Annotated in this window: 203 protein-coding genes, 1 tRNA gene, 1 other RNA gene, 6 pseudogenes and 2 riboswitches (2 of these 213 running past the window's edge); of the genes and pseudogenes, 105 read left to right on the forward strand and 106 right to left on the reverse strand. The window is 70.1% G+C overall.

Going from position 1 to position 226,165, the window contains the following annotated elements; all coding sequences use genetic code 11:
• Positions 1-924, reverse strand: the beginning of a protein-coding gene (locus AB5J53_RS15340) for a S8 family serine peptidase (RefSeq protein WP_369246206.1). The gene continues 2,811 nt to the left of window position 1, outside the view; the window shows 924 of its 3,735 coding nt (coding positions 1-924); it begins with the start codon at positions 922-924; the stop codon falls past the left edge of the window.
• Positions 925-1,520: 596 nt separating this feature from the next.
• Here AB5J53_RS15340 and AB5J53_RS15345 point away from each other — a divergent pair.
• The 3 genes and pseudogenes from AB5J53_RS15345 to AB5J53_RS15355 form a co-directional block, all read left to right on the forward strand.
• Positions 1,521-1,819 (forward strand): annotated as a pseudogene (locus AB5J53_RS15345) (transposase family protein); the annotation flags it as partial.
• Positions 1,820-2,270: 451 nt separating this feature from the next.
• Positions 2,271-2,963 (forward strand): hypothetical protein, encoded by a 693-nt coding sequence (locus AB5J53_RS15350; RefSeq protein ID WP_369246207.1) that lies wholly within the window; start codon positions 2,271-2,273, stop codon positions 2,961-2,963.
• A 137-nt stretch (positions 2,964-3,100) separates the two neighbouring features.
• Complete coding sequence (locus AB5J53_RS15355) at positions 3,101-5,371, forward strand: hypothetical protein (protein WP_369246208.1); 2,271 nt, start codon at positions 3,101-3,103, stop codon at positions 5,369-5,371.
• A 273-nt stretch (positions 5,372-5,644) separates the two neighbouring features.
• Here the strand turns inward: AB5J53_RS15355 and AB5J53_RS15360 are convergent, their stop codons facing one another.
• From AB5J53_RS15360 to AB5J53_RS15390, 7 genes are all read right to left on the reverse strand, one after another.
• A complete protein-coding gene (locus AB5J53_RS15360) occupies positions 5,645-6,886 on the reverse strand; it encodes a Shedu anti-phage system protein SduA domain-containing protein (protein ID WP_369246209.1) in 1,242 nt (413 codons plus the stop codon).
• Positions 6,887-7,321: 435 nt separating this feature from the next.
• On the reverse strand, positions 7,322-8,392 hold the full coding sequence (locus AB5J53_RS15365; RefSeq protein WP_369246210.1) for a ComEC/Rec2 family competence protein: 1,071 nt from the start codon (positions 8,390-8,392) through the stop codon (positions 7,322-7,324).
• On the reverse strand, positions 8,389-9,138 hold the full coding sequence (locus AB5J53_RS15370; RefSeq protein ID WP_369246211.1) for a hypothetical protein: 750 nt from the start codon (positions 9,136-9,138) through the stop codon (positions 8,389-8,391). The genes AB5J53_RS15365 and AB5J53_RS15370 overlap by 4 nt, the downstream gene beginning before the upstream one ends.
• A complete protein-coding gene (locus AB5J53_RS15375; protein WP_369246212.1) occupies positions 9,135-11,213 on the reverse strand; it encodes an ATP-binding protein in 2,079 nt (692 codons plus the stop codon). Before AB5J53_RS15375 ends, AB5J53_RS15370 begins: the two co-directional genes overlap by 4 nt.
• A 153-nt stretch (positions 11,214-11,366) precedes the next feature.
• Positions 11,367-12,188: a hypothetical protein gene (locus AB5J53_RS15380; protein ID WP_369246213.1), complete on the reverse strand. Its 822-nt coding sequence runs from the start codon at positions 12,186-12,188 to the stop codon at positions 11,367-11,369.
• 926 nt (positions 12,189-13,114) lie between these two features.
• Positions 13,115-13,309, reverse strand: a complete 195-nt coding sequence (locus tag AB5J53_RS15385) for a DUF397 domain-containing protein (RefSeq protein WP_369246214.1) — start codon at positions 13,307-13,309, stop codon at positions 13,115-13,117.
• Entirely contained in the window at positions 13,306-14,163 is an 858-nt protein-coding gene (locus tag AB5J53_RS15390) for a Scr1 family TA system antitoxin-like transcriptional regulator (protein WP_369246215.1), read from the reverse strand. The genes AB5J53_RS15385 and AB5J53_RS15390 overlap by 4 nt, the downstream gene beginning before the upstream one ends.
• A 141-nt stretch (positions 14,164-14,304) precedes the next feature.
• Here AB5J53_RS15390 and AB5J53_RS15395 point away from each other — a divergent pair, with 141 nt between their 5' ends.
• A complete protein-coding gene (locus AB5J53_RS15395) occupies positions 14,305-14,772 on the forward strand; it encodes an ATP-binding protein (protein WP_369246216.1) in 468 nt (155 codons plus the stop codon).
• Positions 14,773-14,794: 22 nt separating this feature from the next.
• Here the strand turns inward: AB5J53_RS15395 and rnpB are convergent.
• The 5 genes and pseudogenes from rnpB to AB5J53_RS15420 form a co-directional block, all read right to left on the reverse strand.
• Positions 14,795-15,196, reverse strand: an RNA gene (gene rnpB, locus AB5J53_RS15400) — RNase P RNA component class A.
• 112 nt (positions 15,197-15,308) lie between these two features.
• Positions 15,309-16,088, reverse strand: a pseudogene (locus AB5J53_RS15405) (DMT family transporter); the annotation flags it as partial.
• A 49-nt stretch (positions 16,089-16,137) separates the two neighbouring features.
• Positions 16,138-16,962, reverse strand: coding sequence for an AraC family transcriptional regulator (locus tag AB5J53_RS15410; RefSeq protein WP_369246217.1), 825 nt, complete (start codon positions 16,960-16,962; stop codon positions 16,138-16,140).
• Between the two features lie 29 nt (positions 16,963-16,991).
• Positions 16,992-17,189: pseudogene (locus tag AB5J53_RS15415) on the reverse strand (TetR-like C-terminal domain-containing protein); the annotation flags it as partial.
• Between the two features lie 91 nt (positions 17,190-17,280).
• Positions 17,281-18,714 carry an RNB domain-containing ribonuclease gene (locus AB5J53_RS15420; protein WP_369246218.1) on the reverse strand — a complete coding sequence of 478 codons (1,434 nt, stop codon included), beginning with the start codon at positions 18,712-18,714 and terminating at the stop codon, positions 17,281-17,283.
• Positions 18,715-18,890: 176 nt separating this feature from the next.
• Between AB5J53_RS15420 and yaaA the strand changes: the two genes are divergently transcribed.
• Together yaaA and eda are read left to right on the forward strand one after the other, a co-directional pair.
• Positions 18,891-19,691, forward strand: a complete 801-nt coding sequence (yaaA, locus tag AB5J53_RS15425; protein WP_369246219.1) for a peroxide stress protein YaaA — start codon at positions 18,891-18,893, stop codon at positions 19,689-19,691.
• 233 nt (positions 19,692-19,924) lie between these two features.
• Positions 19,925-20,578, forward strand: a complete 654-nt coding sequence (gene eda / locus AB5J53_RS15430; RefSeq protein WP_369246220.1) for a bifunctional 4-hydroxy-2-oxoglutarate aldolase/2-dehydro-3-deoxy-phosphogluconate aldolase — start codon at positions 19,925-19,927, stop codon at positions 20,576-20,578.
• 61 nt (positions 20,579-20,639) lie between these two features.
• Here the strand turns inward: eda and AB5J53_RS15435 are convergent, their stop codons facing one another.
• A complete protein-coding gene (locus AB5J53_RS15435; protein ID WP_369246221.1) occupies positions 20,640-21,659 on the reverse strand; it encodes an NAD(P)-dependent alcohol dehydrogenase in 1,020 nt (339 codons plus the stop codon).
• A 229-nt stretch (positions 21,660-21,888) separates the two neighbouring features.
• On the opposite strand from AB5J53_RS15435, the gene AB5J53_RS15440 reads away from it, so the two are divergent.
• Complete coding sequence (locus AB5J53_RS15440) at positions 21,889-22,689, forward strand: helix-turn-helix domain-containing protein (protein WP_369246222.1); 801 nt, start codon at positions 21,889-21,891, stop codon at positions 22,687-22,689.
• Here AB5J53_RS15440 and AB5J53_RS15445 read toward each other — a convergent pair whose 3' ends face one another.
• The 3 genes from AB5J53_RS15445 to AB5J53_RS15455 form a co-directional block, all read right to left on the reverse strand.
• Entirely contained in the window at positions 22,690-24,078 is a 1,389-nt protein-coding gene (locus tag AB5J53_RS15445; protein WP_369246223.1) for a bifunctional RNase H/acid phosphatase, read from the reverse strand. It abuts the gene before it with no gap.
• Between the two features lie 71 nt (positions 24,079-24,149).
• On the reverse strand, positions 24,150-24,893 hold the full coding sequence (locus tag AB5J53_RS15450; protein WP_369252245.1) for a zinc ribbon domain-containing protein: 744 nt from the start codon (positions 24,891-24,893) through the stop codon (positions 24,150-24,152).
• Positions 24,890-25,741, reverse strand: coding sequence for a Nif3-like dinuclear metal center hexameric protein (locus AB5J53_RS15455; protein WP_369246224.1), 852 nt, complete (start codon positions 25,739-25,741; stop codon positions 24,890-24,892). Before AB5J53_RS15455 ends, AB5J53_RS15450 begins: the two co-directional genes overlap by 4 nt.
• 243 nt (positions 25,742-25,984) lie before the next feature.
• Between AB5J53_RS15455 and AB5J53_RS15460 the strand changes: the two are divergent.
• The 3 genes and pseudogenes from AB5J53_RS15460 to AB5J53_RS15470 all read left to right on the forward strand — a co-directional run.
• Positions 25,985-27,022: pseudogene (locus AB5J53_RS15460) on the forward strand (hypothetical protein); the annotation flags it as partial.
• Positions 27,023-27,599: 577 nt separating this feature from the next.
• On the forward strand, positions 27,600-27,764 hold the full coding sequence (locus tag AB5J53_RS15465) for a hypothetical protein (protein ID WP_369246225.1): 165 nt from the start codon (positions 27,600-27,602) through the stop codon (positions 27,762-27,764).
• Positions 27,765-27,972: 208 nt separating this feature from the next.
• A complete protein-coding gene (locus tag AB5J53_RS15470) occupies positions 27,973-29,118 on the forward strand; it encodes a LuxR C-terminal-related transcriptional regulator (RefSeq protein ID WP_369246226.1) in 1,146 nt (381 codons plus the stop codon).
• Between the two features lie 77 nt (positions 29,119-29,195).
• Here the strand turns inward: AB5J53_RS15470 and AB5J53_RS15475 are convergent, their stop codons facing one another.
• Genes AB5J53_RS15475 through AB5J53_RS15485 form a run of 3 tightly spaced genes read right to left on the reverse strand, consistent with a single transcriptional unit; the run spans position 29,196 to position 32,131 of the window.
• Positions 29,196-30,134: a 3-oxoacyl-ACP reductase gene (locus AB5J53_RS15475; protein WP_369246227.1), complete on the reverse strand. Its 939-nt coding sequence runs from the start codon at positions 30,132-30,134 to the stop codon at positions 29,196-29,198.
• A 32-nt stretch (positions 30,135-30,166) separates the two neighbouring features.
• Positions 30,167-31,243: a Zn-dependent alcohol dehydrogenase gene (locus tag AB5J53_RS15480; protein WP_369246228.1), complete on the reverse strand. Its 1,077-nt coding sequence runs from the start codon at positions 31,241-31,243 to the stop codon at positions 30,167-30,169.
• Between the two features lie 30 nt (positions 31,244-31,273).
• On the reverse strand, positions 31,274-32,131 hold the full coding sequence (locus tag AB5J53_RS15485) for a MaoC/PaaZ C-terminal domain-containing protein (protein ID WP_369246229.1): 858 nt from the start codon (positions 32,129-32,131) through the stop codon (positions 31,274-31,276).
• 256 nt (positions 32,132-32,387) lie between these two features.
• On the opposite strand from AB5J53_RS15485, the gene AB5J53_RS15490 reads away from it, so the two are divergent.
• From AB5J53_RS15490 to AB5J53_RS15500, 3 genes are read left to right on the forward strand one after another with little or no spacing between them, the layout of a single operon-like run.
• Positions 32,388-33,359 (forward strand): ATP-binding cassette domain-containing protein, encoded by a 972-nt coding sequence (locus tag AB5J53_RS15490; protein ID WP_369246230.1) that lies wholly within the window; start codon positions 32,388-32,390, stop codon positions 33,357-33,359.
• Positions 33,359-34,078, forward strand: coding sequence for an ABC transporter permease (locus tag AB5J53_RS15495; protein ID WP_369246231.1), 720 nt, complete (start codon positions 33,359-33,361; stop codon positions 34,076-34,078). The genes AB5J53_RS15490 and AB5J53_RS15495 overlap by 1 nt, the downstream gene beginning before the upstream one ends.
• An 18-nt stretch (positions 34,079-34,096) precedes the next feature.
• Entirely contained in the window at positions 34,097-35,356 is a 1,260-nt protein-coding gene (locus AB5J53_RS15500) for a sensor histidine kinase (RefSeq protein ID WP_369246232.1), read from the forward strand.
• 120 nt (positions 35,357-35,476) lie between these two features.
• Here AB5J53_RS15500 and AB5J53_RS15505 read toward each other — a convergent pair whose 3' ends face one another.
• Positions 35,477-35,677: a hypothetical protein gene (locus AB5J53_RS15505; RefSeq protein ID WP_369246233.1), complete on the reverse strand. Its 201-nt coding sequence runs from the start codon at positions 35,675-35,677 to the stop codon at positions 35,477-35,479.
• A gap of 35 nt (positions 35,678-35,712) precedes the next feature.
• On the opposite strand from AB5J53_RS15505, the gene AB5J53_RS15510 reads away from it, so the two are divergent.
• Positions 35,713-36,345, forward strand: coding sequence for a response regulator (locus AB5J53_RS15510; RefSeq protein ID WP_369252247.1), 633 nt, complete (start codon positions 35,713-35,715; stop codon positions 36,343-36,345).
• Positions 36,346-36,395: 50 nt separating this feature from the next.
• On the opposite strand, the gene AB5J53_RS15515 is transcribed toward AB5J53_RS15510, so the two are convergent.
• The 5 genes from AB5J53_RS15515 to AB5J53_RS15535 all read right to left on the reverse strand — a co-directional run bounded on the left by AB5J53_RS15515 (position 36,396) and on the right by AB5J53_RS15535 (position 43,008).
• A complete protein-coding gene (locus AB5J53_RS15515; protein ID WP_369246234.1) occupies positions 36,396-37,241 on the reverse strand; it encodes a hypothetical protein in 846 nt (281 codons plus the stop codon).
• Positions 37,241-37,780: a SigE family RNA polymerase sigma factor gene (locus AB5J53_RS15520; protein WP_369246235.1), complete on the reverse strand. Its 540-nt coding sequence runs from the start codon at positions 37,778-37,780 to the stop codon at positions 37,241-37,243. The genes AB5J53_RS15515 and AB5J53_RS15520 overlap by 1 nt, the downstream gene beginning before the upstream one ends.
• Before the next feature lie 124 nt (positions 37,781-37,904).
• The gene (locus AB5J53_RS15525) at positions 37,905-39,344 is read right to left on the reverse strand and encodes an MFS transporter (RefSeq protein ID WP_369246236.1); all 1,440 of its coding nucleotides are present in this window, start codon (positions 39,342-39,344) and stop codon (positions 37,905-37,907) included.
• A gap of 196 nt (positions 39,345-39,540) precedes the next feature.
• Entirely contained in the window at positions 39,541-40,737 is a 1,197-nt protein-coding gene (locus AB5J53_RS15530; RefSeq protein WP_369246237.1) for a lipid-transfer protein, read from the reverse strand.
• A gap of 9 nt (positions 40,738-40,746) precedes the next feature.
• Positions 40,747-43,008, reverse strand: a complete 2,262-nt coding sequence (locus tag AB5J53_RS15535; protein ID WP_369246238.1) for an acyl-CoA dehydrogenase — start codon at positions 43,006-43,008, stop codon at positions 40,747-40,749.
• Positions 43,009-43,237: 229 nt separating this feature from the next.
• On the opposite strand from AB5J53_RS15535, the gene AB5J53_RS15540 reads away from it, so the two are divergent.
• The 5 genes from AB5J53_RS15540 to AB5J53_RS15560 all read left to right on the forward strand — a co-directional run bounded on the left by AB5J53_RS15540 (position 43,238) and on the right by AB5J53_RS15560 (position 48,812).
• On the forward strand, positions 43,238-44,977 hold the full coding sequence (locus AB5J53_RS15540) for an MFS transporter (protein WP_369246239.1): 1,740 nt from the start codon (positions 43,238-43,240) through the stop codon (positions 44,975-44,977).
• Positions 44,978-45,071: 94 nt separating this feature from the next.
• Positions 45,072-45,722, forward strand: a complete 651-nt coding sequence (locus tag AB5J53_RS15545) for a class I SAM-dependent methyltransferase (RefSeq protein ID WP_369246240.1) — start codon at positions 45,072-45,074, stop codon at positions 45,720-45,722.
• A gap of 22 nt (positions 45,723-45,744) precedes the next feature.
• Positions 45,745-46,704, forward strand: a complete 960-nt coding sequence (locus AB5J53_RS15550; RefSeq protein ID WP_369246241.1) for an N-acetylmuramoyl-L-alanine amidase — start codon at positions 45,745-45,747, stop codon at positions 46,702-46,704.
• A 158-nt stretch (positions 46,705-46,862) separates the two neighbouring features.
• Positions 46,863-47,687 (forward strand): hypothetical protein, encoded by an 825-nt coding sequence (locus AB5J53_RS15555; protein WP_369246242.1) that lies wholly within the window; start codon positions 46,863-46,865, stop codon positions 47,685-47,687.
• A 114-nt stretch (positions 47,688-47,801) separates the two neighbouring features.
• A complete protein-coding gene (locus AB5J53_RS15560; RefSeq protein WP_369246243.1) occupies positions 47,802-48,812 on the forward strand; it encodes an LLM class F420-dependent oxidoreductase in 1,011 nt (336 codons plus the stop codon).
• A gap of 4 nt (positions 48,813-48,816) precedes the next feature.
• On the opposite strand, the gene AB5J53_RS15565 is transcribed toward AB5J53_RS15560, so the two are convergent.
• Positions 48,817-49,377 carry a hypothetical protein gene (locus tag AB5J53_RS15565; RefSeq protein WP_369246244.1) on the reverse strand — a complete coding sequence of 187 codons (561 nt, stop codon included), beginning with the start codon at positions 49,375-49,377 and terminating at the stop codon, positions 48,817-48,819.
• Positions 49,378-49,562: 185 nt separating this feature from the next.
• Between AB5J53_RS15565 and AB5J53_RS15570 the strand changes: the two genes are divergently transcribed.
• The gene (locus tag AB5J53_RS15570; RefSeq protein ID WP_369246245.1) at positions 49,563-49,856 is read left to right on the forward strand and encodes a hypothetical protein; all 294 of its coding nucleotides are present in this window, start codon (positions 49,563-49,565) and stop codon (positions 49,854-49,856) included.
• A gap of 25 nt (positions 49,857-49,881) precedes the next feature.
• On the opposite strand, the gene AB5J53_RS15575 is transcribed toward AB5J53_RS15570, so the two are convergent.
• Genes AB5J53_RS15575 through AB5J53_RS15585 form a run of 3 tightly spaced genes read right to left on the reverse strand, consistent with a single transcriptional unit; the run spans position 49,882 to position 53,152 of the window.
• Positions 49,882-50,952: a prenyltransferase/squalene oxidase repeat-containing protein gene (locus tag AB5J53_RS15575; RefSeq protein ID WP_369246246.1), complete on the reverse strand. Its 1,071-nt coding sequence runs from the start codon at positions 50,950-50,952 to the stop codon at positions 49,882-49,884.
• Positions 50,949-51,683: a class I SAM-dependent methyltransferase gene (locus tag AB5J53_RS15580; protein WP_369246247.1), complete on the reverse strand. Its 735-nt coding sequence runs from the start codon at positions 51,681-51,683 to the stop codon at positions 50,949-50,951. The genes AB5J53_RS15575 and AB5J53_RS15580 overlap by 4 nt, the downstream gene beginning before the upstream one ends.
• Positions 51,677-53,152 (reverse strand): glycosyltransferase family 4 protein, encoded by a 1,476-nt coding sequence (locus AB5J53_RS15585; protein ID WP_369246248.1) that lies wholly within the window; start codon positions 53,150-53,152, stop codon positions 51,677-51,679. Before AB5J53_RS15585 ends, AB5J53_RS15580 begins: the two co-directional genes overlap by 7 nt.
• A 275-nt stretch (positions 53,153-53,427) precedes the next feature.
• On the opposite strand from AB5J53_RS15585, the gene AB5J53_RS15590 reads away from it, so the two are divergent.
• On the forward strand, positions 53,428-54,111 hold the full coding sequence (locus AB5J53_RS15590; RefSeq protein ID WP_369246249.1) for a TetR family transcriptional regulator: 684 nt from the start codon (positions 53,428-53,430) through the stop codon (positions 54,109-54,111).
• A 97-nt stretch (positions 54,112-54,208) separates the two neighbouring features.
• Here the strand turns inward: AB5J53_RS15590 and AB5J53_RS15595 are convergent, their stop codons facing one another.
• Positions 54,209-54,784, reverse strand: coding sequence for a TetR/AcrR family transcriptional regulator (locus AB5J53_RS15595; RefSeq protein ID WP_369246250.1), 576 nt, complete (start codon positions 54,782-54,784; stop codon positions 54,209-54,211).
• A 93-nt stretch (positions 54,785-54,877) separates the two neighbouring features.
• Here AB5J53_RS15595 and AB5J53_RS15600 point away from each other — a divergent pair, with 93 nt between their 5' ends.
• The gene (locus AB5J53_RS15600; RefSeq protein WP_369246251.1) at positions 54,878-55,324 is read left to right on the forward strand and encodes an anthrone oxygenase family protein; all 447 of its coding nucleotides are present in this window, start codon (positions 54,878-54,880) and stop codon (positions 55,322-55,324) included.
• An 84-nt stretch (positions 55,325-55,408) separates the two neighbouring features.
• Positions 55,409-55,584: riboswitch (TPP riboswitch) on the reverse strand.
• 64 nt (positions 55,585-55,648) lie between these two features.
• On the opposite strand, the gene AB5J53_RS15605 is transcribed toward AB5J53_RS15600, so the two are convergent.
• Both AB5J53_RS15605 and AB5J53_RS15610 read right to left on the reverse strand, forming a co-directional pair.
• Positions 55,649-55,882, reverse strand: a complete 234-nt coding sequence (locus AB5J53_RS15605; protein ID WP_369246252.1) for a ferredoxin — start codon at positions 55,880-55,882, stop codon at positions 55,649-55,651.
• Positions 55,883-55,884: 2 nt separating this feature from the next.
• Positions 55,885-57,342, reverse strand: a complete 1,458-nt coding sequence (locus AB5J53_RS15610; protein WP_369246253.1) for an aldehyde dehydrogenase — start codon at positions 57,340-57,342, stop codon at positions 55,885-55,887.
• Between the two features lie 213 nt (positions 57,343-57,555).
• Here AB5J53_RS15610 and AB5J53_RS15615 point away from each other — a divergent pair, with 213 nt between their 5' ends.
• Positions 57,556-58,614, forward strand: a complete 1,059-nt coding sequence (locus AB5J53_RS15615; protein ID WP_369246254.1) for an MBL fold metallo-hydrolase — start codon at positions 57,556-57,558, stop codon at positions 58,612-58,614.
• A 283-nt stretch (positions 58,615-58,897) separates the two neighbouring features.
• Here AB5J53_RS15615 and AB5J53_RS15620 read toward each other — a convergent pair whose 3' ends face one another.
• On the reverse strand, positions 58,898-60,970 hold the full coding sequence (locus AB5J53_RS15620) for an NB-ARC domain-containing protein (protein WP_369246255.1): 2,073 nt from the start codon (positions 60,968-60,970) through the stop codon (positions 58,898-58,900).
• Between the two features lie 186 nt (positions 60,971-61,156).
• On the opposite strand from AB5J53_RS15620, the gene AB5J53_RS15625 reads away from it, so the two are divergent.
• Both AB5J53_RS15625 and AB5J53_RS15630 read left to right on the forward strand, forming a co-directional pair.
• The gene (locus AB5J53_RS15625; RefSeq protein WP_369246256.1) at positions 61,157-63,262 is read left to right on the forward strand and encodes a SpoIIE family protein phosphatase; all 2,106 of its coding nucleotides are present in this window, start codon (positions 61,157-61,159) and stop codon (positions 63,260-63,262) included.
• A gap of 228 nt (positions 63,263-63,490) precedes the next feature.
• The gene (locus AB5J53_RS15630) at positions 63,491-64,642 is read left to right on the forward strand and encodes a serine hydrolase domain-containing protein (protein WP_369246257.1); all 1,152 of its coding nucleotides are present in this window, start codon (positions 63,491-63,493) and stop codon (positions 64,640-64,642) included.
• On the opposite strand, the gene AB5J53_RS15635 is transcribed toward AB5J53_RS15630, so the two are convergent.
• On the reverse strand, positions 64,636-65,298 hold the full coding sequence (locus AB5J53_RS15635; protein ID WP_369246258.1) for a phosphotransferase: 663 nt from the start codon (positions 65,296-65,298) through the stop codon (positions 64,636-64,638). The two genes, AB5J53_RS15630 and AB5J53_RS15635, sit on opposite strands and share 7 nt — an antisense overlap.
• Before the next feature lie 121 nt (positions 65,299-65,419).
• Positions 65,420-65,489: riboswitch (cobalamin riboswitch) on the forward strand.
• 127 nt (positions 65,490-65,616) lie between these two features.
• On the opposite strand from AB5J53_RS15635, the gene AB5J53_RS15640 reads away from it, so the two are divergent.
• The 6 genes from AB5J53_RS15640 (at position 65,617) to AB5J53_RS15665 (ending at position 72,409) form a co-directional block, all read left to right on the forward strand.
• A complete protein-coding gene (locus tag AB5J53_RS15640) occupies positions 65,617-66,843 on the forward strand; it encodes a prenyltransferase/squalene oxidase repeat-containing protein (protein WP_369246259.1) in 1,227 nt (408 codons plus the stop codon).
• A complete protein-coding gene (locus AB5J53_RS15645) occupies positions 66,840-67,499 on the forward strand; it encodes an SCO2322 family protein (protein ID WP_369246260.1) in 660 nt (219 codons plus the stop codon). The genes AB5J53_RS15640 and AB5J53_RS15645 overlap by 4 nt, the downstream gene beginning before the upstream one ends.
• 16 nt (positions 67,500-67,515) lie before the next feature.
• Positions 67,516-68,868, forward strand: a complete 1,353-nt coding sequence (locus AB5J53_RS15650) for an energy-coupling factor transporter transmembrane component T (RefSeq protein ID WP_369246261.1) — start codon at positions 67,516-67,518, stop codon at positions 68,866-68,868.
• Positions 68,865-70,733 (forward strand): ABC transporter ATP-binding protein, encoded by a 1,869-nt coding sequence (locus AB5J53_RS15655; RefSeq protein ID WP_369246262.1) that lies wholly within the window; start codon positions 68,865-68,867, stop codon positions 70,731-70,733. The genes AB5J53_RS15650 and AB5J53_RS15655 overlap by 4 nt, the downstream gene beginning before the upstream one ends.
• On the forward strand, positions 70,730-71,647 hold the full coding sequence (locus AB5J53_RS15660) for an ECF transporter S component (protein WP_369246263.1): 918 nt from the start codon (positions 70,730-70,732) through the stop codon (positions 71,645-71,647). The genes AB5J53_RS15655 and AB5J53_RS15660 overlap by 4 nt, the downstream gene beginning before the upstream one ends.
• A 336-nt stretch (positions 71,648-71,983) precedes the next feature.
• Positions 71,984-72,409 (forward strand): transglycosylase SLT domain-containing protein, encoded by a 426-nt coding sequence (locus AB5J53_RS15665; RefSeq protein WP_369246264.1) that lies wholly within the window; start codon positions 71,984-71,986, stop codon positions 72,407-72,409.
• A gap of 202 nt (positions 72,410-72,611) precedes the next feature.
• Here AB5J53_RS15665 and AB5J53_RS15670 read toward each other — a convergent pair whose 3' ends face one another.
• Complete coding sequence (locus tag AB5J53_RS15670; protein ID WP_369246265.1) at positions 72,612-73,052, reverse strand: ATP-binding protein; 441 nt, start codon at positions 73,050-73,052, stop codon at positions 72,612-72,614.
• 92 nt (positions 73,053-73,144) lie between these two features.
• Between AB5J53_RS15670 and AB5J53_RS15675 the strand changes: the two genes are divergently transcribed.
• From AB5J53_RS15675 to AB5J53_RS15685, 3 genes are all read left to right on the forward strand, one after another.
• Positions 73,145-73,993, forward strand: coding sequence for a helix-turn-helix domain-containing protein (locus tag AB5J53_RS15675; protein WP_369246266.1), 849 nt, complete (start codon positions 73,145-73,147; stop codon positions 73,991-73,993).
• Positions 73,953-74,231 (forward strand): DUF397 domain-containing protein, encoded by a 279-nt coding sequence (locus AB5J53_RS15680; RefSeq protein WP_369246267.1) that lies wholly within the window; start codon positions 73,953-73,955, stop codon positions 74,229-74,231. The genes AB5J53_RS15675 and AB5J53_RS15680 overlap by 41 nt, the downstream gene beginning before the upstream one ends.
• Positions 74,232-74,637: 406 nt before the next feature.
• Entirely contained in the window at positions 74,638-75,063 is a 426-nt protein-coding gene (locus tag AB5J53_RS15685; protein ID WP_369246264.1) for a transglycosylase SLT domain-containing protein, read from the forward strand.
• A 93-nt stretch (positions 75,064-75,156) separates the two neighbouring features.
• Here AB5J53_RS15685 and AB5J53_RS15690 read toward each other — a convergent pair whose 3' ends face one another.
• Positions 75,157-76,431, reverse strand: a complete 1,275-nt coding sequence (locus AB5J53_RS15690) for an alpha/beta hydrolase (RefSeq protein ID WP_369246268.1) — start codon at positions 76,429-76,431, stop codon at positions 75,157-75,159.
• A gap of 103 nt (positions 76,432-76,534) precedes the next feature.
• Between AB5J53_RS15690 and AB5J53_RS15695 the strand changes: the two genes are divergently transcribed.
• Both AB5J53_RS15695 and AB5J53_RS15700 read left to right on the forward strand, forming a co-directional pair.
• The gene (locus AB5J53_RS15695) at positions 76,535-77,221 is read left to right on the forward strand and encodes a YoaK family protein (RefSeq protein ID WP_369246269.1); all 687 of its coding nucleotides are present in this window, start codon (positions 76,535-76,537) and stop codon (positions 77,219-77,221) included.
• Between the two features lie 188 nt (positions 77,222-77,409).
• The gene (locus AB5J53_RS15700; RefSeq protein WP_369246270.1) at positions 77,410-77,994 is read left to right on the forward strand and encodes a TerD family protein; all 585 of its coding nucleotides are present in this window, start codon (positions 77,410-77,412) and stop codon (positions 77,992-77,994) included.
• Positions 77,995-78,088: 94 nt separating this feature from the next.
• On the opposite strand, the gene AB5J53_RS15705 is transcribed toward AB5J53_RS15700, so the two are convergent.
• A complete protein-coding gene (locus tag AB5J53_RS15705) occupies positions 78,089-79,258 on the reverse strand; it encodes a steroid 3-ketoacyl-CoA thiolase (RefSeq protein WP_369246271.1) in 1,170 nt (389 codons plus the stop codon).
• Positions 79,259-79,520: 262 nt separating this feature from the next.
• On the opposite strand from AB5J53_RS15705, the gene AB5J53_RS15710 reads away from it, so the two are divergent.
• Together AB5J53_RS15710 and AB5J53_RS15715 are read left to right on the forward strand one after the other, a co-directional pair.
• The gene (locus AB5J53_RS15710) at positions 79,521-80,765 is read left to right on the forward strand and encodes a cytochrome P450 (RefSeq protein WP_369246272.1); all 1,245 of its coding nucleotides are present in this window, start codon (positions 79,521-79,523) and stop codon (positions 80,763-80,765) included.
• A 221-nt stretch (positions 80,766-80,986) separates the two neighbouring features.
• Positions 80,987-82,597 carry a hypothetical protein gene (locus AB5J53_RS15715; protein WP_369252249.1) on the forward strand — a complete coding sequence of 537 codons (1,611 nt, stop codon included), beginning with the start codon at positions 80,987-80,989 and terminating at the stop codon, positions 82,595-82,597.
• Here AB5J53_RS15715 and AB5J53_RS15720 read toward each other — a convergent pair.
• Positions 82,551-84,611 carry a bifunctional glycosyltransferase 87/phosphatase PAP2 family protein gene (locus AB5J53_RS15720; RefSeq protein WP_369246273.1) on the reverse strand — a complete coding sequence of 687 codons (2,061 nt, stop codon included), beginning with the start codon at positions 84,609-84,611 and terminating at the stop codon, positions 82,551-82,553. The genes AB5J53_RS15715 and AB5J53_RS15720 overlap by 47 nt on opposite strands.
• 395 nt (positions 84,612-85,006) lie before the next feature.
• Between AB5J53_RS15720 and proP the strand changes: the two genes are divergently transcribed.
• The 3 genes from proP to AB5J53_RS15735 all read left to right on the forward strand — a co-directional run bounded on the left by proP (position 85,007) and on the right by AB5J53_RS15735 (position 88,425).
• Positions 85,007-86,416: a glycine betaine/L-proline transporter ProP gene (gene proP, locus AB5J53_RS15725; RefSeq protein ID WP_369246274.1), complete on the forward strand. Its 1,410-nt coding sequence runs from the start codon at positions 85,007-85,009 to the stop codon at positions 86,414-86,416.
• 82 nt (positions 86,417-86,498) lie between these two features.
• Entirely contained in the window at positions 86,499-87,644 is a 1,146-nt protein-coding gene (locus AB5J53_RS15730) for a DUF2330 domain-containing protein (RefSeq protein WP_369246275.1), read from the forward strand.
• 109 nt (positions 87,645-87,753) lie between these two features.
• Positions 87,754-88,425 carry an O-methyltransferase gene (locus AB5J53_RS15735; protein ID WP_369246276.1) on the forward strand — a complete coding sequence of 224 codons (672 nt, stop codon included), beginning with the start codon at positions 87,754-87,756 and terminating at the stop codon, positions 88,423-88,425.
• A gap of 13 nt (positions 88,426-88,438) precedes the next feature.
• Here the strand turns inward: AB5J53_RS15735 and AB5J53_RS15740 are convergent, their stop codons facing one another.
• Positions 88,439-88,834, reverse strand: a complete 396-nt coding sequence (locus tag AB5J53_RS15740; RefSeq protein WP_369246277.1) for a hypothetical protein — start codon at positions 88,832-88,834, stop codon at positions 88,439-88,441.
• Between the two features lie 119 nt (positions 88,835-88,953).
• Here AB5J53_RS15740 and AB5J53_RS15745 point away from each other — a divergent pair, with 119 nt between their 5' ends.
• Positions 88,954-89,358, forward strand: a complete 405-nt coding sequence (locus tag AB5J53_RS15745) for a DUF1992 domain-containing protein (RefSeq protein ID WP_369246278.1) — start codon at positions 88,954-88,956, stop codon at positions 89,356-89,358.
• 83 nt (positions 89,359-89,441) lie between these two features.
• Here AB5J53_RS15745 and AB5J53_RS15750 read toward each other — a convergent pair whose 3' ends face one another.
• From AB5J53_RS15750 to AB5J53_RS15765, 4 genes are all read right to left on the reverse strand, one after another.
• A complete protein-coding gene (locus AB5J53_RS15750) occupies positions 89,442-90,167 on the reverse strand; it encodes a hypothetical protein (protein ID WP_369246279.1) in 726 nt (241 codons plus the stop codon).
• An 86-nt stretch (positions 90,168-90,253) separates the two neighbouring features.
• Positions 90,254-90,943 carry a hypothetical protein gene (locus tag AB5J53_RS15755; RefSeq protein WP_369246280.1) on the reverse strand — a complete coding sequence of 230 codons (690 nt, stop codon included), beginning with the start codon at positions 90,941-90,943 and terminating at the stop codon, positions 90,254-90,256.
• A 79-nt stretch (positions 90,944-91,022) separates the two neighbouring features.
• Complete coding sequence (locus tag AB5J53_RS15760) at positions 91,023-91,505, reverse strand: nuclear transport factor 2 family protein (protein WP_369246281.1); 483 nt, start codon at positions 91,503-91,505, stop codon at positions 91,023-91,025.
• A gap of 86 nt (positions 91,506-91,591) precedes the next feature.
• Positions 91,592-92,311, reverse strand: a complete 720-nt coding sequence (locus AB5J53_RS15765; protein ID WP_369246282.1) for a helix-turn-helix transcriptional regulator — start codon at positions 92,309-92,311, stop codon at positions 91,592-91,594.
• A 132-nt stretch (positions 92,312-92,443) separates the two neighbouring features.
• Between AB5J53_RS15765 and AB5J53_RS15770 the strand changes: the two genes are divergently transcribed.
• A complete protein-coding gene (locus AB5J53_RS15770; protein ID WP_369246283.1) occupies positions 92,444-92,986 on the forward strand; it encodes a GNAT family N-acetyltransferase in 543 nt (180 codons plus the stop codon).
• Between the two features lie 18 nt (positions 92,987-93,004).
• Here the strand turns inward: AB5J53_RS15770 and AB5J53_RS15775 are convergent, their stop codons facing one another.
• Complete coding sequence (locus tag AB5J53_RS15775) at positions 93,005-94,966, reverse strand: DHA2 family efflux MFS transporter permease subunit (protein ID WP_369252252.1); 1,962 nt, start codon at positions 94,964-94,966, stop codon at positions 93,005-93,007.
• A gap of 327 nt (positions 94,967-95,293) precedes the next feature.
• Between AB5J53_RS15775 and AB5J53_RS15780 the strand changes: the two genes are divergently transcribed.
• A complete protein-coding gene (locus AB5J53_RS15780) occupies positions 95,294-96,391 on the forward strand; it encodes a peptidoglycan-binding protein (protein ID WP_369246284.1) in 1,098 nt (365 codons plus the stop codon).
• A 586-nt stretch (positions 96,392-96,977) separates the two neighbouring features.
• Here AB5J53_RS15780 and AB5J53_RS15785 read toward each other — a convergent pair.
• Both AB5J53_RS15785 and AB5J53_RS15790 read right to left on the reverse strand, forming a co-directional pair.
• Positions 96,978-97,646, reverse strand: coding sequence for an HAD-IA family hydrolase (locus tag AB5J53_RS15785; RefSeq protein ID WP_369246285.1), 669 nt, complete (start codon positions 97,644-97,646; stop codon positions 96,978-96,980).
• A 615-nt stretch (positions 97,647-98,261) separates the two neighbouring features.
• A complete protein-coding gene (locus AB5J53_RS15790; RefSeq protein ID WP_369246286.1) occupies positions 98,262-98,843 on the reverse strand; it encodes a TMEM165/GDT1 family protein in 582 nt (193 codons plus the stop codon).
• A 500-nt stretch (positions 98,844-99,343) separates the two neighbouring features.
• On the opposite strand from AB5J53_RS15790, the gene AB5J53_RS15795 reads away from it, so the two are divergent.
• The 5 genes from AB5J53_RS15795 to AB5J53_RS15815 all read left to right on the forward strand — a co-directional run bounded on the left by AB5J53_RS15795 (position 99,344) and on the right by AB5J53_RS15815 (position 105,246).
• Entirely contained in the window at positions 99,344-99,988 is a 645-nt protein-coding gene (locus AB5J53_RS15795; RefSeq protein ID WP_369246287.1) for an HNH endonuclease family protein, read from the forward strand.
• A 106-nt stretch (positions 99,989-100,094) separates the two neighbouring features.
• Positions 100,095-101,732 (forward strand): alkaline phosphatase D family protein, encoded by a 1,638-nt coding sequence (locus AB5J53_RS15800; RefSeq protein WP_369246288.1) that lies wholly within the window; start codon positions 100,095-100,097, stop codon positions 101,730-101,732.
• A gap of 189 nt (positions 101,733-101,921) precedes the next feature.
• Positions 101,922-103,859: an FAD/NAD(P)-binding protein gene (locus AB5J53_RS15805; RefSeq protein WP_369246289.1), complete on the forward strand. Its 1,938-nt coding sequence runs from the start codon at positions 101,922-101,924 to the stop codon at positions 103,857-103,859.
• A gap of 86 nt (positions 103,860-103,945) precedes the next feature.
• Positions 103,946-104,401 (forward strand): DoxX family protein, encoded by a 456-nt coding sequence (locus tag AB5J53_RS15810; RefSeq protein WP_369246290.1) that lies wholly within the window; start codon positions 103,946-103,948, stop codon positions 104,399-104,401.
• A gap of 221 nt (positions 104,402-104,622) precedes the next feature.
• Positions 104,623-105,246, forward strand: coding sequence for a DedA family protein (locus AB5J53_RS15815; protein WP_369246291.1), 624 nt, complete (start codon positions 104,623-104,625; stop codon positions 105,244-105,246).
• Between the two features lies 1 nt (position 105,247).
• Here the strand turns inward: AB5J53_RS15815 and AB5J53_RS15820 are convergent, their stop codons facing one another.
• A complete protein-coding gene (locus tag AB5J53_RS15820) occupies positions 105,248-105,475 on the reverse strand; it encodes a DUF2277 domain-containing protein (RefSeq protein ID WP_369246292.1) in 228 nt (75 codons plus the stop codon).
• A 60-nt stretch (positions 105,476-105,535) separates the two neighbouring features.
• On the opposite strand from AB5J53_RS15820, the gene AB5J53_RS15825 reads away from it, so the two are divergent.
• Entirely contained in the window at positions 105,536-106,309 is a 774-nt protein-coding gene (locus tag AB5J53_RS15825; protein WP_369246293.1) for an MBL fold metallo-hydrolase, read from the forward strand.
• Between the two features lie 122 nt (positions 106,310-106,431).
• On the forward strand, positions 106,432-107,346 hold the full coding sequence (locus tag AB5J53_RS15830) for a ketopantoate reductase family protein (protein ID WP_369246294.1): 915 nt from the start codon (positions 106,432-106,434) through the stop codon (positions 107,344-107,346).
• Between the two features lie 227 nt (positions 107,347-107,573).
• Here AB5J53_RS15830 and AB5J53_RS15835 read toward each other — a convergent pair whose 3' ends face one another.
• From AB5J53_RS15835 to AB5J53_RS15850, 4 genes are read right to left on the reverse strand one after another with little or no spacing between them, the layout of a single operon-like run.
• A complete protein-coding gene (locus tag AB5J53_RS15835) occupies positions 107,574-108,503 on the reverse strand; it encodes a LysR family transcriptional regulator (protein WP_369246295.1) in 930 nt (309 codons plus the stop codon).
• A gap of 39 nt (positions 108,504-108,542) precedes the next feature.
• The gene (locus AB5J53_RS15840) at positions 108,543-109,130 is read right to left on the reverse strand and encodes a hydrolase (protein ID WP_369246296.1); all 588 of its coding nucleotides are present in this window, start codon (positions 109,128-109,130) and stop codon (positions 108,543-108,545) included.
• 2 nt (positions 109,131-109,132) lie between these two features.
• Positions 109,133-109,669 (reverse strand): hypothetical protein, encoded by a 537-nt coding sequence (locus tag AB5J53_RS15845; protein WP_369246297.1) that lies wholly within the window; start codon positions 109,667-109,669, stop codon positions 109,133-109,135.
• Positions 109,666-110,193: a MarR family winged helix-turn-helix transcriptional regulator gene (locus AB5J53_RS15850; RefSeq protein WP_369246298.1), complete on the reverse strand. Its 528-nt coding sequence runs from the start codon at positions 110,191-110,193 to the stop codon at positions 109,666-109,668. The genes AB5J53_RS15845 and AB5J53_RS15850 overlap by 4 nt, the downstream gene beginning before the upstream one ends.
• Before the next feature lie 162 nt (positions 110,194-110,355).
• On the opposite strand from AB5J53_RS15850, the gene AB5J53_RS15855 reads away from it, so the two are divergent.
• The 3 genes from AB5J53_RS15855 to AB5J53_RS15865 all read left to right on the forward strand — a co-directional run bounded on the left by AB5J53_RS15855 (position 110,356) and on the right by AB5J53_RS15865 (position 112,151).
• A complete protein-coding gene (locus tag AB5J53_RS15855; RefSeq protein WP_369246299.1) occupies positions 110,356-110,688 on the forward strand; it encodes a hypothetical protein in 333 nt (110 codons plus the stop codon).
• 341 nt (positions 110,689-111,029) lie between these two features.
• Positions 111,030-111,425 carry a nuclear transport factor 2 family protein gene (locus tag AB5J53_RS15860; protein WP_369246300.1) on the forward strand — a complete coding sequence of 132 codons (396 nt, stop codon included), beginning with the start codon at positions 111,030-111,032 and terminating at the stop codon, positions 111,423-111,425.
• Positions 111,426-111,698: 273 nt separating this feature from the next.
• Positions 111,699-112,151: a hypothetical protein gene (locus tag AB5J53_RS15865; protein ID WP_369246301.1), complete on the forward strand. Its 453-nt coding sequence runs from the start codon at positions 111,699-111,701 to the stop codon at positions 112,149-112,151.
• Between the two features lie 169 nt (positions 112,152-112,320).
• Here the strand turns inward: AB5J53_RS15865 and AB5J53_RS15870 are convergent, their stop codons facing one another.
• Positions 112,321-113,379, reverse strand: coding sequence for a zinc-dependent alcohol dehydrogenase family protein (locus AB5J53_RS15870; RefSeq protein WP_369246302.1), 1,059 nt, complete (start codon positions 113,377-113,379; stop codon positions 112,321-112,323).
• Between the two features lie 628 nt (positions 113,380-114,007).
• On the opposite strand from AB5J53_RS15870, the pseudogene AB5J53_RS15875 reads away from it, so the two are divergent.
• Positions 114,008-114,681 (forward strand): annotated as a pseudogene (locus AB5J53_RS15875) (tyrosine-type recombinase/integrase); the annotation flags it as partial.
• A 657-nt stretch (positions 114,682-115,338) separates the two neighbouring features.
• Here AB5J53_RS15875 and AB5J53_RS15880 read toward each other — a convergent pair.
• Together AB5J53_RS15880 and AB5J53_RS15885 are read right to left on the reverse strand one after the other, a co-directional pair.
• Positions 115,339-115,731 carry a hypothetical protein gene (locus AB5J53_RS15880; protein WP_369246303.1) on the reverse strand — a complete coding sequence of 131 codons (393 nt, stop codon included), beginning with the start codon at positions 115,729-115,731 and terminating at the stop codon, positions 115,339-115,341.
• Positions 115,732-115,878: 147 nt separating this feature from the next.
• Positions 115,879-117,105: a PP2C family protein-serine/threonine phosphatase gene (locus tag AB5J53_RS15885; RefSeq protein WP_369246304.1), complete on the reverse strand. Its 1,227-nt coding sequence runs from the start codon at positions 117,103-117,105 to the stop codon at positions 115,879-115,881.
• Between the two features lie 548 nt (positions 117,106-117,653).
• Between AB5J53_RS15885 and AB5J53_RS15890 the strand changes: the two genes are divergently transcribed.
• Positions 117,654-118,343 (forward strand): tyrosine-type recombinase/integrase, encoded by a 690-nt coding sequence (locus tag AB5J53_RS15890; protein ID WP_369246305.1) that lies wholly within the window; start codon positions 117,654-117,656, stop codon positions 118,341-118,343.
• A 381-nt stretch (positions 118,344-118,724) separates the two neighbouring features.
• On the opposite strand, the gene AB5J53_RS15895 is transcribed toward AB5J53_RS15890, so the two are convergent.
• Together AB5J53_RS15895 and AB5J53_RS15900 are read right to left on the reverse strand one after the other, a co-directional pair.
• Entirely contained in the window at positions 118,725-119,498 is a 774-nt protein-coding gene (locus AB5J53_RS15895; protein ID WP_369246306.1) for a calcium-binding protein, read from the reverse strand.
• 702 nt (positions 119,499-120,200) lie between these two features.
• Positions 120,201-121,541 (reverse strand): flavin monoamine oxidase family protein, encoded by a 1,341-nt coding sequence (locus AB5J53_RS15900; RefSeq protein WP_369246307.1) that lies wholly within the window; start codon positions 121,539-121,541, stop codon positions 120,201-120,203.
• A 483-nt stretch (positions 121,542-122,024) separates the two neighbouring features.
• Between AB5J53_RS15900 and AB5J53_RS15905 the strand changes: the two genes are divergently transcribed.
• Positions 122,025-122,492, forward strand: a complete 468-nt coding sequence (locus AB5J53_RS15905; RefSeq protein ID WP_369246308.1) for a tyrosine-type recombinase/integrase — start codon at positions 122,025-122,027, stop codon at positions 122,490-122,492.
• A gap of 361 nt (positions 122,493-122,853) precedes the next feature.
• Here the strand turns inward: AB5J53_RS15905 and AB5J53_RS15910 are convergent, their stop codons facing one another.
• Both AB5J53_RS15910 and AB5J53_RS15915 read right to left on the reverse strand, forming a co-directional pair.
• A complete protein-coding gene (locus AB5J53_RS15910; RefSeq protein ID WP_369246309.1) occupies positions 122,854-123,495 on the reverse strand; it encodes a tetratricopeptide repeat protein in 642 nt (213 codons plus the stop codon).
• A 282-nt stretch (positions 123,496-123,777) separates the two neighbouring features.
• Positions 123,778-124,116, reverse strand: coding sequence for a hypothetical protein (locus AB5J53_RS15915; RefSeq protein ID WP_369246310.1), 339 nt, complete (start codon positions 124,114-124,116; stop codon positions 123,778-123,780).
• A gap of 394 nt (positions 124,117-124,510) precedes the next feature.
• On the opposite strand from AB5J53_RS15915, the gene AB5J53_RS15920 reads away from it, so the two are divergent.
• The gene (locus AB5J53_RS15920) at positions 124,511-125,314 is read left to right on the forward strand and encodes a hypothetical protein (protein WP_369246311.1); all 804 of its coding nucleotides are present in this window, start codon (positions 124,511-124,513) and stop codon (positions 125,312-125,314) included.
• A 252-nt stretch (positions 125,315-125,566) separates the two neighbouring features.
• Here AB5J53_RS15920 and AB5J53_RS15925 read toward each other — a convergent pair whose 3' ends face one another.
• From AB5J53_RS15925 to AB5J53_RS15940, 4 genes and pseudogenes are all read right to left on the reverse strand, one after another.
• Positions 125,567-125,968 (reverse strand): Imm10 family immunity protein, encoded by a 402-nt coding sequence (locus AB5J53_RS15925; protein ID WP_369246312.1) that lies wholly within the window; start codon positions 125,966-125,968, stop codon positions 125,567-125,569.
• Positions 125,969-126,363: 395 nt separating this feature from the next.
• Positions 126,364-127,113: a hypothetical protein gene (locus AB5J53_RS15930; RefSeq protein ID WP_369246313.1), complete on the reverse strand. Its 750-nt coding sequence runs from the start codon at positions 127,111-127,113 to the stop codon at positions 126,364-126,366.
• A 529-nt stretch (positions 127,114-127,642) separates the two neighbouring features.
• Positions 127,643-127,840: pseudogene (locus AB5J53_RS15935) on the reverse strand (NUDIX hydrolase); the annotation flags it as partial.
• Positions 127,841-127,989: 149 nt separating this feature from the next.
• A tRNA-Val gene (locus AB5J53_RS15940) sits at positions 127,990-128,064 on the reverse strand.
• Between the two features lie 206 nt (positions 128,065-128,270).
• Between AB5J53_RS15940 and AB5J53_RS15945 the strand changes: the two genes are divergently transcribed.
• The 4 genes from AB5J53_RS15945 to AB5J53_RS15960 all read left to right on the forward strand — a co-directional run bounded on the left by AB5J53_RS15945 (position 128,271) and on the right by AB5J53_RS15960 (position 131,616).
• Positions 128,271-129,047 carry a DUF4097 family beta strand repeat-containing protein gene (locus AB5J53_RS15945; protein ID WP_369246314.1) on the forward strand — a complete coding sequence of 259 codons (777 nt, stop codon included), beginning with the start codon at positions 128,271-128,273 and terminating at the stop codon, positions 129,045-129,047.
• A 75-nt stretch (positions 129,048-129,122) separates the two neighbouring features.
• Entirely contained in the window at positions 129,123-130,529 is a 1,407-nt protein-coding gene (locus tag AB5J53_RS15950) for a hypothetical protein (RefSeq protein ID WP_369246315.1), read from the forward strand.
• A gap of 232 nt (positions 130,530-130,761) precedes the next feature.
• A complete protein-coding gene (locus tag AB5J53_RS15955; protein ID WP_369246316.1) occupies positions 130,762-131,385 on the forward strand; it encodes a DUF4383 domain-containing protein in 624 nt (207 codons plus the stop codon).
• Positions 131,386-131,394: 9 nt separating this feature from the next.
• Complete coding sequence (locus tag AB5J53_RS15960) at positions 131,395-131,616, forward strand: zinc ribbon domain-containing protein (protein WP_189185339.1); 222 nt, start codon at positions 131,395-131,397, stop codon at positions 131,614-131,616.
• Between the two features lie 299 nt (positions 131,617-131,915).
• Here the strand turns inward: AB5J53_RS15960 and AB5J53_RS15965 are convergent, their stop codons facing one another.
• From AB5J53_RS15965 to AB5J53_RS15980, 4 genes are read right to left on the reverse strand one after another with little or no spacing between them, the layout of a single operon-like run.
• Entirely contained in the window at positions 131,916-132,575 is a 660-nt protein-coding gene (locus tag AB5J53_RS15965; protein WP_369246317.1) for an O-methyltransferase, read from the reverse strand.
• 46 nt (positions 132,576-132,621) lie between these two features.
• Positions 132,622-133,449, reverse strand: a complete 828-nt coding sequence (locus AB5J53_RS15970) for an HAD family hydrolase (protein WP_369246318.1) — start codon at positions 133,447-133,449, stop codon at positions 132,622-132,624.
• On the reverse strand, positions 133,449-135,935 hold the full coding sequence (locus AB5J53_RS15975) for a phosphoribosyltransferase (RefSeq protein WP_369246319.1): 2,487 nt from the start codon (positions 135,933-135,935) through the stop codon (positions 133,449-133,451). Before AB5J53_RS15975 ends, AB5J53_RS15970 begins: the two co-directional genes overlap by 1 nt.
• Positions 135,936-135,979: 44 nt before the next feature.
• A complete protein-coding gene (locus AB5J53_RS15980) occupies positions 135,980-137,149 on the reverse strand; it encodes an HpcH/HpaI aldolase/citrate lyase family protein (RefSeq protein WP_369246320.1) in 1,170 nt (389 codons plus the stop codon).
• Positions 137,150-137,329: 180 nt separating this feature from the next.
• Here AB5J53_RS15980 and AB5J53_RS15985 point away from each other — a divergent pair, with 180 nt between their 5' ends.
• Positions 137,330-138,217 (forward strand): TerD family protein, encoded by an 888-nt coding sequence (locus AB5J53_RS15985; RefSeq protein WP_369246321.1) that lies wholly within the window; start codon positions 137,330-137,332, stop codon positions 138,215-138,217.
• A 92-nt stretch (positions 138,218-138,309) separates the two neighbouring features.
• On the opposite strand, the gene AB5J53_RS15990 is transcribed toward AB5J53_RS15985, so the two are convergent.
• The 6 genes from AB5J53_RS15990 to AB5J53_RS16015 form a co-directional block, all read right to left on the reverse strand.
• A complete protein-coding gene (locus AB5J53_RS15990) occupies positions 138,310-139,047 on the reverse strand; it encodes a Tellurium resistance (protein ID WP_369246322.1) in 738 nt (245 codons plus the stop codon).
• 135 nt (positions 139,048-139,182) lie between these two features.
• Positions 139,183-140,331 carry a DUF475 domain-containing protein gene (locus AB5J53_RS15995; protein ID WP_369246323.1) on the reverse strand — a complete coding sequence of 383 codons (1,149 nt, stop codon included), beginning with the start codon at positions 140,329-140,331 and terminating at the stop codon, positions 139,183-139,185.
• 111 nt (positions 140,332-140,442) lie between these two features.
• On the reverse strand, positions 140,443-141,018 hold the full coding sequence (locus tag AB5J53_RS16000; protein ID WP_327428387.1) for a TerD family protein: 576 nt from the start codon (positions 141,016-141,018) through the stop codon (positions 140,443-140,445).
• A 101-nt stretch (positions 141,019-141,119) separates the two neighbouring features.
• Entirely contained in the window at positions 141,120-141,695 is a 576-nt protein-coding gene (locus tag AB5J53_RS16005) for a TerD family protein (RefSeq protein ID WP_369246324.1), read from the reverse strand.
• A 113-nt stretch (positions 141,696-141,808) separates the two neighbouring features.
• A complete protein-coding gene (locus AB5J53_RS16010) occupies positions 141,809-142,267 on the reverse strand; it encodes a peroxiredoxin (RefSeq protein WP_369252254.1) in 459 nt (152 codons plus the stop codon).
• Between the two features lie 208 nt (positions 142,268-142,475).
• The gene (locus tag AB5J53_RS16015; RefSeq protein WP_369246325.1) at positions 142,476-142,904 is read right to left on the reverse strand and encodes a DUF3052 domain-containing protein; all 429 of its coding nucleotides are present in this window, start codon (positions 142,902-142,904) and stop codon (positions 142,476-142,478) included.
• A 423-nt stretch (positions 142,905-143,327) separates the two neighbouring features.
• Here AB5J53_RS16015 and aceE point away from each other — a divergent pair, with 423 nt between their 5' ends.
• Positions 143,328-146,060 (forward strand): pyruvate dehydrogenase (acetyl-transferring), homodimeric type, encoded by a 2,733-nt coding sequence (aceE, locus tag AB5J53_RS16020; protein ID WP_369246326.1) that lies wholly within the window; start codon positions 143,328-143,330, stop codon positions 146,058-146,060.
• A gap of 99 nt (positions 146,061-146,159) precedes the next feature.
• Positions 146,160-146,939, forward strand: a complete 780-nt coding sequence (locus AB5J53_RS16025) for a potassium channel family protein (RefSeq protein ID WP_369246327.1) — start codon at positions 146,160-146,162, stop codon at positions 146,937-146,939.
• A gap of 293 nt (positions 146,940-147,232) precedes the next feature.
• Here the strand turns inward: AB5J53_RS16025 and AB5J53_RS16030 are convergent, their stop codons facing one another.
• Both AB5J53_RS16030 and AB5J53_RS16035 read right to left on the reverse strand, forming a co-directional pair.
• The gene (locus AB5J53_RS16030) at positions 147,233-147,541 is read right to left on the reverse strand and encodes a small hydrophobic protein (RefSeq protein WP_369246328.1); all 309 of its coding nucleotides are present in this window, start codon (positions 147,539-147,541) and stop codon (positions 147,233-147,235) included.
• A 251-nt stretch (positions 147,542-147,792) separates the two neighbouring features.
• Positions 147,793-149,415, reverse strand: a complete 1,623-nt coding sequence (locus tag AB5J53_RS16035; RefSeq protein WP_369246329.1) for an MFS transporter — start codon at positions 149,413-149,415, stop codon at positions 147,793-147,795.
• Between the two features lie 113 nt (positions 149,416-149,528).
• Between AB5J53_RS16035 and AB5J53_RS16040 the strand changes: the two genes are divergently transcribed.
• The 3 genes from AB5J53_RS16040 to AB5J53_RS16050 all read left to right on the forward strand — a co-directional run bounded on the left by AB5J53_RS16040 (position 149,529) and on the right by AB5J53_RS16050 (position 152,516).
• Positions 149,529-150,188 carry a TetR family transcriptional regulator gene (locus AB5J53_RS16040; protein WP_369246330.1) on the forward strand — a complete coding sequence of 220 codons (660 nt, stop codon included), beginning with the start codon at positions 149,529-149,531 and terminating at the stop codon, positions 150,186-150,188.
• A 189-nt stretch (positions 150,189-150,377) separates the two neighbouring features.
• Positions 150,378-151,586, forward strand: a complete 1,209-nt coding sequence (locus tag AB5J53_RS16045) for an alpha/beta hydrolase (protein ID WP_369246331.1) — start codon at positions 150,378-150,380, stop codon at positions 151,584-151,586.
• A gap of 66 nt (positions 151,587-151,652) precedes the next feature.
• On the forward strand, positions 151,653-152,516 hold the full coding sequence (locus tag AB5J53_RS16050) for a DUF4429 domain-containing protein (protein WP_369252256.1): 864 nt from the start codon (positions 151,653-151,655) through the stop codon (positions 152,514-152,516).
• Positions 152,517-152,767: 251 nt separating this feature from the next.
• On the opposite strand, the gene AB5J53_RS16055 is transcribed toward AB5J53_RS16050, so the two are convergent.
• Together AB5J53_RS16055 and AB5J53_RS16060 are read right to left on the reverse strand one after the other, a co-directional pair.
• Entirely contained in the window at positions 152,768-153,784 is a 1,017-nt protein-coding gene (locus AB5J53_RS16055; protein WP_369246332.1) for an aldo/keto reductase, read from the reverse strand.
• Positions 153,784-154,269, reverse strand: a complete 486-nt coding sequence (locus AB5J53_RS16060) for a MerR family transcriptional regulator (RefSeq protein WP_369246333.1) — start codon at positions 154,267-154,269, stop codon at positions 153,784-153,786. Before AB5J53_RS16060 ends, AB5J53_RS16055 begins: the two co-directional genes overlap by 1 nt.
• Before the next feature lie 96 nt (positions 154,270-154,365).
• On the opposite strand from AB5J53_RS16060, the gene AB5J53_RS16065 reads away from it, so the two are divergent.
• Together AB5J53_RS16065 and AB5J53_RS16070 are read left to right on the forward strand one after the other, a co-directional pair.
• Positions 154,366-154,836, forward strand: a complete 471-nt coding sequence (locus tag AB5J53_RS16065) for a GNAT family N-acetyltransferase (RefSeq protein ID WP_369246334.1) — start codon at positions 154,366-154,368, stop codon at positions 154,834-154,836.
• Positions 154,837-154,855: 19 nt separating this feature from the next.
• Complete coding sequence (locus AB5J53_RS16070) at positions 154,856-155,677, forward strand: serine hydrolase domain-containing protein (protein ID WP_369246335.1); 822 nt, start codon at positions 154,856-154,858, stop codon at positions 155,675-155,677.
• A gap of 142 nt (positions 155,678-155,819) precedes the next feature.
• On the opposite strand, the gene AB5J53_RS16075 is transcribed toward AB5J53_RS16070, so the two are convergent.
• The gene (locus AB5J53_RS16075) at positions 155,820-156,641 is read right to left on the reverse strand and encodes an NAD(P)H-binding protein (RefSeq protein WP_369246336.1); all 822 of its coding nucleotides are present in this window, start codon (positions 156,639-156,641) and stop codon (positions 155,820-155,822) included.
• Between the two features lie 97 nt (positions 156,642-156,738).
• On the opposite strand from AB5J53_RS16075, the gene AB5J53_RS16080 reads away from it, so the two are divergent.
• Entirely contained in the window at positions 156,739-157,332 is a 594-nt protein-coding gene (locus tag AB5J53_RS16080; protein ID WP_369246337.1) for a TetR/AcrR family transcriptional regulator, read from the forward strand.
• A gap of 24 nt (positions 157,333-157,356) precedes the next feature.
• On the opposite strand, the gene AB5J53_RS16085 is transcribed toward AB5J53_RS16080, so the two are convergent.
• Positions 157,357-158,016 (reverse strand): pirin family protein, encoded by a 660-nt coding sequence (locus tag AB5J53_RS16085; protein WP_369246338.1) that lies wholly within the window; start codon positions 158,014-158,016, stop codon positions 157,357-157,359.
• Between the two features lie 91 nt (positions 158,017-158,107).
• Between AB5J53_RS16085 and fasR the strand changes: the two genes are divergently transcribed.
• The 5 genes from fasR (at position 158,108) to AB5J53_RS16110 (ending at position 163,111) form a co-directional block, all read left to right on the forward strand.
• Positions 158,108-159,313 carry a fatty acid biosynthesis transcriptional regulator FasR gene (fasR, locus tag AB5J53_RS16090; RefSeq protein ID WP_369246339.1) on the forward strand — a complete coding sequence of 402 codons (1,206 nt, stop codon included), beginning with the start codon at positions 158,108-158,110 and terminating at the stop codon, positions 159,311-159,313.
• A gap of 89 nt (positions 159,314-159,402) precedes the next feature.
• Entirely contained in the window at positions 159,403-160,317 is a 915-nt protein-coding gene (locus AB5J53_RS16095; protein WP_369246340.1) for an ACP S-malonyltransferase, read from the forward strand.
• A 16-nt stretch (positions 160,318-160,333) separates the two neighbouring features.
• Positions 160,334-161,365 carry a ketoacyl-ACP synthase III gene (locus AB5J53_RS16100; RefSeq protein ID WP_369246341.1) on the forward strand — a complete coding sequence of 344 codons (1,032 nt, stop codon included), beginning with the start codon at positions 160,334-160,336 and terminating at the stop codon, positions 161,363-161,365.
• Positions 161,366-161,437: 72 nt separating this feature from the next.
• Positions 161,438-161,686 (forward strand): acyl carrier protein, encoded by a 249-nt coding sequence (locus AB5J53_RS16105; RefSeq protein ID WP_189185313.1) that lies wholly within the window; start codon positions 161,438-161,440, stop codon positions 161,684-161,686.
• A 129-nt stretch (positions 161,687-161,815) separates the two neighbouring features.
• Positions 161,816-163,111 carry a beta-ketoacyl synthase gene (locus AB5J53_RS16110; RefSeq protein ID WP_369246342.1) on the forward strand — a complete coding sequence of 432 codons (1,296 nt, stop codon included), beginning with the start codon at positions 161,816-161,818 and terminating at the stop codon, positions 163,109-163,111.
• A 72-nt stretch (positions 163,112-163,183) separates the two neighbouring features.
• On the opposite strand, the gene AB5J53_RS16115 is transcribed toward AB5J53_RS16110, so the two are convergent.
• On the reverse strand, positions 163,184-163,678 hold the full coding sequence (locus tag AB5J53_RS16115) for a DUF3145 domain-containing protein (protein ID WP_369246343.1): 495 nt from the start codon (positions 163,676-163,678) through the stop codon (positions 163,184-163,186).
• 220 nt (positions 163,679-163,898) lie between these two features.
• On the opposite strand from AB5J53_RS16115, the gene AB5J53_RS16120 reads away from it, so the two are divergent.
• Both AB5J53_RS16120 and AB5J53_RS16125 read left to right on the forward strand, forming a co-directional pair.
• Positions 163,899-164,801: an SGNH/GDSL hydrolase family protein gene (locus AB5J53_RS16120; RefSeq protein WP_369246344.1), complete on the forward strand. Its 903-nt coding sequence runs from the start codon at positions 163,899-163,901 to the stop codon at positions 164,799-164,801.
• A 37-nt stretch (positions 164,802-164,838) separates the two neighbouring features.
• Positions 164,839-165,816: an aldose epimerase family protein gene (locus AB5J53_RS16125; protein WP_369246345.1), complete on the forward strand. Its 978-nt coding sequence runs from the start codon at positions 164,839-164,841 to the stop codon at positions 165,814-165,816.
• A gap of 34 nt (positions 165,817-165,850) precedes the next feature.
• Here AB5J53_RS16125 and AB5J53_RS16130 read toward each other — a convergent pair whose 3' ends face one another.
• Together AB5J53_RS16130 and AB5J53_RS16135 are read right to left on the reverse strand one after the other, a co-directional pair.
• Positions 165,851-166,849 carry a hypothetical protein gene (locus AB5J53_RS16130; protein WP_369246346.1) on the reverse strand — a complete coding sequence of 333 codons (999 nt, stop codon included), beginning with the start codon at positions 166,847-166,849 and terminating at the stop codon, positions 165,851-165,853.
• 125 nt (positions 166,850-166,974) lie between these two features.
• Entirely contained in the window at positions 166,975-169,407 is a 2,433-nt protein-coding gene (locus tag AB5J53_RS16135) for a beta-glucosidase (RefSeq protein WP_369252258.1), read from the reverse strand.
• Between the two features lie 161 nt (positions 169,408-169,568).
• Between AB5J53_RS16135 and AB5J53_RS16140 the strand changes: the two genes are divergently transcribed.
• On the forward strand, positions 169,569-170,144 hold the full coding sequence (locus AB5J53_RS16140; protein WP_369246347.1) for a TetR/AcrR family transcriptional regulator: 576 nt from the start codon (positions 169,569-169,571) through the stop codon (positions 170,142-170,144).
• Between the two features lie 16 nt (positions 170,145-170,160).
• Here AB5J53_RS16140 and AB5J53_RS16145 read toward each other — a convergent pair whose 3' ends face one another.
• The 3 genes from AB5J53_RS16145 to AB5J53_RS16155 are packed head-to-tail and all read right to left on the reverse strand — an operon-like array spanning position 170,161 to position 171,727.
• Positions 170,161-170,490, reverse strand: a complete 330-nt coding sequence (locus AB5J53_RS16145) for a YrdB family protein (protein ID WP_369246348.1) — start codon at positions 170,488-170,490, stop codon at positions 170,161-170,163.
• 25 nt (positions 170,491-170,515) lie between these two features.
• On the reverse strand, positions 170,516-170,905 hold the full coding sequence (locus AB5J53_RS16150) for a RidA family protein (RefSeq protein WP_369246349.1): 390 nt from the start codon (positions 170,903-170,905) through the stop codon (positions 170,516-170,518).
• A 9-nt stretch (positions 170,906-170,914) separates the two neighbouring features.
• Positions 170,915-171,727, reverse strand: coding sequence for an NAD(P)-dependent oxidoreductase (locus tag AB5J53_RS16155; protein WP_369246350.1), 813 nt, complete (start codon positions 171,725-171,727; stop codon positions 170,915-170,917).
• Between the two features lie 82 nt (positions 171,728-171,809).
• Here AB5J53_RS16155 and AB5J53_RS16160 point away from each other — a divergent pair, with 82 nt between their 5' ends.
• Both AB5J53_RS16160 and AB5J53_RS16165 read left to right on the forward strand, forming a co-directional pair.
• Positions 171,810-172,766 carry a LysR family transcriptional regulator gene (locus tag AB5J53_RS16160; RefSeq protein WP_369252260.1) on the forward strand — a complete coding sequence of 319 codons (957 nt, stop codon included), beginning with the start codon at positions 171,810-171,812 and terminating at the stop codon, positions 172,764-172,766.
• A gap of 148 nt (positions 172,767-172,914) precedes the next feature.
• Complete coding sequence (locus AB5J53_RS16165; protein WP_369246351.1) at positions 172,915-174,225, forward strand: pyroglutamyl peptidase; 1,311 nt, start codon at positions 172,915-172,917, stop codon at positions 174,223-174,225.
• Here AB5J53_RS16165 and AB5J53_RS16170 read toward each other — a convergent pair.
• The 3 genes from AB5J53_RS16170 to AB5J53_RS16180 all read right to left on the reverse strand — a co-directional run bounded on the left by AB5J53_RS16170 (position 174,197) and on the right by AB5J53_RS16180 (position 176,667).
• Complete coding sequence (locus AB5J53_RS16170) at positions 174,197-174,811, reverse strand: LysE family translocator (RefSeq protein WP_369246352.1); 615 nt, start codon at positions 174,809-174,811, stop codon at positions 174,197-174,199. The two genes, AB5J53_RS16165 and AB5J53_RS16170, sit on opposite strands and share 29 nt — an antisense overlap.
• Positions 174,808-175,614 carry an EI24 domain-containing protein gene (locus tag AB5J53_RS16175; RefSeq protein ID WP_369246353.1) on the reverse strand — a complete coding sequence of 269 codons (807 nt, stop codon included), beginning with the start codon at positions 175,612-175,614 and terminating at the stop codon, positions 174,808-174,810. The genes AB5J53_RS16170 and AB5J53_RS16175 overlap by 4 nt, the downstream gene beginning before the upstream one ends.
• 180 nt (positions 175,615-175,794) lie before the next feature.
• Positions 175,795-176,667: a hypothetical protein gene (locus tag AB5J53_RS16180; protein ID WP_369246354.1), complete on the reverse strand. Its 873-nt coding sequence runs from the start codon at positions 176,665-176,667 to the stop codon at positions 175,795-175,797.
• Positions 176,668-176,893: 226 nt separating this feature from the next.
• Here AB5J53_RS16180 and AB5J53_RS16185 point away from each other — a divergent pair, with 226 nt between their 5' ends.
• Complete coding sequence (locus AB5J53_RS16185) at positions 176,894-179,455, forward strand: M14 family zinc carboxypeptidase (protein WP_369246355.1); 2,562 nt, start codon at positions 176,894-176,896, stop codon at positions 179,453-179,455.
• Positions 179,456-179,519: 64 nt separating this feature from the next.
• Here the strand turns inward: AB5J53_RS16185 and AB5J53_RS16190 are convergent, their stop codons facing one another.
• Positions 179,520-179,939, reverse strand: a complete 420-nt coding sequence (locus AB5J53_RS16190) for an organic hydroperoxide resistance protein (RefSeq protein WP_369246356.1) — start codon at positions 179,937-179,939, stop codon at positions 179,520-179,522.
• A 115-nt stretch (positions 179,940-180,054) separates the two neighbouring features.
• Complete coding sequence (locus tag AB5J53_RS16195) at positions 180,055-181,077, reverse strand: NADP-dependent oxidoreductase (RefSeq protein WP_369246357.1); 1,023 nt, start codon at positions 181,075-181,077, stop codon at positions 180,055-180,057.
• Positions 181,078-181,226: 149 nt separating this feature from the next.
• On the opposite strand from AB5J53_RS16195, the gene AB5J53_RS16200 reads away from it, so the two are divergent.
• Positions 181,227-181,676: a MarR family winged helix-turn-helix transcriptional regulator gene (locus AB5J53_RS16200; protein ID WP_369246358.1), complete on the forward strand. Its 450-nt coding sequence runs from the start codon at positions 181,227-181,229 to the stop codon at positions 181,674-181,676.
• A gap of 7 nt (positions 181,677-181,683) precedes the next feature.
• Here the strand turns inward: AB5J53_RS16200 and AB5J53_RS16205 are convergent, their stop codons facing one another.
• Complete coding sequence (locus tag AB5J53_RS16205) at positions 181,684-181,809, reverse strand: hypothetical protein (protein WP_369246359.1); 126 nt, start codon at positions 181,807-181,809, stop codon at positions 181,684-181,686.
• Positions 181,810-181,992: 183 nt separating this feature from the next.
• Positions 181,993-182,778 carry a hypothetical protein gene (locus tag AB5J53_RS16210; RefSeq protein ID WP_369246360.1) on the reverse strand — a complete coding sequence of 262 codons (786 nt, stop codon included), beginning with the start codon at positions 182,776-182,778 and terminating at the stop codon, positions 181,993-181,995.
• Between the two features lie 254 nt (positions 182,779-183,032).
• Here AB5J53_RS16210 and AB5J53_RS16215 point away from each other — a divergent pair, with 254 nt between their 5' ends.
• The 8 genes from AB5J53_RS16215 to AB5J53_RS16250 all read left to right on the forward strand — a co-directional run bounded on the left by AB5J53_RS16215 (position 183,033) and on the right by AB5J53_RS16250 (position 193,368).
• A complete protein-coding gene (locus tag AB5J53_RS16215) occupies positions 183,033-184,190 on the forward strand; it encodes a mandelate racemase/muconate lactonizing enzyme family protein (RefSeq protein WP_369246361.1) in 1,158 nt (385 codons plus the stop codon).
• On the forward strand, positions 184,187-185,191 hold the full coding sequence (locus AB5J53_RS16220) for a zinc-binding dehydrogenase (RefSeq protein ID WP_369246362.1): 1,005 nt from the start codon (positions 184,187-184,189) through the stop codon (positions 185,189-185,191). The genes AB5J53_RS16215 and AB5J53_RS16220 overlap by 4 nt, the downstream gene beginning before the upstream one ends.
• A 128-nt stretch (positions 185,192-185,319) precedes the next feature.
• Complete coding sequence (locus AB5J53_RS16225) at positions 185,320-186,288, forward strand: hypothetical protein (RefSeq protein ID WP_369246363.1); 969 nt, start codon at positions 185,320-185,322, stop codon at positions 186,286-186,288.
• Positions 186,289-186,327: 39 nt separating this feature from the next.
• Positions 186,328-187,434 carry a multiple monosaccharide ABC transporter substrate-binding protein gene (chvE, locus tag AB5J53_RS16230; protein WP_369246364.1) on the forward strand — a complete coding sequence of 369 codons (1,107 nt, stop codon included), beginning with the start codon at positions 186,328-186,330 and terminating at the stop codon, positions 187,432-187,434.
• A 45-nt stretch (positions 187,435-187,479) separates the two neighbouring features.
• On the forward strand, positions 187,480-189,030 hold the full coding sequence (gene mmsA, locus AB5J53_RS16235) for a multiple monosaccharide ABC transporter ATP-binding protein (protein WP_369246365.1): 1,551 nt from the start codon (positions 187,480-187,482) through the stop codon (positions 189,028-189,030).
• The gene (mmsB, locus tag AB5J53_RS16240) at positions 189,027-190,271 is read left to right on the forward strand and encodes a multiple monosaccharide ABC transporter permease (protein ID WP_369246366.1); all 1,245 of its coding nucleotides are present in this window, start codon (positions 189,027-189,029) and stop codon (positions 190,269-190,271) included. Before mmsA ends, mmsB begins: the two co-directional genes overlap by 4 nt.
• A 53-nt stretch (positions 190,272-190,324) precedes the next feature.
• Positions 190,325-191,473: an aldose epimerase family protein gene (locus AB5J53_RS16245; protein WP_369246367.1), complete on the forward strand. Its 1,149-nt coding sequence runs from the start codon at positions 190,325-190,327 to the stop codon at positions 191,471-191,473.
• 182 nt (positions 191,474-191,655) lie between these two features.
• Entirely contained in the window at positions 191,656-193,368 is a 1,713-nt protein-coding gene (locus tag AB5J53_RS16250; RefSeq protein ID WP_369246368.1) for a histidinol-phosphate transaminase, read from the forward strand.
• A gap of 193 nt (positions 193,369-193,561) precedes the next feature.
• Here AB5J53_RS16250 and AB5J53_RS16255 read toward each other — a convergent pair whose 3' ends face one another.
• The gene (locus AB5J53_RS16255) at positions 193,562-194,530 is read right to left on the reverse strand and encodes an arabinan endo-1,5-alpha-L-arabinosidase (RefSeq protein ID WP_369246369.1); all 969 of its coding nucleotides are present in this window, start codon (positions 194,528-194,530) and stop codon (positions 193,562-193,564) included.
• 227 nt (positions 194,531-194,757) lie between these two features.
• Here AB5J53_RS16255 and AB5J53_RS16260 point away from each other — a divergent pair, with 227 nt between their 5' ends.
• Complete coding sequence (locus AB5J53_RS16260) at positions 194,758-195,519, forward strand: intradiol ring-cleavage dioxygenase (RefSeq protein WP_369246370.1); 762 nt, start codon at positions 194,758-194,760, stop codon at positions 195,517-195,519.
• Positions 195,520-195,691: 172 nt separating this feature from the next.
• Positions 195,692-196,249: a BLIP family protein gene (locus AB5J53_RS16265; RefSeq protein WP_369246371.1), complete on the forward strand. Its 558-nt coding sequence runs from the start codon at positions 195,692-195,694 to the stop codon at positions 196,247-196,249.
• Positions 196,250-196,261: 12 nt separating this feature from the next.
• On the opposite strand, the gene AB5J53_RS16270 is transcribed toward AB5J53_RS16265, so the two are convergent.
• Together AB5J53_RS16270 and AB5J53_RS16275 are read right to left on the reverse strand one after the other, a co-directional pair.
• Entirely contained in the window at positions 196,262-197,170 is a 909-nt protein-coding gene (locus AB5J53_RS16270) for a sulfite exporter TauE/SafE family protein (protein WP_369246372.1), read from the reverse strand.
• A 133-nt stretch (positions 197,171-197,303) separates the two neighbouring features.
• Positions 197,304-197,735, reverse strand: a complete 432-nt coding sequence (locus AB5J53_RS16275; protein ID WP_369246373.1) for an Rrf2 family transcriptional regulator — start codon at positions 197,733-197,735, stop codon at positions 197,304-197,306.
• Positions 197,736-197,844: 109 nt separating this feature from the next.
• Here AB5J53_RS16275 and AB5J53_RS16280 point away from each other — a divergent pair, with 109 nt between their 5' ends.
• The gene (locus AB5J53_RS16280; protein WP_369246374.1) at positions 197,845-200,814 is read left to right on the forward strand and encodes a beta-galactosidase; all 2,970 of its coding nucleotides are present in this window, start codon (positions 197,845-197,847) and stop codon (positions 200,812-200,814) included.
• Here AB5J53_RS16280 and AB5J53_RS16285 read toward each other — a convergent pair.
• The 9 genes from AB5J53_RS16285 to AB5J53_RS16325 all read right to left on the reverse strand — a co-directional run bounded on the left by AB5J53_RS16285 (position 200,811) and on the right by AB5J53_RS16325 (position 210,017).
• Complete coding sequence (locus AB5J53_RS16285) at positions 200,811-202,313, reverse strand: alpha-N-arabinofuranosidase (RefSeq protein ID WP_369246375.1); 1,503 nt, start codon at positions 202,311-202,313, stop codon at positions 200,811-200,813. The genes AB5J53_RS16280 and AB5J53_RS16285 overlap by 4 nt on opposite strands.
• Before the next feature lie 117 nt (positions 202,314-202,430).
• A complete protein-coding gene (locus AB5J53_RS16290) occupies positions 202,431-203,396 on the reverse strand; it encodes an arabinan endo-1,5-alpha-L-arabinosidase (RefSeq protein ID WP_369246376.1) in 966 nt (321 codons plus the stop codon).
• A gap of 21 nt (positions 203,397-203,417) precedes the next feature.
• Entirely contained in the window at positions 203,418-204,293 is an 876-nt protein-coding gene (locus AB5J53_RS16295; protein WP_369246377.1) for a carbohydrate ABC transporter permease, read from the reverse strand.
• Positions 204,290-205,249: a carbohydrate ABC transporter permease gene (locus tag AB5J53_RS16300; RefSeq protein ID WP_369246378.1), complete on the reverse strand. Its 960-nt coding sequence runs from the start codon at positions 205,247-205,249 to the stop codon at positions 204,290-204,292. The genes AB5J53_RS16295 and AB5J53_RS16300 overlap by 4 nt, the downstream gene beginning before the upstream one ends.
• On the reverse strand, positions 205,246-206,592 hold the full coding sequence (locus AB5J53_RS16305) for an extracellular solute-binding protein (RefSeq protein ID WP_369246379.1): 1,347 nt from the start codon (positions 206,590-206,592) through the stop codon (positions 205,246-205,248). Before AB5J53_RS16305 ends, AB5J53_RS16300 begins: the two co-directional genes overlap by 4 nt.
• A gap of 182 nt (positions 206,593-206,774) precedes the next feature.
• Positions 206,775-207,626, reverse strand: coding sequence for an SMP-30/gluconolactonase/LRE family protein (locus AB5J53_RS16310; RefSeq protein WP_369246380.1), 852 nt, complete (start codon positions 207,624-207,626; stop codon positions 206,775-206,777).
• Positions 207,623-208,396 carry an IclR family transcriptional regulator gene (locus AB5J53_RS16315; RefSeq protein WP_369246381.1) on the reverse strand — a complete coding sequence of 258 codons (774 nt, stop codon included), beginning with the start codon at positions 208,394-208,396 and terminating at the stop codon, positions 207,623-207,625. Before AB5J53_RS16315 ends, AB5J53_RS16310 begins: the two co-directional genes overlap by 4 nt.
• A gap of 221 nt (positions 208,397-208,617) precedes the next feature.
• Entirely contained in the window at positions 208,618-209,862 is a 1,245-nt protein-coding gene (locus AB5J53_RS16320) for a helix-turn-helix domain-containing protein (protein ID WP_369246382.1), read from the reverse strand.
• 2 nt (positions 209,863-209,864) lie between these two features.
• Positions 209,865-210,017: a hypothetical protein gene (locus tag AB5J53_RS16325; RefSeq protein ID WP_369246383.1), complete on the reverse strand. Its 153-nt coding sequence runs from the start codon at positions 210,015-210,017 to the stop codon at positions 209,865-209,867.
• A gap of 302 nt (positions 210,018-210,319) precedes the next feature.
• Between AB5J53_RS16325 and AB5J53_RS16330 the strand changes: the two genes are divergently transcribed.
• The 10 genes from AB5J53_RS16330 (at position 210,320) to AB5J53_RS16375 (ending at position 223,005) form a co-directional block, all read left to right on the forward strand.
• Positions 210,320-211,297 carry a DUF3068 domain-containing protein gene (locus tag AB5J53_RS16330; RefSeq protein WP_369246384.1) on the forward strand — a complete coding sequence of 326 codons (978 nt, stop codon included), beginning with the start codon at positions 210,320-210,322 and terminating at the stop codon, positions 211,295-211,297.
• A 436-nt stretch (positions 211,298-211,733) separates the two neighbouring features.
• Complete coding sequence (locus tag AB5J53_RS16335; protein WP_369246385.1) at positions 211,734-212,885, forward strand: glycosyltransferase family 4 protein; 1,152 nt, start codon at positions 211,734-211,736, stop codon at positions 212,883-212,885.
• The gene (locus tag AB5J53_RS16340; protein WP_369246386.1) at positions 212,882-213,640 is read left to right on the forward strand and encodes a class I SAM-dependent methyltransferase; all 759 of its coding nucleotides are present in this window, start codon (positions 212,882-212,884) and stop codon (positions 213,638-213,640) included. The genes AB5J53_RS16335 and AB5J53_RS16340 overlap by 4 nt, the downstream gene beginning before the upstream one ends.
• Positions 213,637-218,145, forward strand: a complete 4,509-nt coding sequence (locus tag AB5J53_RS16345; protein WP_369252262.1) for an alpha-(1->3)-arabinofuranosyltransferase family protein — start codon at positions 213,637-213,639, stop codon at positions 218,143-218,145. The genes AB5J53_RS16340 and AB5J53_RS16345 overlap by 4 nt, the downstream gene beginning before the upstream one ends.
• A complete protein-coding gene (locus AB5J53_RS16350; protein ID WP_369246387.1) occupies positions 218,142-219,716 on the forward strand; it encodes a condensation protein in 1,575 nt (524 codons plus the stop codon). The genes AB5J53_RS16345 and AB5J53_RS16350 overlap by 4 nt, the downstream gene beginning before the upstream one ends.
• Positions 219,713-220,447 carry a class I SAM-dependent methyltransferase gene (locus AB5J53_RS16355; protein ID WP_369246388.1) on the forward strand — a complete coding sequence of 245 codons (735 nt, stop codon included), beginning with the start codon at positions 219,713-219,715 and terminating at the stop codon, positions 220,445-220,447. The genes AB5J53_RS16350 and AB5J53_RS16355 overlap by 4 nt, the downstream gene beginning before the upstream one ends.
• Before the next feature lie 15 nt (positions 220,448-220,462).
• The gene (locus tag AB5J53_RS16360; protein ID WP_369252264.1) at positions 220,463-221,368 is read left to right on the forward strand and encodes a hypothetical protein; all 906 of its coding nucleotides are present in this window, start codon (positions 220,463-220,465) and stop codon (positions 221,366-221,368) included.
• Positions 221,365-221,592 carry a Trm112 family protein gene (locus AB5J53_RS16365; RefSeq protein ID WP_369246389.1) on the forward strand — a complete coding sequence of 76 codons (228 nt, stop codon included), beginning with the start codon at positions 221,365-221,367 and terminating at the stop codon, positions 221,590-221,592. The genes AB5J53_RS16360 and AB5J53_RS16365 overlap by 4 nt, the downstream gene beginning before the upstream one ends.
• Complete coding sequence (locus AB5J53_RS16370; protein WP_369246390.1) at positions 221,589-222,494, forward strand: FkbM family methyltransferase; 906 nt, start codon at positions 221,589-221,591, stop codon at positions 222,492-222,494. The genes AB5J53_RS16365 and AB5J53_RS16370 overlap by 4 nt, the downstream gene beginning before the upstream one ends.
• Positions 222,400-223,005 carry a hypothetical protein gene (locus tag AB5J53_RS16375; RefSeq protein ID WP_369246391.1) on the forward strand — a complete coding sequence of 202 codons (606 nt, stop codon included), beginning with the start codon at positions 222,400-222,402 and terminating at the stop codon, positions 223,003-223,005. Before AB5J53_RS16370 ends, AB5J53_RS16375 begins: the two co-directional genes overlap by 95 nt.
• Here AB5J53_RS16375 and AB5J53_RS16380 read toward each other — a convergent pair.
• A complete protein-coding gene (locus tag AB5J53_RS16380) occupies positions 222,986-223,861 on the reverse strand; it encodes a RimK family alpha-L-glutamate ligase (protein WP_369252266.1) in 876 nt (291 codons plus the stop codon). The two genes, AB5J53_RS16375 and AB5J53_RS16380, sit on opposite strands and share 20 nt — an antisense overlap.
• 152 nt (positions 223,862-224,013) lie before the next feature.
• Here AB5J53_RS16380 and AB5J53_RS16385 point away from each other — a divergent pair, with 152 nt between their 5' ends.
• Positions 224,014-225,099 carry a MerR family transcriptional regulator gene (locus AB5J53_RS16385; protein ID WP_369246392.1) on the forward strand — a complete coding sequence of 362 codons (1,086 nt, stop codon included), beginning with the start codon at positions 224,014-224,016 and terminating at the stop codon, positions 225,097-225,099.
• Here the strand turns inward: AB5J53_RS16385 and AB5J53_RS16390 are convergent.
• A protein-coding gene (locus AB5J53_RS16390) for an NAD(P)/FAD-dependent oxidoreductase (protein WP_369246393.1) crosses the window boundary here: on the reverse strand, positions 225,092-226,165 show its 3' portion. It continues 360 nt past the right edge of the window; the window shows 1,074 of its 1,434 coding nt (coding positions 361-1,434); the start codon falls outside the window, past its right edge — the gene reads right to left on this strand; the stop codon is at positions 225,092-225,094. The genes AB5J53_RS16385 and AB5J53_RS16390 overlap by 8 nt on opposite strands.

Consider the following 226,165-nt stretch of genomic DNA (forward strand, 5'->3'; position numbering starts at 1 on the left):
ACCGAGCACCTTGCCGACGATCAGATCGGCGCCGGGGGCGACGCCCTTGTAGTCACCGCCGGAGGCGGCGCCCGAACCGACGATCGTGCTGGCCACGTGCGTACCGTGCCCGTTGAGGTCGGAGAAGGCCTCACCCGGCACGAAGCTGACCGTGTCGTCGATCCGGCCGGCGAAGTCGGGGTGGTTGACGTCGACGCCGGTGTCGAGCAGCGCCACCTTGACACCCTTGCCGGTGTAGCCGGCCGCCCAGGCCTCGGGCGCACCGATCAGCGGCACGCTCTCCTTCAGGTTGGCCTTCACGCGACCGTCGAGCCACAGCTTGGCCACACCCGCGCCCAACGTCTTGCTGTCCTGCGGCGCGACGGCCTTCCAGAAGGTGCGGGCCTGCCGCTTCTCGGCCTTGAGCACGGCACCGCGGATGCCCTTGAGCTTGCGCGTCAGCTTGCTGCCCCGGGGGGCCGTCGGCTCGACGGCCGCGCGAGACTTCGGCTTGGCATACGTCGCGATCAGCGGCACCGCGGCCGACTTCGCGTCGTCGTAGCCCATCTCGATCAGATCGGTGACGTTGAACAGCCGCCGGTCCAGCTTGTCCGTGCCCAGCAGCGGCGCCGCCTCGTCCGGGACGACGAACAGGTCACCCTTGATCTCCTGGATCTTTACGCCGCCGACGGCGCTGTCCGGCCGGTCGACCTCGGCGGTCTGCTTGCCGTCGGCCATCGTGGTGACCGTGACGACGTCGCCGGTGACCAGGGTGACCTTGTGGGTCGCCGAGGGCTTGGCGGGAACGGTGGGCTTGCTCGGAGCGGCTTGTGCGGGCGCTTGCAGAACTGCGAGCCCCGACGCCAGCAGCGGCACCGCGGTGGCGGCCGATATCAGCTGCCAGCGTCTGCGCCGGAAGGCGGAAGCCTGAAAGGGGGAGGACATGCCCTGGGTCTATCGGCCAGTTCACGCCGACGTGAAGACCAGACGACGGCAAGTCTTCGCCATGGCAAGGACTTGCCAGCCGCAAATCGCGTACAGCCGGGCAGGGTTGCACTTTTCGGACCAGCGCCGGCTTGAAGTCGGACCAGCACCCCTTTGAAGTGGGTACGGTCCGCCCGCTGCCCCGGCGTGCCAACGAGGGGCATCATGGCCGGCGTTGAGACGAGGCGCGGTGGCGCCAGTGGCGCGAGGCGCCGAGGCGGTGCCGTGCGCAGGAACTCCCAAGCCGTGGCGGGAAATACGCCCGCATGACAAGAGGGCCCCGCCCAGGCCATACGCCCGGGTCGGAGCCCGGATAGCAGACGAGTTGGGCTATACGTCGGTGATAGTTGCGGGATCGGCGGCGGGGCCTTTTGACACCCTCTTAGAGATGCCTCCGGCAGGATTCGAGCCTACGCATACGGCTCCGGAGGGGGCTTCCTTCTGCACAGAACATGCTGGTGAGAGGCTTTGTTACGTCGAATCGACCGGGCCTTGTCCACGTATCGTCCACGGGCTAAGGCGCGTCCCTTAGCTGATTTGGCCATGGACGAGATGGTCTGGTCTGGGCTGGTGTGACCACAGCGTCCGAGCTGCCCTGGATGCCGGTTCACTAGGATGAGCCCGCGTCAGTTCAGCAAGCCGATCAATGCAGGAAGGCGCCGACCCAGTGAGCAAGGGCCGGTCGTGGAGCCCGCCGCTTGAGGACCGGATCCTGCTGGTTGCCGCGTACTGGCGGACGAACCTGACGCAGCGGCGGCTCGCACTGCCCTTCAGCAACTCAAAGTCCGCGGCCGACAGCATCATCAACCATTTTGGGCCTTCACTGGCGCTGCAGCCGCGCAAGTGGTTCCTAAGGACGCCGTGCTAAGCGTGATCACTTCCGACGCCCGCAGATCATTTAGGGGACAGCATTTGGCGAGCTTGTCGTCCGAATCGTCGAGGCTGATCAACTTGCCCTTGGGGCACGGGATTTGACCGATGCGCATCTCGTCGGACCGCTATAGTTGCGCTGAGCGTGGTGCAAGGCAGCATCGTGACGTATGGGACCAGGAACAGTCCTGGAGGCCCTTGATTCCTCGTGGTTGATGGATCGGGGCTGTCGCTGGCGCGGATGGTACCTCCCCATGAGGGTTTGATTCCGGGTCGACGCGGCAACCGCTTCCGGAGCCGTTGATGTATGACGTGGCGCGTGGCAATGGAGCACCCCGCGCCCGCTTCTCCTAAAAGCGAACTTCGCGAGGAGTGCGGAAGGGCCCCCAGCAACGGTGCTGGGGAAAGCCTGTGTGTGCTCGCGGAGTTGATAGCGCATGGCCACCGAGTCCAGTGCTGCCCCCCTGCGCCTCTATTTCGTCGACGATGGAGGCAACGCCCGCACGACAGCCTGCTTCGCATCCTTAGGGATTGATCTCGCGCACGTGGACGTCGCGAACCAAAGATGGCGGGCCTTTCGCGCCGAGCTGGATGCTGACGCACGATTGGAGATTCCGGTCGACTCCTCTCTGCACTCGGTGAAGCTCGTGGGCGCTCGCGGCCGACATGTCCACCGCTCGCGCAGCACCGACCGCGTTACGCACCGACAGCACTGCCAGGAAGTCGTCTTGCGCGGGCTGCGGACGATCGCCGCGATACCCGGCGCGCGGGTGCGCGCTGTCTACCGAGAGACCGATGACTACGGGCGCGACCGGCCTGCCCTCTACGCTGCCCTGCTGCGCCAACTCAATGCCGAGCTCGCCAAATCTGGAATCCACGGGGTGGTCATCGTCGACGGCGATGGCACTGAAGGCGCCCTGCGACGGGCCCATCGGGCCCTCCCGGACGAGGGGCGCCACATCGTCGGCGACCCGGTGTTCCGGCCTGCCCGCGCCCTGGACCTGCTCCAGGGAGCAGACATGTTGGCGTACTCGGCCTACCAGGCGATCGCCAAGCACCCGTCTCGCGCGTTCATGTGGCACTGGTTTGGTTCCACGTTCCCAGGTGCCCACGGGCCCAGTTCCCTGTGAGTTGAGTGGCGCAGAGGCGGGGGACTGGGCCCCGAACGAAGCCGGGGCCCAGCCGGGCCGGACCTGGAACCCCGAGCGAAGCGGGCCAGGACCGCTAATCCAGTCTTCCACACCAACCACCTATGAGGAGGGGTTCAATGCCTGCACACGAGACCGGCGCTCCCATCACTGTCGAATGGGGCAACCAGCAGGTCGAGGTGTCCACCGTCGACCGTGAACTGCCTGACGCGTCCGTTGTGGACGACCGTAATAAGCTGGTCAAAGCGGGCATGAATGCCCCATTGGCGTCGCTCCCGGAGGACGCTTGGCATGCGGTGGCCCGGGCCGCCGTGACGCCTGAGACCGTCGCCCTCCAACTGCGCGAGGCACAGGATGCCCACGCGAGCCTGCTCCTGGAGGAGCACGTGGATGGCGCAACCCTGCGGTCGGTTCACACCAGGGTGTGGCTGTCCGAACTGTTCCCAGCCATTCAGCCGCGCACGGGACAGGAACTTCTGGCTGTCGATGACCCGCAGGTACAGGGCATGGCTGACAACGGAATTCCGCAGGCGATCCTCCGCTACCGCTACGAGAGCTTTAACCATCTGAAGCGCCACGTTCGGCAGACCCTGTCTGCCACGCTGTACCGGAACTCCTACGCGGAATCGATCCTCTCCAGGCGGGTAACACGCGCTCTGATCGTGCATCCGATCATCTATGACTTCGATGACGGTACGGAGTCAGTCTGCGGGCTCGTCGCACGCGATGGCATTACTCGCCTGGCCAGCGCGTGGAAGGTCTTGGCCGGGCCTGATAGCGGTCCGGAGGAGGCCGCCGACCTGGCCGTGGACACCCTCTTCGCTCAGTATCAGATTTCCGCTAGCGAGCCGGCCAAGCCGCTCACGCAGCGGATGGCACTGGGCCGGCAGAATAGGCGCAAGCAGCTTCGTGAAGAGTTCACCAAGGAGATTGCCAAGGCAGGGGCGGACAAGCCACCGGCCCTGCGGGCCATCCAAATTGCCCAGTCTTACCTGGTGCCGACGCACGTCACGGTCGGCGCCAAGGCGCACGATCGCGCCTCCCTGGCCGCGGAGGATGTGTTCGACGACGCGCTGCGGTCGATCCTCGCGTCCGTTCATGTCGAGTTCAAGCCGTGGGACACTGCCGCCCAGAACGTCGAGATTGCTGGCCGCGCACTCAAGCGCGTTCTCCACGGTAGTTCGGGAAACACCACGGTCGAGGATGGGCTGCATGCGGTGTACGAGCTGGCCATCGGCCTCCGACGAGCGTCGGATACCCCCGACGTATATGGGAACCAGAGTATCCCCGGTAACGGATTGTGGCGTGCTGTCCAGTTGCTGCACACTCTGACCCGGCCAGCCATCTTCGAGGAGTTGAGGAGCAGGGCCAAGGAGATCAAGGGCGACCGGCGGATGACTGACAAGGGCTACGCCGGATTGCTCGGCCCTATCGTTGATTACCCCTGGCGATCCAGCAAAAAGTCGGCCGCCCAGCAGGCGCGCAACGCCTGGAGCAATGGAGGTGTCCTCTTCAAGGAAGTGCTGGAGGACGGTTGGGCTCCGATGGTGACTAACGACTTCACTACTCTGATCAAGCCGGCGCTCGAGGGTAGTCGCGAGGCCCGTCTGACACTTGCGTTGGCGGGCGGTACGGCATTGATTGCGGACAAGCTGCTGACCAGGAATGTGGGTTCGTCCGTCAGTCGGACCCGGGCACCCGGCAAAGTCCCGTTCCGTGGAGATGTGCACAAGATCATCGAAGGGTTGGCCCGGAAGGGCAATGAGCTCGGTTTCTGGACGCTGGCTCTGGCAGCGCAGCGCTTTGAGGACGGCAGACTCCCCCGAAACTCGGGTACCAGACAGCAGCTTGGCTTGCCCAACGATCAGGACATCGAAGGGGACGACGAGTACCAGCACCTCGTGGTTGGCCTAGAGGCACCCGACCACATCCTTCGGGAGGATGGCGAGCCGGTCCTGTTGCTGGAGTGGGACGTCGTCGTCGCTTCGGACCCGCAGCGCGCTCGCCAGATGCTCGGATCGTCAGATGCTGACGGTGAGGACGGAGGGGGTGAAGAGGACACGAACGTCAACGACGGGACTGGCGCCTCCATGCCATCGACGACCGGGAACGAGGCGGGGGAGACCGATGACCTGTCGGACGCAGCTGCGGACTCGGAAATGCCAGTCGAGCAGCGGATCCAGGAGGGCCGCAGGGTGCTAACCAACTGTCTGACAGACGCCAAGACGTGCGTCGACGAGCTGGAGAAGCTCGGTCAAGCCGTGACTTATCCTCCTCTGCTTGGCCCGGCCGAAGACTGGAATGGTCTCCGGGACACCGCCCTCCATGTCCTCAACACAATTCAGAATCATGAAGGCGACTACGCCGGCGAACGGGCCGAGGACGACTGAAGGGCGCGTCTTGGCCGTCGAGGGCTTTGCTGCGACCCGGGACATACCCGGGTCGCTTGACGCCCATGGGGCGACCTTCCGGGCCAGTGCCGAACAGCTCATCCGTGCTCGGCATAGCCAACTCGGATCCCCTCCGGAGGCCGCTTGGGCTCCAATCAACAGTGCTAGCCAAGGCAGTGCGAGGCAGTACCGGCTGTCACCTCGTCCACGGATAGTCCACTGGCTCAGACCTAAATCTGGGGAGCGACCTTGGCCTCCCGGCGCCAGCTCTCATCAGAACGGAAGGTCCGGTCGGCCATATCCCCAGTCCTCCTCCAACTCCATGTCAAGGGCCCCCAGACGCATGGGAAAGTGCGTCTGGGCTGCTCTGACCAGCCAGTCGTAGGTGCGGATCTGAATGTCCTCCGTCTCCGCGTACTGGCTGCGCATGACACCGGTTCCCCCTGCCGTGGCTTCCCGTCCGATAATGATCAATCCCGGAGGCCGGGTGCGGATGCCGGGCAACCCGAGTCCCCCCTGGCCGACGCTCTTCTGCGCGTTATCGAGGTTGTTGGCAAGCCACTCGCGCCAATCCCTGATCTGCTGGACGGCCTTGCGTAGGGTCTCCGATGCCTGGCGACCATCCTTGAGGGTCAACTCTGCAGTAGGGCGCTCAAGCTCTACCAACAACCAGCGCATGCCCAAAGAAGTCTGACTGCCGATAAAGAAGTCGGCTACGTACGGCGTGCCGACCTGAGTCTGAGGCCGCACATACGTGCCGTGATTTCCTCGAAACAAGTGTCCGAGGATTTCCGGGTGCTGCTCCAGCACGATCTGCATGGGGCGTTCGTGCCGCTGACGGTCACCACCATCTGCCTTTTCCAAAGCGGCGACTAGCGCCACCTGGGCCGCCAGCGAGGGCTCGCCTTGGACCTTCCATTTTTCCAATGCAGCCAACTGTGCGTCACCGAGGAATTCTGGAGCAGAACGCCGGGCTGCCGCCTCCTGCTGGGCCCGGTAGACCGCCGTCCCGTGATCGGTATCAGAGATCCGGATGATCCGGAGAATCTCGTGTGGCCAGGCTCGCTGGCCGGGACCGCCGCGGAAATTTAGCCGCCCGGAGATGCCGATGGACGAGATGATGTAAGAGAGAGTCTTTCCCGACTTCCCGATGATGACGACGTCACCACGCGCCGGGGTCCACTTTTCTAGGTATTCAGTGGCCCGTTTGGCGTGCATCGCCTCGAGCCACCCGTCGAGAATATCGCGATCACGAACGCCGACGGGGAAGGCGACACCAGTTTCCGCCGCGACTATACGCAGTAGCTCGATCTCGCTGTCGGTAGCCTCCTGAGCTCGAGGCAGGTTCAGCGGCTTGCGCAACCAGGCTCGGAGCAGAGCCGCAGCTACCGGCGCTGGGACATCTTCACCAAGACCTGAGGCGATCAGCCCAGCTAGCCGGCTCTGTTCGTCGCTAGGACCAAGCCACTTCTTACGAAGGCGGGTCGCTACCGTTTCCCACTCTGCTGTAGCCATGACGGGTCCTCGTACGAATCCGGGTGGTGCAGCGCGTTACTTCGGACCCCTGTGAGCTTGCTGCGCCGGTCTCCTGGCTCGGTCAGCAGAAGGTTCTCATGTGTGGGCCCACTCCTGGGCCCGATCGGACCATGCTGAGTCTGGTGAAGGCCCACCCCACGGGGCCGGCCTGGCCACCCTGCAACGTGGGAGAACGTTCTTCGCACAGAGGACGTGCTGATCAGAGCCTTGCGGGGCACAGTTGACGGGATGAGGGGGCAGGAGGTGCGGACGGGTTGATCGCCCAGATGCCGTGCATGCTGCAGCGGAATATTCAGGTCAAGAGCCGTTTACGCGTCAAGTGACGAGCATCTGTCCACCCATGGTCCACGCAGTAGCGCGCGGCCCTTCGCTGGAATCTCGGGATCGGCAGTGGCTCATGCCCCATGCAGAACACTAGGTTTCTCGGTCACCGTGAGGACGTGGTGCAGGAACCGGAATGACATCAGCACGGCAGAGAGGGCGGTCTAGTAGTTGTATGAACTCTTCATGTTGCGCCGGTGAGGGGGTGATATGAAGGCCATCACTGTTTAGGCCTATAGTTACCGTGCCAGCGCAACACGACCCTGCCGAGCTACCTGCCGCCGCATGAAGGTTGAGGTGTGATTTCTGGGCTAGCGGGCGCGCCTCGCGGTGGCAATGTGTTGAAAGTTGCGTACAGGCGATGTGAGCCTGAGGTCGCGCTGCGCGCACTCCCGCAACCATTTCAGGATCCGGGTTCGAAAAGCGGCCACCGCGAGCCATCGAAAAAAGAACGAACTCTGGCTGTACAGCTTGACATATCGTGGTAGCGAACTGTCGGGAATCAGACGTCTTCGCCTTTCCCCCGTGATGAGGAAAAACCAGAACATGAGCTTTCAGGTCAGCGTTGAGAGAAATCATGCGCTGGAGGGCCAGGGCGTCAATGTCAGCCGGCAAGAGTACTGCGGGGCTATCTTGCAAGGTAATCCGAAGAACGGCTGACAGTGTGTTCGCGGTAAGTCGCCCGAGTGGGGTTGCGGCGTCAGAGGGGCCGAGTGTTGCCATTTCTAGGTCTGGATGTAAAACTTCGATCTTCACTCGATTACTGAACGATAAGTCTGAAGTCGAAGCAGTGTTAAGGTTGCGCTGCCCATTAAGCAACCGCCCTTCCCGGTGGCGCAAGTAAGCTTGCCTAGCCAGGTTCTGCCAGGCTTTGCTCTGCTTAGTGCCATCCGGGTTGTACCAGATCATACCGATGATGAAACGGGTGTCCCAGAGAAGCTTGACGGCACTGCCCATGTGGTCCAGGTCGCTGTGAGAAAGCACCAGGTGATCAATGTGGGTAATCCCGCAGCGTTCCAACTCGTCGAATAAAGTCGGACCGGGAGGGGCGTCAACAACCACGCATCGATCGCTATCTCGCACCACGGCGCAATTCCCATGGCCAACATCGAGGACGATCACTTCCAGCGTATCCGTGATTTGCTCAGTAGATGTGCTGGTCACGGGCGCATCCAATCCTCTGGAAGCTCGGGACTAAGTGAAAAGTTTCTGAAAAACAGGTCTCGCTCCCTCTCGGCGTGACAGTTCACCTCGGCTTCGACCCAGCGGTTCCGTAATTCGTGAAGCGCTAGGCCGGTACCTTCTGTAATCAGGCCGGCGGGCAGCTGAATGGCCACCGAAGGTCGCCAGGCAGGGACGAGCACCTCTGCAGTCGGCATTTCCTCGTTGGCATGTACTCCGAGAACCTCGATGACTGTGGGAAGGGCCAGCCTTGTCCGCGGCACGTCACCATGAAACTCTGCGACAATCGCCTCGAACGCTGATTGAATCGCTTCAGCACTCTGCTCGTCCTTGTCGAGGAGGCATGGAATCTCTGCCCTTCGCAACCGTATAGTGGTTGCCTGGTCCCGGGAGATGTACGTACTACTCAGGACGGCGGGGAACCCTCTCTGGGACGCAAGACTCGCGAGTTCGGCGCCATCGAACGGGACATTGATCCTGCCGTTAAGCCTGTGATCGAAGACAGCTGCAACGCAGTTGTCAGTCACGCGCTGCAGCATACGCTCAGCCGCTTCCCTTTGCGGCGAGATCTCAACGGGCTCGTATCCCGCGAGACGCAGTACCATTCCAGTCGCGTAAGCTTCCTCGGGGTCGTCATCGACTACCGCTACACGTGACCCCGCTTCAGGCACCTGAGCGCGCGGAAAGAGCTTGTCTAGAGGGCGCCTGGTGTCCTGCTCCACGTTCACGACGGTGCTCCAGGGGGTTTGCTAGCGGCGGGAGCTGGTTGAGCGGGTAGGCGGACCATAATTCGAGCACCGCCCAGCTCACCCTTCTCGAAGGCGAGATTCTTACCCTTTAGCTCTTCCACTACGTCTCGCACGATGGTTAGGCCCAGCCCGGTGCCGTCGATGCGTGATGTCCTACCAGGTGACCAGATCTCGTCAATAGGCATGTCTCGAATTCCGGGTCCTGAGTCATCGACAGTGAGCACGACGCTTTCTTCACCGCTCTGGGTCCGGATGAGGATTTCACGGTCGCGATCCGGCATGTCTTGACGCAATAGAGCATGCGCAGAGTTAGTCAGTAGATTCGCCCAGATCGCCTCAATTTCGGCGACTGTGCTACGGACCCTCATCGTCCGTGTGTCGAACTCGGTCTTCACCGAAATGTTGCGGTCATTGAAATATGGTGAGAAGAGTTTCACCACCTCCCTGCATACTTCGTCAACATCGACATGAGCGGCATCTCGCTTGCGCTTCTTCACCATCTCCAGCGAGAGATTGGCGAATGCTTGCACGGTGTCGAGCGATCGCCCGATGCGGGACATGGGCTCATCGAAGACGGCGTCATATGTTTCCTGGCCAACTTTGTTTCCTATTAGTTGGCCCAGCACCCTGACCATCCGGGTGAGCCGACTGGCTGGTCCCAGTACTTCGTGCGCGAATACCGCGGTGCTTGTGCCGAGAGTGCTTAGTGTTCGGTATAGCCTCAGATCTCGCTCCACAGCTCTAACGTGCTGCTGTGTTTCGCCGTGATATGTATTTACTTGGCGCTCTACTATTTCCCTGTACCTCGGCGGGAGACTGCGCACAGTCTTGCGGAGCTCGTCCTCGGCAGTCTTCATTCGGGTGCGCGTCTTGGGCACTTGCTCCCGACGCCTGACTTCGGCATCTTTCAATCGGACCGCAGCTGCCCAGTCGGTTGCCCTGATGGCGAATTCCCTGAGGTCAACGAAGGCTGGTGTTTCAACGAAGCCCGTTCGGTCGGTTTTGGGCTGCAGAATCTGAGCATCGTCGTCGACGACAACGCGTCCAACGGCCGTTCGAGTCGAAGGGCGCTCCTCTGGGCTACCAGTGCGGCGAGCATTAAGCTCTAGCCAGTCGTTTCCTGCATCGCCGTACGGTGTGACCCTGAGCCCTCGGTGAATTAGGTGCACGCCTCCCACAACGTCAAGCCAAGGCCATACGCGGTCTCTGTCAGGAGAGTTTTTCAAAGGTGAAAGCGACTTTCCGCCTTTGAGGAACATCCAGAGTTCAAGGCTAGCTCGTGGGGCGAGCTCGAAAGGTAAGTGCACATCGCGCCCGCCTCGCTTTCGATTCAGGGCTACCAGGTCATGGCCCGCTTCGTGAATTACTTCACTACGCCAGTCGTACAGCGTCGCTTTGGCGTACCCTTCTGCGTCGATTTCCGCGAACAGCCGAAAATCCGCTTGGTCCAAGTAAGCGCGAGATGTGTCAGCTAGTAGCTTGTCGAACTCCTCCGAAACGAAAATAGCTCGAAAGGGCGAATTCTCGGGAAAGGGTCCAGTGAGAAGCAGGACCGAGCGAGCCATCCGCTTTATATCCGCTTCAGCGAATGGCTCGCGGAGCCTACTAATCGTGACGCGAGTCCCCGGAGGTTCCGAAGTCGGTTTGTTGATGACTGTAAGTGGCACGTCTTCTACAGCGTGCACGGAGTCGTACTTCGTCCAGTCGATTACGAGTACGTGCGCGCGTCCGGGGGTGTTGGCTGGTCGTGTCTCTAATTCAACGTGCGCTCCGAGTCGCAGCGCCGCCAGCCGGCCAAGGCCCTTCTCGCCCACCTTTTGTCGTCCGACCGGCGTGATTGGAGACGAGGTCTTAGCAGAGCGGCCTAGGAGGAGGAAGCTGTCATAGATACTGTCCTCGTCCATGCCTGTGCCGTCATCATCAACGATGAGGGTGCCACCAGTGCGATCAGCCTCAAGTAGGCGGATGGTGCAAGTGGTTGCGTCGGCGTCGTAGGCGTTGCGGACCAACTCCATGACACCGAGGTCTGGATGCGGGACCAGCTCTTCACCCAAGCGCGCAAGGATCTCCGGCGCGAATCGCAGATGTCGACTCATCCTTGCCTCCCCGTAGTGGCCGTGGAACGGCCACAGTCCCAGTCGCCTGGCCAGCTGATCGCATGTTATCTATCGTGCCCAGTTAGCAACAGAGGGTCATGTGCCAACAGACTAAGCCTCGTTCCAGGGGATCTCGCGCACGGCCCGCACAGTGAGGTGCCTACACCTGATGCGCTCGTCCAGCCATGCCGTCACGGGTGGAGAGGCCAACACCTTCAGGAGGTTCCGGCATGTTTCCTCGCGTCCGTCCAACGGTCGCGCTGTGATGATGTGGTTGTCGACAGCAACGGGAGCATGCCCTGTTAGCAGCACTCCGACGCCGCGACTGTGTCCCCCCGCGCCCTGGCCCGGCCGCGACGTGCGCCGTATGGCCACAAAAGGCGGTTCTATCAGGCGCCCCGAGAAGCGACGCAGTTGCTTGGGCACGCCAACATCCCCGGCGGGAGGTAGGGCTCGGGCCTTGAGGAACGGCACCTCAGGACCTTCGTGTGGATCACGGTTGTCCACCACGGGCCCGACTCGCACCTCAAACAGATCTTCCAGGCTCTGCGTACTCCGCTCGGCTGTCCACCAGGCTGTATCCGCGCCAGTTCGTCCCTTCGAACGGCGGTGACGCGTTCCCGACATCAGAAACACATGGATATCTGTGTGCGGGTCGAACTGCCCCTGTGTCTGGACAGCTTGCAAGCTGAGGTGCTCGGCAACTTGCTGTCGCCATCGCTCGTAGCGACTGCCGCTGCGCAGCACGTCTGGGAGCACGGCAGTCAGTTGACCACCCACGGCGAGCGCCTTGGAAGCCCCAAGGGTGAACACGGCGGCTTGAGACACTGCGCCAGAAGCCCAACTCCAGTGCTTGTCGGCCGGCATGGCGCCGAAAGGCGGGTTGAGGAGCACGTTGCCGGTGAAGCTGCGAGCTGAACGCAGTGCAGCCAAGCCGTCCTCGACTCTGAGTGAGCGCAGCACGTTCGAGCGAAGGTGGCCATCGCTCGGTCCGGGTTCGGCTCCTGCTGCGCGTGTCCTGTGAGCCGCAGCGAGGAACAGGCGTAGTCGTGCGGCAGCTACAAACTCGGGCTGCAGATCGCTGCCCCGTAGGCTCCGCGACCAGATGGCTACCGTCTCGTCGGTACTCTTTCCCAAAGGGAGAAGGTCGGATGCGGCAAGCAACAGATCCCCTGCACCGCAGGATGGGTCCCAGAACCTGCAGGTAGATGAGGGCGAATTTTGCAGCACCTTGCTGAACGACGTGCGTACTGCGCCCGTGGTGAAGAAGGCGCCGTGCGTACGTCTCGTCGTCAAAGGGACGAGCTGGCGTAGCCGTTCGGAAGCCTGACCGTTCAACGCCAGGCTCACATCCTCTTCGATCCGACGCCATGAGCCACTTGCTACATCCTGCGCAAGGAGAGCTAGCTCATCGACGTAGGCGGAGTAGGGGCTGGTAGTGCCTCGCATGTGGGCGATGCGCCTTTCTGAGTCGCCAACACTGTAGGCACTTCAGGGTGTGCCCGGTTGTCAGATTCTGCAGCAGGGAACTTGGCGCGTCTATGTGGTGGCGCACGCTGGGGATTTGAGGACGGCTCATGCAACACGAGGTCGGCGTAGCCGGCCGCTCCGGGCGGCATCTGGCTGCACATACGCGAAGACCCCGGCCTCAGCGTTTCCGCTGGTGACGGGGTCTTTGGGCACCTCATAAGGGGTGCCCCCGGCAGGATTCGAACCTGCGCACACGGCTTCGGAGGCCGTGACCGCGTCGCCTGCCGCGCGACGGACAGTCAAGGCTGTGCGGAAACTGTTGGTACTCGGCTGATCTGCCGACATGCAGAGGGGCTATGAACTGCTCGTTCGTAGCCCCGCGTTATGTGTCAGAGCCCTGCCACAAAGTCCACGAACGCAGCCCACTCCGAGCTCCGGAAGGCGAGGGGGTCGCGGGCGGGATCCTTGGAGTCGCGGACGTGGATGGTGCCGGGCGTTGCAGCGACCTCGAGGCATTCGCCGCCCTCGTTACCGCTGTAGGTGCTCTTGAACCAGGCGAGGCGCGCGCATTCCGCGGTGTTCATCGTTCCCCCAGCAAATCCTCCATCAGGTCCAAGGACTCCCTTGGCGTGAGCGCCTGGGCCCTGATGCTGCCGTAACGTGCGGCCAGGATACGTACTTCCTCGGTGTCCGTGATCAGTCGGCTGCTGTTCTGCGCCTCCGTGTATCCCACCTGCGCCTTCCCCTTCGGGGTGAGGAGGACGAACGCGCCACCCATTCCAGCATGCTCCACCCGGTCCGTCGGCATCACCTGAAGCTCCACGTTGCGCAGTCGTCCGAGCTTGATCAGCTGCTCCAACTGCCCCTTGTGGACATCCAGACCACCGATTGGTCGTCGCAGTACCACTTCCTCGATGACTGCCGTCACCATGGGAAGAGGCCAGCGCGTCAGAATCTCTTGCCGGTCCATCCGGGAGGCCACCCGCTGCTCGATGATGTCCTCGCTCAGAAGCGGCTTGCGCATCTCATAGAGGGCACGGGTCCGCCGCTGGGTCTGCAACAGGCCGGGAACGTCATGATTGTTGTAGAAGTTGATCTCAACCGTGTCCCGCTCCAACCGCGCGTAATCTCTGAACCAAGCCGGATGCCGAACCCTCGCCTTCGCCTTGGCCTTCTCAACATCCTCAATCGTGGCCTTCAACAGCCCACCAGCATCCAGCAGTTCATCGGCCGCCTCCAGGAACTCCCTCTGCGGCGTCCGTCTCCCCCGCTCCAGCGACGAGACCAGGTCCTCGCTGTATCCGAGCCGGTCCCCCAGCTCCTTCTGCGTGAGCCCGGCCCGCTCCCGAAGTACCTTGACCTGCTTGCCGATCGCACGGTTCAGGTCGCTGGACTGCTCACCCTCGTCGTACGTCTCCTGCGACTCCGTCACCGTCATCACAACACCCGCCCTGCCGTCCCACACCCCACCAGGTCACGGCCGACACCCCGTACAGGACACCGTCCGTACCGGTACACACACCCTGCGTACCGAAGGATTCCCTGGTCAGGGTAGAGCGAGGCGGCCACGCTCAGTGACATGAAGTCAGAAATCTCCACCCGGCACTTCACCCAACTCCTCAGCGCCACGCCTCGCGGCGCCCGCCTGGCGCGGCTGCTGGCTGTGCAGCAACTCGACGAGTGGGGCTGGCCGCCCAGCTGCGAGGTGAGCGAGTCCGCGGCGCTGGTCGTCGCCGAGTTGGCGGCGAACGCGGTTGCGCACGGGCGCGTGAAGGGGCGTGGGTTCCGGCTCACGCTGACTGTCGAGGCCTCGGACACGCTCCGTATCGAAGTGGCCGATTCGCGAGGCGACCGCCGGCCCCTGGCCCGTCGTACCGCGAGTCCCACCGACGAGACGGGGCGCGGGCTGCTCCTCGTCGACGCCCTGACTGCGCGGTGGGGCACTGAGCCATGGCCGCCGTCCGGCAAGGTCGTGTGGGCGGAGATCGGTCTTCCCCGCCTTGTGCTCACTGCTTCCGCACGGGAAAAGGCCCCGACCGGGCCGTAAGGCCAGGCCAGAGCCCTGATGGCAGACGAGTCGGGCTATACGCCGGGTTCTGTCGCCCGGTCGCCTCGCGGCGGCCGGGGAGACGGCCATCCATCTAGGACCGACGTTGCCGTCGGCCTCGTGCGGTCTACCCGCGGACTCGGGCGGGCAGCCCTCGAACGTCCGCGCAGGAGCACCGGGGTGCTCCCTCTTGACCTTGCTCCGGGTGGGGTTTACCTAGCCGCCTGAGTCGCCTCAGGCGCTGGTGGTCTCTTACACCACCGTTTCACCCTTACCAGGGATCGAGATCCCTGGCGGTTTGCTTTCTGTGGCACTGTCCCGCGGGTTACCCCGGGTGGCCGTTAGCCACCACCCTGCCCTGTGGAGCCCGGACGTTCCTCGGGGAGGTCCACAAGAACCTCCACGCGGCCGTCCGCCCGGCTCGTCTGCCGTGTCGACCATGGTACCGGGCGTGGAGCGCGCCTCGGTCCGGCCGTCGCGAGGACCGAGCCCGCCAGGATCAGGGCGAAGGCCACGGCGATCCCCGCCGTCAGGCTTTCGTCCAGGAAGAGGGCTCCCGCCGCCACCGCGACGGCCGGGTTGACGTACGTGATCACCGTCGCCCTCGTGGGGCCCGCCTCCTTGATCAGTTCCAGGAAGGCGACGAAGGCGACCGCCGTGCAGATGACGCCCAGGCCGGCGAGGGCCGACAGGACCTCCGGGGATGGGGGTGCGGAAGGCCAGGTCGCGGCCGCCGCGGGGGCGTACACCAGCGCCGCCAGGGCCAGGCAGGGGGCCGTGAGCTGGAGCGTCGGTACGTCCTTCAGGTGGCGCGCCGCGATCACCGGCGCGGTCGCGTAGCCGATGACCGTCAGCAGTACCTCGACCAGCGAGCGGGCGTCGCCGCCCGTCAGGTGCGGGACGGTGAGGACCGCGACGCCGGACAGGCCCAGGGCCAGGCCCGTCATCCGGCGGGCGCCGAGCCGTTCCGTGTCGCCGAAGAGGCGGGCCGCGGCGACTCCGACGATCGGTACGCCCGCGATCAGCAGGCCCGCGGTGGAGCTGGACAGATGGCGCTCGGCGTCCGTGAGGGTCCACCAGGGGACCATGATCTCGATGCAGGCGAAGGCCAGCATGGGGCGCCAGTGGGTTCGTACGGTCCGGGTCAGGCCGCCTTGGCGTATCGCGAAGGGGAGCAGCAGCGCGGCGCCCACCGTGCAGCGCGTGAACACCACCATGGACGGGGACACGCCATCCACCGCCACCTTGATCATCAGGTAGGGAATGCCCCAGACCACTCCCATCAGGGAGAACAAGAACCAGCCACGTGCAGTCATAGGGACAGTTTCGGCCGCGTCGGCGGCCGGGGTCTTGAACGCTGTTGCACTACGGCGACGGGGACACGCTGGCGCGGTACGCGGCCGGAGTCACTCCCAGCACCCGCCGGAACCAGCGCGTCAGGTGTGCCTGGTCCGCGAAGCCCACGAGCGAGGCCACCTCCGCCGGTCGCAGCCCGGATTCCAGCAGCCCACGGGCCCGGTTCACCCGGTGCTGGGCCAGCCAGGCGTACGGCGGTATCCCCATCGTCGTACGGAAGGCGCGCAGGAGTTGGTAGCGGGACAGGCCCAGGTCGCTGGCGAGGGAGGCGAGGGAGGGGGGCGCCTGGAGTTCGTCGGCCAGGCGGTCGCGTACGGCGTGGGCTATGTGGGCCGCTCCCGGGACCGTGTCGCAGGCCGGGCGAGCCGTGGAGTGGCGCCGGGCCAGGGCCGTGAACAGCCACGGGAGGCGGGACTCGGCCTCCAACGGGTCGGGGCAGACGCTCAGTTCGGTGTGCGCGGTGCGCAGGGCGGCGGCCAGCTCGGGGTCGTCGAGGACGGGTTCGCGGAAGTGCGGGAGGCCGCCCAGGGTGCCCTCGGCGAGCAGGGAGGGCTCGGCGTACAGGGCCCGGTAGGCGTAGCCGTCGGAGGCGGCCGGGCCGCCGGTGTGCATCTCGCCGGGGGCCAGGACGGCGATCGAGCCGGGGCCGGTGTGGATGCGGCCGCCTCGGTAGTCGATGATCTCCGAGCCGCCGACGCAGACGCCGATGGTGAACTCGTCGTGGGCGTGCGGCGCGTAGCGGAACGTGTCGAAGCGGGCGGTCAGCAGGTCGAGGGGCCGGCCGTCACGGCCGAGCGTGGCCCGGGTCCAGTGGGCCTCTTCGCGTACGGTCACGGTCGCCTCCCCCGGCTCCTGCGGTCTTCTCAGGGGTGCAACGCCCGCGTCCCCCGTTTCCATGCCGCGTCCAGATCCGCATCGTCCGGAAACCGCCCGTGGATCTCCAGGATCACCATCCCGTGGGGGAACGCCCAGGTCGCGCGGGCGAGGTCCAGATCGCCTCCGCACACCCGCATCAGCGGTGCGGCGGCCCGGTCCTCCAGGCCCGCCGGGAGGGACGCGCGCGGCCGCGGCCGGGGTTCGGCACCGGTCGAGTAGGGTTCCCTCGATCGTGGCACACGATCAAGGGCGCCGTCAGGGTTGGCCCGCAGGCCCTCACGCGGGCGCGAACTGCACCTTCGCCGTTCCCGGGTCCGCTTGGGTGAGCCGTACCCGCAACCGCTCCCCCAGCGGCAGCGCGGCCGTGCCGCCCGCGATGCGGGCGAAGACCGCCGGGGACTCCAGTTGCACGGTTCCGACGGTGGGTTCGTGTTCCTGTACGTCGACCACGCAGCCCTCGAAGATGTCGCCGACGCGGTCCTTGAGCAGCGCGGCCTCCACGATGTCGACGCACTCGCGTTCGACGGTGCCCGCGCGCCGGGCGCCGTCGGCCATCTGCCCGGGGAGGTCGTCGAGGGCCGCGAGGACCCACTCGGGGGGCGGCTGATCCGCGGCGGCCGCGAGGCAGATCTCCGAGGCGTAGCGGTCGGCGAGGCGGCGCAGGGGGGCCGTGCAGTGGGCGTAGGGCGCGGCCACAGCGGCGTGGGAGGTGAGCTCCGGGCGGACGCCGTCCCGGAACACCGTGTAGCCGGCGCCGCGCAACAGCGTCGTGCACTCCAGGAGGAAGGCCGCGTGGTGCGGCCAGTGCGGGTCGAGGGAGCGGATGAGCTCCGCGTACGAGACATGGTGCGGCCAGTCGATGCGGAGGGCCTTGGCCGTACGGCGGAGGCGGCCGACCGCGCCGTCGGGGGCGGCGGGCAGCGTGCGCAGCACCCCCGTGCCGTGCGCGAGCATCAGCTCGGCCGCCGTCATCCCGGTGAGCAGAGAGAGTTGCGCGTTCCAGCCCTCGACGGGGAGCGGGGCGCGGTAGACGAGTTCGTACATCCCGTCCTCGTCGACGATCTCCTGCTCGGGGACGTTCAACGAGATGCCGCCGCGCTCGACCTCCAGTCGTTCACGGGCCTCCCCGATCTCCTTGAGGAGGGCCAGCGGCTCCTCCGCCGTCCCCGCCCCGATCCGCTTCTGCGCATGCGTGTAGTCGAGCTTGGCGCGGCTGCGTACGAGGGCACGGCGTACGTCGGTCGCCTCCGTACGGCCGTCCGTGTCGAGGTCGATCGTCCACAGCACGGCCGGGCAGGTCTGGTCCGGGAGCAGACTGGCGGTGCCTTCGGAGAGCTGGGCCGGGTGCAGGGGGACCTTCTCGTCCGGGAAGTAGAGGGTCTGGACGCGGCGGTGGGCCTCGGCGTCCAAGGCGCCGCCGGGTGCGACGAAGGCGGCGACGTCGGCGATGGCGTACCGGACGCGGTAGCCGCGCTTCTCGCGGCGCTCGAGGTGCATCGCCTGGTCGAGGTCGGTGGAGGTCGGGGGGTCGATGGTGAAGAGGGGGATGTCCGTCGCGTCGTAGGAAGGCAGGCGGGGTGGCCGCGCGGCCTCGGTCAGGACATCGGGCGGGAAGTTCTCGGACACCCCCAGCTCGGTCCGCAGCGCGCGGAGGGCGGCTCGCAGGGGAGCCTCCGGTGCACCGGTGACGCGTATGTGGCGGCGAGGCATACGGCGAGCGTAGGACGCGCTCCTTCACCCGGCACCCCGAGTTCGCCCGGCATCTTGAGTTCGGCCGGCACCCGGAGTACGCCTTGCTCCGGGAGCTCGCCCCGCACTCCGAATTCACCCGGTACCCCGACCGCTTAGGCTGGCGCGGGCCACACCACCGTTAGGAGAACCACACCGTGCTCGTGCTGCTGCCGCCCTCCGAAGGCAAGGCGCCCTCCGGCCGGGGAACCGCGCTGAAGCTGGAGTCGCTGTCCCTGCCGGGCCTCACCGAGGCGCGCCAGGCGGTCCTCGACGAGCTGGTCGAGCTGTGCGCGGCCGACGAGGAGAAGGCCCGTGAGGTGCTCGGACTGAGCGAGGGCCTGCGCGGCGAGGTCGCCAAGAACGTGGACCTGCGGACCGCGGGCGCCCGCCCGGCCGGGGAGATCTACACGGGAGTCCTGTACGACTCCCTGGACCTGGCCTCCCTGGACACGACGGCGAAGAGGCGGGCGGCACGCTCGCTGCTCGTGTTCTCGGGGCTGTGGGGCGCGGTCCGGGTGACCGACCGGATCCCCTCGTACCGCTGCTCGATGGGTGTGAAGCTGCCCGGGCTCGGGGCTCTGGGCGCGCACTGGCGTACCCCGATGGTCACCGCGCTGCCAGAGGCGGCCGGCGACGGACTCGTGCTGGACCTGCGGTCCTCGGCGTACGCGTCGGCATGGAAGCCGAAGGGCGAGGTCGCCGGGCGGACGGCGACCGTGCGGGTGCTGCACTCCCAGATGGTGAACGGGGTCGAGAAGCGTTCCGTCGTCAGCCACTTCAACAAGGCGACCAAGGGCAAGATCGTACGCAGCCTGCTCACCGCGGGCGCGGCGCCGAAGGGCCCGGCGGAGCTGGTGGAGGCGCTGCGGGACCTCGGGTACGTGGTGGAGGCGGAGGCTCCGGGCAGGGCGGGCAGGGCGTGGGCGCTGGACGTGGTGGTGACGGAGATCCACTGAGCCCTTCCCTTCGGCGGCCGCGCGAGCGCCGCTCGGATGGGGTTGCGGCCTGTGCCACGAGCGCGGCTTGGCCGAGGTTGTGGCCCGCACCGCGAGCGCGGCTCGACAAAAGGCTGTGGCCCGTCCCGCGAGCCCGGCTTTCGCCCGCACCGCCGACGTGGCTCCCTTGGACCTCGTTGCAGCATATGCAATGACCTTTGCGCATACTGCACACCCCGGGCAGGATGAGGCGTATGACTTCGCCGCTGCCCTCATCCCCGCCTGCCTCCGTACTGGATCTCGCCCCCGTGGTCCCCGTCGTCGTGGTCACGGACGCCGCCGACGCCGTACCCCTGGCGCGGGCGCTCGTCGCGGGCGGGCTGCCCGCGATCGAGGTGACGCTGCGGACGCCGGTCGCGCTCGACGCGATCCGGGCGATCGCGGCCCAGGTGCCGGACGCGGTGGTCGGCGCGGGCACGGTCCTGTCACCGGAGCAGGTGGCCGACTCGGTGGCGGCGGGCGCACGCTTCCTGGTCAGCCCGGGCTGGACGGACGTACTGCTCGATGCCATGAAGGCGTCCGGGGTGTCGTTCCTGCCGGGGGTCTCCACCACGACGGAGGTCGTGGCGCTCCTGGAGCGGGGCGTGCGCGAGATGAAGTTCTTCCCGGCGCAGGCGGCGGGCGGCACTGCGTACCTCAAGTCACTGGCGGGCCCGCTGCCGCAGGCGCGGTTCTGCCCGACGGGCGGCATCGGTCCGGCCTCCGCGCCGGAGTACCTCGCGCTTCCCAACGTCGGCTGCGTGGGCGGGAGCTGGATGCTCCCGCAGGATGCGGTCGCGGGGCGGGACTGGGGGTGGATCGAGGCCTTGGCGCGGGAGGCCGCGGCGCTCAGGCCGCCCCTCGGATAACGACCGCCCACGCCGCCACCCGAATGACGACCGCCCAGGCCGCCACCCGAATGACGACGGCTCAGGCCGCCACCCGAATGACGACCTTGCCGAAGGCCACCCCGCTCTCGTAGTGGCGGAAGGCCTCGTGGACCTCGTCGAAGCCGAAGACACGGTCGATGACCGGGCGCGTCCCGTGCAGCGTCAGCGCCCGGTTCATGGACTCGAAGTGCGCCCGGCTGCCGACGAACACCCGGCGGATCGTCGCCAGACTCGCCGCGTACGCCGCGTTGGAGATCTCGATGCCCGGCCTGCGCGGGTTGCCGGTGATCAGGAGCACGATCTGGCCGTAGAGCGCTGCGGCGCGCATGGACTGCTCGATCGTGTCGGGGCCGTTGGTCTCGACGACGAGGTCGGCACCCCGACCGCCGGTCAACTCCCTTACCACCGACCCCCATTCCGGGTTCTCGGCGTAGTTGACGACGTGGTCCGCGCCGAGCGCCTTGAGGCGGTCGGCCTTCGCGGCGCTCGACGTCGTCGCGATGACCTCGGCGCCCAGCATCTTGGCGAACTGCACCACGAAGAGGGACAGCGCGCCGGTGCCCAGGGTGAGCACGGTCTGGCCGGGGGCCAGGGGCTCGCCGCCCGTCAGGGAGTGCCAGGCGGTGACTCCGGCACAGGGCAGGCAGGCCGCTTCCTCCCAGGTCAGGTGGTCCGGGACGAGTACGGCGGCCTCTTGGTCCAGGACGGCGTACTCGGTGAGCATGCCGTTCAGGGTGGCGCCCGGCTGGTCGAACAGGGCCGGCGTGATCCGTCCGTCGAGCCAGTTGGGGAAGTACGTGCCCGCCACCCGGTCGCCGACCGCGAACCGGGTCACCTCCCCTCCCACCGCGACGACTTCACCCGCTCCGTCGCTCACCGGGATCACATCCGGCACGGCCTTCAGCGGGTAGGTCCCCTTCATGAGCAGGAGATCGCGCTTGTTGAGGGAGACGGCCCGGACGCGGACGAGGATCTCGCGGGGGCCGGGCTCCGGGCGGTCGGTCTCGCGCGGGACGATGCCGTCGACGGTGCCGAGCGTTTCGAGGTGGTAGGCGCGCATGTCCGCTCCCTGAGGTCTGCTCTGTGAGGTCTGCTCTGTGGATGCGTCCATGCTGCTCGGACGGGGTACGTCGCTCAATTCCCGGCAAGGTATGACGGCTCACCGGGACGGCCACGTCGTAGAGACGGTTGTCGTCGCGGAGAGGGCCACGTCGCAGAGACAGCCGTCGTCGTAGAGAGGGCCATGTCATACAGACGGCGCTGTCGTACCCATGACGTACAACTGAGCCATGACCACCAGCACCTCCATCGAGCCCCCTCCCTTCGCCCGGGAGCTGTTGCGCTGGCGCACCGCGCGGCGGGTCAGTCAGCTGGAGCTCGCCTCGCGGGCGGGGACGACTCAGCGGTACGTCAGCTTCATCGAGCGCGGGCGTTCGGTACCCGGCAGAGAGATCGTGATCAGGCTCGCCGAGTCGCTGGAGCTGACGCTGCGGGAGCGCAACTCACTTCTGCTGGCGGCCGGTTACGCGCCCGCGTTCGCCGAGTCACCGCTCGACGCCGTCGCGCTGAAGCCCGTACGGGAGGCGCTGGACAGCATTCTCGAAGGGCATCTGCCCTATCCGGCCGTGGTGGCGGGGCCACGGGGTGAACTCGTCGCGGCCAACGAGGCGTTCGACGTGCTCACGGAGGGGGCGGACGCGTCGCTGCTCGAACCGCCCGTCAACGTGCTGCGGCTCGCGCTGCATCCGCGCGGGATGGCGTCACGGGTGGTGAACCTGGACGCGTGGGGGCAGCACATCGTGGAGAACCTGCGGGCCCGAGCCGTACGCAGCCCGGATCCCCACCTCGACGCGCTCGCCGAGGAGTTGGCGGACTACGTGCCCGCGAGCGAGCCCGGCGCGGACTACCTGGGCTTCGCCGTACCGCTGCGACTGCGGCGCCCGGAGGGCGAGTTGAGACTGCTCACCACGCTGACGTCGTTCGCGACGGCGGTGGACGTCACGCTCGCCGAGCTCCACCTGGAGGCATTTCTCCCGGCGGACCGGGAGACGGCGGAGATCCTGCGGGCCCGCGCCGCTCGGCGCACGTGATCAGCGCAGGTGAGAGGTGTCGTTGAACAGGCGGACGCTCGCGTTGCCGTCCGCGTAGTACGCCACCGCCGAGAGGGAGGCCGCGGACAGTTCCATACGGAACAGGGACTCCGGAGGGGCGCCGAGGGCGAGGCGTACGAGGGTCTTGATCGGGGTGACGTGCGTGACGAGCAGGACGGTGCGGCCCGCGTACGAGGCGATCAGCTTGTCGCGGGTGGTGGCCATACGGCGGGCGGTCGCCGCGAAGCTCTCGCCGCCGCCGGACGGTTCGGCCTTCGGCGAGGCGAGCCAGGCGTTCAGGTCGTCGGGGTAGCGCTCCCGCACCTCGCCGAACGTCAGCCCCTCCCAGGCGCCGAAGTCCGTCTCGCGCAGCCCGTCCTCGATGACCACGTCGAGCCCGAGGCGGGCGGCGACGGCCCCCGCGGTCTCCCGGGTCCGGGTCAGCGGCGACGCCACGATCGCCTGGATGGTGCCGCGCGCGGCCAGCGCCGCGGCGACCCGCTCGGCCTGTTCCCGGCCCACGTCCGACAGTGACGGGTCGCTGCCGCCGCTGCCCGAGAATCGCTTCTGGGGGGTCAGGGGGGTCTCGCCGTGGCGGAGGAGGACGAAGGTGGCCGGGGCGCCCAGGTCGGGGGCTGCGCCCCAACCGACCGTCGGTGCGGTGGCGGCCACGTTCTGCGCGGCCCTCACATCGCTTTCGGACTGTGCGGCTCCGCCGCCGGGTGACGGGGTGGAGCCGGGAGTCGTCAAACCGCGGGCCGGTGCGGGCTGGTCGCGCAGTTCGCCGCGCCCCTCGCGGGGCGCTCCCGAGCCCGGCGCCTCAGCGGGCGCCACGCCACCGCGAATCCCCGCCAGCGCCGCCCGTGCCTTCGCCGCGCCCGCCACCGCGTCCCCGGGCGGGCCGGACGGCTCAGGAGCCGCGGCACGCGCCGCACGCGCGTCCAGTTCCGCCGTCGATGCCGACGCCGACCACTGCTCGCCCCGCCTTCCCGCGTCCATCGCCTCGTTGGCGAGCCGGTCCGCGTGCTTGTTCTGCTCGCGCGGGATCCACTCGTACGTGACCTGCTCGGACGGGAGGATCCGCGCGGCCTCGGCGGCCAGCGGCTTCATGTCCGGGTGCTTGATCTTCCAGCGGCCGGACATCTGCTCGACGACGAGCTTGGAGTCCATGCGGACCCGGATCGAGGCGGTCGGGTCCAGTTCGTGGGCAGCGCGCAGGCCGGCCACCAGCCCCCGGTACTCCGCGACGTTGTTGGTGGCGATGCCGATGTACTCGGCGCGCTCCACCAGCGTCTCCCCGGTGGCCGCGTCGATGACCACGGAGCCGTAGCCCGCGGGCCCCGGGTTGCCCCGGGAACCGCCGTCGGCCTCGACGATGAACTCCCGCACGCGTCAAGCCCCTTACAGACTTCTTGCAGACCTACAGGCCTACGGACTTGCAGACCCGGAGGCCTACGGACTTACAGACCGGACTCGGACGTGCGCACCAGAATGCGACGGCAGTTCTCGCAGCGCAGCACGGTGTCCGGGGAGGCCGCCTTCACCTCGTTGACCTCCGTGATGTTGAGCTCCAGGCGGCAGCCCTCGCAGCGGCGCTGGTAGAGCCGGGCCGCGCCGACGCCGCCCTGCTGGTCGCGCAGCTTGTCGTAGAGCTTGAGGAGGTCGGGGGGGATCGTGGCGGCGATGACCTCGCGCTCCTTCCTCGCCGTCGCGGTGTCGCCGTCGAGGGACTCGAAGGCGGCGTCCCGGCGCGAGGTCGCGTCGTCGATCTTCGACTGGACGGAGGAGACGCGCTCGGTCAGCTCGGCGACGCGCTCCTGGGCGGACTCGCGGCGCTCCATGACCTCCAGGACGACGTCCTCGAGGTCACCCTGGCGCTTGGCGAGGGAGGTGATCTCGCGCTGGAGGTTCTCCAGGTCCTTGGGGGACGACACGGCACCGGAGTCGAGGCGCTTCTGGTCGCGGGCGGCGCGCTGGCGCACCTGGTCGACGTCCTGCTCGGCCTTGGTCTGCTCGCGGGCGCAGTCGCTCTCCTCGGTCTGTGAGGCGACGAGCAGGTCGCGCAGCTGCGTGAGGTCCTTGTTCAGCGACTCGATCTCGGCGTGCTCGGGCAGCGACCTCCGCTTGTGCGCCAGCTGCTGAAGGCGTACGTCGAGGGCCTGGACGTCGAGGAGTCGGATCTGGTCGGCGGGCGCGGCGTTCAGTTGGGGGCTCCTGATGTGTCGGTGATAGAGGCCGCGTGGGCGGTCCAGGGGTCGGTGACCGTCTTCGAGACGTGGACCCTCAGGTCCCATCCATGACGGTCGGAGATCTCGTCGAGCTGGGCGGCGGCCAGCTCGCACCAGGGCCACTCGGTGGCCCAGTGCGCCGCGTCGAGCAGCGCGAGAGGACTGTGGGCGCGGGCTTCGGACGCCGGGTGGTGGCGCAGGTCCGCGGTGAGGAAGGCGTCCACGCCGGCGGCGCGCACGTCGTCGAAGAGGCTGTCGCCGGAGCCGCCGCTGACCGCGACGGTCCGTACCAGCGCGTCGGGGTCGCCCGCGACGCGGATGCCCTGTGCGGTGGCGGGCAGCCGCTCGGCGGCGCGCGCGGCGAGGTCGCGGACGGTCAGCGGGTGGTCCAGCTCACAGACTCGGCCGAGGCCCCGGCGGCCGTCCGGGTCGGTCGGGTCCGGCACGAGGGGCCGTACGACACGAAGGTCCAGCGCGCCCGCGAGGGCGTCGGAGACTCCCGGATCGGCGCGGTCGGCGTTCGTGTGGGCGACGTGCAGCGCGATGTCGTTCTTGATCAGGGTGTGCACGACGCGGCCCTTGAAGGTGGTGGCCGCCACCGTCGTCGTACCGCGCAGATAGAGCGGATGGTGGGTGACCAGCAGATCCGCACCCAGCTTCACCGCCTCGTCGACGATGTCCTGGACCGGGTCGACGGCGAACAGTACGCGCGTGACCTCCTGGTCGGGGTCGCCGCAGACGGTGCCGACCGCGTCCCAGTCCTCGGCCCTCTCGGGGGGCCAGAGAGCGTCGAGCGCGGCGATGACTTCAGACAGACGGGGCACGGGGAAAGGCTACCTGTCTTACGTCCCGGCCCGACCGGTCGCGAGCCACTCGACCAGCGCCCCGGCGATGGGCGGGCCCCGGTCGCCCAGGCCCACCCCCGCCTCCCCACCACCGTTCAGCACATCCGCCCCCGTTTCCTCAGGCGAATCCCGACATGGCCACCCTTATGTGTGAAGCGGCCGCCCGTCGGTCCCACGTCTGTGCGTGCGAAAACTAGCTTCGTCGCCGGAGGTGACCGAACGATGACGGCCTGTGCGACGGAGCCTGGGGCGGAGAACGAGGACGAGAGCCAGGACGCGAACCACGGCGTGAACGACTGGACCGCCCGTCCCGCCTGTGTGATCACCACTGACGGCACGTACGCGGCGCGCCTCACCCGGGCCGGCGAGTCCTGGTACCCGGAGCGCTGGACGCTGGACGGCCCCGAGCCGTACGCCGTACCGCTGCCCGGCCACCAGCCGGAGGAGCCCGGCACCGAGGTGCTGCCGCTGACCGACGGAAGGGTGCTGATCCACCGCGTCACGGAGGGACGGCACGTCTTCTCCCTCCTGTACCCGACCGGGCCCGGCACCGGCGAGCTGCCGCTCGGCGCGGTGGAGTGCCCCGACGAGGGCACCCGGCTGCGGCTGCTGCCGCCCGCGCCCGGCGGGCAGCGGGCGTACGCCCTCGCCGTGGGCCGGGGCTCCACCGCGGTGTGGCTGGTGGCGGGCGGCGCGTTCGGACCCGAGCACCTGGCAGAGGTGCCGGGCCACTGCTCGGGCGGGGTGTGGCTGGACGGCACCGGCCGCCTGCTCGCGCTGGACCGCTGCCGGGACGGCCGCACCAAGACGGTGGTCGTCGACCTGGAGCGCGGCGGCGAGATGTTCCCGTTCCTCCAGATCGCGGAGCACAGCAACGACCGACTGCTCCTCGCGGACGCCGACAGCGGCCTCCTCCTCATCCGCTCCGACGCCCCGTCCCCGGGCCACGACCGCCTCGGCTGGGGCGTCGTCGGCAGCACCCTGCCCGTCCGCTTCCCGGAGTGCCTGCGCCTGACCGACTGCGCGGTGACACCCTTCGCGATCCAGCCCGGCCAGATGCTCACCCCCGAGACCTGCGCGGTCGCCCTGCGCATCGACGGCCCGGCGGGTACCTGGCTCGGCATCTGGCGCCCCGCCGAACGCCAGGTCCACCATCTCCCGGCCCCCGAGGGCTGGTTGGCGGGCACCGGCCTGTGGACCAGAGAGGGGGTGCTCCAACTGCCGTACGCGACGGGGGCGGTGCCGTGCGGGGTGGCCCGGGTGGGAGCGCCCATGGGGGCAGGGGCGGGGGAAGGGGGCCCTGACCGGGACGCCGGCCAGGGCCCCGAACTACGACCACCAGCCCGCCCGGTCCCTCTCCAACAGGCACCTCTGGAGGGACGGGTGGTGCGGTTGAACGGCCGGGGCTTGCAACTGCGCGGTCGGGGGGTGCAGTTGAACAACCAGGGGCCGCAACTGAACCAGCCCGCCCAGGCACCCTCGGCCCGCCCGGCATTCGAGGACGAGGCCGCGAGCCGCACCACACCCACCCCGGGCCACATCGCGCCCGCCCCAGGCCACACCACTCCCACCCCAGGCCACACCACTCCCACCCCGGGCCACATCACGCCCACCCCGGGCGCCACTCTCCACCCCGGCCGGCATTTCTCAGCCCGTCCGGCGTTCGAGGACGAGGCCGTCAAGGCCGAAGGGGGGTCTGGGGGCGCAGCCCCCAGGTACGGGACGGGCAGGGGCGGAGGGGGCGAAGAAAGCTCACCCACCGACACCCCCGCCATGACCGCCAGTTAGAATCCCCCGGCTGTAAAAGTAGGATCTTGCATACGGGGTGAACACTTAAATGAGCGACACCAGCACGATGGAAGCACGGGGCACCGACTCCCACGAGGCCACGGCCCAGGCCGAAGGCCACGGAAGGCACCGCGGCCCGATCTCCGGCCACGACGACGCGGCGACCCCGCAGGGCCGCCACCGCAAGCCGTCCGACCAGGACAACGCCGCCTGACGGCACGCCGAACCCGGCACACGGCCCCGCTCGCGCCATGGCGAGCGGGGCCGCTGCATGCGGGGCTCCCCCGGGCCCCACGCGTGGGCGACGTCCAAGTCCCCCGTTGTCGGGGTGAGTCCCCCTTGTCCGGGCGGGAACCGACCCCCACAATCGAGACCCACGGTACGGAGCTGACATCCGCGGGGGTATCCCAGATTCCTGGGATATGACGGGCCGATATTCCGGGGACGCGCCGATGATCCTGTCCGAGACCACCGCCCGCCTCGAACGCGGCCTGCGCGGCGAGCTCAGCGCCCTCGCCGTACTCGACCACACCACCCGCGTCCTGCTGGACGCCGTACCGGCGGACATCTGGTGCGGAGTGGTCCTGGACCCCTCGACACTGCTGGACACCGGCGGCCAGCACGAGTCCGGTTTCCCGGAGTCGAGCATGCGCCGCCTCTTCGAGATCGAGCACGTGGAACAGGACGACGTCGACAACCTGCGGGCGCTGGCCCGGCGTCCGGGCAAGGTGAGCCTGCTCAGCCGGTCGACACACGGTCGGCTCGACGACAGCAAGTACTACCGGGAGATCCTCCGACCTCTCGACCTCACCGACGAGTTACGGGTCCTGCTCCGGGACGGCCGGCGCACCTGGGGCCTGCTCGTGCTGTGCCGGGACGCGCACACGCGCCCCTTCTCCTCCGCCGACCTGGCCGTCGCCGAGGCCCTGAGCGTGCCCGCCTGTGCCGCGCTGCGCCGCTCGCTGTTGCTGTCCGGCGTGGACTGCGGGCCGCTGCCGGACGCGCCGGGCTGGGTGGTGCTCGACGGCGACCTCGGAGTGCGGTCGATGTCGCCGACGGCACACCACTGGATCGACCAGCTGCAGGAGCAGCACGCGCCCGGCCGCGGCGGGACAGCCCCGTATCTGCTGCGCGCGCTGGCCGTGCAGGCCCGCGGCGAAGCGGCCGGCGCCGGGGCACACGTACGGGCGCCCACGAGCGCGGGCCGCTGGATCTCGCTGCGGGCCTGGCCCGTCGACCAGAGCGGCGAGACCACCACCGTGATCTCCGTCGGCCCCACCGACCCCGCCGAACTGACCGCGCTGGTCCTCGACGTGTACGGGCTGTCGCCGCGCGCCCGGCAGATCGCCCAGCACCTGCTGCTCGGCCGCTCGACCAGCGAGATCGCCCAGCATCTCGGTGTGTCCGCGTACACGGTGCAGGACCATCTCAAGCAGATCTTCGACAAGGTGGGGGTGCGCAGCCGCCGCGAGCTGGTCGCCGAGTTGTTCTTCCGGCACTATCTGCCGCAGCTGGCGCACCCGTCCCTGTCGACGGACGGGCGGCTGCTGAGCCCGGAGGAGCAGTAGCCGTCCGTCCGAAAGCTTCCGTGAGCTGTTCGAGAGAGCTATTCGTGAGAGCTGTGCGAGAGTGCTGTTCGTGTGAGCTATTCGTGCTTGAGCCCCAGCACCTCCACCGCCGCGAACGTCTCGCCCTTCGGGCGGTCCGCGTAGTGCGCAGTGAGCAGCGCGTCCAGCTCGTCGTACGTGAAGACGTCCTGCTTGGTGTCGAACTTGGCGGCCACCCGCGGGCGTTCGACGATCGCGACCATGCCGCCGTGCACGACGAGCAGCTGGCCGTTGATGTGGGCGGCGGCGGGTGAGGCCAAGTAGCCGACGAGCGGGGCGACATGCTCGGGCGCGAGCGGATCCAGTCCTTCGTCGGGCTCGGCGAAGCCCGCGAACACGTCCTCGGTCATACGAGTCCGGGCGCGCGGGCAGATGACGTTCGCCGTCACGCCGTACTTCGCGAGCGCCAGCGCGGTCGAGGTGGTCAACCCGACGATTCCGCCTTTCGCGGCGGCATAGTTGGGCTGTCCCGCCGAACCGGCGAGGAACGCCTCCGACGAGGTGTTCACGATCCGCCCGTACACGGGCCCGTCGACCGCCTTGGAGCGTGCCCGCCAGTGCACGGACGCGAAGTGGGTCGTGTTGAAGTGGCCTTTGAGGTGCACCCTGATGACCGAGTCCCACTCGTCCTCGGTCATCGAGAAGACCATCCGGTCGCGCAGGATGCCCGCGTTGTTGACCAGGATGTCGAGCTTCCCGAATTCGGTGACCGCCAACTCGACCAGTGCGCGGGCGTGTTCGTGGTCGGCGACGTCGCCGGTGTGGGCGGCGGCTCGGCCGCCCGCCGCGCGGATCTCGGCGGCGACCTCCTCGGCCGGCGTGGCCGAGGCCTCCCCGGAGCCGTCCCGCCCGGGCTGCCCGTAGTCGTTGACGACGACGGCCGCGCCCAGACGGCCGAGTTCCAGCGCCTCGGCCCGTCCGAGCCCGCGCCCCGCGCCGGTGACGATCGCGGTCAGCCCTTCAAGTGGCTGTGACATCAAGGTCCTTAGGTCCTGAGGATGTGTGGGGATCAGATCTCGATGCACGTACGCAGGGCGGTGCCCGTACGCATCTGGTCGAGGGCCTCGTTGATCTCGGCGAGCGGCACCCGGTGGGTGATCAGGCCCTCCAGGTCGATACGGCCCGCGCGCCACAGGGCGACGGTCCGCTCGTAGGACCGCAGGACGTCCCCTCCGCCGTACATCGAGGGCAGGATCCGCTTCTCGTCGAAGAACAGCTCGAACATGTTGAGCTGGAGGAAGTCGTCCATGGCGCCCGCGCCGACGACGACGAGCGTGCCGCCGCGGCGGGTGTGGTCGTAGGCGGTGCGGGCGGTGGCGGACTTGCCGACGACCTCGAAGACGTAGTCGAAGCCCTCGCCGCCGGTCACCGACTGCTTGGCGTCGGCGAGTTCGTCCGGTGAGATCGCCTTCGTCGCACCGAACCTGAGCGCGGCCTCGCGGCGCGAGGCGACCGGGTCGACGGCGACGATCTCGGCGGCGCCCTTGAGCCGGGCGCCCTGGATCGCGGAGATGCCGACGCCGCCGCAGCCGATGACGGCGACCGACGAACCGGCCTCCACGTCAGCGGTGTTGAGGGCGGCGCCGAGTCCGGTGGTGACGCCGCAGCCGATGAGGGCCGCGATGTCGAAGGGCACGTCGTCGGGGATAGGGACCGCGCAGCCCGCGTCGACGACGACCTCCTCGGTGAAGGTGCCGGTGCCCGCGAAGCCGAATACATCGCCGCCGGGGCGCTTGAAGTTGGGCGTGCCCGCGTTCATGAACCCGGCCAGGCACAGTTCGGTCTGGCCGCGCTTGCAGGCGGGACAGACGCCGCAGGCCGGAAGCCAGCAGACGACGACCCGGTCGCCGGACTTCAAGTGGCTCACTCCGTCACCGACTTCGGTGATCTCGCCGGCACCCTCGTGCCCGGGCACGAACGGCGCGGGCTGCGGCAGTACGCCGTTCATCGCGGACAGGTCCGAGTGGCACAGCCCGGTGGCCCGTACCCGGATCCTCACCTTGCCGGGCCCGAAGCCCACCGCCTCGACGTCGTCGAGTACTTCGAGTTTGTCCTGGCCTATCTCGTGCTGTACGGCTGCGCGCATGGTGCGGCTCCCCTCAGAAATGGGCTGGGCTCACGAGTGTTCGACGATGGTGTCGGCCAGCACCGGCGCGTCGTCCCGCTCCACCGCGCTCACCGCCACCTGGACCCCGCCCTCCCGCCGCCACATCCGGATGCGCAGGGTCTCGCCGGGGAAGACGACACCGGCGAAGCGTGTGGTGTACGAGCGGACGCGGGTCACGTCGCCGCCGAGCAGTGTGTCGACGACCGCCTTGAGCGTCATGCCGTACGTGCACAGCCCGTGCAGGATCGGCCGGTCGAATCCGGCGAGCTTGGCGAACTCGGGGTCGGCGTGCAGCGGGTTCCAGTCGCCGGAGAGCCGGTAGAGCAGGGCCTGGTCCTCGCGGATCGGGCGCTCGACGGTCCTGTCGGGCTCGCCCGTCGGTGGTTCGAGGCGCGTGGACGGTCCCCTGTCTCCTCCCCACCCGCCTTCTCCTCGTACGAAGATCTGGGCGTCGTTGGTCCAGAGCGGGCCGTCGGCGTCGGCGACTTCGGTGCGCATGACGAGGATCGCGGCCTTGCCCTTGTCGTAGACGGCCGCGATGCGCCCGGTGGCGAGCGCCGTGCCCCCGACCGGGATGGGGCGGTGCAGCCGGATGGTCTGGCCGCCGTGCAGCACGCGAGCCAGGTCGACCTCGACGCCGGGCATGGACAGGCCGCTGATCACGCCGGGTGAGCCGGAGCCCGCGACGGTGGCGAAGCTGGGCAGGACGTGCAGCCGGGATTCGAGGGTGTAGCGCAGCTCGTCGGGGTCGGTCGCGGGGACGCCCGCGCCCAGGCCCAGGTGGTAGAGCTGGACGTCCTTGGAGTTCCAGGAGATCTCCGCGGTCCGGGGCTCGGCGGCGACGGCCTTGGCGGCGTCAATGGGCATGGGGCTCCTGATCACTAGGGCCTGAGACCTCGGTGCGGCCGTCCGCACCGTCGGCCGCACCGAGGTCGACACTGGGCCGCGGAACCCGCCCGTTCTAGAACGCGTTCCAGTCCGGCGCCCCCCTGTATAGCCCAGCGTCCGGGACTTGTGAAGACTACTGACACCATGTCAGATCCGTCGGCCGTGACATTTGTCCCGGTCGATTGCTGACATGTGCATCTGCCGGGCGCGGCGCCCGGCTCATAGCGTCGTACCCATGACACAGACGACTGGGACACCGTCCGCCGTGTCCTTCACGGGGGCGGTCAAGAGCTTCGGGGACGTACGCGCCGTGGCCGGGGTGGACCTGGAGATAGCGCGCGGCGAGACGGTCGCGCTGCTGGGGCGCAACGGGGCCGGGAAGTCGACGACGATCTCGCTGCTGCTCGGTCTGAACGAGCCGGACGAGGGCTCGGTCACGCTCTTCGGCGGCCGCCCGGAGGAGGCGGTGCGCGCCGGCCAAGTCGGCGCGATGCTGCAGGAGACGCGACCGGTGCCGCGCGTCACCGTCCAGGAGCTGGTCTCCTTCGTCGCCGGGCGCTACCCGGCGCCGCTTCCCGTGGCCGACGCGCTGGAGCTCGCGGGCATCGCGGAGCTGGCCGGGCGGCGCGTCGACCGGCTCTCCGGCGGGCAGGCGCAGCGGGTGCGGTTCGCGGTGGCGCTGGCCGGGAACCCCGCGCTGATCGTGCTCGACGAGCCGACGGCCGCGCTGGACGTGGAGGCGCGGCACGCCTTCTGGGAGTCGATGCGGGCGTATGCCAGACGCGGCCACACGGTCCTGTTCTCCACGCACTATCTGGAGGAGGCCGACGCGCACGCCGACCGGATCGTCGTCATCGACCACGGCCGGATCGTCGCCGACGGCACCGGGGAGCAGCTGAAGCGGTCGGTGGGCGGCAATCTGGTCTCCTTCGACCTGGCGGGGCGTGACACCCAGGGGCTGGCCCTGCTGCCCGGCGTGGTCTCCGTGGAGGTGCGCGGGGAGCGGGCCCGGCTGCGGACGGACGACTCGGACGCGACGGTGATCGCGCTGGCCGAACGGGGGGCGATACGCGGCCTGGAGGTCGTCCCCGCATCACTGGACGAGGCGTTCATGGCGCTCACTTCGGGTGTTGTCCCGGGTGTTCCTTCACGTGTTGTTCCGGGCGCTCTTCCTGGTGCCCGCTCGGGTATTTCGGAGACGGTGTGATGCTGGACTATCTGCGGCTCGAAGTGCGCCGGACGCTGCGCGACACCGGCTTCGTGATCGGCGGCATCGCGATGCCGGTGATGATGTACCTCCTCTTCACCAACCTCGGTGGCGGCGACGACGGCAGCTGGAAGACCGCCTCGATGGTCGGCATGGCCGCGTACGGAGCGGTGGGCTCGGCGCTGAACACCGGCGGCGGGGTCGCCGAGGACAAGGTGATCGGCTGGCTGAGGCAGCTGCGGGTGACCCCGATGACGCCGCGCGAAGTGGTGCTGGGACGGGCGCTGACCGGCTCGGTGACCGTGCTGCCCGCGATCGCCGCGGTGCTGGCGGCGGGTGGTCTGGTCAACGGCGTTCGGCTGGACGTCTGGCAGTGGGCGGCGATCGCGGTGCTGCTGTGGCTCGGCTCGATACCCTTCACGCTGCTCGGCCTCGGCAACGGCTATCGGCTGACCGCGCAGACGACGGGTGTCGCCAACATGGTGTGCAACCTGGGGCTCTCGGTGATCGGCGGGCTGTGGTTCCCGCTCGCCCTGTTCCCCGGCTGGCTGCGCTCCCTGTCGGAGTACACCCCCACGAACCGCTTCGCACAGCTCGGCGTGGCGGTCGCGGACGGCCACGCTCCGGGCCTCGGTGCGGTGGGGGTGCTGACGGCCTGGCTGCTGGCCTTCGGTTCGTACGCTGTGTTCTCGTACCGTCGGTCCGCGCGGACCGTCTGAGCCCGGGGGGAGCGGGACATGTCCTGGATGCGAGGGGTGACCTGCCAGGTGCGGGAGTGGCGGGCGGAGCGTGCGCGCTGGAGGGCCGACATGGAGCGCTTCAAGGCCGAGCAGCGGGCCGCCCGCAAGAGCGGCGGGAAGATGCCCGACACTCCGGGTCCGCCGCCCACCGGCTTCGCCCTGCTGCCCTGGCTGCTCATGGGCATGGGCGCCTTCTCCAACCTCTTCCAGGGCAAGACCCCACAGCCCTGGATCGGCGGCATCGGCCTGCTCGCCTTCAACTCCCTCTACATCTACGTGACCTTCCGGGCCTTCGTGAAGGAGACGCGCGAGTCCCGCTCCACGCGGGCGGCGCTCGTCCTGATGGGCCTGCTCACCTGCGGGCTGGCCATCGGGTACGGCGGCAGCTGGCTGTACTTCTTCCCGCTGCTGGGACTCGCCACCGGGGCCGTCCTTCGGGGCCCGTGGCTCGGTCAGATCGGCCTCGGCCTGACCGCGCTCGCGGCGGTGGTCTCCTACTTCCGGGCGGGCTGGGACGCGGTGAACGTCGCGTACGGCACGTTCCTGTCCACGATGGTGACGGCCGCGATCCTCTCCCTTGCCGAGGCCGTCCGCGAACTGCGCGCCGCCCGCGAGGAGTTGGCCCGTCGCGCCGTCGAGAAGGAACGCATGCGATTCTCCCGGGACCTGCACGACCTGCTGGGCCACACGCTCTCCGTGATCGTGGTGAAGTCGGAGGCGGCCCGCAGGCTGGCCCACCGCGACCTGGACGCGGCCCTCGTCCAGGTCACGGACATCGAGTCGGTCGGCCGCCAGGCCCTCACGGAGATCCGCGAGGCGGTCACCGGCTACCGCGAGGGCAGCCTCGCCACGGAACTGGACCGCGCCCGTTCGGCACTGTCCGCGACCGGCGTCGAGCCCGTCGTAAAGCAGTCCGGCCCGCCCCTCGTCCCCCAGACCGAGGCCCTGCTGGGCTGGGTGCTCCGCGAGGCCGTCACCAACGTCCTACGCCACAGCGCCGCGACCCGCTGCGACATCACCCTCGACGGCACCCCCGACCGCGTCCGCCTGACCATCACCGACAACGGCGCCGGCACCTCCACCGCCGAACCCGTGGAGGGCATCGGCGGCACCGGCCTCAAGGGCCTCACCGAACGCCTGGCCACGGCAGGCGGCTCACTGGAGGCGGGGCCGGCTTCACGCGGGGGGTTCCGGGTGAGGGCCGAACTTCCGGTGGATGCGGTTGATGCGGCCGACTTGGCGGAGGCGCCGGCCTAGGACCACCGCCGAGGCGGGCCGGGCGGTCCCTGGTCGCGGCGGTGGATTCGGCCGACTTGGCCGGGGCGCCGGCCTAGGACCACCGCGGAGGCGGGCCGGGCGGTCCCTCATCGCCGAACGTCACCTTGGCGCCGGGATCTCGTCGAGGAGGCGGCCCCACTGCGGGTACACCTCGGCCTTCCGCGCGTGCAGCGCCAGGACCTTGCCGCCCAGTTCGGAGTCCGGGTCGTCGGAGATGCGGAACGCGGAGAGCTTCCGCAGGCACCGGCCCGGTCCGCAGGTGGGCGGGACTCGGCTCCCGCCGACGCACCGCACCCGCATTGGCCCCCGCGCCCTACCCTTGCCCCGTGAACGAGATGCCCCAGGACCACCGGCCCGCCAAGTCCATTCGTGTCCTGCTTGCCGAGGATCAGGGAATGATGCGGGGCGCGCTCGCTCTGCTGCTCGGCCTGGAGGCGGACATCGAGGTGGTCGCGCAGGTGGCCGCGGGGGACGCGATCGTGGACGCGGCGTTGACGCATCGGCCGGATGTGGCGCTGCTGGACATCGAGCTGCCCGGGATGAGCGGGCTGGACGCCGCCGCCGAACTGCGCGAACAGGCGCCCGACTGCCGGGTGCTGATCCTCACCACCTTCGGGCGGCCCGGGTATCTGCGGCGGGCCATGGAGGCGGGCGCCGCGGGGTTCCTCGTCAAGGACGGGCCCGTGGAGGATCTGGCCGAGGCGATCCGGCGGGTGCTGACCGGGGAGACGGTCATCGACCCGGCGCTCGCCGCGGCGGCGCTGAGCGCCGGGCCCAATCCGCTCACCGCCCGCGAGTGCGACGTACTGAAGGCCTCCGTGGACGGCGCCACCGTCGCCGACATCGCCGACAAGCTCCACCTCTCCGAGTCGACCGTCCGCAACTACCTCTCCTCCGCCATCGGCAAGACGGGCACCCGCAACCGCATGGAGGCGATGCGGGAGGCCCGCCAGCAGGGGTGGCTGTAACCGGCACCCGTCGGACACCCGGCAGACGCCTAGGCCACCCCGCCGGACTCCTACTTCGGCTGCTTCGGCATCGTCACCGTCGCCGACTTGTAGCTCTTGCCGTCCGCTCCCAGGCAGACGAACCAGTCGGGCTGGGAGCCGTCCACCGGGCGGATCAGGTCCTCGACGTCCGAGGTGAGGCCGGTGCCCGGAGCTGCCCTGAACACCTTGGTCGTGGTGCCGTCGTCCCAGGTGCAGGTGACGCGCTGAGCCGTCGGGGCGACCTTGCCGATCACCAGGCGGTCCCACACCCCCGCCTTGCCGGAGTCGTCCAAGGGCATCGAGTAGGCCAGGATGTCCGTGCCCGAGAGGTCGTCGCCCTTCTCGACCGGTCCCTGCACCACCGTCGTCGCCGGGCCGTCTCCCACGAGCAGGTGCACGAAGACCCAGCCCTTGCCGATGAGGTCCGAGGCGACGCGCGTACCCGCCGGCGAGACCCCGTACTCGCTCATCCTGCTCCGTTGGTACTGGGCCTCCGCCTCGTTCTTCGGCGCTCCCCAGACGTCGATGGTGACCTGCCACTTCTTGCCGTGGTCGGTGCCGCGGCCCACGTTGCTCCGCTGCGGCTCGTACACATGCCGTTGCTCCGGCGTCGGCGGCTGTGTCGCCACCGGCGCGACCTTGTGGCCGTCACCTCCCGTCACCCCGGCCAGCGCAAGCGTCCCCGTCGAGCCGGCGATCACCAGTGCCGCGGCGGCCGCGATCGTCCAGCGGCGGGCCTTGCGGCGCCGGCCGCCGCGGACCACCGCCTGGTAGGGGGCTATACCGATCTCGACCTCGTCCGCGGCCTCGGCCAGCAGGAGGGCGATGTCCCTGTGTGTCGCCATGTCGTAGTTCGTCTCCCGGTCCGCGCTCATCACTTCCGCCCTCCGTGCGTCACCATGTCGGCCAGCCCCGGTATGGCGCGCAGCTTCGCGATCCCCTTGGCCGCGTTGCTCTTCACCGCGCCCACCGAGCAGCCCATCGCCTCCGCCGCCTGGCTTTCGCTCAGGTCCTCCCAGTAGCGAAGGACCACCGCTTCGCGCTGTCGCGCGGGCAGTTGGGAGAGCGCCTTCAGCAGCGCGCTGCGGTCGTCGGCCTGGGCGATCCGGTCACCGCTGTCGGGCAGCTCGTGCGTGAGGCCCGAGTCGTCCTTCGGAGCGAGGAACTCCTTGAGTTTTCTGCGGTGTTTGCGGGCATGCGCGTTGATCATCACGCGCCGTACATACGCCTCCGGGTCGTCGGCCGCGCCCACCCTGCGCCAGGCCACGTACACCTGCTCCAGCGTCGACTGGACCAGGTCCTCCGCCGCGTGCTGCTCCCCCGTAAGGAGAAATGCCGTACGCATCAACCGCGGCCAGCGGCCGATGACAAAGCTCTGGAACTCCTCATCCCGAGCCTGCTTCCGATCCCCCATGGGCACCTCCTAGATGTCTAAAGGAGTCCACGAGGATCGGATTTCGTTGCCTCGCTCCCGAAATCTTTCGTTGCCTCGGCCCAGGAATCTCTTCGTTGCCTCGGCCCAGGAATCCTTCGTTGCCTCAGCCCCGGGAAATCCCGGAAGTCGTTCTCGGCAGCCACGCCAGCATCAGCACCGTCCCGCCCAGCAGCAGGATCCCGCTCGTCCGGAACGCCAGCGCGTACCCGGCCGTCAGGGCCTCCCCCGACACGCTGTCTCCCGTACGGGCCGCGGCGATCGTGGACATGATCGCCAGCCCCAGCGAACCGCCCATCGTGCGCGAGGTGTTGACCAGCCCGGACACCAGCCCGGCGTCCCTTGGTGCCGCGCCCGAGGTCGCGAGCGCGGCGAGCGGTGTCGCGGCCAGGCCCGCGCCCGCCATCATCAGGATCCCCGGGAACATGATCGCCGTCAGGTACGAGCCGTCCGCCGTCATCGTCGACTGCCAGCCGAAGCCCGCCGCGGCCACCAGTGTGCCCAGGGCCGCCACATTGCGCGCCCCGACCACCGGCATGAAGCGCGGCGCCAGCTTCGAGCCGAGGACCACCGCGAGCGAACTCGGCACCAGGGCGAGCCCTGCGCCCAACGGCGAGTAGCCGAGCACGTTCTGCGCGTACAGCGTCATGAAGAACCACATGCAGAACATCGCGGAGCCGCAGATGAACATGGCCGCGTTCGCCGACGACACCGCCCGCAGGCGCAGCAGTTTCAACGGCATCAGAGGGGTTTGCGTCCGTGCTTCGACGAGGAGGAACAGGACGATGAGCGCGAGCCCGGCGCACAGCGGCACCAATGTCGTCGCCGCCGTCCACCCCTCCACCTCCGTCTGCACGATCCCGTACGCCAGTGTCGCGAGCCCCGCCGTCACCAGCAGCGCGCCCGGCAGGTCGAGGCGGCGGCCGTCTCCGGCGCGGCTCTCCACCAGCCGGCGGGCGGACCCGGCCAGCACCACCGCGCCGATGGGCACGTTGATGAGCAGCACCCACCGCCACGACAGGCCGTCGACCAGCAGCCCGCCGACCAGGCCGCCGGCCGCGCCGCCCCCGGCGCCGACAGCGGTCCATGTCGCGATGGCCCGCGCGCGTGCGGCGCCCTCCGGGACGGCCGAGGTGAGGATCGTCAGCGTCGAGGGGGCGAGTACGGCGGCCCCCAGTCCCTGGACGGCACGCGCGACCAGGAGCTCCCAGCCCTCCTGCGCGAGACCACCCCCCAGCGAGGCCAGCGTGAACAGGGCGAGCCCCACCAGGAACATCCGCTTGCGGCCGTACAGATCGCCGGCTCGGCCGCCGAGCAGCATGAATCCGGCGAAGGCGATCGAGTACGCGTTCACCACCCACTGGAGTCCCGGTGCGCTCAGTGCGAGGTCGGTGCGCATGGACGGCAGCGCGACGTTGACCACGGACACGTCCAGTACGACGAGGAACTGGCCTGCGCAGGCGAGTGCGACCACCACCCACGTAGGTGGTGCGGTGCGTCCGGGTATGCGGGTGTCGTCTTCGGCGGCTCGGAGCATGGGTGTCATGCTCTCAACCGGGTTACGGTCCTTGCATCGGGATTTCGGCCTAGGTCCGGGGGCGGTGCCGGACAGAAGCGGTTTTCGCCCCCTCCGCCCCTGCCCGTCCCGTACCTGGGGGCTGCGCCCCCAGACCCCCCTTCGGCCTCAACGGCCTCGTCCTCAAACGCCGGACGGGCTGGATCAGCTGAAGATCACCGCGCGACTAAAGGCCACCCGCCCTCAGCAGCGTCACCACCGCCGCCCCGCCCAGCCCGATGTTGTGGGCGAGCCCGACGCGCGCGCCGGGGACCTGTCGGGCCCCCGCCTCGCCCCGGAGCTGCCAGGTCAGCTCCGCCACCTGCGCGATACCCGTCGCCCCCAGGGGATGTCCCTTGGAGATCAGGCCGCCCGACGGGTTCACGACCCAGCGTCCGCCGTACGTGGTGGCGCCGGACTCGACGAGCTTGCCGGACTCGCCTTCCGCGCACATGCCGAGCGCCTCGTAGGTCAGCAGTTCGTTGATCGAGAAGCAGTCGTGGAGTTCTACGACGTGCACGTCCTCGATGCCGAGTCCGGACCGCTCGTAGACCTGGCGGGCGGCCTCCCGCGACATCGGCCGGCCGACGACGTCGATGCACGAGCCGGAGGCGAAGGACTCCTCGGTGTCGGTGGTCATCGCCTGGGCGACGATCTCGACGGCCTTGTCCGCCAACTCGTGCCGCTCGACGAACCGTTCGGAGACGACGACGGCCGCCGCCGCTCCGTCCGAGGTCGGCGAGCACTGGAGCTTGGTGAGCGGGCGGTGCACGGTCCGGGCGGCGAGGATCTCGTCGACGGAGTAGACGTCCTGGAACTGGGCGTACGGGTTGTGCGCCGAGTGCCGGTGGTTCTTGGCGCCGACGGCGGCCAACTGCGCCTCCGTCGTCCCGTACTTCTCCATGTGCTCTCGCGCCGCGTCGCCGAAGATCTGCGCGGTGGGCGGGGACATCTCGAAGCCGTGCCGGGCCGCCATGATCCCGTAGTGCCTGGCCACGGGGGACGTCTTGAAGTCCCCGCCGTCCGCCCCGCCCCCGAGCGCTCCCCGCTTCATCTTCTCGAACCCCAGCGCCAGTACGCAGTCGGCGGCGCCACCCTCGACGAACTGCCGCGCCAGCATCAACGCACTCGATCCGGTCGCGCAGTTGTTGTTGACGTTGTAGACGGGCACGCCGGTCAGGCCCAGTTCGTAGGCGGCGCGCTGCCCGGCGGTCGAGGCCTGGAAGCAGTAGCCGACGGGCACCTGCTCCACATCGGCGTACGAAATCCCGGCGTCGGCAAGGGCGTTGGTGCCTGCCTCCTTGGCCATGTCCCAGTACTGCCACTCCCGGGTCTCGGGCTTCTCGAACTTCGTCATACCGACCCCGACGACGTACGTCTTCATGACTTCCCTTCAGTCCCTGGGCAGGCCGAGGATGCGCTCGGCGACGACATTGAGCTGGACCTGGGTGGTGCCGCCCGCGATGGTCAGGCAGCGGGAGAGCAGGAAGCCGTGCAGCGCACGCTCGCCGACGCCCTCGCGCAACGCGCCTGCGGGGCCGAGGAGTTCGAGCCCCAGCTCGGCGACCTTCTGCTGGTGCGCGGTCTGCACCAGCTTCCGTACGGAGGCGCCCGCGCCCGGATCCACTCCGGACACCTGCCGCAGGGTCGTCCGCAGCCCGATGCAGGCCAGCGCGTGCGCCTCGGCGAGCAGGGCGCCCAACCGCGTCTCGTCCGCAGGAGCCGCCTGCGCGATCAGGGCCTCGAGGCCCGTGTCGAACGTCAACTGGTCTGCCATGTGGACGCGTTCGTTGCCGAGCGTGTTGCGGGCGACGCGCCAGCCGTCGTCGACCTCGCCGACGACCGCGTCCGCCGGCAGCAGCACGTCGTCGAAGTAGACCTCGTTGAAGAGGGAGTCCCCGGTGATCTCCTTCAGAGGGCGGATGTCGACGCCGTCCGTGTTCTTCATGTCGACGACGAAGTAGGTGAGCCCCTTGTGCTTGGGCGCCGCCGGATCCGTCCGCGCCAGGAGGATGCCGTAGTCGGCCCACTGTGCCGCGCTCGTCCACACCTTCTGCCCGTTGACCCGCCACCGCCCGTCGGCGGTCCGCTCGGCCCGGGTGCGCAGCGAGGCGAGGTCGGACCCGGCGCCCGGCTCCGAGAAGAGCTGGCACCAGAGCAAGTCACCGCGCAGGGTGGGCAGCAGGTAGCGCTCCTGCTGCCGGTCGGTGCCGTACGCGATGAGGGACGGTACGACCCAGGTGGCGATCCCCAGATCACTGATCCGTACGTCCGCCGCCGCCAACTCCTGCTGTATGGCGAGCTGTTGGACGGGCCCGGCGCCGAGTCCGTACGGCGGGGGCAGATGCGGGGCGGCGTACCCGGTGGGTGCCAGCAGCCGGCGTACGACCGCGGGATCGAGCCCGCGTGCGCCGCCGATCACCTCGCGGGCCTTCACCCGGTAGGCGGACGCCTCCTCCGGCAGCTCCAGACGCAGTTCCCGCCGTACGCCGTCCCGTGCGAGCCGGGCGGCCCGCCGCAGGTGTACGTCTCCGGCCCCGAACAACTGCCGTGCCATCAGCGCCCGGCGCAGATACAGATGGGCGTCGTGCTCCCAGGTGAAACCGATCCCGCCGAGGATCTGGATGCAGTCCTTGGCGCAGGAGTACGCGGCGTCGAGCGCGGCACCGGCCGCGAGCGCGGACACCAACCCACGTACATCATCCGGCGCTTGGGCGGCCCGCTCCCGCACCTCATCCGGCCCTTGAGCCGCCCGCTCCCGCACCTCATCCCGCTCTTGAGCCGCCCCCTCCCGCACCTCATCCGGCTCTTGAGCCGCCCGCGCCGCGTCCCATGTGAGCGCCCGCGCCTGTTCGAGCCGTACGAGCATGTCGGCGCACAGGTGTTTCACGCCCTGGAAGCGGCCGATGGGGCGGCCGAACTGTTCGCGGACCTTGGCGTACTCGGCGGCGGTCTCCACTGCCCACGCGGCGGTGCCGCAGGCGTCCGCGGCGAGGAGGACGGCGGCGAGGTCGCGGACCAGGTCCGAGTCGATGGCGAGGACGCGGTCTGCGGGGACCCGCACCCCCTGCGCCCGGATCTCGGCGGTCGCCCGGGTCGGATCGGCGCTCTCGTGGGGCCGTACGAAGAGTTCGGCGGCGTCCACGGCCAGCCACATGGTGCCTCCGGCCGAGCCCGCGGCCAGGATCAGCAGGTCCGCGTCGGCGCCCGACAGTACGGGCGGCGCGATCCCGTCGAGCACGTATTCACCGCCCGCCTCGACAGCGGTCAGGGTCCCCGCGTCGAACGCCACGGCCCCGACGCGCTCCCCGCACTCCAGCGCCCGTACGAGATCGTCCGACTCCGCCGACCCCGGAGCTCCCTCCAGGACCATCGATGCCAGCGCGCTCGCGAGGTACGGCCCCGGTAACGCGGCCCGCGCGGCCTCCTCCACGACGACGGCGAGGTCGACGAGGTCGCCGCCGCCACCGCCGTGCGCCTCCGGAAGGTGAACGGCGAGCAGTCCCTGTGCGGCGAGTCCGTCCCAGTACGACGGTCTGCCGCCGCCCGGCGCGTCGAGCAGTTTGCGGACCTCCTCGGGTGGCATGGCGCGCGCGATCCAGCCGCGTACAGCCTCGGCCAGTTCCCGCTGTTCCGGTGTGGTCCCGATGCCCATGCGCGCCTCCCCAAGGCCCAAGGTGCGCGCCAGACTAGAACACGTTTCATTCTGACGGTAGGTCAGATCCCCATGGAAGGGTCAAGAATTCGTTAGTACGCCGAAGCATCGGAATAGTTGCCCGGGCACACCGGGTTCAAGTTGCACGTATCCCGCACGGATCACCGACTTCCTCTCCGCGCAGCCACGCGGACGACCCCTCTTTCTTTCGGCCTGGAGGCCCCACCCCATGACGCACACGACGACCGACCAGCCCACGCGGAGGCCGAGCGGCGCGACCGTGCCGGTGCTCGCCTTCGCGGGCATCGTTGTCGCGGTGATGCAGACCCTGCTCGTCCCGGTCATCAAGGACCTGCCGACGCTGCTGAGCACCGAGCCCAGCAACGCCACCTGGGTCCTGACCTCGACTCTGCTCTCGGGCGCCGTGGCCACGCCGATCATGGGGCGCCTCGGCGACCTCTTCGGCAAGCGGCGCATGCTGATCCTCAGTCTCGCCGTGATGGTGGTCGGCGCGCTGATCAGCGCGTTCACCAGCACCCTGATGCCGATGATCGCGGGCCGTACGCTCCAGGGCTTCGCGATGGGCGCGATCCCGCTCGGCATCGGCCTGATGCGCGACATGCTGCCCCGCGAGAAGCTCGGCTCGGCGATGGCCCTGATGAGCTCCTCGATCGGCGTCGGCGGCGGACTCGCGCTGCCCGCCGCGGCCCTGGTCGCGCAGCACGCGAACTGGCACGCCCTCTTCTACGGCGCCGCCGGCCTCGGCGTCCTCTCGATCATCCTCACCCTCCTCGTCGTGCCGGAGTCCCCGATGCGCGCCGAGGGCACCTTCGACGTGCTGGGCGCGATAGGCCTCTCCGTGGGCCTCGTCCTCTTCCTGCTGCCGATCACCAAGGGCAGCGACTGGGGCTGGACCTCGGCCACCACGCTTGGCCTGTTCGCCGCGTCGGCCGTCGTGCTCCTCCTGTGGGGCGTGATGGAGCTGCGCCTGAAGGCTCCGCTGGTCGACCTGCGCACCACGGCCCGCCCCGCGGTGCTCTTCACCAACCTCGCCTCGATCATGGTCGGCGTCTCCTTCTACGTGGTCTCGCTGGTCCTGCCGCAGCTGCTCCAGCTGCCCAAGGCCACCGGCTACGGCCTCGGCCAGCCGATGGTCACCGCGGGTCTGCTCGTGGCGCCGCTCGGCCTGACGATGATGGTCACCGCGCCGGTCTACGCCCGGCTGTCGGCCAAGTACGGCCCCAAGGTCACGCTGATCCTCGGCATGCTGATCATCGCCATCGGCTACGGCGCGGGCCTCGGCCTGATGAGCGCCGCCTGGCAGAGCCTCGTCATCGCGGTGGTCCTGGGCGCGGGCATCGGCCTCGCGTACTCCTCGCTGCCCGCGCTGATCGTCGGCGCGGTCCCGGCCTCGGAGACGGGCGCGGCCAACGGCCTGAACACCCTGATGCGCTCCATCGGTACGTCGGTGTCGAGCGCCGTCATCGGCATGGTGCTCGCCAACACGGCGAACCACGTGGGCGGCGTCGCGATCCCCACCATGCACGGCTTCCGCGTCTCCTTCCTGATCGCGACGGGCGCGGTGGCGGTCGGCCTGCTGATGGCCCTCTTCCTGCCCGGCCGGCGCCAGGCGACCAAGCCCCAGCTGCGCGCCAGCAGCGAGGAGGACGCCGCCCTGGAGCGGGCGAACGAGGTGCTCCGCGGTTTCCGCGGCCGCGTCCTGAACGCCGACGGCGACCCGGTCGCCCGCGCCAAGGTCACCCTCATCGACCGGCGCGGCCGCCAGGCGGGCGCGACGCTCTCCGGCGAGGACGGCAGCTATGCGCTGGCCGTGCCCGCCGAGGGCGCGTACGTCCTGGCCGCCAAGGCCACGGGCCACGGCCCGCTCGCCTCCTCGGCGACGCACGCGGGCGACGAGCGTCCGGTCGAGGTGGACCTGGCGCTGCCCGGCGAGAGCGTTCCGGCGTAGCGGACGCCCCTGCTGTCACACCCCCGTCGCGTACGCGGCGGGGGTGTGGTGCACGATGGGGCGCCCCGGGACCCGCACAACCAGGAGGACCCCCATGCCCGCGGCACCCAAGCCGGAGATCCTCGCCGCCTTCGAGGCCGCGAAGGGGTTCATGCCGCTCGGCGAGGGGCTCGCGCTGTACGAGGCCGCCGTCGAGGCCGGGCGGCTCGGGCTGCCGCTCCTCGAGGTCGGCACGTACTGCGGGCGCTCCACGATCCTGCTCGCCGACGCCGCGCGCGAGGCCGGGGTGACGGCGATCACGGTCGACCACCACCGGGGCAGCGAGGAGCAGCAGCCGGGGTGGGAGTACCACGACCCGTCCACGGTCGACCCCGAGGTCGGCCGGATGGACACGCTCCCCACCTTCCGCCGCACCCTGCACAAGGCGGGCCTCGAGGACCAGGTGGTCGCGATCGTCGGCCGCTCGCCGCAGATCGCCGCCTTCTGGCAGACGCCGCTCGGTCTCGTCTTCATCGACGGCGGCCACACCGACGAGCACGCGGGCGGCGACTACGAGGGCTGGGCACCGCACGTCGCCGAAGGCGGCCTCCTCGTGATCCACGACGTGTTCCCCGACCCGGCCGACGAGTTCACCGGCCAGGCCCCGTACCGCGTCTACCTCAGGGCCCTGGAGTCCGGCGCGTTCACCGAGGTCTCGGTGACCGACTCGCTGCGCGTCCTGCGGCGAACGGGAGCGGGGATCTGAGGGCGCGGTTAGAGTCGCTGACGTGTCGTACGTAGGCCCTGACTTCGATCCGCCCCAGCCGCGCCGCTCCCGGCGCGGTCCGCTCACCGTCGCCGTCGCCGCGCTCGTGCCGGGCGCACTGGCCGGGTGGCTGGTGTGGCAGGCGGTGGGCGACGACTCCGGTGACGGGGGTGGGTCCGACAAGGCGGCGCCCCAGTCGTCGTCCTCGGCGCCCGCCTCCCCCACGGACGACAGCAAGCCGAGTACGTCACCGTCGGCGCCCTCGCCCTCGCCCTCGACGCCCACCGCGTCCCAACCCGCCGGCTCCGGCCCCCTCAAGGGCAAGGTCGTCGTCATCGACCCGGGGCACAACCCGGGCAACTTCCAGCACGCCGCCGAGATCAACCGCAAGGTGAACATCGGCACGAACTGGAAGGAGTGCGACACCACGGGCACGTCGACCAACGCGGGTTACACGGAAGCCCAGTTCACGCTCGACGTCGCGCGCCGGATGCGGGCGATCCTGCAACAGCAGGGCGCCACGGTGAAGTTCACGCAGGACGGTGACCGCTCGTGGGGTCCGTGCGTGGACGAGCGGGCCGAGATCGGTGACAAGGCTCACGCCGACGCGGTCGTCTCGATCCACGCGGACGGCTCGGCGGCCGGCAACCGCGGCTTCCATGTGATCCTGCCCGCGTCCGTGCACGCGGGCGCCGCCGACACCCGCCCGATCGTCGCCCCGTCCCGCGATCTGGGCGAGCGCATCGCGGGCCTGTTCGTCCGCGAGACGGGCAGCGCACCCTCCAACTACGTAGGTGACGGCACCGGTCTCGTGGTCCGAAAGGATCTCGGCGGTCTCAATCTGTCAACGGTTCCGAAGGTGTTCATCGAGTGCGGCAACATGCGCGATAGCAAGGACGCGGCGTTGCTCACCAGCGGCGCGTGGCGGCAGAAGGCGGCGCGTGGGATCTCTGAGGGAATCGTGAGTTTCCTGCGCGGGTAGCGATCAGGGGGTTGCACCCGGCGTACACCCTGGTCGGACGGGCGATAGTGTCGTCCGTACGATGAGGGGCCACCCCCGCGCTTCACACCAGGGCCTGATGGCGACATGGTGACAGCGATGCCTCCACCGATGACGAGACGACTGACGAAGGACCTGAAGTGAATATCCGCTCCCTCACTCGAGGCGACGGCGTGGTGATCGGAGCAGCGGTATTGCTGTTCATCGCGTCGTTCCTCAACACGTACGACCCGTCCGGCAGCAACTCTCTCAATGCCTGGGACAACCTGGGCCTTGTGATGAGCATGTACATCGGTGGCATCGCCGGTGCGGCCCTGATCGTCGTCGCCCGCGCGCTCCCGCAGCCGCGGAAGGTCATAGGGCTCGACCTCGGCCAGCTCGGGGTGGCCCTGACGCTCTTCGCCCTGTGGACCTCGTTCTGGTCCATCATCGACCCGCTGGGCGCGTTCAGCGACACCTTCGGCACCTCGGACGTCGGCGCGGGCTCGGGTCTGATCCTCGGTCTGATCGCCGCCCTGGTCCTGGCGGCCGCCGCGATCGCCACCCCGCTGGTCCCGGCGCTGAACGCCGCCCTGGTCGGCGCCCCCAAGCCCATCGCCCCGCAGCCCTACGGCGCCCAGCCGCAGGGCGGTTACGGCTACCCCGGCGCCCAGCAGCCGGGCCAGCCCTACGGCGCCCAGCCGCAGCAGGGGCAGCCGTTCGGCGGTCCCTCGCAGCCCCAGCCGCAGCAGCCGGCCCCGCAGGCGCAGCAGCCCGCCGCCGCGCAGGACTTCTCGCCGTTCTGGTTCGCCGTGCCGGTGCCGCGGCCGCTGTTCGCGGAGGACGGTTCGCAGGCGCCGATCGCCGAGCTGGCGCCGGGCACTTGGTACCTGGCCGTCGAGCAGCGCGGTGCCACCCTGGTCGCGCAGACCCAGGACGGCCGTCGTGGCGTCCTGCAGGACACCTCGGGGATCCAGCGCGGCTGACGCCCGCTGCCCGTGCGTACGGCCCCTCACCCTTCCGGGTGGGGGGCCGTTGTCGTACAGTCGCCAGCCAGCGTACAGCTGACAGCCCGTCAGACATCGACGCCTGGAGGGGACATGCGGCTCGGTCTCGCACTCGGCTACTGGGGTCGCGGACCCTCGGCGGACCATGTGCCGCTCGCCCAGGAGGCGGAACGGCTCGGATACCACTCCGTGTGGACCGCCGAATCCTGGGGCTCGGACGCCTTCACCCCGCTCACCTGGATCGCCGCGCGGACGTCCCGGATCCAACTCGGCACGGCCGTCGCGCAGATGGCCGCTCGCTCCCCCACCACCACCGCGATGCACGCGCTCACCCTCGACCACCTCTCGGGCGGGCGCATGATGCTCGGCCTCGGCCTTTCGGGTCCTCAGGTCGTCGAGGGCTGGTACGGGCGGCCGTTCCCGAAGTCGCCCCTGACGGCGACCAGGGAGTACGTGGATGTCGTACGCCAAGTCCTCAGGCGCGAGGCCCCCGTCGAGCTGGACGGGCGCTTCCACTCACACCCGTACCGGGGCGCCGACGGCACCGGCCTCGGCAAGGCGCTGAAGCCGATCACTCACCCCCTGCGCGCCGAACTGCCCGTCCTGCTGGGCGCCGAGGGCCCGAAGAACATCGCGCAGACGACCAGGATCGCGGACGGCTGGCTGCCGTTGTACTGGTCGCCGACGCGTCCCCAGGCGTACGAGGCGTCGCTCACCGACCTGCCCGAAGGCTTCCTCGTCGCGCCCATGGCCCGTGCCCACGTCTGCGACGACCTCGCCGAAGGGCTGCTGCCCGTGAAGGCGATGCTCGGCTTCTACATCGGCGGGATGGGGCACGCGGCGCGGAACTTCCACGCCGATCTGATGGCGCGCATGGGCTACGAGGAGGAGGCACGCACGATCCAGCGGCTGTTCCTGGAGGGGCGTCGCGAGGAAGCCGTCCTCGCCGTCCCGGACTCCTTCGCCGACGAGATCTCGCTCGTCGGACCGCGCGAACGCATCGCCGAGCGGCTGGAGTTGTGGCGCAAGGGCCCGGTGACCGATCTGCTGGTCCTGTCCCCGGACCCGCACACGCTACGGGTGCTCGCCGAGCTCAACGCCTAGCCGATCAACCACCGGTGAGCTGCGACGCCGACGGCACCTGATCCTTGACCTCGGCGCCCGCGCTCTTGCCGGCGTCCTTCACCTTGTTGATGACGTCGTCGAAGGCGCTCGCGGCGGCGTCGGTCCCGTCGCCCTTGCGCAGCTTGGAGGGCAGGCCCTTGAGCGCTTCGATGCCCGCGGTGAGCGGGGCGATGGCCTTGGAGAGCGTCGGGTCGCCCTCGGCGTTCTTCGCGGCCGCCTTGAGGCGGTTGTACGCGAACGTGCCCGCGAGTCCCGCCTTGACCAGGGCGAGCGTGCGCCCCTTCGCGCCCTTCTTGAACTTGCCGGCCTTCCACGGTTTGACGATCCACTGGTAGGTGGCTCCGGCCGCGAGCCCCGCGTTCGCCACGAAGCGGGTCTTGGCGAACTTCTGCTTCTCCGCGGAGGTCGTGGGACTGGGAGTGGCTGCCACGGCCACGGCGGCGGTGTCCTTCGAGGCGCTGTCACTGCCACAGGCGGTGGCGCCGGCGAGCAGGGCGCAGGACAGGGTGAGCGCCACGATCAGGCGCCGTATGGGTACGGGCACGGGGACCTCCGGGAAGGGAACGGTTCCCCCTGATCAGGGACAGAGTTCTCCCTGCACAGGGACATGGTTCTCCCTGGACACGGGAGAACACGGCTCTCCCGGCAGCCTCACCCCGTCCCGGCGACTGCGCCACTTGAGCGAACCCGTTCGGGTTTCACCCACGCTTCGCTGGCTACCCGCCGGGTATGTCCCCTCGATATCGCAACGGCTCGAATCAGGCGGGGACGGTCATCGCGATCGTCGCGGACGTGATGGCCGTCATCCTCGGTCTGTGGATCCTGATGTATCTGCTGGACGCCAACCGCGCCAACGACCTGGTGCAGTTCGTCCATGACGCGGCCGCCTGGCTCGCCGGCTGGTCGCGTGACCTGTTCACCTTCGACGATGCCTGGGCGCGGGTCGTCGCGGGCTACGGCCTGGCGGCCGTCGTGTACCTCTTCGTGGGCCACGCGATCGCCAACCGTATGCACCGCCACTGAGCCTCCGGGAAAGTCCGGAACGTCACTACGCGCAGCAGTCGGGGTCCAGGCCCCACGGGAGGCGTTCGCCGCCGAAGACCGCGCAGGTGGGCTCGTCGCCGCCCAGCGCGGCGACGGCCAGCAGGAGTGAACCCGCGGTCCAGGCGGTGAGTTCCTCGGGCCAGATGGCCTGGTCCTCGAAGACGTAGCCCGTCCAGTACAGACCGGTCTTCGGGTCGCGCAGGTGCTGGATGGACTGGAGGATCTCCAGGGCGCGGTCGGACTCGCCCACCGCCCACAGGGCGAGGGCGAGTTCGGCCGATTCGCCGCCGGTCACCCACGGATTGGGGACCACACAGCGGACGCCGAACCGGGGGACCACGAAGCGGTCCCAGCCCTCCTCGATACGGGACTTGGCCTCGGCGCCCGTCAACGCGCCGCCGAGCACCGGGTAGTACCAGTCCATCGAGTAGCGGTCCTTGTCGAGGAACCGCTCGGGGTGGAGCCGGATCGCGTGCCGCAGCGCGCCGACCGCCAACTCCCAGTCGGGCTGCGGCTCTTCCCGCTGTTCGGCGATGGCGAGCGCACAGCGCAGCGCGTGGTGGATCGACGAACTCCCGGTCAGCAGCGCGTCGTTCACCGCCGTACCGTCGTCCTCACGCTTCCAGCCGATCTGCCCGCCGGGCTGCTGGAGCCCGAGCACGAACTCCACGGCCGCGTAGACGGCCGGCCACATACGGTCCAGGAACGTGTCGTCACCGGTCGCCAGGTAGTGGTGCCAGGCGCCGACGGCGATGTACGCGCAGAAGTTCGTCTCGCGGCCGCGGTCGGTGACCTCCTCGAAGTCCCCGTCGGCGTACGCCGCGTACCAGGAACCGTCCGTGTTCTGGTGCCTGACCAGCCACTCGTACGCACGCTCCGCCGCCTCGTGCTCCCCCGCCGCGTCGAGCGCCATGGCCGCCTCGGTGTGGTCCCACGGGTCGAGGTGGTGCCCACGGAACCACGGTATGGCGCCGTCCGGGCGCTGCACCCCGAGGAGCCCGCGCACCGTGGCGGCAGCCTGCTCGGCGGTGAGGACCCCGGGCAGGACGAGGTGTTCTGTCCGGGGGGTGGTCACTTGGCTTCCACCAGGGGGAGGTGGGGCTTGGTCGCGTACGCCACGAAGCTCTTGCCGATCAGCGGGTTCAGCGCCTGCTCGGCGACCCGCGTGGCCAGGGGTTTCTTCATGATGTCCCAGACCAGAAGCTTGTGGTACGCCCGCACGGGCAGCGCCTTGTCGTTGTCGACGCCGAACGCGCACTTCAGCCACCAGTACGGGGAATGGAGGGCGTGCGCGTGGTGGGTGCCGTAGGGCTTGAGGCCGGCCTCGCGGATCTTCGCCAGCAGTTCGTCCGCCTTGTAGATGCGGATGTGGCCGCCCTCGACCTCGTGGTACGCGTCGGACAGCGTCCAGCAGACCTTCTCGGGGCCATAGCGCGGAACGGTGATCGCGATGCGGCCGCCCGGCTTCAGCACGCGGACCATCTCCGCGAGGACGCCCTTGTCGTCCGGGATGTGCTCCATGACCTCGGAGATGATCACGACGTCGAAGGACTCGTCGGGGAAGGGCAGCGCCAGGGCATCGCCCTCCATCGCCGTCGCGGTGGCCCCGGCGGGCGCCTCGCCCGCCTCCTTCATCGCCGCGAACCACTTGGCGACCTCGCGGATCTCCTCGCCGTTCTGGTCAAGGGCGACGACCTGCGCTCCCCGCCGATAGCACTCGAACGCGTGCCGGCCGGCACCACAGCCGAGGTCCAGGACGCGGTCCCCCGGGGCGAGCGGGAACCGGGAGAAGTCGACGGTCAGCACGTGGCCCTGCTTTCGCGGTTGGCTACAACTAGTTCTTCGGGGGCGTCCGGGGCGGGGGCTTCGGCCCCCTTGATGGCCGCGGAGCGGTCGGGAGGCGTGGGTGCGGAGCGGTTACCTGCCGTGGAGCGGCGGAAGTCGTCGCCCGCGGAGCGGCGGGCAGCCGCGCCGGCGGAGCCGGCCATTGCCTCGCGGTACTGGGCCACCGTGCCCTCGGCGGCTCGGGCCCAGGTGAAGCGCTCCAGTACCCGCTCACGGCCGGCGACGCCGAGACGTACCCGCAGCTCCGGGTCGCCGAGCAGCCGGCTCAGACCCGCGGCCAGTGCGCCCGAGTCGCCGGGCGGCACCGCGAGGCAGGTCTCGCCGTCGGGCCCCGCGACCTCCGGGATCGCCCCGCCGGTCGTGGCCACCAGCGGTGTGCCGGTCGCCATGGCCTCCGCCGCCGGGAGGGAGAAGCCCTCGTACAGCGACGGCACGCAGGCGACCTCCGCCGAGCGCACCAGGTCGACCAGTTCCGCGTCGGAGATCCCCTTGACGAACTCGACGGCGCCTTCGAGTCCGTACCGCTCGATGGCCTGGGCGACGGGTCCGTCCTCGGCGCGCTTGCCGACGACGACGAGGTGGGCGCCGGGGTGCTCGGTGCGCACCTTCGCGAGCGCCTCGACGAGGAAGACCAGGCCCTTGAGCGGCACGTCCGCGCTGGACGTCGTCACGATGCGGCCCGGCACCTGCCGTACCGCCGGATCCGGCGAGAAAAGGTCGGTGTCCGCACCGATGTGCACGACGTGGATACGGTCCTGAGCCACACCCAGGTGATCGACGATCTCCTGGCGTGACGTACCGGAGACGGTGAGCACGGACGGCAGGCGGCGCGCGACGCGCTTCTGCATGCGCGTGAAGGAGTACCAGCGGCGTACGGACGCGCGGCGCTGCCAGCCCTCGGCGGCGTCCAGCTCCAGCTGCCGGTCGACGGTGATGGGGTGGTGGATGGTGGTCACCAGCGGCGCGCCCACGTCACCCAACAGGCCGTACCCGAGGGTCTGGTTGTCGTGCACGACGTCGAACTCGCCGCGGCGGGCACGCAGATGGCGCCGGGCGCGCAGCGAGAAGGTCAGCGGCTCGGGAAAGCCCCCGGTCCACATCGTGCCCACCTCGAGCGCGTCCACCCAGTCCCGGAACTCCTGGCGCTTCGGGGTGCGAAAGGGGTCGGGCTGGCGGTACAGGTCGAGGCTGGGCAGCTCGGTGAGGCTCAGCTCGGGGAGGCCTTCGTCCAGCACGGGATAGGGCTGGGAGCCGATGACCTCGACCCGGTGGCCGAGGCGGGCGAGCTCGCGCGAGAGGTGCCGTACGTAGACGCCCTGGCCGCCGCAGAACGGGTTTCCCTTGTACGTGAGGAGCGCGATGCGCAGAGGTCGGTCCCCGTCGGCAGCCGCGCCCTCCCCGGGGCCCGCCTCCATGGCCTCAGCGGTCACTTACGGCCCCCTTCTCCCTGCACTTTCCCGCGAGATTACGCCGGGACGCTAATCTAGAACAAGTTTCAGACTTGATCGTTCAAGGAGCACTGAATCTACCGGCAGGTAGCGCCGCTGTGAGCGGTGGATCAGGTGATTCACGCCACGACGGAATGGCGGGGTCCGATGATTCGCGATAGGGGTCTTCCCTGCTCGAGCGAGGCCGAGAGCTTGGGGAAAGCCGGAAGCCCTGCCATGCTGACTCGTCGCTCCCTCTGATGTCACGGAACGGACCCATGCCTGCGGAAGCCAAGGCGGACTCGAAGAACGCGCGGTCGGCGTCGCAGCCGTCCACGCCCCTCTCCACGCACTCCTCCACCCCGCACCCCGCCACTCCCCCGCTCACCGAGCGGCAGGAGGCACGCCGCCGCCGGATCCTGCGCGCGAGCGCGCAGTTGGCCAGCCGGGGCGGCTTCGACGCCGTGCAGATGCGCGAGGTCGCGGAGTCGTCGCAGGTCGCCCTGGGCACGCTGTACCGCTACTTCCCTTCGAAGGTCCATCTGCTGGTCGCCACGATGCAGGACCAGCTGGAGCACATGCACGGCACTCTGCGTAAGAAGCCGCCGGCCGGGGACACGGCGGCGGAGCGGGTGGCGGAGACCCTGATGCGGGCGTTCCGCGCCCTGCAGCGGGAGCCGCATCTCGCCGACGCCATGGTCCGCGCGCTCACCTTCGCGGACCGCAGCGTCAGCCCCGAGGTCGACCAGGTCTCCCGGCAGACCACGGTGATCATCCTCGACGCCATGGGCCTCGACGATCCCACCCCCGCCCAGCTCTCCGCCGTCCGCGTCATCGAGCACACCTGGCACTCGGCCCTGATCACCTGGCTCTCCGGCCGGGCCTCGATCGCTCAGGTCAAGATCGACATCGAGACGGTGTGCCGCCTGATCGACCTGACGGACCCGGGCGCACAGGACTAGGGCTGCTGTGAAGGCCGGGCTTGGTTGCAGGTGATCACGCGCTGAAGGACGCGGTGACAACGAACAACCAGTGGTCCGGGCTTGAGCCGGATGTCCCCTAGCGGGGGACGAAGCGGTCGACCAGAAGCGTGAGGCGGTCGGCGACCCGGTCGGCGGGCAGGCGTCGGGCACGGGTGAGGGTGACCAGTCCGTGCAGTGCGGCCCAGAACGTCTCGACGAACAACCCCGGGTCGTCCGGGTGCGCGTGGTCGACAAGTGGGTCAAGGAGGGCCTGGAACGCCGCGCGGAGCGGGGCGGGCGTGGTCTCCTCGGCGAAGGGGAGGCCGTTGTCGAGGCTGAACATCGCGTCATACAGGGCTGGATTGCGCGCGGCGAAGTCGGTGTAGGCCCGGGCCAGTGCCGCCACCGCCTCCCGGCCGGCGGTCCCTTCGGGCACCGCGGCGCGCAGCGCGGTCGTCAGCTCGGCGAACCCCTCCAGCGCGACCGCTCCCACGATCTCGCTCTTGCCCCGGAAGTGGCTGTAGAGCACGGGCTGGCTGTACTCGATCTGCTCGGCGAGGCGGCGCGTGGTGAGGGCCTCCCATCCGTGGGTCTCGGCGATTTCGCGGGCTGTGGCGACGATCAGCCTGTGGCGGTTGGCCCGCTCGCGTTCTTTGCGTTCACGTACCGACATGCCTGAATTCTAGCATCGCTAGACAATCAAGCAATGACATGTCTAGCATCGAATCGGAATCTAGCGTCGCTAGGACAGCATTCAGGAGGAGACATGCAGGACACACTGGCCGTGCTCACGGTCGTCGTGGTCGGGATGATGGTGGGCGTGGAGTTCGCGGTGGCGGTGTTCGTCAACCCGATCCTCGACCGGCTCCCGAACGATGGTGGACTTGACGCCCGCAGTGACGGGGCACGCGTCCTCGGCCGGGTCATGCCGTTCTGGTACATCGGCTCGGTCGTCCTCGGCGCGATCTGGGCCGCACTGGCGTGGGGCGGCGACGGCGCGTCGCTCGTCACCGCGGGCACAGTGCTGCTCGTGCTGAGCGTGGTGATGTCGATTCTGTTGCTCGTGCCGATCAACTCGCGTGTCGCGACCTGGTCGCACGAGGGCGTGCCCGCGGACTGGAAGCAGCAGATGGGGCGGTGGGACCGGTTCCACTATGTCCGCGTGGGCGTCATCGTGCTCGCCTTCGCGCTGTTCGCCGTCGCCCTGGCCTGAGTCTGTTGCGACAGCGGATCCTGATCATGAATGATCACGGCGGCCGACCGCCGCCCTGGGCGCCGACGGCGCGCAGGGCGGCAAAAACCTACGAGACGGGTTCCCTTCGCCGGTATTACCCGGATCAGGTAATGGGGGTCGCCTTCCGGTCTGACTGCTACCTTCCGGCCTCTCAGCCCGACCGTCGACGTCGGCCCCAGCGGATGCCTAAGCGTCTCGCCAAAGTCGGCTACTCCGGTTGGACTCCCTCACTCGCCCCGTAGGCAATAACAGGATATAACGTCCACGGCAAGACAGAACCCCCTAAAAGGGAGATTTTTTTCTTCAGTCCTCCGGAGGGAACACCGGCTCCCCGCTCCCCAGCAGCGTGATCATGATGGCCTCCACCGGGCAGCCCTCCGCCGCCTTGAGGATCTTCTCGTTGGCGTCGGTCTCCGGTTCGACCGGGTGGGACTGCATACCGGCATCGAGGCGGAAGGCGTCCGGGGCCTGGTGCACGCACTGGGCGGAGCCGATGCACACGGAGCGGTCGACCTCCACCTGCCAGCGGTCGCCCATGCTCACGCCTCCCAGCCGGCCGGCAGATGGATCATCTTGTGCTCCAGGAACTCGCCGTACCCCTCGGGGCCGAACTCCCGCCCCAGACCCGAGTTCTTGTAGCCGCCGAAGGGGCCGAGCATGTCGAGGCTGAAGGTGTTGACGGAGTAGGTGCCGGTACGGACCTGCCGGGCGACGTCGATGCCATGGGCGACATCGGCCGTCCAGACGCTGCCGCTCAGCCCGTAGTCCGAGTCGTTCGCGATCTTCACGGCCTCGGACTCGTCGCCGTACGGGAGCAGGCAGATCACCGGGCCGAAGATCTCCTCCCGCGCGATCCGCATGGAGTTGTCGACGTCGCCGAAAAGGGTCGGCTCGACGTACCAGCCGCGGTCGAGCCCGTGCGGACGGCCGCCGCCGGCGAGGATCTTGGCGCCTTCCTCCTGGCCGATGCGGATGTAGTCGAGGTTGCGCTGCTGCTGGCGCCTCGCGACCAGCGGGCCCACCTGGGTCGCGGGGTCCAGCGGGTCGCCGACCACCAGCGCGCTCGCCGCCGCCGCGAAGGCGTCCGCGAACTCGTCGTAGCGCGAGCGCGGCACAAGGATGCGGGTCTGGGCGACGCAGGCCTGGCCGTTGTTCATCCAGGCCGCCGAGACGATGCCGGGAACGGATGTCTCGATGTCGGCGTCCGGGAGCACCACGGCCGCCGACTTGCCGCCCAGCTCCAGGGTCACGCGGGTGAGATTGCGCGACGCGACCTCCATGACGCGCTTGCCGGCCGCGACCGAGCCCGTGAAGGAGACCTTGTCGATGCCCGGGTGTCCGACCAGGTGCTCGCTGACCTCGCGGTCCGCGGGGAGGATCGACAGCACGCCCTCGGGCAGCCCGGCCTCCTTCGCGATCTCGCCCAGCAGATAGGCGTCGAGCGGCGACTCGGGCGACGGCTTCAGTACGACGGTGCAGCCGGTCAGCAGCGCGGGCGCGAGCTTGGCCGCCGCCACGAACTGCGGGACGTTCCAGGGGACCACGGCCGCGACGACCCCCACCGGCTCGCGCCGGACGAGGATCTTCCCGAGGACTCCGTCGCGCGTCTCCTCGTACGTGTAGGTGCGCGCGACCGTGATCGCCGCGTCCCACACCATCATCGCGCCGAGGGCCTGCGCGAGGACGCTCCAGGAGTACGGGGAGCCGTTCTCGGAGGAGATGACGCGGGCGATCTCCTCATGTCGTACGGCGATCGCGTCCTTGATCCGGGTGACGACCTCGATCCGCTCGTCGAGGCTCATACGCGGCCAGGGGCCCTCGTCGAACGCCTTGCGCGCGGCGGCGACGGCCCGGTCGACGTCCGCCGTCGAAGCATGCGGCACGCGACCGATGACCTCTTCGGTGTGCGGCGAGATCACCTCGATGACGTCCTTGCCCAGGGGGTCCGTCAACTCCCCGCCTATGAACAGCTGTCCGTGTTCCACGAGCTCGGTCATGACCGACTGCCTCCCGGGGGGACCGTTCCCTGACGATTCTCTGACGCTTCATCAGATATGAGAACTGATACCAGTTCCAGTCAGCGGAGTCCACGGGCCGGACATCGGGCACGGAGAGAGAACGGTCGACTTGGGCACCCATTGGAATCTGTTCTAGTTATAGTGGCCGGGCAGACCGGACAGTGACCGGAACACGGCGATTGGTGGGAGCCCATGACGCAGGTGACCGATCACGGCGGGGGCGTACGCGATCACGGCGGGGGCGTACGGTCGATCAGTGTCCCCATCCCGGACAACCCCCTCGGCCACACCCTGGTGTACGTCGTGGACAGCGACCGCGGCCCCGTCCTGATCGACACGGGCTGGGACGACCCCACCTCGTGGGACACCCTCGCCGAGGGTCTCACCGCCTGCGGCACCTCCGTCGCCGAGATCCACGGCGTGGTCATCACCCACCACCACCCGGACCATCACGGTCTGTCGGGCAAGGTGCGCGAGGCGTCCGGGGCCTGGATCGCGATGCACGCGGCGGACGCCTCGATCGTCCGGCGGACGCGAGAGAACCGGCCCGAGCGCTGGTTCGCCTACATGGCGGCCAAGCTGGCGGCCTGCGGCGCGCCCGAGGAACACGTGGCGCCCCTGCGCGACGCCAGGACGTCGGCCCGCCCGAGCACCCTGCCCGGCTTCTCCCCCGCCCTCCCCGACCGCGAGATCGTCCCCGGCGAGCTCCTCGCCCTGCCGGGGCGCCGCCTGCGCGCGATCTGGACCCCCGGCCACACGCCCGGCCACGTCTGCCTCCATCTGGAGGAGGACCATCCCGCCCGCCTCCCGGGCCACGGCCGCCTGTTCTCCGGCGACCATCTCCTGCCGAGGATCACCCCGCACATCGGCCTGTACGAGGATCCGGACGACGTCACCGTCACCGATCCGCTCGGCGACTACCTCGACTCCCTGGAGCGCGTCGGCCGCCTGGACCCCGCCGAGGTGCTCCCGGCCCACCAGCACGCGTTCGCCGACGCCCCTTCCCGCGTACGGGAGTTGCTCACCCACCACGAGGAACGCCTCACCGGACTGCTGACCCTCCTCTCGACGCCACTCACTCCCTGGCAGCTCGCCGAACGCATGGAGTGGAACCGGCCCTGGGACCAAATCCCGTACGGATCACGCAACATCGCGGTCTCCGAGGCCGAGGCCCATGTGCGGCGGCTGGTGAAACTGGGGAGGGCGGAGGCGGTGACGGGGAGCGATCCGGTGACGTACGTGGCGGTGTAACGCGTTGGCCGCACCGGGCGCGCGGCTGCCGGCAACGGCGTCATGGATGGCCTCGAACAACTCCTCGCCGAGCGGGCCCCGAGCGGCTCGGCCTGGACTTCTTCCGCCGCCTCGACCTCGGTGAACCGGCCTCCGTGGCCGAGTTGTCCATCGACCGGATCGGGCACTACGAGGCACTACGAGGTCACCTTCCACCGGGTCGGCGACACCTGGCTGCTCGCCTCGCACACCCTGTTCCTGCCGTTCGACGGGCCGACACCCCCGTCAGTAACCCCGGACCTCGTCAGCAGCCGTGCGCCGCGTAGTCCAGCCCCTCCTCGTACGGCATGGCGAGGCCCTCCTCGTACGCCTTCTCGTACTCCGTGTCGCCGATCTCGTCGCGGACGCGGAGTTCGTGGCGGCGGCGGGTGGCGATGAGGTCGGGTGAGTCCATCTGGGCGCGGCCGGTGAGGTCCCAGACGCGCTCGCCGATGCCGAGGAGGCGGGCCGCGCGGTGGCCGTCGCCGGCCGCGACGACGCCGGCGGCGAGCACGTCGAGGGCCATGGCCGCGCCGACGGTGTTGTGCAGCAGCCCGTGCCCGGCCAGGGCGGTACGGGCGTTGCCGACCGCCGCGCGGACGTCGCCGCGGGCCAGGTCCGCCTGGGCCACGATCCCGTCGGCGAAGGCTCCCGCCCACGACTCGCCGCACGCCACGCTGGCCGAGCGCACCTCCTCGGCCACCGCACGCGCCCGCTCGTGGTCGCCCCGCAGCATGTGGGAGAAGGACAGCGCCACGCGGACCTGGAGCTGGGCGGCGCCGAACCCGTCCTGCCGGATGGGCAGTCGGGGCGTGCCGGACAGCACGTCGATCGCCTCGGACAGCTTGCCGCTCAGGGCCAGTTGACCGCCGATGAGGTACGCGGCGGCCACCACCGCCACCGGATCGCCCTGGTCCCGCGCCGCGTCGGCGCACCGCACCGCCCAGTCGGCGGCGACCTCCAGGTCGCCCTGGAGCAGTGCCACCGCGCCGCGCGCCCACAGGGCGCGGGTGCGGTCGGGGCCAGGCGCCGGATCGGTGGCGAGCGCCAGGTCGAGGCAGTGCTGGGCGTCGCGCAGATAGCCGCAGTGCCGCCAGAGGAAGCCGATGTCGGCCGCCATCTCTACGGCGACGCGTCCGTCGGGTTCGGTGAGTGCCCAGTCCATGGCGGCGCGGAGGTTGGCGTGTTCGGTGAGGGTGCGCTCGCACCACGCCACCTGCCGACCGGTGTTCCACTCGGCGCAGCCCTCACGGGCCAGGCGCCGGTAGTGGTCGCGGTGGCGCAGCCGTACGGCGCGTTCCTCGCCGAGCGCGCGCAGCCAGTCGGCACCGAACTCCCTCACGGTGTCGAGGAGTCGGAAGCGGTCCGGGTCGGCGCGGTGGCGGCGCACGATGGACTGCTCGACGAGCCGGGCGAGCAGATCGGCGATCCGCCCGGCGGGCAGCGGGCCGCCCGCGCAGACCTCCTCGGCGGCGCGCACGCAGAATCCGCCCGCGAACACCGAGAGACGGGCCCACAGCAGCCGTTCCAGCGGTGCGCACAGTTCGTGGCTCCAGCCGATGGCCGTACGCAGCGTCTGGTGGCGGGGCGGTCCCTCGCCGTCGCGTGCGGCGAGCAGATCGAGCCGGGACGGCAGGCGTTCGCCGAGGCGGTCGTGCAGCTGGTCCAGGGAGAGCTCGGAGAGCCGGACGGCGGCGAGTTCGATGGCGAGCGGGATGCCGTCGAGGCGACGGCAGACGGCTTCGACCGTGGCGCGGTCGGTGTCGTCGAGAGCGAAACCGGCGGCGGCCGCGCGTTCGGTGAACAGGGCCACCGCGTCGTCGGCCACCGGCAGCGGGTCCAGGTACAGCACGCGTTCGCCGGGCAGGCCGAGTTGCTCGCGGCTGGTGACGAGGATGCGCAGCCCCGGCAGGACCGGCAGCAGCGCCTCGGCGAACGCCACGCAGTCCGCGAGGACGTGCTCGCAGGAGTCGAGGACCAGCAACAGCCGCTTGCCCTCGGCCCATTCGGCGACCACCTCGGTGACCGGCCCCGTCGACTGGTCCGCCAGCCGCAGCGCCTCCACGACGGCCAGGCCCACCAGGCCCGCGGTGTGCAGCGGGGAGAGCTCCACCAGCCACACGCCATCGGGGTACGCGTCCCGGACCCGGCCCGCGGCCCGCAGCGCGAGCCGGGTCTTGCCGACGCCACCAACCCCGACAAGACTCACCAGCCGGTCGATCCCGACCCCGGGATCCAACTCCTCGTCCAGCCAGTCGAGTTCGTCCCGTCGCCCGACGAAGCTCCGCGTCTCCGGGGGCAGATTGCCGGACCGTCCACCGCTCGTCTTGTCAGACACGTGGACCAGTCTGACCGGGTCGCACCCCCGCGATGCCCGTCTCCGGCAACTCGGACAGAAAGGCCGCAACACCTCATCACTTCCGGGCACCTTCCGACGAGATGCGATCAACTCCCTGTTGACGAGGGTGCGGAGGGCGATATTCGGAGATTGTCGGGGGATGGGCGAGAGGGAGCAGGGGGACGGATGGCCGCCAGGGGCGGGGGCGGGCGTGGTGACGGCGACTTGGGCACGGGGGTCGGGAGCACGGGCGGTGACTCTGGTGCGGGCGTCGAGGACGGCGGTGACGACACGGGCGCGGGTGGCGAGGGCCGGGGTGACGACACGACCGCCGGTGCCGAGGGCCGGGGTGACGACACGACCGCCGGTGCCGAAAGCCGGGGTGACGACACAGCCGCCGGTGCCGAAAGCCGGGGTGACGACACGACCGCCGGTGCCGAAAGCCGGGGTGACGACACGGCCGCCGACGTCGGCGGCAGGAGCGGCGACCTGACCGCGGACGTCGATGCCAAGGACGGCGACTTGGGCGCGTGGGCCGGTGGCCGGGGTGACCACACGGGCGCGGACGTCGGCGCCAAGGGCGGCGGCATGGGAGCGGGGGGCGGTGGCCGGGGTGACAACACGGCCGCCGACGTCGGCGGCAAGGGCGCGGTGGTCGGTGGTCGTGGCAGTGACCTGATCGTGGGTTCCAGGGGGCGAGGTGACGAGCTGGCCGCGGAGGTCGATGGCACGGGTGGCGACTTGAGCGCGGGGGTCGGTCGTGGCAGCGACCTGGTCCCGGGCGTCGGCGTCAAGGACGGCGACACGGCCGCAGACGTCGGCGTCAACAGCGGCGGCAAGGGCGCGGTGGTCGGTGGTCGTGGCAGTGACCTGGTCGCGGGTTCCAAGGGGCGAGGTGACGAGCTGGCCGCGGAGGTCGATGGCACGGGTGGCGACTTGAGCGCGGGGGTCGGTCGTGGCAGCGACCTGGTCCCGGGCGTCGGCGTCAAGGGCGGCCACACGGCCGCAGACGTCGGCGTCAACAGCGGCGACACGGGCGCGGTGGCCGGTGGCCGTGGCAGCGACCTGGTCGTGGGCGTCGGCGCCAAGGACGGCGACACGGCCGCAGACGTCGGCGTCAACAGCGGCGGCAAGGGCGCGGTGGCCGGTGGTCGTGACAGTGACCCGGTCGCGGGTTCCAGGGGACGAGGTGACGAGCTGGCCGCGGAGGCCGATGGCAGGGGCGACGACCTGGCGGTGGGCGTCGGGAGGCGTGTGCGGTGGCTGGTGCTGGTGCCGTTGGTCGCCTGTCTGGCGATCGCCGTGCCGGATCTGCTCTTCGAGCGGGTACCGCCGCTCATCGTCCTGCTGCTCATCGGCCCGCTGCTGGCCTGTGTCCGGCTGGGCGTCCGGCACACCGTGCTGGCCTGCTGCTGGTCCGCGGTGCTGGGCCTCGCGATGGGGATCGGCGACCGCACCGTGCAGACCTTCGCGTTCGCCGTCCACTGGAGTGGACTGCTGCTCGGCTGCGCGCTCACCGTGTACGCGGCGCGGCAGCGCGAGCGGCTCGTCGCGACGCTCGCCCAGGCCCGCGAGGTCGCCCGGATCACCCAGGAGGCGATCCTGCGGCCCATCTCCCGCACCCTGGGCGGCACTCAGGTGTGCACCCGCTATCACAGCGCCGCCCGCGAATCGACCGTCGGCGGCGACCTGTACGACGTCGCGGTGACACCGTACGGACTGCGTGTCCTCGTCGGCGACGTCCGCGGTCACGGGCTCGACGCCCTCCGGCTGACCGCCGACACGATCACGGGCTTCCGTGAACTCGCCTACACCGCCCCCGACCTGACGACCCTCGCCGGCGGCCTCGACGCGCGGCTCGCTCCGGAGCTGGGCCCCGAGGACTTTGTCACCGCCGTGCTCGCCGAGTTCGCGCCCGGCGAGGTGCGGCTGGTCAACTGCGGTCACCCGGCGCCCCTGCGCGCCGGCCACCGCATCGAACTCCTCGAACCCCTCGTCCCCACCCCGCCGTTGGGACTGCGCCCCGACCCGCGCCAGTACCGCGTACGGCTCCAGCCCGGCGACCGGCTCCTCCTCTACACCGACGGTCTGACCGAGGCCCGCGACCCGGAGGGCGGCCCCTTCCCCCTCCTCGGCGAGGCCGCGCTCGCCCTGCGCGAACCGCTCCCCGACGAGGCCCTGCACGCCCTGTACGCCCGCCTGATCGCCCACACCGGCTCGGCCCTCGCCGACGACCTCGCCCTGGTCCTGTGCCAGCCCGTGGAGGCGACGGTCCCGGTACGCGTGCCGTGAAGTCATGCGCCCCGTGAAGTACGGTCGCCGGCGGCCCGCCCCGGGCCAGGTGACCGGAGCCCTTCCGCGCGAGCTCCGGGTGACGGACACGGGGACGGCGCCCAGGCTGGAGGGGGCGCCGCGCGAGCTCGCGGCGGATTCGTCGGCACACCCCTCGGCCCCGGCCGATGATTTCGCGGCGCCACAGGAGTCTCAGTTTCCGGACGGCCCCCCTCGGAAGGTGAACCGATGAGCACCCTGCACGACCTCCTCAAGGCGTACGTCGACGACGGCACCGTGCCGGGAGCGGTGGCCCTCGTGGCCCGCGGCGACCGCGTCGACGTACAGGCCGTCGGCTCCGTCGACGTCGAGGGCAGCGCCCCGATGGCCAGGGACTCGATCTTCCGGATCGCCTCGATCACCAAGCCGATCACCACCGCGGCGGTCATGACGCTGATCGAGGACGGCCTGATCGCGCCGGACGAACCGGTCGACGCGTGGCTGCCGGAGCTGGCCAAGCCGATGGTCGTGCGGACCCCGGCCAGTCCGGTCGACGACGTGGTCCCCGCCGCGCGGCCCGTCACCGTCGCCGATCTGCTCTCCTCCCGGGCGGGCTGGGGCTTCCCGTCCGACTTCACGCTGCCGCAGGTCCAGGCGCTGTTCGAAGTGCAGAAGGACGGCCGCAATCCGCAGGCGTACCCGGCGCCGGACGCGTGGGTGGCGGCCCTCGCCCGCATTCCGCTGCTGTACCAGCCGGGCGAAGCGTGGCTGTACGGCACCTGCTCCGACCTGCAGGGCGTGCTGATCTCCCGGGTCACGGGCCGCCCGCTGCCCGAGTTCCTGGCTGAGCGGGTCTTCGAGCCGCTGGGTATGACGGACACCGCCTTCGAGGTGCCGGCGGCCAAGCGCGACCGTTTCACCAGCTACTACCGGGCTGCTCAGACGTCCGCGTCAGGCGGTCTCGAACTGGCCGACGCCCCCGACGGGCAGTGGAGCAGCGTTCCGCCGTTCCCGTCCGGCGGCGGCGGGCTCGTCTCGACGGCCGACGACTGGCTGGCCTTCGCCCGCATGCTGCTCGCCGACGGCACGGCGGGCGACCGTCGCCTCCTCTCTCCCGCCTCGGTACGGCGGATGACCACCAACCACCTCACCGCCGCCCAGCGCGAGATCGGGGCGCTGTTCATGGAGGGCCAGGGCTGGGGCTACGGCGCCCAGGTCGACATCGAACCCACCGACCCCTGGAACGTCCCGGGCCGCTACGGCTGGACAGGCGGCACCGGCACGACGGCCCACATCGTCCCGTCGACCGGCACCGTCACCGTCCTGCTCACCCAGGTCGCCATGGAGAACCCGACGCCCACCCCGCTGATGCGGGACTTCTGGCGCCGCACCGCTCAGTGAAGCAGCGTCCGGATCAATACCTCGGCGTCGCCGAGGAGTTGGACCTCGCTCGTGCTCATCGTCGGATTGGCCGCCCGGCGTCGTCGCGCCTCGGCGAGACCGTCCTGCGTCACGCCGGGCGTGCCCTCGCCGAGCATCGCGGTCAGCGTGTCGCGCGCCACCTCCGCGTACGGCTCACCGCCGACGGCGACCTGGGCGAGGATCACGGCGGACATGCCCCAGTCCAGGCCGGGCGGGCCCTCTTCGGCGTTGGCCCAGTCGATGACCTTCGGACCGTCCGGGGTGAGCATCACGTTGTCGGGGTGCAGGTCCAGGTGCAGGACGCGGACGGCCGGGTCCGCCGAGACCCGGGCGGGCACCGCGTGCAGCCTGCGCAGCAGCCGGGCGAGGGTGACGCCCGCCTCCCGCGGGGAGAGCAGACCGGCGCCGAACGCCTCCAGCATGGTCGGCCCGGACAGCCGCTCCATCACGAGGTCACTGCGGGTCGCCACCCGCACGCCCGGCACCGGATAGCCGTGCCCGCGCACGTGCTCCATCACCGCGGCCTCGGCGGTGGCGTCGCCCCACCCCTCCCGGTCCCGCCGCAGCACCCACGCCTCGTCGATCTCGTAGACGTCCGCCGAACGCCCCGAGCCGAGCAGTCTCCCCGTTCGCATGGACCGAACACTAGGGCCTGTCTTACGGATTGGCCCGGCGTCCGCCCGGGCTCACAGGTGGCCCTCAGATGCTTTCCTACGGCCCGGTAGAGTGAGCGCGTCGTCATCACACCCGTACGGGGGGAAGCCGGTGCAATTCCGGCGCTGACCCGCAACCGTGAACCACCTGCCAGGTGGTGAGCCGGATCGCCTCGGACGGGACGTGACCGGCTCGTGCCACCGGCAGCCCGCCGCTGGCCGGCACCGTCGAGGGATACGGAGCCGGAGCCGCCCGGATACTTCACCGTGCGCGCTGCCCGGCTCCCCGCAGGGAGAGTCATGATTGTTCGCCGCAGCGCCGCGGTACTGGCCGCCACCGTCGTCATCGGTACGGCCGTCGCACCGGCGGCCTTCGCCGCCGACGCGTCCCCCTCTCCCTCCCAGGCGATCCCTTCCGGGCTGTACGGATCCACCGACCCCACGTACGACGGTGTCTGGCGGCAGTCGCTCGCGCTGCTCGCCCAGCACACCGTGGGCGTCAAGCCCGCTGCCAAGGCCGTCGACTGGCTGACCGGACAGCAGTGCGCGAACGGGGCGTTCGCTCCCTACCGCGCCGACGCCACCGCCAAGTGCGACGCCAAGACGATGGTCGACACGAACAGCACGGCCGCCGCCGTGCAGGCCCTCGCCGCGCTCGGCGGGCACGACGCCGGGACGGGCAAGGCCGTCGCCTGGCTGAAGTCCGTCCAGAACAAGGACGGCGGCTGGGGGTACACCGCGGGCGGGGCGAGCGACGCCAACTCGACGTCCGTGGTGATCGGGGCGCTGACGGCCGTGGGCGAGAAGCCCGCCGATGTCTCCAAGGGCGGCAAGTCGCCGTACGACGCCCTGCTGAAGCTGTCGATGCCGTGCGGCGGGGACGGCGAGGGCGCCTTCGCCTATCAGCCGGACAAGAAGGGCAAGCTCGCGGCGAACGCGGACGCGACGGCGGCGGGGGTGCTCGGCAGCCTGGGCAAGGGGTTCGTGGCGAAGGCCGGTGCGTCGTACGACCGCACGCAGTGCGCCACCACCGACTCCCCCGGACCGCAGGACGCGGCGCAGAACGGCGCCGACTATCTGGCCAAGTCGCTGGAGAAGACCCCCTACCTGAAGTCCGCTCTCGCCGGTGCCAAGGACCAGCCCGACTACGGCAACACGGCGGACGCGGTCGTGGCGCTGTCCGCCGCGGGAGCGACGTCGTCGGCGAAGGAGCCCCTCGGCTGGCTGGAGAAGAACTCCGGCGCCTGGGCGGCGAAGGCGGGACCGGCCGCGTACGCCCAGCTGATCTTCGCCGCCCACGCGACCGGCGCGGACCCTCGTCACTTCGGCGGCGCGGACCTCGTCAAGCAGCTCGGCGCGACCGGACCGGCGACGGACGCGTCCGACTACTCGGCCGCCCCGAGCGACGAGAAGAAGAAGGACGACGACAAGGGGCTCGGCGTCTGGTGGATCGTCGGCGTCGGCCTCGTCGCCGGTATCGGCATCGGCTTCCTGATCAGCGGCCGCAACAAGAAGCAGCAGCTGTGATACGCCGTCGGACGCCCGCGCCGGTCCTTGCCCTGACTCTGGCCCTGGCCCTGCTGCTCCTCGTCCTCGGCGGCGCGGGGCAGGCCCGGGCCGTCGGCTACCGCTACTGGTCCTTCTGGGATCTGACCGGCGGGAAGTGGACGTACGCGACGCAGGGCCCGTCGACCGCGCGGCCGTCCGACGGCGACGCCGAGGGGTTCCGCTTCGCGGTGAGCGAGGACTCGCAGGACGCCTCGAAACCGCGCGGGGCGGCGGACTTCGCGTCCATATGTGCGAAGACACCCGCCCAGCAGGGCAAGAAGCGGGTAGCCCTGGTCATCGACTTCGGCACGACGGCGGACGCCCCGTCCGGCGAGACGCCGCCGGCCCCGCGTACGGTGTGCGCCCGCGTCCCCTCCGACGCGACGACGGCCGATGCCCTCGCGTCGGTCGCGAAACCGCTCCGCTACGACACCAACGCCCTCCTGTGCGCCATCGCGGGCTACCCGCGCACCGGCTGCGGCGAACAGGTCTCCGCCCGGAAGCCGACGGCCTCCGCCCGCCCGCAGGCCAAGCCCGCCCACCACGGCCCATCCGTCGGCCTGCTCGCAGGTGTCGCCGCGGTGGCCCTGCTGGGCACGGCGGCCATCTGGCAGGCACGCCGCCGCCGGGGCTGAGGCGGGGGTGGGAACGATGACGACGGACGACGACGAACGGGCCGAGGCGGCCGCCACTGCCGAGGCCGCCGCTGCCGCTGGCGCTGCCGCTGCCGCTGCCGCTGCCGGCAAACGGCGCGCCCGGCCCGGGCGCGCTTCCACAGCTACTGCTGTGGGCAATCGTCCCGCAGGGCGATGGGGGTCCCCCCGCTCGAGCGAAGCCGAGCGTGGGGGAGGGTGGGCACAGCCTGCAGCGCCGGGTGCCGACCCAACCGGGCGCCCGCTGCACCTCCGTACCCGCACGCCGCAGGCGACCCGCAGCAACGCCCTCCACCCCGGCGCCTGGTGGATCTGGGCCCTGGGCCTGGGAACCGCCGCCTCCCGCACCACGAACCCCCTCCTCCTCGCCCTCCTCATCGGCGTAGCCGGATACGTCGTGGCGGCGCGCCGCACCGAGGCGCCCTGGGCCCGCTCCTACGGCGCCTTCGTCAAGCTGGCGGCAGCCGTCCTCGGCATCCGGCTCGGCTTCGCCGTGTTCCTGGGCTCCCCGATCCCGGGAACGCACCTCGTCGTCACGCTCCCCGAAGTCCCCCTCCCCCACTGGGCCCAAGGCATCCGCATAGGCGGCCGCATCACCGCCGAGGGCCTGGTATTCGCGCTGTACGACGGCCTGAAACTGGCCACGCTCCTCATCTGCGTAGGCGCGGCGAACGCCCTCGCCAACCCGGCGCGCCTGCTGAAGTCGCTGCCGGGAGCGCTGTACGAGGCGGGCGTGGCGGTCGTCGTCGCCCTGACCTTCGCCCCGAACCTGATCGCCGACGTGCAGAGACTGCGCGCCGCCCGCAGGCTGCGCGGCCGCCCCGACCGGGGTCTGCGCGGCCTGCTGCACGTAGGACTCCCGGTCCTGGAAGGCGCGTTGGAGCGTTCGGTCGCCCTCGCGGCGGCGATGGACGCGCGCGGCTACGGCCGCACCGCCCAAGTGCCGCCCGCCGTCCGCCGCACCACCGCCGTACTGACGCTGGGCGGTCTGCTCGGCGTCTGCGCGGGCACGTACGGACTGCTGACCGCCGAGGGCGGCAGTTACGGCCTGCCGGTGCTGCTGGCCGGGCTGGCCGCGGCGCTCGGCGGCCTGTGGCTGGGCGGCCGCCGCTCGCTGCGGACGCGGTACCGGCCGGACGTGTGGGGCGCACGGGCGTGGCTGGTCGCGGGCTCGGGCGTGGCCGTGGCGGCGCTGATGATCGTCGCCGCCTCGTACGATCCCGCGGCGCTGCGCCCCGGCGTCGTCCCCCTCGTGGCCCCCACCCTCCCGCTCTGGCCCGCGGCGGCGATCCTCCTCGGTCTCCTCCCGGCCTTCGTCGCCCCGATCCCGCTCACCAAGGAGCCGTCGTGATCCGCTTCGAGGATGTCTCCGTGACGTACGACGGTGCGGCCGAACCCACCGTCCGGGGCGTGGACTTCGAGGTGCCCGAGGGCGAACTGGTGCTGCTCGTCGGGCCCTCCGGGGTCGGCAAGTCGACGGTGCTGGGCGCGGTGAGCGGTCTCGTCCCGCACTTCACGGGCGGAACGCTGCGCGGCCGGGTCACGGTCGCCGGACGGGACACCCGCACCCACAAGCCACGCGAACTCGCGGACGTGGTGGGCACGGTGGGCCAGGACCCGCTGTCCCACTTCGTGACCGACACCGTGGAGGACGAACTCGCCTACGGCATGGAGTCGTTGGGCCTCGCGCCGGACGTGATGCGCCGCCGCGTGGAGGAAACCCTGGACCTGCTGGGCCTGGCGGCACTGCGCGACCGACCGATCGCCACGCTCTCCGGCGGCCAGCAGCAGCGGGTCGCCATCGGCTCGGTCCTCACCCCGCACCCGAAGGTCCTGGTCCTGGACGAGCCCACGTCCGCCCTGGACCCGGCCGCCGCCGAGGAGGTCCTCGCCGTCCTCCAACGCCTCGTCCACGACCTCGGCACCACCGTCCTCATGGCCGAACACCGCCTGGAACGCGTCATCCAGTACGCCGACCAGGTCGTCCTCCTCCCGTCCCCGGGCGCCGCACCGCTCCTCGGCACCCCCTCCGAGGTGATGGCCGTCTCCCCGGTGTACCCACCGGTGGTGGATCTGGGCCGCCTCGCCGGCTGGTCCCCCCTGCCCCTGACGGTGCGCGACGCACGACGGAGTGCGGGGGCGCTGCGGGAGCGTTTGGCTGAGATCGCGAGCAATACGGAAACGGCAGCCGGCGGCGCGGCCGACCGTGGCATGGGAGCGGCCGGTGCGACGGGCGACCGAGACACGGGTGCAGCCGGTGCGGCGCGCGACCGTGACGCAGACACGGCAGCGGCAGCGGGCGCAGCGGCCGGCGCGGTTCCCCGCGCCGCGGAGAGTGCGCGCGTCCATGCCACCGCCGCTCCCCCGTCCCCCTCGCGCCACGCCAGCCCTCGCTTGTCCCGGCTCCTCCGCAGGGCCACCCCGACCGCCCCCGCACCCGCACAAACAGCGGTGGTCGAATCCCTCGCCGTCCGCCGCGGTCGCGTCGAAGCACTCCGGCACGTCGACCTCACGGCCGCCCCCGGCGAGACCATCGCGCTGATGGGCCGCAACGGCGCCGGGAAATCCACCCTTCTCGGAGCGCTGGTCGGGCTGGTCGAACCCGCCGCCGGATCCGTCCGGGTAGGAGGGGCGGTACCGCACCGCACGGCGCCGCGCGAGCTCGTACGACGCGTGGGCCTCGTACCCCAGGAACCACGGGATCTGCTGTACGCGGACACGGTGGCCGCCGAGTGCGCGGCCGCCGACCATGACGCGGGCGCCGAGCCGGGCACCTGCCGGGCTCTGGTGTCGGAGTTGCTGCCGGGGATCGCGGACTACACCCACCCCCGGGATCTCTCGGAAGGCCAGCGGCTGGCGCTCGCGCTGGCCGTGGTGCTGACGGCCCGCCCCCCGCTGCTGCTCCTCGACGAGCCGACCCGCGGCCTCGACTACGCGGCGAAGGCCCGGCTGGTCACCGTGCTGCGCGGCCTGGCCGCCGAGGGCCACGCCATCGTCCTGGCCACGCACGACGTGGAGCTGGCCGCCGAACTGGCCCACCGCGTGGTGATCCTCGCGGACGGCGAGATCGTCGCCGACGGCCCGACCGCCGAGGTGGTCGTCGCGTCCCCCTCCTTCGCTCCCCAGGTCACGAAGGTGCTGGCCCCCCAGCCATGGCTGACCGTCCCCCAGGTCCGCGCCGCCCTGCGCGCAAGTGAACCGGAGCCCCGGACATGACCGAGCCGACGGAGAAGCCCGGCCCCCCGACCCCGGCAGACGGACCGGCGGACGACCCGGCATGCATCCCTCACCCCCGCGCTGCGCGGCCCCCATCGCAGCCCCAAGCCAGGGCCATCCGTCTCGGCCCCCGCTCCGTAGCCGCCCTCGTCCTGGTCAGTGCCACTGGTGTCGCCGGGTTCGTCTGGCCGCTCTTCGCGGGGCGGGGGTCGCAGGTCAGTGCGCATGCGCAGGATGCCCCGTGGCTGTTCGCGGGGCTGCTCGTGCTGCTCGTCGCTGTCGTGGCCGCGACGATCTCGGAGTCGGGGCTCGGGCCGAAGGCCGTTGCCATGCTCGGTGTGCTGGCGGCGACGGGAGCGGCGCTTCGGCCGATCGGGGCGGGGACCGCGGGGATCGAGCCGATGTTCTTTCTGATGGTGCTGAGCGGGCGGGTGCTCGGGCCGGGGTTCGGGTTCGTGCTGGGGTCGGTGACGATGTTCGCGTCGGCGCTGCTCACCGGCGGGGTCGGGCCGTGGATGCCGTTCCAGATGCTCGCCATGGGGTGGTTCACCATGGGCGCCGGGCTGCTGCCGGGCCCCGACCGGCTGCGCGGGCGGGCCGAGCTGGTGATGCTCGCCATGTACGGCTTCCTCGCCGCCTTCGCGTACGGCACCGTCATGAACCTGGCCGGCTGGCCCTTCATGGACGCGCTGGCCTCGAACGTCGCCTTCGACCCGCACGACACCGTCCCCGGAAACCTGACCCGTTTCCTCGCGTACTGCCTGGCCACCTCGCTCGGCTGGGACCTGGGCCGGGCGGTCGTCACCGTCGTCCTGACCCTCACCCTCGGCACGACCCTCCTCAAGGCGCTGCGCCGGGCCACCCGCAGGGCCGCTTTCGAGACCGCGGTCACATTCGACGCACCCGCTGCGTGATCCCGCGCGCACGGATCGTTGGGCGACCGGTGAAGCACCCCACATGACGCACGTCACCTACGAAGCGTGCTCGTAGACCAACTTGTCCGATATGTCCGTAGACATACATCCCCTGACCTGCACTTTGAGAGCCAGCTCACACGACGGACGTTCTCCTCGTATGCGGCCACCACTAGTAAAGGGGGTCATTGCGGACACGCTTCGAGCCTGTTTCTCTGGAGCAGTCGCCAGGCGCCGACGAGCCCACCCGGGCCGCGGCGCCCACGTATGCCAGAGCCACACACCACGTGGCCCCGACACACAGCGACACCCCTGTCCCCGAAGAAAAGGTGTTCCGTGACCGTCTCCGTCATCCGCCGCGTCATCGCCTCCCCGAAGAAGGTCCTCACCGGCGCCGCCCTGGCCGCCGCCACCACCGGCATGGTTCTGGCCGCGGCCCCCGCACAGGCCGCCCCCGCCACCACCACCTCGGCCTCCTCCGCCCAGGCGATCGCGCACAAGATGATCCCGGACGCCACGCAGTACAACGCCTTCAGCAAGATCGTCGAGCACGAGAGCGGCTGGAACCCCAGCGCCACCAACGCCTCCTCCGGCGCCTACGGCCTCGTCCAGGCCCTGCCCGCCTCCAAGATGGCCACCGCCGGCTCCGACTGGAAGACCAACCCCGCCACCCAGATCAAGTGGGGCCTGGACTACATGAACTCCCGCTACGGCAGCCCCGCCGCCGCCTGGAACTTCTGGCAGGCCAACGGCTGGTACTAAAAACAGCCACCCCCCCGGACTGCACCCACAGCAGCCCCCCTGAACGAAGGCGGCGGCCCCCGATCCCCCGGGCCGCCGCCTTCGCCATACCCACTATCGCTTCGGCCGAGCGATGCTCTCAGGCCGGAATGAACCCCGGCCACCACGGCGGGACACCTCCGGCACCGTCTCCACAACCAGACCTCCCTTTCCGCGACGCGGGTCAACCGTCACAGCTGCCCCGGCACTCGAACCACACCGTCTTCCCGTCCCCAGGTCCAGGGTCCACACCCCACTTGTCGACCACGGCGTCCAGCAGGACCAGTCCACGGCCGCCCTCCGCCTCCGCCTCCGCCTCCACAGACAACTGGGACGGGACGCATGGAAGCCGAGTGGAGCCGTCCGCAACCTCCACGCGGACTCCCACCGCCTGCCGCAGCATCAGCAGCGAGCAGCGCCGGTCCGGGACATGCCACACGACGTTGGCGACCAGCTCGGTCACTCCCAGTTCCACGGCGTCGGTCAGCTCCGTCAAGTCCCAATCGTCCAGCAGCGAGCGGACAATGTTCCTGATGTGCCGCGCCGAGTGCGCGCCGACCGTGAGTCGCATGCCGTACTGGGCAGGGCGGGGACCCAGCAGGGTGGGGGGAAAGTATTCGTTCACACTACGAGGCTGACCTCGCGCGACTACCCTCGGCTACGGAACGGATACAACTGGTCCCGCAGTGGGCCGAGTTGCGCGAGAGGGGCCTCTGCGTGACCCACATCAACGTCCTCGACCCGGGCGCTTCACCACTCGACTACTACGGTTTCGAGCTACGGCGCTACCGCGAAGGCGCGGGGCTGACACAGAAACAGCTCGGCGACATCGTCAACTACACCGGCTCCCTGGTCGGCCAGATCGAAACGGCCCGCAAGCTGCCGACACCGGAGTTCAGCGAACGGGCCGACGCGGCGCTGGGCACGGGCGGCTTGCTCTCCCGGCTCGTCGAGCTCGTGATGCGCAGTCAACTTCCGGCCTGGTTCCAACAGGTGGCGGAGTTGGAGGCGCGGGCCACCGAGATCTGCACCTTCCAGGCCCACATGGTGCACGGTCTCCTCCAGACCAGCACCTACGCGCGTGCCACGCTCGGCGCCCTGGACCGGACCGACCTCGACGACCGCACCGCCGTACGGCTGGCCCGTCAGCGCATCTTCGAGAAGAGCGAGCCGCCGGTCCTGTGGATGGTCCTCAGCGAGGCCGCGCTGTACCAGGAGATCGGCGGCCCGGACACCATGCGCGGCCAACTGGCCCACCTGTTGTCCTTCGACAACAACCCGCGGATCAACATCCAGGTCCTGCCGTTCTCCGCCGGGGCGCACGCGGGGCTCCAAGGCTCATTCACCCTCTTCCGCTTCGCGAGCGACCCGACCATCGTCTACACCGAGGGCTACGGCAGCGGGCATCCGACCGCCAACTCGGACACCGTCAAGGACTGTTCGCTCCGTTACGATCATCTCCAAGCCGCCGCACTCTCCCTCCGAGACTCGGCGGAGTTGATCCGGCACGCGATGGAGGAACGCTATGGGGAACACCGCGATTCCGACGGGGATCCAGTGGCGTAAGTCCAGCTACAGCGGCGATCAAGGCGGCGAGTGCGTCGAGTGCGCACCGCTCGGCCCCCTGGCCTGGCGCAAGTCCTCGTACAGCGGCGACCAGGGCGGCGACTGCGTAGAGATCGCAGAAACCCCCCACACCACCATCGCCATCCGCGACTCGAAGAACCCGGCCGGACCGATCCTCACCCTCGACCCCGCCGCGTTCATCACCTTCGTCGACTGGGCGAGTACAACCGCCGGCTGAGCGACCCCGGTCACATTCGGACCCCGGCGGTGTGCGGCCCCCGTCACACTCCGCGGCAGCGCTCCGTGGAGCGCTTCCACACCCTGCGCCACACGCGGGGTGAAGCGGCGCACAGGGCGTAGGTCACATACGAAGCTGGATCGTAGTTCGCGTTGTCCGATATGTCCGCAGGTATACCCCTTCCGACCTGCGGTTTGAGAGCCAGCTCACACAAGGGGCTTTCCTCACCAATGCGGCCACCACTAGTAAAGGGGGTCATTGCGGACACGCTTCGAGCCTGTTTCTCTGGAGCAGTCGCCAGGCGCCGACGAGCCCACCCGGGCCGCGGCGCCCACGTATGCCAGAGCCACACACCACGTGGCCCCGACACACAGCGACACCCCTGTCCCCGAAGAAAAGGTGTTCCGTGACCGTCTCCGTCATCCGCCGCGTCATCGCCTCCCCGAAGAAGGTCCTCACCGGCGCCGCCCTGGCCGCCGCCACCACCGGCATGGTTCTGGCCGCGGCCCCCGCACAGGCCGCCCCCGCCACCACCACCTCGGCCTCCTCCGCCCAGGCGATCGCGCACAAGATGATCCCGGACGCCACGCAGTACAACGCCTTCAGCAAGATCGTCGAGCACGAGAGCGGCTGGAACCCCAGCGCCACCAACGCCTCCTCCGGCGCCTACGGCCTCGTCCAGGCCCTGCCCGCCTCCAAGATGGCCACCGCCGGCTCCGACTGGAAGACCAACCCCGCCACCCAGATCAAGTGGGGCCTGGACTACATGAACTCCCGCTACGGCAGCCCCGCCGCCGCCTGGAACTTCTGGCAGGCCAACGGCTGGTACTAAAAAACAGCCACCCGGACTGCACCCACAGCAGCCCCCTCATACGAAGGCGGCGGCCCCCGATCCCCCGGGCCGCCGCCTTCGCCATTGCCGTATCTACCCGACGGTGTCGCTGAGGGCGTCGAACCACCGCACCACCTGCGGCGCCGACACCTTGAACGATCCGAAGTGGTCCACATCCCCCTGATCGACCACTGTCACCGCGCTCCCCCGCTCGGCCAGCTGCCGTGCACAACTACGAGCGTTCCCGATCGGTACGTCGGTGTCGGCCGCCCCCGCGTACAGCCGCACCGGCACGTCCGGCTTCCAGTCGCAGGTGTGATCGGCCGCGCGCATCGCGTCGAGCAGCCCTCCGCCGGGATGCCGCATCTTCTCGGCGAAGGCCGGCGTGAGCATCTCCTCCACCGTCGGCGGCAGCGCCTTCAGGATGTCCTCCTCCTCGTGCGTCCCGTCGTACAGCCCCTCGACGCGGCTCGCGTACGGGGCGCGGAAGGCCTCGGACGGGTCCTTGTAGATCGGATGCAGCCTGCTCTGCGCGACCAGCCAGTACGAGCTGTAGATGAGCCCGCTCGCGTCATTGACCCGCCCGTCGAACAGCGCCGGAATCTCCTCGCCCTCCAGGTCGTACGGCCCGCTGACCGGAGCCAGCGCCTTCAGCCGGAAGTGCCGGTCCGCACCGCCCTCCAGCGCCCGCCCGAGCGCCATGGCCACCTGCCCGCCCTGCGAGAAGCCCGTCGCGTACACGTCGCCACTCAGCGGCCTGCCGAGCCGATCCGCGGCCGTCCGGGCCGCCCGCAGCATGTCGACCGAGGCGGTCACGGAAGAGCGGGTGTCCATGTACGGATGGCGGCCGGGCCCCTTCCCGAGGCCCAGATAGTCGGGCGCGACGACGGCGCGTCCCGCCGTGGCGTTCAGATAGGAGGGGACCCGCCCGAAGTCCTCGCCGGCGGACGGTGCGTAGTCGCGGTTGACCATCGTGCCGTGCGTGTCCGAGACGATGTCGAGGCGATGCCTGCCGCCGACGGGGAGGGTGAGCAGCCCGGTGGCGGTGGCGGCTTTCCCGTACGGGTCGACGGTCCGGTAGGTCAGCCGGTACGCCCGTACGCCGTACCGCACGGAGTCCGTGGCCATGTCCCGTTCGGCGAGGAACCTCTTCACCCCGCCCGCGTCGTGCGAGGCGACCGGCGTGACGGAGACGAGGGTGCCGCGCGACACCGGCCGATGGGTTGGCGAGGATGCGGCCGCCGTCGCCTCCGGGGCTGCCGCGAGTCCCGCGAGGAGCGCCGCCGCGAGAAGAGCGCTCCCTCGCCGCGTACGCCAATTGCGGCGTGTTTCCATGGATTTGACGGTCTTATGTGTGTTATCGCTCATGTCCTCGACGCTACGGACGCGCGGTTCGCGTCGGCATCCGAGAGTCCCCCGCGTCCGTGGTGGACTTGAGTCCACCGCGCCCGTCCCGCTGACCGGAGGCCCCATGACCACGCCGACGGAGAAGACGCGCGACCCGGAGGCGCGCGGAGTGCGGCTGGTGGCGGTGCTGTTGGGGATGACCGTGGTCAGCGGGCTCATCGACGCGGTGAGTTATCTGGGCCTCGGGCATGTCTTCACGGCGAACATGACCGGCAACGTGGTGGTACTCGGCTTCGCCGCGGCGGGCGCGCCGGGCTTCTCGACCCGGCATGCACTGGTGTCGCTGGCGTCGTTCCTGCTGGGGGCGGTGGCGGGCGGACGCGTCGGAACGCGGCTGGGCGGGGGCTCGCGCCGCACCTGGGTACGCGCCACCCTCGGCGCGGAGGCGGTGATGGTCGGCGTGGCGTCGCTGGTCGCCTTCGCCGCTCCCGGCGCCACCGGCACCATCTACGCCCTGATCGCCCTCACCGCCTTCGCCATGGGTCTGCGCAACGCGACCGTCCGCAAACTGGGCATCCCCGACCTGACGACCACCGTCCTGACGATGACTCTGACCGGCCTGGCCGCCGACTCCCGCCTGGGCGGCGGCGCGGGCCGACACTCCCCACGCCGCACGGCCTCGGTGTTCGCCATGCTGGCGGGCGCGCTGCTCGGTGCGTGGCTGGTACTCCATCAGGGGCTGGACATCCCGCTGCTGATCGCGGCGGGGGCGGCGGGGGTGCTGGCGGTGACGGCGTCCGGGAAGGAGTAGCCCGACCGCTCCGGTCCGCCGATGAAGACCGCTGCGAGCACGTGCAAGTACGCGACGACCGCTGCGAGCACGTGCAAGTACGCGCCGCCGAACAGCTATTCCCATACCCGCTATACCGGGCACAGACGGCTCAGGCACACTTCACTCGTTGCTGTTCACCACGCTGTCCACCACCAAGAGGCTCACGCATGATCACGCTCACGAAGGAAGACGGTCCGGCAGATCTGGACGGGGTTACCCATCTGTCCATCGGAGCGTCCTGGGACCCCACCGCCGGGAGCAGTGGCGGGCTGATGGGGAAGATCCGCCGGAACGTCGGCACCGACCTCGACCTGATCGCCATCGCGATGCAGGGCTCGGATCCGGTACGGCTGGCGGGCCTCGACTCCCTGGACCCGATGGGCAATGGCTCACTGACGCACAGCGGCGACAACCAGACAGGACGCGGTGAGGGTGACGACGAGACGGTGACCGTCGAGTTCGCCCGGATACCGCCGAACATCACGTCGATCGTGTTCGTCGCCGCCGCGTACAAGAAGGGCAGCGCCTTCCAGAAGGCGCGCAACATCAGTTTCAAGGTCTACGACGCGACCGGGGGCAGCATCCAGCAGGTCGCCGACATCTGGCCGAGCCTGCTCACCAACGACAACGGCTGCGCCGTGGCCAAGGCGATCCGGGTCGGCGGGAGTTGGAAGCTCCAGGTCATCAACGAGACGGGGAAGATCAAGCAGGGGGACGAGCGGGACCTGATGCGCTTCGCGGTGCGCAAGTAGCCCACGCCGGGGCCGGGGCTGGGGCTGACGAGCACGCCGTCAGCCCCGCGTCCCTTCTGCTCCGCCGCGTTCTCCACCTTCGTCGACCGGACGACTACAACCGCTGAATGATCGTGCCGGTGGCCAACGCCCCACCCGCGCACATCGTGATCAGCGCGAACTCCTTGTCCTTGCGCTCCAGTTCGTGCAGCGCGGTCGTGATCAGCCGCGCTCCCGTCGCGCCCACCGGGTGCCCGAGCGCGATCGCACCGCCGTTGACGTTGACCTTCTCCAGGTCCTGCTCGAAGACCTGCGCCCAGCTCAACACCACGGAAGCGAACGCCTCGTTGATCTCGACGATGTCGATGTCCTTCAGTGACATCCCGGCCTTGCCGAGCACGGCCCGGGTCGCGTCGATCGGCCCGTCGAGGTGGAAGTGCGGGTCGGCGCCGACCAGCGCCTGCGCGACGATCCGCGCGCGGGGCCGCAGCTTCAGCGCCCGCGCCATGCGCTTCGACGCCCACATGATCGCGGACGCGCCGTCCGAGATCTGCGACGAGTTGCCCGCCGTATGCACCGCCGTCGGCATCACGGGCTTCAGCTTCGCCAGCGCCTCCATGGACGTGTCGCGCAGCCCCTCGTCCCGGTCGACGAGCCGCCACATGCCCTGTCCGGCCCGCTGTTCGTCCTCCGTCGTGGGCACCTGTACGGCGAAGGTCTCGCGCTTGAAGCGTTCCTCGGACCAGGCGATGGCCGCCCGCTCCTGGGAGATGAGCCCGAGGGAGTCCACGTTCTCGCGGGTCAGCCCGCGGTGGCGCGCGATCCGTTCCGCCGCCTCGAACTGGTTGGGCAGATCCACGTTCCACTCGTCGGGGAACGGCTTGCCCGGCCCGTGCTTGGACCCGGAGCCCAGCGGCACCCGGGACATCGCCTCGACGCCGCAGGAGATGCCCACGTCGATGACCCCCGCCGCGACCATGTTGGCCACCATGTGCGAGGCCTGCTGCGACGACCCGCACTGGCAGTCCACGGTCGTGGCCGCCGTCTCGTACGGCAGGCCCATGGTGAGCCAGGCGGTGCGCGCGGGGTTCATGGACTGTTCGCCGGCGTGCGTCACCGTGCCGCCGACGATCTGCTCGACGCAGTCGGCGTGGATGCCGGTGCGGCCGAGGAGTTCACGGTAGGTCTCGCCCAGGAGATAGGCGGGGTGGAGGTTGGCGAGCGCGCCGCCGCGCTTGCCGATGGGGGTGCGTACGGCTTCGACGATCACGGGTTCCGCGGCCATGGGGGCTCGTCCTCTCCTCGCTGACCCGCGCAGCGCGGGGCGTCCCGGCCCACCCACCACGCAGAACTAGTACGCGTTCTAGTTCTGAGTGCAGTCTGCTGACAGCGTGTCCACAACCGCAAGGGTCTTGCAGGCTCCGAAGTTGCGATCTGCACGAATCCCGCACGCAATTCGAGGCGCCGTGCCCCTTGCCACTTGTAGAACCCGTTACTACCTTCACGACACTAATTCCTGATGGACCGTCAGACGGCGGGAGTTGCCGATGCCCTGTCCAGCGCTGCCCGACGGGTTCGATTTCACCGACCCCGATCTGCTGCACCACCGCGTGCCCCTCCCGGAGTTCGCCGAGCTGCGCCGGGCCGAACCGGTCCACTGGATCCCGCAACAGCCGGGGATCGCGGGCTTCGAGGACGACGGCTACTGGGCCGTCACGCGGCACGCGGACGTCAAGTACGTCTCCACGCACCCCGAGCTCTTCTCCTCCTTCCTCAACACCGCGGTCATCCGCTTCAACGAGCACATCCAGCGCGAACAGATAGAAGTCCAGCGGCTGATCATGCTCAACATGGACCCGCCCGAGCACACCCGGGTCCGTCAGATCGTGCAGCGCGGCTTCACCCCGCGGGCCATCCGCTCCCTGGAGGACGCCCTGCGCGCCCGTGCCGGCTCGATCGTCGAGAGCGCGCTCGCGAACGCGGGCCCGGACGGCGCCTTCGACTTCGTCACCCAGGTCGCCTGCGAACTGCCCCTGCAGGCGATAGCCGAGCTCATCGGCGTCCCGCAGGACGACCGGGCCAAGATCTTCGACTGGTCCAACAAGATGGTGGCGTACGACGACCCGGAGTACGCGATCACCGAGGAGATCGGCGCCGAGTCGGCCACCGAACTCATCACGTACGCGATGAACATGGCCGCCGACCGCAAGCAGTGCCCCGCCAAGGACATCGTCAGCACGCTGGTGGCGGCCGAGGACGAGGGGAACCTGGCCTCCGACGAGTTCGGCTTCTTCGTGCTGCTGCTCGCCGTCGCGGGCAACGAGACGACCCGCAACGCCATCACGCACGGCATGCACGCCTTCCTCACCCACCCCGACCAGTGGGACCTCTACAAGCGCGAGCGCCCGAAGACCACCGCCGAGGAGATCGTCCGCTGGGCGACCCCCGTCGTCTCCTTCCAGCGCACCGCGACCCAGGACACCGAACTGGGCGGGCAGCAGATCAAGAAGGGCGACCGCGTCGGAATCTTCTACTCCTCCGCCAACAACGACCCCGAGGTCTTCGAGAGCCCCGAGGTCTTCGACATCACCCGCGATCCCAACCCGCACCTCGGCTTCGGCGGCGGAGGCCCGCACTTCTGCCTCGGCAAGTCCCTGGCCACCCTGGAGATCGACCTCATCTTCAACGCGATCGCCGACGCGATGCCGAACCTGCGTCTCGCCGGCGACCCGCGCCGTCTCCGCTCCGCCTGGCTGAACGGCGTCAAGGAACTCCAGGTCAGCGCGGATTGAGGTGCTCGGGCCGACGGCCTCCCGGTGCCCGTCGGCCCGTCCCGTGGGAGGCAGGGGCATCCCCCCTACGCCCCGCCCCTGCCTCCCCCGCGACACGTCGCTCCACGACGTACTGAACGTTTCCGATCGGTTTCACGTCTTCACCCGTGGCACAGTCAACCCACACCTTCGAAGACTTCGAACGGAAACGCCGAGCCGTGGTCTCTGCCGATCTGACCGACCTGAGCCCCGTCCGGCCGGAGAGTGCGGCCCCGTCCCGGAACCAGCCCGTCCGCTCGTTCTGCCGCCGCCACCGCCTCCCGCTCCTGGCCACCGTGCCGATGCTGCCGCTGTACGCGGTGTGGTGGGCGTTCCTCGCCACCGGCGGCGGCGATCTCGCGGCCCAAGAGGCCTGGGCCGAGTTCGTGTCCCGGCACGGCGGATCGGCGTACAACCTGTTCTGGTACGGCGGGATGCACACCGCCAACTACAGCCTGATCTCCCCGTACGTGATGGCCGCCCTCGGTGTGCGCACGGTGACGGTCCTTTCCGGGCTCGCCGCCTCCTGGCTGGCCGCCGTGCTGATCGAGCGCACGGGGATACGACGACCGGTGGGCCCGGCCCTGCTCGCCTCCCTCGCGCTGTGGTGCAACGTGGCGTCGGGGCGTACGACCTTCGCGCTCGGCGTCGCCCTCGGGCTCGCCGCCTGTGTGCCGCTGGCGCGCGAGCGGCGCGTACTGCTGGCGGTGGCGTACGCGGCCCTGGCGACGATGGCGAGTCCGGTGGCCGGGCTGTTCCTGGCCGTGGTGGGGGCCGCGTATCTCGTCGTACGGGACCGGGTGCGGGGCTGCGCGCTGCTGGTGCCGCCGGGTGTCGTGGTCGGGGCGACAACACTGCTGTTCCCGTTCACCGGCGAGCAGTTGATGCCGCCGGACCGCGTCTGGCCGCCGGTGCTGTTCGGGCTGACCGTGGCCGCGCTGGCCCCGCGGGGCTGGCGGGTGGCGCGGTGGAGCGGTGTCGTCTACGCGGCCGGGACCGTGCTGGCGTATCTGATCCCCTCACCGGTCGGCACGAACGTCGAGCGGTTCGCCGAGCTGTTCGCGCCGGCCGTGCTGCTCGCGGTGCTGCTCGGCGCGCCGGGGCTGCACCGGCTGCGGCGCAGCGCGCTGGCCGCGGCGCTCGTGCTCTCCGTCGCCTGGGTCGGCCAGAAGACCGTCGACGACCTGGAGGTCTCGACCGCCGTACCGGCCTGGGCCGCCCACACCCATGGCGTCGTCACGGAGCTGGAGCGGCTCGGCGCCGACCGTGGCAGGGTCGAGGTGGTCCCGGCCCGCAACCACCGTGAGGCCACCGCGCTCGCCCCGCATGTGAACCTGGCGCGCGGCTGGAACCGCCAGCTGGACATGGAGCGCGGCCGGCTCTTCTACGACGGCACCTTCTCGGCGGCGACCTACCGGGCCTGGCTGGACCGGTGGGCGGTCGGCTACGTCGTACTGCCGTCGGGCAAGCCGGACGGATACGCGGAGGATGAGGCACGTCTGGTGGAGACCCGGCCCGCGTGGCTGGAGCCCGTGTGGAACGACGCGCACTGGCGGGTGTTCCGGGTGCGCGACGCGGTACCGCTGGTGTCGGCGCCCGCCTCCGTCGTACGGACCACCAGCGCCGAGGTCGATGTGCGGCTGCCGAGGCCCGGCTCGGTGACCGTACGGGTCGCGTACTCGCCGTGGCTGCGCGCCGAGGGCGGCTGCCTGGAGAAGAGCGGCGAGTTCACGCGGCTGACGGTGGCCGAGCCGGGCGAGTACCGGATCAGCTCGGAGTACGACCCGTCACCGGGACCGGCTCCTTCGTGCTGACCGCGCCGCCCTTCACGGGTTTCATCGGCGTCCGGGGCCGCGGGCCCTGGAGCAGATAGGTCAGACCGAAGCCCGCGCCGACGACGGCCGCGCCGCCCACCGCGTCCAGCACCCAGTGGTTGCCGGTCGCCACGATCGCGGAGACCGTGAAGAACGGGTGCAGCAGTCCGAGCGCCTTCATCCACCACTTGGGCGCCAGGATCGCGATGACGAGCCCGCACCACAGGGACCAGCCGAAGTGCAGCGACGGCATCGCCGCGTACTGGTTGGTGAGCGCGGTCAGCGTGCCGTAGTCCGGCTTGGAGAAGTCCTGCACGCCGTGCACGGTGTCGATGACGCCGAGGCCCGGCATCAGGCGCGGCGGGGCGAGCGGGTAGAGCCAGAAGCCGACGAGGGCGAGCAGGGTGGCGAAGCCCAGCGCCGAGCGCGCCCAGCGGTAGTCGGCCGGGCGGCGGGCGTACAGCACGCCGAGGACGGTGAGCGGGACGACGAAGTGGAACGACTCGTAGTAGAAGTCGAAGAAGTCCCGCAGGAAGCCGACCTTCACCACCGCGTGGTTGGCCCAGTGCTCGATGTCGAGGTGCAGGAACCGCTCGATGGCGAGTATCTGGTCGCCGTGGTGTTCGGCGGTGGCCCGGCCGCCCGCGTTGGTGCCGCCCGTCGCCGCGAGCCTGACCTGCTGGTAGGCGGAGTAGCCGACGCGGATCAGGAGCAGTTCGAGCAGCAGGTTCGGGCGGGTGAGGACGCGGCCGAGGAAGGGGAGCAGCGGGACGCGCTCGAAGCGCGTGGGGACGGGCTGCGCGTACTCGGTGGGGATGGGCTTGCGGTAGTACTCCGAGGTGCGGGACAGGAACGGCACGACGGTGGCCGCGGCGAGCGCGGCGAGCAGCACCACGTTGTCGCGCAGCGGATAGAGCGCCGCCATGTTCGGCAGCATCATCTTCGCGGGCAGCGTCATGACGAGGATGACGGCGACGGGCCACATGTAGCGGTCCGAGGTCTTCCGACCGACCCTGCCGACGACCGCGAGCAGCACCCACAGCAGCTGGTGCTGCCAGGTCGTGGGCGACACGGCGACCGCGACACAGCCGGTGAGCGCGACGGCGAGCAGCAGCTGCCCGTCCTTCGCGTAGCGCACGGCGCGGCGCAGGCCGAGGACCGCGACGGCCGCGCCGAGCAGCAGGAACAGGCCGATCTCCAGCGGACCGGTGAGGCCGAGCCGCAGCAGCGCCCCGTGCAGCGACTGGTTGGCGAGGTCGTCCGCGTTCTTGCCGAGGCCGACGCCCGCCAGGTGGTGCACCCAGTACGTGTACGAGTCGTGCGGCATCGCGGCCCAGGCGAGCGCGGTGAGGCCGGCGAAGGTGATCCCGGTGGACCGGGCGGCGCGGCGCCGCCCGGTGAACCAGAGCAGCGGCGCGAAGAGCAGCACGGCCGGCTGGAGCGCCGCCGCGAGGCCGATCAGCACGCCGCTGGCGCGCTCGCCGCGCACGGCGAAGCAGCCGAGCAGGACGAGCAGCACCGGGATGATGCTGGTCTGGCCGAGGTAGAGGGTGTTGCGCACCGGCAGCGACAGCATCAGCAGGCTGATCGCGACGGGCGCCGCGAGCAGCGACGTACGCCGGCTCACGGGCTGCGGCAGGGCGCGCGCCGCGACCAGGCCGAGCGCGACGACCAGCGACAGGGTGCCGAAGGTCCAGGCCCAGCCGAGGGCCTGCTCGGCGGCGCGGGTGAGGGGCTTGAGGACGAGTCCGCCGAAAGGTGTGCCGGTGAACTGCGTCGAGTCGTACAGCGACCCCTTCACATGCAGCACGCCGTTCGTGCCGACCCAGGTCTCCAGGTCCGTCAGCCGCTCCCCCTTGGGCGTGCTGAGGACGACGGCAACCTGCCGTATCGCCAGGACAGCGGCGATCAACCACAGCCCGATGCGGACCGCGCGCAGCCGTTCCCTCGCCGTCTCGGCAGCCCCCGTCCCAAAGGCATTACCCGCTCGTCCGCCGTGCTCCACATTCGCCACGCCCCGCGGCCCTCCCGCCCCGTTCGTCCCCTGCGTCCCACGTGTCCCATACGCCGGTCCCTCTCAGGACCCTATGAGGCTCGCACTGCCCCCGTCGAGAGACGCAGGCAACCCCCTCTTCACCTGACGTCCCCCCGCCTTTTGTCCGGATGACGATAGTGCGCGCACGGTTCGGTTCCCCCCTCGCTCCGCGACATAGATCACAGACAGGCCCACGAAAGCGGGCCCCCAGCCGCCGCATCGCACCTGCGTACGCCGCATTCATTCGCGCTGTGCGCCGAGTCGCGTACGGCACGTAATGCCGATGTGTGCCCCTATGGTCACTTTTCGGCCCACTCCCGAGTGGGTCACGTTCCCGCCCCCCGGGCGGTCACGTCCCCGCCCTCGCATGGGCCATGTCCCTGTCCCCGACGAAAGGCACGCCCTTGCCGTCCGCCACAGCCGTCGCACCCGTCGTCCCGCGACCCCGGACCCCCGCACCGCCGGAGGCCACCGTCACGGACCCCGCTCTGGTGAAGCGCGCCGTGAAGGCCGCCGCCCTGGGCAACGCGATGGAGTGGTTCGACTTCGGCGTCTACAGCTACATCGCCGTCACCCTGGGCAAGGTCTTCTTCCCGTCCGGCAACCCGACCGCGCAGCTTCTCTCCACCTTCGGCGCCTTCGCCGCGGCCTTCCTGGTCCGCCCGCTCGGCGGCATGGTCTTCGGCCCGCTCGGCGACCGCATCGGCCGCCAGAAGGTCCTCGCGCTCACCATGATCATGATGGCGGCGGGCACCTTCGCGATCGGTCTGATCCCGTCGTACGCGACGATCGGCGTCGGCGCGCCGATCCTGCTCCTCGCCGCCCGCCTGGTGCAGGGCTTCTCGACCGGCGGCGAGTACGCGGGCGCGTCCACCTTCATCGCCGAGTACGCGCCCGACAAGAAGCGCGGCTTCTTCGGGAGCTGGCTGGAGTTCGGCACGCTCGCGGGCTACATCGGCGGCGCGGGCCTGGTCACCCTCATGACCGCCCTGCTCTCCACCGACGACCTGCTGTCCTGGGGCTGGCGGATCCCGTTCCTGATCGCGGGCCCGATGGGCATCATCGGCCTCTATCTGCGGATGCGCCTTGAGGAGACCCCGGCGTTCGCGGCGGAGCTCGAGAAGGCCGAGGCCGACCGTCCCAAGGTGCCGCTGCGCGAGATGATCACCGGCCAGTGGCGCGCCCTGCTCCTGTGCATGGGTCTGGTGCTGGTCTTCAACGTCACCGACTACATGCTGCTCTCCTACATGCCGAGCTATCTGACCAGCGAGCTCAAGTACGACGAGACGCACGGTCTGCTCGTGGTTCTCGGCGTGATGGCGCTGATGATGATCGTGCAGCCCTTCGCGGGCGCCCTGACCGACCGGATCGGCCGCCGTCCGGTGATCGCCGCGGGCTGCGCCGGATTCCTGGCCCTGTCCGTCCCGGCCATCCTGCTGATCCGCCAGGGCAGCCTGCTCGCGGTCGCGCTCGGCATGGGCGCCCTCGGTCTGCTCCTGGTCTGCTTCACCGCCGCGATGCCCGCCGCGCTTCCCGCGCTCTTCCCGACGAAGGTCCGCTACGGCTCGCTGTCCATCGGCTTCAACGTCTCCGTCTCGCTCTTCGGCGGCACGACCCCGCTGGTGGTCACGGCGCTCATCGGGGCGACCGGGAACATGATGATGCCCGCCTACTACATGATGGCCGCGGCCGTGATCGGCGGCGTGGCGGTGTGGTTCATGACGGAGTCGGCCGGACGCCCGCTGCCGGGCTCGGCCCCTTCCCTCGAGCCCTCGGCGCGCTGACCTGGAACCGCTGACCTGGAACCGTAGCCTCCGTCGTGCCGTCTGAGACCCTGTCCGACGGCACGACGGAAGGCTACGGGGGATGTTGCGCGAGATACGGACGCGTTGGTCGAGTTTCGTACGGGGGCGCGTACTGGCCGTCGTACTGGCGCTGTTGGGGATCCAGCTCGGATCGCTGGTGGCACCGGCGTACGCCTGCGGGTGCGGCGCGATGATCCCGGACAGCCAACGGCACGTCACGGTGAACCGCGAGCTGTCGGCCGTCCGCTGGGACGGCCGACAGGAGCAGATCGTGATGAGCCTGACGGTGACCGGAGACGCCCGGAAGGCAGCGTGGATCATGCCGGTCCCGCACCGGGCGACGGTGAAACTGGGCGACAGCAAGCTGTTCGACCAGCTCGGCGCGGCGACCGCGCCCGAGCACCGCACCCGCCACTACTTCTGGCCGGACAACGGCGACTGGCCCTTCACCGACGACACCGAGAGCGGCGACGCCGCCCCGCGCGCCGGCGCGAGCGCACCCTCCGTCGGCGTCGTCGGCCGCGAACGCCTCGGCCCCTTCGACGTCGCCCGCCTCACCGCCACGGACTCCGACGCGCTCGGCGACTGGCTCGCCGACAACGGCTTCCAGCTCCCGTCCCGCCTGAACGAGGCGCTGCGTCCGTACGTCGACCAGGGCTGGGAGTACGTGGCGATCCGCCTGGCCCCGCAGCAGGCGAACACCGCGCTGGGCGGCACCCTGGACCCCCTCCACCTCACCTTCGCCAGCGACGAGTTGATCTACCCGATGCGGCTCTCGCGGCTGGCGCGGACTCCGCAGTCCCTCGGCCTGTACGTCCTCGCCGAGCACCGCATGGAGCCGCGCTCGGCGATCGGCGGCGACCGGCCGCGGGTCACGTACGCCGGTGCGGTCTACGCGAAATCCGGTCCCCTGCACGAACTGACCCCCGACCAAGCGCTCTTCCTCACCGCCATCGACCAGGAGTTCCCGCAGCCGTCGCACATCTCCGGCGACCACGAACTGCGGCGCACGGCGACCGACGCGACGTACCGCCAAGTGATCTACGAGGACCGGCTGCTGAAGGTCGGCGGGATTCCCGCGTGGCTGCTGACGATGACCGGCCTGTCGGCACTGGTGATCGTGGCCCTGGTACTGGGCCTACGGGCCCGGAGGCGCCGCCCGGTGCTGCCGCCCCCTCCCGTGCAGGCACCGCCGCCGATCGGCTGACGTCAGGAGTGAACTCCGGGAAACCCGCTGGCAAGCACGCGCACCCGCGACTAGATTCGCCCGCGGCACTGGTTAGCCCATCTAACTAGGCATACGAAAGGCATGGTGCATGAGCGAGTCGCAGCTCTGGAACGACGTCGACGACTACTTCACCACCCTCCTCGCCCCCGCCGACGACACACTCACCGCGGCGCTGCGCGACAGCGACGCGGCCGGACTGCCACCCATCAACGTCGCCCCGAACCAGGGCAAGCTGCTCCAGCTCCTCGCCCAGATCCAGGGCGCCCGCCGCATCCTGGAGATCGGTACGCTCGGCGGCTACAGCACGATCTGGCTGGGCCGCGCTCTCCCGGCCGACGGCCGCCTGATCACCTTCGAGTACGACGCCAAGCACGCCGAGGTCGCCCGCGGCAACCTCGCCCGGGCCGGCCTCGACAAGATCGCCGAGGTGCGGGTGGGCCCCGCCCTGGAGTCGCTGCCGAAGCTGGCCGACGAGAACCCGGAGCCGTTCGACCTCGTCTTCATCGACGCGGACAAGGTGAACAACCCGCACTACGTCGACTGGGCCGTCAAGCTCACCCGGCCGGGCAGCCTGATCGTCCTCGACAACGTCGTCCGGGGTGGCGCGGTCACCGACCCGGGCAGCACCGACCCGAGCGTGCGGGGCACCAGGGCCGCGCTCGAACTGATGGCTTCTCACCCGAAGTTGAGCGCTACGGCGATCCAGACGGTGGGGACCAAGGGGTACGACGGTTTCGCGCTGGCGCGCGTGATGGCGTAACCGCTGCCGGGGTTCAGGCCTCGTGATAGAAGCCCACGTTCACGGTGCGCGGGCCGGTGCGGTCCTGGATGACGAGTTCTCCGGAACTGCCCGCGGGGAGCTTGGCCGTCCCGCCGTACGGGAGCGTCTGGGCCGGCTGTCCGGCCAGCGTCAGCCGTACCTCCGAGGACGGCTCGGGGTGGGAGCCGCGCAGCCAGGTGACCTGCCACGAGCCGTCCGGGCCGCACAGGAACTCCAGGTGGACCCGGGACACGAACAGCCAGTCGTCGGGGGTCGCGAGACGGCACACGGCCCGGTCCCGGCCCACCCGCAGCACGGCACCCGGGTCGCTCGGTGCGTCGGCCATCAGCATCCCGGCCGTCGCACCCGCGTCCGCCCCGGCTACCGAGGCCATGGTGAGTTCGAGCACGTGCGCTCCTTCGTGTCGTACTGGTCCAATTGTCCTCGCGCGGAGCGCCGTTGGCGCACCGCCGCCGCATGATAATTCGACCGATCGCCCCGCCGTGCGACCTCCGGCACAATGGACTCATGACCGAGCGCAAGCCACCTGGTGTCAGCTTCGAGTCCTGGGTCGACAAGCAGATCCGTGACGCCGAGGCGCGCGGCGAGTTCGCGGAACTCCCCGGCGCGGGCAAGCCACTGCCGGAGGTCACCGACACGTCGTACGACGAACTGTGGTGGATCAAGCAGAAGATGGCCCGCGAGGGGCTGTCCGTGCTCCCGCCGTCGCTGGCGCTGCGCAAGGAGGCCGAGGACGCGCTCGCCGCGGCGTCCGCCGCCCCCTCGGAGCGGGCCGTACGCCGGATCGTGGAGGACATCAACACCAAGATCCGCGAGATGATGTTCAAGCCCCCGCCCGGGCCTCCCCTCGGCCTCAAGCCGTACGACGTGGAGGAGATCGTCCGGGAGTGGCGCGAGCGCCGGGAGAGCTGACCTGTCGACGAGTGAGGGCCGCGCCCCGGGACATGATCCGGGGCGCGGCCCTCACTGCGGGTACCGCCGGTTCTGGGGCGTGCTCAGAGTCGGAGCAGGCGTTCCGTCATCTCGCGGTAGTCCCGCAGGGCCAGCCGGAGGTCTTCGGTGGTCGGGGTGGCCTTGTCGCCCGACTGCCAGGACGTCCGCAGCGTGCGCCGGCGGTGGGTCACCGCCTCCGTGAAGCGCTCGGCCAGCTCCTCCAGCAGGTGGTCGGCCTCCTCCACGGCGTCCCGGGGGCCGTCGACGAAACCGCCGAACGCGTGCCGCAGTCGCAGCGAGAACTTGTCGCACTCGTCCTGGGGCAGCAGACGAGAGTCGTGCGGGGCGGGGGTCCGACCAGGGGTGCCCACGCCCCCGGTGGCCGTCGCATCGCCGGCCGGGCGAGGTGCGGCGGCGGACTCGCGCCCGCGCACCGCACCCACGGCCTCGCCAGGCGTGGCACCGGGACGGTCCCGCTCAAACCCGCGTGCCCTCGCGCTCTCGCCGGGCCTGCCGACGGTGCCGGGGCGGTCCGGTCCTCGCCCGCCGCTCACGGGCTCGCGGGCGGGGGTCTCACGAACGGGGGTCTCGCGGGCGGGGGTCACACGGGCGGGGGTCACACGGGCGGGCGTCTCGCGGGCGGGGGTGTCGGCGCGCTCCTCGGGCGGGATGCCGGGGCCGGGGCGGCCCGGCTCTCCCCCGCGGCCCGCCGCACCCTCGCCCGTCATGGCCTTGCCGGACGCAGGAGCCGCTCCGGCCGCCTCCGGGCCGCCCACGCGGCCTTTCATGGCCTCGCGACGCCCTGTCCGTTCGGTGCCTTCCGCGCTTTCGGTGCCTTCAGTTCCGTCACTCGATGTCCTGTCCTTCACCTTCCTCAACTCCCCTTCGCATGGCGCCTGGTGAACGCCCACGGCAGGTGGCCCCGGCCGTCGGCGGAGGATCCCTCGGGGCGGGGGGCCGGCTTCGCGGAGTCGGACGCGCGGTGACGCGGGGTGTCGTCCTGGCGGACCGGGGTCACCAGGTCCTCGAAGAGGGCGCGGGCCTCGATCATGGCCTCACGCATCTCCTCCGTCCCGGCGCGGCCCTCCTGGGCCCCGTCGGTGCGGACCTGCGCGACGCGGTGCACGCGGCGGTAGCCGTGGACGTGGTGTCCGTGGTGGACGGAGAGCGCGGCGACCTGCTCCTCGTAGCGGCCGCCGTCGGGGAAGCCGCGCGCACCGGCCAGCTCACCGAGCAGCCGGTCGGCCTCGGCCACCGCCTCGCGCGGCGAATCGACGAAGCGTTCCTGGGCGGCCGTCCAGCGGGCCGCGTACTGTTCGCGGGCCGCGGGCTCCAGCGGCCGCTCGCGCAGCTCACCGTGCCTCTTCACCCGCTCGGCCAGGTCGCGTTCGGCGGCCTTGGCGTCGCCGTCGTGCCGGGCGACGGTCCGGTCGTACTCGGGCCCGAAGCGCCGCCGCAGGCTGCGCCCGCCCTGCGGCCTCCGGGCGAGGAGGGTCAGGGCGGCCGCGACAACGACGACGGCCGCCACGATCACGATCAGAGCGATGATCACGCCTGTGGACATGGATGCCTTCCGGGGTCTCGACCCGACGGGCCGGTTCCCGGGCCGGGTTGCCCGGAAGGCGCCCCTCAAACGGGGTCCGTCACGGGGCGAAGCGCCGCAGCCCCGTCACCGACCACACGGTCACGATGCGCCCCTCCTCCACCTGGAACAGATCGATGCCGCTCTTCGCCACGGCGATCCCCGAGTCGTCCTGCCGTGTCACACACCAGCGCGACGCCACGCTGCCCTTCCCGACGTCGACGAGCGGGGTGCCTTCGACGGCGAAGCGCACTCCGGGGAGCGACGCCCGGAAGGCGGCGATGTAGTCGACGATGCCGCGCGGTCCGTGGAGGGTGTCGGTGTCCGCGTTGTCGGGGTCGTTGCCGAAGCGGATCCGGAAGTTCGGCGCGAGGAAGCCTTCGGGATCGGCGAAGTCGCCGTTCCACAGGGCCGTCCAGCGTTCGAAGAGCGCGATGCCGGTCGCCGGGGTGAGGGCGGTGCCGGTCGTGGCGTTGTCGGTCGCGGTCTTGTCGGTCGCGGTCTTGTCGGTCGTGGCGTTGTCGGTCGTGGTCGTCGCTGTCATGGCTGTCGCCGTCCCTGTCCTTTGGTGCGGAGTTCGTGGCATCAGCCTCGTACGGGTGCGCGACACCCCTCTGTCGGTGATTGCCGTCACATTCCGAGCTCTCCCAGCGGCACCAAGTCCCAGCCCAGCGTGTCGAGTTCGGCCGGGTCGACGGAGCGTCGCGGCGCCCGCTCGTCGAGCACCACCGCCTCCCGTATCCGGTCGAGGCGGAAGCACCGCACCCCGGACCGCAGCCGGCACCAGGCCAGCAGATACCAGTGGTCGTCACCGCCGAGGAACCCGAGGGGTTCGACGGTGCGACCGGTCACCGCGCCCGCGACGTCCGCGTACTCCAGGCGCAGCGTCCGCCCGGCGGTCAGCGCCTCGCGCACCGGCCCCGGCACCGTCGGCACGGCAGGCCGCCGCTCCGCCGACGCGGGCACGAGCAGCCGGACCCGCCCGGCCAGATCGGCCGCCGCCGCGCGCTCGTGCCCGGGCATCACCGCGAGCACCTTGTGCAGCGCGCTGCGCGCGTCGGCCGCGAACGGCGTGCCCGTGAGAGCGCGCAGCCCGACGGCGAGCGCGGTCGCCTCGGCCGGTGTGATGGCCAGCGGAGGCAGGGTCCGCTCCCTGTCCAGGACATAGCCACCGGTCCGGCCGGGTTCGGCGTGGATGGGCACGCCGGACTGCTGCAGCGCGGCGAGATCCCGCTCGATCGTGCGGACACTGACCTCGAAGCGCCGCGCGAGCGTACGGGCGCTGCGCGGGCGGGGTGCGGCGGCACGCAACTCCTCGACGAGGGCGTACAGCCGGTCGGTGCGGTTCACGTCAGCCGGTCCTCCAGCCCGTCCGGTCCCGCCAGTCGGTGCGGTTCATGCCCTCCAGTCTCCCCACCGCCACTGACAGTCCGCCGTAATCCGCTTGCGGACCGGGTGCCGCACCTCCCGACAATGACCGTCATGACCCGTACGCGTACGACGACTTCGCCGGCTTCGACGCCTTCGACGACTTCCTGGACCGTCGCCCCCGAGCCCTTCGACTCCCCCGTCGCGGCCGCGCTGTGGCGGGCGTACTACACGGAGGTCAGCGACCGCTGGTATCTGCTGCACGAAGGGCGCACGACGGACCCCGACGAGCTGGAGCGGGAGGTCGCCGCGCGGACGGGCGCCGAGTTCGCGGCGCCCACCGGGGTGCTGCTGGTCGCGCGGTACGACGGCGAGCCCGGGGGCACGGCGGGGGTCCGGATGCTCGACGCCACGACGGGCGAGCTGAGCCGTGTCTTCGTCTGCGAGGAGCTGCGCGGCAAGGGCGGCGGTCCCCTGCTGCTCGCGGCGGCCGAGGAGGCGGCCCGCGGCCTGGGCGCCGAACGGCTGATCCTCGACACCCGCGACGACCTCGTCGAGGCACGCGCGCTGTACGCCCGGCACGGCTACGAGGAGACCGAGGCACACAACGACGACATCTACGCCGAGCACTGGTTCAAGAAGGAACTGACCGGCTGATTCCGGGGGTTCGCGGACTCAGGCGGGATTCCCCCGCGGGCGCGGCGCCGTTCTGCCGTGCGGCCGTTCCGCGTCGGATCCGCACATCTCGGCGTTCAACTCCTCGACCAGCTTGGTCAGGTCGGTCGGGCGGTCCGGGCCCCACCAGTCGCCGAGCAGCTCGGCCAGGGACTCCTCGCGGGCCTTGGCGAGTCTCTCGGCGGCCTCGCGACCTTCCTCGGTCAGCACGAGGTCGAGTCCTTCGCGCAGCGCGAGCCGGCGCTCCTCGACCTGCCGGGCGGCGGCGAGGACGACGCTCAGCGGTACGGTGCTGCGCTCGGCCAGCTCCGCGGGCTCGGCCCACCCGTACTTCTTGATCCGCAGCAGCAGCCAGCTCGCCGCGGGCAGCAGGTCCAGGCCCGCCCGCGCGGTGATCTTCTCGTAGATCTCGCGCCGCCCCTCACGGGTGCCGAGCACGGACAGGGCCCGGCACACCTCGTCGTACGACGACCGCTCCACCGGATTCGTGGCGAGCGTCTCGGTGACGTCCGGCGCCGTGACGGACCCCCGCAGCTTGTCCTCGCGCAGGAGCCAGGCCAGTACGAAGCCGAGCACGGCGACCGGGGCGGCGTACAGGAAGACGTCCGTGATGGACGACGCGTACGCGTGCAGCACCGGCTGCCGCAGCGCGGGCGGCAGGTCGCCGATGCCCTTCGGGTCGGCCTTGAGGGAGTTCGGGGTGATGCCCGCGGGGAGCTGCTGCCCGCTGAGCGCGGCCGTCAGTTTGTCGGCGAGGCCACTGGCGAAGACCGTGCCGAAGATGGCGACGCCGAACGAGGCGCCGATGGAGCGGAAGAAGGTCGCGCCCGAGGTGGCGACGCCCAGATCCTCGTACGACACCGCGTTCTGCACGATCAGGACCAGCACCTGCATGACCAGGCCGAGGCCCAGACCGAAGACGAAGAAGTACGAACTCATCTCGCCGGTGCTGCTGTTCTCGTCGAGCTGGTGAAGCAGCAGCAGTCCGATGACCGTGACCCCGGTGCCCGCGATGGGGAACACCTTCCAGCGGCCGGTACGGCTGACGATCTGTCCGGAGACCGTGGACGACAACAGCAGGCCGAACACCATCGGCAGCATGTGCACACCGGACCAGGTGGGCGTCACGCCCTGGACGACCTGGAGGAACGTCGGCAGGTAGGTCAACGCGCCGAACATCGCGAAGCCGACGATGAAGCTGATGACGGCGGCGAGGGTGAAGGTGCGGATGCGGAAGAGTTTGAGCGGCAGGACGGGTTCGGCCGCCCGCCGCTCCACGGCGACGAGCGCCACGGCCAGGACCACACCCAGCACGGCGAGGCCGATGAGCTGGGCCGATCCCCAGCCCCAGGTGGTGCCGCCGAGCGAGGCCACCAGGATCAGGCAGGTGGCGACCGCGGCGATGAGGAACGTGCCGAGGTAGTCGATGACATGCCGCGCGGACTTCCTGGGGATGTGCAGGACCGCCGCGATCACGGCGAGCGCGACGATGCCGACGGGCAGGTTGATGTAGAACACCCAGCGCCAGCTGAGGTGCTCGGTGAAGAGCCCGCCGAGCAGCGGCCCGAGCACGCTGGTCGCGCCGAAGACGGCGCCGAACATCCCCTGGTACTTCCCCCGTTCCCGCGGCGGGACGAGGTCGCCGACGATCGCCATCGACAGCACCATCAGCCCACCGCCGCCGAGGCCCTGCAACGCCCGGAAGCCGATGAGCTCGGGCATGTTCTGCGCCATGCCGCACAGCGCGGAACCGATCAGGAAGATCACGATCGCCGTCTGGAACAGCTTCTTCCGGCCGTACTGGTCGCCGAGCTTGCCCCACAGCGGGGTCGCCGCGGTCGACGCGAGCAGATACGCGGTGACCACCCAGGACAGGTGCTCCAGACCGCCGAGGTCGCTGACGATGGTCGGCAGCGCGGTCGACACGATCGTCTGGTCCAGCGCGGCGAGCAGCATGCCCATCAGTAGCGCGCCGATCGAGACGAAGACACTGCCGTGCACGGAGTCGCGGGCGTCGGCGACGGCCGCCGCGCGCCGCCGCACGGCCGACTCGTTCACGCCGGTCGGCCCGTCCGCGCCGGGCGTTTCCGTCGGCGCGTCCGCGCCGTGCCCATCCCCGGTCATCCGGCCTCCCTGAGCCCCGAGGGTCTCGGTCACCCTCCATCCTGGTCGGTGTGACCGGTTATGGCCTGTTGAGTCCTGCGGAGGCGGGGGTTCCGGGGACTCCTGGAGATTGCGTGTGGGTCCTCCGGATAATCTTTGAAGTTCTCCAGGGGGAGGGACCCACGCGTGACTGAACCGAACGGGCATGTCTGCCCCGAGTGCGCCGCGCCGCGCGCGCCGGACGGCACCCCGTCCTGCGCCTGCACCCAACGGGCGTCCGACGCCTTGCGCGACGCCCGCACGGCGGAGGCGGCCGCGGCGGAGGACTTCGATCCGTTGCGGATTCGGCCCTATGTGGAGCTGGGGGCGGAGGGGGCCGCGGGGGGAGGGGCGCCCGATGCGTCGGGCGAGACCGGGGTTCCGGAGGGAACCGGGGCGCCGGGAGCAGGCACTCCGAAGGAAGCCGCAGCGCCGGAAGCCGCCGGGTCCGGCCCCGGGTTCGGGTCCGCGTCCGACTCCGACACCGACTCCGCGCCTACGATGCGGCTCGCTGCCGTACCGTCCGACGCGACCATGCGGCTCGGCGCGGTGCCGTCCGCGCCGCGTGCGGCCGACGTGCGCCTGTTCCATGAGCAGTCCCCGGAGCCCGGCCCGCCGGCTGCCGCGGACGAGCGGCCCGGGTCTCGGCGTCGGCGGCGTACCGCTGTGCTGGGTGTCGCGGGAGCTGTCGTGGCCGTCGTCGCGGCGGCGGGGATCGCGAGCGGGCTGTTCTCGTACGACACTCCCGCGCGGGACGGGGCGTTGCCGGAGGACGTACGGGCGAGCGTGCCGGAGGTGTCGTCCGCGGCGGCCTCGCAGTCGCCGTCGCAGAGCGCGTCGTCCACGGGGCCGGCGCCTGTCGTCCCGGCCCCGTCGCACAGCGCGAGCCCGTCGCCCTCGGCGTCACGGTCGAGCACGTCGGCGACGCCGATCCCGTCGGCCACTCCCACGCAGACGCCGACGACCGCGAGCGCCACGGGTTCGGTGAAGCCCACCCAGGACGGTTCGGACGAACGCCGCGTGCAGACCCTGCGGCGCGGCGACAAAGGTCCCGAGGTCACCGAACTCCAGCTGCGCCTGCACCAGTTGTCCCTCTACACGGGCGACGACGACGGCAAGTACGACAACCAGGTCGAGCAGGCCGTGCGCCGCTACCAGTGGGCGCGGGGCATCACGGCCGACGAGCAGGGCGTGTACGGCGGGGCTACGCGCACAAGCCTGGAGGCGGAGACGTCGGAGCCATGAGCGGTGGCCCCGCCGCTTCGCCTTTCCGCCGGTGGGTGGGTCGGGGCCGTGCCGGTACATCCGCCCCGTCGCCGGTGGCAGATCGCTTGCCTTACATGGTTCTGCCTGTTGGCAACCACGTAAGCGACGGGGCATGTGATGTACCGGCACGGCCCCTTCCGTGCGTCGGCGACTGCGGGTGAGTGGGGGCGTGCGTCCGCGACTGCGGGTGCGTGGGGGCTTGGGGCCAATTCCCCCGACCTCGGGCCGGTGGAGCGTGCGGCCACTTCCGATCTCGGGCCGGTGGAGCGTGCGACCACTCCGGCCTCGCGGGGCCCCGTGGTCGGCCGCGGGCGAGTGCCCAACGTTGCCCGAGGGTGAACCGCACCACCTGCACCCCCCTCAGTCCCCCAACCACTTGAACGCGGCCAGCCACCCTGCCGCATCCCCCCGCCCAGCCCGGCCTGGGCTGGAGATCTTTCAGCCCGTCCGGCGTTTGAGGACGAGGCCGTCAAGGCCGATTGCGGGGGTCTGGGGGCGGCAGCCCCCAGGTACGGGACGGGTAGGGGCGGAGGGGGCGAAAAAACTCGCGGTCCCCCAGGAGACCTCAGCCTTCGATGTGCAGCCGGATCAAGCCGCCCCCGGCGGACTCCACCCGCACCTGCGTAAGGTGGCGGACGAGGACGTCCGGCCGGTGGAAGCCCGCCCGAGGCCCGACCCCGACGACCCGCATCCCCGCAGCCCTCCCCGCCGCAATCCCCGCCCCGGAATCCTCGAAGACGACACACTCCTCGGGCGCGACACCCAGCTCGGCGGCCCCCTTCAGGAACCCCTCGGGATCCGGCTTGCTCGCGCCGACGGACTCGGCGGTGACCCGCACGTCGGGCAGCCCGAGCCCGGCGGCAGCCATCCGCGCGCCCGACAGGGCCACATCCGCGGAGGTCACGAGGGCATGCGGCACCCCGGCGAGGGATGCCAGGAATTCGGGGGCGCCCGGAATCGCGACGACGCCGTCCATGTCGGCGGTCTCCTCGGCAAGCATCCGCGCATTGTCCGCGTAGTTCTGCTCCATCGGCCGATCCGGCAGCAGCACCGCCATCGAGGCGTACCCCTGCCTGCCGTGCACGACCTTCATGACCTCGTCCCCGTCCAGCCCGTGCCGGTCGGCCCAGCGGCGCCAGCAGCGCTCGACGACGGCGTCGGAGTTGACGAGGGTGCCGTCCATGTCGAGCAGGAGGGCGCGGGCGGTCAGAACGGTGGTGGCCGTCATCGGCATGCTCCAAGACGCGGGAAAGGGGGCCAAGGCGTGGCCCCCGGGACAAGGCGGCCCCGCCCGCCGGTCAGGGAGTGCGGGCGGGAGCCACTTTGTTCCTCCACGATACAAAACGAGACCCCCCGGCGCCACCACTCCTGACCTGCACTTCAGCCAATCCAACCCATATGGCCCCCCTCACGACACCACAAAGACGCCACCCCGACCCCGTACAGACACCGAGGCAGCCAGCCCCTCATCCACCACCCGCACTCGCACCCGCACCCGCGAATTGCACGGGGGGAGGCGGCACCGGCACAGAGACGCCATACCGACGCCATACGGACGCAGAGGCGGCCAGGCCCCACGACCCGCACCCGCGAACGCACGGGAGGGGCCGTGCCGGTACATCGAATGCCCGTCGCTTACGTTCGGATCTGGCAGCGGCTCCCCGTAGGCCAACGTCTGATCCACCGGCGACGGGCGGATGTACCGGCACGGCCCCGACCACCCACCGACGGACGGCGAACCACCACCCACCGGCAGATGGCACCCCACCACCCACCGGCGGAAAGCGACGACCCACGGCGGCCCCACCGCGGCCCCACGGCCGCCTCACACCGGCCCCACCGGACCGCCTCAGCCCGCCACAGCCTCGTACAGGCTCCACGCACCCAGCCCCAGCATCAGCACCGCCGCCACCTTGGTGATCAGCTCCAGCGGCACCCGCTTCATCAGCGCCTTGCCCCCGACAATGCCGAGCCCGGCGACCGCCCACAGCGCGAGAACCGCGCCGAGGCCGACGGAGAGCGGGTCGTCGTAGCGGGCCGCGAGGTTCGCCGTCATGATCTGGGTGAGGTCGCCGAACTCGGCGACGAGGATGAGCATGAAGCCCGCCCCCGAGACCTTCCAGAAGCTCTGGTTCTCGGGCTTGCGGATCTCCTCCTCGTCCTCGTCCTTCTTCATGAGCAGAACCGCCGCCCCGCCGAGGAACAGGACACCGGTCAGCGCGTGCACGATCTGCTGCGGCAGCAGGGTCAGCACGCTGCCCGCCGCGACGGCGAGCGCGACATGGAGGGCGAAGGCGGCGGCGACACCGGCGAAGACGTACGAGGCGCGGTAGCGCGTGCCGAGGACGAGGCCGGCGAGCGCGGTCTTGTCCGGCAGCTCGGCAAGGAAGACGACGCCGAAGACGAGCGCCATCACACTGAAGCTGATCAAAGTTCCTCAATCGGTCGGGCTGCCCCACCGAGAGTGCTGTGACTGCGCTGCGACACCTCGGCACGGCAGCACACAGCGGCACCCGCGCCGGAAGGCGCGGGCAGGAGCACCCACGCCGGACGAATGACACGACACGGCACGGGCAAGTGCACTGCTTGCCGAAGGTCTCGCTGGCCGACCCCTTGAACGAGGCCTGCCTCCGGGCGCCGGCTCAGACGAGCTGAGCAGTATGTCGACGGTCCGGCGAAGAGCTACTCCCCTTCTGCGCCGTCCATCGTACGGGATGCGCGGACGGGCGCCGTAGGGCCTTTGGTCCCGTCACGCTCAGCGGCCGGGTCGCGCCACAAACCCCGCAGAGCGGGACCGGAAGTTCTTGTCGCGAGCATTGCAATGACATGAACGCGTCATTAGCTTCTTACCTGACTCACACCTTCCGGAAATACGCCGCCGCAAGCATGTGCTCGCTCACCCCAACGGCCCCCCGCTCCAAGGGAGTTTGCATGTCCAAGGTCTACGCGCGTCGACGGCTGAGCATACTCGCAGCCGTCACCGGCCTGATAGCCATGGTCGGGATATTCAACGGCCCGACCGCCTCCGCAGCGCTGCCCACCCCGGTCAGCGGCGCCACCGCCCGCAGCTACCTCGCCTCGCTCACCGTGGCGACCGAGAACCGCACCGGCTACAGCCGCGATCTGTTCCCGACCTGGATCACCATCAGCGGCACCTGCAACACCCGTGAGTACATCCTCAAGCGCGACGGTACGAATGTCGTCACCGACTCCGCCTGCGTGGCCACCAGCGGCAGTTGGTACTCCCCCTACGACGGCGCCACCTGGTCCTCGGCCTCCGACGTCGACATCGACCACCTCGTCCCGCTCGCCGAGGCCTGGGACTCGGGTGCCGGCAATTGGACCACCTCCCAGCGTCAGGCCTTCGCCAACGACGTGACCCGTCCGCAGCTCCTCGCCGTCACGGACAATGTGAACCAGTCCAAGGGCGACCAGGACCCGGCCACCTGGATGCCCTCGCGCACCGCTTACCGCTGCACGTACGTCCGCGCCTGGGTGCAGGTGAAGTACTACTACAACCTCTCGGTCGACTCCGCCGAGAAGAGCGCGCTCACGAGCTACCTCTCCGGCTGCTGATCCAGTTCCCCGGACAGCCACTGACCCACCGGGTTCCGCCGGAACCTCGCCGCTGACCTCCGTCGTTCCGTACCGTACGGGGGCGACGGAGGGGAGGGTGATCACCATGGCGGAGCTGCGCCTGGGACCGCTGCTGAGGTACGTCGACGGCTCGTCCGCGACCTTCTGGGTCGAGGCGAGCCGTCCGTGCGTCGCCGAGGTACGGTGCGCCGACGGCGCCCGGGGTGAGGCACATACCTTTCAAGTCGCGGGCCACCATTACGCGTTGGTGCCGGTGACGGGACTGACTCCGGGCACGGTCACGTCGTACGAGGTGCTGCTGGACGGGAACGCCGTCTGGCCGCTGCCCGACTCCCGCTTCCCGCCGTCCGTCGTCCGCACCCCCGACGAGGACGCCGCCGTCCGCGTCACCTTCGGCTCCTGCCGCTGGGCCGCGCCGCCCGCGGACGAGAAGGACCCGGTGGGTCCGGACGCGCTGGACACCCTTGCCGCCCGCATCGCCTCGGACCCCGACGGTGAACGCCCGGACGTGCTGCTGCTGTTGGGCGACCAGGTGTACGCGGACGAGGTCTCCAAGGCCACCCGCCAGTGGATCGCCGCGCGACGCGGACTCGCCGACCCCCCGGGCAACCAGGTCGCGGACTACGAGGAGTACACCCGGCTCTATTACGAGTCCTGGCTCGATCCCGAGATCCGCTGGCTGCTGTCCACCGTGCCGAGTTGCATGATCTTCGACGACCACGACGTCATCGACGACTGGAACACCAGCGCCGCCTGGCTCGCCGACATGCGCGCCACCCCGTGGTGGCGCGAGCGGGTGCTGAGCGGCCTGATGTCGTACTGGGTCCACCAGCACCTCGGCAACCTCTCCCCGCGCGAGCTCTCCGAGGACCGGCTGTACGCCGCCGTACGCGAAACACCCGACGGCACCGACGTGCTGCGCGCCTTCGCCGCCCAGGCCGACACCGACCCGGCCTCCGTCCGCTGGAGCTACCGCCGCGACTTCGGCCGCACCCGCGTCCTCATGCTCGACACCCGCGGGGCCCGCGTCCTGGAGGAGGAGAACCGCGCGATGCTCGATCCGGGTGAGGCGGAGTGGCTGCGGGAGCAGGCGCTGGACGCGCCCGGCTCGTACGACCATCTCCTCATCGGCACCTCCCTGCCCTGGCTGCTGCCCCCGCTCGTCCACCACGCCGAGGCGTGGAACGCCGCGCTGTGCCGGGGGGAACGGGGCGCGCGCTGGGCGCGGTTCGGGGAGGATCTGCGCCGACGGGCGGACCTGGAGCACTGGGCCGCGTTCCCGGAGTCGTTCGACGCGCTGACCGCGCTGATCGCCGAGGCCGGGTCGGGGACGGACGCACCGGCGACGGTGTGCGTGCTGTCCGGGGATGTGCATCACGCGTATGTCGCCGAGCCCTCATGGCCCGGCGCCGGGCCGGACGCCCGGGTTCTCCAACTGACCTGCTCCCCCGTCCACAACTCCATCCCGCTCTCCATAAGACTCGGCTTCCGCTTCGGGTGGAGCGGCCTGGGGCGGGTCCTCGGCCACTGGTTCGCCCGGCACGGCGGCTGCGCGCACCCGCCGGTCGACTGGCGCAAGACCGGCGGGCCCTGGTTCGGCAACCAGTTGATGACCCTGACGCTGCGCGGGCGTTCCGCGTCGCTGCGGCTCGAACAGGCGCGGGCCGTACGAAGTGGGGGCTCACGGCTGAGGACGGTGGAGGAGTCGGCACTCACCCCGTAATAAGCCCATTGCGTACGGTTGTTGCGTGCGTTGTCCCTGATGCTCGTGACGCATCCCACACCCGGCGCCGATCATCCGCTCCAGGGCTCGGCTCTCGCACCGTACGACGGCATGATGAGGCGGACCGTCCGCTTCCAGCGGGCGGTTTGCCGCCATGACCGTCCGCTTCCGGCGGATGGTCTGCCGCCCATGCGCCCCACACGCCCGGGAGTCACACCCTTGTCTGCCGCACCAGCCGCGCCCTCCGGGATCACCCACGTCTCCGTCGCCCTTGTCGGCGCGGGTCCGCGCGGCACCAGCGTTCTGGAGCGCCTCTGCGCCTCCGCGCCCGAGCTCCTCGCGCCGGGCACGCGACTGACGGTGCATGTCGTCGATCCGGCCCCGCCGGGGCCCGGCCGCGTCTGGCGCACCGAACAGTCGCCGCATCTGCTGATGAACACCGTGGCCTCACAGGTGACCCTCTTCACCGACGAGAGCGTGGACTGCTCGGGGCCGATATGTCCGGGGCCGAGCCTGCACGCGTGGGCGGGCGGCGAACTGGGCCCCGACGACTATCCGACCCGCGCCGAGTACGGCCGTTACCTGGAGTGGGTCTTCGGCGAGGTGGTGCGCGGGGCGCCCGCCGCGGTGCGGGTCGAGGTGCACACCGCCCGCGCGATACGGCTCGACGACGCGCCCGACGGCCGCCAGACGCTCGCCCTCTCCACCGGCCGCACCCTGTCGGGCCTCGCCGCCGTGGTCCTCGCGCAGGGCCATCTGCCGGTGCTCGCGGACCCAGCGCAGCAGCGCCTGACCGCGTACGCCGAGCGGCACGGCCTGCGGCACATTCCGCCCGCGAATCCTGCCGACGTCGACCTCTCGCCTCTCGCCCCCGGCGAACCGGTCCTGCTCCGCGGCCTGGGCCTCAACTTCTTCGACCACATGGCCCTGCTGACCACGGGTCGCGGCGGCCGTTTCGTCCGGACCCGCGAGGGCCTGCGCTATCTGCCCTCGGGCGACGAACCCCGGCTGTACGCCGGCTCGCGGCGCGGCATCCCGTACCAGGCACGCGGCGACAACGCGAAGGGCCCGTACGGCCGCCACACCCCGCTCGTCCTCACCGACGAGGTGATCTCCCGCCTCCGCAAACGCGCCGACTCCGGTGACGCGCCGGACTTTCTGTGCGAGATATGGCCGTTGGTCGCCAAGGAGGTCGAAACCGTCTACTACGAGGGGCTGTTGGGGACGCCGGAGGGCCTGGACTTCCGGGACCGTTTCCTCGCCGTCCCGCACCGGAGTCCCCAAGAGGCCGATGTCCTCGGCGAGTTCGGCATCGCCGCCGCCGACCGCTGGTCCTGGGACCGCATGTCGCGCCCGTACGCCGGGCACACCTACACCGGCCCCGGTGCCTGGCGGGAGTGGCTGCTCGGCCATCTGCGCGAGGACGCCCGGCAGGCCGCGCTCGGAAATGTCGACGGGCCCCTCAAGGCCGCCCTCGACGTGCTGCGCGATCTGCGCAACGAACTGCGCCAGATCGTGGACCACGGCGGACTGTCGGGCGATTCGCGCCGGGCCCACCTGGACCGTTGGTATACGCCGCTCAACGCCTTCCTCTCCATCGGCCCGCCCCGGCGGCGCGTCGAGGAGATGGCCGCGCTGATCGAGGCGGGCGTCCTGGACGTCGTCGGACCGCGCCTCGATGTGCGGGCCGAGGACGGGGCGTGGGTCGCGCACTCCCCCGACGTGCCGGGTTCGGCCGTACGGACGACGACCCTCGTGGAGGCGCGGCTACCGGAACCGGATCTGCGACGGACCGCCGACGAGCTGCTCGCCCGGCTTCTGAAGACGGGCCAGTGCCGCCCGCACACCGTCGACGGTTACGAAACCGGAGGACTGGACGTAACACCGCGCCCTTATCGTCTGATCGACCGTCAAGGCCGCCCGCACACACGGCGGTTCGCGTTCGGAGTGCCCACGGAGGGCGTGCACTGGGTGACCGCGGCCGGGGCCCGGCCGGGTGTGGATTCGGTCACGCTTTCGGATGCCGACGCGGTGGCACGGGCCGCGCTACGTGCGGCGATGGCGCAAGCGGAACCGCAAGCGGAGGCGGATCCATGGCCAAATGTTGAACTTGCAAGCATTGATTAGGTTCGCCTAACGTTGATGACTCACTCGGTTCCGTCCCCAAGATCCGGTCCCCCATGGACCGGACCAGACCGAAGGAGTTCCCCCACATGACCGGACGCCTCAACAGCGCCCAGCCCTACGCCATCGGCCTGTTCCGTATCGTCGTCGGCCTGCTCTTCGCCGTGCACGGCGCCGCTTCCCTCTTCGGCGTGCTCGGCGGCGCCGCGGGCACCGACGGCGGGACCATCGACGCCGGCACCTGGCCGGGCTGGTACGCGGCCGTGATCCAGCTCGTCGGCGGCGCCCTGGTGCTGCTCGGCCTCGGCACCCGCGCCGCCGCGTTCATCTCGTCGGGCTCGATGGCATACGCGTACTTCGACGTGCACCAGTCGGCCGCCCTGTGGCCGATCCAGAACGGCGGCGAGCTCTCCGTGCTGTTCTGCTGGACCATGCTCCTGCTCGTCTTCACCGGATCCGGCGCGCTCGGCCTCGACCAGCTGCTCGCGGGCCGCACGGCCTCGGCCACCGAGGACAAGCGGGCCTCGGAGCCGGTCGCGGCCTGACGCTTCCCCCGCGCACGACGGCGCCCGCCTCCCCCATACAGGAGGCGGGCGCCCTCACGTCGGCAGCAGCGGGTGAACGTGATGTGACAGACACATGAGCCCCCCGTGGATCTCCTGTCACACCAGCCGCGTACGCTGTATGGCTGTTACAGGCCGCCCTGCCGCTCCCCGCGACGTCGCGGCGTGGTCGTGCCTACGGGGGATTTCAGGGGAGTGTTTCGGTGCTGGAGAGTGTGGGGTCGCTGACGGGCAGCCCATGGATCTACGCGGCGGTCGCCGTGTCCGTTCTTCTTGATGTGTTCCTGCCGGTCCTGCCGAGCGGCGTCCTGGTGATCACGGCTGCCACGGCCGCGGCGGGCTCGGCCACCGGCGCCGTCCCGCACGCCGTGCCCGACATCCTGATGCTCACGCTCTGCGCGGCCACGGCCTCCGTCCTCGGCGACCTGGTGGCGTACCGCCTGGCCTGGCGCGGCGGCGAACGTCTGGACCGTGCCATCGCCCGCTCCCGCCGCCTGACCAGCGCGCAGGAACGTCTCGGCGTGGCCCTCTCCCGCGGCGGCGGAGCCCTGGTCGTCGTCGCCCGCTTCGCCCCGGCCGGCCGCTCGGTCGTCTCACTCGGCGCCGGCGCGGCCCACCGCCGCGTCCGCGAGTTCCTGCCCTGGTCCATACTCGCGGGCCTGACCTGGGCCGGCTACAGCGTCGCCCTCGGCTACTTCGGCGGCCAGTGGCTGGGCGCGACCTGGCTCGCCACGGGGGTGTCCTTCGCGGCGCTGTTGGTCGCGGGCGCCGGGGCGGCGTACCTGATGCGCCGGCCCGCACCACAGGAGTCGGGCAGCAGCGCCTGACCTATCCCGCGCGCTGCACCGCGCCGCGTACCTCCAGGCCGCCCAGCAGCTCGGCCGTGGCCGCCGCGATCGCCTCGACCGCGTGGTCGAAGACCTCACGGTTGTGGGCGGCCGGGGCGCGGAAGCCGGACACCTTGCGGACGTACTGGAGGGCGGCGGCGCGGATCTCCTCCTCGGTGGCCTCTTCGGGGAGCACGGGCGGGCGGAGGGTCTTGATGCTGCGGCACATACGTCCAGTCTCGCGCAGACGTCGGGAATACGGTCCAGCAGTCCACAGATTGTGGAGAACATGACCACTGTGGAGATCACGTACATCGGCGGCCCCACGGCCGTCATCGCGCTCGGCGGCGTACGGCTGCTGACCGACCCCACCTTCGACGCGCCCGGCGAGTACCCCATCGGCGCGCGGAAGCTGGTGAAGACGGCCGGACCCGCGCTCCCGGCCGCGGAGGTCGGCGCGGTCGACGCCGTACTGCTCTCGCACGACCAGCACCCGGACAACCTCGACGCGTCCGGGCGTACGTATCTCGCGGGCGCCCCGCTGACCCTCTCGACGGCATCGGCGTACGACCGTATCGGCGCGCCCGTGCGGGCCGTGCCGTCCTGGGAGCACGTCGAACTGCCGCGCCCCGACGGCGGCGTGCTGCGGGTGACCGCCGTGCCGGCGCAGCACGGCCCCGACGGTTCGGAGCCGCTCGTGGGCGAGGTGACCGGCTTCGTGCTGTCCGGAGACGGGCTGCCCAAGGTGTACGTGAGCGGCGACAACGCGTCCCTGGACGTCGTACGGGACATCGCCGGCCGCGAGGGCCCCTTCGACGTGGCCGTGCTGTTCGCGGGTGCGGCGCGCACCCCGCTGGTGCCGGACGCCCCGCTGACCCTGACGAGCGAGGACGCGGCGCGGGCGGCCGGGATCCTCGGCGCCCGCCATGTCGTGCCGCTGCATTTCGAGCACTGGGGCCACTTCACACAGGACGGCGCCACGCTGACGAAGGCGTTCGCGGAGGCCGGACTCACGGACCGGCTGCACCTGCTGGAGCCGGGGGCTTCGGCGCGGTTGCCTTAGCAAAACCCAAGCATTTCCTGGGGGTTGGGCAAGATTCTCCGAGGATTGACTCGGGCGTCCGGCACTTGTGATCATCGCCGGGGTCCTCGCTCGGGGGCCCCGGCGGAAAGAGGCGAGGACTCATGGCGAATGACCGGCTCACAGTGGCGGTACTGGGCCCGGGCGGTGTCGGCGGTCTGCTCGCCGCACTCCTGGCGCGGTCGGGGCACCGGGTGATCTGCCTGGCCGGGGAAGAGACCGCGCGGGTGCTGGCCGCGGACGGCATCCGTGTACGCAGCGCTCACTTCGGCGACTTCACGGCCCACGTGGAGGCGGACACCGAGCTGCGCGAGCCCGTCGACGCGTGCCTGATCGCGGTCAAGGCCACGGCGCTCGACGCGGCTCTGGAGCGCGTCCCCGCGAAGGCGCTGGGCGACGCCGGCTTGGTGGTGCCGCTCCTGAACGGCGTCGAACACCCGGCGGCCCTCCGCGCCCGCTACCGCCCCGAGCAGGTGGCACCCGCGGTGATCCGCGTCGAGTCGGCTCGCCTTGCCCCGGGCCTGATCGAGCACGGCAGCCCCTTCGCGGAAATCGACCTGACCGGCGACACCGCGCCGCGCGCACGGCTCGACGAGCTCGCCGGGGCCCTGGAGTGGGCCGGCGCGCGCGTCCGGATCCAGGACGACGAGGCGGCGACGCTGTGGGCGAAGATGTCGTTCCTCGCACCGCTCGCGCTGCTGACGACTCGGTACGGGGTGTCGCTGGGCGACGTACGCACCCTCCACCGCGAGGAGTTGGTGGCCCTGGTGGAGGAGATCGCCACCGTCAGCCGGGCAAACGGCGCCCCCGTCGACCCCGCGGCCGCCCTCGCCCGCTACGACGCCTTCCCCGCCGCGATGAAGTCCTCCATGCAGCGCGACGCCGAGGCCGGCCGCGCACTCGAACTGGACGCGATCGGCGGCGCGTTGCTGCGCGCGGCCGAACGGTTCGACGTGCCGGTACCGGTGGCGAGAAGGCTGGTGGGCGAGCTGGCATCGTCCAGCCTGCCCGGCGCTTGAGAAGCGCGGGGTGGGGGCGCAGCGCCCCGTCAGGGACGCGGGGAACACCACGACCAGCGCCCCGTCAGGGACGCGGTGAAACTGCGCGACAAGCGCCCCGTCAGGGGCGCGGGGAACTGCGCGACCAGCCCCCACCCACCCGCAGCCGATGAACAACCCAGCGGGGTCTGGGGCGCAGCCCCAGTGGACGGGAATGGGTAGCGGCGGCGGGGGCGACCACCCGGTCCTCAGCCCCGTACGACGGTGACGTCGATGTCGATGTCGAGCTCGGCCCCGCAGTGCCGCGTGACCGTGTCGGCGAAGGCGCGGGCCGGGGGCGACAGGGCATCCCACTGGCGTACGGCCCAGCCCGCCGTGAGGGGTGGCAGAGCCGGGACCGGGACGAAGCGAAGGCCGGGGTGGCGGGGGCCGCGCCAGCCGGGCAGCGCGGGCACGACGGCGTGGCCGAGGCCGAGCTCGGCGAGCAGGATCGCGGTGTCCCAGTCGGCGACACTGGTGTCCGAGGCGGCGGTCGGCACCCCCAACTCCCTGTAGGCGGAGTCGAGATGGGCTCGCGAAGTGGAGTTCTCCGGCAGCCCGATGAGCCGCATCCCGGCCAGCTCCGCCCCCTCGATGCGCTCGCACCCCGCGAGCTCGTCGTCGGCGCGCACGGCGAGCACCCAGGGCAGTTCGACGACGGCCCGCTGCTCGACCCCGCGCACGGGCGGCCCGAGGGTCACCCACGCGAGGTCGAGCCCGTGATCCCCGAGCGCCTCGAAACAGCTGCGACTCGAACTCTCGGTCTGAAACTCCAGGCTCACCTGCGGATACCGCCGCCGGAAGTCGACCACGGCGTCGGCCATGAAGTGCCGCACGGTGGCCCCGCCGGTGGCGATCCGCACGACCCCACCGCCCCCGCGCACCATCTCGTCGAGCCGCCGCAGCGCGAGGTCGAGCCCGGATATGCCCTCGGCGGCGGCCCGCTCCAGCACCCGCCCGGCGCGCGTCGGCACAACACCCCGCGCCTGCCGCTCGACGAGCCCGACCCCGACCTCCCGCTCCAGCCGCCGTACGTGCTGGCTCACCGCCGACTGGGTACAGCCGAGCTCCCGGGCCACGGCACTGAGACTGCCGGCCCGGCAGACGGCGACGAAAACACGCAGATCATCAAGCGTCACGAGGCCCAAAACTATCGGGGGCGGCCCGGGACCCTCACGTCAGATGCGGGTCTTGGCCAGCAGCTCGACGACCTCCTCAGCGGTCCCGGTCTCGCCGAGCCGGGGAAAGATCCGCTCGACGCTGTTGCGGTGCGTCTCCCCGTCGATGTCGGACATGGCATCGGTGGCCAGGGTGACGTGGTAGCCGTGCTCGTGGGCGGCGCGGGCGCTGGACTCGACGCCGATGCTGGTCGCGATGCCGGCCAGCACGATCTGGGTGATCCCGCGGCGGCGCAGCTGCAGGTCGAGGTCGGTGCCGTAGAAGGCGCCCCAGTTCCGCTTGGTGACGGTGATGTCCCCGGGGTGCCCGGCGAGTTCGTCGACGATGACGTCCCAGCCCTCCGGCCAGGTACGGGAGCGGCTGCCGCCGTCGATACGGCCGGGCGTGGCGTCCGATCCGTCGGCGGCCGCGGTGACCCGTACGAGGACGACCGGGAGGCCGTGCTCGCGGAAGGCGTCGGCGAGTCGGCCCGCGCGGGCCACCACCTCGGCGGCGGTGTACGGGGCGAGGTGCGGGTTCCCCACGATGCCGTTCTGGAGGTCGATGACGACGAGCGCGGTACGGGCGTCGAGCGTGCTGAGAGCCATGGTCAGGCCTTTCCGGGGGTTCGGGGGGTGAGGTTGCAAAGGGATCGGTCGAGGAGGGTGACCGCCAGGAGCAGGACGGCTCCGGCGAGCATGCAAAGGGCCAGGTCGTGCAGGCCGCCGGTGTCGGCGCCGTGCGGGAAGAAGGCCGCGGTGGCGGCGGAGGCCGCCATCGCGCCGAGGTACGTGAAGGTGCGCAGCAGTCCGGCGGCGGAGCCCATCCGGGCGGGGTCGGCCTGCCGGTACAGCGCGTTCTGGTTGGCCAGGCCGTTGAGGCCCTGCGGTACGCCCATGACGACACCGACAGCGGCGAGCACCCAGCCGGCACTGCCGGACTGCACCCTCAACAGCCCCGCGCACGCGGCGACTTGGACCCGACTCCCGACGACAAGCTTTCCGCGGATCGCCTCGCGCCGCCCGGTGACACCGGAGACGACCAGCGCGCTCAGGGACAGCGGCAGCAGGACGAGCCCCGCTGCGGCGGCGTGCAGCCCGCGCCCCTCCGTCCTGGTGGCGCGGGTGAGTCTCGGTTTCGGTATCACGGCCGGGTGAGCCGTTCCAGTACGGCCATCGCCTCGATGACGGTCTGCCACTCGGCCTCCGTGCAGCGGTCGTGGAAGGCCCGGGCCAGCCACTCCTGGCGGACCTGCCGGGTGCCCTCGACACGCTCGCGGCCGGCTTCGGTCAGCGTGACGAGTTGCCGCCGGCCGTCCCCCGGGTCCGGGCTGCGCGCGATCAGCCCGTGCTGGTCGAGCGCGGCGAGCGTGGCGGCCATGGACTGCGGTCGGACCCCCTCGGTCGCGGCAAGCCCGCTGGTCGTGGCCGCCCCGCTCTTGCTGAGCAGGGTCAGCGCGGACAGCTGGGAGGGCGTGAGGTCCTCCGTCTCGGAGACTTCCCTGATCCGCCGCCCCAGCCGGCTGAACGCGACCCGCAGATCGCGCGCGGCGCGGGCGGCGGACTCGGAGACACCTTCGGTGTCCCCGTTGTTCTCGTCCCTGGCACCACGGTTGTTCTCGTCCCTGGCACCACGGTTGTTCTCGTCCCTGGCACCACGGTTCTCGTTCATGGCATCACCGTAAATTCTTCAGTTCAGGCTGTCCAGTTTCAACTGCACAGCCTGAACTGCAGAAGGCGCCCGGCCGGCCACCGGTTCTCCCGACCCCACTCGTTCGCGTGAAGTCCCGGAAGGAACTCGCATCCCAAAATCGAACAGGCGTAGCATTGCCGCGTGGCTGCGACCTATGACTTTCCGAGTGACCTCCTGGCCGGTCAGGAGGAGCTGCATCAGGTCCGGGCCGAGCTGCTGGCCCTGCTGAAACGACTCCCCTGGTCCGTAGAACCCCTGGACGGCTTCAGCGACGCGGGCGGCTGGCGCAAGGTGGAGCGCCCCGCCTCCCCCGGCTGGACCGCCGACGAACAGGCCGAGGTGGAGAAGCTCCGTCAGCGGGAGCGCGAGCTCGCCGTGTTCGTGACCTGCCACCGCTTCTGGTCCGAGATCGCACCCCCGGAGACGGTCGACGCACGCATGACGCTGAAGCACGCGCACGAGAGCCCGGCCTGAGAGGTGGCAGGGCACGGAGGGACGGTCCGCGAGAAGGCGCTCCGGTCCGCATGCCTACCTCTCTACGCCGGAACGCATCCGCAGCCCGCCCAAAGAGCCCATGCTCACAGCAGGTTGGCCTGGGGCTTTGGTACGGCTCCCGGACCGCGCGTACCTCAATCTCCGCGAGCCGGGAACAGTTCGCCGCCTCCTGGACGCCGCGATGCCGCTCCCGGACCTCCGCACTTCCGGGCAGGTGATCGAAGTGGACGGATGGCGGGACTTCGACGCGCTCACGGATGAAGCGGACAATGATTAACACAAGCCTCAATTCGGCGAGGCAGCAGAGAGGGGCGGTCACCGTGGCAGAGCACCCACACGCAACGCTCGTCCGCAAGGGCTACGACGCCTTCTCGCGAGGTGACATGGACACCCTGCGCGGGTTGATGTCGTCGGACGCCACTCACCACGTACCCGGCAGTCACCCGTTGTCGGGCGACTTCAAGGGCCAGGACGCGATCATCGACATGTACGGTCAGCTCTTCGGGCGGACGAACGGCACCCTGAAGGTCGAACTGCGCCACGTACTCGTCGACGGCCGCGGCCACGCGGTCGCTGTCCACCACTACACAGCCGAGCGCAACGGCAAACTGATCGACGAGAACGGAGCCATCGTCTTCCGGATCGTCGGCGACAAAATCACCGACCTCGACGAATGCGTCGAGGACATCAACAGGGCAAACACCTTCTGGGGCTAGCCTCCCGAAGAGCCGCAGCTCGCCCTGCTGCTCTTCAGGCACTGCGTTCCGTGCCGGGACGTCTCGGCCTCCGTGATCTCCGGGCTGTCACGCAGGGTGTCCGACCTCGGCGCCTCGCTCGGCACCCCGGTCGCCGACACCATCCTCGCGGCCGGACTGGTATCCATGCCTACGCCGCCACGGTGATCACACTGGATCACTCCGGACCCCGCCCCTCACCGCAACGGCTCACTATTGGTTGCGCCGTCTCACACAGCCGGGTCTGGTGGGTTTATGCAGCCAGAGTCTCGCACTTCGGACGGCGGCACCTCAGGGCCGCCCGACCGGCCGCCTGTCGAGCGGTCGCACTGGGTGGCCTTCGCCGGGATCATGCTGATGCTGAGCGGTCTGTTCGACATCATTAATGGCTTCGTCGCCTTGCTGGACAACGGCTACTACGCCACGACTTTCGAACACGGTCAGCGACTTCTCATCTTCAACTATGACGCCTGGGGCTGGGTCTGGATCTTTGTGGGCATTGCACAGATCCTGGCCAGTCTTGGCGTATTCATGGGGTCGAGATTCGCGCGGATCGCCGGCATCGTGCTGGCTGGTGCCTGCATGGTCGGCCAACTGATTTTCCTGTCCACGTTCCCTCTCTGGTCCGTGGCCACCATGGCTCTCTCCGTGCTCGTCATCTACGGGCTGGTCTCCGTGCCTCGCCACCTACCTGGCGAGCGAGTCTGAACCCGCCCAGGAGAAAGGCGAAGCGGCCCCATTCGATCTCTGAGCCGGCCTGATGCCCCTGGTCCAGCTGGCCGAGCGGTGCGCTTTGCCCGAGCTGGGCGGCACCGCGGGCGTCGGCGGCCTTGCCCCGCCGCAGCCGCACCGCCGTCGGCACCGGCCGGGCCGCGTCCTACCTCTCGTCTTCGTCCCGGCCACCCTCGAAGACGAAGAGCGGTTTGGCGCCATGTGCGGGTGCTTCGGCGAACGAGATGGCTTCAGTGAAGCGTTCGAGCGGGAACGGCTCGCCTTGGGGGATGCTCAGCACTTCATCAGCGACGAGACTGCGAACCTCGGACAGCGCGCGCAGCGCATCCGCAGGTGAGGCAGTGCCGAACCAGCGGTTCAGCCAGAAGCCACGGACTACTTTGGTCTCGTAGATGAGCGAGCGTGCCGACAGCGGGATCGTCAGCGCCGCCGGGTCAGTCTGCCTATGGGTGGAGAGAGCACCGTAGACCACGACCTCTCCTCCCGGAGCCAATGCCTGGGATACCTGGGCACCCACATGGCCCGCGACACAGTCGATGGCCTTGCGCACGCCGGCCGATCCTGCAATCTCGGCCACACGCTGCAACAGGTCCTCGTCCTCAGTGCAAATGACCTCGTCACCACCAAGCGCCTTGATCTCCTCGACGGCATCGCGCCGCCGCACGACATTGATCGTGCGAATACCCAGATGCCTGGCCAGCTGAATGACGAGCCGGCCGACGGTGGAGCCCGCGGCCGTCTGCAACAACCATTCACCCGGCTGTACATCGAGTTCGCGAGTCACCAATAGCAGCGCGGTCAACGGGTTGACGGCGAGCTGACAGGCGCTGGAGTCGCTCAGCTGATCGGGGACCGGCAGGAGCCTTCGTGTATCGGCAACAAGGAATTCCTGCCAAGTGCCGGCCACATGCGGCCCGGGTACCGCCGGGACAGCAACGGCCACCACGCGCTCGCCGATCTTCAGTCCCTCGGTATCCGGGCCCAGGGCCTCAATACGGCCCACGCATTCCATGTGACCCCCGACGGTGGGAAACTCGGGGGAGAAACCGTAGCGGCCACGCAGCACGTGCAGATCACTGGCGTGAATCGGAGTCGCCTTCACACGGATCAACGCCTGACCGGCTTCTGGCGTGGGAACAGGCCGGGATTCCAGCCGCAGGACATCGGCCGGCTCGCCAACCTTTCCGGCTACGAGCGCGCGCATGGACTGTGGCATGAGTGGCCTCTCGTCTCTCAGCGCCCGACGAACTCGGCGGGCGTTCTGGACAGGAACAATGCCGGTGGCGGCATCCTCGTCGGCGACCAGGCTCCGGACCTTTCTTTCTCGAAATGGAGCAGGCCCGTGCGCTGAGCGTCATCGGCGTCAGGTCCCCTCTAGGCCTTTACCGACTCGCTCAGCATGATCATGTGAGCGAGCTGGGGTTCGGGCGGCCTACTGAGGTCCGTGATCAGGACCGCTCGCCGCAGCGCACTGATCTGAGGCAGAGTGGAGGATCGGCGAACGGATTGGATGCCTGAAGGTGTTGGCGAGATTCTTGACGAGCGTCTGTGCGCTGTCAGTCCTCATTGATCACCTCGATGGACTGGACCCCGGGCGCATGCCCTACCAAGTCCGCCGCACGCACCGCACCGAGAGCCCCTGGAGTCCCCGGAGTCCCCGGAGTCCCCGACATCACGCTAAGCGCCACTGACAGGCTCTGCAATCCAGCCTCCGACGGCTCCCACCTGGTCGGCAGTCCGTATTGCCGCAGGCGAAGGAGAAGGTCGGCGTAGCGACTTTGGCCGGGAGCTGCTTTGGCGCGAGTGATCATGGCCCCGTAGGCTTCCGGCGCGTCGGGCAGCGCTTCCTTGCCAGGCTGGAACAGCAGACCACGGCTGCTACGGCGAAGGAGACCCACAAGGTCCTGCGCACAGCTCTGCCGGCAGCCTGCCGCGAAGAACTGATCGCTAGGAACGTCGTCACCCTCGTTGACGCGCTTCGGGTCGAGTCCCGCAGCCTCGATCCCTGGAGTCTGGACGAGACGCTCGACTTCCTCATCGCGGCTCGGAGTGATCCGCTCTACGCCGCGTTCGTGCTCGCATCGCGCTCGGTCTCCGTCGTGGGGAGGTAATGGGACTCCAGTGGCAGGACGTAGACCTCGACAAGCGCGAGATCAGGGTCCGAAAGCAGCGGAAACGGGTCGCAGGGGAGGCATACGAGGACGATCCGAAGGGGCGACGCCGTAGGCAGGTGCTGCCGCTGCCAGCCATCTGCGTTGCCCCTTTGAGGTATCAGCGGATGCGGCAAGCCGCGGTGGGTGAGCGGGCGGGTGATCGCTGGGAGGGGAGCGGCTACGTGTTCACCACGCGTACGGGGCGACCGATCGAGCCGCGCAACGTCTACCGCTCGTTCACTCGGGTCGCCAAGAACGCGGACCTGCGGGTCATCCGGCTGCATGACGCTCGGCACGGCTGCGCGACCCTGCTCACCGCGGCCGGGGTGGCGCCACGCGTCGTGATGGATCTGCGACCAGGGTGCCCAGGTCGCTCCGGCTGTAGAGCCGGCCCAGCTCATCAGCGCACCTCGACTGTGGCGAGCCGCCGTTGACCGTGGTTGACCGCACCATGTGGCACGACCGTGGCACGCGCAGAGGGGCTACGGGCTTAGAAGGCGCTTGATGTCCGAGCCCTGCACGGCCTCTCACCTGCAGTTGGCAGCGTTGTGATCGATCGGCCTGGGCGGCTTCGACGTGCATTCGACAGAAGCCAGTGATTGCTCTGGGCAGGCGGGGCGCCGGTATGGGCGCTGTGGCCGCGGCACCGCTGATGCGGACCCCCGGGGCCGAATCTAGACTGGCGAAGGCATGGAAAGTCCCCAATTAGGGAGATGTGCACCGTGGCTAAGCGAGGGAACAAGCGACGCGCCCGTAAGAAGAAGAAGGCCAATCACGGCAAGCGTCCCAACGCCTGAGCCAACCGAGCAGACGGCCGACGGGTCCTCTTGAAGACTGGTCGCCTTTTCCAGAGTTGGGCAGGAACATTCGAACCTGCGCGCACGGCTCCGGAGGCCGACGCGGTTCACCAGGTTTGCCCAGCTGAGAGGGCTTCGCCCGCTGTGGGCTGCCCGGCCATCCCACAGATGCGCCGCGGGGCTGCCGCCGACCACCCCTTTACAGGTCGCTTCTTATGGCAGCAGGGCCGGTGGTTGTCCGCCGGAACAAGAAGCCGGGACGGTGAGCGCGTCCCGCACGGCCGTGGAGCCGAAGACCTGGATTTGTGCAGGTACTTCGGGCCGGAAGAGTACGTAGTGGGCAGCCAGGAAGGACAGGCCGCCCCAGGGTTCGCGCTCATGGGCACGGCCGAGGACTTGCCCGCAGTGTTGAGAACAGGTGATCCACGGGACCACGAGCAGGTCGGCCAACTCCGGTCGGCCGCTGAGCGAAGCGGCGGTCAGGGGAACGGCGTCTGCCCAGGCGAGGACGAGCAGGGTGGAGTCGTCATCGCTGCGGGGACGGCACCGGCCGATCCGCTCTTCGAGCGCCTCGCGCTGGCCCCACATCTCCGAAGTGACCACCAACCGTGCACGGATGCTCGCGCTGATTGAGATGTCGGTGCCTGTTTCCGAATACTCCCCTTGGGAGGCCAGCTGGCCAGGCGTGGAAGGGTGACCGTCGTCCGCGTGGGCGGCGCTATCCGGTCCGGATTCGGTTGACGTCGAGGTTGCTCAGTCAAGGACCGCGAGGTGGTCGGCGGCGCCGCCGTGCCACTCGATCATGAAGAGGGTGGCGTCGTCGGTGGTGCGTCCGCCCCGTTCCCTCTTCAGGGTGTGGGAGAGTCCGCGCAGATCCGCCCGTAGCCCCTGTGACGGCTCTTCCCCCAGGCGGTTGACGCAGTGGATGAGGCGTTCCTCGCCGAACAGCTCGCCGCCGGCGACGTGTTCCTCGATGATGCCGTCGGTGTAGCACAGCACCCGGTCGCCCGGCTGGAGCATGTGCTCTCTGATCCGGGGCTCGTCGCCGCCGAAGCCGACGGGCAGCGTCGTCGCGCTCTCCAGCTTTCGCACGACCCGGCCATGGCGGATCAGCAGCGGCGCGGGGTGGCCCGCGTTGACCAACTCCAGCTCACCCGTGGCGATGTTGATGTGCATCAGCTGCGCCGTGACGAAGTGGTCGGGACCGAACTGCCGGGAGATGGCATCGTCCATGAACACGTACTTCTCGGCCAGGCTGACGAACACGCGCCGGGCATGCCGGTAGGCGCCGATGGCCACGGTCGCCATCACGGCGGCGTCCAGGCCGTGGCCCATCGCGTCGATCACGGCCGTGTGCAGGACGTTGTCGTTGAGGGCGTAGTCGAAGCTGTCGCCGGCGACGCGGTAGGCGGGCTCCAGGATGCCGGCCACCGCGACCTGCGGCACGGTCATCGTCAGCGGCGGCAGCAGGCTCCACTGGATCTCCGCGGACACGCTCATCGGCTCCCGGCGCCGGGCCAGGAAGAACAGGTCGGTGTAGGCGTTCTTGGTGACCAGCATGTCGGCGACCAGGCCGGCGAGCCTGCGCAGCAGACGCCGGTCGTCGTCGCCGACGGCGTCCAGGGTCAGAGCCATCACCCCCACCTGGTCACTACCGTCCAGCAGCGGCAGGTACATCCGCACGCCGCCGTGGGCCCGCGGCACCTCGACGACCTCCGCGCTCAGGAAGGCCCGGCCGGCGGGGGATTCGGCCATCGGCTCGGGCTGGCCGACGTGCAACTTCCCGCCCGCAAGCGGCACCAGCACCTCCTGCGCGTAGTCCTGCAGCAGGATGGAGACGTCCCGACCACCGATCCCGGCCACCTCCTCCGCGATCAACGGGGCGACCAGCTGCGGCGGCATCAGCCGCGCCCGATCCAGCAGCAGACCGAGCAGCCGCTCACCGAAACCCTCCGACCGATCCACGCTCTCCTCGCCCATGACCCGCCTCGCCACCTCCTTCCTGCCACCGCCTCCGCACAACGTGACCTGGGAAGCCGCCGGAGCGGCTCATTACTCCATGCGCGGCATGTCGTGTCGGCCCGCGCTGTCCGCGCGGAGTGATCAGGACTCCCGGGTCAGCGAGGACGCCGTCCCACCTGGCGGTGAGGGCCGGCCACGGACCAGTCGCCTGGTCATCGAGGTGATCACTGCCCAGGTGATGTGGCTTCTGAGTGCTGGGGAAGGCGTTTTGACGTTGGGGCGGGCTCGCTGGGGCGGTGTTGCGTGGGACGGGCGCGGGGCGTCTGCTTCGCGCGCCAGAACCCGCTTGTCGCCAGGCGCTTGCGCGACATACACGCCCCAACCCACCATTCACCCCAGCTCCCATCCCGTCTGGGCCGTAACGTGCTTGCGGCCCAAGGGCCGGCCCTGGCGCCGAAGGCGCAGAGGGGCCGGGCCCCAGGGGCCAGCCCGCGCTTGACGCGGGTGTCGGCGCCGCCACCGTCTCCAAGGCGTACCAAGTCCTCCGGGCCATCATGAACACGGCCGTGGATGACGGACTGATCGAGCGCAATCCGTGCCGGGTGAAGGGCGCGGGAACGGTCACCCACACCGAGCGGCCGTTCCTCTCCGTGCCCGAGGTGTACCGGCTCGCCGACGCCGTCCCGCCTCACTGCCGCGCCCTGGTGCTCCTGGCGGCCTTCGCCGCGCTCCGCTTCGGTGAGCTGGCGGCCCTCCAGCGCCGGGACATCGACCTGGAGGCCCGCACGGTGTCCGTCCGCCGCTCGTACGCCGAGACGCGGACCGACGGCCTCACGGTCAAGGCTCCCAAGACCGCGGCCGGTGTCCGTACCGTCGCCTTCCCGGCCTCGCTCGTCCCGGAGCTGACGCACCACCTGGCCGAGTACGCGAGTGCCGGCCGAACCGGGCTCGTCTTCGTCGGCGCCCGCGGCGGTGTCCTGCGCCGGAACAACTTCCGGCGGATCTGGCTCCGTGCCCTCGACGCGACCGGCCTCGGTGACGTGCACTTCCACGATCTCCGGCACACCGGGAACACCCTCGCCGCGACCGGTGGAGCGACCACCCGCGAGCTGATGCACCGGATGGGCCACTCGTCGGTACGGGCCGCCCTGATCTACCAGCACCTCGTCAACGGCCGCGACCACCAGATCGCCGACTACGTCGACGGACAGATCAAGAAGGTGAAGCGGCCCCCGCGCGGCCCATCTGGCACGTAAGTGGCACGGCGGCCCCGAGCGGCCGAGAAAGATCAAGGCCCAGGTCTCCGGCTTCGCACCGGTTGACCTGGGCCTTAGTCGTGTCCTGAGACTGGTGGGCGCGGACGGTTTCGAACCGCCGACATCCGCCTTGTAAGTTCGATCCCGCGCCTGCGTGGCTGCGGTCCAACCTGTGCGCGGGTGCCATTGCCGGGCGCTGCCGTATGCCGCCGTCCGGGCTCGTTGATGTCAGCGTTGGATGTCAGCGGAACAGCTGCGGCTGCTGGGTGACGGCCCGGCCAAGCAGCTGACGGCCCCGAGATGGCCCCAGCACAGCATCAAGCCCTCCATCGACGGAGAACCCGTTGGTGGGGGGCTTGATGCTGTGCGTGATACCTCTGTCTACCGCACGTCTACGTAGTCGCCGGCGGTCTTGACCGTCGCAGTCGTGCTGGTGCCGGAGAAGTAGTAGCGCCAGTAGCCGTCGCTGGCAGCTGTTGCGGTGGTCTTCAGGCTGCCGGTGCTGTTGGTGTACACGGTCTTGACCGTCGTGTAGGTGTCTGTTCCCGCTTTGCGGAACTGCAGCTTGACCGGCTGATTGGTGTAGCCACGGTAGTCGTGGGTCTCCCAGTTGGCGCGGGTCAGTTTGCCGGTGACGGTGATGGTCTTGCCCTTGGCGACCGGCTCCGGCGAGGCGTTGACGCTGAGCTTCGAGTAGCGCTGGATGTTCGTGTACTTGTAGGCATCTAGGGAGATGCCGCCGTTGCCCTTGTCGTAGGCGTCGACGCCGACCTTCCACTGCCCGGCCCAAGAGTTCTTCTGCAGGTCGCGGGGGTTGAGGGTGAAGGGGACGACGCAGGTCTTCGTCGCGGCGTCGACGGCTGTGCACGTAGGACGGCCGAACGGCACCGTCATGTCCGTGTCTTCTTCCTTGGGGCCGCCGTGCCACACGAACACGCGGGCCGTTTCGATGCCGTCCGGATCGGTGGCGGTCACCGAAGCCGAGAAGGTGACCGTGTTGGAGATGCCGACCACGATGGGCTTGCCACCGTTGACCGTGACGCTGGTGATCGTTGTGTCGCCGCCCCACGACTCGTCGGCCTGAGCCGTTGGAGCGCTTGCGACGGCGAGTGCCAGGGCGCCGGACAGAGCGGTGCCTATGGCGATTGAGCGCATGTAGTCCCCAGAAAAATCAGGCCTGCCGGTCGAGCCCCCACCGCAGGCACCACGATTGATGGAGGGAGAGTACTGCGTTCACGCCAACTTGGCTGATTGTCCACCTGCACGCCAGTCACCACACGCAGCGCGACCAACATCGCGGAGGACCGGACCACCTGCACGATGGCCGGGGTCTTGCCGGAGATCTTGATGAGCTGGGTTCTCGCTGCTCAGGAGCAGTGTGCTCGTGCGCTTGGTGGTCGTCATTGGTCGTCCTTGGCCACTGTCGAGCAGCCTCGGACGGCCCAGAGACGGCCCAGCTTCGCCGCGCTCGACTGACAGCCGGCACCCTCGATGCGCCCCGTCTGAACCTCAGCCGACGACAGTCAGCCACGACGGCGGGCGCGCCACCCGACCACGCCCGCGTATTTGCCTCGCTCCGCCCCACGGCCTCAGCCACGCTGTCGGTGCCGTCGACCAGAGCGAGCCATGACGGCCGGACCGTGACGCCAGCGCCTGGGCCCTCAGCTTGGGAGGCTGTTGCCGTTTCCGGCCGGTTCAGGCGCTGACCTGTGCGAGAGCCCGCGGTGTGGCCACGTCGGACTTCGTGGCTTCTACCCGTCGACAACTGTCATCGTCTGTCGTCGTGGGCCATCTTCGGATGGCCCCGAGACGGCCCCGGATAGTGCCGGATCACGGCCCTCGACTTCCCCAGTTGTCTCAGCTCTGGGCCGCGGCCCCGCTGGCGGTCAGATAATCGTCGATGTGGCGGGCGGAACGGCAGCCGCTCTCGATCGCCCCGTCGATGAAGCCACGCCACGTGCTCGCCGAGTCGGAACCCGCGAAGAACAGCCGCCCTTCGGTGGTGCGCAGGTCCGGCAACACCTCTGCCAGCTGTCCCGGCCGGTAGATGCACCACGTGCCGAGCGCGAGCGGGTCGTTGGTCCAGTCCCACCCGACGATCCGTTCCACCTCGACGCCTGGCAGGAACAGCTGCAGCGCTTCCTGCATGCCGTCAGCGTCGTCGAACTCGGTCATCGGCAGCCGCTTCGGATTGGCGGAGAACACGATCAGCCACGAGCCGTCCGCGCCGTGGTCGTAGGTCACCAGATAGTTGATCGCCTGTGACTCGGGGGCCACCATGCTCACGTTGCCGACGTCGCCTTTCACGCGCACGTAGCACTTCATACCGGCACCCGCGTGCCGATCGGTCGATGCGGTCCGCTTGATCTCGGACAAGCGAGGCTCGAACTCCACGCTGTTCAGAACGTTCATCGGCAGCGCGATCAAGGCGGTCGGCGCGTGGATGGCCTCGCCGCTGTCGAGCTCGACCCGCACCCCGTCGTCGGTCTGGACGACACGCCGCACGGGCGAGTTGAGGCGGATATCGGCCAGTGTTGCCTGCCCGGCGATGGAGCGGATCAGCTCGCGTGTCCCTTTCACCAGCTTCGTTGCCGACAACGCGGCCATGGCCTGCGCCGCGCTGTACCCCGCCAAGGCATAGCATCGGAAAACCTCGGTCGCGCCGGACTGATCGAGCGGGCCGAACGCGATCAAGCAACACATCCCCTCCACCCAGTCGCGCAGCTCCGGCGCGACGTGCAAGGTCTCAAGCTGCTCACGCAGCGATCGATCACCCAAGCCCTGCGGATCCGGACCCAAAGTTTCCGAGAACGGCTCCGGAAACAGCGTCACGCCCGGCGCGCTGAACTGGTCGAACGCGGCCAGTGCCTTTGCGGCATCGTCGTCGGACAAGTCGACGACGCGGCCGTCGGACACCACCGCCTGCCGCAGCCCCTCCAGCACCGGGAAGGTCTCGGTCTCGACCCCGTACCGGTCGACCTCGGACCACACGTGCGGCTGCAGCGGGTGAACCCACGTACCGCCGAGCTCCATCGCATGCCCGTCGTGGTCCGCTGTGTAGGTCCGGCCACCCAGCCGATCACGCGCCTCGACCAGCACCGCGCTCCGCCCGCGCATCGACAATTCGCGCGCGGCCGTCACACCGGCAAACCCGCCGCCGACGATCACGACATCCGGTTCAGAATCTGCCTCACTCACAGTCGGCTCCTTCGGTCGTCCGACCTAAACCGCGAGCGACCATCCAGGGATAGCCGTTGACGGCGACGATTCCCGTACCACTGGCCAGTTGCTACCGCGGGATCATCTGTACTCGCACACCACCGACGGCCGAAGACCAGGCTTGCCCACCCTCCAGCGCCAATCGTCCTTCGTTGAGCATCCCGGCTGCTACGACCCTTGCCGACGCCTCCAAGAGTTCCCAGGGCGCGACATCATCAAAGGCCCGCCGCGATCGCTCCACACAGCCTTCCAGTGCTCTGACAGCAGCAGCGACGTCGTCCACCTCCTGGCCGGCACTACCTACGCCGTCGAGTGACAACACCAGCGACAACCTCATACCTTCACGGTCCCACTGCTGCTCCCTAGCCACCATCTGATAGCAGTCGGACGGGTCCTTCCGCACTCACCACTCACCCCAGCTCCCATCCCGTCTGCCGTCGACCCACACACCGTGGAGCGGGCGTGGTTCCTGGCGTCCAGGTGGAGCGCGCCACTGTACGAACGACCTGGCCGCCAGGGGCCGCGTCTGCTCGGCTCTGCCTGGGTCGACGGTGGACGGGATGGGAGCACCCCACGCACGCCACTACTCGGCCGGCACTCGCGAACGGCGCCCCCTCCGGACTCGTCTTCGTCGGGGCCCGCGGCGGTGTCCTCCGCCGCAACAACTTCCGCCGGATCTGGCTCCGTGCCCTCGACGCGACCGGCCTCGGTGACGTGCACTTCCACGATCTCCGGCACACCGGCAACACCCTCGCCGCGACCGGCGGCGCCACCACCCGCGAGCTAATGCACCGCATGGGCCACTCGTCGGTGCGGGCCGCCCTGCTCTACCAGCACCTCGTCAACGGCCGCGACCACCAGATCGCCGACTACGTCGACGGACAGATCAAGAAGGTGAAGCGGCCCCCGCGCGGCCCATCTGGCACGTAAGTGGCACGGCGGCCCCGAGCGGCCGAGAAAGATCAAGGCCCAGGTCTCCGGCTTCGCACCGGTTAACCTGGGCCTTAGTCGTGTCCTGAGACTGGTGGGCGCGGACGGTTTCGAACCGCCGACATCCGCCTTGTAAGTCCGCTCTACCTCGGCCTTGGCTGGGCCCAGCTGCGCGCACGGGAGTCATCTACAGCCGCCCAAGGCTGCAGCTGTCCGTGGTCGTTGATGTCAGCGTTGGATGTCAGCGGAAGAGTTCCGGCACAGAGCAGATCTCCAAGGGCTCGTCCGGCGAGCAATGGTCAAGATCTGTGGATCAAGCCATGGCCGTAGGCATGTCTTCGGCGCTGTGACTGAGCTCGGTTCAGATTTGGGTGCGCGCCCGCTCGATCCATCCCAGCACTCCCTTGGCACCGCACTGTTCAGCGGTGGCCTGCGCCTCGTCGAGGTATCCGAGGGCCGCCTCGCGATCGCTGGTCTCGGCGGACAGGTAGCCAAGCGCCACCAGGCCCGCTGCCACCCCGGGCATGAACCCGATCTCGCGGCGCAGCGTTACCGATTCGGTCAGCAGCTCGCGGGCTTGGTCGAACCGCCCGGCTTCCTTCTCGGCGAAGCCGAGATGGCGCACCGCGTAGGACATGGTCTTCCGGTCGCCGACGGACTGCGCCAGCGCATACGACCTCTCGAAGTACGGCCTGCCGGTGGCACTGTCGTCGCGTACCACCTGGTGCCAGCAACCAATCCAGAACAGCGCGTCGGCCTCACCGCCCGCATCATCCAGGCGGTGGTACAGCTCGGCCGCACGCTCGAACAGGACCAGCTCCTGCGAGTCCTCCCGACGATCGTTGAGGAAACGTACGTGCAGCACCTTTCCGCGTTCCAGCGCGATCGGGGCCTCGACCGCGTCCAGCTCCTGATCGGCCGTAACCAGTGCGGACGTGTCCCCACCGAACATCGCCAAATCGTACAGCTCCCGCGCCCGTTCGATCCGGCCTTGCTCCCGCATGCCCTCTCCCTCCCGCTGGTGGATGACTCCCGCGGCGAGGCTACCGTCAGACAAATGTGCGACACCCAGCATTTCGTCGGGGCTCTCCTGGGACCTCACCGAGCAGGGCACGAACCGTCGTTGACCGCCGGATGTGGAACGACAGTGGCACAACCGCCACTCGATGCGCACTACGGGCAGGGCCGTTGCTGAGGTCCGCTGGACTGGTCAGCCGGCCGACTGGGAGCAGTGACGGTCAGCCCTGGTCGCGGTGGTTGCTGTACTTCGCTGCTGTACGCATGCTCACAGATCCACCCGAGACACGGCGGCCTCGGCGTCTCCGCGACGGAGAGTGACATACGCCGGTCGGAACGGGAGCCCCCGCAGCGTCGGCTCCATCACCTTGAAGAGGGCATCGGCATCCGGCCCATAGGCGTACACCACAGCCTCGCCCCCACCGAACTCGTTCCCGTCCACCTCTCCGACTCCCGCATCCTCGACCGCAACGGTCATTGCGCGTTTTGCGTCGTAGATTGCGGCGCGTTCGTCGGGCTCGCCGAACTGTTCACCACTCAGCCGGAAGTGAGCGATGACAGCTTGCTCTGGGGCGTCTGCCTGAGGCGCGTCGAAGAGTTCTTCCATGCGTGACACGATCTCACCGGGGGTCGGTCGTCAGAAACACCCCATCTTGCCTGACGTCCAGCCTTGGGTGGTAACCCGTATGGTCGGGGAGCTGTGACCTGGGGGTTCGTCGATGGCGACTGTAGATCGACTGTCCCTGTCGGTCGTTGTCGAGTGGCCTCGGGGAGCCTCGGACGGCCCAGGGACGGCCCAGGAATCAGCCGCCTTGCTTCTGCCGCGAGCAGGTGGCGACGGCATCGATCACTCCAGCGGCACGCGAGCAACAGGGAGCTGCTCGCTGCTTGCGGATCTTGACCTCGCCTGCGTCGGGAAACGGGTACCCGCCGGGCGGGAACCGGTGTAGCGTCACGCTCTTCGCCCGGCCCACGGTGCGGAGTCCCGGTAGGTAGCCGCCATGCTCGATCAGCCTGTCCCCGACCCGTACACGACGTGGCGGCTCGCCCTCGCCGAGGTGGACCGGATCTTCGCCTCCTCTCCGGAGCTCGACCGGCCGGTGGAGGGGTGCACTCGTTGCTTCACGGAAGCGGAACTGCGCATACTCGGCGGTGATCCGCGGGATGTGCCGGATGACGTCCTCGAAGGCTTCATGGGCAAGGTCGTCGATCACTGGGACGCGGACCAGTACCCGGTCCTGTGGCGCCGCCTCACACCGCGTGCCTTGCGTCACTGGGGCCCGGAAGGACCTGGTACCGACCCGTCCCATGAGCTGCGCGGTCTCGGCCGGTACGGGGCCGAACTGATCAGCTGGCGGGTCGCCGAGCGCACCGCGGTCGAGCAGGCGTTCCGGGCACTGCTCACCCTCGCCCTCACCGGCGGCCGGTCCCCGGCGGACATCCGCGACCTCGTGGAAGGCGTCGCCCACGCCACGGGCGGCCTGGAGCCATGGCTGGACCACATCGCTGGCCTCTCCGGCCCCGCCGCGGATGCCGGCCTCGTCCGACTGGCACTGGGCTGGGGGACGGATCTCCTGTGGGAGGAGTTCGATTTCCGGTGGTGGTACGACGGCGACCCGCGAACCGTCGCCGACTGGCTGCTCACGCAGCGACCCCGCATCGCGTCCTTCGCGGCACGCCACCCACGCTGCAAGAACGCCGCCGACGCACTCATCGCGATCTCCTACCTTCAAGAAGGTGAATGGAGCCCGTGGCTCTACCCCTACGGCCAGCGCTCCCTCCTCCACCTGGCCACCAGGAGGTGAAGCCCGCGTTTTACAAGTTCAAAACCCGAGCCCGCTCCGGCCGCTGCCGACGACTGGTGCGACGGCCGGACGGAGATACTGGTGTACGGCTCCGTCCGGCGCCGTGGATGTCAGAAGCCTTCTGATCCGTGGCTCTATGCGGAGCGACTGTTGGTGGTCATACCGGTCCTGACGCGGCTCTTCGAGGGTGCTACCGGTCGGGCTCGGTTGCTGGGGTTGCTGTACTGCGCTGCTGTACTCGCTACAGGTTGATCAGCTCGGGTGGGCACCTGGACGCCCGTACGCCAGGATGCGCGGCAGCACCTCGCGCATGCGTGCCACGTCGACCGCCGGCGCCCGCAGCAAGGCCTCGACGATGGGGTCGGCCAAACCGAGCGCGTCCAGCGACGAAGGGTCCAACGTCACCCGAAGCACATCTCCGTCCAGTTCCACCTCACGCACACAGCCATATGCGGTGCCCTGATCCGGCGTGACAAGACAGTGGGTGTCCATCCCCAAGGACACTTCCTGCGCGTCGGGCTCCTCGAAGTCGCACATGAACAATAGGGAGAACCCATCCTCGTCGTCCGACTCGGCCACACCCGCCATCACGCAGTCGTCCTGATCCGGATCATCGAACCCGCAAGCAATCTGCGCCGTGAATCTGTACGCCATGCGGGTGTTTCTAGCACTCGGGGCTGACAGTCTCGATCACTCGGGGGGACCCCAGACAAGACAACGGGAGCGGCGCACCCTTTGCCAGGTGCACCGCCCCAGTTGTATGGCGCTATGGCCTCATCCTTATCAGGTCAATCAGGGCGGCTCATTGGCCGCGGTGACGTAGCTCCGTACCTTGTCAAATCGTCCGCCGCAGTCCGGCGCTAATCGCCAGTGTCCGCGCCTGTTGGTGTCAGGCGGTGATGTCAGCAGCAACGGCAGCTATGTGCGAACTTGACAGCAAGCTTCCCATCCTGTGCGACAACCGTCGCTGAGGCCATTGCTCTGCGAAGTGCCCTCCTGCTATCGGGCTTCCCTCGGCTTCCACGCGAAAGTGCATGGCTGAGGTACGACTACGAAGTGGTTTGAACGGCGGCGTCCAGCACTTTCGACTGGGCGTTGACGAGATCGCTCGGGATGCTCGCCGGCGTCCGGGGGCTGTCGGAAATGGCCTTGTAGATCGCCAGTGTGGACCGGTGGCGGATGACAGCCACACTGCTGGGGACTCTCAAGCCGTCCTCACCGGGCTCGGCAACCCACTTGAGCCGGAAGGCGAGCCCTTCATCGCCCTGCGGGGGAGCTTTGGTGGCTTCGACGTTCTCGAACGTCACCTTCATGGCACCCGGGCCCGCCGCCTCGTAACCCTTGCAGGACTTCAAGCCCGCACGAAGTTCTTTCATGACTCGAGAGGCATCCGCTGAGCGGTACGACACCAGGGTGAGGATCGCAGAGTGGCTCTTCGTGCCCGCGATGCGCTGCACGCTGCCGACGGGGGTGTAACCGCTGGCTCCGTCCACTGCGGCGCTGACCGGCGCGCACAGCGAAGGGTCGGTGGCACGGCGTACAGCATGGATGACGCCATTGCCGACGCCTTTGGTGCCCACCCCAATCTCGTTCACTTGGACTCCGGGAAGGTCATGCGCGTCCACGACGGCATCCTCGAGCTGCTGCTGAGACAGCACACGCGCATTCTGCGCCGTGCCTTGGCTGACCGCCGCCTTCGCCGTCGGGGCGCCTCCGTCATGCTCGCCGCCGCAAGCCGTCATGCCGATGGCCATCAAAGTCATGGCCGCCAGGTGTCTTCGCCCGATGGACCTGCTCATGATCCCTCCCCTTGTTCGCACAGTGGCGAGGAACGATACGGCAGGTCATCGGGTGTGTTCACCCTCAAACTGCGTGCCGGCAACTCCTTGCTCAACCCCCCACTTTCCCCAGCTCCCATCCCGTACGCCGTCGACCCACACACCGTGGAGCGGGCGTGGTTCAGGGCGTCAAGGTGGAGCGCGCCACTGTACGAACGACCTTGACGCCCTGGGCCGCGTCTGCTCGGCTCTGCCTGGGTCGATGGCGTACGGGATGGGAGCACTCCGCGCACGCCCCTACGGACCCGCGGCCGCGAACGGCGCCCCCTCCATCCCGGTGCCGGCCGATCCCCCGCCGGAGGCATCGTTCTGGCCGGGGCCTTACTCGTTCAGGTCTCCTACTCAGGGCCGTAGCTCGCTGCGGCCCCAGGGGCCCAGCCCCGGCGCCGCAGGCGCAGAGGGGCAGGGCCCCAGGGGCCAGCCCGCGCCGTGCGCGGGCCCTTGATGAAGTAGGGAAAGTTCTATCCCGCTGGGATGAGGAGGCGCTGTCCTATCTCGGTTGATGCTTGACGTTGTGGCTCCAGACGTGAGGGCCGTTGCCGCCCAAGGCATCCAGGACTCTGACCGCGAAGACCCCGGACATGCGCTCTCGGACCTCGTCGGGCGTGAGCCACTCGACGGCAGTTGACTCGCTGGACGGGCGCTCGGTACCGGCCGTTGGCTCACAGCGGACCAGATCGCCGACAACGTCGACGGACAGATCAAGAAGGTGAAGCGGCCCCCGCGCGGCCCATCTGGCACGTAAGTGGCACGGCGCCGACAAGCCGCCGAGAAAGATCAAGGCCCAGGTCTCCGGCTTCGCGCCGGTTGACCTGGGCCTTAGTCGTGTCCTGAGACTGGTGGGCGCGGACGGTTTCGAACCGCCGACATCCGCCTTGTAAGGGCGGCGCTCTACCGCTGAGCTACGCGCCCAGGACGAGTCGACAGCCTACATTGCCCGAGGGGATGCCCTGCAAACCCGTATCCCGCGAGTAGCGAGCGCGAGTAGGGGGATGGACGGGGCAAGGGCGGGGGTTATCCCCACCCCGGATCCGGGAGCGGTCCGGATCCCCCGGGGAGGCGCGGATCCGTACGGTCGGTCGTAGAGCCTTCACCGTTCGTCTCAGGGGGAAAAGACCATGGCCCGTACCGTTTCAGTCCGCGCGGGCGCCGTCGCCGGCGTCGTCGTGGCCCTCGTCGCGGGTGCCACCGCCTGTGGCGCGTCCGCGGGGGACGACAAGGAACCTGATCACCGGTCCTTCGCGCTGCACGGGCGCACGCTCACCGTCGACTCGGACGACTCCGCGCTCGAACTCGTGGTCTCGGACTCCGCCGAGGCGGACGAGGTCGAGGTCACCCGGTGGTTCCGGGGGCACGTCGTCGTCGGTGGGGATCCCAGGGTGACCTGGGCCATGGAGGACGGCGATCGGCTCGTGCTGCGGATGAAGTGTTCGGGAGTGGTGGCCGACTGTTCGGCCAGGCATCGGATCGTGGTGCCGCGCGGCGTCGCCGTCAGCGTGAAGGACGGGGACGGAAGCGTGCGCGCGCAGGGCTTCAAGGAGGCTCTGAGCATTCGTACGTCGGACGGTTCCGTCCGGGTGACGGACTCCTCGGGGCCGCTGGAGCTGCGCAGCAGCGACGGGTCCATCCGTGCGCTCGGCGTCGACTCGCGCCACGTGCGCGCCCGTACGCAGGACGGTTCCGTACGGCTCGAACTCGGCGCCGTACCCGACCTGGTGGACTCCCGCACCCAGGACGGTTCCGTCACGATCGCGCTGCCCCGGGACAGCTATCGCGTGACGACCGGGAGCGGTGACGGCTCGGTGCATGTGTCCGTACCCCGGGACGCGGCCAGCTCCCATGTGGTGTCCGCCCACACGAACGACGGGAAGATCACGGTACGAACCGCGAACTAACCGGCCCGTGTGTTCGTCCTTAACCGGTGGGAGAATGACAGCCGGGCAAGGCGGATGACAGCACGGGAGAGGGATGTGACGGCGACACCTTCGCAGCCGTATTCGCCGTTTGTGCCATGCGCACAGCCAACCGCGCCCGGCCCACGTGCACGTCGTCGGTCGTACGCCTTCCGTGACGCGCTCACCCTCGTCGCCCTGCCGCTGCTCGCCGCGCTCGCGCTGCCCGCCGCCTTCGCCGGTGGCGGCACCCGGCGGTGGTTCGGAGGTCGCTCCGAGAGTCAGCGGGCCGAGGCGCAGGCCGCCAAGGACGCCGCCGCGGCCGCCTTCTACGAACTCGACACCGCGCAGCGCGATCTGCGGATCTCGATCGAGACGATCACGGCCGTCGACGACTCTCCGGCAGCACGCCGCGCGGTCTCCGACTTCGAGTCACTGGGGCGGCGCATCGACGAGGCCAGTCAGAAGTACATCACCGCCGTCGACGCCCACGATCTCGACCGCGACGACCTGGAGGCGTCGGTCGCCGCGCGGGCCCGCACCGAGCTGACCGCCGCCAAGGACGAGCTGGGCCGGGTCAAGGGGGATCTGGACCGCTTCGAGCAGGGGCTCGGGCCGCTGCTCGGCAAGGCCGAGACACAGCTCGCCCGGCTCGCGCCTGCCGTCGAGCGCGCCCGCCAGGCCCTCCTGGCCGCCTCGAACGCGTTGGACGGCGTACGGGGCTCGGGGCTCAAGGCCGATGACCTCGCCGCGCGGCTCGCCGCCCTCGGGCCCGAGCTGACCAAGCTCAACCAAGGGGCCGGACAGCACGGTGTACCGGAGACGCTGGAGCGTGCCGAGCGGGTCTCCCGGGAGGCCGAAGCGGTGCGCGCGGAGGCGGAGCGGCTGCCCGAGCGGGCCGCCGAGATCGATCACCGGCTCGTCTCGCTACGCACCCGAGCGCAGGCGCTGACCACGCGCTCCGGGCAGGTGGAGCCGGTGCTGAGCGAGCTGCGCAGGCGCTTCTCGGCCGCGTGCTGGCAGGACCTGCAGCACGTACCGGAGCAGGCCGGGGAGAACGTACGGCAGGCCGAGCTGAAGCTGAAGGAGGCGCAGGTCGCGCGCGACGCGCAGCGCTGGCCGGACGCGACTTCGCTGCTGTCGACGGTGCGGGCGCTGCTGAACAACACGGACGAGGCCGTCTCGGCGGCCGGCGACCGGCTGCGGCGGCTGAACGCCGTGGCGAAGGACCCTCAGCAGGAGATCGACCGCACCCGCTTCGCCATCCGTGACGCCCAGCGCCTGGCCATGTCGGGCCGCAACACCCCCGATCCGCGACACGCCCGCCCGCTCGACGACTCCGTCGCCCGCCTCGACCGTGCCATCGCCAAGCTGGAGGGACGCCACCCCGACTACTGGCACTTCCTGACCGAGACCGAGGCGGTACGGCAGACGGTGGCGCGGGTGGTCTCCCAGATCCGTGAGGAGCGGGGCGGCGGGGCCTGAAGTCTCCGGCTCCGGTGTTGGGGGCCTGACGTCTCCCGAGCTCCGTGGCTGGGGCCCGAAGTCTCCAGGGCTCCGCCGCTGGGGGCCCGAAGTCTCCGGGGCTCCGGTGTTGGCGGACCGGCTCCCCCCGGCGGATGCTGAAAGAACGTACGGCCCGCCGGCTGGACAGACCGTACGGCCCCCGCCGGCTGGAACGAACGACGGCCTCCGCCGGCTGCGTGAGGAGGCGGACATGGCCACACACGCACGTCGCCCGGGTTCCCGACGGGCTTCGAGGCGACGCATCTCCCTCGACGAGCACTTGCCCGTCGATCATCGTCTCAGCACCTTCTACCGGATCGGCGCGGGCCTGATGGGCCTGGTGCTGCTCGCCTTCGGCATCCTGGGCCTCGTCAACAAGGTCGGCTTCTTCGACACCCGTGGGGACACGGTCGGGGGGCTGAACACCAACGGCGCGCTCAGCGTGCTGTCGATCTGTGTCGGGCTGCTCCTGTTCATCGGCATGGTGATCGGCGGGAACTTCGCCTCCACGCTCAACATGGTCCTCGGCGTCGCCTTCATCCTCAGCGGCTTCGTGAACCTGGCACTGCTCGACACCGGCTACAACTTCCTCGCCTTCCACATTCAGAACGTGCTCTTCAGCTTTGTCGTGGGCGTCCTGCTGATGTTCTTCGGCATGTACGGGAGGGTCGGCTCGGCCCTGCCCCACGACAACCCGTACTGGAAGGCCCGCCATCCCGAGCGGATCGAGCAGGAGCAGCGGCTGCGCGCCAAGGCCCACGCGCTGGCCCTCCAGCGGGCCAGGGAGCGCGAGCTGCCCGGGCGAGCCTCGTCGGCTGCGAGGGGCGCCCGCTAATCTGTGCTCATGCCTCGCTACGAGTACCGCTGCCGGACCTGCGGCGACACCTTCGAACTGAGCCGCCCGATGGCGGAGTCCTCCGCCCCCGCGGACTGCCCCGCCGGCCACGACGACACGGTGAAGCTGCTGTCGACGGTCTCGGTGGGCGGCTCGTCGTCCGCGGCGCCCGCACCGGCCCCCCGCGCGGGTGGCGGTGGCGGCTGCTGCGGTGGGGGTTGCTGCGGCTGATCAACGAGCGTTGGCATACAGCCGTGGGCCAACGCCCGCGGGCCTACGAGCGTTGCCCTACAGGCGTTGGCCAACATCCGCAGGCTTACGAGCGTTGCCCTACAACCGTTGGCCAACATCCGTGGGCCAATGAGCCTGGGCCTACGAGCGTCGGCCAACATCCGCAGGCCAACGAGCGTGGGCCTACAACCGTTGGCCAACATCCGCAGGCCAACGAGCGTGGGCCTACAAGCGTCGGCCTACAAGCGTCGGCCCACCGACGTTGGCCCACCAGCCCACGCCCACACCTCACGCCCCAGCTACCGCCGCCGCCCCAGCGTCATCCCGTCCGCCACCGCCAGCATCACGCAGTCCACGCGGGTGTCCGCCTTCACGTGCTCGTTGAACTCCTTGATCGCCGCGGCGAAGCCGGTCGCCTCGGGGTCGGTGACGCCGCCGTGCAGGAAGACGTTGTCGACGACGAGCAGTCCGCCCGGACGCATCCGGGGCACCAACTCGTCCCAGTACGCGATGTAGTTGTCCTTGTCCGCGTCGATGAACGCCATGTCGATGTGCGGCTCGTCCGGCAGTCCGCGCAGCGTCTGAAGCGCGGGCGCGATCCGCAGCTCGATACGGTCGGCGACGCCCGCCTTCGCCCAGGCCTCCCGCGCGTGCTCCGTCCACTCCTCGGAGATGTCGCAGGTCAGCAGCGTCCCGTCGGGCGGCAGCGCCTGGGCCATGGACAGCGCGGACAGCCCCGTGAACGTACCGACCTCGACGATCCGGCACGCCCCCGTCAGCCGCACGAGAAACGCGAGCAACGCCCCCTGTTCCTCGGCGACCTGCTTGCCCGCCACCAGCGGGAGCTGGACGTGGGTGACCTCGACCAACATGCGCTGCACGGGGTCCAGCGGCGGGTTGTGACCGAGCATGTACGCGTAGAGCTCGTCCGTCAGTCGAGTGCTGTTGCCCTTGGCCACGTGGCTCTCCTCACGTCGGGTCTCCCGCCCACGGTAGCTCTCGGGCTCAGGCCGACGCCTGTCCGTCGCAGGCGTTCACGAACTCCCGCAGGATCCGCTCCCCCGCGGCGACCCCCCGCTCCACAAGAGCCGTGATCGCGGGCGCCGTCCAGTCCGCCTCCGCCAGTTCGCCGTGGCCGGGGCGCCAGCCCCGGTCGGCGGCCAGCAGCAGGTCGGCGTCGAGGAGGGAGTCACCGGCGGCGAGGGTCAGGGTCGCGCCGGTGCGGCGGGCGAGCTCGCGTGTGGCCGCGCTCTTGGTGAGCGGCTTGGGTACGGCGTAGATTTTGCGGCCCTGCAAGGACACCGTCCAGCCGCGGTTCTCCGCCCACACGGCCAGTTCCTTCACCCACTCCTCGGGGAGCAGCTCGCGCTCCACCACCATATACGCGAAGAGGTCCTCGGCCACCCGGTGCTTGCGGACCCAGGCGGGATCGGCGGTGGCCTCCAGGTGCTCGCGAACCTCCGCGAGCGGCGCGCACTCGGAGGCGAGCCGCGCCGTCACGCTCGCGTGCCAGTCGGGGTCGGAGACGCCGTCGACGAGCAGGTGCCCGCCGTTGGCGCAGATCGCGTACTTCGGGGCGGGACCAGGCAGGTTGATGCGCTGGTACTGCTTGCGGGTGCGGGTGGTGGTGGGTACGAAGACCGCCGTGTCGCCGAGTTCGGTGAGCAGGGCGGCCGCCGTCTCCGTCATGTACGACAGCGGCTTGCTCTCGTGCACCTCGACGCAGAGCAGCCGGGGTGCGCGGGCGTCCGGCATGGTCAGCGCCAGGGCCGCGGAGGAGTAGATCAGCGTACGGTCGAGGTCGCTGGCGACGAGCGTCTTGGGCGCGGACATCAGGCCGTCACCGCCTTGCCGTCGGCACCGGTCGCGCCGCGCGTGTACTTCGGGTGGATCAACCCCACGCAGGTGTACGGGAGTTCGGCGACCTCCTCGACGGGCACTCCGCGCTGCTCGGCGAGCAGGCGTACGTGGTCGAGGTCGGCGCCCGCTCCGGCGCGGGCGAGGATCTTCCAGGGGACGCGGCGCAGCAGCACCCGGGTGGTCTCGCCGACGCCCGGCTTGACGAGGTTCACGTCGTGGATCTCGTACTCCTCACTGATCCGCTCGACCGCCGCCCAGCCCTCCCAGGTGGGGGTGCGGTCGGCGGCGAGGAGCTCCTTGGCCTGGGCGCAGGCCGCGTCGGTGACGTCGGCGAAGTGCGCGGCGACGGCGTCCAGGAAGTCGACGGAGACGTCGGAGCCGGCGAGTTCGCGGTAGAACTTCGCGCCGTGGAAGTCGTGTTCGCCGACCAGGTCGGCGCGCAGGACCGTGCGCGAAATCAGCCCGGAGACCGTCGAGTTGAGGCAGGCGGAGGGGATGAGGAAGTCCTCGCGGGTGCCGTACGTCCGCACGCACGAGCCCGGGTCGGCGAGGACCGCGATCTCCGGGTCGAAGCCGGTGATGCCGTCGGATGCCTCGAACTCCCGTATCGCCTCGGTCAGTTCGCGGGTGATCGCGCCCTTGCCGGTCCAGCCGTCGACGAAGACGACGTCGGCCGGGTCGTGGTGGGCGGCGAGCCAGCGCAGCGCGTTGGCGTCGATGCCGCGGCCGCGGACGATGGAGACGGCGTAGTGCGGCAGTTCGAGGTCGTGGCGGTGCTTGGCCCAGCGGCGCATCAGGACGCCGACGGGCGTGCCCGCGCGGGCCAGCGACACAAGGACCGGGCGCGGCGAGCGCTCCGCGAGCACCAGCTCGGTGACGGCGCCGACGGCCTGGGCGATGCGGGCCGCCGAGGTGTCGAGGGCCGCGTGGAACAGCTCCTGGTACTGGGCGCTCGGCTGGTACTCGACCGGCAGCGACTCCGCGTAGTGCGCGCCGCCGCTCTGGATCGCCTCCTCGCGCTCCTCGGTCGGCGCCTCCAGGCCCACGTCCGAGAGGTCCTGGAGCAGCCAGCCGACCTCGTCGGCCGCGTACGAGGAGAAGGCGGGGCCGCGGAGGGGCTCGGGCAGCATGGAGGGCCTTTCGGTGGACGGCCGTGTGGGGACGTACGACGGGACGACGGCGAGCAGGACGCTCGGGGTGTGCGCCGCAAGCTGGGCCAACAGGCCATCGGGGGCGTGCAGTTCGGGGGTGTCGGCCATCGAGTCGACGATGGCGACGACGGCGTCGAAGCCGGCGCCCGCGACGTTGTAGGCGTAGCGCTCGCCGGGGCCGTCGTCCGGGTTGTCGTGGGCGGGGAAGACGATTCGGCTGCGGATGGCGTAGCCGGGGTCGTCGAGGGCGAGCACCGGGGAGCGGGTGGTCGTGGAGTAGCGCACGTCGGCGGCCACCACCTGCTCCAGCTCGCGGGCCAGCCTGAGCGGCGCGTACATCAGCTCCTCGAAGCCGAGGACGAGCACGCGCCGGGCGCTGTCCGGGAGTGCGTCGGCGATCCGGGCGGCCATGGCGGGCAGGGCGCCGTCCAGTCGTATTCGATGCCCGGGCGTGAACCCGTGCCGCCCGCCGTCGGGGACGCCGCGGGGCCAGCCGAGCTCGACGCGGGTGGCCTGCCCGGCAGGCCCGTGGGCCGCGGGGCCGGGTGCCGCCGGCTCGTGGGCGGCGACCAGCGCCTGCCCCTTCTCCAGGACGCCCTCCGGGAACTTCACGGTCCCCGACGCCGCGGACACCAGGTCCACCCGCGCGCCGATCTCCCCGGCGAACTCCTCCAGGCGGCCGAGGTCCGCGGCGGACCGCATGTCCACCAGCGCCACGACGACGTACCGCTCACGCGGATAGCGCTCGTGCAGGTCACGGATCGTGTTGAGGACCGTGTTCCCGGTGGAGAACTCGTCGTCGACGAGGACCAGGGGGCCGGAGCCCGCCAGCAGACCGGGGTCCTCGGGGAGGAGCAGATGCGAGGTGGCGTGCGAGTGGGACTCCTCGAAGCCGCCGGCCCGGGCGACTCCCTCGACCGGGCGGCGGGTGGAGTGCAGGTAGGGCGCGAGTCCGACACCGTCCGCGACCGAGTGGCCGAGGCCGGTGGCCGTCTCGGCGTACCCGAGGACCACGGCCGCGCGCGCGTCCTCGGTGCCCAGGAGGTCCCGCACCCGCCGGCCGAGCGCGAACCCGTATCCGTAGACCACGGACGGCGACTGCGGTACGTGTTTGCCGAGGACGTTCGACACGAGCAGATGGGCGCGCTTGGGGTTGCGGCGCAGCGCGAGCCCCAGCAGGTCGCTCAGCTTCTCGTCACCGACGAGTTCGACGCCGAGCCGCTCGGCGACCCACGTCCCGGTCCACACCGCGTCGTTCGCCAGGTCGTTCACTGCGCCGTTCGCCACGTCGTTCACTGCGTTGTTCATCAATTCCTTGTTGATCGGGTTCCGCATCGCTGATTCGGGCCGGCTCACGCCGGGAGCCCGGCGGCGAGCAGGTCCACGAAGCCGATGTCCTCGTGGGCGACGCCGAAGACCTCGGCGCGCTGAAGGGTGCGCTCGGCCCAGGCGCGATGCGGCTTCACCTCATTCATTTTGTTCGTGTACGCCGACCGGAGCACGCCGCCGCCGCCGCGCTCGGGCTTCAGGATGTCCTGCGCGTCGCTGTACTCCTCGTGACTGACGACGGACAGCGCGTGCACGGGCAGGACGTGGGAGGGGTGGATACAGGTCTTGCCGAGCAGGCCGTTGGCCTGGTCGAGGGTGATCTCACGGAGCAGCCCGTCCATGGCGTGCTCGATCAGCGCCTCGCGCAGCTCCTCCGCCTGCCCCTCCAGGAAGGGGCTGCGGCGCAGCTGGGGTTTGAACATGCGCTCCTGGACCCGGAAGTACTCCCACACCGGCCCGGTCACCGTGAAGCCGGTGCCGTCGGCACGCCCCAGCATGTTCACCACGTCGGCGATCACGGAGGCGACGACCTGGACGTCGTACGCCGTCATGTCGGGGGCCCTGCGCAGCGCGTACGAGGAGCAGAAGTCCGTCACGCCGAGGCGCAGCGCGAGCACCCGGTCGCGGTACTTGTCGACGGCGCGGGAGATGCCCTCCAGGGTGTCTACGCGCGACTCCCGGTACAGCAGCTCGGGCGATTCCAGCACCGGCATCGCGAACAGCCGCCGGCCGCTCGCCACCTCGGCACCGGCGAGCGCCTCCAGGAACGGCATGCCGCGCTCCTCGGTGAACTTCGGCATCACGAATCCGGACAGCAGCCGGACCGCGGGGCCGAGGCGCTGTACGAGGTCGGGGATCTGCTCGGGGAAGCGGACCCGGACGAACAGCAGCGGGACCTCACCGGCGTCCTGGCGCGCCGCGAGCTCGGTGAACTGCCGGACCAGGTTCTCCTCGGCGTCCGCGACCTCCGAGTCGTCGATCGAGTCCTCCAGGCACAGCACCATCGAGACCACACCGCGCCCGGCCTGCTTGATGATGTCGTCCGCCAGCTGCGGCCTGGTCGCCGGGCTGTACAGCGTGGCCCCGAGGGCCGCCGCGAGCACCCGGGACGGTGAGTCGGCGGTGAAGACGCTGGGCTCCCGGAAGAAGAGGCGCTGCCGCTCTTCAGGGGCGATGTGACCGAAATGACGCATGAAACTCCCCCGTGGCGGCTAGGCGGCCCAATTCAATGTGGCCGGTAATAGTACGTATGGATCCATGTCAGCAGTTCCCACCGGGCATGAAGTTCAGGTAACTCGGCCGTGTCCAACACTCACCGGTTCCGGGGCGACCCCGCGTTGTCGTGACCAGGACCGAGAGGGCAGGATGACCGCATGACGCACGCGATGCTGAAGGGGTCGAACGTCCCGCTGGACGCCACAGCGGTGCGCGCGGTGCTGCGTTGGACACCCGGGCAGGGTGTCCCCGATGTCGATGCCTCGGCGCTGCTCCTCGGCCCCGACGGTCGTGTGCGATCCGACGAGGACTTCGTCTTCTACAACCAGCCCCGCCATCCCTCCGGCAAGGTCTGGCGGCTCGGCAAAAAACGTGTTGCAGAGGGCCTGACCGACACGATCCAGACGGATTTGGCCGGTGTCGAGTCCGGTGTCGGACAGATTCTCCTGGTCGCATCGGCGGACGACGTCACCTTCGACCGCGTACGGGCCCTGCGCATTCTGCTGTACGACGCGGCCGTCGCGGACGGTGAACCGCTGGCGTACTTCGACATCAAGCCGGAGACCGGCGCGGAGACCGCGCTGATCTGCGGCGAGCTGTACCGGCGCGGTGAGGGCTGGAAGTTCCGGGCGCTCGGCGAGGGCTACTCCGACGGTCTGGTGGGGCTCGCGACCGACTTCGGGATCTCGGTCGACGAGACGGAGGCCGCCGCGGCCGTGACCGCATCCGCACCCGACGCGACTGCCTGGGCCGCGCCCGTCGCCGCCCCCGAGACGTCGGTGCCGCTGCCGCCCGAGCAGCCCGCGCCAGTGCCGCAGCAGCCCGCGTACGGGTATCCGCAGCCGCAGACGGCTCCTGCGGCGGCGTCCGCGGCGCAGCCGGCGTACGGCTATCCCCAGCCCACCAGTCAGTCGGCCTACAGCTACCCGGAGCCCCAGACCGCGCCGGCCGCCCAGCCCGCGTACGGCTTCCCGCAAGCCGTGGGCGCCGGTCCCGACCCGGACTTCCGGCTGCCGCCGCAGGGGCCGCAGTTCATCGGGCGTTAGGGGCGCCCTGAAAGGGGCGCGGGGAGCCGCGCGACCAGCCACCCACAAGCCGCAGCCGCCACCCCACAGCTGCAAGCCGAGCTTGTGGGCGATTACCTGTCCACCTTTGACTTGTAGCCGCGGCCCCACTGCAGCCCCCACCCGTAGAGGCGGTCGAGCTCGGCCTGGAAGCCGTAGACGAACTTCACCTCGCGGCGGACGGTCAGCTCGCCCTTGTTGTTCTGGATCATCACGACCGCGCAGGAGCGCGCCTGCGGATGGCGCTCCTCGAGGCCTATCTCGATGCGGGGGCCGTTGCTCGGGTAGAGCGTGATGATGGCGTGTGTGCGGTCGAAGGCGGGGGTCTGGTCGTAGATGTAGACGAAGACCAGCAGCCGTTTGATGTCGTTGCGGTGATCCAGGTTGACGTAGGCCGTCTCGCCCGACGCGGAGCCGAAGCGGTCGTCGCCGCTGAGCTTCACATACGGCGGGGCGTTGAGTTCGCCGAAGAAGCTGCCGAGTGGCTGGACCACGCCCTTGGTGCCGTCCGTCAGCTCGTACATGACGCCCAGGTCGAGGTCGACGTTGACCATGCTCTGGGTGTGTGCCTGGACCACTTCCGGCTTGAAGGTGCGGAAGGGGTGCCGCAGCAGGCTGCCGCGCTGCGGGCCGCCGATGTCGGAGGTGCGCATCCGCCAGGACAGGTTGATGCGCAGGTTGCCGGTGGCCGCGCCCTGTTTGGTGAGCGAGACCGTGTGGTTCCGCTTGGTCAGCTCGATGGAGTTGGTGGCCGCGCTGCCGGAGTCGAAGTCCGCCGAGCGTCCGCGCCACAGGTCCTGCCAGATGCCCATTCCGCCCCCAACATTCCCTCGATATGCGGCGGGGCGGCCGTGAGGACTCGTCCTCGACGGCCGCCCCGTTCAGAGCGTTCCTCAACCGGGCCCGGTTCACACGCCAGGCGAACCGGGCCTCAAAAGAGGGGGCTGTCACACCCCGGACGAGACCTCGGCCTTCTCGTCCGAGGCCTCACCTTTTCCCTCGGCCGCCGCGAGCGCCCTGTTGCGGCGCACGGACGACCAGAAGGACCAGGCGATCAGCAGGACGCCGACGAGGCCGGTGATGACCTCGTGGATCTGGTACTGGATGGTGACCATGAGGATCACGGCGAGGGCGCCGATCGCGTAGTGCGCGCCGTGCTCCAGGTAGACGTAGTCGTCGAGGGTGCCCTGGCGGACCAGGTAGACCGTGAGCGACCGGACGTACATGGCGCCGATGCCGAGGCCGAGCGCCATCAGCACGATGTCGTTGGTGATGGCGAAGGCGCCGATGACGCCGTCGAAGGAGAAGGACGCGTCCAGCACTTCCAGGTAGAGGAACATGAAGAACGCGGCCTGGCCTGCGAGGACGATGGCCGGCTTCTTCTTGCCGGTCCGCTCGGCCTCCTCCTCTGCCTCGTGCTCCCGCTCCTCCTCTTCCTCGAGCTTGTCCTCGAAGTAGCCGGAGAGTCCGCCGACGACCATGTACGTGATCAGGCCCGCGATGCCCGCGAGCAGCACCGTCTGCGCCTTGTCGACGTGCGCGCCGCCGTGCTGGTGGGCGTGGGTGGCGAAGGTGAACGAGGTGATCAGCAGGACGACCAGGGCGATGCAGACCGACAGCATGTCGATCTTGCCGAGCTTGGCCAGCGGCCGCTCGATCCAGCGCAGCCACTGGATGTCCCGGTCCTCGAAGATGAAGTCGAGGAAGATCATCAGCAGGAACATGCCACCGAAGGCGGCGATCGCCGGGTGGGCGTCGGTGACGAGTTCCTGGTAGTGGTCCTTGTTGTTCAGCGCGAGATCGACCGCGTCGATCGGGCCGATCTTGGCGCTGATGGCGACGATGACGACGGGGAACACCAGTCGCATGCCGAAGACCGCGATGAGCACGCCGACCGTGAGGAAGATCTTCTGCCAGAAGGCACTCATCTTCTTCAGGATTCCGGCGTTGACCACCGCGTTGTCGAAGGACAGGGAGATCTCCAGGATGGACAGGATCGCCACGATGCCAAAGGCGGTCCACCCCCCGTAGATCACCGCTGCGACCAAGCCGAGCGCGGTGACCGCAAACGACCAGCCGAAGGTTTTCAGAAGCACTGGCTACCCAATCATCGTGTATGTACGGGTCTCCCCCGCGCCGTACTCGGCTTTACCTACTGTTGACCACGAAGTCTAGAGGGCCGCCCCTTCGGCTGACGTGGGCGGGCCCTAGGAAACATTGACTCCGAAGTCGAGGGCGATGCCCCGCAGGCCTGACGCGTACCCCTGGCCGACCGCGCGGAACTTCCACTCCTGGTTGTAGCGGTAGACCTCGCCGAAGATCATCGCCGTTTCCGTCGAGGCGTCCTCGGAGAGGTCGTAGCGGGCGAGCTCCTGGCCGTCGGCCTGGTTGACGACGCGAATGAAGGCGTTGCTGACCTGGCCGAAGGTCTGGCCGCGATTGTCGGCGTCATGGATGGAGACCGGGAAGACGATCTTGTCCACGTTGGCCGGCACCTTGGAGAGGTCGATCAGGATCGACTCGTCGTCGCCCTCGCCCTCACCCGTGAGGTTGTCACCGGTGTGCTCCACCGAGCCGTCCGGGCTCTTGAGCTGGTTGTAGAAGATGAACCACTCGTCCCCGAGCACCCGGCCCCCGTTGCACAGCAGCGCGCTGGCGTCGAGGTCGAAGTCGGCTCCGGTGGTGGAGCGCGCGTCCCAGCCGAGCCCGATCATCACCTGCGTGAGGTTCGGTGCGGCCTTCGAGAGGGAGACATTGCCTCCCTTGGCGAGCGTGACGCCCATGATGCTGGTCCTCCCCGAGGTCAATCGTTCAGTTGTGCAGCAGGCCCGGCACCGCACCTGAGAGGTGCGGCGCCGGACCGATGAGCCGAAGGCCGTACGGCTCAGACGTTCACGCCGAAGTCCTGCGCGATGCCGCGCAGGCCCGAGGCGTAGCCCTGGCCGATGGCGCGGAACTTCCACTCCGGGCCGTTGCGGTACAGCTCGCCGAAGACCATCGCGGTCTCCGTCGAGGCGTCCTCGGAGAGGTCGTAGCGTGCGATCTCCGCCTCGCCGGCCTGGTTCACGACGCGAATGAACGCGTTGCGGACCTGGCCGAACGACTGCTGGCGGTTCTCGGCGTCGTAGATCGAGACCGGGAACACGATCTTGTCGACATCGGCCGGAACGGCGGCGAGGTTGACCTTGATCTGCTCGTCGTCGCCCTCGCCCTCACCGGTGATGTTGTCCCCGGTGTGCTCGACCGAGCCGTCCGGGCTCTTCAGGTTGTTGAAGAACACGAAGTTGGCGTCACTGCTGACCTTGCCCTCCGCGTTCGTCAGGATGGCGCTGGCGTCGAGGTCGAAGTCCGTGCCGGTGGTGGTGCGGACGTCCCACCCCAGACCGACGATGACCGCGGTCAGTCCCGGGGCCTCCTTCGACAGCGATACGTTGCCGCCCTTGCTGAGGCTGACTCCCACGAGTCCTCCCAATGGTGTCCAGGGGCGGGGAGCCCCGTCGTGCGTTGGTATCGGATCAACGTGTCGATCCTAGTGACGGGTTCCCGCACCCCGCAGGGCTTGGAACCGAAGAATCACAGGGTGTCGAGCGCCTTGACGTACTCATTCAGGTCACGAGCGTCCGGCAGACCGTTGACGACGGTCCAGCGGACCACGCCCTCCTTGTCGATGATGAACGTGCCGCGCACCGCGCAGCCCTTGTCCTCGTCGAAGACGCCGTACGCGCGCGAAATGTTGCCGTGCGGCCAGAAGTCGGACAGCAGCGGGTACTCCAGGCCCTCCTGCTCGGCGAAGACGCGCAGGGTGTGGATGGAGTCGTTGGAGACGGCCAGCAGCTGGGTGTCCCGGTCGGTGAACTGCGGCAGGTTGTCACGCAGGGAGCACAGCTCACCCGTGCACACGCCGGTGAATGCGAAGGGGTAGAAGAGCAGCACCACGTTCTTCTCACCGCGGAAGTCGGACAGCTTCACGGTGGCGCCGTGGTTGTCCTTGAGCTCGAAGTCCGGGGCCTCGGTGCCGACCTCGATCGCCATAGTCACACGCTTCCCTTCCAGGGGGCTGTTCGGGTGAGACCAGCCTACGCAGCGATCACCACACCCCCTACGGGAGGCCGACGCAGAAAGCCGGGCAGGCTGAGAAACTCAGCCCGCCCGGCGTTCGAGGACGAGACCCTTCAGGCCGACTACCCGGGGGGTCGGGGGCGGGAGCCCCCGGAGATCCCCAGACCGACCCAGCGGAGCGTCAGCGCTTCGACTTCGGCGTGGCCAGGCGCGTGCCCGACCACTCCTTGCCCACGGAGATGCTCTTCGTCTGGGAGAGGCCGGCGGTCTGTGCGGCATCACTGATGTCGCTGGGCTCGACGTAACCGTCCCGGCCGGTCTTCGGAGTCAGCAGCCAGATCATGCCGCCGTCCTCAAGGAGACCGATGGCGTCCACCAGAGCGTCCGTGAGATCGCCGTCCTCATCGCGGAACCACAGCAGCACGACGTCGGCGACGTCGTCGTAGTCCTCGTCGACCAGATCCTGGCCGATCTGCGATTCGATGCTTTCACGGAGCTCGTGGTCAACGTCGTCGTCGAAGCCGATCTCCTGGACCACCTGTCCGGGCTCGAACCCCAGCCTGGCGGCCGGGTTGGTCCGCTCCTCCGCGTGGTCCGCGGTCGCGCTCACGGCTTGCCTCCTGATTGTGTTGCGGTAGATGTCAGCCACGCGCGTGCGCGAAGCATTGGCCGTAGTCCACACGGGCGGGACGGATCGCGCAAGTACCCGGCCGTCGAGACCGCCGAAACGGTGACGATCCCGGCGGTGTCGCCGCAACTCCAGGCATGGAATCGCGACGCTTCGTGACGCACACCACACCTTTCTGCCCGATTTGTGAATTTCGGAACCCTTGGAGCGTACGAGACCCGAACGACTTTGCGGAACGCGTCATGGAGTGCAGCGTATCGTTACGTTTTGGTCGGGCCCGTCCCAACGGTCTGCAGAAATGTCTCGGTTACCTCTTGGTAGAGATGACGATTCCCTCCCCTAGGTACACGATGGGGATCGGTGCAGACATAAAGCAAAGTGGCCCTCTGACAGCGAAGGAACAGCGTGGCTTCCGGATCCGATCGCAACCCGATCATCATTGGCGGCCTTCCCAGCCAGGTCCCGGACTTCGATCCTGAGGAGACTCAGGAGTGGCTGGACTCCCTCGACGCCGCCGTCGACCAGCGCGGCCGTGAGCGGGCCCGCTATCTGATGCTGCGGCTCATCGAGCGGGCCCGCGAGAAGCGCGTGGCCGTGCCGGAGATGCGCAGCACCGACTACGTCAACACGATCGCCACCAAGGACGAGCCGTTCTTCCCGGGCAACGAGGAGATCGAGCGCAAGGTCCTGAACGCGACCCGCTGGAACGCGGCCGTGATGGTGTCCAGGGCCCAGCGGCCCGGCATCGGGGTCGGCGGCCACATCGCGACCTTCGCGTCCTCCGCCTCGCTCTACGACGTGGGCTTCAACCACTTCTTCCGGGGCAAGGACGAGGGCGACGGCGGCGACCAGATCTTCTTCCAGGGGCACGCGTCCCCCGGTATCTACGCCCGCGCGTTCCTCCTCGACCGGCTCTCCGAGCAGCAGCTCGACGCGTTCCGCCAGGAGAAGTCGAAGGCGCCCTACGGCCTGTCCTCGTACCCGCACCCGCGGCTGATGCCGGACTTCTGGGAGTTCCCGACCGTCTCGATGGGCCTCGGCCCGCTCGGCGCGATCTTCCAGGCGCGGATGAACCGGTACATGGAGGCGCGCGACATCGCGGACACCTCCAAGTCCCACGTATGGGCGTTCCTCGGCGACGGCGAGATGGACGAGCCGGAGTCGCTCGGCCAGTTGTCGATCGCGGCGCGCGAGGGCCTGGACAACCTGACCTTCGTGGTCAACTGCAACCTCCAGCGGCTCGACGGCCCGGTGCGCGGCAACGGCAAGATCATCCAGGAGCTGGAGTCGCAGTTCCGGGGCGCCGGATGGAATGTCATCAAGCTGGTCTGGGACCGCAGTTGGGACCCGCTGCTCGCCCAGGACCGCGACGGCATCCTCGTCAACAAGCTGAACATCACGCCCGACGGACAGTTCCAGACGTACGCCACCGAGACGGGTGCGTACATCCGCCAGCACTTCTTCGGTGACGACCACCGGCTGCGCGCGATGGTCGAGAACATGACCGACGACCAGATCCTGCACCTGGGCCGCGGCGGTCACGACCACAAGAAGATCTACGCGGCGTTCTCGGCGGCCAAGGCGCACAAGGGCCAGCCGACGGTGATCCTGGCGCAGACGGTCAAGGGCTGGACCCTCGGCCCGAACTTCGAGGGCCGCAACGCCACGCACCAGATGAAGAAGCTGACGGTCGCCGACCTCAAGGGCTTCCGCGACCGCCTGCACCTGCCGATCTCCGACAAGGAGCTGGAGGACGGCGCGCCGCCGTACTACCACCCGGGCCGGAACTCGGAAGAGATCCAGTACATGCACGACCGCCGCAAGTCGCTCGGCGGGTACGTCCCGACGCGCGTCGTGCGCTCGAAGCCGCTGGCCCTTCCGGACGACAAGACGTACGCGGGCGTGAAGAAGGGCTCGGGTCAGCAGTCCATCGCCACGACCATGGCCTTCGTGCGGCTCCTCAAGGACCTCATGCGGGACAAGGAGATCGGCAAGCGGTTCGTGCTGATCGCGCCCGACGAGTACCGCACCTTCGGCATGGACTCGTTCTTCCCGAGCGCGAAGATCTACAACCCGCTCGGCCAGCAGTACGAGTCCGTGGACCGCGATCTGCTCCTCGCGTACAAGGAGTCGCCGACCGGCCAGATGCTGCACGACGGCATCTCCGAGGCGGGCTGCACGGCGTCGCTGATCGCCGCGGGTTCGGCGTACGCCACGCACGGCGAGCCGCTGATCCCCGTCTACGTCTTCTACTCGATGTTCGGTTTCCAGCGCACCGGCGACCAGTTCTGGCAGATGGCCGACCAGATGGCGCGCGGTTTCGTGCTCGGCGCGACCGCCGGCCGTACGACGCTGACCGGAGAGGGTCTCCAGCACGCGGACGGCCACTCGCAGCTGCTCGCCTCGACGAACCCGGGCTGTGTCGCGTACGACCCGGCGTTCGGCTTCGAGATCGCACACATCGTGCAGGACGGTCTGCGCCGGATGTACGGTCCGGACTCGGAGGACGTCTTCTATTACCTCACCGTCTACAACGAGCCGATCCAGCACCCGGCCGAGCCGTCGGGCGTCGACGTGGACGGCATCCTGAAGGGCCTCTACCGCTTCAGTGAGGGCATCTCGGGATCGATCCCGGCGCAGATCATGGCGTCCGGTGTCGCCGTCCCGTGGGCGATCGAGGCGCAGAAGATCCTCGCGGAGGAGTGGAACGTCAAGGCGGACGTCTGGTCGGCGACCTCCTGGAACGAGCTGCGTCGCGAGGCCGTCGAGGTGGAGCGGCACAATCTGCTGCACCCCGAGGAGGAGCAGCGCGTCCCGTACGTGACGCAGAAGCTCTCCGCCGTCCAGGGTCCGTTCGTGGCCGTCTCCGACTGGATGCGATCGGTTCCGGACCAGATCTCACGATGGGTGCCGGGGACTTACCAGTCCCTCGGTGCGGACGGCTTCGGCTTCGCGGACACGCGCGGCGCGGCCCGGCGTTTCTTCCACATCGACGCGCAGTCGATCGTGGTCGCGGTGCTGACCGAGCTGGCGCGCGAGGGCAAGGTCGACCGGTCGGTGCTGAAGCAGGCGATCGACCGCTACCAGCTGCTCGACGTGATGGCGGCCGACCCGGGCGCGGCGGGCGGCGACGCGTAAACGTACGTACGGCGGGTGAGGGGCGGCGAGGCCTGGAGGCCCCGCCGCCCCTCCGTCGTCGGGTCTCCGGGCGCTCCGCTTTCTTTCTACGATGCGGGCATGAAGGATGAATCGGCACAGGCTCGTTGGGAGCTGCACACCCAGCGGCCTCTGCTCGCGCTCGCGGTGGCCTTCGCCCTCGCGTACGCCGTGCCGATCGTGGACAGCGACGCGAGCCGCTCGCTGACGCTCACGTGCACGGTGGTGGAGTGGGCGGTGTGGGGGTCGTTCGCCGCCGACTATCTCGTACGACTCGTACTGGCCCGGCAGCGGCGGGACTTCGTCCGCACCCACTGGCTGGACCTGTGCGCGGTGATCCTGCCGATCCTGCAGCCGCTGCGGCTGCTGCGACTCGTCTCCACGCTGATGCTGGTGGGGCGGCGGGCACGGATGGCCTCGCAGATCCGGCTGACGACGTACGTCGGGGGCGCGGTGATCGGGCTGCTGATGTTCGGCTCGCTCGCGGTGCTGTCCGTGGAGCGGGACTCACCCAATGGGAACATCAAGACGCTGGGCGACGCGGTGTGGTGGTCGTTCACGACGATGACGACGGTCGGGTACGGGGATCACGCGCCGACGACCGGTCTGGGCCGCATGCTCGCGGTCGGGCTCATGCTCTCCGGCATCGCCCTCCTCGGTGTCGTCACCGCGAACATCGCCGCGTGGTTCATCTCCCGCTTCGACAAGGACGACGTGGAGGAACGGCGCCAGACCGCCGCGATCGAGGCCCTCACGGAGGAGGTACGCGCACTGCGTGCGGAGGTCGCCGCGCTGTCTGGCGGGGCGCCTCCGGGAGTGTCACTCCCGGTGCCGGGGGCTACGGAGGAACACTCGCGCTAGCCCCGGGCGCCGGTGGCGTCGCAACTGTCCCCGCTGTCCGCATGTGTGCCGCCGGGGCTGCGCCCCGGACGCCGGGTGCCGTCTCAGCCGTCATAGCTGTGGGCATGCGTGCCGCCAGGGGCGGCGCCCGTCCCAAAGAGAGCGGTACCCCGTGAGCACCGGGCTGCGCGACTTACTCTCGACCCCAGCCCCGGTGCCGGGGACCTTTGTCGCAACGGCACCCGGCGTTGGTGGCTGTGCCCACCCGTCCCGCACAGCGGGCCGATTGCCCACAGCAGTAACTGTGGCCGGGGTCAGAGCCAGCCGTTGCTCGCGCCCGTTGAGCCGGCCAGCCAGATGATCGCCAGGAGGGTGTCCAACGCGCCCAGGATCAGGGCGATGAGGGCCGTCAGTGGGCGGGAGCCCCTCCAGCGGCGGCCCATGGACAGCCAGCCGCAGGCGATCGCCAGTGGGCCGAGGATGATGCTCAGCGTGAAGAAACCGGCGATCGCGCAGACGAGGCCGATGATGCCCAGGGTCGCGCGATCCGGCCCGGTCCGTGACCTCATGCGGCCACGTGAACGGGGGTACCTGCGCGTACCGTGTCCGAAGCCCGCCATCATCAACTCCTGAACTCCCTTGACCTTTCGGTCGGTTCGGGTCGATGCGCCGGGTACCCCCGTTCCTCGCCTTCAGACCTGCACACGCGCTGCCCCCCTCCGGCAGCGCGCCGCAGCTCCGGCCGCCCTCCACGTCGTAGATGCCGTACGGAGGACTTGACCCACTGTGACCTGCGGCGCGCACCGAGCGGGAGGGATCTTCGGCTCGGTCACCCTGATAGGGGAAAAGGCGAAACCTGAACGAGAACGGGCCGTCAGATGTGCCCGGCCCCCGCCCCCGCGGCCTCCGCGTTGTCGCCCCGCTTGGTGAGCATCGCGACGAAGACCGCCACGACGGCCACCCCGGCTGCGACGAGGCACGCCAGGCTCATGCCGGAGATGAAGGTGTCGTGCGCGACGTCGGTGATCTGCGCGGCGATCGCGGCCGGCGTGTCCTTGGTGACCGGCGCGGCACCCACCTGGACCGCCTCGGAGGCCTGGTCGAGCTGGGCCGGGGTGAGCGGCGGCAGCTTGGCGTCGGCCCAGTTGCCCGCGAGGTCGCCGTCGACCTTGGAGGCCATCACGGCGCCCAGCACCGCCGTACCGAGGCTGCCGCCGATCTGCATGGCGGCCTGCTGGAGCCCGCCGGCGACACCGGAGAGCTCCATCGGCGCGTTGCCCACGATGACCTCGGTCGCGCCGACCATGACCGGCGCGAGGCCGAGGCCGAGACCGGCGAACCAGATCGACATGACGCCGCTGCTGGTGCCCGTGTCCAGCGTGGACATGCCGTACATGGAGATCGCGGTGAGCGCCATGCCTCCCGCCAGCGGGATGCGCGGGCCCACCTTGGTGATGAGGGCGCCGGCCAGCGGCGAGCCCACGATCATCATTCCGGTGAGCGGCAGCAGGTGCAGGCCGGCGTCGACCGGGCTCATGCCGTGCACGTTCTGCAGATAGCAGGTGACGAAGAACAGGCCGCCCAGGAAGGCGATGGCCATCAGCACCATGAGGACGACGCCCGCCGACAGCGGCACCGAGCGGAACAGTGCCAGCGGGATCAGCGGCTCCTTCACCCTCTTCTCCCAGAGGGCGAAGAGCGCGAAACCGAGCACCGAGGCGCCCAGGAAGGTCCAGGTCAGACCGTCGCCCCAGCCCCAGGTCGGGGCCTTGATGAGCGCCCAGACCAGGCAGAACATGGCGGCGGAGAGCAGCGCGATGCCGAGGATGTCGAAGGAGCGGGGCGCGTTCTTGGCGCGGTGGTCGGTCAGGATCAGCACACCGAGGACCAGTGCGATGACGCCGACGGGCACGTTGATGAAGAACACCGACTGCCAGCTGACGTGCTGCACCAGCAGACCGCCGAGGATCGGGCCGCCCGCGGTGGAGGCGCCGATGACCATGCCCCAGATGCCGATCGCCATGTTCAGCTTCTCGGCCGGGAAGGTGGCCCGCAGCAGGCCGAGTGCGGCCGGCATCAGCAGCGCGCCGAACAGCCCCTGGAAGACCCGGAAGGTGACCACGAGGGCGATGCTGTCGGACAGGCCGATGGCACCGGAGGCGGCGGCGAAGCCGACCACGCCTATGAGGAAGGTCTGGCGGTGCCCGAACCGGTCGCCGAGCTTGCCCGCGGTGATCAGCGTGACCGCGAGGGCGAGGAAGTAGCCGTTGGTGATCCACTGGACGTCGGCGAAGCTCGCGCCGAGGTCCTTCTGGATGGCGGGGTTGGCGATGGCCACGATGGTGCCGTCCAGGGCCACCATCATGACCCCGACGGCCACGGTGATGAGGGTGAACCACGGATGGCCGCGCAGTCCCTTGGCGGGGGCCTGATCCGACAGGGCGAGCGGTGTCTTGTCCCCCGAGCCCGTCGTGTCGATGGTGGTCTGACTAGTCATGTCTCGAGGCTAGTGACAGTCACTGACAGTTGACAAACCAATTCACAAGTCGGTAACTGTCACGTCACTCACGGATAGGCTGAACCGGGCGAACCGTTCGCAGGAGAGGACCGATGGACATCGCGGACACGGCGGAGGCGGCGCCACGTCCCGGGCTGCGCGAACGCAAGAAGCAGCGCACCCGCGACGCGCTGCTGCGGGCCGCCCTCGAGCTGTTCACCACCAAGGGGTACGAGCAGACGACCGTCGACGAGATCGCCGAGGCCGTCGACGTCTCCCAGCGCACCTTCTTCCGCTACTTCGCGGGCAAGGAGGACGTCGCCCTGTTCAGCCAGCGGATCGCGGAGTCGCACTTCCTCGCCGCCGTGCGCGAACGCCCGCCCCACGAAGCCCCGTTGACGGCGCTGCGGCTGGCCGTCCTGGAGGGCTGGGACACCATCGGCGAGGCGGTCGACGCCGTCGTCCCGATCGAACTGCACATGCGCACCTTCCGGTTGATCGAGTCGACCCCCGCGCTGCTCGCCGTCCACCTGCGCCGCTCCGCCGAGCTGGAGGAGGAGATCGCACGGGTGATCGCCGAGCGTGAGGGCCTCGACGTGGACGTGGATCCGCGGCCGCGTGTCGCGGTCGCCGTATTCGGCGGAGTGATGCGCGTCACGGGCCGGTTGTGGGGCGCCGGTGAGGACGTCAGCGTCGAAGCGATCCGCGAGCTGACCGCCTCTTATCTCGATCACGTGGGTCCCGCGCTGGCCGAGAAGTGGCGTACCGACTGATCACTGACGGAAGCGTTGATCGCCGACGGAAAACTCGGAAAAGCGGCGCACCGAATGATCGTTGACGCACACACAGCGTCACCATTTAACTCAAACTGAACCCGCTTTGACCCAATTACCCCACCAGAAACGTGATACCGCTCACTCGTTTAACGGGAGACACCTCACTTCTCCTAGGGTGTCCTCTCAGTGACTTCCTTCGACACATCCCCCCAACTCAGCGTTTGGCGCGCATTGCTCGCGCTGGCCGTGGTGTTCGTGATGCTGGCCACCGGTGGGTGGACCGCGCTGAACAGCCATCGGGCAGCGACGCCGCTCCAAGCGTCACGCTCGGCGTGGGAGCACGGCAGCCTCGCCGGACACCGGCTCCCGGACCTGGACTCCGCGCCCGGCCGGCTGGCCCGCTTCTTCGCCACGCTCGACGCCCACCAGCGCTCCCGGCTCGCCCACCGCTACCCGCTCGCGGTCGGCAACATGAACGGGGCGCCCGTGACACTGCGCTACCAGGCGAACCACATCGCCCTGGAGCAACAGCGCAAGGTCGAGCGCAAACGCATGCACGACAACCGGCTCTCGACCCTCGGCCAGCACGAGGCGGGCCGACGTATGCACCGCTACGAGGCGCTGCTGCACAAGGGCCGCAAGATCCTCGCCTTCGACCCCATGGGGACGGGGCGGATCGCCGAGGTCTTCGGCAGCCTCGACAAGGCCCGGCGGATCTCGGTCGTGGTGCCCGGTGTCGACACCGACCTGCTCAACTTCCAGCGCACCAACAAGCCGAACTCGGCGCCCGTCGGCATGGCGCGTTCGCTGTACGCGGCCGAGCATGCGGCGGATCCGAGCACGCGTACGGCCGTGATCGCGTGGGCCGACTACACGGCACCCAGCGGGCTCGGCATGGACGCGGCGACCGCCATGCGCGCCGAGGAGGGCGCGGTCCGGCTGAACGCGCTGCTGCGGGGGCTGCCGGGGAACTCGCAGGTGGCCCTGTACTGCCACAGCTACGGCTCCGTGCTGTGCGGGGTCGCCGCCCATGAACTGCCCTCCCGGGTCTCCGACATAGCGGTGGCGGGCAGCCCCGGCATGCGCGCCGAGAAGGCGTCGAACCTGCACACCTCGGCCCAGGTCTGGGCGATGCGGGACTCCGACGACTGGATCGCGGACGTACCGAATCTTGAGGTCGGAGGGCTCGGACACGGAGCCGACCCGGTGTCGAAGGGATTCGGGGCGCGGGTCCTGTCGGCGAAGGACTCGAAGGGTCACACCGGCTATTTCGAGCCGGGTACGGAGAGTCTCCGCAACTTCGCGGAGATCGGCATTGGTGCGTACCGCGCGGTGACGTGCGCGCGCGACGATGACGCGTGCCGGACGGGTTTGTCCGGCACCGCGTCGGGCTGACGCGCGTAGAGAACGAAGAACTGCGGTCCGCCCAGGGAGGCGACGGAGGCTTGCGTGCCGCATACGATGGCCCGCATGGGTGACGTACTGGCCGGATTTCATGCCGCCTGGGAGTTCGAGTCCGACTCCGTGCTCATCCGCTTCGAACGGGGGATCCGGACGCCGAAGCTGTTCCAGGCACTCGGCGAACGCCGCATCCCCCTGGAGGCGATCGCGGCGGTGACGCTGACGCCCGGGAAGCGTGGCACGGTCGTTCTGCGTGCCGTGCCCAGGGCGGGTGCCGATCCGCTGATGGAGGCGGCCGCGGGGCAGCTCAAGGAGGGGTGCGATCCCTATCGGCTCGTGCTGCCCGCCGAGCGCGAGACGCTCGCCGAGTACTACGCGGACGAGCTGCGCGGACAGCTCACCGAGGACGACGAGCCCGCCGAGCGCTACCTGGTGAGCCCGCCCGAGGCGCCGCTGCAGTTCAAGGCGTACGACGGGAAGGCGTCCTTCGACGGCAAGTCGGTGTCCTTCCGGTGGTTCTGGACGGGCGCCTCCTCCGCGAAGTGGAAGGCCGGCGACCAGAGTTTCCCGGTCGCCGACCTGAGCGGGGTCGAGTGGCGCTCTCCCGAGGTCTTCGAGGGCCATCTGCGGCTGCTGCGCCGTCGGCCGGCGCCCGCGCAGCCCGCCCAGGCCGACCAGGATCCGGCGGCCGTTGTCTTCGGGCTCGGCTACGGGCCGGTGCACGAGTCGCTGCCGTTCGCGGCCGCCGTTCTCTCTGCGGTGCGCGCCTCCGGATCCGGGGCGCTGCCTCCGGCCGCCGCGTCGCGTCGCGATCCGGCCGACATCGCCGAACGGATTCGGCATCTCGGGGAGTTGCATGAGGCGGGGCTGGTGACGGATGAGGAGTTCACGTCCAAGAAGGCGGAACTCCTCGCGGAGCTGTAGGGGTTCGGCCCGTCGGCCCGACCCCGGAAAGCCGGATTCGCCCCCTCCGCCCCTACCCGTTCCCGTACCTGGTGGGCTTCGCCCCCCAGACCCCCCTGGGTTGTCCTTTTGCTGCGGGCCGGTGGGGGCTTGTCGCGCAGTTCCCCGCGCCCCTGAAGGGGCGCGGGGAACTGCGCGATCTTTTAAGCGGGGGTCTGGGGGCGGCAGCCCCCAGGGACGGGACGGGTAGGGGCGGAGGGGGCGAAAAAGGCTTACTCCCGGCCCGCCGACGCGAACGACATGTCCGGGTAGCGGTCACCCGCGACCTTGGAGGCGATCGGCTCAAGGAGGGCCAACTCGTCCTCGGTCAGGACGATTCGCGTGGCCGCCGTGTTCTCCTCGACCCGCGTGCGCTTGGTGGTGCCCGGGATGGGTACGACCGTGAAGTCGTGGACGGTGGCCTGTTGTTGGACCCACGCCAGGGCGATCTGGCCCGGCGAGGCGCCGTGGGCCTCGGCGATGGACCGGATCGGGTCCAGCAGCGCCGCGTTCGCGGACGCGTTCACCCCCAGAAAGCGGGGGTGCGTGCGCCGGACGTCGCCCTCCGAGAGGTCCTGGTCGGCGTTGGCGAAGGAGCCGGTGAGGAAGCCCCGGCCGAGCGGCGAGTACGGGACGAGCGCCACGCCCAGCTCACGAACGGCGGGCACGACGTTCGCCTCGATGTCCCGGCTGAACAGCGACCACTCCGACTGCACGGCCGCGATCGGGTGCACGGCCTGCGCCGCGCGCAGCTCCCCGGCGGTGATCTCGCTGAGCCCCAGGTGCTTGACCTTGCCCTCGCGCACCAGCTCCGCCATGGCGCCGACGCTCTCCTCGATCGGCACGTTCACATCGCGCCGGTGCATGTAGTAAAGGTCGATCACGTCGACGTCCAGCCGCTTGAGGCTGCCCTCGACGGCCTGGCGGATGTACGGCGGGTCGTTGCGGATGATCCGCTTGGTCCGGTCGCCCGACGGGACCGTGACGCCGTACTTGGTCGCGATCACGACCTCGTCCCGGTGTGCCTTGAAGAAGGGCGACAGGAACTTCTCGTTCTCGCCGCCGCCGTAGCCCTCCGCCGTGTCGTAGAGCGTGACGCCCAGCTCCAGCGCCCGCTCCAGGGCGGCCCGGGACTCGTCCGCGTCGGAGGGGCCGTACGCCCAGCTCATGCCCATGCAGCCGAGTCCCTGCACCCCGACCTCGGGGCCTCCCGTGCCGAGCCGCACCTTCGAGATCTCGCCGTCCGTCATCACGGCCTTTCCGACGCCAGGGCCCGCCCGGCGTCCGCATAGAAGTTGATCTTGTGATCGAGCACCGCGAGCGTGTCCTGGAGCTCGGCGATCCGGGCCTTGACGTCCCGGCGGGTCGCCTCCAGGAGTTCGTAGCGCGCGGTGTAGGTCTGGTCGCCCTCGCGCACCAGTTCCGCGTACCGCACCATGTCGGCGACGGGCATCCCGGTGAGCCGGAGTTTGCCGACGAGGCTCAGCCAGTCCAGGTCGCGGTTGCTGTAGCGGCGCTGGCCGGTGTGCGAGCGGTCGATGTGCGGCATCAGCCCGATGCGCTCGTACCAGCGCAGGGTGTGCGCGGTGAGGCCGGTGAAGGCGACGACCTCGCTGATCGTGTAGTTGTCCTGGCCGTCCGGGCGCCGGTGCCGGTCCGGCGGCGCCGCGCAGACGTCGGTCCTGGTCCTGGCGCCGGTCTCGGTGGACTCGGCCGTGGTCTCCATCACCGTCATGACCTCCACGCTAAAACCTTGGAGTGCACTCCAAGCAAGCGGAATCCGGGGAAATTCCCAAGACGCCGCCCGGCCGTGGTGACTACGGTGCGGATCATGAGTCTCGTACGCCGTGCCGTGCCCGAGGACGCCGAGGAAGTGCTGCGGCTGCGTCAGGTGATGATCGATTCGGTCTTCGCCGCGGACGGCTCCGCCGAGTGGCATGCGGAGTCACTGCCGACCATACGCGGCAAGCTCGCCGAACCCGACGGGAACTTCGCGGCCTTCGTCGTCGACCACCCCGACCGGCCGGAGGCACTCGCGGCCCTCGTCGCGGGCACGGTCGAGTACCGGATCGGGCGCGCGGGCAATCCGCACGGCGCGGTGGGCCATGTCTTCAGCGTCGCCACCGACCCGGACGCGCGGCGCCGCGGCTACGCCCGCGCGTGCATGGAGACGCTCCTCGACTGGTTCCGCGAGCGGGGCGTCGCTCAGGTCGACCTCAACGCCTCCGCCCAGGCCGAGCCGCTCTACGCCTCCCTCGGATTCGTCCGCAAGCCGGACCCCTCGATGCGGCTGAACCTCTGAGCCGCTTAGGCTCGTACGCATGTCCTTGCACAGCCTGGCGTTGATCGAGAACTGGCCCGTCCCCACGGCCGCGGCGGCCGTCGTCCGCGCGGACGGCACGGTGCTCGGGACCCATGGGCCCGTGACGCGTCGCTTCCCGCTGGCCTCCGTCACCAAGCCGCTCGCCGCGTACGCCGCGCTCGTCGCGTACGAGGAGGGAGCCATCGAGCTCGACGAGCCGGCGGGGCCGGCCGGTTCGACGGTCCGTCATCTCCTCGCGCACACCTCCGGGCTCGCCTTCGACGAGCACCGGGTGACGTCCGCGCCCGGGGAGCGGCGGCTGTACTCCAACGCCGGGTTCGAGGTGCTCGGGGACCACATCGCCAAGGCGACGGACATTCCCTTCGCGGAGTATCTGCGCCAGGCGGTGCTGCAGCCGCTGGGCATGGCCTCGACCACGCTCGACGGTTCACCCGCCAAGGACGGCGTCTCGACGGTCGACGACCTCGTGCGGTTCGCCGCCGAGGTGCAGGCGCCGCGGCTCCTCGACCCGCGTACGGTCGCCGAGGCGATGACCGTTCAATACCCCGGCACGAAGGGCGTCCTGCCGGGATACGGGCACCAGAACCCCAACGACTGGGGGCTCGGCTTCGAGATCCGCGACTCCAAGTCGCCGCACTGGACGGGGTCTTCGTCCTCGGCTCGTACGTTCGGGCACTTCGGGCAGTCCGGTACGTTCCTGTGGATCGACCCGGACGCGGGCGCCGCGGGTGTCGCGCTGACCGATCGGGCGTTCGGGCCCTGGGCGGTGGAGGCGTGGACCCCGTTCACGGATGCGGTACTGACGGAGCTGCGGGGCTGAGGTCCGGGCGGTTTTTCGCCCCCTCCGCCCCTACCCGTCCCGACCAGCCTTTCGGCTGCGGGTGGGTGGGGGCTTGTCGCGCAGTTCCCCGCGCCCCTAAAAGGGGCGCGGGGAACTGCGCACTCCACGACGCCCCGCACGGTCACCGGAAGGCCGCGGCGTTGCGTTCGGCCCAGGCCGCGAAGGTGCCCGGGGCGCGGCCCAGGACGCGTTCGACGTCGGGGCTGACCCGCCGCTCGTCGTCGGTGGGGGCGCCCAGGATGGCCAGGGTGCCCTCCACCACGGGCAGCGGCATGAAGCGTGCCATCAGCTCGTGGGCCTCCTCGCGGGTCTGCTCGGTGAAGCGCACCGGTTCGCCCAGGGCGCTCGCGATCGCGGCCGCCCGCTCGGGCGGGGTGGTCGCCGCGGGACCGGTCAGGGTGTAGGTGGCCCCGCCGTGAGCGCCCGACCGCAGGACGGCGGCAGCGACCGCGGCCACGTCGTCGGGGTCGACGAAGGGCAGGCCGACCTCGCCGAACGGCGCCGCGGCCTCCCGCCGGGCGCGGATCGACTCGGCCCACGCGAAGGCGTTGCTCGCCATCCCGCCCGACCTCAGGACCGTCCAGTCGAGCCCGGACTCCCGTACGGCCGCCTCGAATCGGCCCGGGTGGCGGTACGCCTCAGGGCGGGTCGCCACCCCCTGGGAGGACAGCAGCACCACCTTGCGGATCCCGGCGGTCTTGGCCGTGTCCAGGATGCCGTGCGGGTCCTCCCCCGCCACCAGGAGGAACAGCGCCTCACCGCCTTCGAAGGCGCCCCCGAGGCCGGCCGGCTCGGCCAGGTCGGCGGCGGCCACGCGGACTCCCGGCGGCACATCGGCCCCGGTGATGTGCCGGGCCACCGCCGTCACCGGCAGCCGGGCCTCGGTGAGCGTCCGCACCAGCGCCTGCCCGACGTTTCCGGTCGCACCTGTCACCACGTACATGTCGATCTCTCCATTCACTAGTCAGTTAGTCGACTGACTAACTTCCGTGAGCAGGACGCTAGCACGGACCGGCGCTCCGCTGTCTATAGTTAGTCGGGTGACTGACTCAGAAGAATCCAGGGGCCCTCGGGCGAAGGCGGCCGGCAAGCGGCGGCAGCTGACGGCGGCCGCCGCCCGGGTCCTGCACGAGCAGGGCGTGGAGCGCACGACCATCGCCGACATCGCCCGCGCCGCCGATGTCCCGGCGGGCAACGTGTACTACTACTTCAAGACCAAGGACGAGCTGGTCGAGGCCGCCCTCTCCGAGCACGCGACGAATCTGGAGGCCCTTACGGGCCGGCTCGATCAGCTCGCCGATCCGCGCGAACGCCTCAAGAGGCTCGTCGACGCGTGGGTCTCCCAGCGCGACACCGCGGCCCGCTACGGCTGCCCCACGGGCACCCTCGCCGCGGAGCTCGACAAGCGGGCCGAGGGGGGCCTCGACCTCACGGCGGGCCGGGTCATCCGGCAGCTGCTGGAGTGGGTGGAGGCGCAGTACCGCCAGATCGGCGTGGCGGACCCCGAAGGCCACGCACTGGCGCTCGTCGGCGCCTACCAGGGCATGTCGCTGCTCTCCAACGCCCTGCGCGACCCGGAGATCATGGCCCGCGAGGGGGCCCGCCTCACCCGCGAGCTCGACAGCCTGGGGTGACGAAGCGATTGAGTTGACGGTGCGTCAGCCCGTCGTCATCTCCCACAGCAGCAGCTCCGCCGGTGAGCCCGCCAGCGCCTCCAGGTCCTTCGCCTCCGTGATGCGGGCCGCGTCGCCCGGTCCCAGCTCCTCGCCGTCCAGGCGGACTTCGCCGCGGACGCAATGAACGTAGACGAAGGGCGCGTCGGGCACCGCGGTCCGCTCCCCCGCCGTCAGGCGGCGTACGTGGAGCATGGCGCCCGCCTCGGGGACCGCGTACGGCGTGGAGTCCGCGATGCCGTGGACGATCTCGTACGACGGGTCGCCGCCCGGCTCCAGCGGGGCCAGCCACATCTGAACGAAGGTCAGCGGCTGTGAGCCGTCGTTGCGCTCCACGTGGCGGACGCCGCCCGCCGAGCTGAGGCGCTGGACGTCGCCGGGGCGCACCACCGACTCGTGACCGGCCGAGTCCCGGTGGGTCAGCTCACCCTCCACCACCCACGTGACGATCTCGGTGTGGCTGTGCGGGTGCTCGTCGAAGCCCGCGCCGGGCGCGAGCCACTCCTCGTTGCAGGCGATCACCGCGCCGAAGCGGAGGTTGTCCGGGTCGTAGTGCGGGCCGAAGGAAAAGGCGTGGAGCGAGGAGATCCCGGCCGCCGGGTCCCCTCCGCGGTAGCGCTCGTCGGCGCGGCGGACGTCCATCACGTCCACCACCGTAGCCCCGGCCGGGCGCCCTCCCGCGCTTACTTGCGACCCGCCGCCGCACACCTCCGTCCTGATAAGGCAGTCTTGTCCCGTGCCCGAACCCGAATCCAGCAACACCGAACGCCCAGCGCATGCCATCCACGCGCACTCCGCGACCTTGAAGCGGCTGGAGAGGTCGTCCGGCAGTCTCGCCGCCCAGGCCATCGCGCGGATGGACGAGACGCTGCCGTGGTACCGGGCCATGCCCCCGGAGAACCGTTCCTGGATCGGTCTCGTCGCCCAGGCCGGCATCGCGGCCTTCACCGAGTGGTTCCGGCATCCCGACGCCCCGCAGGCCATCTCCACCGATGTGTTCGGGACCGCGCCACGCGAGCTGACCAGGGCCATCACCCTGCGCCAGACCGTCGAGATGGTGCGGACCACCATCGAGGTCATGGAGAGCGCGATCGACGAGGTCGCCGCTCCCGGTGACGAGTCCGTGCTGCGCGAGGCCCTGCTCGTCTACGCCCGCGAGATCGCCTTCGCCACCGCCCAGGTGTACGCGCAGGCGGCGGAGGCACGGGGTGCCTGGGACGCCCGGCTCGAATCGCTCGTCGTGAACGCGGTGCTCTCCGGTGAGGCCGATGAGGGTGCCGTCTCCCGGGCCGCCGCCCTCGGCTGGAATTCTCCCGAACATGTCTGCGTGGTGCTGGGTACGGCGCCCGACGGTGACAGCGAGCTGACGGTCGAGGCGATCCGGCGGGCCGCCCGGCACGCCAAGCTGCAGGTACTGACCGGTGTGCTCGGGGACCGGCTCGTCGTCATCGCGGGCGGCAGCGACAATCCGCTCGCCGTCGCCAAGTCGCTGATCGGGCCGTACGCCGCCGGGCCTGTCGTCGCCGGGCCGATCGTGCCCGATCTGCTCGCCGCGACCCGGTCCGCGCAGGCCGCCGCCGCCGGACTCAAGGCGTGTTTTGCCTGGCAGGACGCCCCGAGGCCGGTTCTGGCGGACGACCTGCTGCCGGAGCGCGCGATCGCCTCGGACCCGTCCGCCCGCGAGCAACTGGTGGAGGAGATCTACAGACCGCTGGAGGAGGCCGGCTCCGCGCTCCTGGAAACGCTCAGCGTCTATCTGGAACAGGCGAGCAGCCTCGAAGGCGCGGCCCGGATGCTCTTCGTCCATCCCAACACCGTGCGCTACCGGCTCCGACGTGTGACTGACGTCACCGGCTGGTCGCCTTCGGATGTACGCTCCGCGTTCACGCTGCGGATCGCGCTGATCCTGGGGCGTCTGGCTGATGGAGATCCCCAAACCTAGGCTTTTGTCGGGGACCTACAATTCCCCTTCATGTTCTTCGTCCTTGTCCCCACGGGCGGCCGTGGCCGTCCACAAGAGAGAGTGTGAGAGTGCTCGTACTCGTCGCTCCCGGCCAGGGCGCCCAGACGCCCGGCTTCCTGACTCCTTGGCTCGATCTCCCCGGCGCCGCCGACCGCCTCGCCGTGTGGTCGGACGCCATCGGGCTCGACCTCACCCACTACGGCACGCAGGCCGACGCGGACGCGATCCGTGACACGGCTGTCGCGCAGCCGCTCCTCGTCGCCGCCGGTCTCCTGTCGGCCTCGGCACTCGGTGACATCACCCCCGGTGCCGTCGCGGGCCACAGCGTGGGCGAGATCACGGCCGCCGCGTTCGCGGGAGTGCTCGACGAGACCGACGCGCTGCAGCTCGTACGCAAGCGGGGCCTGGCGATGGCCGACGCCGCAGCCGTCACGCAGACCGGTATGTCGGCGCTGCTCGGCGGGGACCCCGAGACGACGGTCCCGCACCTGGCGAAGCTCGGCCTGACCCCGGCCAACGTGAACGGCGCGGGCCAGATCGTGGCCGCCGGCACGCTGGAGGAGCTGGCCGCCCTGGAGGCGGACAAGCCCGAGGGCGTACGCCGTGTCGTGGCCCTGAAGGTCGCGGGCGCGTTCCACACCCACCACATGACCCCGGCGGTCGACGCGCTGGCCGAGGCCGCCGCGGGCCTGGACCCGGCGGACCCGCTGATCACGTACGTGTCGAACAAGGACGGCCAGGCCGTCAAGGCCGGCTCCGAGGTCCTGGCGCGTCTGATCGGCCAGGTCGCCAACCCGGTCCGCTGGGACCTGTGCATGGAGACCTTCAAGGAGCTCGGCGTGACCGCGCTGGTCGAGGTGTGCCCCGGCGGCACCCTGACCGGTCTGGCCAAGCGCGCGCTGCCCGGTGTCGCGACGCTGGCGCTGAAGACCCCCGACGACCTCGACGCGGCTCGCGAGCTCATCGCAGAGCACAGTGCCTGAGAAGGAGCCCGAGAGCATGTCGAAGATCAAGGCACCCAAGGGCGCTCCGTTCGCGCGCATCCTCGGCGTCGGCGGCTACCGCCCCGTCCGGGTCGTGCCCAACGAGGTGATCCTGGAGACGATCGACTCGTCCGACGAGTGGATCCGCTCGCGCTCCGGCATCGAGACCCGGCACTGGGCGAACGACGAGGAGACCGTCGCCGCGATGTCGATCGAGGCGTCCGGCAAGGCCATCGCCGACGCCGGGATCAACGCCGACCAGATCGGCGCCGTGGTCGTCTCCACCGTGTCGCACTTCAGCCAGACCCCGGCCGTCGCCACCGAGATCGCCGACAAGCTCGGCACGAACAAGGCCGCCGCCTTCGACATCTCGGCCGGCTGCGCGGGCTTCGGCTACGGCCTGACGCTCGCCAAGGGCATGGTCGTCGAGGGTTCGGCGGAGTACGTCCTCGTCATCGGCGTGGAGCGGCTGTCGGACCTCACCGACCTGGAGGACCGCGCGACGGCCTTCCTGTTCGGTGACGGCGCGGGCGCGGTCGTCGTGGGCCCCTCCGAGGAGCCGCACATCGGTCCCACCGTGTGGGGTTCCGAGGGCGACAAGGCGGGCACGATCAAGCAGACCGTGCCGTGGGACCGTTTCCGCATCGGCGACGTCTCGGAGCTTCCGCTCGATTCCAAGGGCGAGATCAAGTTCCCTGCGATCACGCAGGAGGGCCAGGCGGTGTTCCGCTGGGCCGTGTTCGAGATGGCGAAGGTCGCCCAGCAGGCGCTGGACGCGGCCGGAATCACCCCGGACGACCTGGATGTCTTCATTCCTCACCAGGCCAACGAGCGGATCATCGACTCGATGGTGAAGACGCTGAAACTGCCGGCGCACGTCACGGTCGCCCGCGACGTACGCACCACCGGCAACACGTCGGCCGCCTCGATCCCGCTCGCGATGGAGCGGCTCCTGGCGACCGGCGAGGCGAAGAGCGGCGACACCGCGCTCGTCATCGGCTTCGGGGCGGGTCTCGTGTACGCCGCCACGGTCGTTACCCTCCCCTAGGCACACCGTCCGGATCATCTCCGGCCGGAGTACCGCCACACCCTCTGGATACATACCGAAGGAGCGCCTGACATGGCCGCCACTCAGGAAGAGATCGTCGAAGGTCTCGCCGAGATCGTGAACGAGATCGCCGGGATCCCCACCGAGGACGTCCAGCTGGACAAGTCCTTCACCGACGACCTGGACGTCGACTCGCTGTCCATGGTCGAGGTCGTCGTCGCCGCCGAAGAGCGCTTCGACGTCAAGATCCCGGACGACGACGTCAAGAACCTCAAGACCGTCGGCGACGCGACGAACTACATCCTCAAGCACCAGGCCTGATCTTCCGATCACCTGGGCTGAAGGCCCGGTTTCACCCGGGCCGAACGCCCTTGGTTCGCCTGGGCTGTATGCCCCGCCACCCGGCGGTGGCGCCGCTGAATCCTCGTATCCGTTGGAGAAAGAATTCCCGTGAGCCCGACCAATCGCACCGTGGTCGTCACCGGTATCGGCGCAACCACACCGCTGGGTGGCGACGCAGCCTCTACCTGGGAGGGCCTGGTCGCCGGACGTTCCGGTGTCCGAGCCCTGGAGCAGGAGTGGGCCGCCGATCAGGCGGTCCGCATCGCGGCGCAGATCGCCGTGGAGCCGGGCGAGGTCATTCCCCGCCCGCAGGCCCGCCGCCTGGACCGCTCGGCGCAGTTCGCGCTGATCGCGGCCAAGGAGGCCTGGGCGGACGCCGGTTTCGTCGGCAAGGCGGGCGAGACCGACACATCGGCCGCCGACGAGGCGGGCAGCGTCGACCCCGACCGGCTCGGCGCGGTCATCGCCTCCGGCATCGGCGGCGTGACGACTCTGCTCGACCAGTACGACGTGCTGAAGGAGAAGGGCGTACGCCGTGTCTCCCCGCACACCGTGCCGATGCTGATGCCCAACGGCCCGTCCGCCAACGTGGGCCTCCTCGTGGGCGCCCGCGCCGGCGTGCACACCCCGGTCTCCGCCTGTGCTTCGGGCGCCGAGGCCATCGGCTACGCCATCGAGATGATCCGCACCGGCCGTGCCGACGTCGTCGTCGCCGGTGGTACCGAGGCGGCCATCCACCCGCTGCCCATCGCCGCGTTCGGCAACATGATGGCGATGTCCAAGAACAACGACGACCCGCAGGGTGCCTCGCGCCCCTACGACGTCGCCCGTGACGGCTTCGTCCTCGGTGAGGGCGCCGGCGTCCTCGTCCTGGAGTCGGCCGAGCACGCCGCCAAGCGCGGCGCCCGTGTCTACGCGGAAGCGGTCGGCCAGGGCATCTCGGCCGACGCCCACGACATCGTGCAGCCTGAGCCCGAGGGCCGCGGCATCTCGCACGCACTGCAGAACCTGCTCGACAACACCGACCTGGACCCGGCCGAGATCGTGCACGTCAACGCGCACGCGACCTCGACGCCGGCCGGTGACGTCGCCGAGCTGAAGGCGCTCCGCAAGGTGTTCGGCGACGACGCCGACCACATGGCGGTGTCCGCCACCAAGTCGATGACCGGTCACCTCCTCGGTGGCGCAGGCGGCGTGGAGTCGGTCGCGTCCGTGCTCGCGCTGTACCACCGTCTCGCGCCGCCGACCATCAACGTCGAGAACCTCGACCCCGAGGCGGAGGCTGCCGCCGACATCGTTCGCGGTGAGGCGCGCAAGCTGCCTGTCGAGGGCCGCATCGCCGCCCTGAACGACTCGTTCGGGTTCGGCGGGCACAACGTGGTGCTGGCCTTCCGGTCTGTCTGAGCATCGCCTGTACGTAACTGAAGGGCCCCCACCGGCTGGTGGGGGCCCTTCAGTTACATCTACGTCCGGGACTCACACCACCTGGTGGAGCCAGCGGACCGGGGCGCCCTCGCCCGCGTACCTGAAGGGCTCCAACTCGTCGTCCCAGGGCTTGCCGAGGAGCTTGGCGAGTTCGGCCTCCAGGTCGGTTTCGCCTCGCTGGGAGCGCAGGAGGGCGGCGCGCAGGCGGTCCTCGGGGATCAGGATGTCGCCGTGGATTCCGGTGACGGCGTGGAAGATGCCGAGCTCGGGGGTGCAGCTATAGCGCTCGCCCTCGGCCGTGGGGCACGGCTCGGCGGTGACCTCGAAGCGCATCAGATGCCAGCCGCGCAGCGCGGAGGCGAGCTTGGAGGCGGTGCCCACCTCGCCCTTCCAGGAGAACTCGGATCTCCAGGTGCCCGGTGACGCGGGCTGCCGGATCCAGTCGAGGTTCACGCGCGTGCCGAGCACCCCCGCGACCGCCCACTCGACGTGCGGGCACAGCGCGCGGGGCGCGGAGTGCACGTAGAGAACTCCACGTGTCGTCACTGGGGCCTCCGGACAGAGCGAGACATCTTGTAACTTAGCGGAACGGCAGTGGCAGGGCGGCCACGGGGCGAGGCTACCGTGCGGCGGCGCAAGGAGTGTGACGTACCGTCGGTCCCGACGCCTGGAAACACCGAGGTTTCACCCAACGGGACGCGCGTGCTGACCGACCGTGTCCAAGGGGTGGTGATCGACCCTGCACAACGAACGAGGGGACCAGGGGATGCGGAACCGCAGCCACCGTTCACGGGCCGTCCTCGCCGTCGCGGCGGCGGCTCTGCTGGGTGTCGCCGGGTGCGACGCCTTCGGTGGCAACTCCCCGGCGCCAAGAGGTACGACCGCGAAGGCTCTGCCGTCCCCGAAGCCCACGCCCACCTGGGACCGCAGCCCGGGATCGGTGGCCGCGGTCGGCGATTCCATCACCCGCGGCTTCGACGCGTGCACCATCTTGTCGGACTGCCCCGAGGCGTCCTGGGCGACGGGCAGCGACGCGCAGGTCCGGAGTCTCGCCGTACGGCTGCTCGGCACGGCCGGGGCCGCCGAGCACAGTTGGAACTACGCGGTGACCGGTGCACGGATGGCGGACCTGCCCGGCCAGATGGCGCAGGCGGCGACCAGGAAGCCGGAGCTGGTCACGGTGATGGCGGGCGCCAATGACGCCTGCCGCTCCTCCGCCTCGGCGATGACCTCCGTCGCCGACTTCCGCGCCGAGTTCGAGGACGCGATGCGGACGCTGCGCGGCGCCCTGCCCAAGACGCAGGTGTATGTGTCGAGCGTGCCGGATCTGAAGCGGCTGTGGTCCCAGGGCCGCGTCAACCCGCTGGGCAAGCAGGTGTGGAAGCTGGGCATCTGCCCCTCGATGCTGGGCGACGCGGACGTCCTGGACTCGGCGGCGACCCTGCGGCGCGCCAAGGTGCAGGACCGGGTGGAGGCGTACAACGAAGTCCTTCGGGAGGTGTGCGCCAAGGACAGGCGCTGCCGCTTCGACGGGGGCGCGGTCTTCGAGTACCGCTTCGGCACGGACCAGTTGAGCCACTGGGACTGGTTCCACCCGAGCAAGGACGGCCAGGCCAGGCTGGCGGAGATCGCGTACCGGACGGTGACGGCGAAGAACCCGGTGGCTTGACCGCCCCCGCACGGATCATTGGCCTAGGCTTTCGATCATGCGCAGCGAACTCTTCGGCACCCTTCCCGACGGCACTCCGGTCCACCGCTGGACGCTGGAGCGGTCCGGCGTGCGGGTGCGGGTCCTGACGTACGGCGGGATCGTGCAGTCGGCCGAGGTTCCCGACCGGGACGGGCGGGCCGTGGACGTGGTGCTGGGGTTCGCGGACCTGGCGGGCTACCTCGCCCATCCGGAGCCGTACTTCGGGGCGCTGGTCGGGCGGTACGCGAACCGGATCGCGGGCGGCCGCTTCCCGCTCGACGGTCTGACCTACCACCTCGCCCAGAACGACGGACCCAACTCCCTGCACGGCGGCGAGCTCGGCTTCAACAAGCGCGTGTGGGACGCCGAGCCGGTCGGGCACGGCGTGCGGCTCACCCGGGTCAGCCCGCACGGCGAGGAGGGCTTCCCGGGCCGCCTGGAGGTCTCGGCGACGTACAGCCTGGGCGAGGACGGCACGCTGCGGATCGCGTACGAGGCGGTCACCGACGCGCCGACCGTGGTGAACCTGACGAACCACACCTACTGGAATCTGAGCGGAGGGGGAAGCGCGGGTGAGCACGAACTCCGTATCGCCGCCTCGCGGTTGACGCCGGTGGACGCCGACCTCATCCCGACCGGGGAGCTCGCCCCCGTCGAGGGCACCCGCTTCGACTTCCGGCAGGCGCGGAAGGTCGGCACCGGGTACGACAACAACTTCGTGCTCGACAAGGGTGTCACGGCGACGGCCGCCGAGGTCGCGGAACTGTACGACCCGGCCTCCGGGCGCGTGCTGACCGTGGCGACCACCGAACCGGGGCTGCAGCTCTACACCGCGGACCACTTGAGCGACCCGTTCACGCCCGGCGACGGCGTCGCGCTGGAGACGCAGCACTTCCCCGACTCCCCGCACCGGCCGGAGTTCCCGAGCACGGAGCTGCGGCCGGGCGGGGTGTACAGGTCGCAGACGGTGTACGGATTCGCCGTGCGCGCCTGAGCGACCCCAGGGAGCCGCTCAGACGGTCTCGCCGCTAAGAGCTCTCGCCGCGCATCCTCTTGGTCGCCTTGCCGAGGATCGACATGGCGCCCAGGCAGATCGCGGTGACGGTGCCGCCGACGGCGATGGGAAGCGGGTCGAAGCCCTTGATCCCGTTGAAGAGGATCAGCGCGCCCAGCGCCATGATGATCGAGTACAGGCTCTGGCCGACCCTGGCACCGGCCGGGACGACCTGGAGCAGCTGCGGGATGGTCGTCGCGGCGGCGATCCCCATGCCGAGCGGGATGAACGCGGCGAGCATCAGCCCGCCGAAGCCGAACGAGTTCCCGTACGCGCCCCAGTCGGCGCCCTTGACGAGCAGATAGCCGGCGGCGCTCAGGGACAGCAGGACCAGGACCCCGTTGACGTACGCGGCCTGTGTGGCCGCCTTGCGGGCGCTCGGCAGGTGCGCGGCCGGGGAGCGCCAGGCGTCCGGGGTGAGCCGGCGCAGCTGCTCCTTGAGGCCTCGCGCCTTCATCAGGGCGAGGACGCCGACGACCAGGCCGACGAGGCCGAGCGCGGTGCCGGCGAAGCCGATCGGCTTCTCGGTGATGCCGTAGTGGGCGCCGCCGAAGGTCAGCGGGATGCCCAGGACGAAGCCGAACGCGTACACCTTGCTGGTCTGCTGGATCTTCAGCACCAGCTCGCGCTGGCCCGCGCTCAGGCTCGGGTCCAGCCTCATCCGGGCGTCGCCCAGGTTCTGTTGAGGGGCCATGGGCTGCTGCGGCTGCGGCGGGTAGGGCTGGTACGGCTGTTGGGGGTAGCCCTGCTGCGGCGGATACGGCTGCTGCGGAGAGCCTTGCTGGGGCGGATACGGCTGCTGCGGGTACCCCTGCTGCGGAGCGTATGGCTGCTGCGGCGGGTACGGCTGCTGCGGAGAGCCTTGCTGGGGCGGATACGGCTGCTGCGGCGCGTATGGCTGCTGCGGTGGGTACGGCTGCTGTGGGTACCCCTGTTGAGGCGGATACGGACCTTGCTGCTGACCTGGGTACATGCGCTTCTCCCCCGAACCGGCGTGTGTCGGCCCGCGAGTCTGCCACAGGTGGCCGAGCAGCGACGAGCCCCGGCCCGGAGGTCAGGTTCCGGACCGGGGCTGCTCGGTGGGGAGCTTGTCCCGGATCAGACGTTAATCGCGGCCGCGACCCGGCGGTCGATGATCGAGCGCCCCGCCTGAACCTCGTACGAACCCTTCACAAACGCCCACGCGTCGGCGTTCTCGTCCCAGATCTCGAAGGCGCGGCGCGGGAGTTCCACGACGGCCTCGGCACTCTCGCCCGGACCGGCCTCGACGCCCGCGAAGCCGGCGAGCCATCGGGCGGGCCGCTCGGCGTCGGCCTCCACCGGGGCCAGGTAGACCTGGACGACCTCGCGCCCGGCGCGCTCACCGGAATTGCGCACGCGGATCGTGGCGGTCGTACCGCTGATCTCGAGCGACTCGTACGTCCAGTCGGTGTAGCCGAGGCCGTGCCCGAAGGGGTACGAGGGGGTCTTCCCTTCCTTCTCCCAGGCGCGGTAGCCGATGAACACGCCCTCGGTGTACGGGAGTTCGCCGTCGGCCGGGACCACCTGGGTGACCGGGGCGTCCGCGAAGGAGCCCCAGGTGCTGGGCAGCCGACCGCCCGGCTCGTGCGCGCCGGTGAGGACGTCGGCGAGCGCGGCGCCGCCCTCCTGGCCGGGGAACCAGCTCAGCAGTACGGCGGCGACCTCGTCGCGCCACGGCAGTTCCACCGGGGAGCCGGAGTTGACGACCACGACGGTGTTCGGGTTGGCGGCGGCGACGGCGCGGACCAACTCGTCCTGGCGGCCCGGGAGTCGGAGGTCCTTGCGGTCGAAGCCCTCGGACTCGACGCGGTCGGTGGTGGCGACCACGACGACCGCGGTGTCGGCGGCGCGGGCGGTCTCGACGGCCTCGGCGATCAGCTCGTCCTCGTCGCGCTGCGGCTCCTGGTGGGCGAGCGCGAAGCCGACGACCTTCATCGGGATGCCCTCGGGGAGGGTGACCACGTGGGTGAGGGAGACCTCGACCGCCTCGCCCGCGGTCAGTTCGGCCTGGGCGCGGGGCACCGGGGCGAGGAAGAACGCCTCGAAGGGGTCGTCCTTGTCGGTGCGCTGGGCGTCGTCGAAGTACGTCGTGCCGTCGACGGTGAGGGTGAAGGCGCCCAGGCCCTTGATGCCGAAGGTGTGCGGGCCGCTGTCGCGCGGGGTGAAGGTGCCGGTCAGCTCGACGGTGTGGAGAGTGTCGTGGGTGACGCCCTCGGGGAGGTCGTCACCCATCCACTGGATCTGGCCGCCCGACGCGGAGCCGCTGCCGATGATCTCGCCGTTCGCGTCGCGGCAGACGGCGCGCAGCTCGAACCCCTTGTCGGCGACGGCGAGTTCCTCGGTCGGGTCGGCGCCGACGGCGTACGCCAGGCTGCCCTCGGGGAGGGCTGCGGTGAGGCCGTCGAGGGGCGAGACGATCCGGGAGGGGAAGACGGTGGCGGAGCCGCCGCCGAGGACGCGGGCGTCGCGGGCGGCGGCACCGATGAGGGCCACGCTTCCCGGCTTGAGGGGCAGCGCGCTGTTCTCGTTCCGCACGAGGACGAAGGCGCGGCGGGCGATCTCGCGGGCCAGTGCCTCGCCGTCGATGGGGGCGGGAGGCTCGGTCACGACCGGCTCGGCGCCCTGAAGGATGCCGACGCGGGCGGCGAGCCGGAGCACGTTGCGGACGGCCTCGTCGACCTTGGCCTCCTCGACCTCGCCGGCGCGCACGGCGGCGGCGAGCGGTGCGCCGTACACGGTCCGCGGGCCGGGCATGGCGACGTCGAGGCCGCCCTCGATGTCGGCGGTGGTCGAGCGGGCGGCCATCCAGTCGGAGACGTTGAAGCCGTCGAAGCCCCATTCGCCGCGCAGGATCTCGTTCACGAGGTGGCGGTGCTCGGTCATCGTCGTGCCGTTGACCGAGTTGTAGGCGGTCATGATGCCCCAGGGGTGGGCGTTCTCGACGATGGCCTCGAAAGGGGCCAGGTAGAGCTCGCGCAGGGCGCGTTCGCAGACCACGTTGTTCACCGTGAAGCGGTCGGTCTCGGCGTCGTTGGCGACGAAGTGCTTGACGGTGGTGCCGACGCCGCCGGACTGCACGCCCTGCACGTAACCGCTGCCGATCCGGCCGGTCAGATACGGGTCCTCGCTGTAGGCCTCGAAGTGGCGGCCGCCGAGCGGGGAGCGGTGCAGGTTGACGGTGGGCGCGAGCAGGACGTGGACCTTCTTGCGCCGGGCCTCCTGGGCGAGCAGGGCACCGGCGCGGCGGGCGAGGGCCGGGTCCCAGGTGGCGGCGAGCGCGGTCGGGGACGGGAGTGCGATGGACGGGTCGTCGGCGGTCCAGTGGACGCCGCGGACGCCGATCGGACCGTCGGACATGACCAGGGACTTCAGCCCGATCTCGGGGAGCGCGGGCAGCGACCACATGTCCTGGCCGGCCAGCAGCCTCGCCTTCGCGTCCAGGTCGAGCTTGCCGAGGGCCGCGTCGACGACCGCCTCGCGGGCCCGATCGGCCGCGTTCTCGGCCTTGATCCCCGCGTTCTCCGCGTTCTCGGCCTTGGTTCCCGCGTTCTCCGCTGTTTCCGCCACCACGGCACCTCCTCGTTGAAGCCCTTGGACGTCTCCTCATCCTGCACCCGCTACCTGTAGAGCGGTAGGTTTCGTTACCTTGCCGTTATAGCCAGGGTGATCGGATGCCGTACGGTGACGCCATGAGCACCAGGGCCAGAAGCGAGGAGCGGCGCGCGGAGATCGTCCGGGCGGCCCTGGAGGTGATCGCCGAGCGTGGCTACCGGGGCGCGAGCCTGGCCGCGGTCGCGGAGCGCGTGGGCCTCACCCAGCAGGGGCTGCTGCACTACTTCCCCACGAAGGACGCCCTGCTCGTCGCCGTCCTCGAGGAGCGCGACCAGTGGGACGCCGTGCCGGACACCCAGTGGCGGGTCGATCTGCTGGCCTCACTGGTCGAGTACAACGCCATGCGGCCCGGGATCATCCAGACCTTCTCGGCGCTGCTCGGCGAGAGCGTCACGGAGGGGCATCCGGCGCGCGAGTACTTCACCGAGCGGTACGCCAGGGTGCGCGCGAGCATGGCGGCGGTGCTGCGCGCCGAGTACGGGGAGCGGCTTCCGAACGGGCTCACGCCGGAGCGCACCGCGCCCCTGCTCGTCGCGGTGATGGACGGCCTTCAGTACCAGTGGCTGCTGGATCCGGAGTCGGTGGACATGCCCGGCGCGTTCCGGGACTTCCTGGCACTGCTGGGCGAGACCTGAGCCTCGATTCGCCCTCTCACTGCCGCCAGATGACGGCCAGCGTCTTGCTCGCCGCGCAGACGGCGGCGAAGACCATCGCCCAGGCGTAGGCCCCGGCGAGCACCAGGGCGAGCACGCCGGACCCGAACCAGAGCAGTTCGAAGCCGACACGGACCGCGCCGCGCGTCTTGTACGTCGCCTTCTGCGAGCCGAACAGCGCCCACAGCGCGATCAGTACGGCCGGTGCGCCGAGGCCGAGGAGCCAGGCCCACGGCGTGCCCACATCGCTGGTGAATCCCCAGTACCCGACGGCCGCGAGGGCGCCGAGTTCGATGAGGAAGAGCACGCCCAGGTTCGTTGCCTTCATACGCGGCAGTATCACCCGGAAGGGATCACTCCGGGCCGCGGACGGCGGCGACGACCTCGATCTCGATGAGGGCGTCCGGCTTGAAGAGGCGTGCGGCCTCGAAGGTCATGCTGGTGGGTGCGGTGCCGGTGAGGAACTCCCGGCGTACGGCGCCGTATTCGGCGAGCTTGTCGATGTCGGTCAGGTACGTACGGATGTTGATGATGTCGGCGAGGGTCGCGCCGTGCGCCTTGAGCAGGGCGTCGATGGTCTCGAAGACGCCGCGGCTCTGAGTGACGAGGTCCTCGCCGTCCGCCACCTGGCCGGAGAGATACAACAGCGCTCCGCCGCCCGGGAGTTCGACGCGGGCGACCTGGGAGTAGTAGGCGTTGGCGGGCTGGGGCGCGGAGGCCGGGTTGTCCAACGTGATCTGCACGGGGTTCCTTCAGCTTGATCGACGGATGTGGGTGACGGCCTCGGCGATGTCGGCGTGGGCGATGCCCGGGTCCGCGGCAGCCCGCCTGAAGTGCTCCAACACCGCTTCCATGACCGGGAGTCGGGCCGCCTTGGTCGCCAGGTCGGTGTCCTTGACGGCGAGCGAGGTGTCGAAGTGCACGCCCTCGGCGAAGGCGCGGGCGGCGGCGCCGCCGAGCGGGCCGTTCGCGAGGGCGGTGCGGGCGGTGCCCTCGTCGATGCCCAGCGCGTCCGCGAGGGCCATGGTCTCGGCGACGAGGGCGACTCCGCCGAGTACGGCGGCGTTCACGAGGAGCTTGAGCGCGGCGCCGGAGCCGAGCGGGCCGGTACGGGTGACGGTGCCGAAGTGCGCCAGCACATGCTCGACAGGGGCCACGTCACCGCCCGCGAGGATGCCGAGTCGGCCCGCGGCGGCCTTGTCGGTGCTGCCCGCCACGGGCGCGTCGATGAGCGTCACGCCCTCCCCGAGCCGGGCGGCCAGCTCCTTGATCACGTCCGGGCCGACCGTCGACATCTCCACCCAGGTCGCGCCCGGGCGGAGCTCCGGCACGATCGCGTCCGCGACCGCGTCGAGCGCGGCCGGGTCGGCGAGCATCGTGATCACCACGTCCGCGTCCCGTGCCGCCTCGGCCGGAGAGGCGGCGAGGGTCGCACCCTCCGCGACGAACGGCTCCGCCTTCGCGGCGGTGCGGTTCCAGACCGTCAACGGGTGCCCGGTGCCGAGGAGTTGGCGTGCCATCGCGGCGCCCATGTGACCGAGTCCGAGAAAAGCGATCTTTTCCATGTCTTCGACGCTAGGCACCCACAGGTGATGCGACAAGCGAATGTCTAGCATGTGTGTCATGCAGGACTCGCATGACACTCGGATGGTCGGTGCCGTCGACGGCAGGGGCCGGCAGAACGACGTACCCGATCTCTCGACCGTTTGGCTGCGGGTGTTCCTCGAAGTCGCCCGGCACGGTTCGTTCACCGTGGCCGCGCGGACGCTCGGGTGGACGCAGTCCGCGGTGTCGCGGCAGATCTCCTCGCTGGAGGCGTCGCTCGGCGGTGCCCCGCTCTTCGACCGGATGGCCCGGGGTGTACGGCTGACGGAGGCCGGGCGGGTCCTCGTACCGCACGCCGAGTCGGTGGTCGAGCGGCTGCACGGCGCGGGGCGGGAGTTGGCCGCGCTGCGGGAGGCGGCGGGCGGGCGGCTGCGGGTGGGCGCCTTCGCCACGGCGGACGCGGCCCTCGTACCGCGGGCCATCGCGGCGTTCCGTGCCCGCCACCCCGGAGTCCGGCTCACCCGCAAGGAAGGCTTCACCCCCGTACTCCTGGACCGGCTGACCGCCGACCATCTCGACCTGGCGGTCGTCTCGACGACGGGCCACACCCCGCTGGACGCCTACACCCTGCATCACCTCCTCGACGAGTCCCTGTACGTCGCCGTCCCCGCCGATCATCCGCTCGCCGCCGAGCCCTCCGTACGACTGCCCCAACTCGCCGACGCCGACTGGATATCCGGCGGGCCCCGCCCCGAGGGCACCCTGCTCGACGCGGCCCTGCGGCACGGGTTCCGCCCGCGCGTCGCGCATGTCGTCGCCGAGTGGACCGCCAAGCAGGGGTACGTCGCCGCCGGGCTCGGCGTGACGCTGATCCCGGCGCTCGCCGCGGAGTCCGTACGGCCCGACATCGCGCTGCTCCCGGTCCTCGACGAGGACGCGCCGGCGCGGGCGGTGTACGCGGCGACGGTGCGCGGACGGTCGCCGGCACCGGCGGGCGAGGCGTTCCTGGCCGCGCTGCGGGCGTCGGCCGCCAAGATTCCCGGCACCAGGGCGACTTGATCCCGCCACCAGGGTCTCTGGGACCAGTGGGACTGCATCGAGCCTCCCCGGTGCCTCACCCGTCATGCGCCATGGCGTACGCCCCAGCCGTCACGGGATACTGCCGCCGTCCGGCAGCACCCCACGGCGACGGAAGGCCCGAACTCCCTTGACTCACATACGCGTTCGGATCGGCGTACTCGGACTGGCCCTGCTCGCGGGTCTGACGGCCACGCCCAGCGCGTCGGCCGCCGAGACCTCCACCGTCGAGGAGCAGCGGCTCGACAAGGCCGCTCCCCAGGAGATCCTGCGGCGTTCCGGATTCGACACCGTGGCCCCGGCGTTCGCGCGGGCGCTGGGCAGGGCGGACTCGTACGCGCAGGCCCGGCACGTCGTCGTACAGCAGGGCGCGCGGCTGTGGCGGCGTGCCGTCGACCGGGCGCAGGGCCGGGGTCCGGCGGGCGGGGACCTGAGCCGGGACGACGACCGGCCGCTGTACTGGGCCCGGCTCGGCATGACGCGCGAAGTACGCCAGTGGGAGCCGGAGTTCAGCCTCTCCGACACTCAACGCTCCCAGTTGCTGGACGCGTTGGAGCAGAACTCGCGTGGCCAGAACGCCATCCGTTACCCGCACACCAAGGGTGTGAAGCGGATCCTGGTCACCGGGTTCGACCCGTTCACGCTGGACCGCGACATCCGGATCTCCAATCCCTCCGGAGCCACCGCGCTCGCCCTCGACGGCACGACGATCCAGACGGCGGACGGTCCGGCACGCGTCGAGACGGCCATGTTCCCGGTCCGCTGGCAGGACTTCACTGGGGGCACCTCCCAGGCGTTCAGATCTGGGGGAGGTACGGTGGAGCGCACGCTGCGGCCGTATCTGCCGCACGTGGACCTGTTCACGACGGTCAGCCAGGGCCGCGTCGGCCGCTTCGACGTGGAGCGGACCAACGGGGCCTGGCGGGGCGGCTACCCGGACAACCTCAACCTCTCAGTGACCGAGACGGTCCCGGTCACCGACCCGGCCTCGCAGCCGCAGTGGACGTCGACGACCCTCCCGTACCAGGAGATCGTCGCCGCGGACACCGGCCGCTTCCCCGTGTACGACAACACGTCGGTGACCGAGATCCCGGCGGGCGGTACGGATCCGGTCGTACGCCCCGACGGCCCGACCCCGGGTTCCACGGCCCGCGCCGGTGGCGGCGGCAACTATCTCTCCAACGAGATCGCCTACCGCGCGACGCTGCTCCGCGACCGCCTCGGGCTGCACTCCACGCTCCCCGGGGGGCATGTGCACACGCCGGTGCTGCAGTTCGGCACGGGCAACACGGACCCGGCGACCGGCACGGTCACCGATCCGGAGTTCGTGCGGAACCGGCTGGACATCATCGATCAGGTACGGGCGATCCTGACGGTGGCGGTGGACGCGACCGCCACAGCATCGGCTCCCGCTAGTGCGACGGAGCGAACGCGAGGCTGATGCCGAGGCCGGCCAGGACGGAGCCGATGACCTTGTTCAGGACCTTCTGGCCGCGCAGCATCAGCGTGCGCATCCGGTCGTGCGAGAAGAAGACCGCGACGACGCCGAACCACAACAGGTGGGCGAAGGACATGAACAGCCCGTAGCCCACCTGCTGGTAGACCGGGGTGCCGGGGCTGACCACCTGGGCGAACGTCGAGACGACGAAGAGGGTCGTCTTGGGATTGAGGACGTTGGTGAGGAAGCCCGTGCGCAGGGCGGCGAACGGGGTCAGGGTCGTCTTGTTGGCCAGATCGACCTCGACGTCTTCGCGCGCGCGGAAGGTGCGCACGCCGATGTAGACGAGGTACGCCGCGCCGATCAGCTTGATCACGGTGAACAGGGCGGTCGAGGACGCGATCAGGAGTCCGACGCCGAGCATCGTGTACGTCACGTGCACCAGGACGCCGGCGGCGACGCCGGTGGCGGCGAACAGCCCTGTCCGGCGGCCGTAGAGGTAGCTGTTGCGGACGACCATGGCGAAGTCGGCGCCGGGGGCGATGACCGCCAGGACCGTGATGACGGCGACGGCGAGTATCTCGGTCACGGGGTGGCTCCCTCCTCGGGGGCGTCAACGGTTTCGGGGGCGTCCTCGGTCGTCTCCGTCTCCTCGCCACGCAGATCGCGGGCCATGAGAGTGGCGCCCGCGACGGCTCCGGGCATCAGGAAGACCGCGACGAACGGAACCAGGAAGGCCAGGCCCAGGGGCGTGCCGAAGCCCCAGACGAGCATCTTGCGCGAGCGGAGCAGAGACAGGCGTGCGCGGAGGTCGACGCCGCGGCGCTGAAGGGCGACGGCGGTGAGTTCCTCGGTGAGGAAGAACCCGGTGACGAAGAAGCCGATCACCGGGATGACCGTCTGGCCGACGAACGGGACGAAGCCGAGGGCGAAGAGGAGCACGCCCCACAGGACCGCCCTTACGACGATACGGAGGCTGTCCCGCCCCGAGATCCACAGCTCCCGCCAGAGTGGGAGTCCCGACTCGGGGGCCGTGCCGTCCGGGGAGACGTCGCGGTCGACCTTCTCGGAGAGGTTCTCGTAGAAGGGCTGCCCTATGAGGAGGGTGACCGCCGTGAAGGTGAGGACGGAGAGGAGGAGGGCGAGGGCGCAGAGTACGGCGGTGAGGAAACCGCGGAAGAGACCCGGCCAGGGGCTGGTCCAGTCGTCCGCGAAGGGGGTGGCCCAGGTGACGAAGTCCTCGCCGTACAGGGCGAGGGTGACGAGCGCTGCCGCGTAGAGCACGAGGGTGATGAGACCCGGGACCAGTCCGAACCCGTACTGCTTCCCGTGCCGGGCCACCCATCGCTGGCCCTGCACCAAGTAGTTGAAGCCCACCCCAAGATCGCGCATGGGGGAACTTTAGCGGGACGCTTCGCGGGGGCGCGGGTGGGTGGTTTTTTCGCCCCCTCCGCCCCTACCCGTCCCGTACCAGCCTTTCGGCTGCGGGTGCGTGGGGGCTTGTCGCGCAGTTCCCCGCGCCCCTTTTTGGGGGCGCAGCCCCCAGGGACAGGTAGGGGCGGAGGGGGCGGATCACACCGGGGTGACCGCGACCACCACGCCCCGTTCCGCCGCGGGCGACGCCGCTGCCGAGACGCGGACGGCCGCCGCGCGGGCGACGCGCCCCGCGCGGGAGGCGGTGGCGAGGAGGACCGGCTGGAGTTGTTCGAGGCCGGAGACAAGGAGCTCCTCGCTCGCGATGAGGAGCGGGCGGACCGCCGTCATCGCGGCGGCCGCCGCCTCCGTGAGATCGGCGAGGGGAGGGAGCCCGGCCCGCACGACCCCCGCCCCGGCGGCAGCCGCCCGCTCCGCCAGCGCGACCTGAAGCGGCAGCAGCGGAGCCAGCGCGGCGGTCAACGCATCGGCGATACGCCGAAGTTCGGGCGACGAGCTCCGCAGGACGTCCGCGGCGGCCCGTACCACCGGAGTCAGCGCGAGCAGCGCCCCCGCCGCGACCCCTGCCGCCGCGGGCAGCAGCGGCGAGGTCGCCTCCACCAGCTCCCCGAGCGCGACGGCCGCCTCCTCCACGGCGGGTTCCACCGCGTCGAGGATGGGCAGCAGACTGTCGCCCACCGCGGCGAGCAACGCCTGCGCCGGTTCGCTCACGGGATGCACCGCGAGCGGCGCCCCACTCGTGCCGAGCCGCGTCAGCGTGTCCACGATCCGGTAGAAGGCCTCCTGCGCCTGCGGGGAGGCGCTCGCCTCGGCCAGCTCGGCCGTCGTCTCGCGCAGGACGCGCAGCACCTCCGCCCCCGACCCGTCCCGGGGATCGAAAGTGTTGACGGCGATTCTCGTGATGTTCCCGGCCGTGTCGAGGAGTTGGCCGGTGATGTCGGTCGTGTTGCGCGCCATGCGCAGCACGTCCTCCCTGCTGGGGAGCGACGGGATCAACGGAATCGGGGACATGGAGGCCCTCCTCGCCACGCGCACTACCGCTCGGCCGAACCTGCGGCCCGGCCCTCCGTCGCGCCGGCGCCCGCACTCAGCATGCCCCGTCCGGCCCTCCGAGGATGCGCCATCCGGGGCATCCATGACCACAGCCGTGACGGCGACGCCCTCTTGTTGCAGAAGAGTCGAACAGGTACACCTCGCCGTACCGCTCACAGAAACCCCCTCATCGGAGGTACGACGCGTGCGCTTACCGAAGCCTCTTCCGAAGCGTCTTCCCAGACGTGTCCTGATCGCCGGCGTCACCGCCACCGCGGCCGGCTCGCTGCTGTTCGCACCGCACAGCGCCACCGCGGACCGCAAACCGCCGGTCCGCGAGGGATCCGCCTCGGAGAGCGGCGCCGCCGGGGCCCCCGCGAGCGCCGCCCGCAACGCCCTCACCGCCCCCGTCACCGACCTCTCCGCGAGCGCGAGCCCCGGCGGCTACCCCCGCGAACAGGTCCTCACCCCGGACCCGGAGAACCCCGCCGACAAGTCCATCAAGCTCGGCCTCACCCCGTACCACGCCATCGCCCCGAAGCTGAACGCCCTGCAGCAGCTCGGCGACCGTGTGAGCGTCGAGGTCGCGGGCCGCTCGGCCGGCGGTCACCGGCTCTACCTCGTCACCGTCACCGCCCCGGAGAGCGCCCGCGAGACCCGCGCCCAGGAACGTCTGCGCGAACTCATCGAGAACGCGCCCCAGGCGGCGGCCAAGGATCCGGCCGTCAAGAAGACCTACAAAACGCCCGTGTTCTTCAACAACAACATCCACGGCAACGAGTGGGAGGGCACGGACGCCGCCCTCAAGCTGATCCAGCAGCTCGCGACCGCGCACGACGCGAAGACCACCGACCTCCTCGCCCACAACCGCCTCTACTTCAACATCACCGCGAACCCGGACGGCCGTATCGCGGGCACCCGCACCAACGCCAACGGCTTCGACCTGAACCGCGACTTCATCACCGCCTCGCAGCCCGAGGCGCGCGCGGTGCGGCAGATCGGGATCGACAAGCAGCCGGCCGTCATGCTCGACCTCCACGGTTACGTCAACGGCACCCTCATCGAGCCGACCACCCCGCCGCACGGCGAGAACTACGAGTACGACCTCTTCCTCAAGAACACCTACGCCAACGCCCTCGGCATGGAGGCCGCCGTCAACGGCCTCGGCCTCACCCCCGCCAAGGACGGCGTGGAGCCGGCTCAGATCCCCTTCCGCGACCAGCGCGAGGGCTGGGACGACTGGCCGCCGATCTTCACACCCCAGTACGCGGCGTTCCATGGCACGGTCGCCGCGCACACCGTCGAGATCCCGCTGACGGTGAACAACTCGGCGTACGACACGCTGCCGGTGGACGAGCTCAGGCGCCGCTCGGCCATCAACGTCGACGTGGCCGGCGCCGCCATGCGGGCGACGCTCGACTTCGCCAAGTCCCACCGGACTTCCCTCATCGCCGACCAGATCGAGGTCTTCCGGCGCGGTGCGACGGGCGCTGCCCAGGTGCCGGTCTCCGCCGAGACGGTCCCCGGCGTCCCGGGCATCGGCCCCGAGGACGTCTACACGACCGACTTCCCGCGCGCGTACGTCATTCCGGCCGGCCCGACACAGCGCTCGGCCACCGCCGCCGCCCGCCTCGTCGACCACCTGCTCGCCAATGACGTACGCGTCACGCGCGCGGTCCACGGCTTCCGGCTCGCGGGACGGTCGTACGCGAAGGGCTCGTACGTCGTGGACCTGCACCAGCCCAAACGAGGTCTCGCCAATGTGATGCTCGCGGACGGCCGGGACATCAGTGACAAGGTGTCGACGATGTACGACATCTCGGGCTGGAGCCTGGGCCGCCTGTGGGGCGCGACGGTCGAGCGCGTGCTGAGCGGGAGTCCGTCCGCCGTCCCGTTGCGCACGGTCGGCGCCACCACGCGCGTCGGATACGTCGCTCCGCGCGGCGACCTGCGCCTGCGTCTCGACACCCCGCAGGAGATCGCGGCGCTCAACTCCCTTCTTCGGCAGGGTGTTTCCGTGCGCCGGACCGCCGACGGCAGTGCGCTCGTGCCGTCCTCGGCCCGGACGAAGGCCGATGCCCTCGCCCGCGCGTACGACGTCGCCTTCGACGCGACGAAGACGACCGGCGGCACCCTCCTGCACCCCACCCGCGTCGCCGCCGCCGTCACCGCCGGTGAGCTCTTCGCCCTCCGTGAGATGAACTTCGACGTGGTCCCGGTGTCGACGGCGATCCTCAACGCGGGCTTCGACTGGTCCTCGGCGGATGTGCTGTTCGTGTCGTCGGGGCTGGACCACTCGGCCCTGACCGCGTCGGCGCGGACGGCCTTGGATGCCTTCCTGGGCACCCACGGCCTCGTCGGCCGCGGAGCCACGGGCGCCGCGCTCAACGCCGCCGCCGGACTGCTCGCCGTGAAGCCGGTCGAGGGCAACGGGGACGCCAACGGCGTGGTGCGAGTGGTGAATTCGGGCGGTTGGGTCACGACGGGCGCTCCCGATCACAGTTTCGTGTACGCCCCCGTCTGGTTCACCGATCTCGGGCCCGGGGTCCGCGTCGAGCAGTCGTACGCGACGGGCGATCCGCTCGTCTCCGGGCACTGGCGGCCGCTGGACGACGGCACGGGCGGGCCCACGGCGGCGGGAGGCCGGGCGTCGGTGGTCAGCGGTCCGCACGCGGTGCTGTTCGGCACCGAGCCGCTCTTCCGTGACCATCCGAAGGGGGAGTTCCCACAGGTGGGGAGGGCCTTGCTGACGGTGTCCCGAGGGTAGTGGCACGACAGAGGCCGCACCCCACGTCCTAGGGTGCGGCCTCCGCCGTGAGCAACGAATGCCGTCAGGCAAGCGTCACGGTGATGTTGCCGCGAGTCGCCTTCGAGTACGGGCACACCTGGTGGGCCTTCTCGACGAGCGCGCGGGCGGTGGCGGCATCGACGTTCGGGATGTCGGCGGAGATCTCGACGATGATCCCGAACCCGTCCTCGTTCTTGCCTATGCCGACCTTCGCGGTGACGGTCGAGCCGGAGATGTCGGCGTTCTCCTGACGGGCGACGACACCGAGGGCGCCCTGGAAGCAGGCGCTGTACCCGGCGGCGAAGAGCTGCTCGGGGTTGGTGCCCGCGCCGCTGCCGCCCATCTCCTTGGGCGGGTTGACCACGACGTCGAGCTTGCCGTCGTCGGTGGCGACCCGGCCGTCGCGACCGTTCTCGGCGGTGGCGACGGCGGTGTACAGGACATCCGACTGCTGGATGGACATACGGTGCGTTCCTCCTTGGTCCGCCGCGACTCGCGCCCACGATCGCGACGACTTCGGAAAGAAGTTACCGTATGCCGGAAGTCCAGCGACAGGCCCTCTCGGGATCGCCGTGGGCTCAGAGCTTGACGATCATCTTTCCGATGTTGTCGCCGCGCAGGACGCCGAAGAACGCCTCCAGGTTGTTCTCGATGCCCTCGACGACCGTCTCGCTGTACTTGAGCTCGCCGGAGCGGACCCAGCCACCGACCTCCTGGACGAACTGCGGCTGCAGGTCGTAGTGGTCGCTGACGAGGAAGCCCTGGATGCGGCCGCGGGTCTGGATCAGACGGGCCAGGTTCGCCGGGCCGGGGACGGGCTCGGTGCTGTTGTAGACGGAGATCATGCCGCAGACGGCGATGCGGCCGTCCTGGTTCAGGGAGCCGATCGCGGCCTCCAGGTGGTCACCGCCCACGTTGTCGAAGTAGACGTCGACGCCGTCGGGGGCGGCCTCGCGCAGCTGCTCGTCGACCGGCCCGTTCTTGTAGTTGAAGGCGGCGTCGAAGCCGTACTCCTCGACGAGCAGCTTGACCTTCTCGTCGGACCCGGCGGAGCCGATGACGCGCGAGGCGCCCTTGAGCTTGGCGATCTGCCCGACCTGGCTGCCGACGGCACCGGCGGCGCCGGAGACGAAGACGGAGTCGCCCTCCTTGAAGGAGGCGGTGCGCAGGAGGCCCGCGTAGGCGGTGAGCCCGGTCATCCCGAGGACGCCGAGGTACGTCGACAGCGGCGCGGCCTGCGGGTCCACCTTGACGGCCTGCTTGGCGTCGACGACGGCGTACTCGCGCCAGCCGAAGAAGTGCAGGACGTGGTCGCCGGCCTCGATCCCCTCGGCGTTCGAGGCGACGACCTCACCGACCGCTCCGCCCTGCATGACCTTGCCCAGCTCGAAGGGCGCGGCGTACGACTTGGCGGCGCTCATACGGCCGCGCATGTACGGGTCCACGGACACGTACTTGTTCCGCACCAGGACCTCGCCCTCCCCCGGCTGCCGTACCTCGGCCTCGACCAGGGCGAAGTCGTCCGGCTTGGGCCAGCCGACCGGGCGGCTGACCAGGTGCCATTCGCGGCTGACGGCGGGGAGCGTGGGGGTGTCGGTCATGGGGGTGCGCCTTTCCTGTTTCCTACGGGTTTCCGCGAGTTTGTACCGATTCTCGCGTACGGCTCCGCGGGGGGCAAATACTTCAGTACCTGAAACAACAATGCGCCTGAATATTTCATGATGTCAAGTAACGGGGTAACCTGGAGTCCATGGCCACGCAGAAGACACCCCGAATCGACCCCCTGACCATGGAGGTCGTCGAACTGATCGGCACGGTCGTGGCCCGCTACCACGAGGAGTACGAGGACGCGGCGGCGGAGCACGCGCTGACCGGCGCGCAGGCGCGGCTGCTGAGCCTGCTGTCGCTGGAGTCGCTGCCGATGCGGCGGCTGGCGCAGCAGCTGAAGTGCGAGCCGTCCAATGTCACGGGGATCGTGGACCGGCTGGAGGCGCGGGGGCTGGTGGAGCGGCGCCCGGACCCGGCGGACCGCCGCGTCAAGCTCGCCGCGGCGACGGCCGAGGGCCGGGAGGTCGCCCGGGGGCTGCGCGACTCCCTCAACTTCGCGCGGGAGCCCCTGGCGGGGCTGTCGGAGGACGAGCGGCTGGCGCTGCGGGATCTGCTGCGGCGGATGCTGGGGGCGGACGTGCACGAGGGCTGAGGCGGGTTCAGGCGAGTCCGCCGCCGGCGGTGGCCCGTGCGGTCCCGAGGAGCCGGCGCAGGGCGTCCACCGCCGGCGTCTCGACGTCGCCCGGATCCGCCACCTCCGGTTCCGCGCGTCCCGCCGCCGTCATGACGGCAAGCCTGGCATGCGGAGTGGTTTTTCGCCCCCGCCGCCCCTGCCCATTCCCGTACCTGGGGGCTGCCGCCCCCAGACCCCCGCTAAAAGATCGCGCCGTTCCCCGCGCCCCTGAAGGGGCGCGGGGAACGGCGCGACAAGCCCCCACCGGGCAGGGGCGGCGGGGGCGAGAAACGTCCTACGTGCACCACCACAAGAAGCGGTTGCAGGTTTCCGACGGTGAAGGGGCCGGGGTTGGGGCGGACGTCGTGGGGACGGAGGTGACGGGGGCGGTGGTTTCGGGGGCCGAGGTGCGGGTGGGGGCCGAGGTCGCGCGTCCCGGAGTCGTGCCGGTGGTTGCCGACTCTTCATCCTTGTCCTTGTCCTTGCCGGAGGCGGACGCGGACGGAGACCCGGAGTCGGAGGGCGACGCGGAGGCGTCGGGCGAGTCGGTCGGCGAGGCGCCGCCCGCCCCCGACGAGTCACCCAGCGGCTGCGCCGTCTCCTTGGCGTCCGAGGACGTCGAACCGTCGGCCGACTCACCCCCGGCCGCCGCCGGCTTCGGGCTCAACCCTGGCGCGTCGATGCCGAGTTCGGCGAGACTCAGCCCACCCGCCGCGAGCACGAACCCCGCCGCGACGAGCAGCGTCCGGCGCCGCCGACGACGGTGCGCCGCGGCCTTGCGGTCCCGCCGGCTCGCGCCACCCGGAGCATCCGGACCTTCCGGGCCACCGGGGCCGTCGGCCCCCCGCGCCGCCCGTCCGCGCCCCCGGCCCCGATCCCGCCGCCGCGCGGCCCGTCCGGGCCGCTCGTCCGCGTCGTCGTCCTCGTCGTAGTACGCGTCGGCGTCGTCCGCGTCCACGCCCGTTTCCGGGCGCGCGTCGGTCTCCTCCGCATGCGCGCGGAGCTCTTCGACTGGGGTGCCGCACCCCGGGCAGGCAAGGGCGCCGTTGAGGTGCCGTCGGCACGGGTGGCAGTAGTCCATGACGCGGGAAGACTAAGTTCCTCACAGGTAACGTTCATAGGCACAGCTGTGAAGGTTGTGTGCTGAACTTCCCGTTCCGGCGTGCCGAGTTGAGACACCCCCGAACATTCCCCGCCATCCCGATCCCATCGCGTCGAAACCGTTATGCGTTCGACCCATTGACACTCCAGGGGCCATGTCCTTACTGTCACGCCAGCATTTCGAACGTGTGACGAAATTTCGAACAGAGCCGAAGAGCACAGGGGGCAACTGCCGTGCGCATCACGGGAATCAGCACACACGTGGTCGGGACGCCCTGGCGGAACCTGACGTACGTCCAGGTGCACACCGACGAGGGCATCACCGGAGTCGGCGAGACCCGCATGCTGGGCCACACCGACGCGCTGATCGGCTATCTGCGGGAGGCGGAGGCCAATCACATTCTCGGCTCCGACCCGTTCGCTGTCGAGGACCTCGTCCGACGGATGAAGTACGGCGACTACGGACGCGCCGGCGAGATCGTGATGTCCGGCATCGCCGTCATCGAGATGGCCTGCTGGGACATCAAGGGCAAGGCCCTCGGGGTACCGGTGTGGCAGCTGCTCGGCGGCAAGGTCACCGACAAGGTCAAGGCGTACGCCAATGGGTGGTACACGACCGAGCGGACCCCGGAGGCCTATCACAAGGCCGCGCAGGAGGTCATGGCCCGCGGGTACAAGGCCCTCAAGATCGACCCCTTCGGGACCGGGCACTTCGAGCTCGACCACGACCAGACCCTCTACGCCGTCTCCCTCATCGAGGCCGTGCGCGACGCCATCGGGCCGGACTCCGAGCTGATGCTGGAGATGCACGGACGGTTCTCCCCTTCCACCGCCATCCGGCTCGCCCGCGAGCTCGCGCCCTTCAAGCCCGCCTGGCTGGAGGAGCCGGTCCCGCCGGAGAACCTCAAGGCGCTGGAGAAGGTCGCCGCCAAGGTCGACATCCCGGTCGCCACCGGTGAGCGCATCCACGACCGCATCGAGTTCCGTGAGCTGTTCGAGGCTCAGACCGTCGACATCATCCAGCCCGACGTCGGCCACATCGGCGGGATCTGGGAGACGCGGAAGCTGGCCGCCACCGCCGAGGCGCACTACGTGCTCGTCGCCCCGCACAACGTCGGCGGGCCCGTCCTCACCGCCGCCTCCCTCCAGGTCGGCTTCACCTCGCCGAACTTCAAGATCCTTGAGCACTTCAACGACTTCGCGGACGCGGAGATCAAGAAGGTCGTGAAGGGCGCGCCGCAGGTCGTCGACGGCTACTTCCAGCTGTCGCACGAGCCCGGTCTCGGCGTCGAGCTGGACACCGACGCGGCGGCCGAATTCCCTCAGCAGCAGGCCCGGTTCGACCTCTGGGCGGACGGCTGGGAGCAGCGCAAGCCGAAGGGGACGCAGTGAGCACCGCGGTCGTCATCGAGGCGCCGGGCGAGCACCGGCTGACCGCCCACGAGCCCCGGGAGCCGGGGGCCGGCGAGGCGCTCGTCCGCGTCCACGCCGTCGGCATCTGCGGCAGCGACCGCGAGGTCTATCAGGGCAACCGGCCCGACGGGTACGTCCGCTACCCCCTCACGCCCGGCCACGAGTGGTCCGGGACGGTGGAGAGGGTCGGCGCGGACGTGCCCGAGTCCCTCGTCGGCCGCAAGGTCGTCGGCGAGGGCTTCCGCAACTGCCAGGTCTGCGACCGCTGCCACGCGGGCGAGACCACGCTGTGCACGGCGGGGTACGAGGAGACCGGCTTCACCCAGCCGGGCGCGATGGCCACCACCCTCACCCTCCCCGCCCGGCTGCTCCATGTCCTGCCGGACGACGCCGACTTGACGGCCGCCGCCCTGCTGGAGCCCGCCGCCTGCATCGCGGCCGCCGCGCTCAAGGCCAACGCAAGGCCCGGTGAGCGGGTCGCGGTGGTGGGCACGGGGACCCTCGGGATGTTCGCCGTGCAGTTCCTGAAGGCGGGCTCCCCCGCCGAGCTGCTCGTGGTGGGCACCCGGCCGGATCGCGACAAGCTCTCCAGGGACTTCGGCGCCACCGACTTCCGCACCCGGGACCAGGAACTCCCCGACGACTTCGACGTCGTCATCGAGACCGCCGGGTCCGCGTCCGCCGCGCGCACCGCCGCCTCCCTGCTCAGGCGCGGCGGACGCCTGGTCCTGACGGGGATCCCGGCGCCGGGCGCCGAGGGACTCGACCCCACCGATCTCGTCGTACGGCAGCTGGAGGTGCACACCGTGTTCGGGGCGCCGCCGGAGGCCTGGGCGCACACGGTGCGGGTGTTCGGCGCGGGGCTGCTGAACCCGTCGCCGCTGGTCACGCACGAGCTGCCGCTCGCCGAGTTCCCCCAGGCCATCGAGCTGGTGGGGTCCGGGGATCCCAAGGTCGGAAAGGTCCTTCTGCGTCCATGAGCCGTCCATGAGCCAGGTTCTTCCGCTCCCCTGATCCGTACGCCGGTACGGAGACACCTGACGCTTCGTACCGGCGTACACCCACCGACACGAACCATGTCCGAAATATCGAACGCGAAGGACAGCTTGTGACCGACGCCTCCCTTACGGCAGCCCGTCGACCCGGTGAGCAGGCGCTCGCCGCGCTCGGCCTGGGCGCGCCCGACCTCTCACCAGCCGACGCCTCGCCGCACACCTTCCCGGGAGGCGGCCGCTGGCGCACCGAGGTTCCGTCCGTCGAAGGCCCCGAGGCCGTTGCCGTGGTCCTCAAGGAGTCCTCGCGGCTCGATGTGCCGATCCACCGGATCAGCCAGGGCAGCGGTGTCTGGATGCTGACCGACGCCGAGATCACCGAGATGGTCGAGGCCACCGGTGAGCGCGACATCGAGCTCTGCCTCTTCACCGGGCCGCGCGGCACCTGGGACATCGGCGCCTCCGTACGCACCGACTCGCGCGGCGCCGGCCTGCGCGCCCGGGGCCACGACGCGGTCGCCGGCTGTGTCGAAGACGCCGTCCGGGCAACGGAGTTGGGCGTCAAGTGCCTGCTCGTCGCCGACGAGGGCGTGCTGTGGACGCTGCACCGGGCCCGCGTCGCCGGGATCATCCCGGCCGACACGACACTGAAGGTCTCGGCGCTGGTGGGCCCCGTCAACCCGGCCTCGTACGCCGTGTACGAGAACCTCGGCGGCGACTCCATCAACGTACCGAGTGATCTGACGCTCGATCACCTCACCGAGATCCGGCGGGTCTCCGCCGCCCCCATGGACATGTACATCGAGGCCCCCGACGACCTCGGCGGGTACGTGCGGATGTACGAGGTCGCCGAGCTGATCCGGCGCGGCGCACCGCTCTATCTGAAGTTCGGTCTGTCCAAGGCACCCGGGATCTACCCGTACGGCACCCATATGCGGGACCTGACCCTGGACACCGCCCGGGAGCGGGTACGGCGCGGCCGGCTCGCTCTCGACCTGCTCGCCCGGCACGGCGCGGACGGCGACATGGCGCCGCTCGGCTCCCGGCTGCCCGGCCCGCTCAACCGCTTCCCCACCGAGGCCTGAACACCCTCTCAACGACGAGAAGAACAAGGACTGATCACCATGCGCACTCGCAGAAGCGCCCTCACCCTCATAGCCGGAGCCGCCTCCCTCGCCCTCACCCTGACCGCCTGCGGACAGAGCGGTGAAGGCGGCAGCAAGGAGGACAAGGGCAGTGCCAAGGGCGGCACCATCGGTATCGCGATGCCCACCAAGTCCTCCGAGCGCTGGATCGCCGACGGCAAGAACGTCGTCAAGGACCTGGAGTCCAAGGGCTACAAGACCAAGCTGGTCTACGGCGAGGACGACCCCGACCAGCAGGTCTCGCAGATCGAGAACCTGATCACGCAGGGCGTCAAGGGCCTGATCGTCGCGGCCATCGACAACAAGTCGCTGAACAACGTGCTGCAGCAGGCCGCCGACGCCAAGATCCCGGTGATCGCCTACGACCGTCTGATCCTCGGCACGAAGAACGTGGACTACTACGCGTCGTTCGACAACACCAAGGTCGGTGAGCTGCAGGCCAGCTACATCGTCGACAAGCTGGGCCTGAAGGACGGCAAGGGCCCGTTCAACATCGAGCTGTTCGCCGGCTCCAACGACGACAACAACACCAAGTACTTCTTCAACGGCGCGATGAGCGTCCTGCAGCCGTACATCGACAACAAGAAGCTCGTCGTCAAGTCCGGCCAGACCAAGCTCACCCAGGTCACCACCCTGCGCTGGGACGGCGCCACCGCGCAGAAGCGCATGGAGGACATCCTCACCTCCACCTACAAGAGCGGCAGGGTCGACGCGGTCCTGTCGCCGTACGACGGCATCTCCATCGGCATCCTCGCCGCGCTGAAGTCGGACGGCTACGGCTCCTCCAGCAAGCCGCTGCCGGTCATCACCGGCCAGGACGCCGAGCTCGCCTCGGTGAAGTCGATCATCGCGGGCCAGCAGACGCAGACCGTCTACAAGGACACCCGCAAGCTCGCCGATGTCGCCGCGGCCATGGTCGACGACGTCCTCAACGGCAAGAAGCCGGAGACCAACGACACCAAGACGTACGACAACGGCACCAAGGTCGTCCCCGCCTACCTGCTGCAGCCGGTGAGCGTCGACAAGACCAACTACACGAAGGAACTGGTCGACACCGGCTACTACAAGGCCAGCGAGCTGCAGTAGTCCCCCTGTCGGTCAATTCCTACGGCCTGAAGAAAGGGCACGACCATGGCGGGACCCGTCCTGGAAATGCGCTCGATCGTCAAGACCTTTCCCGGCGTCAAAGCGCTGTCGGACGTCACGCTGACCGTCCGTCAGGGCGAGGTTCACGCCATCTGCGGTGAGAACGGCGCCGGAAAGTCCACCTTGATGAAGGTGCTCTCCGGCGTCCATCCGCACGGCACCTACGAGGGCGACATCCTCTTCGAGGGTGAGACCTGCGAGTTCAAGGACATCCGGGCGAGCGAGCAGCACGGCATCGTGATCATCCATCAGGAGCTGGCCCTGGTGCCGTTCCTGTCGATCGCGGAGAACATCTTCCTCGGCAACGAACACGCCTCGGGCGGGTTCATCAACTGGAACGAGACGCTGAAGCACGCCACCGAGCTGCTGCGCCGGGTCGGTCTGACCGACCACCCGGAGACCCGGATCACCGACATCGGCGTGGGCAAGCAGCAGCTGGTGGAGATCGCCAAGGCGCTCTCCAAGAAGGTGAAGCTGCTCATCCTCGACGAGCCGACCGCGGCTCTCAACGACGAGGACAGCGGCAAACTCCTCGATCTCATCCTGGAGTTGAAGAAGCAGGGCATCACCTCGATCATCATCTCCCACAAGCTGAACGAGATCCGCCGGGTCGCCGACTCGGTGACGATCCTGCGCGACGGCCGGTCCATCGAGACTCTCGACGTCAAGGCGCCGGAGACCACCGAGGACCGGATCATCTCCGGCATGGTCGGCCGCGATCTCGACCACCGCTTCCCCGACCGCACGCCGTTCGAGGGCGAGGTGGGCTCGGCGCCGGCCCTTGAGATCCGCAACTGGACGGTGCACCACCCGATCGACCAGCAGCGCAAGGTGGTCGACGATGTGTCGATCAACGTGCGGCGCGGGGAGATCGTCGGCATCGCGGGCCTGATGGGCGCCGGCCGCACCGAGCTCGCGATGAGCGTCTTCGGGCGCACCTACGGCCGGCACGCGGGCGGCACGGTCCTCAAGGACGGCAAGGAGATCCGTACGAAGACCGTCGCCGAGGCGGTCGATCACGGCATCGCGTACGTCACCGAGGACCGCAAGCACTACGGCCTCAACCTCATCGACAACATCAACCGGAACATCTCGCTGACCGCCCTGGGCAAGGTCGCGAGGCGCGGTGTGGTCGACGAGCACGAGGAGCGCAAGGTCTCCGAGCGCTTCCGCAAGTCCATGAACATCAAGGCGCCGACCGTCTTCGAGACGGTGGGCAGGCTGTCCGGCGGCAACCAGCAGAAGGTCGTCCTCAGCAAGTGGATCTTCGCGGGTCCCGAGGTGCTGATCCTGGACGAGCCGACGCGCGGCATCGACGTGGGCGCCAAGTACGAGATCTACACGGTCATCGACCAGCTGGCCGCCGAGGGCAAGGCGGTCGTCTTCATCTCCTCCGAGCTGCCCGAACTGCTCGGTATGTGCGACCGCATCTACACCATGGCCGCCGGGCGGCTCACGGGCGAGGTCCCGCGGGCCGAGGCCACGCAGGAAGTGCTGATGCGCCAGATGACGAAGGACAAAGAGGTAACCCGATGAGCACGGATGTGACGGACAAGGTCCCGGCCTCGGCGCCGCCCGGCAAGAGCGGGAGTTCGGCCGACGGCAACCTGCTGCAGCTGATGCTGAACGGCCTGCGCCGCAACATGCGGCAGTACGGCATGCTGATCGCCCTCGGCCTGATCGTCGCCCTCTTCGCGGTCTGGACCGACGGCGACCTGCTGCTGCCGCGCAACGTCTCCAACCTGGTGCTGCAGAACAGCTACATCCTGATCCTCGCGATCGGCATGATGCTGGTGATCATCGCGGGTCACATCGACCTGTCGGTGGGATCGCTGACGGCGTTCATCGGCGCGTTCGCGGCCGTGCTGACGGTGCAGCACGGTGTGGCGTGGCCGGTGGCGCTGGTGCTGTGCCTGCTGGTGGGCGCGGTGGCCGGCTCGATGCAAGGGTTCCTGATCGCGTATCTCGGCATACCGTCGTTCATCGTCACCCTGGCCGGCATGCTGCTCTTCCGCGGTCTGACGGAGATCTTCCTGCAGGGCCAGACCCTCGGCCCGTTCCCGGACGGCCTGCAGAAGCTCGGCAACGGCTTCCTGCCGGAGGTCGGCCCCAACACCAACTACCACAACCTCACCCTGCTGCTGGGCTTCGTGCTGCTGGCCTTCGCGGTCTACCAGGAGGTCCGCGACCGCAAGCGCCAGCAGGAGTTCTCGCTGGACGTGCTGCCGCGCAACGCCTTCCTGCTCAAGCTGGTCGCCATCGCCGCCGCGGTCCTCGCGGTCACGATGCTGCTCGCCAGCTACCAGGGCGCGCCGATCATCCTGATCGTCCTCGGCGTCCTGGTGGTCGGTTACGGCTACGTCATGCGCAACGCCGTCTTCGGCCGCCACATCTACGCGATCGGCGGCAACCTCCCGGCGGCGAAGCTGTCCGGCGTCAAGGACAAGAAGGTCACCTTCTTGGTCTTCCTGAACATGGGCGTGCTCGCGGCCCTGGCGGGTCTGGTGGTCGCCGCCCGTCTGAACGCGGCCTCGCCGAAGGCCGGCCTGAACTTCGAACTCGAGGCGATCGCCTCGTCGTTCATCGGTGGCGCGTCCATGAGCGGCGGTGTCGGTACCGTGCTCGGTGCCATCATCGGTGGTCTCGTCCTCGGCGTGCTGAACAACGGCATGAACCTTCTCAGCGTCGGCACCGACTGGCAGCAGGTCATCAAGGGCCTGGCCCTGTTGGCGGCGGTCGGCTTCGACGTGTGGAACAAGCGCAAGTCCGGTTCGTAAGTCAGCTGGGCCCCGCCACCAAGGCGGGGCCCCACCCTTTACGGGAGCCGCAAATGGAACTGAACAGACGCACGGTCATCGCAGGGGCCGCGGCCGCGGGCATCGCCGCGACCACGCTCGGGGGAACGGCACACGCCACGGGAGGCAGGAAGCCGGTGAAGGAGCTCTTCGGCAAGCTCGCCGACGGGACGAAGGTCTACCGCTGGTCGCTGGAGAACGGCGGCACGCGCCTGAAGGTCCTGTCCTGGGGCGGCGTCGTCCAATCCCTGGAGATCCCGGACCGGCACGGCCGCTACAAGAACGTCTCCCTGGGCTTCGACAACATCGAGGACTACGTCGCGAAGACCCCGTACTTCGGCGCGCTCATCGGCCGCTACGGCAACCGCATCGCCAAGGGGCAGTTCACTCTCGACGGCAAGAGCTACCAGCTGTCCGTCAACGACGGCGTGAACAGTCTGCACGGCGGTTCCCAGGGCTTCGACAAGCACGTCTGGGACGTGGAGGGCTTCACCTCCGGCTCCGACGTCGGCCTCGTCCTGCACTACACCAGCGTCGACGGCGAGATGGGCTACCCCGGCACGCTCAAGGCGAAGGTCACCTACACCCTCACCCGGCACGGCGACTGGCGCATCGACTACGAGGCCACCACCGACAAGGCCACCGTCGTCAACCTCACCAGCCATGTCTACTGGAACCTGGCGGGCGAGGGCAGCGGCTCGATCTACGACCACGAGCTGAAGATCGCCGCCTCCCGCTACACCCCCGTCGACTCGGGCCTGATCCCCACCGGTGAGCTGGCCAAGGTCGCGGGCACCCCCTTCGACTTCCGCCACACCAAGACGGTCGGCGAGGACATCCGGGTCGCCAACCAGCAGCTGCTGTACGGCAAGGGCATCGACCACAACTGGGTGCTCGACAAGGGCATCACGGCGAAGCCCGAGCACATCGCCACCCTGCGCGATCCGTCCTCCGGCCGCACCCTGAAGATCGCCACCGACCAGCCGGGCCTGCAGTTCTACTCGGGCAACTTCCTGGACGGCACGCTCGTCGGCACCGGTGGCCACATCTACCGGCAGGGCGACGCGCTGTGCCTGGAGACGCAGCACTTCCCGGACTCGCCGAACCAGCCGAAGTTCCCTTCGACGGTCCTGCGGCCGGGCGAGACGTACCGCAGCACGACGGTGCACTCGTTCAGCGCCTGAGGCCCTTGACGGCTTCGCGGGGGCCCCGGTTGCGCCGGGAAGCGAACCCACACTGAATTCACACGAGTTGAACAGCGCCACCTCCGTATCCGTATGAGAGGGCGGCCCGTGCTCCCCCGCACGGGCCACCCAAAGACGGAGGGCCCGTCCTCCCCCGCGGGCCCGCCCTATACGGAGGTTCCATGGCCGGCAATGTCACCTCGCTCTTTCGCGGCACTGCGGCGCACAGCCCGTCCATGGCCGCGCTGACGCGGGAGGGTGACGGGGCCGGTCCGGTGGACTTCTGCATCCCGTGCAATCCGTACTTTCCGACGCCCGCGATGTTCGACGAGCTGGCCGGCCGGCTGCGCGAGATCATCACGTACTACCCGAGCAGCGCCGACACCATCACCGCCGAGCTGTGCTCGCTGCTCCAGCTCCCGCCGCAGTGCGTCGCGATGGGCAACGGCTCGACCGAACTCATCACCTGGATCGACCACTTGCTGGTCCGGGAGTCCCTGGCGATACCCGTGCCCACCTTCGGCCGCTGGACCGATCAGCCGATGGAGACCGGCAAGCGGGTCGACATGTTCCCGCTCCAGGAGTCCACCGGATTCGCCCTGGACCTCGCCAAGTACGCCCAGTTCATCCGCGCCCGTGGCACGCGTGTCGCCGTCATCTGCAACCCGAACAACCCCGACGGCGGCTTCCTCCCCCGCCAGTCGGTCATCCAGTTCATGGACGCGATGGCTGACCTGGACCTGATCGTCATCGACGAGTCGTTCCTGGAGTTCGCCGACGCCGAGTCCGAACCGAGCGTGGTCGAGGACGCGGTGATGCGGCCCAACGTCATCGTGCTGCGCAGCCTCGGCAAGAACTTCGGCCTGCACGGCATCCGCTTCGGCTATCTCGTCGCCAACCCGGCCCTCGCCGGCAAGGTCCGCTCCATGCTGCCCAAGTGGAATCTCAACTCCTTCGCCGAGACCGTGGTGTTCATGCTCAAGGAGCACGGCCAGGAGTACATGCAGAGCCTGCACATGGTCCGCCGCGACCGGCTCGACATGGCCCAGCAGCTCTCCCAGCTGCCCGGCCTGACGGTCTACCCGTCGCAGGGCAACTTCCTCTTCGTGCGCCTCCCCGTGGGCGCCGAAGGCACCGTGGTCCGGGACCGGCTGCTGACCGAGCACCGGATCCTGGTCCGCGAGTGCGGCAACAAGATCGGTTCGTCCAGCCGCTTCCTGAGACTCGTGGTGCGCCCCCAGGTGGACGTGCGTCGCCTGGTGTCCGGCCTGGAGCAGGTGCTCTACGGGACCAGGAGGGGAGCCGCCGTGCCCGAGCTGAGCACAGGGACCAGCTACAGCTCGGGCACGGCGGCGGTTGACCGCCTGGTCAGCGCCACGAACGGGGCGGGCATGCAGGGCCTGGCCGCGCAGGCGAACGCGTGGCCGGGGCCCGCGCCGGCACAGCCCGGGCCGATGCCGAGCCTGCCCGCCGCGCAGCCCGCGGCGGTGGCGAACTTCCCTGCCCCGCAACAGCCGGCGGCCGTGTCGAACTTCCCCTCCCCGCAGCAGCCCGCGGCGGTGTCGAACTTCCCGTCCCCCGCTTCGCAGCCCGCCGCCCCGCAGCCCACCGCCTGGCCGGCACCGGCCGCGGCGCAGGCGCCCGGGGCGATGCCCGGCCTGGCACCGGGCTCGGCACCAGCGCCCGCGATGCCCGCCGCGGCCCAGGCCCCAGGACTCCAGCCCGTCGCCCAGACCGGGATGCCCGGCATGACGAACGCCGCCTCGCTGGGCGCCCAGGGAGGCCTGACGGCCGCCCAGGTCCGGGGCCGCACCCAGCCGGAACCACAGCCCCAGCCACAGCAGCCCACCGGCTGGCCGGCCGTGGGCGCCATGCTGTACGGCCAGGCGGGTTAGGGCCTGTCTTTCGGATCACGCCGACTTCGGGTTACGGCGCCTCACAACTGCCGGTGAGCGGAGCTTCGTGCGTGCAGCTGCAAGGCGGAGGAGGGAGTCGACGCGGAGCGTCGCCGACCGACGACAACGCCGCAGATGTGAGTGCCAAGCCCCGCGGCCCAGGCGTGATCCGAAAGACAGGCCCTAGGCGGGTTCAGTACGCCACGGGCCACCCACTGCTCCAGTTCAGCAGGTTGATGCCGAGCTTGGGTGTCCCGCTGTCGTTGCCGTCGTAGTAGTGGTAGACGATCAGGTCGCCGTCCGAGTCGGCCATGATGGACTGGCCGCCGGGCCCGATGACGCTGCCGTGCGACTCCAGGACCGGGGTGCCGCCGCTGTTGAGCATGGCGACCCCGCTCTGGTCGTAGTACGGCCCGGTCACGCTCGTCGCCCGGCCCACCTTGACCTTGTACGTGGAGCTGGTGCCCTGGCAGCAGACGTCGTACGAGGCGAACAGGTAGTAGTAGCCGTTGCGCTTGACGATGTACGGCGCCTCGACGGCCTTCGTGCCGGTCGGGCGGGAAGCGATCGAGTACCGCGTCGTGTTGCTCGCGAGCTGCTTCCCGGTGGACGGATCGATCTGGATCATCTTGATGCCGGTCCACCAACTGCCGAACGACAGCCACCACTTGCCGTCGTCGTCCACGAAGAGGTTCGGGTCGATGGCGTTGTAGTCGCTGGCGGTGGTGGAGGTGTAGACGGTCCCGTAGTCGGTCCAGGAGCCGGGCAGCCCGGTCGTCGAACCGGCGAGCCCGATGGCGGACTTGTTGGACCCGAAGGTCGAGACGGCGTAGTACATCAAGTACTTCCCGCCATGGTACGAGATGTCGGGCGCCCAGGCCTCGGTGGCGTACGTCGACCACCAGCCGGGTTTGGTGGTGAACGCGTCGCTGCCCGCCGTGAACGCGATCCGGTCGGTTGAGGTCTTGTAGCTCAGGCCGCCACCGGTGGCGTACAGCAGATACCGCCCCGCCGAGGTGCGGATCATCGTCGGGTCGTGCACGACGACGGAACCGGTGACGGTGCCGGGGTTGGGGTACGCCGACGCGGTGGTCGGGATCAGGGCGAGAAGGACGGCCGCCGGGACGGCGAGCAGTGCCGTTCTGCGGGAGGTGCGGCTCATACGGACCCTCCTGTTCGAAATGCTGAACGCAGGTCAGGACCTCGAACGGGACCGTAGAATCGAAGCGCTTGCGAGTCAACGCTTCTCACACCGAACTCCCGTCACACACCTGTGATTACGGCCCTGGAGGCCGCCAGCTTCCCCTTGTCTCACAAGCAACTTGACGTCTCGTCACTTTGCAGAACTGACAGCTCGCCAACAGCATCCCCTCCTACGGTGCCGTGTCCATGACAGACACTTCAGATGCCCCGATCGGGCGCCGCACCGTACTGATCGCCTCGGGCGCCACGGCCGCCGTGCTCGCCGTGGGCGCCGCAGCTCCTGAAGCCCCCACAGCCGACGCGGCGGACGCGAGCCCCGCCGCCGCGGCGGCCGTCTGCACCCTCACGAAGGAGATGACCGAAGGCCCCTACTACCTCGACGGGCAGCTCGTCCGCTCCGACATCACCGAAGGCAAGGCGGGCGCCCCCCTCAAGCTGGCGCTGACCGTGGTCGACGACGACACCTGCGCCCCGATCGCCAACGCCCTCGTCGAGATCTGGCACTGCGACGCGCTCGGCGAGTACTCCGGGTTCGTCGGCAACAACGGCCACGCCGAACCGGACGACGGCACCTTCCTGCGGGGCGGCGTGCTGACGAACTCCAGCGGCGTCGCGAACATCACCACGATCTACCCCGGCTGGTACCGAGGCCGCTGCGTGCACATCCACGTCAAGGTGCACACGGGTGTGACCCTCACCTCCGACGGCTCCCTCACCGGCGGCCAGGAACTCCACACGGGCCAGCTGTTCTTCAGCGAAACGGTCACGACCGCCGTCGCCAAGGTCTCCCCGTACTCCACCAACACCGTCACCCGCACCACCCTCGCCCAGGACTCCATCTACGACGACGGAGGCGCCGCCTCCGGCCTCCTCACCCTGACGGCCCTGGGCAGCTCCGCCTCCTCCGGCTACACGGGCACCCTGACACTCGGCGTCGAACAGAGCTGATCCACAGACCCTCCCCCCACGGAGAAAGGGGCGGCCCGCATCGACGCGGGCCGCCCCGCTCCGCACCCGGCCCCGGTTCCTCGGCGCGCGTTCGAAGACCGCGTGAAGAGTCCTGGTGATTAAGGTCGCGCCCACGGGCACGGCATGATCGACCGGCGAGGAGAAACATCAGATGGTGAAGGTGTGGCGTTTAGGAGTCTCGCTCATCGCGGCCGGTGCGGCGATCGTCGGCGTAGCCACCAGCGCGCAGGCGTACTCCGGGTTCACGGCCGAGAAGTACAACCAGATCCAGTTCGGTATGACGAAGGACCAGGTCTGGGCGATAGGCGGCGGCGCACAGGCGTGTGAGACCGGTGGGCTCGTCGGGGACAACGCCATCCTGTGCTGGGCCGAGTCGGGCGACTACGTGCCGTACGGCGGCTTCAGCTTCAACGCGGACGGGAAGCTGTACAACAAGCGGAGCGAGCTCCTGTTCAAGGCGAAGACGCCGTCCATCAGGCTCGCTCAGTACAACCGGACGACGCTGGGCATGACCGAGGCACAGGTGTGGTCGGTCGTCCCGAAGGACTCGTGCGTGGCGCAGCAGGAGACCTACCCCAACTGGCCGGCCACGAACGGCCACGCGGTGGAGTACTACTGCCCCTCCGCGACCGGCCGGTTCCCGCCGAGCGCGTACCTCACGTTCACCGACGGCACGCTGACCTACCGCCACCAGCGCAGCCTCACCTGACGCGCCGAGTCCCTACACCGCCACGGGCTGCCGCTCCTCGACCGCCGGCTCCGCCTCCTTCTCCTTGCGGTAGGCGCGGATCGAGTACGTCAGGGCGGCGGCCCACAGCGCGTACAGGAGGACGTAGACCGGGGTGCTGAGCCCCGCGGACGCGCCGACCCAGTCGCTCCCCAGGAGCGTACGGACGTTGGTGACGATGATGACGCCGCCGACCGCGGAGCCCAGCACGCGCGGCGGGACCAGGCGGACCAGCCAGGCGGCGACGGGCGCGGCGACCAGGCCGCCGAGCAGGAAGGCGAGCACCCAGCCCCAGTTCAGGCCCTGGGAGCCGAGCGAGAAGAGGAAGCCGAGACTCGCGGCGACGGCGACCAGGAACTCGCTGGTGTCGACCGAGCCGATCACCTTGCGGGGCTCCAGACGCCCGCTGGCCAGGAGCGCCGGGGTGCCGACCGGGCCCCAGCCGCCTCCGCCGGTGGCGTCGAGGAAGCCTGCCACCAGGCCGAGCGGGGCCAGGAACCGCTTGCGCAGAGGCTTGCCCAATTGGCCCTTGGGCATGCCGCGGAAGGTGAAGCGGGACATGACGTACAGGCCGAGCCCGAGCAGGATCAGCGACATGGCCGGCTCGGCGACCTCCGTCGAGAGCTTGGAGAGGACCGTCGCGCCCAGGAAGGAGCCGACCGCGCCCGGCACGCCGATCTTGGCGACGACCTTCCAGTCCACGTTCCCGAAGCGCCAGTGCGAGGCGCCGGACATCAGCGTGGTGCCGATCTCGGCGAAGTGGACCGTGGCCGAGGCGGCGGCCGGGTTGGTGCCCATGGCGAGCAGCAGCGTGGTCGACGTCACGCCGTACGCCATGCCGAGGCTGCCGTCCACCAGCTGGGCGCCGAGGCCCGCGAGGGCGAGCAGTATCAGCGTGCGCATGCGGAGGACCGTCCCGTCGTTGCCCGGCTTTCCTACCGGTTCGGCAGGGATGAACGGGAGGTGACGCTAGGTGCTGAAACTGAGGGCAGCCTGAGGACGCGATGAGGATCGTTCACAGGCGGCCGGCCCAGGCCTAGGGCCTGTCTGACAATTCCCGTCTGCCCCGCGACGCCATGCACGCACTCTCGCCGCCCCGGGCGCAGACCCAAGTACGTTCGCGTACACCGGCCCCGCGGAACCGCTGCTGCCGCTGTGGGTCGCGGCCCGCGCCAACGTACGGAAGATCCTCGAGGGCGAGCTGGGTGGGCCGTTCGCCGCGTACGGAGACGATCGGGCCGTCCACCGTACGGATGACATCCGCGACGGTGATCGCGTCGGGGGCGCGTGCGAGCCGGTAGCCGCCACTGCCGCCGCGCCGGAGATCGCCGAGGATTCCCTCCAGGAACTTGTGGGGAATGTCCTGCGCGGCGGCGATGGCCTCCGCCTTCGCCGGGCCGCCGGCCTGCCGTACGGCGAGCTCCAGTACCGCCCGTACCGCGTAATCCGCCCGCGCCGAGATCCTCATATGACCATTGTGGGAGGTTTCGCTGTGGACAATGGCCGCACCCTCCGCCAAGTTCTCGGCTTGGCTCGAACAGGGGGGACCCTCATCGCTGTCCTCGGGAGGACCCCGCATGGTGTTGAGCAGACGTACCTTCAGCGCAATCGCCGGCACCGCCGCGCTCGGCCTCTCGCTGAGCGGCAGCGGGAGCGATGAGGCGTGCGCCGCCGGAAGGGCGCCCGTCGCTCCCACCGGGCCCGCGCCCGGGCGGCCCGCGGCCGACCGCAAGGCGCACACCGTCGGCTTCGACCGCTATTCGATGCTGATCGACGGCAAGCGCCTCGTGCTCTGGTCCGGCGAGGTCCACCCCTTCCGTCTGCCGAGCCCCTCGCTGTGGCGGGACGTGCTGGAGAAGCTGCGCGCCCACGGCTACAACACGATCAGCGTCTATGTGTCGTGGAACTACCACTCCCCCGCGCCGGGGAAGTACGACTTCACCGGCGTCCGCGACCTCGACCTGTTCCTGCGCACGGCCGCCGAGACCGGCCTGTACGTCATCCTGCGGCCGGGCCCGTACATCAACGCCGAGGTCGACGCGGGCGGCTTCCCCGGCTGGCTGACCGTCACCAAGGGCACGGCCCGCACCTCCGACCCGACCTATCTGAAGTACGTCGACGAGTGGCTGACCGCCGTCGACCGGATCGCCGCGAAGCACCTCTACACCAAGGGCGGCGGCACGATCGTCCTCTATCAGCTGGAGAACGAGTACGCGGACAACGTCGACAGCCCCCTCGGCCGCGACTACATGACCCACCTCTACACCAAGGTCCGTGCGGACGGCATCGACGTGCCGCTCTTCCACAACGACAAGGGCAGGAACGGGTACTGGGCCCCGGGGACCTTCGACACGGGCAGGGAGAAGGGCCGTTACCTGTACGGCTTCGACGGCTATCCGTCGCCCTTCGCGACCCCGCCCGACTGGGGCTACTTCGGCATCGGCGGTACGAAGGGCGGCTCGACCGCGAGTCCGGAAACCCCGGGGCTCATCGCCGAGTTCGGGGGTGGCTGGTTCGACCCGTGGGGCGGCGCGGAGTTCGACGGCAAGGGGTACGCGGAGTCGCGCCGGACCCGCGACGCGGCGTACGAGCGGCGCTTCTACCTCACCAACCTCGCCAACGGCATCAAGGTCCACAACGTCTACATGACCTTCGGCGGCACGTCCTGGGGCTGGCTGCCCGCGCCGATCGTCTACACCTCGTACGACTACGGTGCCGCCCTCGACGAGGCCCGGCAGCCCACCGCGAAACTGATCCCGATGCACCAGATCGGGCAGCTCCTGCACTCCGTGCCCGACCTGGCGAAGCTGGACCGCGCCGAGGACATCACGGTCGACGGGGACGGGATCAAGGCATACCACCTCGTCAATCCGGACACGAAGGCGCACTTCTACGTGCTGCGCAATGACAGCTCCGCCGGGGTGGTCGCCTCCGTGCCGCTCGCCGGAACGACCGCCGACGTGCCCGTCCCCGGTCTCGACGCCCGGTTGCTCGCCACCGGAATCGCCCTCGGAAGGCGGAAGCTGAGGTACTCCACCGCCCAACCGATGCTCTGGCTGAACGCCGGGCGCCAGGACATCGCCGTGCTCACGGGCTGCGCGGGCGAATCGACGCAGACCGCGCTGGAGTGCGCGAGCGAGCCGACGGTCACCGTGCTGGCGGGGAACGCGGGGCACACGTACGCCGACGGGGTCCTGCGGGTGGACGCACAACTCGGCGGTATCACACGGGTGTTGGTGAAGGGCGGCGGTGCCTCGACACCTCTCCTGCTGCTGCTCGCCGACGACGAGACCTCCGGACGGCTGTGGCGGTACGACACCCCGTCCGGCCCGGTGCTGGTGCACGGCCCCGCACTCGTGCGCACCGCCGTCCTGCGCGGCGCCACCGTCCATCTCACCGGGGACACGGTCGAGGCGGCGGACCTTGAGGTCTGGGGGCCGCGTGGAATGAGTGAAGTCATCTGGAACCAGGGCACGTTGAAGGCGAAGGCCACCAAGTCCGGCAGCCTGCGGGCCGAGCAGCTGCTGCCCGGTGTGCCCGGCGTCCGGCTCCCCGCGCTGGCCAACTGGCGCCGGTCCGCCGAGAACCCGGAGTCCGCCGCCGACTATGACGACTCCGGCTGGAAGGTCGCGAACAAGAAGTCCTCGTACAGCGTCACCCCCGTACCCGCCGGGCAGCCCGTGCTGTTCGCCGACGACTACGGCTACCACTACGGCGATGTCTGGTACCGGGGCCACTTCACGGACGCGGCCGGCGCGGATTCCGTGTCCCTCTCCTACATCTCGGGCGCGCAGGGCCTGCTGATGGCGTGGCTGGACGGGAAGCCGCTGGGTACGCATCGGATGCCGGTGCCGGACAAGAAGACGGTCAGGCAGGGGACCTGGTCGGCCACGGCGACGTTCCCCGTCCCCGAGAAGACGGGGCCGCGCGTGTTGTCCGTCCTCGTGCGCCGTATGCAGCACGACGAGGACGGGGCCGCGAAGGACACCCACAAGGTGGCCCGGGGCCTGACGGCTGTGACCTTCAAAGGGGCCTCTCCGGCGGCCACTTGGCGGATCCAGGGCGAGGTGGCCCCGGACCCGGTGCGCGGGCCGGTCAACAACGGGGGTCTGTACGGGGAGCGGCACGGCTGGCATCTGCCCGGGTTCGCGGACAGCGGCTGGAAGGTCGTCGACTTCCCGCGCGCCGAGCGGCGGCAGGGTGTCACCTGGTACCGCACCGGCTTCCGGCTCGCCGTCGACGCGAGGGTGGACGCCTCGATCGGGCTCACGCTCACCGACGACCCGGCCCGCGCCTACCGCGTGCAGATCTTCCTGAACGGCTGGAACATGGGCCAGTACATCAATGATGTGGGCCCCCAGCACACCTTCGTGCTGCCGAACGGACTGCTCCGCACACGGGGGCTCAACACACTTGCCCTCGCGGTGCTGTCCGACGGGACCACACCGGCGGGCCCGGGCGAGGTGAAGCTGACACTGCTGGGCAGCGCGGCCGGAGGAGTGCCGGTGACACTGGTCGCCTCCCCCGGCCGTACCCACAAGAGCTAGCTCAGCCGGATCACGTTCCACGACAGCGGCTCCAGGACGGCGCTCAGCGTGCCGTCCTGGAGGGTGGTCCCCTCGACCGGGTGCGGGGTGACCCGCTCCTGGTCGTCGAGGGTGTTGGTGGCGTCCGGGTCGGCGTCCGCGAGCGCGCTGTGCTCGACGACCGTCGTCAGCCCCAGCCGGTTCAGGGCGACTTCGAGCGGCAGCGACTCGCTCTGGCTGCGGTTGACGGCGAAGACGGTGACCGAGCCGTCCTCCGCGCGCACGGCGGTGGCGTGCAGCAGGTCCGCCTCGCCGTACTTCTTCGTCTCGTACGTCGGCGAGTCCACCCGTACGTCGAGGACCTGGCCGCGCCCGTACTTCGAGGCCTGCGCGAACGGGAAGAACGTCGTCTGCCGCCAGGCCGGGCCGCCCGGCTCCGTCATGATCGGCGCGATGACGTTGACGAGCTGGGCGAGGCAAGCCACTGTCACCCGGTCCGCGTGCCGCAGCAGCGCGATGAGCAGGGAGCCGAAGACGACGGCGTCCGTGACGGAGTAGACGTCCTCCAGGATGCGCGGGGCCTCCTGCCAGTCCTCGACCGGGTGCGGGTTGGGCCGGCTCTGGTACCAGACGTTCCACTCGTCGAAGGAGAGGTTGATCTTCTTCTTCGACTTCAGGCGGGCGCCCACGTGGTCGCAGGTCGCCACCACGTTCTCGATGAAGGACTCCGTGTCGACGGCGGAGGCGAGGAAGGAGTCCCGGTCGCCGTCGGTCTCCTCGTAGTAGGCGTGCAGGGAGATGTGGTCGACGAGGTCGTACGTCTCCTGGAGAACGGTCGCCTCCCACTCGGCGAAGGTCGGCATCCCCTGCCCGGAGGAGCCGCACGCGACGAGTTCGAGGTCCGGCTCGATCTGCCGCATCGCACGGGCGGTCTCGGCGGCGAGCCGGCCGTACTCCTCGGCGGTCTTGTGGCCGGTCTGCCAGGGGCCGTCCATCTCGTTGCCGAGGCACCACAGCTTGATTCCGAACGGGTCCTTGTCGCCGTGCGCCACGCGCAGGTCCGAACGGGCGGTCCCGGAAGGGTGATTGGCGTACTCCTGGAGCGCCAGGGCCTCGGCGACGCCGCGCGTGCCGAGGTTGATGGCCATCATCGGCTCGGCCTGCGGACCGACCTTCTTCAGGAAGGCGATGTACTCGGACAGGCCGAAGCGGTTGGTCTCCGTGGAGCGCCAGGCCAGGTCGAGACGGCGGGGGCGGTCCTCGGCCGGGCCCACCGAGTCCTCCCAGTTGTAGCCGGAGACGAAGTTGCCGCCGGGGTAGCGGATCGTGGTGACGCCGAGTTCGCGGACCAGGTCCAGTACGTCCGTGCGGAGGCCCGTCTCGTCGGCCGAGGAGTGGCCGGGCTCGAAGATGCCTGTGTAGACGCAGCGGCCGAGGTGTTCGACGAAGGATCCGAAGAGTCGTGGGTCGACCTTGCCTACGGTGAAGGCGGGGTCGAGGGCGAAGCGGGCGGTGCGCATGGTTTCCTTTCGGGCGCGATGTGTTGGGGGGTGGCTTGTGTTCGTCGGCGGGTGCGGGTGGTCTTGTGCTGAGCGCGCCCACGCGGCGGAGCCGCACGGTGTCACAGCCCCGCGCCCCTAGACCACGCTCGGCCAGCCGTTCTTCTTCCAGGCCAGCCTGTTGAGCCCCAGCTTTGGTGTGCCGTTGTCGTCCGCGTCGTAGTAGTGGTACGCCAGCCAGTCCTGGCCTCGATCGCGGAACACCGACTCGCCGCCGGTGCCGATGTAGCGGCCGTGTCCGGCCAGCAGCAGGTCACCGCCGCCCTCCAGCAGGGGTGTGCCATCGCTGTCGACGTACGGGCCGGTGACGCTCGTGGAACGGCCGACCTTGATCTTGTACGTGGAGTTCACGCCCGCGCAGCAGGCGTCGTACGAGGCGAAGAGGTAGTAATAACGGCCGTGTTTGACCACGTACGGGCCCTCGACCGCGTACGGGGCGTCCGGGCGGGTCGCCAGGTGGTGGACGGTGGTGCCCTCGACGGCCTTGCCGGTGCTCGGGTCCAGTTCGACCATGCGGACGCCGGTCCAGTACGAGCCGAACGCCATCCACAGCTTGCCGTCGGCGCGGATCACGGCCGGGTCGATGGCGTTCCAGGCGTCGGTCGTCTCGGAGGTGAAGACCTTGCCGTGGTCGGTCCAGGTGCCGGGCAGGCCGGTCGGGGACGTGGCGACGCCGACCGCGGAGTGGTTGGTGCCCCAGGAGGAGACGGCGTAGTAGAGCCAGTAGCGGCCGTCGCGGTACGAGATGTCCGGTGCCCAGGGGTCGCCGGTCGAGTTGTACTCGTACCACCAGCTCGGGGGCGTGGCGAAGGCGTTGCCCGCGTCGTCCCACTGGACGCGGTCCTTGGAGAGGCGGGCGCCGATGATGCCGCCGGTGGAGTAGGCCACGTATCCGCCGGACTTGAGGTGGATGACCGTGGGATCGTGGATGATCTGCTGGCCGGTGAGCGGGATGGGGTCGGGGTAGTCGGCGGCTTGCGCGGTGGTGGGCAGGAGGGCGAGGAGGGCGGCGGCGAGGACCGTCGCGAATCTGTAGCGCTTCAACTGCGTCTCCGGTTTCGGGAGTTACTGGCCCGCGAGACCGGTGTGCGCGACACCGGCGACGATCTGGCGCTGGAAGAAGACAAAGACGATGATCAGCGGCAGGCCCGCCATCAGGCCGCCGGCCATGAGCTGGGCCCACTGGATGCCGTAGGAGTTCATGACGGTCGCGATGCCGTTGGGCAGGGTCATCAGGTCGGGGTTGTTGGTCACCATGTACGGCCACAGGAAGTTGTTCCAGGACGCGATGAAGGTGAAGATCCCCACGGCGGAGAGGGACGGGCGCGACAGCGGCACGATGATGGTGAAGAAGACCCGCCAGCGGCCCGCGCCGTCGATGAACGCGGCCTCCTCCAGCTCCCTCGGAATGCCCTGGAAGAACTTGTAGAGGATGTAGACCATCGCGGCGGGCGCGCACTGCGGAAGGATCATGCCCCAGTAGGTGTCGACCATCCCCATCTGCTGGACCGTGGTGAACAGGGGCACGCCGAGGACGGCGGGCGACACCATGAGCCCGGCCATGACCAGGCCCATCAGGGCGCCCTTGAAGCGGAACTCGGTGCGCGCGAAGCCGTAGCCGGCGAGCGCGCTGACCAGCAGCACGATGGCCGTGACACAGACCGAGACGACGAGCGAGTTCACGAACCAGTTGGTGATGTTGCCGGTCTCGAAGATGGCCTTCCAGGCCTGGGCCGTCCACACCTTCGGCAGCCAGTGCGGCGGCACCTCGACGGCCTCGGTCTCCGACTTGAGAGAGGTGAACAGGGCCCAGGCCAGGGGCGCCATCCACACCGCGGAGACGGCGACACCGAGGAGGGTGAGAATGATCTGGCTGGGCGTCCAGGGCTTCCTGGTACGGCTCTTGATCCTTGCCTTGGCCTGTATTTGCGTGGCGGTCATCGCACGCCCTCCTCACGCTTGCGCAGCAGCCACATCCGGCCGAGGGCGACGGACGCGATGATCACGAAGAAGATGATGGAGATCGCGGAGGCGTAGCCCACGCGGTAGCTGGTGAAGCCCTCTTCGAGGGTGTACTGGACGAAGGTGCGGGTCGACTCCTCCGGTCCGGGACCGAAGTCGTAGATCACGACAGCCTGGTCGAAGACCTGGAGCGAGGCGAGGATCTGCAGGGCGATGACGAGGCCGGTGATGTTGCGCAGCATCGGCAGGGTGATGTGCACCATGCGGTGCCAGGCGTTCGCTCCGTCCAGCTTGGCCGCCTCGTACAGGTGGTCCGGGATGGACTGGAGGGCGGCGAGGTAGAGCAGGAAGCTGAAGCCGACCGTCCACCACAGGGTGCAGATGACCACGGCGAGCATGGCCGTCGACTTCTCGGTGAGCCAGGCCGTGTCGATGCCCAGGACGTAATTCACCATGCCCGTACCGGGGTTGAACAGCCACTGCCACAGGTTGCCCGCGACCGTGGACGGCAGCAGGAACGGGGCGAAGAAGCACAGCCGCCACAGCCACTTGGCGCGCTCGATGTGGTGGGCGAGCATCGCCATGAGGAAGGCGATGACGGTGATGCAGGGCACGACCAGGAGCGTGAAGTACGCGCTGTGGCCGAGGGAGTCCCACACCAGCGGGTCGTGGAAGGCCTCGCGGTAGTTGTCCCAGCCGACGAAGTTCGCGCCGACGCCCGAGACGTTGGCGTCGGTGAAGCTCAGATAGATGCCCCGCAGGATCGGCCAGATCACGAACAGGGCGAACAGGACGAGGAACGGGGCGATGAACCAGCCGCCGTGCTGGAGCCTGCGTCCCATGCGGGCCCGGAGGCTGTCTGCGCTTCCGGCGCTGGTGGAACGTATCGGCTTCGAGGCGGGCGCGAGAGTGGCCTCGGCACTGGTCGCGGTCATGCGGCACCTCCCTGCGCGGCGGTCTTGCCGTCCATCGGGTTCTTCATGGCCAGCAGCTTTTCCAGCACGTTCTTCATGCTGTGGGCGGCCGCGGCCGGCTTCGCGGAGCCGAGGTTGGAGGAGGCGACGACGGGCCCGATGCGGGCGGCGAGCGTGCCGGTGGAGCCCGAGAACCATGCCTTCGGCTCGGTCGCCTGGTGGTCCATGGCCGAGACGTACTCGTTCTGCGGGGTGAGCTTCTTGTACGCGGCGGACTCGAGGGTCGGGGTGTAGGCGGGGATGTGACCGCCCGCGGCCCAGGCGAGGGCGTTCTTGACGATGTACGCGGCCAGCCGGTGAGCGCCCTCGTTGGAGGAGCCGCCCCGGCTCGACTGGTGCGGCAGGACGAAGGAGTGCGACTCGGCGTGCGTCGCCTGCTTGCCGAAGACGGGGGGCAGCGGGGTCGCGCCGTACTCGATCTTCGCGCCCGAGTAGACGGGCACGGACCAGTTGCCCTCCCAGACGAAGGGCGAGCCGTTCATGAACTGCTCGGCGTCGGCCGCGCCGGCGATGGCGTACCCGTCGGTGACGTGCCGGCGCAGGAATTCCAGCACCTGGGTGGCCTTGTCCTCGTCGAAGACGACGTCCGTCATCGCGGAGTTGAAGTAGGTGCCGCCGAGCTGTGTGTAGAAGGCGACGAAGAACCACCAGGAGAAATTCTGGTCGTTGGCGTGGATGCCGACGGTCTGCAGGCCTTTCTTGGTGGACTTCTTGGCGGCCTTCAGGGCGTCGAACCACTCCTTCGTGGAGGTGATCGGCACGATGAGGCCGTCGTCCCCGAGGAGACCCGCCTTCTTCAGGACGTCCTTGCGGTAGAAGGACAGCTGGGCGTGGATGTCGAGGGGCAGCGCGTAGAGCTTGCCGTCGATGACGGCGCGCTTCCACAGCGCCGGGTTGAAGTCCTGTTCGCGGATGCCGTACTTGGCGAGCAGGTCCATGTCCCAGGGGTCCAGCAGCCGTCCCGGCGCGAAGCCGGCGACGCGCCCCAGGTGCATGACGCTGAGGTCGGGCGCGCGACTGCCGGAGGCCGCCATGGCGAGCTTGGTGTAGTACGGATTGCCCCACTGGAGGGTCGAATCCTTCACGTCGATGTCGGGGTTCGCCTTACGGAAGGCGTCCAGCATCGCGATCATGTTGTACCCGTCGCCGCCGCTGAAGAGGTTCCAGTAGCGGACGCGGGTGTTCGCACTGGACGCGAGCGCGTCCGCACCGGTGCCAAGGGCGGCGAAGCCCAGACTGCCCGCGACAGTCAACCCACCTACTCCGGCCAGGAGTTGCCTTCGATTCAGGCCAGGTCGTCCCATGCCCCGCCCTCACTGTTCGAGATTTCGATAGATGATCGCAACTTCGAACGGGACCGTAAAATCGAAGCGCTTCCGCGTCAATGCTTTGCGCAAAAGTTCCGAACAGCGTTCGGGATACCGGCCATTGGAGACAGCGATGCCCCCCGTCCACCAGGTGGACGGGGGGCATCGCGCAGAGGCCGCTACCCGGCGAACGCGGGCTGGGGCAGCCCCTTCCCCGCACCGGGCACCACCAGCACCGAGCCCGACATCGGGTGCGGCGCCTCAAGTCCCGTACGGGCCGTGGTGATGTAAAGGTCGGTCAGATCGGCGCCGCCGAACGCGCAGGCGGTAGGGCGGCGGACGGGAAGTTCGACGACCCGGTCCAGTTCGCCGTCCGGGGTGTAACGGCGGACCGCGCCGCCGTCCCAGAGGGCCACCCATACGCAGCCGTCGGCGTCGACGGTGAGGCCGTCGGGGAAGCCGTCGTCGACGTCGGCCAACGGCCGCCTGTTGGTCGGCAGTTGATCCTCGCCCACGTCGAAGACGTCGATCCTTCGGGTCGGGGAGTCGATGTAGTACATCAGCCGGCCGTCCGGGCTCCAGCCCGTGCCGTTGCTGACGGCGACGTCGTCGAGGATCGTCCGGACCGTGCCGTCGGGGGCGATCCGCGACAGCGTGCCGCCACGCGGCGCCTCGTCGTAGCGCATGGTGCCGCACCACAGCGAGCCGTCGGGGGCGACCGCCGCGTCGTTCGCGCGGCGGCCGGGCACGGGCTCGCGGTGCAGCCACCGGAAGGGCTCACCCGAACCCGGTGCTCCGTAAAGCCCCACTCCGTCACGGAGGTTGACGACCAGACCGCCGCCCGCGCGGGGCTTGGCGGCGCCCACGTGCTGTTCGGTGGCCATGACCGTGCGGTGTCCGGAGACCGGGTCGTACGTGTGGACCCGGGAGCCGAGGATGTCGACCCAGATGAGCCGCTGTGCGTGCGGGTCCCAGGTCGGGCCCTCGCCGAGGGCCGCATGCGCGTGTACGGCGACCTCGACGGCCGTCATCCGACGTTCCGGTGGCCGAGCCGCTCGGACAGCTCGGCGGCGCCCTTCGCGGCGAGCTGCTCCAGTTCGGCGCGGCGCTCGTCGCTCCAGCGGATCATCGGTACGGAGATGGAGAGCGCGGCGACGACCTGTCCCGTACGGTCGCGCACCGGGGCGGCGACGCAGCTGACGTCCGGGTTGGACTCACGGCTCTCCACGGCGATGCCGCGGCGGCGGATCTCCGCCAGGGCCTCGCGCAGGGCGGCCGGCTCGGTGATGCTGTTGGGCGTCATCGCGACCAGCTCGGCGTTGTCGGGGATGCGCGACGTCAGCTCCGGCTCGGGGAGCGAGGCGAGCAGCATCTTGCCGACGGAGGTGCAGTGCGCCGGCAGGCGACGGCCCGCCGCCGACACCATGCGCACGGCGTGCGTGGAGTCGACCTTCGCGATGTAGATGACGTCGGTGCCTTCGAGGATGGCCACGTGTACGGTCTCGTCGCAGGTCTCGGCCACGGAGCGGGCGACCTGCTGGCCCTCGGCGGCGAGGTCCAGCTGCTCGGCGTACCGGCTGCCGAGCTGGTACGGCCGCACGCCGAGCCGGTAGCGTCCCGGCTGGCCGGGCACCTGGACGATGTACGACCGGGCGGCGAGCGTGGTGACCAGCTCGTGCACCGTCGTGCGGGGCAGCTGCAGCTTGCGCACGATGTCGGGGGCGGAGAGAGTGCCGTCCCCGTCCAGGAAGAGCTCGAGTATGTCCAGAGCTCGGGTCACGGCAGGTACGAGGCGTCCCACAACCGGCCCCCTCCCTTGTGTTCGAAATTTCAACAGACGATCGGCATGACGAACACAGGTTACTCATGGCTGTCTTGAGCGGGCAATGGTCGGTGACGGGGCCGTCTTTCAGCGAGGGAACCGATCGACAGGGCGAGACGGGTGGTGGGCGGGAAACCGACGGGAGGGGAGCGCCCGGTGACTGGTTGACGGGGGGCGCTCGGAAAGGCCACGACGGGAGGTCAGCGCCGGGCTCGTGGGTCCCCCAGCTCGCCCCGGAGCCGTTGCGCCCGCAGCACCAGCTCCAGCTCGAAGCGCCGGTCGGGATCATCGACCTCGTCGCCCCAGAGTTCCCGTATCTGCCGGAGGCGGTAGCGCACGGTCTGCGGATGAACCCCGAGTCGCGCGGCGACCTCGGGCGCACCACCCCGCGTTTCCAGCCAGGCCAGCAGGGTCTCGGCCAGCCGCCGCCCGTGCGTGGGCCCGCAGTGGGCAAGGGGCGCAAGACAGCGCAGCGCCAGGTCGTCGATCAGCTCCTCGGGCTGGAGGAGAACCAAGGCCTCCGTGTGTTCCGTGCAGTGGAGAACCTCCCCTGCGGGGAGCAACCCCCGCTCCATGAGCCGTACCGCCGCCTCGGCCCAGCGCAGCGACTTCGCCGCGTCGGCGAGCGGCACCGGCGGCCCGATCGCCCCGGCCCACCCGGTCAGCGCCCGGTGCAGCAGCTCAGGGCGCCCGGCCGCGTCCGGCTCGGGCACGACCATGCGGGGCTGCTCGTACTCCATGTCGAGCAGCACGCTCTGCCCGACGGCGGGAGCGACGGCCTCCCGGGCCGGCCGCAGCAGCACGCCGACGGCGATCCGGTCGGGCAGCGGCCAGCCGATCCGGGCGGCGCGTTCGACGAGCGCCTCGGCGGGGTCGCCCCGGTGATGGTGCTCGGAGAGCAGTAACTCCATCAGGCGCCGCTGGAGGCGCAGCCGCTCCCCCGCCTGCCGGGCCGCCGCTTCGGCGTAACCCCGTACGGACTGATCCACCAGGCCGTCCAGATACTCGTATCCGGCGTCGACAAGCTCGTACATCGCCGGTGGCGGGATGTCGACCCGCTGCCCGATCTCGGCGAACCGCCGCCAGGCGAGCCGTACCCCGAGCCGGTAGATCGCCTGGAGCGAGTCGAGGCTGCGGCCGTGCAGGCCCTCGCCCCGGCCGAATTCCTGGAACACCTCGGGATGGACCCGCGGGCGACCCTCCGCCGTCTCCAGATGCTGCACGAAGACCTCGATCGCACGGCGGATGCCGACCAGGGCCATCGGCTCCCCGGAGTCGTCGAGGACGACCGGCAGATGCGGGTACTCGCGGCGGATCTCGCGCAGGATCTCCTCGGCGAGCGCGGGTGCCTCGGCCATGGCGATCGCCGCGAACTGCCGCACCTGGACGCGGGGAACCTCGTGCCAGGCCGAGTGCAACGCGACGGTTCCCGGACGAGCGGTCACGGTCAACGCTCCTGGCCGACATTCTCATAGGTGATCAGTGGCGTGTTCGGCTGGTCCGGCGTCGCGTCGAGGAGCGCGACGACACCGAGCGCGGCGCCCACGGCGAGTGCGGCGGCGGCCGCGACAGTCAGTGCGGCGGCGAGCAGTCTGGACATCGCAGGGTCAGCCTCTCTGTCGGAGGTCGTCCCCACCCCGGTACTCCGCGCGGCCGTGGTCATGCGGCTGCGCGACTCCTGCCCCGTTCACCGGTCCCGTCCGGTGAGGTCCTGTCGCCGGCCTGGCGCCAGAGCCTCGCCACAGTCTCGACAATGCATTGACACCCCGTCAAGGGTGCGCCTACGGTTCCCGGCCCATACCGCACGTGCACTTTCCCTCCTGGTGTCGACGCATCCGTATCACCTCGTACCACCCGATATCACCCGTGCGTCGAGCCTCCTCACGCCCCTGGAGTGCCCGGATGCGTCGCAGAGTCTCACCCGTCTCCCTGATCCTTCTCGGCCTCGGCACCTTCCTGCTCGTGCTGGCCCCGATGCTCGCGTGGTACGTGGAACCGCGGGCCGCCGTGAACCCGATCGACATCGACACGACCGCCGTCTACACCGGCACGGGCAGCGTCTTCGACGTCGACAAGGTCGAGACCGTGCCCGACCAGAAGATCACCGTCACCCAGCGGGTACGCGGCGACGTCGCCGACAGTGAGCGCAGCGGAAAGGCCGTCTGGGACGTGACCACCACGGTCGACACGGACAAGTCGCTGCCGGCCGCCGACCCGCACGACGCCCTGGAGTTCGTGCCGGGCCGCTGGGTCACCGACCGCAGGACCAACACACCGGCGCACTGCTGCCAGGAGAAGCCGTACTTCGAGGGCGAGGCCTACCTCAAGTTCCCCTTCGACGTGCAAAAACGCGCGTACCGCTGGTGGGACAACTCGCTCGGCGCGACGGTCACCCTGAACTACCGGGGCACCAAGAAGATCCGCGGGTACGAGGGCTACCGGTTCACCGGATCCGTCCCCGCGACCAGGACCGGGACCCGTCTGGTGCCGGGCGCGATCGTCGGGGAGCCGAAGCGCAGCCAGGTGCTCGCCGAGGAGTGGTACGCCAACCACCTGATCGAGCTCGTCGTCGACCAGCGCACGGGCCGGGTGATCTACGCGCAGGTCGGCCCGCGCAGGACGCTGCGCGCCCCGGGCGGCAAGAAGGACGCGACGGTGCTCCTGGACAGTCAAAAGCTGGCCTTCACAGCCGCGACGCAACAGGACCAGGTGGACCAGGCGAAGACCGAGAGCGGGCAACTGCGCATGGTGGGGCAGACGTTGCCGATTGGTGCCGGTGTGCTCGGTTTCGTGCTGGCCGCGGTGGGGGTCGTTTTGGTGGTACGCGGGCGACCGGATCCCGATACGTCCGAGTCGTCCCAGCCTCCGCTCACGATGTGATGTGCCGTCAGCTCCACAAAGCCCGGAAATTGTCACCTCGGTGAGTAGCCGCATCGAACCACTGGGCGAAAACTGTCCAACCCCACCCGAGCACAGCCCGCCCACATCCCCGTCACGGCGAATGCCCAGAACCCCCACAGCTGGGCAGATTCTCGGCCCCATCCCGTCGAAAGACCAGAGAAGCGCCGTCCCACCGAAAGAACGCAAAAGCGCCGCCCGACCGAGAGACCGGAGAGGCGCCGCCCCACCGCAGGAGACCAGCCAGACGCCACCCCACGGCGACACCCGAGAAGCGCCACCCCACTTGCAAGAGACCAGCCAGACGCCACCCCACGGCGACACCGGAGAAGCGCCACCCCACCGAACGATTCAGAGATCCGCACCGCGCCCTACCCCCCACGCTGAGTTCCGCACCCTGAGACGAGTTGGAGCACCCATGCCCCAGCACGTGCCTTCCTCGCTGCGCGCCGCGCTCCCCCGCCCCGCGCAGCACCCCCCGGCGCTCCCCCCACAGCCGCGCCGTATCGTTTTTCTCGCCCGCCGTGATCTCGGCAACCCGGCGGCGGGCGGCTCCGAACTCCTCGTCGACCGTCTGGCCGACGGGCTGACCGAGCTCGGCCACCAGGTCACCCTGCTGTGCGGCGGCCCCGCGGCCTACCGCGACTACCGGGTCGTCTCGGCGGGCGGCGACCTGGGCCACTATCTGCGCGCCCGCCCCGCGTTCCATCGCCAGGTCGGTGACTGCGACCTCCTTGTCGAGGTGTGCAACGGGATGCCGTATCTCGCACCGCTGTGGCACCACGGCCCCACCCTCTGTCTGGTCAACCACGTCCACACGGACCTGTGGAAGATGCGGTTCGGCGGGCCGCTGGCGCCCGCCGCCCGGCTCGGCCGAAGACTCGAGCACTGGGCGCTGGCCGGCGCGCAGCGCCGCAATCTGCTGGTCGCCGTCTCTCCGTCGACGGCACACGCCCTGCGCGCGATCGGGGTCGAGCGGGACCGCATCCGGGTCGTGCACAACGGGGTCGAGGAGCCGGGGCCGCGGGCCTCGCGCTCGCCGGAGCCGCTGTTCGTGGCGATGGGGCGGCTCGTCGAGTACAAGCGGATCGATCTGCTGCTGCGGCTGTGGGAGCGGGTCCGCCCGGTCACCGGCGGCCGGCTGGTGATCGTGGGAGACGGCCCCGAGCGGGAGCGCCTGGAGCAACTCGCGGGCCCGGGGGTCGAGTTCACCGGCCATGTCTCCGAAGCCGAGAAGCACCGTCTGCTGTGCGCCGCCTGGCTGCTGCTGCATCCCTCCGCGGTCGAGGGCTGGGGCCTGGTGGTCACCGAGGCGGCCGCGCGCGAGACCCCGGCGATCGCCTTCGACGTACCCGGACTGCGCGACTCAGTGGTGGACGGCGAGACGGGTCTGCTGGCCGCCGGCGAGTCCTCCTTCGCGGCCGCCTGGTGCACCCTCGCCCTGTCCACCCACCGCCGCACCCTCATGGGCAAGGCCGCCCGCGACCGCGCGGCCCGGTACCGCTGGAACCACACGGTCCGCCAGTTCAGAGCGGTGGCCGCGGAGGCGGTGAGGGGCTGGACGCCATGACGGCCCCCGACGAGGGTGTGGGTACCGGCCTCAAGGACCCCTCCATACGCCGCTCCCTCGCTCTCTTCCGTGCCTTCCTGCACGAGCAGGACGACCCCGAGTCCTGCTATTCACTACTCGCCCGGGACGCCGCCGACCAGGTCGAGGCGTACGGCGGCGCCGTCGAGGGCCGTACCGTCGTGGACGTCGGCGGCGGCAGCGGCTACTTCACCGAGGAGTTCCGGCGGCGCGGGGCCAGCGCCTATCTCTTCGAGCCGGACGTAGGGGAGTTGGGGCCGAAGCCACCCGACTCGGCGGTCGTCGCGGACGGGTATCTGCTGCCGCTGGCGGACGGGGTCGCCGACGTCTGCTTCTCCTCCAATGTCCTGGAGCACGTGGCCGATCCGCAGACGTTCCTGAGCGAAATGGTGCGCGTGACCCGCCCGGACGGGCTGATCTACGTGTCGTTCACCAACTGGCTGTCCCCGTGGGGCGGTCACGAATGGGCGCCCTGGCACTACTTCGGCGCCGAGCGGGCGCGGGCCCGCTACCGGCGCCGTACCGGCAAGGCAGCCAAGCACACCCTCGGCGAGAACCTCTTCGCCGTACACATCGGCACCACCCTGCGGCAGGTGCGCGGCCGCGACGACGTCACGGTCGTCGCGGCGCGCTCCCGCTACTGGCCGTTCCTCGCCTCCGCTGTCACCAGGACACCGGTACTGCGCGAGTTCGCCACCTGGAACCTCCTCCTCATCCTCCGGCGGTGTCCACCATGACGAGCACGGTCCAGGCTCCTCCCCCGGCAGCCGTCCGCCCCGCCGCGACCACCTCAGGGCCCCCCGAGGGGCCGCGCTCGCGGCGGTGGCTGCTGGGTTTCTGGGCCGTGGTGTTCGTGCTGTTCCTGGCCGTGCACCCCGGGCGGACGACCTTCGACACCAAGCTCGGTGTCGCGCTCGACCCCTGGCAGTTCCTCTCCGATCTGGGCCAGTTGTGGCACGACCGGGGCGGCTTCGGCGGCATCCAGGACCAGTACGTCGGCTACGTCTGGCCGATGCTGCCGTTCTACGGCCTGTGCAAGCTGATCCACCTGCCGGTGTGGCTCGCGGAGCGGCTGTGGCTGTCGATCGTCGTGTCCGTCGCGTTCTGGGGCGCCCTGCGCCTCGCCGAGCGGCTGCGGATCGGGAGCGGGGCCTCGCGCCTGCTCGCCGCCGCCGCGTACGCGCTGTGGCCGGTCTTCACGATCGTCGTCGGCTCGACCTCGGCCGCGGCGCTGCCGGGCGCCTTCCTCCCCTGGGTCCTGCTGCCGCTCACCAACGAGCGCTACACGGCCCGGATCGCGGCCCTGCGCTCGGCGCTGATCGTCCCCTTCATGGGCGGCGTGAACGCGGCCGCGACCCTGGCATCCCTGCTTCCGGTCGGGCTGTATCTGCTCTCCCGGCCGCGCGGGCCCCGGCAGCGCAAGCTGATCGCCTGGTGGGTGCCGGGCGTGATCCTGGCGACGGCCTGGTGGTGGATCGCGCTGCTGATGCTCGGCATGTACGGCGAGAACTTCCTTCCCTACATCGAGACTTCACAGACCACGACGGCCACGATGTCGGCCACCGAGTCGCTGCGCGGCGCCGGCAACTGGGTCGCGTATCTGCATTTCGGCGAGGCCTGGCTGCCGGCCGGCTGGACCGTCGCGTCCTCGGTGATCGTGATCATCTGCTCGACGCTCGCGGCCGGGCTCGGTCTCGCGGGCCTCGCGAGACGTGACATGCCCGAGCGCCGCTGGCTCGTGCTGACCGTGCTGTCGGTCGCGCTCGTCACCCTTGCCGGGTACGGCGGTTCGTTCGGTGCGCCCTTCCACGGCGTGGTCCAGGACTGGCTGAACGGCTGGCTCGTCCCCTTCCGCAACATCTACAAGTTCCAGACGGGACTGGCACTCGCCCTGGTCCTCGGCCTCGCGCATCTGGTCGCTGTCGCCTCCGAGACGCGCGGCGCCCGTCCCGTACGCGGCCGCCGCTTCGCACCCCTCGTGGCGGCCGTGCTGATACTGCCGGGGCTCGCCTGGCCCTACCTCAACGGGTCGATCCTGCAGCCGGGTTCGTTCCAGGAGCTCCCCAAGTACTGGCAGGCCACGGCCGACTGGCTGGAGAAGTACTCCCCCGACTCCCGCGCCCTCGTCGTCCCCGCCACCGCGCACGGCATCTACACCTGGGGCTCCCCCGTCGACGAGCCCCTCGACGTGCTCGCCGACTCCCGCTGGGCGGAGCGGGATTACGTCCCGTTCGGCACCGCGGGCAACCGGCGTGCCATGGACGCGGTCGAGCAGGCGCTGATGACGGGCGGCGACGTCCCGGGCCTGGCCGACTACTTGAGCCGCGCCGGGCTCTACTACGTCGTCGTACGCAATGACCTGGACCCGGATCAACTCGGTTACGTCCCGACCGCGACCGTGAAGCGGACCCTGGAGCAGTCCGGGTACCAGCGGGTCACCGGCCTCGGGCCGATCATGACCGGCGGCCGGATCGCGAACGACACCCCGATGCAGGTCGAGGGCCTGTATCCGCGCCAGCGCGCCGTCGAGATCTACGAGCCGACCGACAAGGACGTACCGAGGCCCGGACAGGCCGGGCTGAAGCCGATCGCGGACACGGCCGTCGTGTCCGGCGGCCCCGAGTCGCTCCTCCCGCTGGCCGCCGACCCGTCGATGCGCGGCCGCGCCGCCGTGCTGACCGGCGACAACCATCCGGGCCTCGGCACGTCCGAGGTACAGGTGGTGGGCGACGGGCTGCGACGCGCCGACACCCGTTTCGGCCTGGTCAACTCCAACACCTCGTACACCTACACGCGCGACCAGCGCAACGACAGCGACAGCGTCCAGGACCCCGGCAAGAAGCCGCACCAGATCCTGCCGACGAAGGGCATCCGGCACCAGACGGTGGCGCAGCTGCGCGGCGCCCGCTCGGTCACGGCGTCGTCCACCGGCAACTGGCTCTTCTACCTCCCGCAGTACGACCCCGTGAACGCCTTCGACGGCAACCCCGACACCGCGTGGGCCGAGGGTGCGGCCGGCTCGGCGAACGGGCAGTGGCTGCGCATCCGCTTCGACGGGTCGGTCGACGTGCCGTCGTCGTTCAAGGTGACTCCGCTGCCTCAGGACGGGGTCCGGTCGGCGGCGACGCGGGTGCGGGTCGAGACGGAGAAGGGTTCCGTCACCAGTTATCTTCAGCCGAACGGCATGACCCAGTCGATCAAGGCCCGCCCCGGGTCGACGAGTTGGCTGAAGATCACGATCGTCGACTCCACCGAGCAGCACGCCGGTCTCACCGGCGCGGGCTTCTCCGAGATCGACCTCCCGGACGTCCAGGTGACCCGCCTGCTGCGGCTGCCGACGGACGCCTCCGGCTCGGACGCCTCCTCCGAGATCGTCTCCCTGCACCGCACCACCGACCCCACCGGGCTCTCCCCGACGGGCACCGAGGCGGGCCTGCACCGCAGCTTCTCGACCTCGACGGCGGGAACGTACGAGATGAAGGCGAGCGCGGTCCCGGTCCCGGGCGAGGACCTCGACAAGCTGCTGTACGAGGTCGCGCCCGAGCAGCAGAGCCGGATCGTCGCGACGGCGGACTCCACGGCGAAGCTGGGCGCCGGCCTGTCCGCGCGCAACCTCACGGACGGCGACCTCACGACGGCGTGGATCGCGGGCGGCAATCCGACGATCCACCTGAGCTGGCCCGACAAACAACCGGTCTCGTCCATCGTGCTGGCCCCGGCGGGCGGCCTGTCGACCCGCCCGACGAAGGTGAACATCAGCTCCCCGGACGGGGCGGCGATCGTCGGGGTCGACGAGAACGGCTGGGCCCGCTTCGACCCCATCACCACCGACCACCTCGACATCACCATCACCGAGACCGCACCGCTGACCGTCCACAACCCGGTCGCCGACGACGACCTGCAGCTCCCGGTCGGACTGACGGAGGCCTACATCCCGGGCCTCGACCAGTACCGCACCCCGCAGCCGTCCGGCACCCGGAAGTTCTCGCTCCCCTGCGGGAGGGGTCCGGTCGTCGCGGTCGACGGGAAGCTGTTCGAGACGAGCGCGAAGGGGACGGTACGGGATCTGGTGGAGCGCCGCGCGGTCGATGTGACGCTCTGCCAGGAAGGCCGTACGGACCCGGCCCTGGAGCTGAGTGACGGCTCGCACCGGGTCGAGGCGGGCGACGCCGGTCCGCTGGCCCTCACGGACGTGACGCTGACGCGCGGGACGGTCGCGGAGGCGGCCACCGCCGGGCGGGATCTGAAGATACGTGACTGGCTGGGCGACCGCCGCGAGGTGACGGTCGGCTCGGGCGCGGCCTCGTACCTGACGACGTACGAGAACTACAACGACGGCTGGAAGGCCACGCTGAACGGCAAGGAGCTCACGCCGGTACGCCTCGACGGCTGGCAGCAGGGCTGGCAGATCCCGTCCGGCGCGGGCGGCACGGTCAAGCTGTCGTACGAGCCGTCGACGACGTACGAGGCCGGGCTGATCGGCGGCGGGGTCGCCGTGGCCGCTCTGGCGGGCCTCGTCCTGTGGCGCCGCCGCTCGCCCAACCCCGACGAGCCGCAGCCGGTACCGCCGCTGCCCGGGCTGTGGCCGGGCCTGGTCGCGCTCACCCTGGTCGGCATCGTCATCGCGGGCTTCTTCGCCCTGCTGGTCCCGGCGCTGGCCGTGCTCGCCCGACGGCGGCACACCCTGCTCGTACCGATCGCGTTCCTCGCGCTCGCCGGGGCGGGGATCGCCGCCGCGACGGGGGCGGGGTCGCCGGTGTCGGCGGACGAGGGGGCGTTCGGCCCCGCGGCCCAACTGCTGGCGCTGATCGGCTTGTTCGCCGGTCTGGTGAGCGTACGGGAGCCGGACGCCTCCGGGTCGGCGAGCTCGCGGTGGGAGGCGCCACCGGGTTCCTCGAAGGCACCCACGGCACCGCTGCCGCAACGGATGCGGGGGGAGAGTGGGGGGCCGGGAGCCTTGCCCGGGGGCTTCGAGGAGAAGCCCGGCGCGAGGGCGGAGTCGGCCGGAGAGAAGCCCGGCGCGGGGGCCGAGTCGGCCGGAGAGAAGCCCGGCGCGTCCGAACAAGGGGCCGGGGCCGGGGCCGTCGTCGGCCCTATCGTCTCGGCCCGCGGTCCGGGTTCGGCCCAGCCGGAGCCGGACCCCCCGACCGCGCGCATCGCGTTCCGCAAGCCGAGGTTCAGGGCGACACCGCCCGAGGTACCCGGCACCCAGGAGGACACGGGGAGGGGCGAGGCCACATGACAGCGGTGGAGCACCCGGCACGGGACGGCACCGACGGTCCGATCCAGCCCCCCGTACGCATCCCGTTCCCGGTGGTGGACGAGGTCGCCCGGCACTGCCTCCAGGAGGAGGAACCGGAGACGGTCCACATCGAGGTCCACCTGCCGGGCCGTCTCGACCCGGACCGACTGAGGACGGCGTTCACGCGGGCGCTCCGCCGCCACCCCCGCATCCTGATGCGCGAGGCCCCGGGCCCCTGGTACCGCCGCCGCTACGAGTGGGAACTGACACCGGGGCCGGACGTGGAGGTGGTGTCGTTCACCTCCGCGGACTCCGACGCACTCCGGGACGCCCGGACCAGGGCCCTGCTGGAAGCACCGCCGCTCTCCCTTTCCCCACCGATACGCCTGGAGGTGGTGCAGCGCGCGGGCCGGGCGGTGGGAAGCGAGGCAACGGACGCGGTGGGCGAAGCCACGATGGGCAAGCGCACCGATTCAGCCGCAGGCACGCATGCAGCCAGGGACGGCTCCCCGCCCTCAGCGGCTCCAGCAGCGCCGGGCACCGCCGCAGCCGACATGGCTGCGGGCATGCCCGCTCGGGGCGGCACCCGTCCGACAGAGAGCGGCACCCCGCAGGCGCCGGGCTCGCCGTCCCGCCCCCACGCCGGCCCCACCCCCGGTCACCCACACGCCAAGGGCACAGTCCTCTTCCTCACCATCAACCACACCGCCCTGGACGGCCCCGCCTGCCTCCGCATCCTGGCCACCGCGGCCGAGCTGTACGGAGGCAAGGACAACACCCCCGCCGCACCCCCGGTGCGTACCCCCGACGCGACGGACACCCCCCAGGTGGACGCCCCCTCCACCTGGACCCCACCCGCCAGGGTCGCCCACGGCACCCCCGAGCCCTCCCCCGGCAACGGCATGCTCGTCACCGAGCTGAACGTCCCGCGCCGCCCCAAGGGCTCCCCGTACACGGTGAACGACCAGCTCATGGCCACCACGGCCCTCATGCTCGCCCACTGGAACAGGGAACACGGCGCCCGTCCCCGCCCCTTGCGCATCACGATGCCCGTCGACGACCGCCCGCGCGACGCGGACATGCCGATCGGCAACGGGACACGGCTCGTAGAAGTCACCTTCGCCCCCGAGGAGGTGGACGCGCACAGGATGAGCGAGCTGCTGCGCCGCACGGCGGACCGCACCCGCGCGCTGAAATCCCTCGACCGTCCCCAACTCGGCCACGGCGCGGCACTGTTGACCGCCCCCGTGGTCCCCGTGGCGTGGCGCGCGGCGGTCACCAGAGGCCTGCGCAGAGCGGCCGGTCCCTGGACCTCGACCACGCTGCTGAGCAACATCGGCCGCATCCCGTACCCCCTGGACTTCGGCGAGGCGGCGGGCCGCGCCCACGCGGTCTGGTTCTCGGCCCCCGCCCGCATGCCCCGCGGCCTGACCGTCACGACCGCATCCACCGCGGGCCGCCTGCACCTCGCCCTGCGCTGGTCCCGCACCCTGCTCAGTCACGGCGACGGCGCCCACCTCCGCGACCTCTTCGAGCACTACCTGCACGCGACGGAGGGGGACACCCCATGACCACAACCGCCCCGGCACGGCGCGGACTTCGCGAGTTCTACGAGGACCCCGCCGTCCCCGTCGCCTCGGGCACCCCGCGCAGTCTGCGCCAGGCCCGCATGCTGGCCGCCGCGCTGGGCCCGGCCACGGCGGGCGCGAAGACCGTCCTGGACATCGGCTGCGGCGACGGCACCGCGGCCGCGACCGCCGCCCCCCTCCTCGCCGGCCACCGCCTGATCGGCGTCGACTGGTCGCAGGACGCCCTCAGACGCGCCCACGCCCATATGCCGTACGCGATCCGCGGCGAACTCACCGACGGCGGGCTGCCGTTCAGGACGGAGTCGGCCGACGCGGTGCTCTTCAGCGAGGTCGTCGAGCACCTCGTGGACCCGGACAGCGCGCTCGACGAGATCCGCCGAATCCTGTGTCCCGGCGGCCACTTGATGCTCTCCACCCCGAACCTCGCCGCCTGGTACAACCGCGCCCTGCTGCTCGCCGGCGTCCAACCGGTCTTCTCGGAGGTGAGTCTGCGCGCCATCCACGGCCGACCGGGGAGCGAGGTCGTGGGCCATCTGCGGCTCTACACGGCCCGTGCGCTGCGGGAGTTCGTGACCGCGTCGGGCTTCGAGGTCGTACGCCTGGCGGGTGCGCCCTTCCACGGCGTACCGCGCCCGCTGCGCCCCCTGGACCGGCTGGCCTGCGCCGCGCCGTCCCTGTCCTCCATCCTGCTCCTGCACGCGCGAAGGACGTAGCCCATGTGGTGGGGAGTGGCCGCGGCCCTGCTGGCGAACGTCCTGTACAGCACCGGATTCGTCCTGGAGAAACGCGCGTTGGCGGCCCTGCCCGAGGTGGACATCCGCCGCCCGGCCCGGCTGCTGCGGCTGGTCCTCGGCAGCCCCCTGTGGATCGGCGGCTCGCTGGCCCTCGCCGCGGGCTTCGGCGCCCAGCTCGCCGTCTACCGCACCCTTCCGATCGCCGCGGCCCAGGGCATCTTCGTCTCCGGCCTTGTCCTGCTTGTGCTGCTCTCCTCCCGGCTGCTCGGCGAGGAGACGACAGGCCGCGAGCGGTACGCGCTCGGTGCGATCCTCGCCGCTCTGCTGATGGTCGTGCTGTCCCTGCGCGAGGGCACGGACACGGTGAGCCGCAGCGCCCCGGTGCCGCTGATCCTCACGGTCTGCCTGCCGTCGCTCTCGCTGGGCGTGTGGCTGTACGGAGCCGCCGAGCGCCGCTCCAAGCACCGGCACCGCATGCCGACCACGGGTGTCGAATACGGCGTCGCGGTGGGCCTGTTGTACGGCGTGAGCTCGCTCGCCATCAAGGGCGTGTCGAGCTACTTGACGACAAGCGACCTGGGCGGAGCGGTGGTCGGCCTCCTCCGCTCCCCGTACCCCTATCTCCTTCTCTTCACCGGCGCCTTCGGCCTGGTCATGTCGCAGGCGGCGCTGCAGCGCTGCCGGGCCTCGCTGATCGTGCCCGTCTGCACGACGGTGACCTGCCTGTTCACGGCGGTGCTCGGCACGCTCGCGTTCGGCGAGGCGCTGCCGCACGAACCGGTGCGGCTCGCCCTGCGCCTCGCGGGCACCGCGCTCGCGGTGTCGGTCCTGCTGGCCATGCCCAAGCACGACGAAGCGCCCCAACCCCCCATCGGTGCCAAGGAGCTGACACCCCCATGAACCCCGACGACCCGCTGCTGAAGATCCTGGCCTGCCCGCTGGACAAAGGGCCCCTGCACCTTCTCGTACCGGACGAGTCCGTGGCAGCCGAAGAGGCGCTCTACAACCCGCGCCTGCACCGCCGCTACCCGATCGTCGACGGCATCCCTCAGCTGCTGCCGTCCTCCGGGCAGCAGGTCACGGAGGACGAACACGAGGAACTCCTCAAACGGATGGCCCCATGACAGACCCCAGGACCGGTCGCGTGAAGAAGACCCTGGCCGCCCGCCTCGCCCCCTTGCTCCCCACCCGTCTGGTCGCCGCCACCGCCCGGCTCGTCTACCCGCGTTTCGAACCCGAGCTGGCCCGGCTCGCCGACCTGTGCCCACCCGGTTGCGGCACGGCGGTGGACGTGGGCGGCTGGTACGGCCCCTGGAGCCGCCGACTGGCCGGCCGAGCCCGCCGCGTGGTGGCCGTCGAACCGGTCCCCCACCTGGCCAGACTCCTCTCCGCCGCCACCCCCGGGAACGTCCGCGTGATCAGCGCCGCCGCCTCCGACCACCGGGGCACGGCCCAGCTGTGGCTGCCGCCGGACGACGCGGGCGACCGAGGCGTGTCCTCCCTCGTGCGCAGGGACATCCACGCCCGCGCGCTGAAGGTCCCCTGCCTGACCCTCGACAGCCTGGGCCTCCGCGACGTCGGCTTCATCAAGATCGACGTGGACGGCAACGAGCTGGCGGTGCTGCGCGGCGCGCGGGCCCTGCTCACCCGCGACCGCCCGGCTCTCTTCATCGAACTGGAGTCCCGTATCCAGCCGATCGCCCCGGTCGTCGAGCACCTCGCCGAGCAGGGCTACGCCGGGTGGGTGCTCCCCGGCGCCGCCTGGCTGCCCCTGGCCTCCTTCCCCCTGGAGGCCCACCAGGCGCAGACGTCGTACGTCGTCTCCCAGGGCCTGCTGCGCCGGGTGCTGCCGCCGCACGGCCCCCGTTACGTCAACTCGGTCCTGTTCCTGCCCGACGGGCGCCGTCCGGGCGAGGCCCACGTACGCGACCATGGACCTCATGCCGGCCAAACGCCCCACCACCCCCTTCACCCCTCTCGACTTCCAGCTGGTCCTGCTGCGCCGCATGGCCGACCACAACCCTGACCTCGTCGAGGACGCCCGCCACGAGCTGGGCGTCTCCATCGCCGACATGCGCGAGGCCAACCGCCGCTGGCAGGCGATGCTGCACGCCCCGCGCTCCCGGGCGGCCACCTCCCGCTACCGCTCGATCCTCGGCGCCCCGGAGTCGGTCACCCCCCGCCAGATCGGCGACCTGGCCTGCGAGGCCCTGCTCTGGCCCGTCCCCCTCTGGCCCGACCTGCGCTTCGAGGTCCTCGTCGCGCCCAACGGAGTGGCCTGGAACGAGTGGCTGGTGCGGGCCCCCGGCGCCCCCGGCCCGGTCCTTGAGACCCTGGACGACCTCACTCCCTGGTCCTGCACGGTCGACGAGGCCGCCCGCGCCTTCGCCCCCGCCCGCCCCCTGGAGGGCACGGCCCCGACCCGCTGGGGTCTGGCCTTCACGGCCCCGGACCCGTCGGGCGTACGACACGAATGCGCGGCGGAGTTCACCTGGGGGCTGCTGCAACGGGTGGCCGTCAAAGGGCAGCGGCCTTGAGGATCGCCTCCACGACGACGGGCAGCGACTCCGGGTGCAGCCAGAGGAAGAGATTCGGCTCGACCAGCTCCAGCTCCATCACCCGGGGCTCGCCGTCGTCGCCGTCGACGAGATCGACGCGGGCGTAGAGCAGGGCGTCGGCCCCGTCCGGCACGGCGGCCAACGCCCGTTCGGCGACGGCCAGTTCGGCGAGGGTCGGCTCCCAGGACGCCAGCCGCGGATGGGGAACCTTGTCCCCGTCGAACGGTGTCCCCGGCTCCAGCACGGCACCCTTCCGGCTGGCGTGCAGCAGCCGACCGCCGAAGAACTGCAACGCCCGCTCGCCACGGACGTCGATGTTCTTCACGTACGGCTGCACCATCGCGGTCAGCCCCTCGGCGTGCATCCGCGCGAGCTGCCGTATCGCCCTCTCCCGCTCCTCGGGGGTGTACCGGGCGGCGTACCGCGCTCCCGCACCGGCGGTGGGCTTCACGACGAACTCCTGGTCCTCGGGCAGCTCGACGGGGTCACCCGGCGCGAGATACCGGGTCGGCACGACCGGGACACCCGCCGCCGCCAGATCCCCGACATACCGCTTGTCGGTGTTCCACCGCACGACCCCCGCCGGATTCGCGAGCCGTGTGAGCCCACCGCACCGCTCGGCCCACGCCACGAACTCCGCCACCCGCCAGCTGTAGTCCCAGGTCGACCGGATCACGGCGAGATCGAAGCCCGCCCAGTCGACCTCGGGGTCGTCCCAGTACGCGACGACGGCTTCGGCTCCGGCGTCCTCCAGGGCCGCCCTGAGCACGGGCAGATCCCGATCCGCGCCGGGCTCCTCGCCCGGGTTGTAGCTGACGAGCGCGACACGGGCCACGGCGGTCTCCATCCTCGTAGGACATCTCGGGACGATCCCGCCGCAGGGTAACAACCAGCCGTGCAACCGCGGCAACCCATTTGACCTTCACCTTTGGTGAAGCCGCAGCATCGATGGCGGAACGAGGAACGACCGGACCACGGGGTGGGCGCATGGACATGCTGACGATCGGGGCCTTCGCGAAGGCGTGCCGGCTGTCGCCGAAGGCGCTGCGGCTGTACGACGAGCTGGAGCTGCTGCGGCCCGCCCGGGTCGACCCGGAGACCGGGTACCGGTACTACGCGGTCGGGCAGCTGGAGCAGGCACGTCTGGTGGCGTGGCTGCGGCGGCTCGGGATGCCGCTCGCCCGGATCCGGCGGGTGTGCGCCATGGCGCCGGGGCCGGCCGCGCGGGAGATCCGCGCGTACTGGGCCCAGGTCGAGGCCGATACGGTCGCCCGCCGGGATCTGGCGGCGTTCCTCGTGGACCATCTCTCGCCGTCCCCAGGGAAGGACACCAGCATGCTGGAGCTCCGTTACTCCGCTCTCTCCGACACCGGTCTGGTCCGCACCGCCAATCAGGACACCGCCTACGCGGGCACCCGCGTCCTCGCCGTGGCCGACGGATTCGGGCCCGGCGGGGCGCCCGCCAGTACGGCGGCGGTGGAGGCCCTCAAGTTCCTGGACGACGAGCCGCTCCCGGCCGGAAGTGTGCTCAATCTCCTTGAGGACGCCGTCCAGGGCGCCACCCAGGCCGTCCAGGACATCGCCCCCGACGGGGAGGACGCCGGAACCACCCTCACCGCGATGGTGTGGACCGGCTCCCAGCTCGCGCTGGTCCACATCGGGGACTCGCGCGCGTATCTGCTCCGCGACGGGGAGCTGTTCCGGATCACCCACGACCACACCGTGGTCCAGTCGATGATCGACGAGGGCAGTCTCACGCCGGAGGAGGCGACCACCCATCCCCAACGCTCCCTGCTCCTGAAGGCGTTGGGCATCGGCTCGGCCGCCCCCGTCCCCGATCTGCGGCTGCACGACGCCCGGCCGGGCGACCGCTATCTGCTCTGCTCGGACGGCCTCTCCGGTGTCGTACCGGATGAGGGGATAGCGCGGATCCTCACCTCACGTGCCGCACCCGAGGAGGCCGTTCGGTCCCTCGTCGACACGGCGAACGACTCCGGTGGCCCGGACAACGTGAGTTGTGTGGTCGCGGATGTGGCGGACGCCAGTGCCACCACCGGCCCCCGGTTCAGCTAGAGCGGCCGCCCGCCGCCTTCCACTCCTCGTCCGTGAGCGGCGGCCCGGTGAGCTGTGGCTTGAGCGGGCCGAGCACGGCGGCGAGGAGCACGCCGGGGGCGAGGAGTACTTGCGCGCCGCGCTCCAGGGAGGACACGTCGGTGAAGCGGCGCGCGACGCGGCCGTTTCCGGTGGCGGTGTACAGGAGCCGGTCGACGTACGCGGCCAGGATCCTGTCCCTGAGCGTGGGGCCGGCCTCTGTCGCGCCCGGGAAGAAGACGTCCTGGCCGGTGGCGAGGTCCCAGGCCGCGTTGACCGGGCGGGCCACCGCCTTCTGCAGGACGCGGGCCGGCCGGGGCGCGCCCCGGCCCCGGCGGCGGATCACATCGCGCAGGGCGACGGCGCTCTGGGCCGCGACCGACATGCCATGACCGTAGATGGGGTTGTACGCGGCGAGCGCGTCGCCGATGACGAGGAAGCCGTCGGGCCACTGGCGTGAACGCTCGTAGTAGTAGCGGCGGTTCGCGGTGGTACGGGTGAACGCCACGCCGGTGAGCGGCTCGGCGCCCGCGATGAACTCGCCGATGACGGGGTGCCGTAGCTCCTCGAAGGCGAACCGCTCGAAGTCGCCCTCGTCGGCGGTGGGTTCACCGCCCCGGGTGCCCGACAGGGTGACCAGCCACCGGCCGTCCTCGATGGGCAGCAGGACACCCGCCCGGCCCGGGCGGCCGTCGCGCGGGGCGGCCTGCACATTGAGGACGGGGAAGCCATGCCGTGCGTGCTCCGGGGCGCGGAAGATCCGACTGGCGTATGCCAGGCCGGAGTTGACCTGCCGTACCTCCGGTTCGGGAAGGCCGAGGGCGGCGAGCCACTCCGGTGTGCGGGAGGCGCGTCCGGTGGCGTCGACGACCAGGTCGGCGGGGAGGGTGCGCTCCGCGTCGTCATGGCTGCGGACACGGACTCCGGTGACGGCGGTCGCGGTGCCTTCCAGGCCGAGGGCCTCTGCGCGCTCGACGAGCTTGATGCGGTCGTCGTCGAGGATCTGGGCGCGGACCGTCGCGTCGAGGAGGTCACGGCTGCAGAGGAT

Origin of the sequence: Streptomyces sp. R41 (genome assembly GCF_041053055.1) — a bacterium.
Taxonomy (GTDB): Bacteria; Actinomycetota; Actinomycetes; order Streptomycetales; family Streptomycetaceae; genus Streptomyces.

Bases quoted from the DNA above. Each gene is read 5' to 3' on its own strand.
- AB5J53_RS16295 (WP_369246377.1), bottom strand. From the start codon at position 204,293: ATGACCGCCACGCAAATACAGGCCAAGGCAAGGATCAAGAGCCGTACC.
- AB5J53_RS16350 (WP_369246387.1), top strand. From the start codon at position 218,142: ATGACAGCGGTGGAGCACCCGGCACGGGACGGCACCGACGGTCCGATC.
- AB5J53_RS15955 (WP_369246316.1), top strand. From the start codon at position 130,762: ATGGCCACACACGCACGTCGCCCGGGTTCCCGACGGGCTTCGAGGCGA.
- AB5J53_RS16355 (WP_369246388.1), top strand. From the start codon at position 219,713: ATGACCACAACCGCCCCGGCACGGCGCGGACTTCGCGAGTTCTACGAG.
- AB5J53_RS15785 (WP_369246285.1), bottom strand. From the start codon at position 97,646: ATGCCGATGACGGCCACCACCGTTCTGACCGCCCGCGCCCTCCTGCTC.
- AB5J53_RS15930 (WP_369246313.1), bottom strand. From the start codon at position 127,113: ATGAGCAGGTCCATCGGGCGAAGACACCTGGCGGCCATGACTTTGATG.
- AB5J53_RS15480 (WP_369246228.1), bottom strand. From the start codon at position 31,243: ATGCGCGCAGCCGTACAGCACGAGATAGGCCAGGACAAACTCGAAGTA.
- AB5J53_RS15695 (WP_369246269.1), top strand. From the start codon at position 76,535: ATGACCACGCCGACGGAGAAGACGCGCGACCCGGAGGCGCGCGGAGTG.
- AB5J53_RS15465 (WP_369246225.1), top strand. From the start codon at position 27,600: ATGAGCGACACCAGCACGATGGAAGCACGGGGCACCGACTCCCACGAG.
- AB5J53_RS15975 (WP_369246319.1), bottom strand. From the start codon at position 135,935: ATGAACAACGCAGTGAACGACGTGGCGAACGGCGCAGTGAACGACCTG.
- AB5J53_RS15775 (WP_369252252.1), bottom strand. From the start codon at position 94,966: ATGGGCATGCTGCTCGCCGCGCTGGACCAGACGATCGTGTCGACCGCG.
- AB5J53_RS15355 (WP_369246208.1), top strand. From the start codon at position 3,101: ATGCCTGCACACGAGACCGGCGCTCCCATCACTGTCGAATGGGGCAAC.
- AB5J53_RS15945 (WP_369246314.1), top strand. From the start codon at position 128,271: ATGGCCCGTACCGTTTCAGTCCGCGCGGGCGCCGTCGCCGGCGTCGTC.
- mmsA (WP_369246365.1), top strand. From the start codon at position 187,480: ATGGCGGGACCCGTCCTGGAAATGCGCTCGATCGTCAAGACCTTTCCC.
- AB5J53_RS15505 (WP_369246233.1), bottom strand. From the start codon at position 35,677: ATGCGGGTGCGGTGCGTCGGCGGGAGCCGAGTCCCGCCCACCTGCGGA.
- AB5J53_RS15590 (WP_369246249.1), top strand. From the start codon at position 53,428: ATGCCTGCGGAAGCCAAGGCGGACTCGAAGAACGCGCGGTCGGCGTCG.
- AB5J53_RS15560 (WP_369246243.1), top strand. From the start codon at position 47,802: ATGCGGCTCGGTCTCGCACTCGGCTACTGGGGTCGCGGACCCTCGGCG.
- AB5J53_RS16000 (WP_327428387.1), bottom strand. From the start codon at position 141,018: ATGGGCGTCACGCTCGCCAAGGGAGGCAATGTCTCCCTCTCGAAGGCC.
- AB5J53_RS15735 (WP_369246276.1), top strand. From the start codon at position 87,754: ATGAGCGAGTCGCAGCTCTGGAACGACGTCGACGACTACTTCACCACC.
- AB5J53_RS16205 (WP_369246359.1), bottom strand. From the start codon at position 181,809: ATGACGGCGGCGGGACGCGCGGAACCGGAGGTGGCGGATCCGGGCGAC.
- AB5J53_RS16200 (WP_369246358.1), top strand. From the start codon at position 181,227: ATGGCCACGCAGAAGACACCCCGAATCGACCCCCTGACCATGGAGGTC.
- AB5J53_RS16210 (WP_369246360.1), bottom strand. From the start codon at position 182,778: ATGGACTACTGCCACCCGTGCCGACGGCACCTCAACGGCGCCCTTGCC.
- AB5J53_RS16075 (WP_369246336.1), bottom strand. From the start codon at position 156,641: ATGTACGTGGTGACAGGTGCGACCGGAAACGTCGGGCAGGCGCTGGTG.
- AB5J53_RS16255 (WP_369246369.1), bottom strand. From the start codon at position 194,530: ATGAGCCGCACCTCCCGCAGAACGGCACTGCTCGCCGTCCCGGCGGCC.
- AB5J53_RS15470 (WP_369246226.1), top strand. From the start codon at position 27,973: ATGACGGGCCGATATTCCGGGGACGCGCCGATGATCCTGTCCGAGACC.
- AB5J53_RS16245 (WP_369246367.1), top strand. From the start codon at position 190,325: ATGGAACTGAACAGACGCACGGTCATCGCAGGGGCCGCGGCCGCGGGC.
- AB5J53_RS15985 (WP_369246321.1), top strand. From the start codon at position 137,330: ATGACGCACGCGATGCTGAAGGGGTCGAACGTCCCGCTGGACGCCACA.
- AB5J53_RS16310 (WP_369246380.1), bottom strand. From the start codon at position 207,626: ATGACGGCCGTCGAGGTCGCCGTACACGCGCATGCGGCCCTCGGCGAG.
- AB5J53_RS16275 (WP_369246373.1), bottom strand. From the start codon at position 197,735: ATGAGGATCTCGGCGCGGGCGGATTACGCGGTACGGGCGGTACTGGAG.
- AB5J53_RS16030 (WP_369246328.1), bottom strand. From the start codon at position 147,541: ATGATGGCGGGCTTCGGACACGGTACGCGCAGGTACCCCCGTTCACGT.
- AB5J53_RS16010 (WP_369252254.1), bottom strand. From the start codon at position 142,267: ATGGCGATCGAGGTCGGCACCGAGGCCCCGGACTTCGAGCTCAAGGAC.
- AB5J53_RS16340 (WP_369246386.1), top strand. From the start codon at position 212,882: ATGACGGCCCCCGACGAGGGTGTGGGTACCGGCCTCAAGGACCCCTCC.
- AB5J53_RS15390 (WP_369246215.1), bottom strand. From the start codon at position 14,163: ATGACGGTGACGGAGTCGCAGGAGACGTACGACGAGGGTGAGCAGTCC.
- AB5J53_RS15705 (WP_369246271.1), bottom strand. From the start codon at position 79,258: ATGGCCGCGGAACCCGTGATCGTCGAAGCCGTACGCACCCCCATCGGC.
- AB5J53_RS15530 (WP_369246237.1), bottom strand. From the start codon at position 40,737: ATGAAGACGTACGTCGTCGGGGTCGGTATGACGAAGTTCGAGAAGCCC.
- AB5J53_RS16130 (WP_369246346.1), bottom strand. From the start codon at position 166,849: ATGTACCCAGGTCAGCAGCAAGGTCCGTATCCGCCTCAACAGGGGTAC.
- AB5J53_RS15605 (WP_369246252.1), bottom strand. From the start codon at position 55,882: ATGGGCGACCGCTGGCAGGTGGAGGTCGACCGCTCCGTGTGCATCGGC.
- AB5J53_RS16385 (WP_369246392.1), top strand. From the start codon at position 224,014: ATGGACATGCTGACGATCGGGGCCTTCGCGAAGGCGTGCCGGCTGTCG.
- AB5J53_RS15960 (WP_189185339.1), top strand. From the start codon at position 131,395: ATGCCTCGCTACGAGTACCGCTGCCGGACCTGCGGCGACACCTTCGAA.
- AB5J53_RS15870 (WP_369246302.1), bottom strand. From the start codon at position 113,379: ATGCGCGCGCTCGTAGCCGGAAAGGTTGGCGAGCCGGCCGATGTCCTG.
- AB5J53_RS16155 (WP_369246350.1), bottom strand. From the start codon at position 171,727: ATGGAAAAGATCGCTTTTCTCGGACTCGGTCACATGGGCGCCGCGATG.
- AB5J53_RS16145 (WP_369246348.1), bottom strand. From the start codon at position 170,490: ATGAAGGCAACGAACCTGGGCGTGCTCTTCCTCATCGAACTCGGCGCC.
- AB5J53_RS15805 (WP_369246289.1), top strand. From the start codon at position 101,922: ATGCGCCCCACACGCCCGGGAGTCACACCCTTGTCTGCCGCACCAGCC.
- AB5J53_RS15800 (WP_369246288.1), top strand. From the start codon at position 100,095: ATGGCGGAGCTGCGCCTGGGACCGCTGCTGAGGTACGTCGACGGCTCG.
- AB5J53_RS15660 (WP_369246263.1), top strand. From the start codon at position 70,730: ATGACCGAGCCGACGGAGAAGCCCGGCCCCCCGACCCCGGCAGACGGA.
- AB5J53_RS15895 (WP_369246306.1), bottom strand. From the start codon at position 119,498: ATGCGCTCAATCGCCATAGGCACCGCTCTGTCCGGCGCCCTGGCACTC.
- eda (WP_369246220.1), top strand. From the start codon at position 19,925: ATGACTTCGCCGCTGCCCTCATCCCCGCCTGCCTCCGTACTGGATCTC.
- chvE (WP_369246364.1), top strand. From the start codon at position 186,328: ATGCGCACTCGCAGAAGCGCCCTCACCCTCATAGCCGGAGCCGCCTCC.
- AB5J53_RS15810 (WP_369246290.1), top strand. From the start codon at position 103,946: ATGACCGGACGCCTCAACAGCGCCCAGCCCTACGCCATCGGCCTGTTC.
- AB5J53_RS16365 (WP_369246389.1), top strand. From the start codon at position 221,365: ATGAACCCCGACGACCCGCTGCTGAAGATCCTGGCCTGCCCGCTGGAC.
- AB5J53_RS15770 (WP_369246283.1), top strand. From the start codon at position 92,444: ATGACCCGTACGCGTACGACGACTTCGCCGGCTTCGACGCCTTCGACG.
- AB5J53_RS16370 (WP_369246390.1), top strand. From the start codon at position 221,589: ATGACAGACCCCAGGACCGGTCGCGTGAAGAAGACCCTGGCCGCCCGC.
- mmsB (WP_369246366.1), top strand. From the start codon at position 189,027: ATGAGCACGGATGTGACGGACAAGGTCCCGGCCTCGGCGCCGCCCGGC.
- AB5J53_RS15615 (WP_369246254.1), top strand. From the start codon at position 57,556: ATGACGCAGGTGACCGATCACGGCGGGGGCGTACGCGATCACGGCGGG.
- AB5J53_RS16325 (WP_369246383.1), bottom strand. From the start codon at position 210,017: ATGTCCAGACTGCTCGCCGCCGCACTGACTGTCGCGGCCGCCGCCGCA.
- AB5J53_RS15360 (WP_369246209.1), bottom strand. From the start codon at position 6,886: ATGGCTACAGCAGAGTGGGAAACGGTAGCGACCCGCCTTCGTAAGAAG.
- proP (WP_369246274.1), top strand. From the start codon at position 85,007: ATGTCCCTGTCCCCGACGAAAGGCACGCCCTTGCCGTCCGCCACAGCC.
- AB5J53_RS15690 (WP_369246268.1), bottom strand. From the start codon at position 76,431: ATGAGCGATAACACACATAAGACCGTCAAATCCATGGAAACACGCCGC.
- AB5J53_RS15850 (WP_369246298.1), bottom strand. From the start codon at position 110,193: ATGAACGAGAACCGTGGTGCCAGGGACGAGAACAACCGTGGTGCCAGG.
- AB5J53_RS15885 (WP_369246304.1), bottom strand. From the start codon at position 117,105: ATGGGCGAGGAGAGCGTGGATCGGTCGGAGGGTTTCGGTGAGCGGCTG.
- AB5J53_RS16260 (WP_369246370.1), top strand. From the start codon at position 194,758: ATGACAGACACTTCAGATGCCCCGATCGGGCGCCGCACCGTACTGATC.
- AB5J53_RS15420 (WP_369246218.1), bottom strand. From the start codon at position 18,714: ATGCCTCGCCGCCACATACGCGTCACCGGTGCACCGGAGGCTCCCCTG.
- AB5J53_RS16050 (WP_369252256.1), top strand. From the start codon at position 151,653: ATGGCCCGCATGGGTGACGTACTGGCCGGATTTCATGCCGCCTGGGAG.
- AB5J53_RS16140 (WP_369246347.1), top strand. From the start codon at position 169,569: ATGCCGTACGGTGACGCCATGAGCACCAGGGCCAGAAGCGAGGAGCGG.
- AB5J53_RS15510 (WP_369252247.1), top strand. From the start codon at position 35,713: ATGCCCCAGGACCACCGGCCCGCCAAGTCCATTCGTGTCCTGCTTGCC.
- AB5J53_RS15545 (WP_369246240.1), top strand. From the start codon at position 45,072: ATGCCCGCGGCACCCAAGCCGGAGATCCTCGCCGCCTTCGAGGCCGCG.
- AB5J53_RS15600 (WP_369246251.1), top strand. From the start codon at position 54,878: ATGCAGGACACACTGGCCGTGCTCACGGTCGTCGTGGTCGGGATGATG.
- AB5J53_RS15350 (WP_369246207.1), top strand. From the start codon at position 2,271: ATGGCCACCGAGTCCAGTGCTGCCCCCCTGCGCCTCTATTTCGTCGAC.
- AB5J53_RS15500 (WP_369246232.1), top strand. From the start codon at position 34,097: ATGTCCTGGATGCGAGGGGTGACCTGCCAGGTGCGGGAGTGGCGGGCG.
- AB5J53_RS15750 (WP_369246279.1), bottom strand. From the start codon at position 90,167: ATGAAAGGCCGCGTGGGCGGCCCGGAGGCGGCCGGAGCGGCTCCTGCG.
- AB5J53_RS15535 (WP_369246238.1), bottom strand. From the start codon at position 43,008: ATGGGCATCGGGACCACACCGGAACAGCGGGAACTGGCCGAGGCTGTA.
- AB5J53_RS15915 (WP_369246310.1), bottom strand. From the start codon at position 124,116: ATGGAAGAACTCTTCGACGCGCCTCAGGCAGACGCCCCAGAGCAAGCT.
- AB5J53_RS15830 (WP_369246294.1), top strand. From the start codon at position 106,432: ATGGCGAATGACCGGCTCACAGTGGCGGTACTGGGCCCGGGCGGTGTC.
- AB5J53_RS16175 (WP_369246353.1), bottom strand. From the start codon at position 175,614: ATGCGCGATCTTGGGGTGGGCTTCAACTACTTGGTGCAGGGCCAGCGA.
- AB5J53_RS15490 (WP_369246230.1), top strand. From the start codon at position 32,388: ATGACACAGACGACTGGGACACCGTCCGCCGTGTCCTTCACGGGGGCG.
- AB5J53_RS15865 (WP_369246301.1), top strand. From the start codon at position 111,699: ATGCAGCCAGAGTCTCGCACTTCGGACGGCGGCACCTCAGGGCCGCCC.
- AB5J53_RS15385 (WP_369246214.1), bottom strand. From the start codon at position 13,309: ATGAACACCGCGGAATGCGCGCGCCTCGCCTGGTTCAAGAGCACCTAC.
- AB5J53_RS15485 (WP_369246229.1), bottom strand. From the start codon at position 32,131: ATGCCCATTGACGCCGCCAAGGCCGTCGCCGCCGAGCCCCGGACCGCG.
- AB5J53_RS15475 (WP_369246227.1), bottom strand. From the start codon at position 30,134: ATGTCACAGCCACTTGAAGGGCTGACCGCGATCGTCACCGGCGCGGGG.
- AB5J53_RS15700 (WP_369246270.1), top strand. From the start codon at position 77,410: ATGATCACGCTCACGAAGGAAGACGGTCCGGCAGATCTGGACGGGGTT.
- AB5J53_RS15595 (WP_369246250.1), bottom strand. From the start codon at position 54,784: ATGTCGGTACGTGAACGCAAAGAACGCGAGCGGGCCAACCGCCACAGG.
- AB5J53_RS16070 (WP_369246335.1), top strand. From the start codon at position 154,856: ATGTCCTTGCACAGCCTGGCGTTGATCGAGAACTGGCCCGTCCCCACG.
- AB5J53_RS15495 (WP_369246231.1), top strand. From the start codon at position 33,359: ATGCTGGACTATCTGCGGCTCGAAGTGCGCCGGACGCTGCGCGACACC.
- AB5J53_RS16190 (WP_369246356.1), bottom strand. From the start codon at position 179,939: ATGTCCATCCAGCAGTCGGATGTCCTGTACACCGCCGTCGCCACCGCC.
- AB5J53_RS16060 (WP_369246333.1), bottom strand. From the start codon at position 154,269: ATGACGGTGATGGAGACCACGGCCGAGTCCACCGAGACCGGCGCCAGG.
- AB5J53_RS15520 (WP_369246235.1), bottom strand. From the start codon at position 37,780: ATGGGGGATCGGAAGCAGGCTCGGGATGAGGAGTTCCAGAGCTTTGTC.
- AB5J53_RS15970 (WP_369246318.1), bottom strand. From the start codon at position 133,449: ATGTCCGCGCCCAAGACGCTCGTCGCCAGCGACCTCGACCGTACGCTG.
- AB5J53_RS16160 (WP_369252260.1), top strand. From the start codon at position 171,810: ATGGTCGGTGCCGTCGACGGCAGGGGCCGGCAGAACGACGTACCCGAT.
- AB5J53_RS16195 (WP_369246357.1), bottom strand. From the start codon at position 181,077: ATGACCGACACCCCCACGCTCCCCGCCGTCAGCCGCGAATGGCACCTG.
- AB5J53_RS15755 (WP_369246280.1), bottom strand. From the start codon at position 90,943: ATGTCCACAGGCGTGATCATCGCTCTGATCGTGATCGTGGCGGCCGTC.
- AB5J53_RS16125 (WP_369246345.1), top strand. From the start codon at position 164,839: ATGCGCAGCGAACTCTTCGGCACCCTTCCCGACGGCACTCCGGTCCAC.
- AB5J53_RS16335 (WP_369246385.1), top strand. From the start codon at position 211,734: ATGCCCCAGCACGTGCCTTCCTCGCTGCGCGCCGCGCTCCCCCGCCCC.
- AB5J53_RS15435 (WP_369246221.1), bottom strand. From the start codon at position 21,659: ATGCGCGCCTACCACCTCGAAACGCTCGGCACCGTCGACGGCATCGTC.
- AB5J53_RS16285 (WP_369246375.1), bottom strand. From the start codon at position 202,313: ATGCGCACCGCCCGCTTCGCCCTCGACCCCGCCTTCACCGTAGGCAAG.
- AB5J53_RS15630 (WP_369246257.1), top strand. From the start codon at position 63,491: ATGAGCACCCTGCACGACCTCCTCAAGGCGTACGTCGACGACGGCACC.
- AB5J53_RS15910 (WP_369246309.1), bottom strand. From the start codon at position 123,495: ATGCGGGAGCAAGGCCGGATCGAACGGGCGCGGGAGCTGTACGATTTG.
- AB5J53_RS15635 (WP_369246258.1), bottom strand. From the start codon at position 65,298: ATGCGAACGGGGAGACTGCTCGGCTCGGGGCGTTCGGCGGACGTCTAC.
- AB5J53_RS15440 (WP_369246222.1), top strand. From the start codon at position 21,889: ATGACCACCAGCACCTCCATCGAGCCCCCTCCCTTCGCCCGGGAGCTG.
- AB5J53_RS16305 (WP_369246379.1), bottom strand. From the start codon at position 206,592: ATGGGACGACCTGGCCTGAATCGAAGGCAACTCCTGGCCGGAGTAGGT.
- AB5J53_RS15540 (WP_369246239.1), top strand. From the start codon at position 43,238: ATGACGCACACGACGACCGACCAGCCCACGCGGAGGCCGAGCGGCGCG.
- AB5J53_RS15680 (WP_369246267.1), top strand. From the start codon at position 73,953: ATGGGGAACACCGCGATTCCGACGGGGATCCAGTGGCGTAAGTCCAGC.
- AB5J53_RS16035 (WP_369246329.1), bottom strand. From the start codon at position 149,415: ATGACTAGTCAGACCACCATCGACACGACGGGCTCGGGGGACAAGACA.
- AB5J53_RS15760 (WP_369246281.1), bottom strand. From the start codon at position 91,505: ATGACAGCGACGACCACGACCGACAACGCCACGACCGACAAGACCGCG.
- AB5J53_RS16065 (WP_369246334.1), top strand. From the start codon at position 154,366: ATGAGTCTCGTACGCCGTGCCGTGCCCGAGGACGCCGAGGAAGTGCTG.
- AB5J53_RS15990 (WP_369246322.1), bottom strand. From the start codon at position 139,047: ATGGGCATCTGGCAGGACCTGTGGCGCGGACGCTCGGCGGACTTCGAC.
- AB5J53_RS15840 (WP_369246296.1), bottom strand. From the start codon at position 109,130: ATGGCTCTCAGCACGCTCGACGCCCGTACCGCGCTCGTCGTCATCGAC.
- AB5J53_RS15395 (WP_369246216.1), top strand. From the start codon at position 14,305: ATGAAGTCAGAAATCTCCACCCGGCACTTCACCCAACTCCTCAGCGCC.
- AB5J53_RS16180 (WP_369246354.1), bottom strand. From the start codon at position 176,667: ATGTCCCCGATTCCGTTGATCCCGTCGCTCCCCAGCAGGGAGGACGTG.
- AB5J53_RS15640 (WP_369246259.1), top strand. From the start codon at position 65,617: ATGATTGTTCGCCGCAGCGCCGCGGTACTGGCCGCCACCGTCGTCATC.
- AB5J53_RS16280 (WP_369246374.1), top strand. From the start codon at position 197,845: ATGGTGTTGAGCAGACGTACCTTCAGCGCAATCGCCGGCACCGCCGCG.
- AB5J53_RS16270 (WP_369246372.1), bottom strand. From the start codon at position 197,170: ATGCGCACGCTGATACTGCTCGCCCTCGCGGGCCTCGGCGCCCAGCTG.
- AB5J53_RS15825 (WP_369246293.1), top strand. From the start codon at position 105,536: ATGACCACTGTGGAGATCACGTACATCGGCGGCCCCACGGCCGTCATC.
- AB5J53_RS15610 (WP_369246253.1), bottom strand. From the start codon at position 57,342: ATGACCGAGCTCGTGGAACACGGACAGCTGTTCATAGGCGGGGAGTTG.
- AB5J53_RS15650 (WP_369246261.1), top strand. From the start codon at position 67,516: ATGACGACGGACGACGACGAACGGGCCGAGGCGGCCGCCACTGCCGAG.
- AB5J53_RS16330 (WP_369246384.1), top strand. From the start codon at position 210,320: ATGCGTCGCAGAGTCTCACCCGTCTCCCTGATCCTTCTCGGCCTCGGC.
- AB5J53_RS16040 (WP_369246330.1), top strand. From the start codon at position 149,529: ATGGACATCGCGGACACGGCGGAGGCGGCGCCACGTCCCGGGCTGCGC.
- AB5J53_RS16025 (WP_369246327.1), top strand. From the start codon at position 146,160: ATGAAGGATGAATCGGCACAGGCTCGTTGGGAGCTGCACACCCAGCGG.
- AB5J53_RS15925 (WP_369246312.1), bottom strand. From the start codon at position 125,968: ATGGCGTACAGATTCACGGCGCAGATTGCTTGCGGGTTCGATGATCCG.
- AB5J53_RS15730 (WP_369246275.1), top strand. From the start codon at position 86,499: ATGTTGCGCGAGATACGGACGCGTTGGTCGAGTTTCGTACGGGGGCGC.
- AB5J53_RS15625 (WP_369246256.1), top strand. From the start codon at position 61,157: ATGGCCGCCAGGGGCGGGGGCGGGCGTGGTGACGGCGACTTGGGCACG.
- AB5J53_RS15710 (WP_369246272.1), top strand. From the start codon at position 79,521: ATGCCCTGTCCAGCGCTGCCCGACGGGTTCGATTTCACCGACCCCGAT.
- AB5J53_RS16300 (WP_369246378.1), bottom strand. From the start codon at position 205,249: ATGACCGCGACCAGTGCCGAGGCCACTCTCGCGCCCGCCTCGAAGCCG.
- AB5J53_RS15980 (WP_369246320.1), bottom strand. From the start codon at position 137,149: ATGCGTCATTTCGGTCACATCGCCCCTGAAGAGCGGCAGCGCCTCTTC.
- AB5J53_RS16375 (WP_369246391.1), top strand. From the start codon at position 222,400: ATGGACCTCATGCCGGCCAAACGCCCCACCACCCCCTTCACCCCTCTC.
- AB5J53_RS15745 (WP_369246278.1), top strand. From the start codon at position 88,954: ATGACCGAGCGCAAGCCACCTGGTGTCAGCTTCGAGTCCTGGGTCGAC.
- AB5J53_RS16345 (WP_369252262.1), top strand. From the start codon at position 213,637: ATGACGAGCACGGTCCAGGCTCCTCCCCCGGCAGCCGTCCGCCCCGCC.
- AB5J53_RS16120 (WP_369246344.1), top strand. From the start codon at position 163,899: ATGCGGAACCGCAGCCACCGTTCACGGGCCGTCCTCGCCGTCGCGGCG.
- AB5J53_RS16265 (WP_369246371.1), top strand. From the start codon at position 195,692: ATGGTGAAGGTGTGGCGTTTAGGAGTCTCGCTCATCGCGGCCGGTGCG.
- AB5J53_RS15570 (WP_369246245.1), top strand. From the start codon at position 49,563: ATGTCCCCTCGATATCGCAACGGCTCGAATCAGGCGGGGACGGTCATC.
- AB5J53_RS16055 (WP_369246332.1), bottom strand. From the start codon at position 153,784: ATGACGGACGGCGAGATCTCGAAGGTGCGGCTCGGCACGGGAGGCCCC.
- AB5J53_RS15525 (WP_369246236.1), bottom strand. From the start codon at position 39,344: ATGACACCCATGCTCCGAGCCGCCGAAGACGACACCCGCATACCCGGA.
- AB5J53_RS15820 (WP_369246292.1), bottom strand. From the start codon at position 105,475: ATGTGCCGCAGCATCAAGACCCTCCGCCCGCCCGTGCTCCCCGAAGAG.
- AB5J53_RS15795 (WP_369246287.1), top strand. From the start codon at position 99,344: ATGTCCAAGGTCTACGCGCGTCGACGGCTGAGCATACTCGCAGCCGTC.
- AB5J53_RS16250 (WP_369246368.1), top strand. From the start codon at position 191,656: ATGGCCGGCAATGTCACCTCGCTCTTTCGCGGCACTGCGGCGCACAGC.
- AB5J53_RS16100 (WP_369246341.1), top strand. From the start codon at position 160,334: ATGTCGAAGATCAAGGCACCCAAGGGCGCTCCGTTCGCGCGCATCCTC.
- AB5J53_RS15920 (WP_369246311.1), top strand. From the start codon at position 124,511: ATGCTCGATCAGCCTGTCCCCGACCCGTACACGACGTGGCGGCTCGCC.
- AB5J53_RS15515 (WP_369246234.1), bottom strand. From the start codon at position 37,241: ATGAGCGCGGACCGGGAGACGAACTACGACATGGCGACACACAGGGAC.
- AB5J53_RS16105 (WP_189185313.1), top strand. From the start codon at position 161,438: ATGGCCGCCACTCAGGAAGAGATCGTCGAAGGTCTCGCCGAGATCGTG.